At 70.6% G+C, this 225,347-nt stretch carries 205 protein-coding genes, 7 tRNA genes, 2 pseudogenes and 1 riboswitch; of the genes and pseudogenes, 60 read left to right on the forward strand and 154 right to left on the reverse strand.

Annotation, left to right across the window (positions count from 1 at the left end):
• Positions 1-547: 547 nt before the first annotated feature.
• The 4 genes from fxsA to ACIA8E_RS19825 form a co-directional block, all read right to left on the reverse strand.
• Positions 548-1,129 (reverse strand): FxsA family membrane protein, encoded by a 582-nt coding sequence (gene fxsA / locus ACIA8E_RS19810; RefSeq protein WP_399299754.1) that lies wholly within the window; start codon positions 1,127-1,129, stop codon positions 548-550.
• Between the two features lie 56 nt (positions 1,130-1,185).
• On the reverse strand, positions 1,186-1,953 hold the full coding sequence (locus ACIA8E_RS19815; RefSeq protein ID WP_399299757.1) for a polyprenol monophosphomannose synthase: 768 nt from the start codon (positions 1,951-1,953) through the stop codon (positions 1,186-1,188).
• Between the two features lie 540 nt (positions 1,954-2,493).
• A complete protein-coding gene (locus ACIA8E_RS19820) occupies positions 2,494-4,140 on the reverse strand; it encodes an amidohydrolase (protein ID WP_399299760.1) in 1,647 nt (548 codons plus the stop codon).
• 68 nt (positions 4,141-4,208) lie between these two features.
• On the reverse strand, positions 4,209-4,649 hold the full coding sequence (locus ACIA8E_RS19825) for an Lrp/AsnC family transcriptional regulator (RefSeq protein ID WP_024493538.1): 441 nt from the start codon (positions 4,647-4,649) through the stop codon (positions 4,209-4,211).
• 203 nt (positions 4,650-4,852) lie between these two features.
• Between ACIA8E_RS19825 and ACIA8E_RS19830 the strand changes: the two genes are divergently transcribed.
• Positions 4,853-5,251: a hypothetical protein gene (locus tag ACIA8E_RS19830; protein WP_326602467.1), complete on the forward strand. Its 399-nt coding sequence runs from the start codon at positions 4,853-4,855 to the stop codon at positions 5,249-5,251.
• A 478-nt stretch (positions 5,252-5,729) separates the two neighbouring features.
• Here ACIA8E_RS19830 and ACIA8E_RS19835 read toward each other — a convergent pair whose 3' ends face one another.
• On the reverse strand, positions 5,730-6,902 hold the full coding sequence (locus ACIA8E_RS19835; protein WP_399299764.1) for an acyl-CoA dehydrogenase family protein: 1,173 nt from the start codon (positions 6,900-6,902) through the stop codon (positions 5,730-5,732).
• Between the two features lie 385 nt (positions 6,903-7,287).
• Between ACIA8E_RS19835 and ACIA8E_RS19840 the strand changes: the two genes are divergently transcribed.
• Entirely contained in the window at positions 7,288-8,562 is a 1,275-nt protein-coding gene (locus ACIA8E_RS19840; RefSeq protein WP_399299767.1) for a glycoside hydrolase family 18 protein, read from the forward strand.
• Positions 8,563-8,856: 294 nt separating this feature from the next.
• On the opposite strand, the gene ACIA8E_RS19845 is transcribed toward ACIA8E_RS19840, so the two are convergent.
• Positions 8,857-9,006, reverse strand: a complete 150-nt coding sequence (locus ACIA8E_RS19845; RefSeq protein ID WP_107055265.1) for an SCO1431 family membrane protein — start codon at positions 9,004-9,006, stop codon at positions 8,857-8,859.
• A 116-nt stretch (positions 9,007-9,122) separates the two neighbouring features.
• A complete protein-coding gene (locus ACIA8E_RS19850; protein WP_399299770.1) occupies positions 9,123-10,493 on the reverse strand; it encodes a peptidase C39 family protein in 1,371 nt (456 codons plus the stop codon).
• 175 nt (positions 10,494-10,668) lie between these two features.
• On the opposite strand from ACIA8E_RS19850, the gene ACIA8E_RS19855 reads away from it, so the two are divergent.
• Positions 10,669-11,298, forward strand: a complete 630-nt coding sequence (locus ACIA8E_RS19855; protein ID WP_399299772.1) for a uridine kinase — start codon at positions 10,669-10,671, stop codon at positions 11,296-11,298.
• A gap of 359 nt (positions 11,299-11,657) precedes the next feature.
• Positions 11,658-13,577 (forward strand): AAA family ATPase, encoded by a 1,920-nt coding sequence (locus tag ACIA8E_RS19860; RefSeq protein WP_399299775.1) that lies wholly within the window; start codon positions 11,658-11,660, stop codon positions 13,575-13,577.
• Between the two features lie 144 nt (positions 13,578-13,721).
• On the opposite strand, the gene ACIA8E_RS19865 is transcribed toward ACIA8E_RS19860, so the two are convergent.
• The 11 genes from ACIA8E_RS19865 to ACIA8E_RS19915 all read right to left on the reverse strand — a co-directional run bounded on the left by ACIA8E_RS19865 (position 13,722) and on the right by ACIA8E_RS19915 (position 23,930).
• Positions 13,722-14,834, reverse strand: coding sequence for a hemolysin family protein (locus ACIA8E_RS19865; protein ID WP_093775406.1), 1,113 nt, complete (start codon positions 14,832-14,834; stop codon positions 13,722-13,724).
• On the reverse strand, positions 14,831-16,201 hold the full coding sequence (locus ACIA8E_RS19870; RefSeq protein ID WP_399299777.1) for a hemolysin family protein: 1,371 nt from the start codon (positions 16,199-16,201) through the stop codon (positions 14,831-14,833). Before ACIA8E_RS19870 ends, ACIA8E_RS19865 begins: the two co-directional genes overlap by 4 nt.
• 186 nt (positions 16,202-16,387) lie before the next feature.
• Positions 16,388-16,852, reverse strand: coding sequence for a PH domain-containing protein (locus tag ACIA8E_RS19875; RefSeq protein WP_399299780.1), 465 nt, complete (start codon positions 16,850-16,852; stop codon positions 16,388-16,390).
• Positions 16,853-16,910: 58 nt separating this feature from the next.
• Positions 16,911-17,759 carry an ATP phosphoribosyltransferase gene (gene hisG / locus ACIA8E_RS19880; protein WP_030919015.1) on the reverse strand — a complete coding sequence of 283 codons (849 nt, stop codon included), beginning with the start codon at positions 17,757-17,759 and terminating at the stop codon, positions 16,911-16,913.
• A 72-nt stretch (positions 17,760-17,831) separates the two neighbouring features.
• A complete protein-coding gene (locus ACIA8E_RS19885) occupies positions 17,832-18,104 on the reverse strand; it encodes a phosphoribosyl-ATP diphosphatase (RefSeq protein ID WP_018524273.1) in 273 nt (90 codons plus the stop codon).
• Between the two features lie 35 nt (positions 18,105-18,139).
• Positions 18,140-18,625, reverse strand: a complete 486-nt coding sequence (gene ribH, locus ACIA8E_RS19890; protein WP_030919009.1) for a 6,7-dimethyl-8-ribityllumazine synthase — start codon at positions 18,623-18,625, stop codon at positions 18,140-18,142.
• Positions 18,626-18,654: 29 nt separating this feature from the next.
• Positions 18,655-19,953, reverse strand: coding sequence for a bifunctional 3,4-dihydroxy-2-butanone-4-phosphate synthase/GTP cyclohydrolase II (locus ACIA8E_RS19895; protein ID WP_399299786.1), 1,299 nt, complete (start codon positions 19,951-19,953; stop codon positions 18,655-18,657).
• Positions 19,950-20,594: a nicotinamide riboside transporter PnuC gene (locus ACIA8E_RS19900; protein ID WP_399299788.1), complete on the reverse strand. Its 645-nt coding sequence runs from the start codon at positions 20,592-20,594 to the stop codon at positions 19,950-19,952. Before ACIA8E_RS19900 ends, ACIA8E_RS19895 begins: the two co-directional genes overlap by 4 nt.
• Positions 20,591-21,199: a riboflavin synthase gene (locus ACIA8E_RS19905; protein ID WP_267006241.1), complete on the reverse strand. Its 609-nt coding sequence runs from the start codon at positions 21,197-21,199 to the stop codon at positions 20,591-20,593. Before ACIA8E_RS19905 ends, ACIA8E_RS19900 begins: the two co-directional genes overlap by 4 nt.
• Positions 21,200-22,300: a bifunctional diaminohydroxyphosphoribosylaminopyrimidine deaminase/5-amino-6-(5-phosphoribosylamino)uracil reductase RibD gene (gene ribD, locus ACIA8E_RS19910; protein ID WP_399299792.1), complete on the reverse strand. Its 1,101-nt coding sequence runs from the start codon at positions 22,298-22,300 to the stop codon at positions 21,200-21,202. It abuts the gene before it with no gap.
• 158 nt (positions 22,301-22,458) lie between these two features.
• Positions 22,459-22,589, reverse strand: a riboswitch (FMN riboswitch).
• Positions 22,590-22,724: 135 nt separating this feature from the next.
• Positions 22,725-23,930: an ROK family protein gene (locus ACIA8E_RS19915; RefSeq protein WP_399299795.1), complete on the reverse strand. Its 1,206-nt coding sequence runs from the start codon at positions 23,928-23,930 to the stop codon at positions 22,725-22,727.
• A 148-nt stretch (positions 23,931-24,078) separates the two neighbouring features.
• Between ACIA8E_RS19915 and ACIA8E_RS19920 the strand changes: the two genes are divergently transcribed.
• Positions 24,079-25,305, forward strand: a complete 1,227-nt coding sequence (locus tag ACIA8E_RS19920; RefSeq protein ID WP_399299798.1) for an MFS transporter — start codon at positions 24,079-24,081, stop codon at positions 25,303-25,305.
• 50 nt (positions 25,306-25,355) lie between these two features.
• Here the strand turns inward: ACIA8E_RS19920 and ACIA8E_RS19925 are convergent, their stop codons facing one another.
• Positions 25,356-26,651 carry an alginate lyase family protein gene (locus ACIA8E_RS19925; protein WP_399299801.1) on the reverse strand — a complete coding sequence of 432 codons (1,296 nt, stop codon included), beginning with the start codon at positions 26,649-26,651 and terminating at the stop codon, positions 25,356-25,358.
• A 267-nt stretch (positions 26,652-26,918) separates the two neighbouring features.
• On the opposite strand from ACIA8E_RS19925, the gene ACIA8E_RS19930 reads away from it, so the two are divergent.
• The 3 genes from ACIA8E_RS19930 (at position 26,919) to ACIA8E_RS19940 (ending at position 30,096) form a co-directional block, all read left to right on the forward strand.
• On the forward strand, positions 26,919-28,310 hold the full coding sequence (locus ACIA8E_RS19930; protein ID WP_399300359.1) for a uracil-xanthine permease family protein: 1,392 nt from the start codon (positions 26,919-26,921) through the stop codon (positions 28,308-28,310).
• Between the two features lie 19 nt (positions 28,311-28,329).
• Positions 28,330-29,235 carry a UTP--glucose-1-phosphate uridylyltransferase gene (locus tag ACIA8E_RS19935; RefSeq protein ID WP_399299803.1) on the forward strand — a complete coding sequence of 302 codons (906 nt, stop codon included), beginning with the start codon at positions 28,330-28,332 and terminating at the stop codon, positions 29,233-29,235.
• Between the two features lie 159 nt (positions 29,236-29,394).
• Positions 29,395-30,096: a DUF5995 family protein gene (locus tag ACIA8E_RS19940; protein ID WP_399300362.1), complete on the forward strand. Its 702-nt coding sequence runs from the start codon at positions 29,395-29,397 to the stop codon at positions 30,094-30,096.
• 123 nt (positions 30,097-30,219) lie between these two features.
• On the opposite strand, the gene ACIA8E_RS19945 is transcribed toward ACIA8E_RS19940, so the two are convergent.
• The 3 genes from ACIA8E_RS19945 to ACIA8E_RS19955 form a co-directional block, all read right to left on the reverse strand.
• Positions 30,220-31,929 (reverse strand): flavin monoamine oxidase family protein, encoded by a 1,710-nt coding sequence (locus ACIA8E_RS19945; RefSeq protein WP_399299806.1) that lies wholly within the window; start codon positions 31,927-31,929, stop codon positions 30,220-30,222.
• Between the two features lie 48 nt (positions 31,930-31,977).
• Positions 31,978-32,775: a carbon-nitrogen hydrolase family protein gene (locus ACIA8E_RS19950; protein WP_313936309.1), complete on the reverse strand. Its 798-nt coding sequence runs from the start codon at positions 32,773-32,775 to the stop codon at positions 31,978-31,980.
• A gap of 253 nt (positions 32,776-33,028) precedes the next feature.
• Positions 33,029-33,484: an Lrp/AsnC family transcriptional regulator gene (locus ACIA8E_RS19955; RefSeq protein WP_030918969.1), complete on the reverse strand. Its 456-nt coding sequence runs from the start codon at positions 33,482-33,484 to the stop codon at positions 33,029-33,031.
• Positions 33,485-33,643: 159 nt separating this feature from the next.
• Between ACIA8E_RS19955 and ACIA8E_RS19960 the strand changes: the two genes are divergently transcribed.
• Entirely contained in the window at positions 33,644-34,639 is a 996-nt protein-coding gene (locus tag ACIA8E_RS19960) for a GDSL-type esterase/lipase family protein (protein WP_399299810.1), read from the forward strand.
• A 96-nt stretch (positions 34,640-34,735) separates the two neighbouring features.
• Here ACIA8E_RS19960 and ACIA8E_RS19965 read toward each other — a convergent pair whose 3' ends face one another.
• Positions 34,736-36,202 (reverse strand): GuaB1 family IMP dehydrogenase-related protein, encoded by a 1,467-nt coding sequence (locus ACIA8E_RS19965; protein ID WP_399299813.1) that lies wholly within the window; start codon positions 36,200-36,202, stop codon positions 34,736-34,738.
• A gap of 305 nt (positions 36,203-36,507) precedes the next feature.
• Between ACIA8E_RS19965 and ACIA8E_RS19970 the strand changes: the two genes are divergently transcribed.
• On the forward strand, positions 36,508-37,530 hold the full coding sequence (locus tag ACIA8E_RS19970; RefSeq protein ID WP_399299816.1) for a terpene cyclase: 1,023 nt from the start codon (positions 36,508-36,510) through the stop codon (positions 37,528-37,530).
• Between the two features lie 104 nt (positions 37,531-37,634).
• Here ACIA8E_RS19970 and ACIA8E_RS19975 read toward each other — a convergent pair whose 3' ends face one another.
• From ACIA8E_RS19975 to fmt, 4 genes are all read right to left on the reverse strand, one after another.
• Positions 37,635-38,651, reverse strand: a complete 1,017-nt coding sequence (locus ACIA8E_RS19975; RefSeq protein WP_030918957.1) for a sugar-binding transcriptional regulator — start codon at positions 38,649-38,651, stop codon at positions 37,635-37,637.
• Between the two features lie 170 nt (positions 38,652-38,821).
• Complete coding sequence (gene rpe, locus ACIA8E_RS19980; protein ID WP_399299819.1) at positions 38,822-39,505, reverse strand: ribulose-phosphate 3-epimerase; 684 nt, start codon at positions 39,503-39,505, stop codon at positions 38,822-38,824.
• Positions 39,506-39,826: 321 nt separating this feature from the next.
• The gene (locus tag ACIA8E_RS19985; RefSeq protein ID WP_399299821.1) at positions 39,827-41,260 is read right to left on the reverse strand and encodes an RsmB/NOP family class I SAM-dependent RNA methyltransferase; all 1,434 of its coding nucleotides are present in this window, start codon (positions 41,258-41,260) and stop codon (positions 39,827-39,829) included.
• A 124-nt stretch (positions 41,261-41,384) separates the two neighbouring features.
• Positions 41,385-42,317, reverse strand: coding sequence for a methionyl-tRNA formyltransferase (gene fmt, locus ACIA8E_RS19990; RefSeq protein WP_399299822.1), 933 nt, complete (start codon positions 42,315-42,317; stop codon positions 41,385-41,387).
• Positions 42,318-42,710: 393 nt separating this feature from the next.
• Here fmt and ACIA8E_RS19995 point away from each other — a divergent pair, with 393 nt between their 5' ends.
• Positions 42,711-43,259, forward strand: coding sequence for a hypothetical protein (locus ACIA8E_RS19995; protein WP_399299825.1), 549 nt, complete (start codon positions 42,711-42,713; stop codon positions 43,257-43,259).
• A gap of 70 nt (positions 43,260-43,329) precedes the next feature.
• On the opposite strand, the gene ACIA8E_RS20000 is transcribed toward ACIA8E_RS19995, so the two are convergent.
• From ACIA8E_RS20000 to pyrR, 14 genes are all read right to left on the reverse strand, one after another.
• Positions 43,330-45,474, reverse strand: coding sequence for a primosomal protein N' (locus tag ACIA8E_RS20000; RefSeq protein ID WP_399299827.1), 2,145 nt, complete (start codon positions 45,472-45,474; stop codon positions 43,330-43,332).
• 138 nt (positions 45,475-45,612) lie between these two features.
• On the reverse strand, positions 45,613-46,821 hold the full coding sequence (metK, locus tag ACIA8E_RS20005) for a methionine adenosyltransferase (RefSeq protein ID WP_030918939.1): 1,209 nt from the start codon (positions 46,819-46,821) through the stop codon (positions 45,613-45,615).
• A 244-nt stretch (positions 46,822-47,065) separates the two neighbouring features.
• Positions 47,066-48,268, reverse strand: coding sequence for a bifunctional phosphopantothenoylcysteine decarboxylase/phosphopantothenate--cysteine ligase CoaBC (gene coaBC, locus ACIA8E_RS20010; protein ID WP_399299830.1), 1,203 nt, complete (start codon positions 48,266-48,268; stop codon positions 47,066-47,068).
• 142 nt (positions 48,269-48,410) lie between these two features.
• Complete coding sequence (rpoZ, locus tag ACIA8E_RS20015; protein ID WP_003970369.1) at positions 48,411-48,683, reverse strand: DNA-directed RNA polymerase subunit omega; 273 nt, start codon at positions 48,681-48,683, stop codon at positions 48,411-48,413.
• A gap of 83 nt (positions 48,684-48,766) precedes the next feature.
• On the reverse strand, positions 48,767-49,384 hold the full coding sequence (gmk, locus tag ACIA8E_RS20020) for a guanylate kinase (RefSeq protein WP_037851577.1): 618 nt from the start codon (positions 49,382-49,384) through the stop codon (positions 48,767-48,769).
• Positions 49,385-49,422: 38 nt separating this feature from the next.
• Positions 49,423-49,746 carry an integration host factor gene (locus ACIA8E_RS20025; RefSeq protein ID WP_014157387.1) on the reverse strand — a complete coding sequence of 108 codons (324 nt, stop codon included), beginning with the start codon at positions 49,744-49,746 and terminating at the stop codon, positions 49,423-49,425.
• A 244-nt stretch (positions 49,747-49,990) separates the two neighbouring features.
• A complete protein-coding gene (gene pyrF / locus ACIA8E_RS20030) occupies positions 49,991-50,830 on the reverse strand; it encodes an orotidine-5'-phosphate decarboxylase (RefSeq protein WP_330243834.1) in 840 nt (279 codons plus the stop codon).
• Entirely contained in the window at positions 50,827-51,936 is a 1,110-nt protein-coding gene (locus tag ACIA8E_RS20035; RefSeq protein WP_399299837.1) for a quinone-dependent dihydroorotate dehydrogenase, read from the reverse strand. The genes pyrF and ACIA8E_RS20035 overlap by 4 nt, the downstream gene beginning before the upstream one ends.
• Before the next feature lie 65 nt (positions 51,937-52,001).
• A complete protein-coding gene (gene carB, locus ACIA8E_RS20040; RefSeq protein ID WP_399299840.1) occupies positions 52,002-55,310 on the reverse strand; it encodes a carbamoyl-phosphate synthase large subunit in 3,309 nt (1,102 codons plus the stop codon).
• Positions 55,303-56,445, reverse strand: a complete 1,143-nt coding sequence (gene carA / locus ACIA8E_RS20045) for a glutamine-hydrolyzing carbamoyl-phosphate synthase small subunit (protein ID WP_399299843.1) — start codon at positions 56,443-56,445, stop codon at positions 55,303-55,305. Before carA ends, carB begins: the two co-directional genes overlap by 8 nt.
• Positions 56,442-57,023 carry a hypothetical protein gene (locus ACIA8E_RS20050; protein WP_389034663.1) on the reverse strand — a complete coding sequence of 194 codons (582 nt, stop codon included), beginning with the start codon at positions 57,021-57,023 and terminating at the stop codon, positions 56,442-56,444. The genes carA and ACIA8E_RS20050 overlap by 4 nt, the downstream gene beginning before the upstream one ends.
• Positions 57,020-58,306, reverse strand: a complete 1,287-nt coding sequence (locus tag ACIA8E_RS20055; RefSeq protein WP_399299846.1) for a dihydroorotase — start codon at positions 58,304-58,306, stop codon at positions 57,020-57,022. The genes ACIA8E_RS20050 and ACIA8E_RS20055 overlap by 4 nt, the downstream gene beginning before the upstream one ends.
• A gap of 2 nt (positions 58,307-58,308) precedes the next feature.
• Complete coding sequence (locus ACIA8E_RS20060) at positions 58,309-59,334, reverse strand: aspartate carbamoyltransferase catalytic subunit (RefSeq protein WP_313941489.1); 1,026 nt, start codon at positions 59,332-59,334, stop codon at positions 58,309-58,311.
• 91 nt (positions 59,335-59,425) lie between these two features.
• On the reverse strand, positions 59,426-60,010 hold the full coding sequence (gene pyrR, locus ACIA8E_RS20065; RefSeq protein WP_267006215.1) for a bifunctional pyr operon transcriptional regulator/uracil phosphoribosyltransferase PyrR: 585 nt from the start codon (positions 60,008-60,010) through the stop codon (positions 59,426-59,428).
• A gap of 197 nt (positions 60,011-60,207) precedes the next feature.
• Here pyrR and bldD point away from each other — a divergent pair, with 197 nt between their 5' ends.
• Positions 60,208-60,708: a transcriptional regulator BldD gene (gene bldD / locus ACIA8E_RS20070; protein WP_014157378.1), complete on the forward strand. Its 501-nt coding sequence runs from the start codon at positions 60,208-60,210 to the stop codon at positions 60,706-60,708.
• A gap of 665 nt (positions 60,709-61,373) precedes the next feature.
• Here the strand turns inward: bldD and nusB are convergent.
• The 13 genes from nusB to ACIA8E_RS20135 form a co-directional block, all read right to left on the reverse strand.
• Positions 61,374-61,805 carry a transcription antitermination factor NusB gene (nusB, locus tag ACIA8E_RS20075; protein ID WP_267006214.1) on the reverse strand — a complete coding sequence of 144 codons (432 nt, stop codon included), beginning with the start codon at positions 61,803-61,805 and terminating at the stop codon, positions 61,374-61,376.
• Positions 61,806-61,807: 2 nt separating this feature from the next.
• Positions 61,808-62,374, reverse strand: coding sequence for an elongation factor P (efp, locus tag ACIA8E_RS20080; RefSeq protein WP_114243496.1), 567 nt, complete (start codon positions 62,372-62,374; stop codon positions 61,808-61,810).
• A 50-nt stretch (positions 62,375-62,424) separates the two neighbouring features.
• Entirely contained in the window at positions 62,425-63,531 is a 1,107-nt protein-coding gene (locus tag ACIA8E_RS20085) for an aminopeptidase P family protein (RefSeq protein WP_399299852.1), read from the reverse strand.
• 112 nt (positions 63,532-63,643) lie between these two features.
• A complete protein-coding gene (locus tag ACIA8E_RS20090) occupies positions 63,644-64,471 on the reverse strand; it encodes a Pro-rich N-terminal domain-containing protein (protein WP_399299855.1) in 828 nt (275 codons plus the stop codon).
• A 146-nt stretch (positions 64,472-64,617) separates the two neighbouring features.
• A complete protein-coding gene (gene aroQ / locus ACIA8E_RS20095) occupies positions 64,618-65,058 on the reverse strand; it encodes a type II 3-dehydroquinate dehydratase (protein ID WP_313936329.1) in 441 nt (146 codons plus the stop codon).
• A complete protein-coding gene (gene aroB / locus ACIA8E_RS20100; RefSeq protein ID WP_399299859.1) occupies positions 65,055-66,701 on the reverse strand; it encodes a 3-dehydroquinate synthase in 1,647 nt (548 codons plus the stop codon). The genes aroQ and aroB overlap by 4 nt, the downstream gene beginning before the upstream one ends.
• Positions 66,698-67,882, reverse strand: a complete 1,185-nt coding sequence (gene aroC / locus ACIA8E_RS20105; protein ID WP_399299862.1) for a chorismate synthase — start codon at positions 67,880-67,882, stop codon at positions 66,698-66,700. The genes aroB and aroC overlap by 4 nt, the downstream gene beginning before the upstream one ends.
• Positions 67,883-68,030: 148 nt before the next feature.
• The gene (locus tag ACIA8E_RS20110; protein ID WP_399299865.1) at positions 68,031-68,858 is read right to left on the reverse strand and encodes a shikimate dehydrogenase; all 828 of its coding nucleotides are present in this window, start codon (positions 68,856-68,858) and stop codon (positions 68,031-68,033) included.
• On the reverse strand, positions 68,855-70,657 hold the full coding sequence (gene mltG / locus ACIA8E_RS20115) for an endolytic transglycosylase MltG (RefSeq protein ID WP_399299867.1): 1,803 nt from the start codon (positions 70,655-70,657) through the stop codon (positions 68,855-68,857). Before mltG ends, ACIA8E_RS20110 begins: the two co-directional genes overlap by 4 nt.
• 95 nt (positions 70,658-70,752) lie before the next feature.
• The gene (ruvX, locus tag ACIA8E_RS20120; RefSeq protein WP_399299870.1) at positions 70,753-71,238 is read right to left on the reverse strand and encodes a Holliday junction resolvase RuvX; all 486 of its coding nucleotides are present in this window, start codon (positions 71,236-71,238) and stop codon (positions 70,753-70,755) included.
• Positions 71,235-73,904 (reverse strand): alanine--tRNA ligase, encoded by a 2,670-nt coding sequence (alaS, locus tag ACIA8E_RS20125; protein ID WP_399299873.1) that lies wholly within the window; start codon positions 73,902-73,904, stop codon positions 71,235-71,237. The genes ruvX and alaS overlap by 4 nt, the downstream gene beginning before the upstream one ends.
• Positions 73,904-74,272 (reverse strand): DUF6167 family protein, encoded by a 369-nt coding sequence (locus ACIA8E_RS20130; RefSeq protein WP_399299875.1) that lies wholly within the window; start codon positions 74,270-74,272, stop codon positions 73,904-73,906. The genes alaS and ACIA8E_RS20130 overlap by 1 nt, the downstream gene beginning before the upstream one ends.
• 7 nt (positions 74,273-74,279) lie before the next feature.
• Complete coding sequence (locus ACIA8E_RS20135) at positions 74,280-74,729, reverse strand: DUF948 domain-containing protein (RefSeq protein WP_399300367.1); 450 nt, start codon at positions 74,727-74,729, stop codon at positions 74,280-74,282.
• A 163-nt stretch (positions 74,730-74,892) separates the two neighbouring features.
• Here ACIA8E_RS20135 and ACIA8E_RS20140 point away from each other — a divergent pair, with 163 nt between their 5' ends.
• Entirely contained in the window at positions 74,893-77,106 is a 2,214-nt protein-coding gene (locus tag ACIA8E_RS20140) for an ATP-binding protein (RefSeq protein WP_399299878.1), read from the forward strand.
• A 17-nt stretch (positions 77,107-77,123) separates the two neighbouring features.
• Here the strand turns inward: ACIA8E_RS20140 and rpsD are convergent, their stop codons facing one another.
• The gene (gene rpsD / locus ACIA8E_RS20145; RefSeq protein WP_030918857.1) at positions 77,124-77,738 is read right to left on the reverse strand and encodes a 30S ribosomal protein S4; all 615 of its coding nucleotides are present in this window, start codon (positions 77,736-77,738) and stop codon (positions 77,124-77,126) included.
• Positions 77,739-77,926: 188 nt separating this feature from the next.
• Here rpsD and ACIA8E_RS20150 point away from each other — a divergent pair, with 188 nt between their 5' ends.
• Positions 77,927-78,628, forward strand: coding sequence for a DUF2470 domain-containing protein (locus tag ACIA8E_RS20150; protein WP_399299882.1), 702 nt, complete (start codon positions 77,927-77,929; stop codon positions 78,626-78,628).
• A 30-nt stretch (positions 78,629-78,658) separates the two neighbouring features.
• Here ACIA8E_RS20150 and ACIA8E_RS20155 read toward each other — a convergent pair whose 3' ends face one another.
• From ACIA8E_RS20155 to ACIA8E_RS20170, 4 genes are all read right to left on the reverse strand, one after another.
• Positions 78,659-80,032 (reverse strand): replication-associated recombination protein A, encoded by a 1,374-nt coding sequence (locus ACIA8E_RS20155; RefSeq protein WP_399299885.1) that lies wholly within the window; start codon positions 80,030-80,032, stop codon positions 78,659-78,661.
• A 66-nt stretch (positions 80,033-80,098) separates the two neighbouring features.
• Complete coding sequence (locus ACIA8E_RS20160; RefSeq protein ID WP_399299888.1) at positions 80,099-80,734, reverse strand: vitamin K epoxide reductase family protein; 636 nt, start codon at positions 80,732-80,734, stop codon at positions 80,099-80,101.
• Between the two features lie 355 nt (positions 80,735-81,089).
• The gene (gene hisS / locus ACIA8E_RS20165; protein ID WP_399299890.1) at positions 81,090-82,352 is read right to left on the reverse strand and encodes a histidine--tRNA ligase; all 1,263 of its coding nucleotides are present in this window, start codon (positions 82,350-82,352) and stop codon (positions 81,090-81,092) included.
• Between the two features lie 14 nt (positions 82,353-82,366).
• Positions 82,367-83,053: an MBL fold metallo-hydrolase gene (locus ACIA8E_RS20170; protein ID WP_399299892.1), complete on the reverse strand. Its 687-nt coding sequence runs from the start codon at positions 83,051-83,053 to the stop codon at positions 82,367-82,369.
• 159 nt (positions 83,054-83,212) lie between these two features.
• Between ACIA8E_RS20170 and ACIA8E_RS20175 the strand changes: the two genes are divergently transcribed.
• Positions 83,213-84,004, forward strand: a complete 792-nt coding sequence (locus tag ACIA8E_RS20175) for a peptidylprolyl isomerase (protein ID WP_399299895.1) — start codon at positions 83,213-83,215, stop codon at positions 84,002-84,004.
• A 203-nt stretch (positions 84,005-84,207) separates the two neighbouring features.
• On the forward strand, positions 84,208-85,437 hold the full coding sequence (locus ACIA8E_RS20180) for a DUF349 domain-containing protein (protein WP_399299898.1): 1,230 nt from the start codon (positions 84,208-84,210) through the stop codon (positions 85,435-85,437).
• A 75-nt stretch (positions 85,438-85,512) separates the two neighbouring features.
• Here ACIA8E_RS20180 and ACIA8E_RS20185 read toward each other — a convergent pair whose 3' ends face one another.
• The 15 genes from ACIA8E_RS20185 to pgsA form a co-directional block, all read right to left on the reverse strand.
• On the reverse strand, positions 85,513-87,957 hold the full coding sequence (locus ACIA8E_RS20185; RefSeq protein WP_399300370.1) for a RelA/SpoT family protein: 2,445 nt from the start codon (positions 87,955-87,957) through the stop codon (positions 85,513-85,515).
• A gap of 303 nt (positions 87,958-88,260) precedes the next feature.
• On the reverse strand, positions 88,261-88,812 hold the full coding sequence (locus ACIA8E_RS20190; RefSeq protein WP_399299901.1) for an adenine phosphoribosyltransferase: 552 nt from the start codon (positions 88,810-88,812) through the stop codon (positions 88,261-88,263).
• Entirely contained in the window at positions 88,809-89,912 is a 1,104-nt protein-coding gene (secF, locus tag ACIA8E_RS20195) for a protein translocase subunit SecF (RefSeq protein WP_399299904.1), read from the reverse strand. Before secF ends, ACIA8E_RS20190 begins: the two co-directional genes overlap by 4 nt.
• A 1-nt stretch (position 89,913) precedes the next feature.
• Complete coding sequence (gene secD / locus ACIA8E_RS20200; protein WP_399299907.1) at positions 89,914-91,656, reverse strand: protein translocase subunit SecD; 1,743 nt, start codon at positions 91,654-91,656, stop codon at positions 89,914-89,916.
• A 147-nt stretch (positions 91,657-91,803) separates the two neighbouring features.
• Positions 91,804-92,307 (reverse strand): preprotein translocase subunit YajC, encoded by a 504-nt coding sequence (yajC, locus tag ACIA8E_RS20205; protein WP_399299910.1) that lies wholly within the window; start codon positions 92,305-92,307, stop codon positions 91,804-91,806.
• 165 nt (positions 92,308-92,472) lie between these two features.
• A complete protein-coding gene (gene ruvB, locus ACIA8E_RS20210) occupies positions 92,473-93,534 on the reverse strand; it encodes a Holliday junction branch migration DNA helicase RuvB (RefSeq protein WP_399299913.1) in 1,062 nt (353 codons plus the stop codon).
• A gap of 71 nt (positions 93,535-93,605) precedes the next feature.
• The gene (ruvA, locus tag ACIA8E_RS20215) at positions 93,606-94,232 is read right to left on the reverse strand and encodes a Holliday junction branch migration protein RuvA (protein WP_399299916.1); all 627 of its coding nucleotides are present in this window, start codon (positions 94,230-94,232) and stop codon (positions 93,606-93,608) included.
• Entirely contained in the window at positions 94,229-94,801 is a 573-nt protein-coding gene (gene ruvC, locus ACIA8E_RS20220) for a crossover junction endodeoxyribonuclease RuvC (protein WP_399299919.1), read from the reverse strand. The genes ruvA and ruvC overlap by 4 nt, the downstream gene beginning before the upstream one ends.
• A gap of 121 nt (positions 94,802-94,922) precedes the next feature.
• Positions 94,923-95,675 carry a YebC/PmpR family DNA-binding transcriptional regulator gene (locus tag ACIA8E_RS20225; protein WP_030918812.1) on the reverse strand — a complete coding sequence of 251 codons (753 nt, stop codon included), beginning with the start codon at positions 95,673-95,675 and terminating at the stop codon, positions 94,923-94,925.
• 62 nt (positions 95,676-95,737) lie between these two features.
• Positions 95,738-96,331, reverse strand: coding sequence for a pyridoxal 5'-phosphate synthase glutaminase subunit PdxT (gene pdxT, locus ACIA8E_RS20230; protein ID WP_030918809.1), 594 nt, complete (start codon positions 96,329-96,331; stop codon positions 95,738-95,740).
• A 6-nt stretch (positions 96,332-96,337) separates the two neighbouring features.
• On the reverse strand, positions 96,338-97,258 hold the full coding sequence (gene pdxS, locus ACIA8E_RS20235) for a pyridoxal 5'-phosphate synthase lyase subunit PdxS (RefSeq protein WP_030968722.1): 921 nt from the start codon (positions 97,256-97,258) through the stop codon (positions 96,338-96,340).
• Between the two features lie 270 nt (positions 97,259-97,528).
• A complete protein-coding gene (locus tag ACIA8E_RS20240) occupies positions 97,529-98,074 on the reverse strand; it encodes a hypothetical protein (protein ID WP_030968720.1) in 546 nt (181 codons plus the stop codon).
• A 214-nt stretch (positions 98,075-98,288) separates the two neighbouring features.
• Complete coding sequence (locus tag ACIA8E_RS20245; RefSeq protein ID WP_399299924.1) at positions 98,289-99,449, reverse strand: glycosyltransferase family 4 protein; 1,161 nt, start codon at positions 99,447-99,449, stop codon at positions 98,289-98,291.
• The gene (locus tag ACIA8E_RS20250) at positions 99,446-100,381 is read right to left on the reverse strand and encodes a phosphatidylinositol mannoside acyltransferase (RefSeq protein ID WP_399299926.1); all 936 of its coding nucleotides are present in this window, start codon (positions 100,379-100,381) and stop codon (positions 99,446-99,448) included. Before ACIA8E_RS20250 ends, ACIA8E_RS20245 begins: the two co-directional genes overlap by 4 nt.
• Positions 100,378-101,049, reverse strand: coding sequence for a phosphatidylinositol phosphate synthase (gene pgsA / locus ACIA8E_RS20255; RefSeq protein WP_399299929.1), 672 nt, complete (start codon positions 101,047-101,049; stop codon positions 100,378-100,380). The genes ACIA8E_RS20250 and pgsA overlap by 4 nt, the downstream gene beginning before the upstream one ends.
• A gap of 267 nt (positions 101,050-101,316) precedes the next feature.
• Here pgsA and ACIA8E_RS20260 point away from each other — a divergent pair, with 267 nt between their 5' ends.
• Both ACIA8E_RS20260 and ACIA8E_RS20265 read left to right on the forward strand, forming a co-directional pair.
• Positions 101,317-103,542, forward strand: coding sequence for an elongation factor G-like protein EF-G2 (locus ACIA8E_RS20260; RefSeq protein ID WP_399299932.1), 2,226 nt, complete (start codon positions 101,317-101,319; stop codon positions 103,540-103,542).
• Between the two features lie 145 nt (positions 103,543-103,687).
• The gene (locus ACIA8E_RS20265) at positions 103,688-105,358 is read left to right on the forward strand and encodes a hypothetical protein (protein ID WP_399299935.1); all 1,671 of its coding nucleotides are present in this window, start codon (positions 103,688-103,690) and stop codon (positions 105,356-105,358) included.
• Between the two features lie 69 nt (positions 105,359-105,427).
• Here the strand turns inward: ACIA8E_RS20265 and ACIA8E_RS20270 are convergent, their stop codons facing one another.
• Positions 105,428-105,988 carry an HIT family protein gene (locus ACIA8E_RS20270; RefSeq protein ID WP_399299938.1) on the reverse strand — a complete coding sequence of 187 codons (561 nt, stop codon included), beginning with the start codon at positions 105,986-105,988 and terminating at the stop codon, positions 105,428-105,430.
• Positions 105,989-106,054: 66 nt separating this feature from the next.
• Between ACIA8E_RS20270 and ACIA8E_RS20275 the strand changes: the two genes are divergently transcribed.
• Positions 106,055-106,732 (forward strand): potassium channel family protein, encoded by a 678-nt coding sequence (locus ACIA8E_RS20275; protein WP_399299941.1) that lies wholly within the window; start codon positions 106,055-106,057, stop codon positions 106,730-106,732.
• A gap of 30 nt (positions 106,733-106,762) precedes the next feature.
• Here ACIA8E_RS20275 and thrS read toward each other — a convergent pair whose 3' ends face one another.
• The 3 genes from thrS to ACIA8E_RS20290 form a co-directional block, all read right to left on the reverse strand.
• Entirely contained in the window at positions 106,763-108,739 is a 1,977-nt protein-coding gene (thrS, locus tag ACIA8E_RS20280; protein WP_399299943.1) for a threonine--tRNA ligase, read from the reverse strand.
• A gap of 128 nt (positions 108,740-108,867) precedes the next feature.
• Positions 108,868-110,151: a hypothetical protein gene (locus tag ACIA8E_RS20285; RefSeq protein ID WP_399299945.1), complete on the reverse strand. Its 1,284-nt coding sequence runs from the start codon at positions 110,149-110,151 to the stop codon at positions 108,868-108,870.
• The gene (locus tag ACIA8E_RS20290; RefSeq protein ID WP_399299948.1) at positions 110,151-110,747 is read right to left on the reverse strand and encodes a DUF4365 domain-containing protein; all 597 of its coding nucleotides are present in this window, start codon (positions 110,745-110,747) and stop codon (positions 110,151-110,153) included. The genes ACIA8E_RS20285 and ACIA8E_RS20290 overlap by 1 nt, the downstream gene beginning before the upstream one ends.
• A 195-nt stretch (positions 110,748-110,942) precedes the next feature.
• Here ACIA8E_RS20290 and ACIA8E_RS20295 point away from each other — a divergent pair, with 195 nt between their 5' ends.
• Complete coding sequence (locus ACIA8E_RS20295; protein ID WP_399299950.1) at positions 110,943-111,668, forward strand: 3'-5' exonuclease; 726 nt, start codon at positions 110,943-110,945, stop codon at positions 111,666-111,668.
• Between the two features lie 92 nt (positions 111,669-111,760).
• Here ACIA8E_RS20295 and ACIA8E_RS20300 read toward each other — a convergent pair.
• Together ACIA8E_RS20300 and ACIA8E_RS20305 are read right to left on the reverse strand one after the other, a co-directional pair.
• Positions 111,761-111,832 (reverse strand) — tRNA-Val (locus tag ACIA8E_RS20300).
• 39 nt (positions 111,833-111,871) lie between these two features.
• On the reverse strand, positions 111,872-112,318 hold the full coding sequence (locus ACIA8E_RS20305) for an SRPBCC family protein (RefSeq protein WP_399299953.1): 447 nt from the start codon (positions 112,316-112,318) through the stop codon (positions 111,872-111,874).
• A gap of 83 nt (positions 112,319-112,401) precedes the next feature.
• Between ACIA8E_RS20305 and ACIA8E_RS20310 the strand changes: the two genes are divergently transcribed.
• Complete coding sequence (locus ACIA8E_RS20310; protein WP_399299956.1) at positions 112,402-114,885, forward strand: SCO7613 C-terminal domain-containing membrane protein; 2,484 nt, start codon at positions 112,402-112,404, stop codon at positions 114,883-114,885.
• Between the two features lie 46 nt (positions 114,886-114,931).
• Here the strand turns inward: ACIA8E_RS20310 and ACIA8E_RS20315 are convergent, their stop codons facing one another.
• From ACIA8E_RS20315 to ACIA8E_RS20345, 7 genes are all read right to left on the reverse strand, one after another.
• Positions 114,932-117,676 carry a Tat pathway signal sequence domain protein gene (locus ACIA8E_RS20315; RefSeq protein WP_399299959.1) on the reverse strand — a complete coding sequence of 915 codons (2,745 nt, stop codon included), beginning with the start codon at positions 117,674-117,676 and terminating at the stop codon, positions 114,932-114,934.
• 104 nt (positions 117,677-117,780) lie between these two features.
• Positions 117,781-118,389, reverse strand: coding sequence for a hypothetical protein (locus ACIA8E_RS20320; protein WP_399299962.1), 609 nt, complete (start codon positions 118,387-118,389; stop codon positions 117,781-117,783).
• 9 nt (positions 118,390-118,398) lie between these two features.
• Entirely contained in the window at positions 118,399-119,259 is an 861-nt protein-coding gene (locus ACIA8E_RS20325) for a carbohydrate ABC transporter permease (RefSeq protein ID WP_399299965.1), read from the reverse strand.
• Positions 119,256-120,242, reverse strand: a complete 987-nt coding sequence (locus tag ACIA8E_RS20330; protein WP_399299968.1) for a carbohydrate ABC transporter permease — start codon at positions 120,240-120,242, stop codon at positions 119,256-119,258. The genes ACIA8E_RS20325 and ACIA8E_RS20330 overlap by 4 nt, the downstream gene beginning before the upstream one ends.
• A complete protein-coding gene (locus ACIA8E_RS20335; protein ID WP_399299971.1) occupies positions 120,242-121,513 on the reverse strand; it encodes an ABC transporter substrate-binding protein in 1,272 nt (423 codons plus the stop codon). Before ACIA8E_RS20335 ends, ACIA8E_RS20330 begins: the two co-directional genes overlap by 1 nt.
• Positions 121,514-121,743: 230 nt before the next feature.
• Positions 121,744-121,815, reverse strand: a tRNA-Val gene (locus tag ACIA8E_RS20340).
• A gap of 54 nt (positions 121,816-121,869) precedes the next feature.
• A complete protein-coding gene (locus tag ACIA8E_RS20345) occupies positions 121,870-122,361 on the reverse strand; it encodes a TIGR02611 family protein (protein WP_399299974.1) in 492 nt (163 codons plus the stop codon).
• A gap of 190 nt (positions 122,362-122,551) precedes the next feature.
• Here ACIA8E_RS20345 and ACIA8E_RS20350 point away from each other — a divergent pair, with 190 nt between their 5' ends.
• Positions 122,552-122,965, forward strand: coding sequence for an SsgA family sporulation/cell division regulator (locus ACIA8E_RS20350; RefSeq protein ID WP_003959770.1), 414 nt, complete (start codon positions 122,552-122,554; stop codon positions 122,963-122,965).
• 354 nt (positions 122,966-123,319) lie between these two features.
• A complete protein-coding gene (locus tag ACIA8E_RS20355; RefSeq protein WP_399299977.1) occupies positions 123,320-123,892 on the forward strand; it encodes a CGNR zinc finger domain-containing protein in 573 nt (190 codons plus the stop codon).
• Between the two features lie 15 nt (positions 123,893-123,907).
• On the opposite strand, the gene ACIA8E_RS20360 is transcribed toward ACIA8E_RS20355, so the two are convergent.
• The 4 genes from ACIA8E_RS20360 to ACIA8E_RS20375 all read right to left on the reverse strand — a co-directional run bounded on the left by ACIA8E_RS20360 (position 123,908) and on the right by ACIA8E_RS20375 (position 126,933).
• The gene (locus ACIA8E_RS20360; RefSeq protein WP_327123906.1) at positions 123,908-124,063 is read right to left on the reverse strand and encodes a hypothetical protein; all 156 of its coding nucleotides are present in this window, start codon (positions 124,061-124,063) and stop codon (positions 123,908-123,910) included.
• A 166-nt stretch (positions 124,064-124,229) separates the two neighbouring features.
• Positions 124,230-125,201, reverse strand: a complete 972-nt coding sequence (locus ACIA8E_RS20365) for an acetylxylan esterase (protein ID WP_399299980.1) — start codon at positions 125,199-125,201, stop codon at positions 124,230-124,232.
• Between the two features lie 100 nt (positions 125,202-125,301).
• Positions 125,302-126,321: a LacI family DNA-binding transcriptional regulator gene (locus ACIA8E_RS20370; RefSeq protein ID WP_399299983.1), complete on the reverse strand. Its 1,020-nt coding sequence runs from the start codon at positions 126,319-126,321 to the stop codon at positions 125,302-125,304.
• A 156-nt stretch (positions 126,322-126,477) separates the two neighbouring features.
• Positions 126,478-126,933 carry a hypothetical protein gene (locus ACIA8E_RS20375; protein ID WP_399300373.1) on the reverse strand — a complete coding sequence of 152 codons (456 nt, stop codon included), beginning with the start codon at positions 126,931-126,933 and terminating at the stop codon, positions 126,478-126,480.
• Positions 126,934-127,156: 223 nt separating this feature from the next.
• On the opposite strand from ACIA8E_RS20375, the gene ACIA8E_RS20380 reads away from it, so the two are divergent.
• Positions 127,157-127,672 (forward strand): DsbA family protein, encoded by a 516-nt coding sequence (locus ACIA8E_RS20380; protein WP_267006172.1) that lies wholly within the window; start codon positions 127,157-127,159, stop codon positions 127,670-127,672.
• A 37-nt stretch (positions 127,673-127,709) separates the two neighbouring features.
• Here the strand turns inward: ACIA8E_RS20380 and ACIA8E_RS20385 are convergent, their stop codons facing one another.
• From ACIA8E_RS20385 to ACIA8E_RS20395, 3 genes are all read right to left on the reverse strand, one after another.
• Positions 127,710-128,549, reverse strand: coding sequence for a GNAT family N-acetyltransferase (locus tag ACIA8E_RS20385; protein ID WP_399299987.1), 840 nt, complete (start codon positions 128,547-128,549; stop codon positions 127,710-127,712).
• A gap of 72 nt (positions 128,550-128,621) precedes the next feature.
• The gene (locus ACIA8E_RS20390; RefSeq protein ID WP_399299990.1) at positions 128,622-129,443 is read right to left on the reverse strand and encodes an aminotransferase class IV; all 822 of its coding nucleotides are present in this window, start codon (positions 129,441-129,443) and stop codon (positions 128,622-128,624) included.
• Complete coding sequence (locus ACIA8E_RS20395; RefSeq protein ID WP_399300376.1) at positions 129,443-130,477, reverse strand: chorismate-binding protein; 1,035 nt, start codon at positions 130,475-130,477, stop codon at positions 129,443-129,445. Before ACIA8E_RS20395 ends, ACIA8E_RS20390 begins: the two co-directional genes overlap by 1 nt.
• A gap of 163 nt (positions 130,478-130,640) precedes the next feature.
• On the opposite strand from ACIA8E_RS20395, the gene ACIA8E_RS20400 reads away from it, so the two are divergent.
• The 5 genes from ACIA8E_RS20400 (at position 130,641) to ACIA8E_RS20420 (ending at position 131,088) form a co-directional block, all read left to right on the forward strand.
• Positions 130,641-130,713 (forward strand) — tRNA-Gly (locus ACIA8E_RS20400).
• A gap of 37 nt (positions 130,714-130,750) precedes the next feature.
• A tRNA-Cys gene (locus tag ACIA8E_RS20405) sits at positions 130,751-130,824 on the forward strand.
• 1 nt (position 130,825) lies between these two features.
• A tRNA-Val gene (locus ACIA8E_RS20410) sits at positions 130,826-130,897 on the forward strand.
• 21 nt (positions 130,898-130,918) lie between these two features.
• Positions 130,919-130,990: transfer RNA gene (locus ACIA8E_RS20415), tRNA-Val, on the forward strand.
• 23 nt (positions 130,991-131,013) lie between these two features.
• Positions 131,014-131,088, forward strand: a tRNA-Val gene (locus tag ACIA8E_RS20420).
• 163 nt (positions 131,089-131,251) lie between these two features.
• Here ACIA8E_RS20420 and ACIA8E_RS20425 read toward each other — a convergent pair.
• From ACIA8E_RS20425 to ACIA8E_RS20445, 5 genes are all read right to left on the reverse strand, one after another.
• Positions 131,252-132,598 carry an OFA family MFS transporter gene (locus ACIA8E_RS20425; RefSeq protein WP_399299993.1) on the reverse strand — a complete coding sequence of 449 codons (1,347 nt, stop codon included), beginning with the start codon at positions 132,596-132,598 and terminating at the stop codon, positions 131,252-131,254.
• 147 nt (positions 132,599-132,745) lie between these two features.
• Positions 132,746-133,030, reverse strand: a complete 285-nt coding sequence (locus tag ACIA8E_RS20430) for a zf-TFIIB domain-containing protein (RefSeq protein WP_399299996.1) — start codon at positions 133,028-133,030, stop codon at positions 132,746-132,748.
• Between the two features lie 68 nt (positions 133,031-133,098).
• Positions 133,099-134,094 carry a phosphotransferase family protein gene (locus ACIA8E_RS20435; RefSeq protein ID WP_399299998.1) on the reverse strand — a complete coding sequence of 332 codons (996 nt, stop codon included), beginning with the start codon at positions 134,092-134,094 and terminating at the stop codon, positions 133,099-133,101.
• 304 nt (positions 134,095-134,398) lie between these two features.
• Complete coding sequence (locus tag ACIA8E_RS20440) at positions 134,399-134,608, reverse strand: hypothetical protein (RefSeq protein WP_399300001.1); 210 nt, start codon at positions 134,606-134,608, stop codon at positions 134,399-134,401.
• A gap of 189 nt (positions 134,609-134,797) precedes the next feature.
• The gene (locus ACIA8E_RS20445; protein WP_362270343.1) at positions 134,798-135,055 is read right to left on the reverse strand and encodes a hypothetical protein; all 258 of its coding nucleotides are present in this window, start codon (positions 135,053-135,055) and stop codon (positions 134,798-134,800) included.
• 205 nt (positions 135,056-135,260) lie between these two features.
• On the opposite strand from ACIA8E_RS20445, the gene ACIA8E_RS20450 reads away from it, so the two are divergent.
• Positions 135,261-136,589, forward strand: a complete 1,329-nt coding sequence (locus tag ACIA8E_RS20450) for a serine/threonine-protein kinase (protein WP_399300005.1) — start codon at positions 135,261-135,263, stop codon at positions 136,587-136,589.
• Between the two features lie 18 nt (positions 136,590-136,607).
• Here ACIA8E_RS20450 and ACIA8E_RS20455 read toward each other — a convergent pair whose 3' ends face one another.
• The 9 genes from ACIA8E_RS20455 to ACIA8E_RS20495 all read right to left on the reverse strand — a co-directional run bounded on the left by ACIA8E_RS20455 (position 136,608) and on the right by ACIA8E_RS20495 (position 148,458).
• Entirely contained in the window at positions 136,608-137,426 is an 819-nt protein-coding gene (locus tag ACIA8E_RS20455) for a TrmH family RNA methyltransferase (protein WP_399300008.1), read from the reverse strand.
• 64 nt (positions 137,427-137,490) lie between these two features.
• Positions 137,491-138,747: a uroporphyrinogen-III C-methyltransferase gene (cobA, locus tag ACIA8E_RS20460; RefSeq protein WP_399300010.1), complete on the reverse strand. Its 1,257-nt coding sequence runs from the start codon at positions 138,745-138,747 to the stop codon at positions 137,491-137,493.
• 237 nt (positions 138,748-138,984) lie between these two features.
• Positions 138,985-142,266, reverse strand: a complete 3,282-nt coding sequence (cobT, locus tag ACIA8E_RS20465; RefSeq protein ID WP_399300013.1) for a nicotinate-nucleotide--dimethylbenzimidazole phosphoribosyltransferase — start codon at positions 142,264-142,266, stop codon at positions 138,985-138,987.
• Positions 142,267-142,598: 332 nt separating this feature from the next.
• Complete coding sequence (gene cbiE, locus ACIA8E_RS20470; protein WP_399300016.1) at positions 142,599-143,834, reverse strand: precorrin-6y C5,15-methyltransferase (decarboxylating) subunit CbiE; 1,236 nt, start codon at positions 143,832-143,834, stop codon at positions 142,599-142,601.
• A gap of 118 nt (positions 143,835-143,952) precedes the next feature.
• A complete protein-coding gene (locus tag ACIA8E_RS20475; RefSeq protein WP_326602577.1) occupies positions 143,953-144,630 on the reverse strand; it encodes a GNAT family N-acetyltransferase in 678 nt (225 codons plus the stop codon).
• A gap of 102 nt (positions 144,631-144,732) precedes the next feature.
• The gene (locus ACIA8E_RS20480; protein WP_399300019.1) at positions 144,733-145,599 is read right to left on the reverse strand and encodes a MetQ/NlpA family ABC transporter substrate-binding protein; all 867 of its coding nucleotides are present in this window, start codon (positions 145,597-145,599) and stop codon (positions 144,733-144,735) included.
• Between the two features lie 75 nt (positions 145,600-145,674).
• Positions 145,675-146,346, reverse strand: coding sequence for a methionine ABC transporter permease (locus ACIA8E_RS20485; protein WP_399300022.1), 672 nt, complete (start codon positions 146,344-146,346; stop codon positions 145,675-145,677).
• Positions 146,343-147,422: a methionine ABC transporter ATP-binding protein gene (locus tag ACIA8E_RS20490; protein WP_399300025.1), complete on the reverse strand. Its 1,080-nt coding sequence runs from the start codon at positions 147,420-147,422 to the stop codon at positions 146,343-146,345. The genes ACIA8E_RS20485 and ACIA8E_RS20490 overlap by 4 nt, the downstream gene beginning before the upstream one ends.
• A 388-nt stretch (positions 147,423-147,810) precedes the next feature.
• On the reverse strand, positions 147,811-148,458 hold the full coding sequence (locus ACIA8E_RS20495) for an HAD family hydrolase (protein ID WP_399300028.1): 648 nt from the start codon (positions 148,456-148,458) through the stop codon (positions 147,811-147,813).
• A 71-nt stretch (positions 148,459-148,529) separates the two neighbouring features.
• Between ACIA8E_RS20495 and ACIA8E_RS20500 the strand changes: the two genes are divergently transcribed.
• On the forward strand, positions 148,530-148,889 hold the full coding sequence (locus tag ACIA8E_RS20500) for a hypothetical protein (protein ID WP_399300033.1): 360 nt from the start codon (positions 148,530-148,532) through the stop codon (positions 148,887-148,889).
• A 2-nt stretch (positions 148,890-148,891) separates the two neighbouring features.
• A complete protein-coding gene (locus ACIA8E_RS20505) occupies positions 148,892-149,329 on the forward strand; it encodes a hypothetical protein (RefSeq protein ID WP_399300036.1) in 438 nt (145 codons plus the stop codon).
• An 18-nt stretch (positions 149,330-149,347) separates the two neighbouring features.
• Here ACIA8E_RS20505 and ACIA8E_RS20510 read toward each other — a convergent pair whose 3' ends face one another.
• The 3 genes from ACIA8E_RS20510 to ACIA8E_RS20520 all read right to left on the reverse strand — a co-directional run bounded on the left by ACIA8E_RS20510 (position 149,348) and on the right by ACIA8E_RS20520 (position 151,719).
• On the reverse strand, positions 149,348-149,851 hold the full coding sequence (locus tag ACIA8E_RS20510; RefSeq protein ID WP_399300039.1) for a GNAT family N-acetyltransferase: 504 nt from the start codon (positions 149,849-149,851) through the stop codon (positions 149,348-149,350).
• 47 nt (positions 149,852-149,898) lie between these two features.
• On the reverse strand, positions 149,899-150,444 hold the full coding sequence (locus ACIA8E_RS20515) for a sigma-70 family RNA polymerase sigma factor (RefSeq protein ID WP_399300041.1): 546 nt from the start codon (positions 150,442-150,444) through the stop codon (positions 149,899-149,901).
• Between the two features lie 99 nt (positions 150,445-150,543).
• A complete protein-coding gene (locus ACIA8E_RS20520; RefSeq protein WP_399300044.1) occupies positions 150,544-151,719 on the reverse strand; it encodes a glycerophosphodiester phosphodiesterase in 1,176 nt (391 codons plus the stop codon).
• Between the two features lie 235 nt (positions 151,720-151,954).
• Between ACIA8E_RS20520 and ACIA8E_RS20525 the strand changes: the two genes are divergently transcribed.
• Positions 151,955-152,626, forward strand: coding sequence for a lysophospholipid acyltransferase family protein (locus tag ACIA8E_RS20525; protein ID WP_399300047.1), 672 nt, complete (start codon positions 151,955-151,957; stop codon positions 152,624-152,626).
• Between the two features lie 109 nt (positions 152,627-152,735).
• Here ACIA8E_RS20525 and ACIA8E_RS20530 read toward each other — a convergent pair whose 3' ends face one another.
• The 4 genes from ACIA8E_RS20530 to ACIA8E_RS20545 all read right to left on the reverse strand — a co-directional run bounded on the left by ACIA8E_RS20530 (position 152,736) and on the right by ACIA8E_RS20545 (position 155,362).
• The gene (locus ACIA8E_RS20530; protein WP_399300050.1) at positions 152,736-154,280 is read right to left on the reverse strand and encodes an MFS transporter; all 1,545 of its coding nucleotides are present in this window, start codon (positions 154,278-154,280) and stop codon (positions 152,736-152,738) included.
• Positions 154,277-154,828, reverse strand: coding sequence for a TetR/AcrR family transcriptional regulator (locus tag ACIA8E_RS20535; protein ID WP_399300052.1), 552 nt, complete (start codon positions 154,826-154,828; stop codon positions 154,277-154,279). The genes ACIA8E_RS20530 and ACIA8E_RS20535 overlap by 4 nt, the downstream gene beginning before the upstream one ends.
• Before the next feature lie 81 nt (positions 154,829-154,909).
• Positions 154,910-155,035 (reverse strand): hypothetical protein, encoded by a 126-nt coding sequence (locus ACIA8E_RS20540; protein ID WP_399300055.1) that lies wholly within the window; start codon positions 155,033-155,035, stop codon positions 154,910-154,912.
• 105 nt (positions 155,036-155,140) lie between these two features.
• Positions 155,141-155,362 (reverse strand): hypothetical protein, encoded by a 222-nt coding sequence (locus ACIA8E_RS20545; RefSeq protein WP_399300058.1) that lies wholly within the window; start codon positions 155,360-155,362, stop codon positions 155,141-155,143.
• A gap of 110 nt (positions 155,363-155,472) precedes the next feature.
• Here ACIA8E_RS20545 and ACIA8E_RS20550 point away from each other — a divergent pair, with 110 nt between their 5' ends.
• Positions 155,473-156,714, forward strand: coding sequence for a glycosyltransferase (locus ACIA8E_RS20550; protein WP_399300061.1), 1,242 nt, complete (start codon positions 155,473-155,475; stop codon positions 156,712-156,714).
• A 190-nt stretch (positions 156,715-156,904) separates the two neighbouring features.
• Positions 156,905-159,076, forward strand: a complete 2,172-nt coding sequence (gene helR / locus ACIA8E_RS20555) for an RNA polymerase recycling motor ATPase HelR (RefSeq protein WP_399300064.1) — start codon at positions 156,905-156,907, stop codon at positions 159,074-159,076.
• Positions 159,077-159,090: 14 nt separating this feature from the next.
• Here the strand turns inward: helR and ACIA8E_RS20560 are convergent.
• From ACIA8E_RS20560 to ACIA8E_RS20575, 4 genes and pseudogenes are all read right to left on the reverse strand, one after another.
• Positions 159,091-159,418 (reverse strand): annotated as a pseudogene (locus tag ACIA8E_RS20560) (sigma factor); the annotation flags it as partial.
• A 115-nt stretch (positions 159,419-159,533) separates the two neighbouring features.
• Positions 159,534-160,505, reverse strand: coding sequence for an aldo/keto reductase (locus ACIA8E_RS20565; RefSeq protein WP_399300067.1), 972 nt, complete (start codon positions 160,503-160,505; stop codon positions 159,534-159,536).
• Between the two features lie 71 nt (positions 160,506-160,576).
• Positions 160,577-162,010 carry an argininosuccinate lyase gene (argH, locus tag ACIA8E_RS20570; RefSeq protein ID WP_399300070.1) on the reverse strand — a complete coding sequence of 478 codons (1,434 nt, stop codon included), beginning with the start codon at positions 162,008-162,010 and terminating at the stop codon, positions 160,577-160,579.
• A gap of 89 nt (positions 162,011-162,099) precedes the next feature.
• Entirely contained in the window at positions 162,100-163,293 is a 1,194-nt protein-coding gene (locus ACIA8E_RS20575) for an argininosuccinate synthase (protein WP_399300072.1), read from the reverse strand.
• A gap of 469 nt (positions 163,294-163,762) precedes the next feature.
• Between ACIA8E_RS20575 and ACIA8E_RS20580 the strand changes: the two are divergent.
• Both ACIA8E_RS20580 and ACIA8E_RS20585 read left to right on the forward strand, forming a co-directional pair.
• Positions 163,763-164,348: pseudogene (locus tag ACIA8E_RS20580) on the forward strand (pyridoxamine 5'-phosphate oxidase family protein).
• A gap of 64 nt (positions 164,349-164,412) precedes the next feature.
• The gene (locus ACIA8E_RS20585; protein WP_399300075.1) at positions 164,413-165,114 is read left to right on the forward strand and encodes a L,D-transpeptidase; all 702 of its coding nucleotides are present in this window, start codon (positions 164,413-164,415) and stop codon (positions 165,112-165,114) included.
• Positions 165,115-165,132: 18 nt separating this feature from the next.
• Here ACIA8E_RS20585 and ACIA8E_RS20590 read toward each other — a convergent pair whose 3' ends face one another.
• Genes ACIA8E_RS20590 through argC form a run of 5 tightly spaced genes read right to left on the reverse strand, consistent with a single transcriptional unit; the run spans position 165,133 to position 169,975 of the window.
• On the reverse strand, positions 165,133-165,669 hold the full coding sequence (locus ACIA8E_RS20590; RefSeq protein ID WP_030918639.1) for an arginine repressor: 537 nt from the start codon (positions 165,667-165,669) through the stop codon (positions 165,133-165,135).
• A gap of 10 nt (positions 165,670-165,679) precedes the next feature.
• Positions 165,680-166,891, reverse strand: coding sequence for an acetylornithine transaminase (locus ACIA8E_RS20595; protein ID WP_399300078.1), 1,212 nt, complete (start codon positions 166,889-166,891; stop codon positions 165,680-165,682).
• Positions 166,888-167,799 (reverse strand): acetylglutamate kinase, encoded by a 912-nt coding sequence (argB, locus tag ACIA8E_RS20600; protein WP_355760241.1) that lies wholly within the window; start codon positions 167,797-167,799, stop codon positions 166,888-166,890. The genes ACIA8E_RS20595 and argB overlap by 4 nt, the downstream gene beginning before the upstream one ends.
• A complete protein-coding gene (gene argJ / locus ACIA8E_RS20605) occupies positions 167,796-168,950 on the reverse strand; it encodes a bifunctional glutamate N-acetyltransferase/amino-acid acetyltransferase ArgJ (RefSeq protein ID WP_399300083.1) in 1,155 nt (384 codons plus the stop codon). Before argJ ends, argB begins: the two co-directional genes overlap by 4 nt.
• Positions 168,947-169,975 carry an N-acetyl-gamma-glutamyl-phosphate reductase gene (gene argC / locus ACIA8E_RS20610; protein WP_399300086.1) on the reverse strand — a complete coding sequence of 343 codons (1,029 nt, stop codon included), beginning with the start codon at positions 169,973-169,975 and terminating at the stop codon, positions 168,947-168,949. The genes argJ and argC overlap by 4 nt, the downstream gene beginning before the upstream one ends.
• Positions 169,976-170,423: 448 nt before the next feature.
• On the opposite strand from argC, the gene ACIA8E_RS20615 reads away from it, so the two are divergent.
• The 3 genes from ACIA8E_RS20615 to ACIA8E_RS20625 all read left to right on the forward strand — a co-directional run bounded on the left by ACIA8E_RS20615 (position 170,424) and on the right by ACIA8E_RS20625 (position 172,136).
• Positions 170,424-170,921, forward strand: coding sequence for a peptidylprolyl isomerase (locus ACIA8E_RS20615; protein WP_352266105.1), 498 nt, complete (start codon positions 170,424-170,426; stop codon positions 170,919-170,921).
• A 230-nt stretch (positions 170,922-171,151) separates the two neighbouring features.
• Positions 171,152-171,895: a Clp protease N-terminal domain-containing protein gene (locus tag ACIA8E_RS20620; protein ID WP_399300089.1), complete on the forward strand. Its 744-nt coding sequence runs from the start codon at positions 171,152-171,154 to the stop codon at positions 171,893-171,895.
• A 49-nt stretch (positions 171,896-171,944) separates the two neighbouring features.
• Complete coding sequence (locus ACIA8E_RS20625) at positions 171,945-172,136, forward strand: DUF1059 domain-containing protein (protein ID WP_399300092.1); 192 nt, start codon at positions 171,945-171,947, stop codon at positions 172,134-172,136.
• A 137-nt stretch (positions 172,137-172,273) separates the two neighbouring features.
• Here ACIA8E_RS20625 and ACIA8E_RS20630 read toward each other — a convergent pair whose 3' ends face one another.
• The 4 genes from ACIA8E_RS20630 to ACIA8E_RS20645 all read right to left on the reverse strand — a co-directional run bounded on the left by ACIA8E_RS20630 (position 172,274) and on the right by ACIA8E_RS20645 (position 176,083).
• Positions 172,274-173,425, reverse strand: coding sequence for a serine hydrolase domain-containing protein (locus ACIA8E_RS20630; RefSeq protein WP_399300095.1), 1,152 nt, complete (start codon positions 173,423-173,425; stop codon positions 172,274-172,276).
• Between the two features lie 113 nt (positions 173,426-173,538).
• On the reverse strand, positions 173,539-174,114 hold the full coding sequence (locus ACIA8E_RS20635) for a histidine phosphatase family protein (protein ID WP_399300098.1): 576 nt from the start codon (positions 174,112-174,114) through the stop codon (positions 173,539-173,541).
• A 48-nt stretch (positions 174,115-174,162) separates the two neighbouring features.
• Entirely contained in the window at positions 174,163-174,609 is a 447-nt protein-coding gene (locus tag ACIA8E_RS20640; protein ID WP_399300102.1) for a GNAT family N-acetyltransferase, read from the reverse strand.
• Positions 174,602-176,083, reverse strand: coding sequence for a PLP-dependent aminotransferase family protein (locus ACIA8E_RS20645; protein WP_399300105.1), 1,482 nt, complete (start codon positions 176,081-176,083; stop codon positions 174,602-174,604). The genes ACIA8E_RS20640 and ACIA8E_RS20645 overlap by 8 nt, the downstream gene beginning before the upstream one ends.
• Between ACIA8E_RS20645 and ACIA8E_RS20650 the strand changes: the two genes are divergently transcribed.
• Together ACIA8E_RS20650 and ACIA8E_RS20655 are read left to right on the forward strand one after the other, a co-directional pair.
• Positions 176,082-177,059: a DMT family transporter gene (locus ACIA8E_RS20650; RefSeq protein WP_399300108.1), complete on the forward strand. Its 978-nt coding sequence runs from the start codon at positions 176,082-176,084 to the stop codon at positions 177,057-177,059. The genes ACIA8E_RS20645 and ACIA8E_RS20650 overlap by 2 nt on opposite strands.
• Before the next feature lie 14 nt (positions 177,060-177,073).
• On the forward strand, positions 177,074-177,286 hold the full coding sequence (locus tag ACIA8E_RS20655; protein ID WP_399300111.1) for a DUF1918 domain-containing protein: 213 nt from the start codon (positions 177,074-177,076) through the stop codon (positions 177,284-177,286).
• Between the two features lie 69 nt (positions 177,287-177,355).
• Here ACIA8E_RS20655 and ACIA8E_RS20660 read toward each other — a convergent pair whose 3' ends face one another.
• Complete coding sequence (locus ACIA8E_RS20660; RefSeq protein WP_399300378.1) at positions 177,356-178,651, reverse strand: glycoside hydrolase family 10 protein; 1,296 nt, start codon at positions 178,649-178,651, stop codon at positions 177,356-177,358.
• Between the two features lie 189 nt (positions 178,652-178,840).
• On the opposite strand from ACIA8E_RS20660, the gene ACIA8E_RS20665 reads away from it, so the two are divergent.
• Positions 178,841-179,701 (forward strand): 3-hydroxybutyryl-CoA dehydrogenase, encoded by an 861-nt coding sequence (locus tag ACIA8E_RS20665; RefSeq protein WP_030918597.1) that lies wholly within the window; start codon positions 178,841-178,843, stop codon positions 179,699-179,701.
• A 101-nt stretch (positions 179,702-179,802) separates the two neighbouring features.
• Here the strand turns inward: ACIA8E_RS20665 and ACIA8E_RS20670 are convergent, their stop codons facing one another.
• The 9 genes from ACIA8E_RS20670 to infC all read right to left on the reverse strand — a co-directional run bounded on the left by ACIA8E_RS20670 (position 179,803) and on the right by infC (position 189,917).
• On the reverse strand, positions 179,803-180,333 hold the full coding sequence (locus tag ACIA8E_RS20670) for an NUDIX hydrolase (protein WP_399300114.1): 531 nt from the start codon (positions 180,331-180,333) through the stop codon (positions 179,803-179,805).
• Positions 180,334-180,398: 65 nt separating this feature from the next.
• Positions 180,399-181,739, reverse strand: a complete 1,341-nt coding sequence (locus tag ACIA8E_RS20675) for a transcriptional regulator (RefSeq protein WP_399300117.1) — start codon at positions 181,737-181,739, stop codon at positions 180,399-180,401.
• 512 nt (positions 181,740-182,251) lie between these two features.
• On the reverse strand, positions 182,252-184,762 hold the full coding sequence (gene pheT / locus ACIA8E_RS20680; RefSeq protein ID WP_399300120.1) for a phenylalanine--tRNA ligase subunit beta: 2,511 nt from the start codon (positions 184,760-184,762) through the stop codon (positions 182,252-182,254).
• A complete protein-coding gene (gene pheS, locus ACIA8E_RS20685) occupies positions 184,762-185,901 on the reverse strand; it encodes a phenylalanine--tRNA ligase subunit alpha (RefSeq protein ID WP_399300123.1) in 1,140 nt (379 codons plus the stop codon). The genes pheT and pheS overlap by 1 nt, the downstream gene beginning before the upstream one ends.
• A gap of 199 nt (positions 185,902-186,100) precedes the next feature.
• Positions 186,101-187,237 carry an ATP-binding protein gene (locus ACIA8E_RS20690; protein WP_399300126.1) on the reverse strand — a complete coding sequence of 379 codons (1,137 nt, stop codon included), beginning with the start codon at positions 187,235-187,237 and terminating at the stop codon, positions 186,101-186,103.
• A gap of 142 nt (positions 187,238-187,379) precedes the next feature.
• The gene (locus ACIA8E_RS20695) at positions 187,380-188,222 is read right to left on the reverse strand and encodes a TrmH family RNA methyltransferase (protein ID WP_399300129.1); all 843 of its coding nucleotides are present in this window, start codon (positions 188,220-188,222) and stop codon (positions 187,380-187,382) included.
• Between the two features lie 132 nt (positions 188,223-188,354).
• Positions 188,355-188,738 carry a 50S ribosomal protein L20 gene (rplT, locus tag ACIA8E_RS20700; protein WP_003970214.1) on the reverse strand — a complete coding sequence of 128 codons (384 nt, stop codon included), beginning with the start codon at positions 188,736-188,738 and terminating at the stop codon, positions 188,355-188,357.
• Positions 188,739-188,852: 114 nt separating this feature from the next.
• Positions 188,853-189,047, reverse strand: a complete 195-nt coding sequence (rpmI, locus tag ACIA8E_RS20705) for a 50S ribosomal protein L35 (RefSeq protein ID WP_030918579.1) — start codon at positions 189,045-189,047, stop codon at positions 188,853-188,855.
• A 120-nt stretch (positions 189,048-189,167) separates the two neighbouring features.
• A complete protein-coding gene (infC, locus tag ACIA8E_RS20710; protein ID WP_399300134.1) occupies positions 189,168-189,917 on the reverse strand; it encodes a translation initiation factor IF-3 in 750 nt (249 codons plus the stop codon).
• Positions 189,918-190,226: 309 nt separating this feature from the next.
• On the opposite strand from infC, the gene ACIA8E_RS20715 reads away from it, so the two are divergent.
• The gene (locus tag ACIA8E_RS20715; RefSeq protein WP_030968584.1) at positions 190,227-190,589 is read left to right on the forward strand and encodes a DUF1844 domain-containing protein; all 363 of its coding nucleotides are present in this window, start codon (positions 190,227-190,229) and stop codon (positions 190,587-190,589) included.
• 100 nt (positions 190,590-190,689) lie between these two features.
• Here the strand turns inward: ACIA8E_RS20715 and ACIA8E_RS20720 are convergent, their stop codons facing one another.
• On the reverse strand, positions 190,690-191,418 hold the full coding sequence (locus tag ACIA8E_RS20720; RefSeq protein ID WP_399300137.1) for an SseB family protein: 729 nt from the start codon (positions 191,416-191,418) through the stop codon (positions 190,690-190,692).
• A gap of 87 nt (positions 191,419-191,505) precedes the next feature.
• Between ACIA8E_RS20720 and ACIA8E_RS20725 the strand changes: the two genes are divergently transcribed.
• Positions 191,506-192,435, forward strand: coding sequence for a serine hydrolase (locus ACIA8E_RS20725; RefSeq protein WP_399300140.1), 930 nt, complete (start codon positions 191,506-191,508; stop codon positions 192,433-192,435).
• A gap of 51 nt (positions 192,436-192,486) precedes the next feature.
• Here the strand turns inward: ACIA8E_RS20725 and mycP are convergent, their stop codons facing one another.
• Both mycP and ACIA8E_RS20735 read right to left on the reverse strand, forming a co-directional pair.
• Complete coding sequence (gene mycP, locus ACIA8E_RS20730) at positions 192,487-193,695, reverse strand: type VII secretion-associated serine protease mycosin (protein ID WP_399300143.1); 1,209 nt, start codon at positions 193,693-193,695, stop codon at positions 192,487-192,489.
• Positions 193,692-194,591 carry a hypothetical protein gene (locus tag ACIA8E_RS20735; RefSeq protein ID WP_399300380.1) on the reverse strand — a complete coding sequence of 300 codons (900 nt, stop codon included), beginning with the start codon at positions 194,589-194,591 and terminating at the stop codon, positions 193,692-193,694. The genes mycP and ACIA8E_RS20735 overlap by 4 nt, the downstream gene beginning before the upstream one ends.
• A 592-nt stretch (positions 194,592-195,183) precedes the next feature.
• Between ACIA8E_RS20735 and ACIA8E_RS20740 the strand changes: the two genes are divergently transcribed.
• Complete coding sequence (locus ACIA8E_RS20740; RefSeq protein WP_399300146.1) at positions 195,184-196,386, forward strand: amino acid deaminase/aldolase; 1,203 nt, start codon at positions 195,184-195,186, stop codon at positions 196,384-196,386.
• A 31-nt stretch (positions 196,387-196,417) separates the two neighbouring features.
• Here the strand turns inward: ACIA8E_RS20740 and ACIA8E_RS20745 are convergent, their stop codons facing one another.
• From ACIA8E_RS20745 to ACIA8E_RS20760, 4 genes are all read right to left on the reverse strand, one after another.
• Positions 196,418-197,329: a DUF2510 domain-containing protein gene (locus ACIA8E_RS20745; RefSeq protein ID WP_399300149.1), complete on the reverse strand. Its 912-nt coding sequence runs from the start codon at positions 197,327-197,329 to the stop codon at positions 196,418-196,420.
• Positions 197,330-197,425: 96 nt separating this feature from the next.
• On the reverse strand, positions 197,426-198,214 hold the full coding sequence (locus ACIA8E_RS20750; protein ID WP_399300152.1) for a 3-oxoacyl-ACP reductase: 789 nt from the start codon (positions 198,212-198,214) through the stop codon (positions 197,426-197,428).
• Positions 198,215-198,220: 6 nt separating this feature from the next.
• Entirely contained in the window at positions 198,221-199,585 is a 1,365-nt protein-coding gene (locus ACIA8E_RS20755) for an aldehyde dehydrogenase family protein (RefSeq protein ID WP_399300155.1), read from the reverse strand.
• Between the two features lie 8 nt (positions 199,586-199,593).
• The gene (locus ACIA8E_RS20760) at positions 199,594-200,955 is read right to left on the reverse strand and encodes a glutamine synthetase family protein (protein WP_399300158.1); all 1,362 of its coding nucleotides are present in this window, start codon (positions 200,953-200,955) and stop codon (positions 199,594-199,596) included.
• A 75-nt stretch (positions 200,956-201,030) separates the two neighbouring features.
• Here ACIA8E_RS20760 and ACIA8E_RS20765 point away from each other — a divergent pair, with 75 nt between their 5' ends.
• Positions 201,031-201,774 carry a FadR/GntR family transcriptional regulator gene (locus ACIA8E_RS20765; RefSeq protein ID WP_399300161.1) on the forward strand — a complete coding sequence of 248 codons (744 nt, stop codon included), beginning with the start codon at positions 201,031-201,033 and terminating at the stop codon, positions 201,772-201,774.
• Positions 201,775-201,866: 92 nt separating this feature from the next.
• The gene (locus tag ACIA8E_RS20770; RefSeq protein ID WP_399300164.1) at positions 201,867-202,562 is read left to right on the forward strand and encodes a gamma-glutamyl-gamma-aminobutyrate hydrolase family protein; all 696 of its coding nucleotides are present in this window, start codon (positions 201,867-201,869) and stop codon (positions 202,560-202,562) included.
• Positions 202,563-202,580: 18 nt separating this feature from the next.
• On the opposite strand, the gene ACIA8E_RS20775 is transcribed toward ACIA8E_RS20770, so the two are convergent.
• The gene (locus ACIA8E_RS20775) at positions 202,581-202,793 is read right to left on the reverse strand and encodes a hypothetical protein (protein WP_399300167.1); all 213 of its coding nucleotides are present in this window, start codon (positions 202,791-202,793) and stop codon (positions 202,581-202,583) included.
• 74 nt (positions 202,794-202,867) lie between these two features.
• Positions 202,868-203,809 (reverse strand): LysR family transcriptional regulator, encoded by a 942-nt coding sequence (locus ACIA8E_RS20780; RefSeq protein ID WP_399300170.1) that lies wholly within the window; start codon positions 203,807-203,809, stop codon positions 202,868-202,870.
• A 70-nt stretch (positions 203,810-203,879) separates the two neighbouring features.
• On the opposite strand from ACIA8E_RS20780, the gene ACIA8E_RS20785 reads away from it, so the two are divergent.
• Positions 203,880-205,034 carry a TDT family transporter gene (locus tag ACIA8E_RS20785; protein ID WP_399300173.1) on the forward strand — a complete coding sequence of 385 codons (1,155 nt, stop codon included), beginning with the start codon at positions 203,880-203,882 and terminating at the stop codon, positions 205,032-205,034.
• Here the strand turns inward: ACIA8E_RS20785 and ACIA8E_RS20790 are convergent.
• The 4 genes from ACIA8E_RS20790 to ACIA8E_RS20805 form a co-directional block, all read right to left on the reverse strand.
• Positions 204,973-205,701 (reverse strand): helical backbone metal receptor, encoded by a 729-nt coding sequence (locus ACIA8E_RS20790; RefSeq protein WP_399300176.1) that lies wholly within the window; start codon positions 205,699-205,701, stop codon positions 204,973-204,975. The two genes, ACIA8E_RS20785 and ACIA8E_RS20790, sit on opposite strands and share 62 nt — an antisense overlap.
• Before the next feature lie 30 nt (positions 205,702-205,731).
• The gene (locus tag ACIA8E_RS20795; protein WP_399300179.1) at positions 205,732-206,277 is read right to left on the reverse strand and encodes a helix-turn-helix domain-containing protein; all 546 of its coding nucleotides are present in this window, start codon (positions 206,275-206,277) and stop codon (positions 205,732-205,734) included.
• A 151-nt stretch (positions 206,278-206,428) separates the two neighbouring features.
• Positions 206,429-209,056: an ABC transporter permease/substrate binding protein gene (locus tag ACIA8E_RS20800; RefSeq protein WP_399300182.1), complete on the reverse strand. Its 2,628-nt coding sequence runs from the start codon at positions 209,054-209,056 to the stop codon at positions 206,429-206,431.
• Positions 209,049-210,119, reverse strand: a complete 1,071-nt coding sequence (locus ACIA8E_RS20805) for a glycine betaine/L-proline ABC transporter ATP-binding protein (RefSeq protein WP_399300185.1) — start codon at positions 210,117-210,119, stop codon at positions 209,049-209,051. Before ACIA8E_RS20805 ends, ACIA8E_RS20800 begins: the two co-directional genes overlap by 8 nt.
• A gap of 286 nt (positions 210,120-210,405) precedes the next feature.
• Here ACIA8E_RS20805 and ACIA8E_RS20810 point away from each other — a divergent pair, with 286 nt between their 5' ends.
• Both ACIA8E_RS20810 and ACIA8E_RS20815 read left to right on the forward strand, forming a co-directional pair.
• The gene (locus ACIA8E_RS20810) at positions 210,406-211,314 is read left to right on the forward strand and encodes a 5'-3' exonuclease H3TH domain-containing protein (RefSeq protein WP_399300382.1); all 909 of its coding nucleotides are present in this window, start codon (positions 210,406-210,408) and stop codon (positions 211,312-211,314) included.
• Positions 211,315-211,360: 46 nt separating this feature from the next.
• Positions 211,361-212,203 (forward strand): siderophore-interacting protein, encoded by an 843-nt coding sequence (locus ACIA8E_RS20815; protein WP_399300188.1) that lies wholly within the window; start codon positions 211,361-211,363, stop codon positions 212,201-212,203.
• A gap of 244 nt (positions 212,204-212,447) precedes the next feature.
• Here ACIA8E_RS20815 and ACIA8E_RS20820 read toward each other — a convergent pair whose 3' ends face one another.
• The 3 genes from ACIA8E_RS20820 to ACIA8E_RS20830 all read right to left on the reverse strand — a co-directional run bounded on the left by ACIA8E_RS20820 (position 212,448) and on the right by ACIA8E_RS20830 (position 215,138).
• Positions 212,448-213,227: an ABC transporter permease gene (locus tag ACIA8E_RS20820; protein WP_399300190.1), complete on the reverse strand. Its 780-nt coding sequence runs from the start codon at positions 213,225-213,227 to the stop codon at positions 212,448-212,450.
• On the reverse strand, positions 213,224-214,237 hold the full coding sequence (locus ACIA8E_RS20825; RefSeq protein ID WP_399300193.1) for an ATP-binding cassette domain-containing protein: 1,014 nt from the start codon (positions 214,235-214,237) through the stop codon (positions 213,224-213,226). The genes ACIA8E_RS20820 and ACIA8E_RS20825 overlap by 4 nt, the downstream gene beginning before the upstream one ends.
• Positions 214,238-214,475: 238 nt before the next feature.
• The gene (locus tag ACIA8E_RS20830) at positions 214,476-215,138 is read right to left on the reverse strand and encodes a PadR family transcriptional regulator (protein WP_399300196.1); all 663 of its coding nucleotides are present in this window, start codon (positions 215,136-215,138) and stop codon (positions 214,476-214,478) included.
• A 190-nt stretch (positions 215,139-215,328) separates the two neighbouring features.
• On the opposite strand from ACIA8E_RS20830, the gene ACIA8E_RS20835 reads away from it, so the two are divergent.
• The 9 genes from ACIA8E_RS20835 to ACIA8E_RS20875 all read left to right on the forward strand — a co-directional run bounded on the left by ACIA8E_RS20835 (position 215,329) and on the right by ACIA8E_RS20875 (position 225,249).
• Positions 215,329-215,913, forward strand: a complete 585-nt coding sequence (locus ACIA8E_RS20835; protein ID WP_399300199.1) for a sigma-70 family RNA polymerase sigma factor — start codon at positions 215,329-215,331, stop codon at positions 215,911-215,913.
• A 14-nt stretch (positions 215,914-215,927) separates the two neighbouring features.
• Positions 215,928-216,683 (forward strand): anti-sigma factor domain-containing protein, encoded by a 756-nt coding sequence (locus tag ACIA8E_RS20840; RefSeq protein ID WP_399300385.1) that lies wholly within the window; start codon positions 215,928-215,930, stop codon positions 216,681-216,683.
• A gap of 13 nt (positions 216,684-216,696) precedes the next feature.
• Positions 216,697-218,061: a cryptochrome/photolyase family protein gene (locus ACIA8E_RS20845; protein WP_399300202.1), complete on the forward strand. Its 1,365-nt coding sequence runs from the start codon at positions 216,697-216,699 to the stop codon at positions 218,059-218,061.
• 249 nt (positions 218,062-218,310) lie between these two features.
• Positions 218,311-219,918, forward strand: coding sequence for a molybdopterin-dependent oxidoreductase (locus ACIA8E_RS20850; RefSeq protein WP_399300388.1), 1,608 nt, complete (start codon positions 218,311-218,313; stop codon positions 219,916-219,918).
• 87 nt (positions 219,919-220,005) lie between these two features.
• Entirely contained in the window at positions 220,006-220,650 is a 645-nt protein-coding gene (locus tag ACIA8E_RS20855) for a fasciclin domain-containing protein (RefSeq protein WP_399300205.1), read from the forward strand.
• 188 nt (positions 220,651-220,838) lie between these two features.
• The gene (locus tag ACIA8E_RS20860; protein ID WP_399300208.1) at positions 220,839-221,699 is read left to right on the forward strand and encodes a hypothetical protein; all 861 of its coding nucleotides are present in this window, start codon (positions 220,839-220,841) and stop codon (positions 221,697-221,699) included.
• A complete protein-coding gene (locus ACIA8E_RS20865; protein WP_399300211.1) occupies positions 221,699-222,718 on the forward strand; it encodes an isopenicillin N synthase family dioxygenase in 1,020 nt (339 codons plus the stop codon). Before ACIA8E_RS20860 ends, ACIA8E_RS20865 begins: the two co-directional genes overlap by 1 nt.
• A gap of 37 nt (positions 222,719-222,755) precedes the next feature.
• On the forward strand, positions 222,756-224,285 hold the full coding sequence (locus ACIA8E_RS20870) for an amino acid permease (RefSeq protein WP_399300214.1): 1,530 nt from the start codon (positions 222,756-222,758) through the stop codon (positions 224,283-224,285).
• Between the two features lie 4 nt (positions 224,286-224,289).
• Positions 224,290-225,249: an ADP-ribosylglycohydrolase family protein gene (locus tag ACIA8E_RS20875; RefSeq protein WP_399300217.1), complete on the forward strand. Its 960-nt coding sequence runs from the start codon at positions 224,290-224,292 to the stop codon at positions 225,247-225,249.
• Positions 225,250-225,347 lie beyond the last annotated feature (98 nt).

A 225,347-nucleotide genomic window follows, 5' to 3' on the forward strand; every position in this document is an offset into this window, starting at 1 on the left:
CGCTCGGCGCAGGAGCTGGACCGGCCGACCGGCCGGCTCGACGGCCCGTACACCGAACAGCAGACCCGGCGTGCGGCGAGGGGGGCGGGGGCGGCGCGCCCCCGCCCCCCCCCCGCCCCCCCCCCCCCCCCCACCCCCCCCCCCGGGGGGGGCGCGCGCCCCCCCCCCCCCCCCCCCCCCCCCCCCCCCCCCCCCCCCCCCCCCCCCCCGGCCGCCCCCCCCCCCCCCCCCCCCCCCCCCCCCCCCGCGGCTCTGTCTGCCGTGCGGGGCGGGGCCCGCAAGCGCCGACGGCCCGCGGGGCTCCACGGCGCAGGGCGAGGTTCCAGGCACGCCCGGACGTCGAGCGGTCTCGAAAGGTTCGCCGGACATCACGCGGACGTCAAAGATGTCCTCAAGCGCCGGACCGCTTGAATTTCCCGCCCGTCGCCGACTCGAGCACGAACGCCCGACGCGCTTGAATTCTCCGCCCGTGCCGCCGGGCACGGGCGGACAAGCCCGTCCGGGGCTGAGGACAGCGCTTCGGCACAGGCCGTGGGGCGCGGCTCGGTCAGGGGGTCAGCGGCGGGCGGGGGTTCTCGTCCGGCTGGGAGTCGGTGTCGCGGACGACTTCGCCCTGGACGACCTTTCCGTCCGGGCGGTGGATCCGGGCCTGCTGGAACGCGTCGGAGAAGCTCCCCGGTGTCGCGGTGCGCATCCGCCGCTCCAGGGACTTCTCCGCGAGCCTGCCGAGCATCGCCCGCACCGGCGGCACCAGCAGGAGAAGTCCCGCCACGTCCGAGATCAACCCCGGGATCATGATCAGCAGTCCTCCGAGCATCAGGAACCCGTTGCCCTTGCTGCCCGACGGGGCGGCGGCGGGCGACGCGGCGCCGGCCCCCGGCTGCCCCGGCATCCGCTGGAGCGTCTCGGTGAGGTTGCGGAAGGCCCGGCGGCCGGCCGACTTCATCACGACGGCCCCGAGCACCACGCCCCCGATCAGGAGCAGCAGCACGGTGAACCCGCCCGCGACGTCGGCCACCACGGTCAGCAGCCAGATCTCCAGCACCGCCCAGGCGGCGACGGCGAGCGGGATGAAGGTGCGGGCGCGCGAGCGCCGCTGGGCGGTCGGGGGCGGTGTGCCGGTCGTCATGGTCCCCAGTGTGCCTGGACGCACGTCCGAGCGGGATAAGCGGGATGTGAGGGCGATCAGGAGGACTTGCGGCCCAGGACCCGGTTCGCGCGGGCGGTGACGCCCCACGCGGTGACCCGCCACAGCGCCTCGACGAGGATGTCGCGGCTCATCTTGGAGTCGCCGATCTCGCGGTCCACGAAGGTGATCGGGACCTCGACCACGTGGTATCCCGCGTCGACGGCGCGGCGGGCCAGGTCGACCTGGAAGCAGTAACCCTGGGACGCGACCTCGTCGAGGCCGATGCCCTGCAGGGTCTCCGCCCGGAAGGCCCGGTAGCCGCCGGTGACGTCCCGGGTCTGCAGCCCGAGCAGCAGCCGGGAGTACGTGCTGCCGCCCCGGGAGATCATTTCGCGGGACTTGGGCCAGTTGACCACGCGCCCGCCCGGCACCCAGCGGGAGCCGAGCACCAGATCGGCGCCCTTGAGGGCGGTGAGCAGCCGGGGCAGTTCCTCGGGCTGGTGGGAGCCGTCGGCGTCCATCTCGACAAGGACGCCGTAGCCGTGCTCGATGCCCCAGCGGAAGCCCGCCAGGTATGCGGCACCGAGCCCTTCCTTGCCCTGCCGGTGCAGTACCTGGACCTGGCTGTCGGCGGCGGCGAGCTCGTCGGCGATCTTGCCGGTGCCGTCGGGGCTGTTGTCGTCGGCGACCAGAATGTCCGCGTCCGGCGCTGCGGCGCGCACCCGGGTGACGATCGGCTTGATGTTCTCGGCCTCGTTGTAGGTCGGGATGATCACCAACGCTCTGCCGAGCGGGCCGTATCGCCTCTGACCGCCGTCGTTCACTTACTGCCCCTCACGTCCGTACGCAGGTGCACACCATATCGACCGCATCCGGGACCGAGGACAGACGCAGTCGGAAGGTGTCGGGAGCCGGGCCGGACAGAAGGAGGGAAGTACGGACAGAAGCTCGGACAGAACTGCGGATCGGGGCCCGGCGTCCTTCGGGCCGACCTGGGTCCCGCTGGCTGCGGGTCGACCGAAAGCCGTTGTCTACTGAACGTCCGGGCCCCACCCGGGTCGCACCTGCCGTCCGGTTCGAACCTTCCCTCGCCCCCGAGGCGCGGGCGCTGAACCTGGCTGTCAGTGGTGGTGCACCGGTGCGGCACACCACCCCATGACCCAGCGGCGTTCGACGACTGCGTGGAGGTTCAACCGGTCGGACGTCCTGTGGTGGACTCGGCCGAACCTACCGGCCCGTGGGCACATTCTGTCAATACCCGTCTGACCTGCAACGTTTGCCGAAGTCGCCTGGTCAGTACCGGAGATTCCCAGGTCGCGGGGAAGCGATGGCGCCTTCGATCGGCGGTACGAAATGTCCGGACGTCACCCGTTCGGCCTCACGTAGACAGTTTGTCCGAAGATCACGGTACGCAGGCAGACCGGAAGTTCACCACCAGGGGTGAGGTCCGGCAGTCCGGGCGTCCCGGACCGTGGGTCCGTCGACCAGCGGGCGACCCGGTCGTCCGGGGCCTGGACCACGAGCTCCTCGGTGCGCCAGACGGCGTAGTCGGCAGGTGCACCGGGCACCAGCGTGCCCGCGTCGTCGCGGCCGACGGCCCGCCAGCCGCCCCTGGTGTGCGCAGTGAATCCCGCCCGTACCGAGATGCGGTGCTCGGGCGAGCGGTGGAACGCGGCGGCCCGTACGGTCCCCCACGGGTCCAGCGGGGTCACCGGGCTGTCCGAGCCGAAGGCGAGGGGCACACCGGCCCGCAGGAGGCCCGCGTAGGGGTTCAGGGTGCGGGCCCGCTCGGCGCCGAGCCGTTGCGCGTACATGCCGTCCTCGCCACCCCAGGCGGCGTCGAAGGCGGGCTGGACGGAAGCGGTCAGACCCAGCTCCGCGAAGGCGGCGATGGTCTCGGGGGTGAGCATCTCGGCGTGCTCGACGCGGTGCCGGGCGGCCCGGATGCGAGCCAGCCCGAGCGTTTCGGAGGCGGCTCGGACTCCGGCCACGACGGCGGAGACCGCGGCGTCGCCGATGGCGTGGAAGCCGGCCTGCAGACCGGCCTCGGTGCAGGCGGTGACATGGGCGGCGATCTGCGTCGCGTCCAGGTGGGCGGTACCGGTGTGTCCGGCCGGACCGTCGGCGTACGGCTCGTGCAGGCACGCGGTGTGCGAGCCGAGGGAGCCGTCGACGAAGAGATCCCCGGCGGCGCCGATCGCGCCGAGTTCGCGGATCCGGCGGGCATCCTTCTCGTCGCCCACCCGCTCGGCCCAGTAGCCGAAGACCCGCGGGCCCGGCCGCCCGGCGGCGAGCTTCAGCAGCCCGGTGAAATCCTCCTCGTCGGAGATGTCGGGTCCGCCGCACTCATGCACGGTGCCGATGCCGAGCGAGGCGGCGTGGTCCAGGGCGGCGCGCTGGGCGTCGGCGCGCTGCTGCGGCGAGACGGCGTCGTGCGCGGCGGCACGCACCGCGTGGTGGGCGGAGCCGGTGAGCGGGGCGTCGGGGTGGTAGCCGGCCAGCGCGGTGACACCGGGGACCAGATCGAGGAGGGCTGTGGTGACGACCGCGGAGTGCACATCGATCCGGGGCAGATAGACGGGCCGGCCGCCGGCCGCCGCGTCGAGTTCGCCGCGAGACGGGGGCCGCTGCTCCGGCCAGCGCGTGGCGTCCCAGCCGTGGCCGAGGACGACCTGGTCGGCTGGGTGCGCGGCCGTGTGCGTGCGAACGAGATCGAGGGCCTCGGCAAGGGTGCGGGCGCCCGAGAGGTCCAGACCGGTGAGGGCCAGGCCGGTCGATGTGGTGTGGACGTGCGCGTCGGTGAACGCCGGAGTGACCAGCGCCCCTTCGAGGTCGATCACCTCGTCCACGCCGCTCGCGAAGGCGTCGGCGGCCCCTTCGGAGCCCACCCAGGCGACATGGCCGCGTTCGACGACCATGGCGGTGGCGAAGGGGTCGGCGGGGCTGTGGACGTCTCCACCGCGCAGCAGCACGGTGCGGTGTTCGCTCTGGGGGGCGGTGCTCTCGGTCATGACACCAGTCTCGCGCCTGCACGGAGCGGCGCGGTCCGCACCCCCCTCGGGTCCGCGGCGGGCATGTCTCAGATCTGCGGGGGCCGTGCCTCGTACGGCGTGGAGAGAACCACGGTGGTGCGGGTGGAGACTCCGGCGAGCGAGCGGATCCGGGTGAGCAGGTGTTCCAGCTCCAGCGGGGTCGCGACCCGCACCTTGAGGATGTAGTTCTCGTCGCCCGCGACGCTGTGGCACGCCTCCAGTTCGGGCACGCCGGCGAGCCGCTCGGCGATGTCGTCCGGCGCGCTCGGGTCGAAGGGTTTCACCGAGATGAACGCGGTGAGGGGCAGCCCGACGGCCTCGGGGTCGACGACCGCGGCATAGCCCCGGATCACCCCGCGCTGCTCCAGCCTTCGGACACGCTGATGAACGGCCGAGGTGGACAGGCCGGTGGCCTTGCCCAGGTCGGTGTAGCTCATCCGCCCGTCCTTGACGAGCAACTCCACAATCTGACGGTCCAGCTCCTCCATGCGGTCAACCTATGGCCCCGGGTCCCTCCAGGCACAGTCGCAGGGACTCCGAACAGGGCACCTGCACCGGGCATGTGACGAATGCCACAGGTTTACGGGTGGGTAGCCGCCGACCTCGCGGTTACGGCCGATGCGCGACGGGAAGTGCTTGCTGTGGTCGAGGCCGTGGCGCCTTGTCGGCCCACCTGAGGGGGAGATTCTCCATGCAGAGCCTGAAGCTCACCGGACGTACCGAACCGGAGCCTGTTGAACCCGTCGAGGACTCCGCTCCCGACGCGTACGACACTTTTGAGATGTACCGGGTGATCTGCCCGGACTGCGCGCAGCCGATCGCGCTGCTGGCCGACGAGGATGTACTGCCGGAACACGCGCTGTGCCCGACCCCGTGGAACCCGTTCGTGCTCACGGTGTGCGCCGGAACCGGCCGCGGCGTCGCGCAGACGCGTCCCGCCGACGAGTCGCTCGAACTCCACGAGCAGGAGACGGCACTGCTGTTGACGCTCCCTCAGGGTCTCGACTGGCGGATGCAGCCCTTCTCGCACGCCGGTGGTGCCGGTTCGCGCCCGCTGCGGGTCCCGCAGATGCGCCGTAACGCCGCCTGACACGGTCCGACGCCGCCCTACGCGGCCGTCCTTGCTGCCGGAGACCTCCGGCAACACCTGAAGACACCTGCACTGCACCACGACGGCCGGACCGGCGTGGTGCGGGCAGCATCGAGCCACGCCCGCGAGACAGGGGAACCTGGCGAACGGGCGCTCGAATCCACCCGGCAGTGACCCGGCCCCGCCCCACGCCGTTGGCCTGACATGACGCTGCTGCATTCAACGGCCGGCCCCGGTCGCCGCCGTCTCGCCGCTCCGGCCTCCGAAGAATCGGTTCCGCGACCTGGCTCCCAGCCGGCGCCGAAGTCCGCGCCCGCACCTTCTCCGCCGCACCCGGTGCCGCATTCGACCGATCCGCCCATCTACCGGGCCATGCTGAGCCATTGGGAGTCCACGGGGCGGACCCTGCCGGGCCGCCATGACCAGGAGTGGAACCGGATCATGACGACGCCGGTGTGGTCGGACCGGCCGCTGCGGCTCAGCGGGTCTCGGGACCTGCGAGGTGGCGCGCGATGACCATGCGCTGAATCTGGTTGGTGCCCTCGACGATCTGCAGCACCTTCGCCTCGCGCATCAACCGCTCGACGGGGAAGTCGAGGGTGTAGCCGTAGCCGCCGAGGACCTGGACGGCGTCGACGGTGACCCGCATGGCCGCGTCGGTGCAGAACAGCTTGGCCATGGCGGCCTGACGGGAGAACGGCCTGCCGGCGTCACGCAGCCTGGCCGCCTCCAGGTAGAGCGCGCGGCCCGCCTCGATCTGGGTGGCCATGTCGGCGAGCATGAACCGCAGTCCCTGGAAGTCCGCGATGGGACGGCCGAACTGCTGCCGCCCGGTGGCGTATCCGAGGGCCTCGTTCAGGGCCGCCTGCGCGACACCGATGGCACAGGCGGCGATACCGAGACGCCCGGAGTCGAGCGCCGACAGGGCGATGGCGAAGCCCTGCCCCTCCTCACCGATCCGGCGCGCGTCGGACACCCGTACGCCGTCGAAGTGCAGTTGGGCGGTGGGCGAGCCCTTCATACCCATTTTCTTCTCGGGGAGGGCTGCGTTCAGCCCCTCGGCGTCACCGGGGACCAGGAAAGCGGTGATGCCGCGGGCACCCTCGACGCCGCTACGCGCCAGGACCGTGTAGAAGTCGGCGATCCCGCCGTGGGTGATCCACGCCTTGGTGCCGGTGATGACCCAGTCGTCGCCGTCCCGTACGGCTTTCGTACGGAGCGAGGCAGCATCGGAGCCCGAGGCAGGCTCCGAGAGGCAGTAGGCGCCCAGCAGGCCGCCTCCCAGCATTGCCGGCAGATGTTCCGCCTGCTGATCCTTGGTGCCGTATCCGGCGAGGGCGTGGCAGGCGAGCGAGTGGACACTGACGCCGAGACCGACGGTGAGCCGGGCGGCCGCGAGTTCTTCGAGAACCTGGAGGTAGACCTCGTACGGCTGGTCGCCGCCACCGTAGGCGGAGTCGTACGGCAGACCGAGGAGTCCGGACTCGGAGAGCAGGGTGAAGACTTCGCGCGGGAACCGGCCGGCGTCCTCCTCCTCCGCCGCCCGTGGCGCGATCTCCCGCTGGACGATGTCGCGCACCAGCGCGACAAGCTGCCTGGACTCCTCGGTGGGCAGACGACGCTCCACCAACTGCGGGGCACGGTCGGACATGACGGCGCTCTCCTCCCTGTCGGGCGTTGCGGCGGTCGCGCGCGCGGGGTGTGAGCGGCGCCGCCGGGAAATTCCGGGCCGGGGCCCGGACAAGCACTACTGCTCAGCCGATGCTGCCCTCCCGGATTACGAGAGTTGCTGGCCAGCGGCTGTGGCGGGTCGAGTATGCCCGATCGGACGGTATCCGTCACCGGGTGCCGGGGCGGGCGGCCGGGTGGTCCGTGCGGGGCCCGGATCGCCATCGGAATGGTCCGAACCATTGACCAACTGGTCTAGTCCATCTACGGTTCCAACCCAGTCGGCCTTATCGCGTTCATGCCAATTCCGCGCGGGGTCGGCCGTACGTCCCCCCACTCGCAAGCCCCCTCCCCCACGAGGAGCCACGATGATCGGACTTCACCGTCCCCGCGCCCGGTTCCGGGCGCTCGCCGCTGCCGTCTGTACCGCCGCCCTCGGCGCCACCCTCCTCGGCGCCGCAGGCCCGGCATCGGCCGGCGCGGCCACCGCCACCGAGCGCGCCTCGGCCACCGAGGCCGCCGAAGCCACCACCGCGGCGGCCGGCAGCAAGGTGGTCGGATACTTCACCGACTGGGGTGTCTACCAGCGCAATTACCACATCAAGAACATCGAGACCTCGGGCTCGGCCGACAAGCTGACGCACATCAACTACGCCTTCGGCAATGTCACCGGCGGCAAGTGCGCGGTCGGCGACAGCTACGCCGACTACGAGAAGGCGTACACCGCCGACCAGTCGGTCGACGGCGTCGCCGACACCTGGGACCAGCCGCTGAGCGGCAGTTTCAACCAGCTGCGCAAGCTGAAGAAGCTGCACCCGAATCTGAAGGTCATCTGGTCGTTCGGCGGCTGGACCTGGTCCGGCGGCTTCGGTGAGGCGGCGAAGAACCCGGCCGCGTTCGCCCAGTCCTGCTACGACCTGGTGGAGGACCCCCGCTGGGCCGACGTCTTCGACGGCATCGACATCGACTGGGAGTACCCCAACGCCTGTGGTCTGACCTGCGACACCAGCGGCCGTGACGCCTACGGCAACGTGCTGGCGGCGCTGCGCGCCAAGTTCGGCACGGGCAACCTGGTCACCTCGGCCATCACCGCCGACGGCTCGGACGGCGGCAAGCTCGACGCCGTCGACTACGGGGGCGCCGCGCAGTACGTCGACTGGTACAACCCGATGACGTACGACTTCTTCGGCGCCTGGGACGCGCAGGGCCCGACGGCCCCGCACTCCCCGCTGACCTCGTACACCGGTATTCCGAAGGAGGGCTACACCAGCGACGCCGCCGTCACCAAGCTCAAGGCCCTCGGCGTCCCCGCCTCGAAGCTGCTGCTCGGGATCGGCTTCTACGGCCGCGGCTGGACGGGCGTGACGCAGGACGCGCCGGGCGGTACGGCGACCGGCGCGGCCACGGGTACGTACGAGGCGGGCATCGAGGACTACAAGGTCCTCAAGGGCAGCTGCCCCGCGACCGGCACCGTGGCCGGCACGGCGTACGCGCACTGCGGGACCAACTGGTGGAGCTACGACACCCCGGCCACCATCGGCACCAAGATGGACTACAAGAACCAGCAGGGCCTGGGGGGCACGTTCGTCTGGGAGTTGAGCGGTGACACCGCCAACGGCGAGCTGATCAAGGCGATCAACTAGGGTCTTTCGTTTGGATCAGGCTGGATCAGGGAGCGGCCCGCCGCGGAGCGGCTGATGTCACCGTGGTGCGTGCAGCCGCAAGGCGGAGGAACGAGCCCACGCGGAGCGAATGGGGCCTCCCCTGCTCGAGCGAAGCCGAGAGCTCGGGGAAGACCGACGACAACGCCGCAGATGCGCGTGCCGGACCCCGCGAGCCCAGCCTGATCCAAACGAGAGGCCTGGCCGCAACCAAGCGATCCCAAGGGGCGGGGAGCCCGAGAGGCTTCCCGCCCTGTTCCGCCGACGGCCGGCTTCTCACATGAGGCCGGCCTGGGTGACGAACATGGCGACGAGGACGACGAGCGTCCAGCCCAGGACGTTCTCCAGCAGCTTGGACCGGTCCTCGGGACCTCCGGTCCGCGCGCGGCGGCGGGCAGTGACAGTGGTTGCGGTGGTCGCGCTCATGGCATCTCGCTCGGTCGTCCGGCAGTGAAGTCCCCCCGTGACCCGTCCAGAGTGCCAGCCGGTCGGGCCCCCGGGGTAGATGACGTCGGTCACTGCCCCGAGAGCGCCGGACCGCGTCAGCGGATGCCGACGGCCGCCAGAGCCCGCCGCTGGGCGGGCGTCGGGTGCGCCGGGAAGTAGAGGTAGCAGACGCCTCCTGTGCCGGACACCACTTTGCCGCTCGCGTTGTAGCGCTTGGTGCGGAGCCAGATCGTCTCCCACTCGTGCCGCTTGTAGATCCGGCGGACGGCGTCGTCGCTCGGCGAGGCCGGGTCGTTGGCGATCACATCGCCGTCCGCCGTGAACCCGATCACGGTCATGAGATGGCCGGAGGTCCCGTACCCGGCCCCGGTCAGCTCCTCCTTGAGGAAGGACTGTGACGTTATGGCCGGGATACCGGCCCGGATCAGCGTCTCCAGGTCGGTCAGCGAACGCAGCCGCGTGACGACCGCGCTCATGTCGTCGTACGTGGCGGCATAGGCGGCGTTGAACGGCCAGTTGCCGCAGCCCTCGTACTGGTAGTCGTACGTGAAGCGGGCCGCATGGCAGACCTGTGGGTCGGCGAGGCCCGGCTCCACCCAGGCCAGGTCCTCGGCGGTGGGCCTGCGCCCCCAGTACTCGATGATCATCTGCGTGGAGGTGGGGCTGCACCACGCCTCACCGCCGTTGTCGTACTCCGGGTACTGGCCCGCGTGCACGCTCTGCGAGTAGCGCGGCACCGGCAGCTCCCGGGCGAGGCCGGGGGCGCTGGGCTCCACGGTGAAGCGGTCGGGGATGTCCGAGGCCATCGCGCCGAGCCGCCACACGGTCGGGGTGAGGCTGCTGCCCGGGGTGCGGTACAGGGTGAGTCGCAGCTCGTACGAGACCAGCCGCAGCCCGCTCGCCGCGTCGTCCACCGAGAAGGTGTCGGTCCAGATCGAGCTCCTGCCGTCGGTCTGGTCGTCGACGGAGGTACGGCGGATGTCGCCGTCACCCGCCGCCCAGCGGCCCATGACGTACCAGGGGGTGTCGGTGCCGTCCGCGTAGCGGCCGCTCAGCTCGATCTGGATCCAGGTGCCTGCCGGGGTGTCCGCGTTCCAGGACGCGATGACCTCGGTCGCCGGGACCGCGGACCGGTGCCGGGGCGAGGTCCAGGTCGCGTACTCCCAGGTGGCGGTGTTCCCGGTGTGCGGGTCGGTGTAGTCGGTACGTCCCTGGGGGGCGCCGATCACCAGACCGGGCCTGCGTCCCGCGACGGCGCGCGTCCCGGCGCCGCAGCCGCTGCGCCAGTCGGTGTACGTACTCCAGGAATGGTTGTCCACCAGGGAAGCGGCCGCCGCAGCCGCGTCGGGCGGGGCAGCAGCCGGGATCGCGGCGGCTGCGGAGCCGGCGGACGACGCCGTACCGGCGGCGGCCGCCGCCGCGAGCGCGGCGGTCAGCACGGTTCTGCGTGAGGTCGGTCGGTTCATGGGCGAAACCCCCGGTCGTAAGCGGAGTGGGGCTGCGGGTGCACGACAGTGCGCCAACTATTGCGGTTCGCAGCCGGATTGGGCCAGCGAATCGCAGTGTGCCTACGAACCAATATTGGTCTGGTCCACTGGCGTGACCTGCGGTTGCTCCGGCCCCGCTCGTAGGCTGGGCCACATGAACGACCTCTCGCGCCACGCCTCCCGGCTGCGCACCCTGGCGCCGTCCTGCGGGCCGGTCCGGCTGATCGGCGTCGACGGCCATGCCGGATCGGGCAAGAGCACCCTCGCGTCCCGTCTCTCGGGCGCGCTCGGCGAGGCACCCGTCCTGCGGCTGGACGATCTGGCCACGCACGAGGAGCTGTTCGCCTGGGTGGACCGGCTGCGCGACCAGGTGATCGGGCCGCTGTCGCGCGGCGAGAGCGCGCACTACGCCCCGTACGACTGGACCGCTCGGCACTTCGGCCCGCCGCGCGCTCTGGAACCCGCGCCGGTGGTGCTGATCGAGGGGGTGGGGGCGGGTCGCCGTGCGCTGCGCCCGTATCTCGCACAACTGTGGTGGATGGAGCTCGGCCCCGCGGCGTCGTGGGAGCGGGGCCGGCGCCGGGACGGGCCCGCGCTGTCGGCGTTCTGGGACGGATGGACCGCCGCCGAGGAAGAACATTTCGCCGCCGATCCCTCGCGCCCCTACGCGGATGCTCTGGTACGCCAGTTGCCTGTGGGGTACGAGTGGCTGGAGGGACCCCGTGCGACAGCACGAGCGAACCATTCCGTCACCCACCGTAATCCTCCCGCGGCGACGTACTGAGCAGTCGGGAATCGGCCCGGAACTGCCTCAACTGTGCTTGACCCGGGGGCGGTACAGGTCTTACGTTCTCAATGTGCGGCTTTTCGAAGCCCCCACGGACACGAAGCCCCCGGTTGTTCCCCCGTGATCGGGGGCTTCGTTCTGTCCTCGCACCCCTTTTCGCGCTGCTGTGCACAACCTTCCGCTTACCCTCGGTCACGGTCTCCGTTCTGCCTGCGGCGCTCTTAGTCGCGCACTCCCTGCGCAGGTACGATGCCTTTCGGTGCGGTCAATTCCCGTCCGTGGCACAGTGGTTCAGCGCGCCTCGACGGGCGGTCGTGCGGCGGGACATCCTGGGGGCACGGCTTGTGGGGGACCTGATGGACATCGGCACGCAGGGCGCACAGGCCCCGGCCGACCTCGCCTGGCTGCGCGGCGTGGACGCCTACACGATGGGCGCCTACCCGCAGGCCGAGGAGGAGTTCAGAACAGCGGTGCGTCTGGATCCCGGCATGGCGGACGCCTGGCTCGGCCTCCATGCCCTGCGCATCGACACAACGACCGCGCTGCTGCGGATGTACCGGCATCGCGACCGGTTCGGCGAACAGCGCACCCGCCATCGGCGCACGCTCAACTCGTGGTACTGGCTGGGCTGGTGGGTACAACCGGTGCTGGAGAGCCCACGCGACCTGCTGCTCGCGCACGCGTCGCACTGGCTGGACGGGCGTCATGTCGCCGAGCTGGACCGGGCGTTGGCCGGGCTGCCGCCGGTGGACACGGACCCGCAGGTGCGGTTCCTGCACGCCTGCCGGTCCTATCTGGTCAAGGACTGGGAACAGCTCGTACGCAACACCGAGCAGCTGGTCGACGATCCGTTGCTCGGCATCGAGGCAGGGCTCTTCGGCGGGATGGCGCGGGTGCGGCTGGAGATGTACGGGCAGGCCGAGCCACTGCTCGCCACCGCACTGATGCGCTGCCGCAGCGAGCAGCCGCAGCGCAAGGAGCTGCGCTACTGGCTGGCCCGCGCGCACGAGGGCACCGGCCGCAGCGCGGCCGCACTGCCGCTCTACCGGGCGGTGCACCGGATCGACCCGGCGTTCATGGACACCTCGGCGCGGCTCGCCGCCATCGCTGACTACGACGGGCTCGAAGGCACCGACGAGGCATCAGGTCTCGCCTCCGTGTCACTGACCGGGTTCGGCATCGACGGCGCGGTCGCGGAGGCGCAGCAGGACGGTGACTCGCTGCTCGGCACCGATCTGGTGGACGGCCGGGAGCTGCGGCCCGGCGTCGAACCGCAGATGCCGGGCGTCGGCGGGCTGCCTCCCGCCGACGGGGCGGGGGCACGGGAGAAGACGGCGGTGCCCGGTCAGTCGTCGCCGCAGCCGTTCCCGGCGGGGCCCAGCGATCCGGTGCTGCTCGCCGAGGCACTGGCGGAACTGGAGCGGATGGTCGGCCTCGAACCCGTCAAGCGCCAGGTCAAGGCGTTGTCCGCGCAGCTGAACATGGCGCGGCTGCGGGCCGGCGAGGGGCTTCTGGTCCAGCCTCCCAAGCGACACTTCATCTTCTCGGGGCCGTCCGGGACCGGGAAGACCACGGTGGCCCGGATCCTGGGCCGGGTCTTCTACGCACTGGGGCTGCTCGGCGGGGACCACCTCGTCGAGGCCCAGCGTTCCGATCTGGTCGGCGAGTTCCTCGGCCAGACCGCGGTCAAGGCCAACGAGCTGATCGACTCGGCGCTCGGCGGCGTGCTGTTCGTCGACGAGGCGTACAGCCTCTCCAACTCCGGCTACAGCAAGGGCGACGCGTACGGGGACGAGGCTCTGCAGGTGCTTCTCAAGCGGGCCGAGGACAACCGGGACCATCTCGTCGTCATCCTCGCGGGCTACCCCGAGGGCATGGACCGGCTGCTGGCCACCAACCCCGGGCTCTCCTCCCGGTTCACCACCCGGGTGGACTTCCCCAGCTACCGGCCGCTGGAACTCACCTCGATCGGCGAGGTGCTGGCCGCAGACAACGACGACGTGTGGGACGAGGAGTCCCTGGAGGAGTTGCGCTCGATCAGCGGCCATGTCGTCGACCAGGGCTGGATCGACGAGCTGGGCAACGGACGGTTTCTGCGCACGCTGTACGAGAAGAGCTGCGCGTACCGGGATCTGCGGCTGTCCGGATACGCGGCGGTGCCCACGCGCGACGATCTGGCGACACTGCGGCTGCCTGATCTGATGCAGGCGTACGGCGAGGTCCTGTCCGGCCGGGGGCCGGTGGACAGGGGGCCACAGGAGCCTCCGGGGCTGTGACGGTGTGGTGAGGCGGGTGGCAGGCACCGGGCCCGCCCGGCGGCCGGTGTGTCCTCGAACACCGGACGGGCTTGTTTTCGCCGCCTCGAACGCCGGACGGGCTCGGGTGTGGCTCCCGTCCGGCGATGAGACCGGGCCTCGTTGTCAGGTTCGTGCCGCCAGTGGCTGGAGTTCGTCCGCGCCGGGGCCAGCTGGTGCGGCCTCCACCGTCCGGCGGGGTACCGAGACCCGGTGCGCCGGGTCGCGTACCTCGCCCACCAGCATTTCCAGGACGTCCTCCATCGCGACCAGCCCCAGCACCCGGCCCGACGCGTCGGCCACCTGGGCCAGGTGGGTGGCCGCGCGGCGCATCACCGTCAGCGCGTCGTCCAGGGGGAGCTCCGCCCGGAGCGTCGCCATCGGGCGCCAGACGTGTTGCGGAACGGCCCGTTCACCGTCCTCCAGATCGAGGACGTCCTTGACGTGCAGGTAGCCCATGAACGGGCCGCCGCCCTCCGCACAGACCGGGAAGCGCGAGTAGCCGGTCCGTACGGTCAGTTCCTCGATCCGGTGCGGGGTGACCGAGGGGTCCACGGTCACCAGGGAGGCCCGGTCGAGCAGTACATCGGTGACCGGCCTGCTGCCCAGCTCCAACGCGTCCTCCAGCCGCTCCTGCGCCTCCGGTTCGAGCAGTCCGGCCTGTCCGGAGTCCTCGACGAGCCGGTTGAGCTGCTCGCTGGTGAAGACGGCCTCGACCTCGTCCTTGGGTTCGACGCGGAACAGCCGGAGCACCAGCCGGGCGCAGGCGCCCAGTGCCGAGGTGACCGGGCGGCAGAGCCGGGCGAAGCCGACCAGGCCGGGGCTGAGCCACATCGAGGTCTTCTCCGGGGCCGCCATGGCCAGGTTCTTCGGGACCATCTCGCCGATGACGAGGTGCAGGAAGACCACGAAGACGAGCGCCAGGACGTAGCCGAGCGGGTGAACGAGGCCCTCCGGCAGGTGCACCGCGTGGAAGACCGGCTCCAGCAGATGGGCGACGGTCGGTTCGGCGACGGCGCCGAGGGTCAGCGAGCAGACGGTGATGCCGAACTGCGCGGCGGCCATCATCTGCGGCAGGTTCTCCAGACCGTACAGCACCTGACGGGCTCTGCCCGATCCGGCCGCCGCTAGGGGTTCGATCTGGCTGCGGCGTACGGAGACGAGTGCGAACTCGGCACCCACGAAGAAACCGTTCGCCAGCACGAGGAGCCCGGCGAAGAGCAACTGGACGACGCTCATCGTGCGGCCTCCAGGACACCGCGTTCCGCCGACGGCGCGTCGACGGTTTCGGGCACATCGGCGACGCGTACGAAGCGGACCTGCTCGGCGCGGTAGTGACCGACCTGGCGGACCGAGATCCGCCAGCCCGGCAGTTCGGCCCGGTCGCCTGGGGCCGGGATCCGTCCGAGGAGATCGGCGACCAGTCCGGCCACGGTCTCGTACGGTCCTTCCGGCACGTCAAGGCCTATCCGGCGCAGGGTGAGGACCCGGCAGCTGCCTTCGGCGTCCCAGGCGGGGTGGCCGTCCTCCGGGGCGGCCACGGCCAGTTCGGGCCGGTCGGCGCCTTCCGCGTCGTGCTCGTCCCTGACCTCGCCGACCAGTTCCTCGATGATGTCCTCGAGCGTGACGACACCGGCGGTGCCGCCGTACTCGTCGACCACGACGGCGATCGGCTGCTCCTTGCGCAGGCGCTGGAGCAGCTGTTCGACGGGGAGCGTCTCGGGGACGAGGAGGGGCGGTACGGCGATCCGCCCTGCCGGGGTGCGCCGCCGCTCCTGGGCGGGTACGGCGAGCGCGTCCTTGAGGTGGATCATGCCGACGACCTCGTCGATCCGGTCCCGGTAGACCGGGAAGCGGGAGAGGCCGGTGGCGCGGGTGAGGTTGAGGACGTCCGCCGCGGTCGCGGTCGACTGCAGGGCGCTGACCCTCACGCGCGGGGTCATGACGTGCTGTGCGGTGAGTCCGGCGAGCGACAGGGTCCGTACGAAGAGATCCGCGGTGTCCTGTTCGAGGGTGCCGGCCTCGGCGGAGTGCCGGGCCAGGGAGACCAGTTCACCGGGGGTACGGGCGGAGGCCAGCTCGTCGGTGGGTTCGACGCCGAGCAGCCGCACCAGCCGGTTGGCGACGGTGTTCAGCAGGGTGATCACCGGTCGTAGCGCACTGGCGAAGCGGTGCTGGGGGCCGGCGACGAACCGGGCGACCTGGAGCGGTCGCGAGACTGCCCAGTTCTTCGGTACGAGCTCGCCGATCACCATCTGGACGGCGGAGGCGACCAGCATCCCGATCACCACACTGACGCCGGGTACGGCCCCGTCGGGGAGCCCGGTCGCGGTGAGCGGTCCGGCCAGCAGCTGGGCGAGGGCCGGCTCGGCGAGCATGCCGACGACCAGTGAGGTGATGGTGATGCCGAGCTGGGTGCCGGAGAGCTGGAAGGAGAGCTCGCGCAGGGCGTCGACGACGGTACGGGCCCGCCGGTCGCCGGCGGCCGCGGCGCGCTCGGCGTCCGGCCGCTCCACCGTGACGAGCCCGAACTCGGCTGCCACGAAGAATCCATTGGCGAGGATGAGAAGGAATGCCGCACTGAGAAGCAGCAAGGGGGTGGTCATGCCGCCGCCTCCTGGGATGGGGCGGCGCAGGTACTACCGGACGATCCGTCCATTGCTGGAGGGAGTCACTCCTTGGGTCGAAGGAAAGCCCCGCCGGCCTCAGGGGCCCTCTGTACGGGGCGGGGCGCACACAGGGCGCCACCGTCCTCCAGAGTAATCAAGAAGTGGCCGAACGGGGCAGGGGGCTCAGCCGTTGTCCGTACCCGTGCCGTGATTCTCGGCGAGGGCGCGGAGCGTACCGGCGTCGCGAATGGCCTGTTCCTTGGCGATTCCGGGCTGGATGCCGAGGGCGGGCATGCTGGTCCCGTCGCTGAGGTCGAGGAAGACCCATGGGTCGCCGGCGCGCAGGTTGACGCGGACGATCTCCGCCCAGGACAACCGTCGGGTGCGGGTGAGATTGACCACGGTCACCCCGTTGTCGTCGGCGACGACCTTGGGGCGGCTCAGCAGCGCCAGGACGGCGAAGAAGAGCAGCGCGGTGAAGATGAAGCTGACCCGCTCCCCCGGGCTCAGCTGCTCCAGGCTCATCGCGATGACGGTGATGACGACGAACATCGCCGCTCCCACGGTCAGCAGGACCACCCGGGTACGGGTCGGCCGGAAGGTGACCGGGAGAGTGGGGAGTTCGGGCCGGGGCGCGCGGGCGGACATGGTGTTCTTCTGTCTTCCGGTGGGTCTGGCTGCCGGTGGGTCGTTGACAGTCCGGCCGTCAGAGACGGCAGGCGTGGATGGCCGTCGTGAGGATGGCGCGGGCGCCGAGCTCGTACAGGTCGTCCATGATCCGCTGGGCCTCCTTGGCGGCGACCATGGAGCGGACGGCGACCCAGCCCTCGTGGTGCAGCGGGGAGATGGTCGGCGACTCGAGGCCCGGGGTGAGGGCCACCGCGCGCTCCAGGTGCTCGACCCGGCAGTCGTAGTCCATCATCACGTAGCTGCGGGCGACCAGGACGCCCTGCAGGCGGCGGAGGAACTGCTGCACCTTGGGGTCGTCCTGGGGGGCACCCGTACGGCGGATGACGACGGCCTCCGACTTCATGATCGGCTCGCCGATCACTTCGAGGCCGGCGTTGCGCAGGCTGGTGCCGGTCTCCACCACATCGGCGATGACCTGGGCGACCCCGAGCTCGATGGCGGTCTCGACCGCGCCGTCGAGGTGGACGACGGAGGCGGTGACACCCACATCGGCGAGGTGCTTGGCGACGATGCCCTCGTAGGAGGTGGCGATGGTCATGCCGTCGAAGTCCTGCGGGCCGTGGGCCGTGCCGGGCTTGGTGGCGTAACGGAAGGTGGAGCGTGCGAAGCCGAGCTGGAGGATCTCCTCGGCATCCGCCCCGGAGTCCAGCAGCAGGTCGCGGCCCGTGATGCCGATGTCGAGGCGGCCGGAGCTGACGTAGATCGCGATGTCGCGCGGCCGCAGGTAGAAGAACTCGACCTCGTTCTCGGGGTCGACGAGGACGAGTTCCTTCGACTCCTTGCGCTGCTGGTAGCCGGCCTCATGGAGCATCGCCATCGCAGGCCCGGAGAGTGAACCCTTGTTGGGGACGGCGATGCGCAGCATGAGGTCAGGTTTCCTTTGCGAGGAGGGAGTCTTGTGCGGACGTGCGGATGTAAAGGTGTGCGGCGCCCGTGCTCAGAGGTGTGCGTAGACGTCGTCGAGGGAGATCCCGCGGGCGACCATCATCACCTGGACGTGGTACAGCAGCTGCGAGATCTCCTCGGCGGCGGCGTCCTTGCTCTCGTGCTCGGCGGCCATCCAGACTTCGGCGGCCTCCTCGACGACCTTCTTGCCGATGGCATGGACCCCCTTGTCCACCAGCTCGGCGGTGCGGGAGGTGGAGGGGTCGCCGTTGGCGGCCTTGAGCTGCAGCTCCGCGAAGAGCTCTTCGAAGGTTTTGTTCGCCATGATGGTTCTTAGAGTACGGGGTGCCGCCCCCTCGCTCAGCGCCAGGGCTCGCTGACGGTGCGCAGCGTGGCAGCGGTGGCGACGGCCGCGGTGACCGCTTCGTGCCCCTTGTCCTCGTTGGACCCTTCGAGGCCGGCCCGGTCGAGCGCCTGCTCCTCGGTGTCACAGGTCAGTACGCCGAAGCCGACCGGGACCCCGGTGTCGACGGCGACCTGGGTGAGGCCGTTTGTGACGCCGTGGGAAACGTACTCGAAGTGGGGCGTACCGCCGCGGATGATTACACCGAGAGCGACGATCGCGTCGTAGCCGCGGCCGGCCAGCACCTTGGCGACGACCGGGAGCTCGAAACTGCCGGGGACCCGGAGCAGCGTCGGCTCGTCGATGCCGAGGTCGTGCAGGGCACGCAGTGCGCCGTCGACGAGGCCGTCCATGACCTTCTCGTGCCACTGGGCGGCGATCACCGCCACTCGCAGGTCACCGCAGTTGCGTACGGACAGTTCGGGTGCGCCCTTGCCGCTCATGGTTCTCCTACCGCTCGTTTCCGTGGTCGTTACTGGTTGCCGCAGGTCGACGCCGAGGCGGCGTCGAGCCAGGGCAGGTCGTGTCCCATGCGGTCCCGCTTGGTGCGCAGGTACCGCAGGTTGTGCTCGCCGGCCTGGACGGGCATCGGCTCGCGGCCGGTGATCGCCAGGCCGTGCCGCAGGAGCGCGGCGGTCTTGTCGGGGTTGTTGGTCATCAGCCGGACTCCGTGGACGCCGAGGTCCTTGAGGATCTGGGCGCCTGCCCCGTAGTCCCGGGCGTCGGCGGGCAGGCCGAGCTCCAGGTTGGCGTCGAGGGTGTCGACACCGTGCTCCTGGAGTTCGTACGCGCGCAGCTTGGAGAGCAGGCCGATGCCGCGGCCCTCGTGGCCGCGCAGATAGACGACGACGCCGCGGCCCTCGTCGGTGATGCGCGCCATGGCCGCGTGCAGCTGGGGGCCGCAGTCGCAGCGCTGGGACTGGAAGATGTCGCCGGTCAGGCACTCGGAGTGGACCCGGACGAGAATGTCGTCGCCGTCACCGAGGTCGCCGTGGACGAGCGCGACATGCTCGACACCGTCGACCGTGGAACGGTAGCCGTACGCGGTGAACTCGCCGAACGATGTCGGCAGCCGGACCTCCGCCTCGCGTCGGACGGTCGGCTCGGAGGAACGGCGATAGGCGATCAGGTCCTCGATCGAGATGATCGTGAGGCCGTGCTTGCGGGCGAACGGCACCAGCTCGGGCAGACGCAGCATCACCCCGTCCTCGCCGGCGATCTCGACGATCGCACCGGCGGGCCGCAGCCCGGCGAGCCGGGCCAGGTCGACGGCCGCCTCGGTGTGGCCGTTGCGGACGAGTACACCGCCGGACCGGGCGCGGAGCGGGAAGATGTGGCCGGGGCGTACGAAGTCGGCGGGGCCCGCCTGACCGCCCGCCAGCATCCGGAGCGTGGTGGCCCGGTCGGCGGCGGAGATGCCGGTGGTCACGCCGTGCGCCGCGGAGGCGTCGACCGAGACGGTGAACGCCGTGCGCATCGACTCGGTGTTGTGGGTGACCATCTGCGGCAGTTCGAGCCGCTCCAGTTCGTCGTTCTCCATCGGCGCGCAGATCAGGCCGCGGCATTCGCTCATCATGAAGGCGACGATCTCGGGCGTGGCCTTCTCGGCCGCGATGACGAGGTCGCCCTCGTTCTCCCGGTCCTCGTCGTCGACGACGACGACGGGACGTCCGGCCGCGATGTCGCGGATCGCCTGCTCGACGGGGTCGAGGGAGAGGTCCTCGACGACGCTGTCGTGTTCCGGGTGCAACCAGGTGGGCTGGGCAGTCATGCCGTGGCTCCTTCCAGAGCGGGTGTCCGCGTACGCAGCCACCAGTCGCGCATGCCCCACAGGACGAGGGCGCCGTAAATGACGTAGACGAAGCCGGAGAAGGCGAAGCCGTTGGCGAAGTTCAGCGGCACACCGACCAGGTCGACCAGCAGCCAGGCGAACCAGAACTCGACCATGCCGCGCGCCTGGGCGTACATCGCGACGACGGTGCCGACGAAGATGTACGCGTCGGGCCACGGGTCCCACGACAGCGTCGGGAACGCGGTGAACAGCCCGCCGACGGCGAGGGTGCCGAGGGCGGCGCCGCCGACCAGGAAAGCCCGCTCGCGCCAGCTGGCGAACCGTACGGCGATGGAGCCGTCCTGGGCCTGCTGCTTGCCGCGGTTCCACGACCACCAGCCCCACGCGGCCACGACGATCACCACCAGCTGCTTGCCCGCGCTGCCCGAGAGGTGGGCGGAGGCGAAGGCGGCCAGCAGGATCACGCCGGAGACCAGCTGGGTGGGCCAGGTCCATATGGAGCGCCGCCAGCCGAGCGCGAGGGCGGCCAGACCGACCGTGTTGCCGATCATGTCGGCCCACTTGATGTGCTGGCCGAACAGGGCGAAGGCCTCCGAGTTGAGCCAGCCGACGGCGCTCACTTCGTGTCCTCCCGGTCCCGGTCGCCGAGCAGCCGCTCGACGTACTTGGCAATGACGTCCACCTCGAGGTTGACCGGGTCGCCTGGCTCCTTGATGCCGAGCGTGGTCAGGGCGAGGGTGGTGGGGATGAGGCTGATGGTGAAGTAGTCGGGTCCGGCGTCGACGACGGTCAGGCTCACGCCGTCGACGGTGATCGACCCCTTCTCCACCACGTACCGGGTCAGCTCCGCAGGGAGGGAGATCTTCACGATCTCCCAGTTCTCGGAGATCTTGCGCTCGACGATGCGGCCCGTGCCGTCGACATGCCCCTGGACGATGTGGCCGCCGAGCCTGCCGCCGACCGCCATGGGGCGCTCCAGGTTGACCCGGGAGCCGGTCTCCAGTGCGCCGAGACTGGACCGGTTCAGGGTCTCGGCCATCACATCGGCGGTGAACTCGCCGTCGCCGAGGTCGACGACGGTGAGGCAGACGCCGTTGACGGCGATGGAGTCGCCGTGCTTGGCGCCTTCGGTGACTACGGGACCGCGCAGGCGGAATCGGGAGGCGTCGCCGAGCTTCTCGACGGCGGTGACCTCACCCAGTTCTTCGACAATTCCGGTGAACACTCAGTTTCCCTTCCGGGCAGGGCCGGGGACGGCGGTGATGCGCAGATCGGGGCCGATACGTACGGTCTCGGTCACGTCGAGGCGCAACGCCTGGGCGATGGTGGAGATTCCTGCGTCGGCGAGGGCCGCGGGGCCGGCGCCGAGGAGCACGGGGGCGAGATAGCCGACGACCTTGTCGACCGTTCCCGCCGCGACGAAGGCCCCGGCCAGGGTCGGGCCGCCTTCGAGGAGTACGGAGCGGACGCCGCGCGTGTGCAGGGCCGCGAGCAGGGCGTGGACGTCCAGCCCCGGGCCGGTGGCGGCACGCGGCAGCCGCAGGACGGTCCCGTCGGGCAGATGGCCGGTGTCGGCGTCCTCGGCGACCGCGACCAGGGTGGGCGCCGTGTCGTCGAGGACGCGGGCGCCGGGGCGCACCGCCGTGGCGCCGGTGTCGACGACCACCCGCAGCGGCTGTACAACGCCCTCGATGCCTCGCACACCGAGCTGGGGGTCGTCGGTACGGGCGGTGCCCGAGCCGACCACGACGGCGTCGGCCTCGGCGCGCAGCCGGTGAACGTCGGCGCGCGACTCGGGAGAGGTGATCCAGCGGCTGGTGGCGTCGGCGGCGGCGATCCGGCCGTCGAGCGTCGCGGCGTACTTCCACACGACGTACGGACGGCCGAGCCGCGCCGAGGTCAGCCACGCGGCGTTGCCCGCCTCGGCCTCGTCGGCGAGGAGCCCCTGTTCGGCCTTGATCCCGGCTGCACGGAGGGTGTCCGCACCCCCGGTGGCCTGCGGGGTCGGGTCGGCCACCGCGTACACGACACGGCTGACGCCGGCCTCGATCAGCGCCTGGGCGCAGGGGCCGGTGCGACCGGTGTGGTTACAGGGCTCGAGAGTGACGTATGCGGTGCCGCCGCGGGCCTTCTCACCTGCTGCGCGCAGGGCGTGGATCTCGGCGTGCGGCCCTCCGGCGCGCTGGTGGAAGCCTTCACCGGCCGGGCGTCCCTCGGCGTCGAGAATCACGCATCCGACGACCGGGTTGGGGCTGGTGGAGCCGAGTCCGCGGGCGGCGAGCGTGATCGCTCGGCCCATGGCGGTGCTGTCGGCTGCGGTGTCCACCGGGTCCTCCTGCCTCTTCGGGCACGGACTCCGGGGCCTGTCGATGACGACAGATGAAGCGGAACGCAACAGGGAACGCCGAAACCGAAGACACGGACGCGGGTCTTCCGGAACCCGGAAAACGCATCCGCCGACGGCGACGTACCTGTGACGGCCCGCCGCGCACTGCCTCCCATCCGGACTTTAACCGTCGGTCCAGGAATCTCACCTGGTCAACCGGCCGCTGGATGCGGACGGGTCGCGGACTATAACCGCCGGTTCGGAATTGCACCGACCCCGGAGTGCGCTGCTGCTGTTACAGGATCAGTGTGCCACGCCTGCCCATGGGCCATACGGACGAGAGGTGTGGAGTGGCTCACAGCCCCGCCCCGGGCGGGCTGTGAGCCCGCCCGTTCCGTCGGGAAGACCATGTTCGAGGAGTTCCTCACGGAACGCTGCCGGCGCCGCCCGGGGTGAACAGCTCGTCCTGAGCCGCATCGCGGGCGGCGAGCAGCGCGCCACGGAGTACCGCGGAGCCGCCCAGCAGGCCCGCTCTGACCTCCGTCCGCAGCGGGGACATCATGGCCAGCCGCTCCTCGACCCGGGACGCCAGCGCTTCGCCGCCCGCGTGACCGACCTCGCCGGCGAGGACCACGCAGCCGGGGTCGATGACCGAGGCTACGGCGGCGGCGCCCACCGCGAGGCGGTCGGCGAGGGCGGAGAGGAATGCCTCGCTCTCCCCTTCTCCGGCCAGGGCGGCCCGTACGGCGAACGCGGCAGCCGGCTCCTGCTCCCCGGGGCCCATCCGCGTACGCACGTCGATGCCGTGCCCCAGGGCCAGTTCGCACACCGGCGCCGCGCTCACAAGGGAGTGGAACCCGCCGTCGCAGTTGACCGCGGAGGGGATCCCCACCGTGCCCGGCACGGGCAGGAAGCCGATCTCGCCCGCACCGCCGGAGGCTCCGCGGCGCAGCTTGCCGTCCAGCATCACGGCGGCGCCGATGCCGTGGCCGAGCCAGAGCAGGACGAAGGTGTCGCGGTCCTGGGTCGCGCCCAGACGGTGTTCGGCGACGGCGGCCAGGTTGGTCTCGTTCTCGACGAGCACGGTCGCGGGCAGCCGATGCTGGAGCACCCGGACGAGGCGACGGTGCCAGGCGGGCAGGCCGGTGGTGTCGCGGAGCTCCCCGGTGACCGGGTCGATCAGGCCGGGGGCGCCGATGCCGACGCTGTGCAGTGGTACGGCGCCTGCCTCGCGCGCGGTGCCCTCCAGCAGTGCGGCGGCCTGTTCCGCGGCGGTTTCGGTGCCGGTGTCGCTGCCGATCGGCAGGGTGGCCTCGGCGAGCGTGACGCCGAGGAGATCGGCGACGACGACGGCGACGCTGTCGGTGCGCACGTCGAGGGCGGCGAGGTGGGCGCGGTCCGCGACGATCCCGTACAGCCGGGCGTTGGGGCCGCGCCGCTCGGCGCCGCTCTCGCCGACGACCTGTATCAGGCCGGCCCCCTGCAACCGCTCCACCAGGTCGGCGACGGTGGGGCGGGAGAGCCCGGTCAGGATCTTGAGCTGGGTGGCCGTCAGCGGGCCGTCCTCCTGGAGCAGTCGAAGGGCGAGCCGGTCGTTGATGACCCGGGCGGTGCTCGGTGATGCGGGCATGCCGGGATCCTTCCAGATCACTGCCGTACAGGGAGGGGCCATGACGGCCTATTTATCAGGCAGGGTTCCTGATAGTTTACTGCCGCACCGTGACGTCAGGCGCGGGGGTCGACCGCGACAGAGAATTCCCAGGGGAGGGCACGGCGGCATGACGACGGAATCCACAGAGACGGTCTTCGGCACGGAGCAGGTGAGGCGGGCCAGGTTCGCGATCGCCGCGGTCTTCACCGTGCACGGCGCGGTGACCGGCAGCTTCGCCACCCGCGTGCCCTGGATCCAGGACCACGCCGGGGTCAGTGCGGGTCAGTTGGGCATCGCCCTGGCCTTCCCGGCGATCGGCGCCTCGCTCGCCATGCCGCTGGCCGGCGCGATCAGCCATCGCTTCGGCGCCAGAACCGCACTGCGCGGACTGCTGGCGCTGTGGACGCTTGCGCTGACACTGCCCTCACTGGCACCGAACCTGTTGACGCTGTGCGCGGCGCTCCTCGTGTTCGGGGCGTCGGCCGGCATGTCGGACGTGGCCATGAACGCCCTCGGTGTCGAGGTGGAGAACCGTCTCGACAAGTCGATCATGTCCGGGCTGCACGGCATGTGGAGCGTGGGCGCCCTGATCGGTTCCGCGGCGGGCACCGTGGCCGCCCATATCGGCGCTGACGCCCGGCTGCACCATGTCCTCGCCGCTCTCGTGCTCACCGTGCTCGGCCTGGTCGCCTGTCAGGGCGTACTGGATCTGCGCAGCGAGCCGGACGACGAGCCGCCACCGCGGTTCACCCTGCCGCCCAGGTCGGCGCTGATCATCGGCGCGGTGGGTTTCTGCGCGGTGTTCGCCGAGGGAGCCAGCCTGGACTGGTCGGCGGTCTACCTCCGGGACATCATGGACAGCTCCGCCGGGCTCGCGGCCGCGTCGACGACGGCGTTCGCACTGACGATGGCGGTGGCCCGGATCGCCGGGGACAAGGTCGTCGACCGGTTCGGGGCGGTCAGGACCGTGCGGGTGGGCGGAGTGCTGGCAACCGTCGGAGGTGTGCTGGTGGTCGTCGCGCCGGGCGCGGTTCCGGCGATGTGCGGTTTCGGGTTGCTGGGCCTCGGTGTCGCCGTGGTGGTCCCCCTCGCGTTCGCGGCGGCGGGGCGCAGCGGGCCGAACCCGAGCCAGGCGATCGCGGGCGTCGCCACGATCACGTACACCTCGGGGCTGATCGCCCCGTCGGCGATCGGTTCGCTGGCCGAGGCGACCTCGCTGGTCGTGTCGTTCGGCCTGGTGACGGTGTTGGCGTTCGGTCTGGTACTGGGGGCCGGGGTGCTGCGGGCGGGCGACCGCCAAGTCGCGGCGAAGGCGGTCGGCGTACCGGAGGCGGCGGCCGAGCCCCGGGCCTGAAGGGCTCGTCCCACGGGCGGGGCTCCGGGCGGAGCCCCGCCCGCCGACGTTCAGCCGGCGATCGAGTCGAGCTGTTCCGCTGCGGGCCGCAGCGCCCAGAGGTCGCCGCCGGGCGGCGTCTCCAGTTGCGGTACGGCGGCCTGTGCCTGCCGGTCACCGGCGTCGGCGGCAGCGTGCACGATGTCACTGGCCGCGTACCGGTAGAACTCCAGCTCGGGGTACGGCCAGGGGGCCGCCCCGGTCGCGGCGGGCAGCAGATAGTCGACCGCCTTGAACAGGCTCTGCCCCTGCGGTCCTCGGTACGCCCAGAGGTCCACGCCGACCTGCTTGCCGATCGCGGCGAGCCGCGTGTAGGCGACCAGGTCGAAGGTCGAGTAGTGCCAACTGCGGGTGCGTGCCAGCTCCTGCGGCTGGGTGCCGTCGCCGGCGATCTGCGGGTCGATCCGCAGCGCACGCGCGTCAAGGACGACCTTGCGGGCGAGGTCCTTGTCACCGGTGGCGAGGGCGAGTCCGGCGATCTGCATGTCCTGGAAGGTGCCGTGGTTGTTCTGGGCGGCCGATTCCTGCTTGCCGAAGTCCGAGTTGACCAGCCAGTCCAGGAACGAGGTGTTCCAGACCCGCATGCCGGTCCGGTCGTTCTTCGACCAGCCGGGCGCACCGGTGTCGAGGAGGGCGATGGCATCCAGGACCGAGGTGTACTGCTGGGAGAAGTCGATGATGCCGATGGCCCGGCCGTCGTACTTGCAGGGGATGAACTGCCCGTGGTTCAGGTTGGGGTTCATCCGCGTCGCGGGGTCGAGGAACCAGGTGCGCAGGATGTCCGAGGCGTGCTCGGCGTACTGCTTCCGGCCCGTGTAGTACCAGGCGAGGCTGAGCGTGGTGACCGAGTTGAAGACCTTGCCGATGTCGGGGCGGTCGGTGCCAGTGTCGACCTCGGGGTTGCGTTCGCCGTCGCGCTGGACGTACGGACAGCCCCACGGGTTCTCCGCGGTCTTCGGCTGGGAGGGCCACCAGTACGGGGCCTGGCTCAGGTAGTCGTGCGGGTCCCCACTCGGTGCGGGCTTCGGCTTGTCGACGACCGTCCAGGGGCCCTGGTCCAGCCAGCTGTCCGCCTTCACGGTCAGCGCGTCGACGGCCGTGCGCAGAGCCCGGTCGCCGTGGTCGAGCCGTAGCTTCGCCTGCTGAATGCGGTGGCCGTCGATGACCACGGTCCTCGGCATCCGGGGCGGCGGGCGGTGGCCGTGGGCGGTGGCGGCCGCGGAGGAGGCGGCCGGCACCAGGACGGCGGTCAGCGCAACGACGGTGGTGAGCAGGGCTCCGAGACGCCGACGAGGTCTTTCGCTCATCGAGCACTCCCCTCATGAATCAGATATATGAATGATGTTCACGAGCAAGACCGTGTGAGCGTAGAGCCGCCTGTTCGGAGTGACAATGCTTCGCGCACGATTCATGGATGGGACCTTCCGACGAGGCTCGCGCAACGCAACCCGGACAGGGGCCGACGCCGCTCCGGCATTACCATGGCGCTGATCTTCTCCGCGGTGGCGCCGGGCCCGTACGAACACGGCACCGGGCACCGCACGGACCCACACACGGACACACAGGGAGCGACCATGGGCGGCCTCGGCGTGCGCTGGACTTTGCACGGCGACGGAAAGACCCCCGCACCGGGGGCCGTGGTCCGGCCCGATGAGCGGCTCTCCTGGCCCCGTACGTTCGGGCTCGGCGCCCAGCACGTGGTGGCGATGTTCGGCGCCTCGTTCGTCGCCCCGGTGCTCATGGGGCTGAACCCGAACCTCGCGATCATGATGTCCGGTGTCGCGACGGCCATCTTCCTGCTCGCCACGCGCGGCCGGGTGCCCAGCTATCTCGGCTGTTCGCTCTCCTTCGTCGGCGTGGCCGCGACGATCCGGGCCGGTGGCGGGGACAGTGCCGTCGTCACCGGGGCGGTCTTCGTCGTCGGTGTGGCGCTCTTCCTCGCGGGTCTCGCGGTGCAGCGCTTCGGTGCCCGGATCATCCACGCGGCGATGCCGCCCGTGGTCACCGGCGCCGTCGTCATGCTCATCGGCTTCAACCTGGCGCCGGTCACCGCGTCGACGTACTGGCCGCAGGACCAGTGGACCGCGCTGCTGGTCATGCTCTTCACCGGTATGGCCGTGGTGTGCCTGCGCGGATTCTTCTCGCGCATCGCGATCTTCCTCGGTCTGGTCTTCGGCTACGTGCTGTCCTGGGTGCTGGACCAGGTCTTCGGCAAGATCCATTCACCGGCCGGCGGCGCCGAGGCGGTCGACCACTGGCGGCTCGACCTGTCGGGTGTCTCCAAGGCCGACTGGATCGGACTGCCGTCCTTCCACGCCCCGAGCTTCGAATGGTCGGCGATCCTGGTCGCACTGCCGGTGGTGATCGCGCTGATCGCGGAGAACGCGGGGCACGTCAAGGCCGTGGGCGAGATGACCGGTGACTCGCTCGACGACAAGCTCGGCACCGCGATCGCGGCGGACGGCGCAGCCTCCATGCTCTCCACCGCCGTGGGTGGCCCGCCCAACACCACGTACTCCGAGAACATCGGCGTCATGGCCGCGACCCGTGTCTACTCCACCGCCGCATATTGGGCCGCCGCCTGCTTCGCCCTGCTGTTCGGGCTCTGCCCCAAGTTCGGCGCGGTCGTCGCGGCCATCCCGGGCGGGGTCCTCGGCGGCATCACCGTCATCCTGTACGGGATGATCGGCCTGCTGGGCGCCCAGATCTGGATGAGCGGCAACGTCGACCTCCGCAACCCGCTGAACCTGGTGCCGGCCGCCGCGGGCATCATCATCGGTGTCGGCGGGGTCAGCCTGAAGATCACCGACGACTTCGAGCTGAGCGGGATCGCGCTCGGCACCATCGTCGTGATCACCGGCTACCACGTGCTGCGGGCCTTCGCCCCGGCCCATCTGAAGCCGCAGGAGCCGCTGCTGGACGCGGGCACGTCCACGTACGACGACACGAAGCCGCCCACGCAGTAGCCCCTTCCGGGAGGAACTCATGTCCACCACCATCCGCAGGGCAGTCATCCCCGCTGCGGGCCTCGGCTCACGCCTTCTCCCGCTCACGAAGGCGACGCCGAAGGAGATGCTGCCGGTCGGTGACAAGCCGGTGATCGAACACACCGTGCGCGAGCTCGTGGCCTCGGGCATCACGGACATCACCATCGTCGTCTCGGGCGGCAAGGGACTGATCCAGGACCACTTCCGGCCCAACCCCACGCTCGTCGCCCAGCTCCGCGCGGACGGCAGGACCGCCTACGCGGACGCCGTGGAGGAAGTCGGGGACCTGTCCAGGCTCGGGCACATCACCTACCTCGACCAGCACGGCCCGTACGGCAACGGAACCCCCGTCCTCAACGCGGCGCGGAACTTCGGTGACGAGCCGATGCTGGTCCTGTGGCCCGATGACGTCTTCGTCGCCGGGACTCCGCGTGCGCAGCAGCTGATCAGGGCGTACGAGGCGACGAGTTGCCCCGTGCTCGCTCTCATGCCGATGAACCCCGCCGACTCCCACCGCTACGGCGTGCCCGTCGTCAAGGAGGACCTGAACGACGGGCTCCTGCGCATCACCGGCCTCGTCGAGAAGCCGAAGCCGCAGGACGCCCCGTCGGCGTACGCGGCCATCGGTGGCTACGTCGTGACCCCCGGGATCGTCGACGAGCTGCGCCGACAGACGGAACGCTGGTACGAGCACCGCACCGGCGAGGTCTACCTGACCGACGCGATCAACGCCTACGCAGGCAGCCGCGCCGTGTACGGGCAGGTCATCGAGGGCCAGTGGTACGACACCGGCAACCCGCTGGCCTACCTCACCGCCCAGTTCGCCGCCGCGCTCGCCGACCCGGAGTACGGCCCCCATCTGCGCAGGCTCGCGCAGGAAATCGGCGAGACGCCTTCGGCCTGACCGCGCACCGCCGCGCTCCCCCGTCCGAAACGACCCGGGGCGGGCCTCCCGGGCACTGATGGCTCCGCCGTCGTTCCCTCGTTCCGATGAACCCACGGCCCGTCGGCGCCACGGCGGGCCCACGGCTGGGAGGCTGCCCCCATGGCGCAGTTCAAGCAGATGGAACAGTTCGCGGACCGGGCCGGTCCCGTCGCCGCGCCGCCCGCTGTCACGTCGGTGCTCGCGCGGATGCGTGACCTTCAGTCCTCCTGGCCGCCGGTGGACGGGGTGGCGGTCTTCAACCGGGTCTATCTGACAGTCACCGAGAGCATCGACCGGCAGATCACCGAAGGCGCGTTCCCCGACCGGGTGGCCGCGGCCGCCCTGGACGTGAAGTTCGCGGAGCGCTATCTCGCGGCCGTCGATGCAGCGTCGGCGGGGCACCGGCCGCCCGACTCCTGGCGCCCGCTGTTCCAGTACCGGCACCATCCCGGCGTACGACCGCTGCAGTTCGCGATGGCGGGGATCAACGCACACATCGGCCACGATCTGGCGATCGCCGTCGTGGACACCTGCCGCACGCTCCGCTGCGCTCCGCCGGACCTGCAGGAGGAGTTCGACCAGGTGGGCGATCTCCTCGCGACGCTGGAGGAGCAGATCCGGGAGGATCTGATGCCGGGACCCGATCTGCTGGAGATCGCGGATCCGCTGACCCATCTGCTGGGGTCATGGAGTCTGGACCGGGCCCGCGAGGCGGCATGGTCGGCGGCCCGGGTGCTGTGGCGGCTGCGTGATCTCCCGGTGCTCGCCGAGGAGTTCCGGCAGCGGATGGACGCGGGTGCGGGTCTGGTGGGGCGCTGTCTGCTCACTCCGTGCCGCTGACCGCATACTCCCGCGAAGGCGACCGCAGCGCTACGAGGGCCCATCCGGTGCACCATCTGTCGCCCGGTGCCGGAGCCCGGCCGGGGCCGGCGGCGCACCGTCCGCCGGCCCGCGTAACGCCGGTCAGTCCTCCGGGAGTTCGACCGGGGCGATGTCGTCGAAGACGTCACCGGGGCCGGGGTTCGTCGCATCCGTGGCCCCGCCGAACTGGTTCATCACACCCCAGACGGCGTTGAGCGCGGTCTGCACGGCACCCTCGGCCCATCCGGCCGTCCAGGAGATGTCGTCGCCCGCGAGAAAGAGTCCGCGCTTGTCGGCAGGCAGCCGGTCCTGCATGAAGTGGGTGAACAGCCGTCGCTGATAGCGGTAGTGGCCCGGCAGGTTGGCCTTGAACGCGCCCATGAAGTAAGGCTCGTTCTCCCAGGAGACCGTCACCGGGTTGCCGATGATGTGCTTCCTGACGTCGACGTCCGGGTAGATCTCGCCGAGCGACTTCAGCATGACCTCCATGCGCTCGTTCGGGGAGAGCGGCAGCCACTTCAGGCTGTCGTCGCACCAGGTGTACGACAGGCAGATGACGGCCGGCTTGTCGGGACCGTCGTCGAGGAGGTAGGTACCCCGGGTCATCCGGTCGGTGAGCGTCATCGACATGACGTCCCGGCCCGTGGGAACCCCCCTGTCGTCGACGGCCTTGTCCAGCCAGAACGGCCGGTCGACAGGGACGAACAACTTCGACGACTCCATGTAGTGGGTGCGCTCCATCGCCGTCCAGTGATCGATGGGGAACAGCGCGTCGTCACAGTCGATCTTGGAGAGCAGCAGCCAGGACTGGCCGGTGAAGATCGCCGCACGGAACGTGCGGATGTCGCCGGTCGCGTCGGTGACGGTGATCCGGTTCCCGGCGGTGCGGTGCAGCCGGGTCACGGCGGGGCGGGGCTCGCCGTCGTGGAGCGAGGACAGCGACGTGCCGAGCGGCCAGTGCACGATCTTCTGCGGCTCGCGCTCCCAGAGCCGCAGCGGGAGATGCTGGCTGCCGCCGACGATGCCGCGGTGATGATCGTCGGCCTCGGTGTAGACGACCCGCAGGATCTCCAGGATGGAATTGGGGAAGTCGGTGTCCCACCCGCCGGTGCCGAAGCCGACCTGGCCGAAGATCTCGCGGTGCCGGAACGACTTGAAGGCGTCGGAGGCGCAGAGGAAGCCGTAGAAGGTCTGGTTGTCGAGCTTCTCGACGAGCTTCGACCAGATCTCCCGGATGCGCGGGACGTCGCGCTCGCGCATCGCCCGGTTCATGTCGGAGAAGTCGGCGCCCTCCTCCAGACAGGCGTTCCAGGCGTCCATCACATCGCGGTAGACCTGCGGGAGATCGGCGATGGTCTCCGCGTAGTGCGACTCACCCTTGAGGTCGACGACGGTCGACGGGGTGGCGGGGGACAGCGGGTTGGGGAACGGCTCGGTCCGCAGGCCCACCAGGTCGATGTAGTGCTGCAGGGCCGTGGACGACGGCGGGAAGCGCATCGCGCCCATCTCGGCGGTCAGCGAGGGGTCACAGCCGTCGAAACCGACGGTACGCAGCCGCCCGCCGATCTGGTCCGCCTCGTAGACGACGGGCTTGAGGCCCATCTTCATCAGTTCGTACGCGGCCACGATGCCGGAGAGCCCACCACCGATGACGGCGACCTCGGTGCCGTGCTCGGTCGCCGGTATCTGGCCGAGCCCCGCGGGGTGGGCCAGGAAGTCGTCGTACGCGTAGGGGAAGTCCGGCCCGAACATGGTGATCGGCGGCTGCGCGTCGGCGGTGTGCTGGACGGCGTTGGGCACCGTGGACGTCATGGGGTACGGACTCCTTGCACGGGAAAGAGGAAGCGGGAGGGCGCGGGTTCAGACGAGGGAGCCGTACAGACCGGGGCGGCGGTCGTGCAGATACGGGTTGGCGGCGCGGGACGCGCTCAGGAACTCCGGGTCGACGTCGCCGACGACAAGCTCCTCGCCGCGTCCGGCCCGGGTGCGGACGGTGCCGTCGGGACCGGCCAGGCAGCTCAGCCCGACGAACTCGAACTCGCCTTCCGGACCTGTCCTGTTGACGTACGCGACATACATCTGGCTCTCGAAGGCACGGACCGGTACGACGGACTCGGCGACGAACTGGAAGGGGTGCATCTGCGCGGTCGGCACCAGCAGCAGGTCGGTGGCTGCAAGCGCGTGCGCCCGGACGTTCTCCGGGAACTCGACGTCGTAACAGATCATGATCCCGATGCGTACGCCGTCCAGCTCGGCCTGGACGACGGGCTGCTCGCCAGGGGTGAACCACTGCTGCTCGAAGCAGCCGAACAGGTGGGTCTTGCGGTAGTTGGCGAGCCGGGTGCCGTCCGGGCCGATCAGCTGCGCCGCGTTGAAGATCAGCTCGTCCGCGCGCTCCGGGTAGCCGTACAGGACCGCGAGCCCGTGCCGTACGGCGATGTCGGCGACGGTCCGCGCGGAGGCGCCGTCGGCGGGCTCGGCCAGCCGGGGCACGTCGTCGCCGATGGCATATCCGGTGAGGAACAGTTCGGGGCAGACCAGCAGGCGGGCCCCGGCCGCTGCCGCGCGGCCGGCGGCCTCGTCGAGCACCTTGATGTTCTCGGCCACCGAGCCCGGACGTCCGGAGCTCTGGAGCAGGGCGGTGCGCAACGGCGGCATGGCAGACCTCGGGCGGTGCGGACTGAGCGGGGACGATTAGACGGTACGGGCCGGGATTCCGGCCGGACAAGGCGCGAGCGTTGCGCGCCGACCGTCGATCCATTGCGCGATCCACCGGCGCGGCGGTGATTTGTTGCGTGGAGCGTCGTTGCAGGTCAGAGGGGTGATTTCGGTCTCACCGAGGACCACCTGCCCAGGTGCATGTCCGCGGCCCCGACAGGACGTGCCGGAGAGCCGCCGACCGCCTGCGTGATCAGCCCGGAGTCCCCGAGGAGTACCGCCGCAGCAGGGGCGACAACACCAGCACCGACTTGGTGCGCTCCACGTAGGGCTCGCCCGCGATCCGCTCCAGCACCTGCTCGAAGTGGCGCATGTCTGCGGCGAAGACCTGGACGATCGCGTCCGCCTCCCCGGTGACGGTGGAGGCCGACGCGATCTCCGGATAGCGCGCCAGACCGCTCTTGATCGCCTCCGGAGAGGTGTTGCGGCTGCAGTAGATCTCGATGTATCCCTCGGTCTCCCAGCCGAGCGCCGCCGGGTCCACCCGTACGGTGAAGCCGGTGATGGCCCCCTCCGCGCGCAACCGGTCGACGCGGCGCTTCACCGCGGGCGCGGAGAGGCCGATGATCGCGCCGATGTCGGCGTAGGAGCGGCGGGCGTCCTCGGCAAGGGCGTGGACGATGCGTTCGTCGAGATCGTTCAGTCGCACTTCAGGTGGATCACTTCTCTGCGATGGGTGTCCGGGGAGAGTGCGGCACACCGTGCCGCACCCGAAGTAGAACACGCGGTGGAGGACGGGGCCGTACGGACGTCGGGGCGACGCGGCGGGGTAAGGGTGCAGTGCGCACCCCTACCGAACGGAGACCCGATGACCTGGCTCGACCCCGACCCCTTTCTGCGCGGTGTGGCCTGGCGGGACGGTGTGCGTACGGTACGGGCCGACCCGGCCGATCTGGCGCGGCTGCCGTGGGACACCCGGGCGCGGGCGCTGCTGCCCATCGGGGTACGGCTGGAGTTCCTGGCACCGGGCGCGCGTGCGGTGGAGATCCGCTACCGCGCCGCGGTGCCCGACCCGGCGGACGCGCTGCACGACCTCGCTCACGTGTTCGCACTCTGGCGGGGCGACAGGTGCGTCGCGGAGATCTTCGCGGAGCCCGCCGAGGAGGCGGTCGCCGTGCTCGGACTCCCGCCCGGGGAAGGCCCGTTCACCGTTCATCCACCGCAGGGACAGTCCCCCCTGATCCTCGGCGTGCGGGCGGTGGGCGGCACGCTGCTGCCCGCGCCGGCGCAGCCGCGGTGGGTGGTGCACGGCGATTCGATCACCGAGGGCTGGTGGTCCACGCGCCCCGCCCACGCGTGGCCCGCGGTGGCCGGCCGCGCGCTCGGGCTGGACCCGGTCAATCTGGGGTACGCGGGGTCGGCGCGCGGGGAGCTGTGCGTCGCCGAGCAGATCGCGGCCCTCCCGGCCGACGTACTGACGCTGGCATTCGGTACGAACTGCTGGTCAGGAGTGCCGTTCTCGGCACCGCTGCTGTACGAGACGGTGCGCGCGTTCATCACTCTGGTGCGCGCGGGCCACCCGGGGACACCATTGCTGCTCATCTCACCGCTCCTGTGCCCGGACGCCGAGGACACCCCGAATGCCCTCGGAGCCACTCTGCGCGAGCTGCGGACGGCGCTGGAGGAGGCCGGTGCCGACCTCGTCCGCGCGGGCGACTCACGGCTGTCCGTGCTGCCGGGACGCGATGTCCTCGGACCGGAGCATCTGGCGGACGGCCTGCACCCTCACGACACCGGCCACGCCCGTCTGGCGGCGGCCGTCACGGAGGCGCTCGCCCCGTACGTATCCGCGGCGGACTGCTGAGCGGCGTCCCCTCCCCCGCCGACGGACGAAGTCCGGACCGCGTCGGCGGTCCGGACTTCTTCCTCGTTGCCTCCCGGCGCTGCCGGGAACGCGTGACTAGCTCCAGCTGGCGTGCAGCGCCTGGCCCTCGGCGTAACCGGCGGCGCTCTGCACACCGACGACCGCCTTCTCGGCAAACTCCTCCAGGGACGCCGCACCGGCGTACGTGCACGAGGAGCGGACGCCCGCGATGATCGAGTCGATCAGGTCCTCGACGCCGGGGCGGGCCGGGTCCAGGAACATCCGCGAGGTGGAGATGCCCTCCTCGAAGAGCGCCTTGCGGGCCCGGTCGTACGCCGACTCGTCCGACGTGCGGTTCTTCACGGCGCGCGCGGACGCCATGCCGAAGGACTCCTTGTAGTAGCGCCCGTCGGCGGACTGCTGGAGGTCGCCGGGCGACTCGTACGTACCGGCGAACCAGGAGCCGATCATCACGTTGGACGCACCCGCGGCGAGCGCCATGGCGACATCGCGCGGGTGGCGGACGCCGCCGTCCGCCCAGACGTGCTTGCCGTACTTCTTCGCCTCGGCGGCGCACTCCAGCACCGCGGAGAACTGGGGCCGCCCGACCCCGGTCATCATCCGGGTGGTGCACATGGCGCCGGGGCCGACACCGACCTTGATGATGTCCGCGCCGGCCTCGATGAGGTCGCGCACGCCCTCGGCGGCGACGATGTTGCCGGCCACGATCGGCACCTGCGGGTCGATCGCACGGACCGCACGGACCGCGCTGATCATGGACTCCTGGTGGCCGTGCGCCGTGTCCACGACGAGGGTGTCGACGCCCGCGTCGAGCAGCTGTTTGGCCTTGCCCGCGACATCGCCGTTGATCCCGACGGCAGCGGCGATCCGCAGCTTGCCGTCGGCGTCGGTGGCCGGGGTGTAGAGGGTGGCGCGGAGCGCCGCCTTGCGGGTGAGGATGCCGACGAGCCGGCCGTCCGCGTCCACCGCGGGGGCGAGCTTGCGGTGGGCGCCGTCGAGCTTGTTGAACGCGTCGCGCGGATCGATGTCCGCGTCGAGCAGCACCAGGTCCTTGGACATGACCTCGGAGAGCTGGGTGAAGCGGTCGACACCGGTCAGGTCGTGGTCGGTGACGACGCCGACGGGCCGCTGCTCTTCGTCGACGACGACGCCGGCGCCGTGCGCGCGCTTCGGCAGCAGGGACAGGGCGTCGGCGACGGTCTGGCCCGGGGTCAGCATGATCGGCGTGTCGAGTACGAGGTGGCGCGTCTTGACCCAGGAGATGACATCGGTGACGACGTCGATCGGGATGTCCTGGGGGATGACGACCAGCCCGCCGCGGCGGGCGATCGTTTCGGCCATCCGGCGGCCGGCGATCGCCGTCATATTGGCGACGACGAGCGGGATGGTGGTGCCGGTGCCGTCCGGCGAGGAGAGGTCGACCCCCTGGCGGGAACCGACCGCTGAGCGGCCCGGAACCATGAAGACATCGTCGTACGTGAGGTCGTACGGGACCGAGGGGGATTCTGTGTAGCGACCGGTACCGGGCTCAAGAAAACGCATAAGGCTCATTTTTTCATACGAAACCGCGCAGGTCGCTGCCTTGAAGACACAGCAAACGGCTCCCGCATTCGTACGTTCCTACAAGGGCTGCGTGCGGGAGTCCCGGGCAAGTGGAACCTGCCTTACCCACAGACAGTACCCGAACAGCTTTCAACCATTCGCGATCATCTTCCCTGGACCTGGTGACAAGGGGTCAGGTAGCTTCAAACGCGCAGGTCCCGCGGGTCGCAATCAGGTCCCGAGGAACAGGCGGAACGGCCCCGACTTCCGTCACACGTACGACCGGAGAGGATCCAGACCCGCCCGTGGAGAACGAACTGCCGGACATCTACTGCCCGTTCCCCCAGCAGACGAACCCGCACGTCGCGCACACCCGTGCGCACCTCGACAGCTGGACGCGCAACACCGGTCTGGTACACCGGGATTCAGCCAGGGAGCGCTTCGAGCAAGCCGACTTCGGCGCGTTCGTCGGCATGGTGTATCCGACCGCGAACGCCGAGAATCTCGATCTCGTCGCCGACTGGTTCGTGTGGCTGTTTCTCGTCGACGACCAGCTCGACGACGGCCATCTCGGCCGCAGCCCGGAGCGGGTGCGCGACGTGGTGGCGCTGATGCGCGCAGTGGTCCAGGGCACCGGCGCCGGCCCGCTGCCGGACGAGGAGCTCCCGGCCGCGGTGGTCGCCCTGGCCGACCTGTGGGAACGGACGACGCCGAATGCGGCCGCGCACTGGCTGCGACGGTTCGCCTGGCACCTGATCACGTACCTCACCACGGCCACCACCTGGGAGGCGGGGAACCGGGCGAACGGTGTCGTGCCGTCCGAGGAGACGTATATCGCCAAGCGGCGGCACACCGGCGCCATACATGTCTGCATGGACCTGATCGAGATCGTGGCCGGTATCGAGGCACCCGAGTCGATCCACAACGACCCCCGGTTCATCGTCGCGCTCGAAGCCTCGTGCAACGTCGTGTGCTGGGCCAATGACGTGTACTCGTACGAGAAGGAACAGGTCCTCGGCGAGATCCACAACCTCGTCCATCTGGTCCGGCACCACCGCGGATACGGCAAGCAACAGGCGCTCGAGCACGTCTGCGCGGAGATCGCCAGGGAGACGGAGCGCTTCCTGGCTGCCGAGGCCGAGCTGGTGACGGCCTACCCGCTGTTGTCCGGGATGCTCGTCCCGTACCTGAACGGGATGCGCAGCTGGATGCGCGGCAATCTGGACTGGTCACGGCAGACGCCGCGCTACAACCCGGCGGACGTCAGCCAGTACAAGGAGCCGCAGCAGTACCTGGAGCCGACGGTCCTGGGCGTACGGCAGGACTGACCGGGGAGCGCCTCACATCGGCCGCCGGGCGGGGCGCGTGGAGACCGTCCGGCGGCCGGGGCGCAGTGGACGGGCGGCCCGTCCAGGACGCCGCCCGGTCCCGCTCAGTCCCCGTCCGGGTCGGCCCGCTCCAGTGCGGGCCGCCGCGGCGCCGCGGACTCCGTCAGCAGATATTCGGCGGCCGATGTGTCCGTCACCAGGCTGGTGACCAGACCGGACCGCAGGACCGCCCCGATCGCCGCCGCCTTGCGCTGGCCGCCCGCGATCGCCACCACCTCGGGGATCCGACGCAGCCGGTCCGCCTCGACGGTGATGCACCGTTCCCCCAGGTCGCGGCCGACCCGGCGCCCCTCCGTGTCGAAGAGGTGCGCGGACATCTCGGCGGCGACGCCGAGCGACGCGTAGTGTTCCCGCTCCTCGTCGGTCAGCATGTCGTGGACGGTGGAGATACCCGGCTCCCAGGAGCCGATGGAGACCGCGGCGACCGTCACCTTGTCGAAGTACTCGAAGGCGCGCGCGATGCCGGTCTGATGGCGCAGCGCGGCGGCCGTGGCCGGGTCGGGCAGCAGCATCGGCGCATAGATCGGGTGGGCCTCGCCACCGGAGACCTGGGCGGCCCGCCGGACCGCCTCGACCGAACCGCGCTCGGCGGTCCCCGCGTCGTACACCCCGGTGAGCTGCACGACCGTGCACGGCGGCAGCCGGTCGAGGGCCGCCGCCATATGAATGGTGGACCGGCCCCAGGCCAGTCCCAGTACATCGCCTTCGTTCACCAGTTCGCCGAGAAGATCGGCCGCGACCTCGCCCAGGTTCTCCGGGTCCGGAGCGTCGTCCTGCTCCTCCGCGGGAGACTCGACGACGACCGCGTGCCGCAGCCCGTAGCGGGCCCGCAGCGCGTCGGAACGCTCCGCGTCCAGCTCTGCGGGGACCCGGATCTCGATCCGTACGAGGTCACGCTCGAGCGCCGTCTCCAGGACCCGGGCCACCTTGAAGCGGCTGACGCCGAACTCCTCGGCGATCTGGATCTTCGACTTTCCCTCGAGGTAGAAGCGGCGGGCCATGGCCGCCGCCTGCACCAGCTCCGCGGGCCCCATCCGCAGGGCGGACCGTCCCGCCGACATAGCAGACACCGCGATCTCCTCACTGCTGTTCACACGCTCGATACGCCGTTCATCCTGTCAGATCCGGCGATCCTTGATCGGTCCCGTCGGACCGCGTTCATCTGCCCTTGGCCGGGCCGACCGGCAACCGGGGCCCGACCGCGTCGTCACTGCCGACGTCGCCGCCGGCTTCAGTGGTTGCACGCCCAGGCCGCCGTGGCGATCGTCCCGTCCGCCTTGGCACGCAGGGCGCGTACCGCCTCGGCCGGGTCCTGGGCCCCGTACACCGCGGAACCGGCGACGAAAACGTCCGCACCGGCCTCGGCGCACCGCTCGATGGTGGAATCGGAGACCCCGCCGTCGACCTGGAGCCACAGCTCCAGACCGTGCTTGGAGATCAGCTCACGGGTACGGCGGATCTTCGGCAGCATGATGTCCAGGAAGGCCTGGCCGCCGAAGCCCGGCTCCACCGTCATGATCAACAGCATGTCGAGCTCGGGGAGCAGGTCCTCGTACGGCTCGATGGGCGTCGCGGGCTTGAGCGCCATGGAGGCGCGGGCACCCTTGGCCCGGATCTCCCGCGCCAGCCGTACGGGCGCTGCCGCGGCCTCCACGTGGAAGGTGACCGAGCCGGCCCCCGCCTCGACGTACTGCGGTGCCCAGCGGTCCGGGTCGTCGATCATCAGGTGGCAGTCCAGCGGAGTGTCCGTGGCCCGGCTGAGCGATTCCACGATGGGCACGCCGAGGGTCAGGTTGGGCACAAAGTGGTTGTCCATGACATCGACGTGGAGCCAGTCGGCGCCTTCGACGGCCTTCGCCTCCTCGGCGAGGCGAGCGAAGTCGGCGGACAGGATGCTCGGGTTGATCTGGGCCATGTGCCAAGCCTGCCATGTTCCGCGGCACTTCCCCGCCCGGGTGCGGGCCAAAGCCTCACGGGATCATTACAGTTCGCGAAATCCAGGGGTTTCCGCTGCCCGATCCGGGCGATTCGGCCCGCGTCGGGCCGATCGGCCGCGGTCCAGGCCCTGCGGCGGCGGCCTTCTCGTGGCACCGCGCACCGTGGGGGCGAGGGTTTCGTTACGCAATTTCGTTACGCGTGGGTCCGACACCGGCCGCAGGCGCTCAGGATGCACGCTCCGCCACCGGCCGCACACGTCACAGGTCACCGCACCGAGTGAGGCCGGCAGCGCCGGGCCTTACGCGGTACGCCGCAGCAGGGCCAGGTACATCGCGTCCGTACCGTGCAGATGCGGCCACAGCTGGATGTCGGGTCCGTCGCCGAGCGCGGGCACACCGGGCATCAACGGGCGCGCGTCCACCCACTCCGCCTCGACCGGCTGACCGCCGCGCCCCTTCAGCACGTCCTCGACGACCACTCGGGTCTCCGCGAGATGCGGCGAGCAGGTCGCGTAACCGACGATGCCGCCGACCCGCACGGCCTTCAATGCCTCCCGCAGCAGGCCTCGTTGCAGCGGCGCGAAGCTCTCCAGGTCCTCCGCGCGACGGCGCCAGCGGGACTCCGGGCGGCGGCGCAGCGCGCCGAGGCCGGAGCACGGGACGTCCATCAGGACCCGGTCGAAGCTGTCGGGCTGCCACGGCGGGCGGGTGCCGTCGGCGGTGATGACCTGGTACGGGCCGGGGTTGCCGGCCAGCGCGCGCTCGACGAGCCGGGCCCGGTGCGGCTGCTTCTCGGCGGCGAGCAGGGCGGCGCCGCGTTCGGCGGCGAGGGCGGCGAGCAGCGCGGCCTTGCCGCCCGGGCCGGCGCAGCCGTCGAGCCACCGGGTGTCACTGCCGTCCACCGGCGCGTTGGCGAGGGCCGTGGCCACCAGCTGGCTGCCCTCGTCCTGGACCCCGGCACGGCCTTCCTGCACGGCGGCCAGGGCGCCGGGCTCGCCGCCCTCGGCCATCCGTACGGCATAGGGCGACCAGCGGCCGGGCAGCCCGTTCTCGTCGCCGAGGGCCGTGAACAGCTCATCGGTGGTGGAACGGCCCGGGCGGGCGACGAGGGTGACCTCGGGCCGTTCGTTGTCGGCTTCGAGGAGATCCTCGATCCCGGCGCGGCCGCTGCCCAGCGCGTCCCAGAGGGCGGAGACGATCCACCGGGGGTGCGAGTGCACGACGGCGAGGTGGTCCTCGGCGTCCTCGTCGTACGACGGGGCGACACGCGCCACCCAGCCGTCGAGGTCGTCCGCGGAAACCTTCCGCAGCACGGCGTTGACGAACTTCGCCCGTCCCTCGCCGAGCACCACCCGGGCCAGCTCCACACTGGCGGAGACCGCGGCGTGGGTGGGAATACGCGTGCCGAGCAGCTGGTGCACGCCCATGTTCAGCACATCGAGGACCGGCGGGTCGACCTCGCGCAGCGGCCGGTCGATGCAGGACGCGACGATCGCGTCGTACGTGCCCTGGCGTCGCAGCGTCCCGTAGACCAGCTCGGTCGCCAGCGCCGCGTCCCTGGCGTCGAAGTCACCCTTGGCGCGTGCCTTCTTCAGCAGCGGGGGCAGGACGAGGTTGGCGTACGCATCGCGTTCGTCGACAGCCCGGAGCGCCTCGAAGGCGAGGAACCGGACCGGATCCTTCTGGGGCCGGCGATGCGGCTTGGCGGGACGGCGACGCTGCTGGTCGTTCACGTGAAAGGTGCTCCGCTGATGGTGAGGGGGCGAACCCTCCCAGCCTACGTCGCCGTCGGATCGAGGCCGTCCGGCGATCGAGGGCCACCGGACGGTCCCGTCCGGCGTCCCCACCGGACAGGCCTCAGACCCCGATCAGCTCCCCCGGAGCGATCCGCACCCCGCGCGCCCAGTCCGCGGCCCGCATCGGCTTCTTGCCCTGCGGCTGGACCCAGAGCAGCTCGACGGCGTGCGATCCGGTGCCGACGTACACATTGTTCTTGGACGCGGACAGCTCGCCGGGCGCCAGGTCGGCGCGGTCCAGGACGGGCACGGCCTGGATCAGCTTGAGGCGTTCCCCCCGGAAGATCGTCCATGCGCCGGGGGCGGGGGTGCAGCCGCGCACCACCCGGTCGACCCGCAGTGCGGGCGCCGACCACTGCACCTGGGCGTCCTCGACGGTGATCTTCGGTGCGAGGGTGACGCCCTCCTCCGGCTGCGGCACGGCGTGCAGGGTGCCGTCCTCGATGCCGTCCATGGTCGCGGCGAGCAGCCCGGCGCCGGCGAAGGCGAGCCGGGTGAGCAGGTCGCCGCTGGTGTCGGTGGGCCGTACTTCCTCGGTGAGGACGCCGTACACCGGTCCGGAGTCGAGTCCCTCCTCGATCAGGAAGGTCGAGGCACCGGTGACCTCGTCCCCGGCCATCACCGCGTGCTGCACGGGGGCCGCGCCGCGCCAGGCCGGGAGCAGCGAGAAGTGCAGATTGACCCAGCCACGGGCGGGAATGTCGAGCGCGGTCTTGGGCAGCAGCGCCCCGTAGGCGACGACCGGGCAGCAGTCCGGGGCGATCTCCCGCAGCCGCGCGAGGAAGTCCTCGTCGCGCGGTCGGACGGGCTTCAGCACCTCGATCCCGGCTTCCTCGGCGCGCTCCGCGACGGGGCTGGCGACCAGTCGACGGCCGCGTCCGGCCGGAGCGTCGGGGCGGGTGACGACGGCGGCCACTTCGTGCCGGCCGGAGGAGAGCAGGGCGTCCAGGGCGGGTACGGCTACCTCGGGGGTGCCTGCGAAGACGAGCTTCATGGGTGGCTGACTGCCTCTCAGGCCGAAACGTACGGTGACGAGCAACGCACCAGTCTAAGGGCTGTCCCGTAATCCCCGGCGGGCGTGCGACGACAGCCACGGCGCCTCGCCGCGTCGTCGGAACACCCGGCTGCATCCAGTATGCGGACGTCCCTCCGCCTTGCCATGCACCGCATCTGCAGCGCCGCGCGCCGATCCACCAGGGATTACGGGACAGCCCATGGGCTGCAACCGCCCGGGGGCGTACGCACGACCGTGCGCCCCGCGCATATGCGCGTACGCCCCTGAAGCGTGACCACAGCCCCGGGTGACGCGTTGGTCAAGAGAGATTGACCGAAGCGGGCCGCCAGGTGCGGCCCGGCCCCTTTCAACGCCGGTTCGAGAGGCTTCTTCATGGCCGACCACGCAACCCACGACGCCCAAGCGCGGGCCAGCCTGCATCTTTTGGTGCGGGACATCGAGCGGGTCCGGCGGCAGGTGGACGCACTGCGCACGCTCACGGCCCAACTGGGCAACGTCTACCGTCCGCGCCGCTCCGGCCCGTCCACGGGCTTCGTCGTCTACGGCAGGGCCCCGGCCCCCACCGTCAGGCTGGCCCAGGAACTGCGGGACAGCGTCGAGACCCTGGTGACGGCGGCGGTGGACTTCGACCGCTCCCTGGGCTTCTCCTGGGACGCGGTGGGTTCCGCACTCGGGGTCACCAAGCAGGCGGTCCACCGCCGCTACGGCGCCCGCCGGAACACCCCGCAGCCGGGGGCGGCGGAGGTGGCCGCGGAGACCGCGGGGACGCGTCCCCTGCCCGTGACACCCGGTTCCGGCGCGTCGTCGGTACTCCCCGCCGTGCCTGCGGCCCGCTCGATGCCTCCACAGTCCTCGACGGACCGCCCGGCCCTGCGCGAGGATCTGCGCCCCGGCGTCTTCCCCGGCCCGCGCAACGGCTGACCGAACCCCCTCTGCCCCGCCGTGCCCGACGCACGGAGGGGCAGTCGCATGTGGCTCGCCGCACGTCCGGTCAGCCGATGTCCGGGGGATCGATCCTGATCCGTACCGGATCGCCGTTCCCCCGGGCCATCCGCGCCGCCTGCGCCGTCTTCATAGCGGCGGCGAGCGCGGCGCCGCTGCCCGGCGGCACCCGGAGCAGTGCCCGTTCCCAGCTCTCCCCCACCGGCGCCTCCCACGGTCTGCGCGGTCTGCCGGGTTCGGTGCGCGGCGCCGGGACCGGGCCGAGCACCTCCGCCTCCGGCGGCAGTTCCGCGGCGGCGAGGAAGGCGGCGAGAGCCTCCGGCGGGCCGGTCACCGAGGCCATCCGGGACACCGGCGGGAAGCCCAGCTCGGCGCGTTCCGCCAGCTCGCGGCGGGCGTGGCCGACCGGGTCCCAGCGCACCAGCGCCTGGACCGGCCGCAGCGTCGGTTCGGCGACGATCACCACCGTGCCGCCGTCCTGCTGCCCCCGTACCAGTGAGGCCGCGGCGGTCCAGCGGCGCAGCGCCTCTTCGCCGGCCCTCAGGTCGGGGCGGCCGACCATCGCCCAGCCGTCGAGCAGCAGCGCGGCCGCGTAGCCGCCCTCGGCGACCGGCTCGGCGCCCGGGGTGCTGACCACCAGCGCGGGCACATCGGGCACGGAGTCGAGGATGTGGTCGCGCCCGGACGTGCGCACCGGCACGGCGGGGAACGCCCGGCCGAGCTCCTCGGCGGTCCGCCGGGCGCCGACGATCTGGGCCCGCAGCCGGGTGGCGCCGCAGGCGACACAGTGCCAGGCGGCTTCGGCCCGGCCGCACCACGCGCAGTTGAGATCTCGCTGGTCCGGTGCCTCCAGCGGTCCCGCGCAGTGCCGGCACCGGGCGGGCTCGCGGCAGCGCTCGCAGGCCAGCCGGGGCGCGTACCCACGACGCGGCACCTGCACCAGCACCGGTCCGCTGCGCAGCCCGTCCCGCACGGTCTGCCAGGCGAGGCTGGGCAGCCGCGCCGCCCGGGCCGCCCCGTCCCGGGCCAGCTCGCCGTCGCCGACGGTACGGATCAGCGGCGCCGTGATCCGCAGCTGTTCCCGGTCCGCACGCAGCGGCAGCGCCCAGCCGCTCTCCACCAGCTGGGCGGCCTCCACCGTGCAGTTCGTCCCGCCGAGCAGGAACGCGCACCGGCTGTGCGCGGCCCGCAGCTCCAGGACCTCCCGGACGTGCGGGAACGGGGCGTTGTCGTCGCTGTGGCTGGAGTCGCCGTCGTCCCACACGACGACCAGGCCCAGATCCGCGACCGGTGCGAACATGGCGGCCCGCGTCCCGACGACCGCGCGCACGGATCCGCGCCGCACGGCGAGCCACTCCCGGTAGCGCTTCTCGGGCCCGGAGTCTGCGGTCAGCAGCGCATGGCGGCCCGCCCCCAGCACCTCCGAGAGCGCGGCGTCCACCCGCCCGGCACTGCGCCCGTCCGGTACGACGACGAGCGCACCCCGCCCGGAGGCGAGGGTCGCGGCGACCGCCCTGGCGATCTCCTGCGGCCAGTGCGGGCCCGGCAACGCGGTCCATACGGCCCGGGGCGCCCCGCCCTCGGCCAGCGCCCGCAGGAACGCGGGCCCCTGTTCGTACCGCTCCCAGCTCCCGGCCGACGGTGCCGGGGGCGGTGGCAACGGTTCCGGCGACGGCTTGGACTCGGCCCGTCCGTTCCTGGGCGGCACGGCGAGCTGCAGCACATCGGCGAGACTGCCCGCGTACCGGTCGGCCACGGCACGGGACAGGGCGAGGAGCTCGGGTCCCAACACCGGCTCGGGCGATACGACATAGGCGAGCGCGGCGAGCGCCCCCGGGTAGTCCGACTCGGCACGCCGTTCGATGAGGAACCCGTCGATCAGCCCGCCGCCCTCACGGCGCCCGCCGCGGACATTGCGCCCCCCGGCCCCGAACCGCACCCGCACCCGCACACCGGGCTGCGCCTCGGCGTCGAGCTCTTCCGGCACGGCATAGTCGAAGTACTGGTCGAGGTGGAGCACGCCCTTGTTGACCAGCACCCGGGCGACGGGCAGCTCCTTGGCGAGTGCGGCCCCCCGCCAGGTCCGGGGCTTGGCCCGCGGCACGTTCGCCTTCCGTACGGTCTCCCGAATGAGCGCAAGCTGCTCCGGCGCCCCGCCCTCGGGCTCCACCGACTGCTCGTTGTCGCTGCTCACAGCCAAATTCCTACCAGACACCACTGACAGCGGCCCCGGCCCGGGACCGTTCGCCCCGGCCCTCCGGGGCCACACGCGCCGGGGCCCGGACACCGCGTGCGGCGTCCGGGCCCCGGCGTACGGGCGAGAGCGGCAGGCTTACAGCCCGGCCGCCTTGCGCAGTGCTTCCACACGGTCCGTGCGCTCCCAGGTGAAGTCGGGAAGCTCGCGGCCGAAGTGGCCGTACGCCGCGGTCTGGGCGTAGATCGGACGCAGCAGGTCGAGGTCGCGGATGATCGCGGCCGGGCGGAGGTCGAAGACCTCACCGATGGCGTGCTCGATCTTCTCGGTCTCGATGGCGGCGGTGCCGAACGTCTCGACGAACAGGCCGACCGGCTCGGCCTTGCCGATCGCGTACGCCACCTGCACCTCGCAGCGCGCCGCGAGGCCCGCCGCGACGACGTTCTTGGCGACCCAGCGCATCGCGTACGCCGCCGAGCGGTCCACCTTCGACGGGTCCTTGCCCGAGAAGGCGCCGCCGCCGTGGCGGGCCATGCCGCCGTACGTGTCGATGATGATCTTGCGACCGGTCAGACCGGCGTCGCCCATCGGGCCGCCGATCTCGAAGCGGCCGGTCGGGTTCACCAGCAGCCGATAACCGTCGGTGTCCAGCTTGATGCCGTCCTCGATCAGCTGCGCGAGGACGTGCTCGACGACGAATTCGCGGATGTCGGGGGCGAGCAGCGAGTCGAGGTCGATGTCGCTGGCGTGCTGCGAGGAGACGACGACCGTGTCGAGACGGACGGCCTTGTCGCCGTCGTACTCGATGGTGACCTGCGTCTTGCCGTCGGGACGCAGGTAGGGAATGGTCCCGTTCTTGCGGACCTCGGACAGCCGGCGCGAGAGGCGGTGCGCCACGTAGATCGGGAGCGGCATGAGCTCCGGGGTCTCGTCGCAGGCGTAGCCGAACATCAGGCCCTGGTCGCCCGCGCCCTGCTTGTCGAGCTCGTCCTCGTCGCCCTCGACACGCTTCTCGTACGCCGTGTCGACGCCCTGCGCGATGTCCGGGGACTGTGCGCCGATGGACACCGAGACGCCACAGGAGGCGCCGTCGAAGCCCTTCTTGGAGGAGTCGTAACCGATCTCCAGGATCTTGTTGCGCACCAGCGTCGGAATGTCGGCGTAGGCCTTGGTCGTGACCTCACCCGCGACATGCACCAGACCGGTGGTGATCAAGGTCTCGACGGCGACGCGCGAAGTCGGGTCCTCGCGCAGGAGCGCGTCGAGAATGGTGTCGCTGATCTGGTCAGCGATCTTGTCGGGGTGACCCTCGGTGACAGATTCCGAGGTGAAGAGACGGCGGGACACATCGCTCCCTGGGGGTTGCAGCGGCTGCTGGCTGATCATTGGCGGATCGTCCGGGAGCTGCGCCCGGCACGGTCCGCGACCCAGTTTATCGGTCGCTATCGGTTGTCGGACAACGTGTCTCGCCCTTTGGAAGTTCTGTGACATGCGGCACTGCTTGCTGCGGTACGACAATCACGTCCAGAAAAAACCCTGTACGCCCATTTTTAGGGGGTTTTGGTCTCTCGGGAGGGGAGAAACGAGGTATTCACACGAAACGCGCCGACACAAGATCCCAGATCGTGTCGGCGAGCCCTTCCTTGGGACCGTACGGCACGGGGGTCTCACCGCCGTCGGCCGCGAGCACCACCGCTTCGTTCTCCTCGGAGCCGAAGGTCTTGCGCTCCCCCACCTCGTTGACGACCAGGAGATCGCAGCCCTTTCGGCGGAGCTTCTCCCGGCCGTTGGCGAGGACGTCGTCGGTCTCGGCTGCGAAGCCGACGACGATCTGGCCCGGCGTGGCCCGCTCGGCGGCGACCTCGGCGAGGATGTCGGGATTGCGTACGAGCGTGATCGGGGCGGGCTCCTGGCCGTCCTTCTTCTTGATCTTCCCCTGGGCGTACTCGGCCGGGCGGAAGTCGGCGACCGCGGCCGCCATCACCACGACATCGGCGTCGGACGCGGCCTTCAGCACGGCTTCACGCAGCTGCACCGCGGTGCCGACCCGCACGACATCGGCGCCGGACGGATCGGGCATCCCGGTGTTGGCCTCGATGAGGGTGACGCGGGCGCCGCGGGCGACCGCGGTGCGGGCCAGCGCGTACCCCTGCTTGCCGGAGGAACGGTTGCCGAGGTAGCGGACCGGGTCGAGCGGCTCCCGGGTACCGCCCGCGCTGATCACCACGTGGCGGCCCGCCAGATCGGGTTCGACGGGCCCGCGAGCCAGCACCCGGCGGCAGACCTCGAAGATCTCGCCGGGGTCGGGCAGCCGGCCCTTGCCGGTGTCGACGCCGGTGAGCCGGCCGACGGCGGGCTCGATGACGACGGCGCCGCGCCGGCGGAGTGTGGCGACGTTCTCCTGGGTGGCGGGATGCTCCCACATCTCGGTGTGCATGGCGGGCGCGAAAACCACCGGACAGCGGGCGGTGAGCAGCGTGTTGGTGAGGAGGTCGTCGGCGAGGCCGTGGGCGGCCTTGGCCAGCATGTCGGCGGTGGCGGGGGCGACCACGACGAGGTCGGCACCCTGGCCGATGCGCACGTGCGGCACCTCGTGGACGTCGTTCCACACCTCGGTCGACACGGGGTGTCCGGAGAGCGCCGACCATGTCGCGGCGCCCACGAAGTTCAGCGCCGACCCGGTCGGGACGACGCGTACGTCATGACCGGACTCGGTCAGCCGTCGCAGCAGCTCACACGCCTTGTAGGCGGCGATGCCCCCGCTGACCCCCAGAACGACCTTCGGCTTCTCCACTGCGTCTCCCCGCACTCGGGTACGTACTCGGATACGTACACCCCCATGCTGCCTCACGGCGTCCGAGCGGCTCCCACAGCCCCGGACACACCACAGGCCCGACGGATGACCGCCGGGCCTGTGGTGAAGAAGCAATTCCTGCTTACTGCGCGGGGCCCTCGATGGCCTCGGAGGTCAGCAGGCCCGCGTTGATCTCGCGGAGCGCGATCGACAGCGGCTTCTCGTGCACGTGGGTGTCGACGAGCGGACCGACGTACTCGAGGAGGCCCTCGCCGAGCTGCGAGTAGTACGCGTTGATCTGGCGCGCGCGCTTGGCGGCGTAGATCACAAGGCTGTACTTCGAGTCGGTGGCCTCGAGGAGCTCATCAATCGGCGGGTTGATGATGCCCTCGGGCGTGGTGATGGAAGAGGACACTCTCTGCCTTCCGAAGGGGGTAAAAATCAAAGAGATCTTTGACAGTGCTGGTTCCGCCGGGGTGGCGATCCGGGTCGGCTGCGTCAGTCGCTGCTCTCACGGCGGGCGGAAGTCTGCAACATCAAGGCTAGCAGCTCGCGTGCCACGTCCTCGACGGAGGTGTTGACCAGCGTCGTATCGAACTCGGATTCGGCAGCGAGTTCGACCTTCGCGGCGGCGAGTCGTCGCTCGATGACCTCCGGCGCCTCGGTCCCTCGACCGGTGAGCCGGCGCACCAGCTCGTCCCAGCTGGGCGGGGCGAGGAAGACCAGCCGCGCGTCGGACATCGACTGACGGACCAGTCGCGCCCCCTGGAGATCGATCTCCAGGAGGACCGGTTCGCCCGCCTCCAGGCGTTCGAGCACGGCCCGGCGCGGTGTGCCGTAGCGGTTGCCGGCGAACTCGGCCCACTCGAGCAGCTCGCCGTTGGCGATCAGCTTGTCGAACTCGTCGTTGTCCACGAAAAAGTAGTGGACGCCGTTGCGCTCGCCGGGGCGCGGCCTGCGGGTCGTCGCCGACACCGAGAGCCAGACCTCGGGGTGGACCTTGCGCATATGGGCGACGACCGTGCTCTTGCCGACCCCGGAGGGGCCGGAGAGCACGGTCAGCCGCGGACGTACGTCCGGGGGTACGGGGGACGTCCCCCGGGATGTTGCAGCCATGGAGCGATTATCCCCGTTCTCAGGGGTGCCTGAGCACGTCAGGCGGCAGAGCCGCCGAACTCTCGCTCCAGGGAAGCAATCTGGTTGGAGCCGAGACCCCGGACCCGGCGGCTCTCGGAGATGCCGAGCCGCTCCATGATCTGCTTGGCGCGGACCTTGCCCACGCCGGGCAGGGACTCGAGAAGGGCGGAGACCTTCATCTTGCCGATGACGTCGTTCTCCTGGCCCTGCTTGATGACCTCGTGGAGGGAGGCGCCGGAGTGCTTGAGTCGATTCTTGACCTCGGCCCGCTCCCGGCGAGCCGCGGCGGCCTTTTCGAGCGCGGCTGCGCGCTGTTCAGGGGTAAGGGGCGGAAGAGCCACGCCTACGTCACCTCGGATGTCGATCTGTCGGATACGGACCGGTGAGGAACCTAATCGCCCCACACCTGGTGAGCAACGAACAACCTGTGCACGTTGGCTCTCGACGGAGACTAGCGGCCAAGACCGCCCGAGTCAGCGAGAACAGACGAAAAGTCCTGGTCAGCCTTGCCCGACCAGGACATTTCAGTCATAACTACCGAGATTTTTGGTCAGGATTCCGCCAACACGCTGTTACATGGCATCGTCAGCTTGCCGGGACGGCCGCGCGGACCTCGTCCGTGAGCCGATCGGCGGCTTCGCGCAGCCCTGACGCGTCGGGTCCGTGGCGCAGCACGCCCCGGCTCACGCTCGGCAGCACATTCCCCACCGCGGCGCCGAAGACACCCGGCAGATCGGCGGGGGTGGCGCCCTGCGCACCGATGCCGGGGGCCAGCAGCGGTCCGTTGACCGCCAGGTTCACCCCCGCGTCGCCGAGTGTGGCGCCGATCACCGCACCGACCGAGCCGAGCGGCGTGACGCCCTCGTTCTCGGCGGCCACGTGGTCGAGCATCAGCTGGGCCAGCGACCGGCCGTCTGCGGCGGTGGCGCGCTGCACCTCGGCCCCCTCCGGGTTGGAGGTGAGGCCGAGGACGAAGACGCCCGAACCGGAGAGGACGGCCGCGTCGAGCGCCGGTCGCAGCGAACCGAAGCCGAGGTACGGCGAGACGGTGAGCGCGTCGGAGAAGAGCGGCGAGCCCTCGTCCAGGTAGGTCGCCGCGTACGCGCCCATGGTGGAGCCGATGTCGCCGCGCTTGGCGTCCATCAGGACGAGCGCTCCGGCAGCCCGTGACTCTTCGACGGCCTTCTCCAGGACGGCGATGCCGCGCGAGCCGAACCGCTCGAAGAACGCCGACTGCGGCTTGAGGACGGCGACCCGGTCGGCCAGGGCCTCGACGACCGTACGGGTGAACCGCTCCAGGCCCGCGATGTCGTCGTTCAGGCCCCAGGCGGTGAGCAGCGAGGCGTGCGGGTCGATGCCGACGCAGAGCGGCCCGCGGGTGTCCATGGCGCGGCGCAGTCGCGCGCCGAAGGGTTCAGGGGTCACTTCATGACCTTCCGGGTCTCGGCGCCGACGGCCTCGGCGAGGGTGGCGTACGGGGAGGCGGCGAGGCGCGCGGCAAGACCCTTGTGGATCGCGCGGGCGTAGAACGGGCCCTCGTAGATGAAGGCGCTGTAGCCCTGGACGAGGGTGGCGCCGGCGAGGATGCGCTGCCAGGCGTCCTCGGCGGTCTCGATGCCGCCGACACCCACGAGGGTGATCTCGTCGCCGACGCGCGCGTAGAGCCGCTGCAGGACCTCCAGGGAGCGCCCCTTGAGGGGCGCGCCGGAGAGTCCGCCGGTCTCCTTGACCAGCGACGGCGAGGACTTCAGCCCGAGGCCGTCGCGGGCGATGGTGGTGTTGGTGGCGATGATGCCGTCCAGGCCCAGCTCGACCGCGAGGTCGGCGACCGCGTCGACGTCCTCGTCCGCCAGATCAGGGGCGATCTTGACGAGGAGCGGGACCCGGCGTTCGGTGACGGTCCGGTCGGCCGCCTCGCGCACGGCGGTGAGCAGCGGGCGCAGGGCCTCGGTGGCCTGGAGGTTGCGCAGGCCGGGTGTGTTGGGCGAGGAGACGTTGACGACGAGGTAGTCGGCGTGGCGGGCGAGCCGTTCGGTCGACTTCACGTAGTCGCCGACGGCTTCGGTCTCCGGCACGACCTTGGTCTTGCCGATGTTGACGCCGACCGTGGTCCGGAAGACGGGGTTGCGGGTGGCCAGGCGCTCGGCCACGGCCGCGGAGCCCTCGTTGTTGAAGCCCATGCGGTTGATCAGCGCACGGTCCGCCACGAGGCGGAAGAGGCGCTTCTTGGGGTTGCCGGGCTGCGGCTCGCCGGTGACCGTACCGATCTCGATGTGGTCGAAGCCGAGCATCGACATGCCGTCGATCGCGACAGCGTTCTTGTCGAAGCCCGCGGCGAGGCCGAACGGGCCGTGCATGCGCAGGCCGAGGGCCTCGGTGCGCAGCTCCTTGTAGCGGGGGGCGAGCGCCGCTGCGACGAACGTACGCAGCACGGGGATGCGGGCCGCGAGGCGGATCCACCGGAAGGCCAGGTAGTGGGCCTGCTCCGGGTCCATCCGCTTGAAGACCAGCTGGAAGAAGAACTTGTACATCGGGGTGTCCTCGGTGTCCTCACAGAGAGGGGGACACCGTTTCCGGTGTCCCCCTGCTGGGCCTGCTAGTCGCGCGCCGCGGTCAGATGTTCCGCGTGTTCCTGGAGGGAACGTACGCCGACGTCTCCGTGGTTGAGTGCGTCGATGCCCTGGACGGCGGCGGCGAGCGCCTGGACCGTCGTGAGGCACGGCACGGACCGGGCGACGGCCGCGGTACGGATCTCGTAGCCGTCGAGCCGGCCGCCCGTTCCGTACGGCGTGTTGACGATCAGGTCGACCTCGCCGTCGTGGATGAGCTGGACGATGGTCCTCTCGCCCTGCGGTCCGACGCCCTCGGACTGCTTGCGCACGACCGTGGCGTGGATGCCGTTGCGCTTGAGCACCTCGGCGGTACCGGACGTGGCCAGCAGCTCGAAGCCGTGGGCGACCAGCTCGCGCGCCGGGAAGATCATCGAGCGCTTGTCGCGGTTGGCGACGGAGATGAACGCGCGGCCCTTGGTGGGCAGCGGGCCGTACGCGCCGGCCTGCGACTTGGCGTACGCCGTGCCGAAGACCGAGTCGATGCCCATGACCTCACCGGTGGAGCGCATCTCCGGGCCGAGGACGGTGTCGACACCGCGGCCGTGGATGTCGCGGAACCGCGACCAGGGCATGACGGCCTCCTTGACGGAGATCGGCGCGTCGAGCGGCAGGGTGCCGCCGTCGCCGTTCTTCGGCAGCAGACCCTCCTCGCGCAGCTCGGCGACGGTCGCGCCCAGCGAGATGCGGGCGGCGGCCTTGGCGAGCGGAACCGCGGTCGCCTTCGAGGTGAAGGGGACGGTGCGCGAGGCGCGCGGGTTGGCCTCCAGGACGTACAGGATGTCGCCGGAGAGCGCGAACTGGATGTTGATCAGTCCGCGGACGCCGACGCCCTTGGCGATGCCCTCGGTGGAGGCCCGAAGCCGCTTGATGTCGTAGCCGCCGAGGGTGATCGGGGGGAGCGCGCAGGCGGAGTCGCCGGAGTGGATGCCGGCCTCTTCGATGTGCTCCATGACGCCGCCGAGGTAGAGCTCGGTGCCGTCGTAGAGCGCGTCGACGTCGATCTCGATGGCGTCGTCGAGGAAGCGGTCGACCAGGACCGGCCGGGTGGGGCTGATCTCGGTGGACTCGGCGATGTACGAGGACAGCCGTGCCTCGTCGTACACGATCTCCATGCCGCGGCCGCCCAGCACGTACGACGGGCGCACGAGCACGGGGTAGCCGATCTCGTCGGCGATGGCCTTGGCCTCGGCGAAGGTGGTGGCGGTGCCGTGCTTCGGGGCCGGGAGTCCGGCCTCGGCCAGGACGCGGCCGAAGGCGCCGCGGTCCTCGGCTGCGTGGATCGCCTCCGGCGAGGTGCCGACGACCGGCACGCCGTTGTCCTTGAGCGCCTGCGACAGGCCCAGCGGGGTCTGGCCGCCGAGCTGGACGATGACACCGGCGATCGGGCCCGCGAGGGACTCGGCGTGCACGATCTCCAGCACGTCCTCGAGCGTCAGCGGCTCGAAGTACAGGCGGTCGGAGGTGTCGTAGTCGGTGGAGACCGTCTCCGGGTTGCAGTTGACCATCACGGTCTCGTAGCCGGCGTCGCTCAGCGCGAAGGAGGCGTGGACGCAGGAGTAGTCGAACTCGATGCCCTGGCCGATGCGGTTGGGGCCCGAGCCGAGGATGATCACCGCGGGCTTGGTGCGGGTCGCGACCTCGCTCTCCTCGTCGTACGAGGAGTAGAAGTACGGCGTGTTCGCGGCGAACTCGGCGGCGCAGGTGTCGACCGTCTTGTAGACCGGGCGGATGCCGAGCGCGTGCCGCACCTCGCGGACGACGTCCTCGCGCAGGTCGCGGATCTCGGCGATCTGGGCGTCGGAGAAGCCGTGCCGCTTGGCCTCGGCGAGCAGCTCGGGGTCGAGCTTGTCGGCGGCGGCCAGTTCGTCCGCGATCTCCTTGATCAGGAACAGCTGGTCGACGAACCAGGGGTCGATCTTCGTGGCGTCGAAGACCTCCTCCTGGGTGGCGCCGGCCCGGATCGCCTGCATGACGGTGTTGATACGGCCGTCGGTCGGCCGGACCGCCTCGGCGAGCAACTCGGCCTTGTCGCCGGTCTCGCCGATGAAGGTGAACTGCGAGCCCTTCTTCTCCAGGGAGCGCAGCGCCTTCTGCAGTGCCTCGGTGAAGTTGCGGCCGATCGCCATGGCCTCGCCCACCGACTTCATGGTGGTGGTGAGTGTGGAGTCGGCGGACGGGAACTTCTCGAAGGCGAACCGCGGGGCCTTGACCACGACGTAGTCGAGCGTCGGCTCGAAGGAGGCCGGGGTCTTCTCGGTGATGTCGTTGGGGATCTCGTCGAGCGTGTAGCCGACGGCCAGCTTGGCGGCGATCTTGGCGATCGGGAAGCCGGTGGCCTTCGACGCCAGCGCCGAGGAGCGGGAGACGCGTGGGTTCATCTCGATCACGATGACGCGGCCGTCGGCCGGGTCGATGGCGAACTGGATGTTGCAGCCGCCGGTGTCGACGCCGACCTCGCGGATGATCGCGATGCCGATGTCGCGTAGCCGCTGGTACTCGCGGTCGGTGAGCGTCATCGCCGGGGCCACGGTGATCGAGTCACCCGTGTGGACGCCCATCGGGTCGAAGTTCTCGATGGAGCAGACGACCACGACGTTGTCGTTCTTGTCGCGCATCAGCTCCAGCTCGTACTCCTTCCAGCCGAGGATGGACTCCTCCAGGAGCACCTCGGTGGTCGGGGAGAGCGTGAGGCCCTGACCGGCGATCCGGCGCAGCTCCTCCTCGTCGTGCGCGAAGCCGGAGCCGGCGCCGCCCATGGTGAAGGAGGGGCGGACGACGACGGGGTAGCCGCCGAGCGTCTCGACGCCCCCCAGGACGTCGTCCATCGAGTGGCAGATGACGGAGCGGGCGGACTCGCCGTGGCCGATCTTGGATTTGACGGCTTCGACGACGCCCTTGAAGAGCTCGCGGTCCTCGCCCTTGTTGATGGCCTCGACATTGGCGCCGATGAGCTCGACGCCGTACTTCTCCAGGACACCGTTCTCGTGCATGGAGATCGCGGTGTTCAGCGCGGTCTGGCCGCCCAGCGTCGGGAGCAGCGCGTCGGGGCGCTCCTTGGCGATGATCTTCTCGACGAACTCGGGGGTGATCGGCTCGACGTACGTGGCGTCGGCGATCTCCGGGTCGGTCATGATCGTCGCCGGGTTGGAGTTCACCAGGATGACGCGCAGGCCCTCGGCCTTGAGGACGCGGCAGGCCTGGGTGCCGGAGTAGTCGAACTCGGCGGCCTGCCCGATGACGATCGGGCCGGAGCCGATGACCAGGACGGACTGGATATCGGAGCGCTTAGGCACGCTGGCCCTCCATCAGGGATACGAAACGGTCGAAGAGGTACGCGGCGTCGTGCGGGCCGGCAGCTGCCTCGGGGTGGTACTGGACGCTGAAGGCCGGCTGGTCGAGGAGCTGCAGTCCCTCGACGACCTGGTCGTTCAGACAGACGTGGGAGACCTCGGCGCGGCCGAACTTCGTGTCGGACACCTTGTCCAGCGGAGCGTCGACGGCGAAGCCGTGGTTGTGCGCGGTGACCTCGACCTTGCCGGTCGTCCGGTCCTGCACCGGCTGGTTGATGCCGCGGTGGCCGTACTTCAGCTTGTAGGTGCCGAAGCCGAGGGCACGGCCCAGGATCTGGTTGCCGAAGCAGATACCGAAGAGCGGCGTCCTCCGCTCCAGGACGCCCTGCATGACGGAGACCGGGTGGTCGGCGGTGGCCGGGTCACCGGGGCCGTTGGAGAAGAAGACTCCGTCGGGCTCGACCGCGTACACCTCGTCGAGGGTGGCGGTGGCGGGCAGGACGTGCACCTCGATGCCGCGCTCGGCCATCCGGTGCGGGGTCATGCCCTTGATGCCGAGGTCGATCGCGGCAACGGTGAACTTCTTCGTGCCGATCGCGGGGACGACGTATGTCTCCTTGGTCGCGACCTCGGCGGAGAGGTCGGCGCCCACCATCTCGGGGGCTTCCTTGACGCGGGCCAGCAGGGTGGCCTCGTCGGCGACGGCGTCACCGGAGAAGATGCCGACGCGCATGGCGCCGCGCTCGCGCAGGTGGCGGGTGAGGGCGCGGGTGTCGATGCCGCTGATGCCGACGACGCCCTGGCGCTCCAGCTCCTCGTCGAGCGATCGCTGCGAGCGCCAGTTGGAGGGCAGCCGCGCGGGGTCGCGCACCACGTATCCGGCGACCCAGATCCGCTGCGACTCGGGGTCCTCGTCGTTCACACCGGTGTTGCCGACGTGCGGGGCGGTCATCACGACGACCTGGCGGTGGTACGACGGGTCGGTCAGCGTCTCCTGGTAGCCCGTCATGCCGGTGGAGAACACCGCCTCGCCGAAGGTCTCCCCCACGGCCCCGTAGGCGCGGCCGCGGAAGGCGCGGCCGTCCTCCAGGACGAGTACGGCGGGAACCCTGGAGGCTCCCCGGGTGGAGGTCGTCATCGCGCGATGCCTTCCGTAGTGCTGTCGGTGAGGTGGTGGATGGCGTCGACCCAGGCCGGGTGCTCGGCCGAGTGGTCGGAGCGGAAGCCGGAGTCGATCAGCTTGTCGCCGAGCGCCCAGGTGATGATCAGCAGGCCGCCCTCGGGGAGGACCTTGCCCGCGATGCCCTTGTCGAGCCGGGCGTCACGCAGCTGCGCGGCCGGGACGAAGAAGTCGGCCGCCCCGGGGCGTACGACGTCGAGACCCTGTTCGGTCAGGGTGAGTTCGACGCGGCTGCGGGTGCCGAGGCCATGGGCGACGATCCGGTCGAGCCACTGCCCGGCGGTCGTCGAGGCGTGGTAGCGGCCGGTCATCGTCAGCAGGGGTGGCTGTGCCGCGTATCCGTCCGGCGTGGCGGGCAGATCCGGCAGGTCGGACTGCAGGCTTCCCCGCCACTTCCATCCCTGGCGCATCAGCCAGTAGACGAAGGCGATGAAGACGATGAGTCCGATCACCCAGCTGATGCGGGCGGAGAGGTCGGTCACGTCCGCCGACTTCTGCTCGGCGGCCAGCTGGTACAGGGGGGTGAGTGATGTCACGCGAGCTTCCCGTCGACGACCGTGGCACGGCCCCGCAGGAACGTGTGGGTGACGCGACCCGGCAGCTCGCGCCCCTCGTACGGGGTGTTGCGGCTGCGGGAGGCGAAGCCCGCGGGGTCCACGACTCCACGGTATGCCGGATCGACCAGCGTGAGGTTGGCAGGCTCACCGGCCGAGACGGGACGGCCGTGTCCTTCCAGCCGGCCGATGGCCGCGGGGCGGACGGACATCCGGTCCGCGACACCCGTCCAGTCGAGCAGACCGGTCTCGACCATCGTCTGCTGGACGACCGAGAGCGCGGTCTCCAGGCCCACCATGCCCATGGCGGCCGCGGCCCACTCGCAGTCCTTGTCCTCGTGCGGGTGCGGGGCGTGGTCGGTGGCGACGCAGTCGATCGTGCCGTCGGCGAGCGCCTCGCGCAGGGCCATCACATCGGCCTCGGTACGCAGCGGCGGGTTCACCTTGTAGACGGGGTCGTACGACCGTACGAGCTCGTCGGTGAGGAGCAGGTGGTGCGGGGTGACCTCGGCGGTGACGTTCCAGCCCTTGGACTTGGCCCAGCGGACGATCTCGACGGAGCCGGCGGTCGACAGGTGGCAGATGTGCACCCGGGAGTCGACGTGGGCGGCGAGGAGGACATCGCGGGCGATGATCGACTCCTCGGCGACGGCGGGCCAGCCACCGAGGCCGAGCTCGGCCGAGACGATGCCCTCGTTCATCTGGGCGCCCTCGGTGAGGCGGGGCTCCTGGGCGTGCTGGGCGACGACACCGTCGAACGCCTTCACGTACTCCAGCGCGCGCCGCATGATCACGGCGTCGTCGACGCACTTGCCGTCGTCGGAGAAGACTTTCACTCCGGCGGCCGAATCGTGCATGGCGCCGAGTTCTGCGAGGTGCTTGCCCTCCAGGCCGACGGTGACGGCGCCGATCGGCTGCACGTCGCAGTAGCCGGATTCCTTGCCGAGCCGCCAGACCTGCTCGACGACGCCGGCGGTGTCGGCGACCGGGAAGGTGTTGGCCATGGCGTGCACAGCGGTGAAGCCGCCGACCGCCGCGGCCTTGGTGCCGGTGAGGACGGTCTCGGAGTCCTCGCGGCCGGGCTCGCGCAGGTGGGTGTGGAGATCGACCAGACCGGGGAGCAGAATCTGCCCCTCGGCCTCGACCACCACGGCGTCTCCGGCGTCGATACCGGTACCGACCTGCGCGATGGTCTCGCCCTCGATCAGGACGTCCTGCGGCTCGCCGCCGAGGATCTTCGCGCCGCGAATAAGGATCTTGCTCATGGTTACTTGTTCTCCTCGGAGTCGGCGGGGCGCGCAGCGCTTCGATCAAGGGTGGCGGCGGGCGACGGGTGGGAGGGTGCGGCGGGCTCGGAGCCGCCCAGCAGCAGGTACAGGACCGCCATGCGGATCGAGACGCCGTTGGCGACCTGCTCGACGACCGTGCACCGGTCGGAGTCGGCGACCTCGGCGGTGATCTCCATGCCGCGGACCATCGGGCCGGGGTGCATGACGATGGCGTGCCCGGGCATCTTCGCCATGCGTTCACCGTCCAGGCCGTAGCGGCGGGAGTACTCGCGCTCGGTCGGGAAGTACGCGGCGTTCATCCGTTCACGCTGCACACGCAGCATCATCACCGCGTCGGACTTCGGCAGCACCTCGTCGAGGCTGTAGCTGACGTCGCACGGCCACTGCTCGACACCGACCGGGACGAGGGTCGGCGGAGCCACCAGCGTGACGTGGGCACCGAGGGTGTGCAGCAGGTGCACGTTGGAGCGGGCGACCCGGCTGTGCAGGATGTCGCCGACGATCGTGATCCGTCGCCCTTCCAGGTCCCGGCCGAGCCCGGCATCGGCCCCGACCAGCCTGCGGCGCATGGTGAAGGCGTCCAGGAGCGCCTGGGTGGGGTGCTCGTGCGTGCCATCACCGGCGTTGACGACGGCGCCGTCGATCCAGCCGGAGGTGGCGAGGCGGTACGGGGCGCCGGAGGCGCCGTGCCGGATGACGACGGCGTCCGCGCCCATCGCCTCCAGGGTCAGCGCGGTGTCCTTGAGCGACTCGCCCTTGGAGACGGACGAGCCCTTCGCGGAGAAGTTGATGACATCGGCGGAGAGGCGCTTGGCGGCGGCCTCGAAGGAGATGCGGGTACGCGTCGAGTCCTCGAAGAAGAGGTTGACGACGGTGCGGCCGCGCAGGGTCGGGAGCTTCTTGATCGGCCGGTCGGCGACGCGGGCCATCTCCTCGGCGGTGTCGAGGATCAGCACGGCATCGTCGCGGGTGAGGTCGGCGGCCGAGATGAGGTGACGCTTCATCTGGGTGTTCTCCGGGTGGCTGGAGGGTTCAGGCATGCGGGCGTGCGGAAGCTGTCGTACGACCGGATGTCGGCCGTACGGGTGAGTGCAGCTACTGCGCGCCCGCCGGGGCGGTCTGCTGGACACCGAGCAGCACGGCGTCGCGGCCGTCCTCCTCGGCCAGCTGGACCTTGACCGTCTCCCGCAGCGACGTGGGGAGGTTCTTGCCGACGTAATCGGCGCGGATCGGGAGTTCGCGGTGGCCGCGGTCGACAAGGACCGCGAGTTGCACCGCGCGGGGGCGGCCGATGTCGCCCAGCGCGTCGAGTGCGGCGCGGATCGTACGGCCGGAAAAGAGCACGTCGTCGACCAGGACGACCAGTCGGCCCTCGATACCCTCGCCGGGGATCTCGGTGCGGGCCAGGGCGCGTGCCGGGCGCAGCCGCAGGTCGTCGCGGTACATGGTGATGTCGAGGGAGCCGACCGGCACCTTGCGGCCGGTGATCTCTTCGAGCTTGTCGGCCAGCCGACGGGCGAGGAAGACGCCTCGTGTCGGGATGCCGAGGAGCACCACATCGTCGGCGCCCTTGGCGCGTTCGACGATTTCGTGGGCGATTCGGGTCAGTACTCGGGCGATGTCGGGAGCCTCGAGAACGGGGCGTGCCGCATTGCCGGTGGCTTCGTGCTGTGCGTCCATAAGAAACGGACCTCCTTCTCCGCCTCACTGGACGGACCTTAAAGGACGTCGAAATTTGCTTCATCAACGTTACCAGGCCTTGCACGGAGCCTTGGTCACAATCCCGGGAGGTGCCGGTGCGGACCATTCGGCTTGACGCATCCAAGTAACGCTGCGTAACCTCACAGTGAGTTACCAGACTTCGTCCGGGGAGCCTTATGTCCAGCGAATACGCAAAACAGCTCGGGGCCAAGCTCCGTGCCATCCGCACCCAGCAGGGCCTCTCCCTCCACGGTGTGGAGGAGAAGTCCCAGGGCCGCTGGAAGGCCGTCGTGGTCGGTTCGTACGAGCGCGGCGACCGTGCCGTGACCGTACAGCGTCTCGCCGAGCTGGCGGACTTCTACGGTGTCCCGGTGCAGGAGCTTCTGCCCGGTACGACGCCCGGCGGGGCCGCCGAGCCGCCGCCCAAGCTTGTCCTGGACCTGGAGCGCCTCGCCCACGTCCCGCCGGAGAAGGCCGGACCGCTGCAGCGCTACGCGGCGACGATCCAGAGCCAGCGCGGTGACTACAACGGCAAGGTGCTCTCGATCCGCCAGGACGACCTGCGCACGCTGGCCGTGATCTACGACCAGTCGCCGTCCGTGCTCACGGAGCAGCTGATCAGCTGGGGCGTCCTGGATGCGGACGCGCGCCGCGCGGTCGCCCACGACGAGGGCTGACGTGCTGGCCTGAAGCCCCGAAGAAACGTAACGCCGGGTTGCCCGGGTCCCCCATTCGGGCCCCGGCATCCCGGCGTTTTTTGCTGCCCGGGACCGGGGCGAGGGTTCCGTCCTCCGACGCGGACGGACTTGCTCATGGGCACCGTGTCCCCGGACCGTCGCCTCTGCCCGGTGGTGGGGTGGGCCGTGCCCCTCCGGGGCGTCTGCCCGCAACTGGCGCGGAAACCGACTGCACGACCGAACCCGGCACGTGCGCCAGCCCCTGCGGGGACTCCCCTGCACGGCTCCACCCATGTATCACTCGCGCCCCGGTGGTCGTGGCACGGAGGCACACCGGCCGCTGACGCGCACCGGCCGGTCCGGGGCCGTGCAGCGGGTCCCCGCAGGACGACGAGCGGATACCCGGGCTCCCCCGACGACGAGCCCGAACGTTCGTCGTTCGAGGAAACACCCCGGAGGGGCCCCGGGCCACCACCCACCGGCAGGGGCCGCGGTACCACCCGTTGCCGGGCAACACTTTCAAGCCCGTCCGGCGATCGACGACGGAACCCTCCGCCCTGGACCGGGGCACCGCACCGAACTCCTGCCCGGCCAAGGGCCCCGTACGCCGAAGGGCCCACGGTCATGCGACCGTGGGCCCTTCGTGGGCTGAACGCCGCCAGAAGCTACGACTCCCGGCGAAGGTTCGGCTTGAGGTCCTTGAAGCGGGCCAGCAGCCCGTTCACGAAGGACGGGGAGTCATCGGTGGAGAACTCCTTGGCGAGCTGGACCGCCTCATCGATCACCACCGCGTCCGGCGTCCCGTCCACCCAGATCAGCTCGTACGCACCGAGCCGCAGGATGTTCCGGTCGACGACCGGCATGCGGTCGATCTCCCAGTCCACGGCGTAGGTGATGATGAGGTCGTCGATCCGGTCGGCGTACTGCGCGTACCCCTCGACGAGCTCCATCGTGTACTCGGTGACCGGGGGCTGACGGGTGTCGGACCGCGAGTGCCGCACCCAGTCCGCGAGAACCGTCTGCACGGACTCACCGCGCTGGTCGGCCTCGAAGAGGATCTGGAAGGCTCGCTTGCGGGCCGTGTTCCGAGCAGCCACGGTTAGCTGTTCACCCGGCCGAGGTAGTCGCCCGTGCGGGTGTCGACCTTGATCTTCTCACCCGTGGTGATGAAGAGCGGGACGCCGATCTCGTAACCGGTCTCCAGCGTGGCGGGCTTGGTGCCGCCGGTGGAGCGGTCGCCCTGGACGCCCGGGTCGGTGTGCTGGATGGTCAGCTCGACGGCGGCCGGCAGCTCGACGTAGAGCACCTCGCCCTCGTGCTGGGCGACGGAGGCCGTGAAGCCCTCGATCAGGAAGTTGGCGGCGTTGCCGACAGCCTTGCGGTCGACCATGAGCTGGTCGTACGTGTCCATGTCCATGAAGACGAAGTACTCGCCGTCCATGTACGAGAACTGCATGTCGCGGCGGTCAATGGTGGCCGTCTCGACCTTCACGCCGGCGTTGAACGTCTTGTCGACGACCTTGCCGGACAGCACGTTCTTGAGCTTGGTGCGCACGAAAGCCGGGCCCTTGCCGGGCTTGACGTGCTGGAACTCGACGACGGACCAGAGCTGGCCTCCGTCGAGCTTGAGCACCAGGCCGTTCTTGAGGTCGTTCGTGGAAGCCACGGTTGCGGAATCTCCTGGACTGAAAGCTGGTGGACAACCAAGGATGCGCGCTAGAGCGCGAGCAGCTCCTTGGTCGTAATGGTGAGTAGCTCGGGTCCGCCGTCCGCCTCGGGGCGCACGACGAGCGTGTCATCGATCCGGACCCCGCCCCGGCCCGGGAGGTGAACCCCCGGTTCGACGGTGACCGGCACACAAGCGTCCAGTTTACCCATGGCTGCCGGTGCCAGCTGCGGGTCCTCGTCGATTTCGAGCCCCACTCCGTGCCCGGTCCAAGGTGCGAGACCGTCACCGTGGCCCGCGGAGTCCAGGAGATGGCGGGCCGCGCGGTCCACATCGCGGTACGCGGCGCCGGGTACCAGGGCCTCGCGTCCGGCCCGCTGAGCGGCGAAAACCAGGTCGTAGAGGTCGATCTGCCAGGAGGCCGGCGCGGTCCCGATGACAAATGTACGACCGATCTCGCACCGGTAGCCACGATAGTTCGCGCCGAGGCAGACGGAGAGGAAATCTCCCTCCTCGACCCGCCGGTCGGAGGGCCGGTGACGGCCCTGGCCCGAATTGGGCCCGGTGGCGACGGATGTGGAGAAGGCGGGTCCGTCGGCGCCGTGGTCCACCAGTCGCCGTTCCAGTTCCAGTGCGAGATGCCGTTCGGTGCGCCCGACGAGGATCGATTCGAGGAGTTCGCCGAGCGCCTGGTCGGTGATCTCGGCGGCGATCCGCAGGCAGGCGATCTCCTCCTCGTCCTTGACGATGCGCAGCTGCTCCACCGTGGCGCCGAGGTCGGCCAGCCGGAGCCGCGGGGCGACCGCGTGCATGGCCCGGTGGCGGGCGACCGTCAGATCGTGTTCCTCCACGGCGAGCGATTCCGCGCCGGAGGAGGTGGCCAGGTCGGCGGCTGCGACCACCGGATCGCCGTCGGTGGCGGGCAGCAGGGCCAGCCGCAGCTCGTCGTCGGTGCGCCCCTGGACGGGATCGCCGGTCGGCGCCCGGGGGCAGACCAGGACGTCCTCGTCGGGACCGAGCAGCAGCACGGCACCTGGGGGCGCCCCGCCCGCGAGGTAGCGGACGTTGGCGGGGCGGGAGACGAGAGCGGCCGCGGATCCGACGGCGGCGCACCGGTCCCGCAGCAGCGCGCGGCGGACGGTGTACACCTCTGACATGCCACGAGCCTACGAGCGGGAGCGCCGGGCTGCCCGGTCAGCGCATCCGACCGGGGGCCGCAGCAGGCCGGGGCCCGCGCTCAGGTGTGCGGATCCGGGACCCGCCGGGCCGTCACCATGCGGGCGGGCTGGCTATGGAGCGGGCGAGTATGTCGTCGAGGACGCGGGCCGTGGTCTCCACGTCGTAGGTCGAGTTGTCGATGATCGGCAGCCCCGAGCCGTACCAGCCCGCCATCCTGCCGTGGATCCGGGCGACCTCCTCGTCCGACAGCCGGCGGTTGCCGCTGCGGGCGGCGTTGCGCTCCAGCACGATCTCCAGGCCGGGGAGGAGCACCACGGGCAGCAGCCCCGGGCCCACATGGCGCTTCCAGCCGCCGAGGCCCACGACCGGGCGGTCGGGGAACACCGCGTCGTCGAGGATGCAGGAGATGCCGTTGGCCAGGAAATTGCGGGCGGCGAAACCGCAGGTGCGGCGGGCCAGCCGGTACTGGGCCTCCGAGTGGTCGTTCCACCCGGCCTGCGGGTCGGCGAAGCCGGAGCAGACCCATTCGCGGACGTCGTCGAGGCTGACGTGCGCCGTGGGGACCCGGCGGCGGCTGGCCCACAGCTTCGCCACGGTGGTCTTGCCCGCGCCCGCCGGACCGATCAGGAGGACGGCGAGCGTCGCCGTGCCCGTGCCGGGCTCGGCGGGTGGTGCGGGCAGCGGGACGGGCCCGCCGGGCGGCAGCTGGATGTGCCCGGTGGTCTCCCGGGAGACAGGCGCGGGCGCGTGGTGCGGGGCGGGCCCGGTCCAGCCCTGGCCCTGGGATGCCGGCGGGGGCGGGGGCGGCGGCCCCGCTGGACCGGGGGGGCCGGGGTGCTGGGCCTGATGCGTCCAGCCGACAGGTCCGTTTCCGGGTCCTGGGGGCGGCGGCAGCGGGGCCCCCACTGCGTGCTGCATCCGGTGCCACTCCGTCTCGTACAGGCAACTGGCGCTGGTGGAACGGCAACCGTACCGTCCCCGGCCGCCACAGAGGCAACGGTCGGGGACGGTTCGGAGTGCCCGTCGGCCGGGTCCGGCCGTCCGGCACGCGGCCTGCCGGTACGTCAGTCCGTCAGTTCGTCCGCGAGGGCGCGGAGCGCGAGCCGGTAGGAGCCGATACCGAATCCGGCCACGGTCCCTGTGGCAACCGGTGCGACCACGGAGGTGTGGCGGAATTCCTCCCGGGCGTACGGGTTCGAGATGTGCACCTCGATCAACGGGGCGGTTCGCTGCGCGGCCGCGTCCCGCATTCCGTACGAGTAGTGGGTGAACGCTCCCGGGTTGAGAACGACCGGAATCGAACCGTCCGCTGCCTCGTGCAGCCAGCGGATCAGCTCGCCCTCGTCGTTGGTCTCCCGGACGTCGACGTCGAAGCCGAGCTCCTTGCCGAGCGCACGGCAGGTCTCGACGAGTCCGGCGTACGAGGTCGCTCCGTACACATCGGGCTCGCGGGATCCGAGCCGGCCGAGATTCGGCCCGTTGAGCACGAAGACCCTGCGGGTCACGCCGATACCTCCCCGTACGCGGCGAGCAGCACCGCCGGGTCGGGGCCCTCCAGGACGGTGGGCTTGCCCAGACCGTCGAGGACGATGAAGCGGAGCAGGTCGCCGCGGGACTTCTTGTCGACCTTCATGTTCTCCAGCAGCTTGGGCCACTGGTCACCGCGGTAGGTGAGCGGCAGTCCGACCGACTCCAGGATCGCCCGGTGCCGGTCGGCGGTGGCGTCGTCGAGGCGGCCGGCCAGCCGGCCGAGCTCGGCGGCGAAGACCATCCCGATGGAGACGGCCGCGCCGTGGCGCCACTTGTAGCGCTCGTTCTTCTCGATGGCGTGACCGAGGGTGTGACCGTAGTTGAGGATCTCACGCAGACCGGACTCCTTGAGGTCGCTGGAGACGACCTCGGCCTTGACCCGGATGGAGCGCTCGATGAGCTCGGCGGTGTGTGGTCCGGCGGGCGTACGGGCACCTTCCGGGTCCGACTCGATCAGGTCGAGGATCGCGGGGTCGGCGATGAAACCGGCCTTGATGATCTCGGCCATGCCGCTGACGTAGTCGTGCACGGGCAGCGAGTCGAGGGAGGCGAGGTCGCAGAGCACCCCGGCCGGCGGGTGGAAGGCGCCGACGAGGTTCTTGCCCTCGGCGGTGTTGATGCCCGTCTTGCCGCCGACGGCCGCGTCGACCATGGCGAGCACCGTCGTCGGTACGGCGATCCAGCGCACCCCGCGCAGCCAGGTCGCCGCGACGAACCCGGCCACATCCGTGGTGGCGCCGCCGCCGACGCCGACGATCACATCGGTACGGGTGAAGCCGGTCTGGCCGAGCGCCTTCCAGCAGTACGCCGCGACCTCGACGGTCTTGGCCTCCTCGGCGTTCGGCAGCTGGATCGCGATGGCCTCGTACCCCTGGTCGGCGAGGTCCTGACGGACCGCCTCGCCGGTCTCGGCGAGCGCCTCGGGGTGCAGGACCGCGACCCGCTGGGCTCGGTCTCCGATGAGCGACGGCAGCTCGCCGAGCAGCTGCCGGCCGATCAGCACCTCGTACGGGTCGGTGCCCGCACTGCCGGCGATCTGGATGCGCGTGGGTCCCTGGTCCGTCATGTGTGTGTTCTCCCGGCCGGGCGCTGCGGGGTCGCCCGCGCGCTCCGGCAGTTCCAGTGCGTCGAGGACCGCTTGGGCGACCTCTTCGGGGGTGCGCCCGTCGGTGGCGACGGTCGCCCTGGCCACCTCGGTGTAGAGGTGGCGGCGGGCGTCCATCAGCTCGCGCCACTGCCGGCGCGGGTTGACGGCGAGCAGCGGGCGCGCGGTGTTCAGCCCGACCCGCTTGACGGCCTCCTCGACGTCCATCGAGAGGTAGGCGACCGCGTGGTCGGCGAGCAGGGTGCGGGTCGTCTCGTCGAGTACGGCTCCACCGCCGAGCGAGAGGACGCCCGTGTGCTCGGCGACCGCAGCGCGTACCGCCTCTCGCTCGAGCTCGCGGAAGTGTTCCTCGCCCTCGTCGTAGAAGATCTCGGAGATCGGCTTGCCCGCCGTGGCCACGACGTCCGCGTCGGTGTCCCGGTAGGTGGTGCCGAGCCGGTCGGCGAGGAGCTCACCGACCGTGGACTTGCCGACGCCCATCGGGCCGACGAGGACGATCAGCGGGCCGCTCATCGGATCTGGAGGTGGTCGAGGTACGACTGGACGTTGCGGTGGGTCTCGGGGACGCTGTCGCCGCCGAACTTCTCCGCAACGGCGTCGGCCAGGACCAGCGCGACCATCGCCTCGGCAACGATCCCGGCGGCCGGCACGGCGCAGACATCGGAGCGCTGGTGGTGCGCCTTGGCGGGCTCCCCGGTGACGACGTCGACGGTGGCCAGCGCGCGGGGCACGGTCGCGATGGGCTTCATCGCGGCGCGGACCCGCAGCAGCTCTCCGGTGGTCAGGCCGCCCTCGGTGCCGCCGGAACGGCCGGAGGAGCGCTTGATGCCGTCCTCGGTGACCAGGATCTCGTCGTGCGCCTTCGAGCCGGGGACCCGGGCCAGGTCGAAGCCGTCCCCGACCTCGACACCCTTGATGGCCTGAATGCCCATGAGGGCGGCGGCGAGGCGGGCGTCGAGACGCCGGTCCCAGTGCACGTGCGAGCCGAGGCCGACCGGCACGCCGTACGCGAGCACCTCGACCACACCGCCGAGGGTGTCGCCGTCCTTGTGGGCCTGGTCGATCTCGGCGACCATTTCCTTGCTCGCGGCGGCGTCGAGGCAGCGCACCGGGTCGGCGTCGAGCTTCTCGACGTCGGCAGGCGTGGGGTAGACGCCGTAGGGCGCCTTGGCCGCGGCCAGTTCGACGACGTGGCTGACGATCTCGATGCCCGCCGTCTCCTTGAGGTACGACCGCGCGACGGCTCCGAGCGCCACCCGGGCCGCGGTCTCCCGGGCGCTGGCGCGCTCCAGGATCGGCCGGGCCTCGTCGAAGCCGTACTTCTGCATGCCCGCGAGGTCGGCGTGGCCGGGGCGGGGGCGGGTCAGCGGGGCGTTGCGGGCCAGCTTGGCCAGCTCGTCGGGGTCGACCGGGTCGGCCGACATGACCTGCTCCCACTTGGGCCATTCGGTGTTGCCCACCATCACGGCGACCGGGGAGCCCATGGTGAGCCCGTGGCGCACCCCGCCGAGGAAGGTGACCTCGTCCTTCTCGAACTTCATGCGAGCGCCGCGGCCATAGCCGAGCCGCCGCCGGGCGAGTGCGTCCGCCACCATCTCCGTGGTGATCGGGACACCGGCGGGAAGACCTTCCAGCGTCGCCACCAGTGCGGGGCCGTGCGACTCCCCTGCGGTCAGCCAGCGCAACCTGCTCAACGGTGCTCCTCATGCTCGCGCCTGAAACTGCAACGGCGCGACCGGGTGCGCGGCCCTGGCCCGCCGCCTTTGATCCTCCCACGCCCTGGCCCCCCATCCGGCCGCCGGTCCAGCAGACGGACGGATCCGGCCCCTGGAGCACGCGTGGTCAGCGGGCGGCGAGCGCCTCTTCGCCGGCCCGCCGCATGGCCGCGAGGGGAGCGGGCGCGTGGCCCGTCATCTGCTCGACCTGGAGGACGGCCTGGTGCACCAGAAGGTCGAGACCTCCGACGACTGCGCCACTCCGGGCCGACCAGGCGGCGGCGAGTCCGGTCGGCCAGGGCTCGTACAGCACATCGAAGAGCGTACCGGGAGCACCCGGCACCGCGTCGGCAAGCGTGTCCGTGGCGCCGGCGGGCGTGGTCGCGATCACCAGGGGTGCCCGCAGCGCCTGCTCCGCGTCCGCCCAGTCGGCGATCCGGACGTCGACGCCGAGCCGTTCGCCCCAGCCACGCATTTCGTCGCCGCGCTCCCGGCTTCGTACGTAGGCGGTGACCGGTCCGGTACAGATCTCCGACAGTGCGGCGAGTGCGGAGGACGCGGTGGCCCCGGCGCCGAGTACCGCGGCGGAATCCGTCTTCTCGACGCCACGCTCGCGCAGCGCGGCGATCATGCCGGGGATGTCGGTGTTGTCTCCGACGCGACGGCCGTCCTGGGTGAGGACCACAGTGTTGACGGCCTCGACCGAGGACGCGGTCCCGCTGATGGAGTCCAGCAGCGGGATGACCGCGCGCTTGAGCGGCATGGTCAGTGAAAGACCGACCCACGTGGAGTCGAGTCCCTGGACGAACCCGGGGAGCGCGGCCTCGTCGATCTCGAAGCGGTCGTACAACCATCCGGTGAGGCCGAGTTCGGCGTATGCCGCCCGGTGCAGGACCGGGGAGAGCGAGTGGGCGATGGGCGAGCCGAGGACGGCCGCCCGTCGGATGGTGCTCACTGACCCGACTTCTCCTGTTCGTACTTCTTGCGATTGCGTTCGTGCTCTTCGTTGGTGACCGCGAACACGGTCTTGTCCGCGGTCACGGACACGAAGTAGTACCAAGGCCCGGGAGTGGGCTTGATCGCCGAGTGAAGCGCCGCTTCGCCGGGGTTGTTGATGGGACCCGGCGGCAGACCGTGGACGTAGTACGTGTTGTACGGGTCCTTGAACTTCCGCAGGTCCGCCACCGGGCCCGTGTCCAGGGTGCTCTGGGCCTTGGCGTAGTTCACGGTGGAGTCGAAGTCGAGCAGTCCGTAGGTCTCGGTGTTGTTGGGCTTGAGCCGGTTGTAGACGACCCGGGCGACCTTGTCGAAGTCGTGCTTGTACTTGCCCTCGGCCTGAACAAGGCTGGCGACCGTGATCAGCTGCCAGGGGCTCTTGAGACCCAGCTTCTTGGCGTTCGACTCCAGGTCGACCTTGCCGTACTCCTCCTTGGCCCGGGAGACCATCTTCTTGAGGACGGCCTCGGGCTTCATCTCCTTGGTGACCGGGTAGGCCGCGGGATAGAGGAAGCCCTCCAGCCGGTCGTCGACGGCCGGGTCGTCGTCGGCCCAGTCCGGCAGCCCGAGACCGCCGACGTTCTTCTTGGCGACGTCTTTGGTGGTACCGGCCTTGAGGCCGAGCTTCGTGTCGACCATCTTGTAGACATTCCTGTTGGTCGTGCCCTCAGGAATGATCAGCAGATTCTGGCTCTTCGGGTCGAGCATCATCTTCACGGCCTCGGCCGCGGACATGTGCTCGTTGAGGACATAGACGCCCGCCTGGATCGATTTCCCCTTGGGGTTCTCGGTCTGCGCCGCGACGAAGGCGTCGACGCTCTTGACGACGCCCTTCTCCTTCAGGATGTTGCCGATCTCGTTGCCGAGGGCGAGCTTCGGGATCTCCACCTCGACGCTGCCGGAGCCCTGGCCCGAGTAGTCGGGTGCGGGGCCGAATTGTTTCTGCCAGTACGTGTAGCCGAAGTAGGCCGCGCCGCCGAGACCGCCGGCGAGGACCAGGGAGACGACGAGGCACGCGCAGCCGTTGCGGCTCTTCTTCTTGCCCTTGCCGCGGCGTTCGCTGCCGCCGCCCTTGCGCGACTCACGCGGGTCGTCGTCGTACTCGTCATCGTCGTCACGGGGGCGCCGGACATCGCGGTCGTCGTCGACGCCCGTGAAGAAGGGGTGTGTCTCCTCCTCGGGCTCGTCCGGGTCCCAGTCGGGGTTACGTGGTGAGGCCTGTTCGGGCGCGGCCTCACGCCGGCCCGGGGGCTGCGGCGGCGGGTACGCCTCGGGAGTGCCGTAGGGGTCGTGCGATGCGCTGTAACCACCCTGCCGGTTCCCGTACGCGTCCTGCGCCTGACCGTCGTACTGCGGCATCGCTGCGGGCTGCTGACCGGTGTCCCAGCCGCCGTTGTACTGCTGGTGCTGCGGAGCCTGCTGAGCGTACGGGTCGTGCTGCTGCTGCGGCTGCTGCGCATACGGGTCCTGGGCGTACGGGTCGTGCTGCTGCGGCTGCCGCTGCTGCGCATACGGGTCCTGCGCGTACGGGTCCTGCGGCGAGCCGTACTGCTGGTGCTGCTGATGCTGCGGGTACATCTGCTGCGGCTGCTGCTGCTGCTGCTGCTGAGCGTAGGGGTCCTGCGGATAGGACTGCTGCGGGCCGCCGTACTGACTCTGGCCGTGGGCAGCCTGCTGGCCGTCCCATCCCTGGTCCCCATAGAGGGGATCCTCGGGATGCCACGGTTCGGAGCCGGGGCCCCGGCCATACTCAGTCATCGATCCCCTAGAGCCGCGAGACGCACTTCCGCCTCTTTGCTGTGCGGTGTTTGTTCGAACACCGCCGCATCGCGCGGAACGTTACCGTATCGCGATCAGACAACCACTTCGACGCCTTCGCCCGGAGCTTTACCTGACGCCCGCTCCGACTCCAGAGCGTTCTGGAGGATCACCACAGCGGCAGCCTGGTCGATGACAGACCGGCCCTTCTTGGACTTCACACCCGAGGCGCGCAGTCCCTGACTCGCCGTCACTGTGGTCATCCTCTCGTCCACCAATCGCACCGGAATGGGTGCGGCCGAGCGGGCGACCTCCTGGGCGAACACCCGGACCTTGGCCGCGGCGGGCCCTTCACCGCCGCCCAGGGATCTGGGCAGCCCGATGATGATCTCGATGGGCTCGTACTCCTCGACGATCTGCCCCAGCCGCCGGTGGGCGGCCGGGACGTCGCGTCCCGGCACGGTTTCCACCGGCGTGGCGAGGATCCCGTCGGGGTCGCACGAGGCGACCCCGATCCGGGCGTCCCCGACGTCGATCGCGAGGCGACGTCCGCGGCGCATCTGCGTCACTCCCGCCGTCACGCCGTCTCGGTGACGAGGCGTTCGACAGCGGCGATGGCCTCGCCGATGGCGGCGGGGTTCTGGCCGCCGCCCTGGGCCACGTCCGGCTTGCCGCCGCCACCGCCGCCGAGGGTCTTGGCAGCCGTACGGACCAGGTCACCGGCCTTGAGGCCGCGCTCGCGGGCCGCCTCGTTGGTGGCGATGACGGTCAGCGGGCGGCCGTTGGCCGTGGTGAACAGGGCCACGACGGCCGGGCGGCCGCCCTGGATGCGGCCCCGGACGTCGAGGACCAGCCTGCGCAGGTCGTCGGCGGACGTCCCGTCCGGCACCTGTCCGGTGACCAGGGCGGTACCGCGTACGTCCTTGGCGGAGTCGGCGAGTCCGCCGGCGGCCTGGAGGACCTTCTCCGCGCGGAACTTCTCGATCTCCTTCTCGGCGTCCTTCAGCTTGCCGAGCATGGCGGAGACCTTCTCCGGGAGCTCCTCGGGGCGGCCCTTGACCAGCTCCTGGAGCTGGGCGACGACCGTGTGCTCCTTGGCCAGGAAGTTGTACGCGTCGACGCCGACGAGGGCCTCGATACGGCGCACGCCGGAGCCGATGGACGACTCGCCGAGCAGCTTCACCAGACCCAGCTGGGCGGTGTTGTGGACGTGCGTACCGCCGCACAGCTCCTTGGAGAAGTCGCCGATGGTGACGACCCGGACCCGCTCGCCGTACTTCTCGCCGAACTCCGCGATGGCGCCCTGCTTCTTCGCCTCGTCGATCGACATGACCTCGGCCTGGACGTCGAGCTCCCGGGTGAGGACCTCGTTGATCTTCTGCTCCACGTCGGTCAGGACCGTGCCGGGGACGGCGGCGGGCGAACCGAAGTCGAAGCGGAAGCGGCCCGGCGAGTTCTCCGAACCCGCCTGGGCAGCCGTAGGGCCGAGAGCGTCACGCAGCGCCTGGTGCGTGAGGTGGGTGGCGCTGTGGGCGCGGGCGATGGCGCGGCGGCGGGTGGTGTCGATGGCGGCGTAGGCGGTGGCGCCGACCGTCACCTCGCCGACCTGGACCGTGCCCTTGTGTACGGAGACGCCCGGGACCGGCTGCTGGACGTCGCGCACCTGGATGACGGCGCCGGTGTCGAGCCGGATCCGGCCCTGGTCGGCGAGCTGGCCGCCGCCCTCGGCGTAGAACGGCGTGCGGTCGAGGACGACCTCGACCTCGTCGCCCTCGGTGGCGGCGGGCGAGGAGATCCCGTCGACGAGGAGGCCGACGATCGTCGACTCGCCCTCGGTGGAGGTGTAGCCGGTGAACTCGGTGGAGCCCGACTTGTCGGCCACCTCGCGGTAGGCGGACAGGTCGGCATGGCCGGTCTTCTTGGCCTTGGCGTCGGCCTTGGCGCGGTCCCGCTGCTCCTTCATCAGGCGGCGGAAGCCGTCCTCGTCCACGGCGAGGCCCTGTTCGGCGGCCATCTCCAGGGTGAGGTCGATCGGGAAGCCCCAGGTGTCGTGGAGCAGGAACGCCTTGTCGCCGGCGAGGACCTTGCCGCCGGCTGCCTTGGTCTCGGTGACGGCGGTGTCGAGGATGTTGGTGCCGCCCTTGAGAGCCTTCAGGAAGGCGGCCTCTTCGGCGAGCGCGACGGTCTCGATGCGCTTGCGGTCGGTGATCAGCTCCGGGTACTGCTGGCCCATCGACTGGATGACCGTGTCGACGAGCTCGGCGACGACCGGGCCGGTGGCGCCGAGGAGGCGCATGTTGCGGACGGCGCGGCGCATGATGCGGCGCAGGACGTAGCCGCGGCCCTCGTTGCCGGGGGAGACACCGTCGCCGATGAGCATGACGGACGTACGCATGTGGTCGGTGACGACCCGGAGCGAGACGTCGGAAGTGTGGTTCTCGCCGTAGCGCACCCCGGTCAGCTCGGTGGCCTTCTCGATGACGGCCATCGAGGTGTCGATCTCGTACAGGTTCTGCACGTCCTGCAGGATCATCGCGAGGCGCTCGAGGCCGAGGCCGGTGTCGATGTTCTTGGACGGCAGGTCACCGAGGATCGGGAAGTCCTCCTTGCCGTCGCCGGCGCCCCGCTCGTACTGCATGAAGACCAGGTTCCAGATCTCCACGTACCGCTCGTCGTTGACGGCCGGGCCGCCCTCGACACCGAACTCGGGGCCACGGTCGTAGTTGATCTCGGAGCAGGGGCCGCACGGGCCGGGGACGCCCATGGACCAGAAGTTGTCCTTCTTGCCCAGACGCTGGATGCGTTCGGCCGGGACGCCGATCTTGTCGCGCCAGATCTGCTCGGCCTCGTCGTCGTCGAGGTAGACCGTGATCCACAGTCGATCGGGGTCGAGGCCGAAGCCGCCGTCCGCCACGGAGGTGGTGAGAGCCTCCCAGGCGTAGCTGATGGCGCCTTCCTTGAAGTAGTCGCCGAACGAGAAGTTCCCGCACATCTGGAAGAAGGTGCCGTGCCGGGTGGTCTTGCCGACCTCTTCGATGTCGGGCGTACGCACACACTTCTGCACGCTGGTGACGCGCGGGGCGGGCGGCTTGACCTCGCCGAGGAAGTACGGCTTGAAGGGGACCATGCCCGCGGGGACCAGCAGCAGAGTCGGGTCGTCCGCGATGAGCGACGCCGAAGGCACGACGGTGTGCCCGCGCTCCTCGAAGAAGCTCAGCCAGCGGCGACGAATTTCAGCCGACTCCATCAGTGGTCCTCATTCCGGTTGTACGAGTTGTCGTTGTACGAGTGGTAGGGGAGCTTGCGGTGGGCGGTGGCGTCTGCGGCCGGGGCGGACTCGGCCGCTTCGACCGCGAAACGACGCTGTACCGGGAGCTCGGGATCGACCGGTGCCTGCAGGCCCAGCGCCTCCCCCAGCTCGGCCTCGCGCCGGACCATGCCGTCGCGGACGTCGAGAGCGAAGTCCTTGAGCTTGTGACCTCCCTCGATCGCCTTGTCGGCGGCACGCGCCGCGAGGCTCTCGGGGGTCAGCTGCTTGAGCTTCCGGTTGACCTTGGTGGTGGCCCAGACACCGGCGGCTGCGCCGGCGGTGAACCAGAACGTACGGCGGAACATCGCTGCGTCAGTCCTTCGATCCGCGGGAGCTTCTGCCGCCGCGCTTCTTGGCCCTCGCGGACGGCACCGTACGGCCGACGACCACCGTGCGACGCGGCGCCCGGCGGGCCGGCTCGGCTTCCGGGGAGGTCCGGCGGCCGATGGCCTGCCGCACTCCGTAACCGAACGCGGCCACCTTGACCAGTGGTCCGCCGAAGGTGGATGCGACGGTGGTGGAGAGCGCCGAGGCGTTGGAGGTGACCTCCTGGACGTCCGTCGCGATCGCGTCGACCTTGTCGAGCTGGGTCTGCGCGGAGCGCACCGTCGCGGAGGCGTCGGCGAGCAGCGGAACGGCCTGTTCGGTCACTTCCGCCACGAGCTTGGTGGTTGCCTTGAGCGTCTGGGCCAGCCTCACCAGGACGACGGCGAGGAACGAGACCAGGATCGCCCAGAAGACGGCCACCAGGATCCCGGCCACCTCTCCACCGGACACGTTGCACCGCTCTCTGGCTTGTCGAATCGTCGTCTCCCGACCCTATCGCGCCGGGGGGCGCGCCCCCTACCGCATCAGGGATGGGGGGAGCGGGAGTTGCACAAAGGAGATTGTACGGAGAGCTGCCAGGCCAGTACTCTGCGTGTTCATGCGACGCTCCCAGCGCCCCTCCCCCGACGATTCCCCCGACGCTCCGAGCCCCACCAGCACGGCCCGTGGCAATCTCCCGGCGGAACTGAACCGATTCGTGGGACGTGCCGAGGAGCTGGCCGACCTGGGCCGTCTGCTGACGGAATCGAGACTGGTCACCGTGGTCGGGGTGGGTGGCGTGGGGAAGACCCGGAGTGCCATCCGGGCTGCGGCTCTCCTGGAGAAACGGTACTGCGACGGGGTCTGGCTGGTGGAGCTGTCCGCCGTCCACGACCCCGGACTGCTGGAACATGCCGTGATCGATGCGCTGGGACTCACAGATCACACCAGCCGCCCGCCTCGCACGACACTCCTCGAACATCTCACCGGACGCCGGCTCCTGCTGGTGATCGACGGCTTCGAGCATCTTGTCGACGCCTGCGCCGAGTTGGTGTGCGCGCTGCTGCGCAGGTGCCCGCAGGTGCGGGTGCTGGCCGCCGGACGGCAGCCCCTGGAACTGGACGGCGAGGTCACCTATCCGCTCGCGCCGATGGCTGACGAGGACGCGATGACACTGTTCGCGGAACGGGCCGCGGCGGTGCGCCCGGAGTTCCGGCTGACGGACGACAACCGCGGATCGGCGCGGGAGCTGTGCCGTCGGCTGGACGGGATCCCGCTCGCGCTGGAACTGGCCGCCGGACGGCTTCGCGCCCTGTCCACGGAACAGGTGCTGCAACGTCTGGACGACCGCTTCCGGCTGCTGACCGGCGCCAGCCGCAGCGCGCAGGCGCGCCACCAGACGCTCCGTACGGCCATCGGCTGGAGCCACGAGCTGTGCGCTCCGGAGCAGCGGCTGCTGTGGGCGCGGCTGTCGGTCTTCGCCGGGCAGTTCGATCTGGAGGCCGTCGAGTACATCTGCAGCAGCCCCGAACTGCCGGCCGAGTCGGTGCTCGATGTACTGACGGGGCTGCTGGCGCAGTCCGTGGTGCTGCGCGAGGACTCGGCGGTGGGCACCCGCTACCGGATGCTGGACACGGTGCGCGAGTACGGCGCCGAGTGGCTGGCCGCCACCGGCGACACGGACCGGTTACGACGGCGCCACCGGGACTGGTTCCTGGGGCTCGCCACCTGGTGCGAGCTCGACTGGTTCAGCCCGCGGCAGGGCGAGGTCGCGGCCCGGGCCGAGAGCGAACTGCCCAATCTGCGCCGGGCGATGGAGTGTTCGCTGGAGTCCCCGGACGAGGCCCATCTCGCGCAGTACCTGGCGGCCACGCTCTGGTTCCTCTGGGTCGGCTGCGGGCGCCTCTCGGAGGGGCGGCACTGGCTGAACCATGTACTGGAGGAGGAGACGCCGTACGAACCGTCCCGGCTCAAGGCGCTGTGGGTGCTCGGGTATGTGGCCGTGCTGCAGGGGGACGCGATCGGTGCGATCTCCGCGTTGCACGAGTGCCGGGAGGAGGCGGAGCGGACCGGTGACGCGGCGGCCCAGGCCTACGCGGTGCACCGCACGGGATGTCTGGCCCTCGTCACGGACGACATGGTCCGCGCGGAGGAGCTGTTGCAGGACGCCCTGGGGCGCTACCGGGACCTCGGCGAGCTGAACAGCAATGTGCTGATGGCCCAGATCGAACTGGCGATGGCGGTCGGGTTCCGCGGGGACCTGCAGGGCGCGGTGGAGATCTGCCAGGAGGTCAGGGAGGTCTGCGAGGACCGCGGGGAGCGGTGGGCACTCTCGTACGCGCTCTTCGTGCTGGCCTACGCGCAGCTGCAGCAGGGACGGCCGGAGTGCGCCCGGGAGCTGCTCCAGGAGTCCCTGGCCATCGGCCACGCCTTCCATGACCTGCTCGGGTCCGTCCTCGCCATGGAGCTGCTGGCACTGGTCACGGCGGTCGAGGGGGATGCGGCGGAGGCGGCGGTGCTGCAGGGGGCCGCCGAACGGATCTGGCCGTCGGTGGGGCTGCCGCTGTTCGGTTCGGCGTACTACGGAAGGCCGCGGGCGGAGTGCGAGCGGCTGGCGCGGCAGAAGCTGGGCGACGCACGGTACGAATCGGGTCGGCGGGCGGGTGCGCAGCTGGATCCGGACGCGGCGGTGGCACGGGCGCTGGCGTGCCGGACCGTGGACCGTCCGGGCGTGAAGGCACAGCGGCGTGGTCCCGTACCGGCCCCGGACGGCAGAACGCGGAAGCCCGCCGCCTCCCCGACTTCGGGGAGGGGCGGGCCCGATCGCTGGTGAGAGCGGCTACGCCTGGATCAGCGGGCGTAGTACTCGACGACGAGCTGCTCGTCGCAGATCACCGGGATCTCCTTGCGGTTCGGGTCCCGGTCCAGGCGGAAGGCCAGGGCCTTCAGGTTCACCTGCAGGTAGCGCGGGGTCTCGCCGTCGGGGGCGTAACCACCCTCGCGGGCCACCTGGAAGGGGTGCTTGTCGCGGCTGCGCTCGCGGACCATCACGATGTTGTCGGGACGGACGCGGAAGGACGGCTTGTCGACCTTGCGGCCGTCGACCTCGATGTGGCCGTGGACGACCATCTGGCGGGCCTGGTAGATCGTGCGGGCGATGCCCGAACGCAGGACCAGCGCGTCGAGACGGCGCTCGAGCTCGACGACGAGCGCCTCGCCCGTCTTGCCTTCGGCCTTCTTGGCGCGGTCGTAGGCGCGCGCCATCTGGCGCTCGCTGATGTCGTACTGGGCGCGCAGACGCTGCTTCTCGAGCAGACGGACCTTGTAGTCCGAGTTCTGCTTGCGGCCACGGCCGTGCTCGCCCGGCGGGTAGGGGCGGGCCTCGAAGTACTTGACGGCCTTCGGCGTCAGGGCGATGCCGAGCGCACGAGACTTCTTGACCTTGGGACGCGACTGATTAGGCACGTTCTCCAGACCTCCGTTGTGGGTTAGGTTAGGCTCACCTTACTCAAGGAGATCGCATGTCTCGCCCTGGGAACACCACACACGTCACGGACAGCACTGACAGCGTCGACGCCATCGAGGACGTCGATACGACGGAGGACCGATCAGATCGTGGTCAGCCGCGTCCCAGCGGGCTTGAAAACACACGGATGCCGTCAGCAGCCGAGCGCACACGAACTCTCGTACAGAGTACCTGTTCGGCGGTACTGCTCATCCCCGGGCTGACCACAGCCGGTTTCGACCAGCTGGTGCCGCTGGACCGCAGCGTGGGCCCCGAGGGCGATCTGTTCCTCGAGTTTCCCGCCGATTCCCCGGCCGTACGGGCCGCCACGCGCGCCCAGGACGACGAGCTGACCGCCGTGTTGGAGATCACGGACGTCGCACCGGTCTCCGTACCGCACCGCATCCGTGGCCGCGGTTGGATCTCCGGATGGCTCACCTCCGTACCGGGAATGGCCGGTCCCGGACGGATGATGCTGCGGCTGGAGACCGGTGAGGCGTACGTCGACGATCTGTGGGGCGCCCAGGACGTCGAGCCGGAGGAATTCCGGGACGCCGCCGCCGACCCGCTCGTCGCCCACGAGGCGGAGCTGCTGCAGCATCTGCACGCGGCGCACGGCGAACAGGTGGCGCTGCTGTGCGGGCTGCTGGGAGAGCGGGTGGACGGCAGCTGCGCGGCCCACCGGCCCTCGGTCGTGCCGGTCGCGCTCGACCGGCACGGGCTGCGGGTGCGCTTCTGCGAGGCCGACGGGCGGTGCTTCGACGCACGCTTCGAGTTCCCCGAGCCGGTGCGCGACGTCACCGAGCTGCGCCACGCGATGCACACACTGTTCGAAGCGGCCGCACGCTGAACGGGTGCCCCACCGTCCGGAGGAGGAGCGTCACGCGTCCGTCGCGTCGTCGGAACCACCGCGGCCCAACCGGTCGCGGACCCGGTCCACCACATCGGCATAGCGCGCCTCGGCGCCGTACCGGGTGGGCCGGTAGTAGCGCTTGTCGGCGACCGCGTCCGGGGCGTACTGCTGGGCTGCGATCCCGCCGGGGACATCGTGCGGATAGATGTAGCCCTGCGCATGGCCCAGCTTGGCGGCCCCCTTGTAGTGGCCGTCGCGGAGATGGGCCGGGACCGGGCCCGCCAGGCCGTTGCGCACATCCTCCTGGGCGGCGGAGATCGCCAGCGTCGCCGCATTCGACTTGGGGGCGAGCGCCAGCGCGATCGTGGCATGGCTGAGGGTGAGCGCCGCCTCCGGGAAGCCGATCATGGCGACGGCCTGGGCGGCGGCGACCGCTGTGGGCAGCGCCGTCGGGTCGGCGAGGCCGATGTCCTCGCTGGCGGAGATCATCAGCCGCCGGGCGATGAACCGCGGGTCCTCCCCCGCCTCGATCATCCGGGCCAGATAGTGCAGCGCCGCGTCCACGTCGGAGCCGCGGATCGACTTGATCAGCGCGCTCGCCACGTCGTAGTGCTGGTCACCGTCCCGGTCGTACTTCACGGCCGCCCGGTCGACGGTCGCCTCGACCGTCTGGAGGGTGACCTCCTTCTCCTGCATGGCGAGGGCCGCGCCGGCCGCGGCCTCCAGCGCTGTCAGCGCGCGGCGCGCGTCGCCGCCCGCGATGCGCAGCAGATGCGCCTCGGCGTCCTCGGGCAGGGTGACCGCGCCGCCGAGGCCGTGCTCGGCGGTCAGGGCGCGGCGCATCAGGGCGCGCAGATCGTCGTCGGTGAGCGATTCGAGGGTCAGGAGCAGCGAGCGCGACAGGAGCGGCGAGATGATCGAGAAGTACGGGTTCTCGGTCGTCGCGGCGATGAGCGTCACCCAGCGGTTCTCCACGGCCGGCAGCAGCGAGTCCTGCTGGGCCTTGGAGAAGCGGTGGATCTCGTCGAGGAAGAGGACGGTCTCCTTGCCGTAGCCACCGGTGGCGCGGCGGGCGCTCTCGATGACGGCCCGTACTTCCTTGACCCCCGCGGTGATCGCGGAGAGCTCGACGAAGCGCTTGTTGGTGGCCTTGCTGACCACGTACGCCAGAGTCGTCTTGCCGATGCCGGGCGGGCCCCAGAGGATCACCGACGACGGGCCGGCAGGCCCGCCGCCCCCTTCGCCGACGAGGCGGCGCAGCGGCGAGCCCGGTTTCAGCAGATGCTGCTGGCCGACGACCTCGTCGAGGATACGAGGGCGCATCCGGACAGCGAGGGGGCTGCTGGACGGGTCCTTCTCCTGGCGGTCTTCGGCGGCTGCGGTAAAGAGGTCGGGCTCCACGTTTTGAAGCCTATGTCACGGCACTGACAGCCCGGCCGGGCCGGTGCCCGCTCCCGGCGCGGACGGTCAGCTGGTCCAGAAGTCCCACCAGCGGGTCAGGATCAGCATGCCGATGATGCCCACCCAGAGGACCGGCGGCACCCAGTGGAACTCCGTCAGTCCGTTGCGCAGCCAGTTCGGCGCGGGCAGGATCCGGTGCTTGATGTTGTGCGTGGTGACGTAGCAGAACATGAAGATCGTCGCGACCCAGGCCAGGCAGCACCACAGGCAGAGCGAGTTGATGTTGTACAGCGACTGGTACTGCAGCCAGGTGCAGAAGCCGACGCCGAACAGTGTGCCTGCGTTGAGCCCGAGCCAGTACCAGCTGCGGAAACGGGCGCCGGCGAGCAGGGCCAGGCCGATCCCGATGACGACGGAGTAGGTGACGAGTCCCAGCATCGGGTTCGGGAACCCGAAGACGGACGCCTGCTCGCTCTTCATGATGTTGCCGCACGAGACCACAGGGTTGAGGCTGCAGCCCGGGGTGAAGCTGGGGTCCTCGAGCAGCTTGAACTTGTCGATCGTGATCACCCAGGCGGCGAGGAGACCCGCGGCACCGGTGATCACCAGCAGCAGTGCGAACGCGCGACTGCCGCCGATGGTCCTCTTCCGGCCGTCCTCGTCCTGGTCCGAGGAGGGATGGTCAACCGCTGCAGTCGTCATATCGCCGTTCCATCAGTGAGTGGCCTGCTGGGCATGTCATTGTGCCGCACCACCTCATCTGCCATCCGTTCGATGGGCATAAAGGTGTACGGAGAGACGCACGCACGGGTGACAGGGAACGCGTGGCGCTCGCGAGCCACTCCTCGCCATGACCGAACCGGCGGCGGCCGTCGGGGGGCTGCCCAGGCATTACGGACGGCGGGCAGCCACGACGGGGCGCCGCCCCGGCTTCCACCGCGGACCGCCGTCTTTCTCGTCGGCCAGGATGAACCGGCTCCTGCGGAGTTGACGGCACGGGTCTGTAACGCACGGTGCCCGCCCGGCGGACCGGGCGGGCACAGTCGGAGACGGTGGATCAGGCCAGCTTCTGCTGGATCTCGGCGACCAGCGCGTCGAGCGCGACCGCCTGCTGCTCGCCCGACTCCATGTCCTTCAACTGGACCACGCCCTCGGCGAGATCACGTTCGCCCGCGACGACGGTGAAGCGGGCGCCGGACCGGTTGGCGCTCTTCATCGCGCCCTTGAGACCGCGGCCGCCGAACGCGAAGTCGGCGGCGACGCCCACTCGGCGCAACTCCGTCACCTTGGCGAACAGCATCCGGCGGGCCTCCTCGCCGAGCGGCACCGCGAAGACGCTGGTGGACGAGGGCAGTTCGAGCTCGATGCCCTCGGCCTCCAGCGCGAGCACCGTACGGTCCACGCCGAGCGCCCAGCCGACCGACGGGAGCGCCGGGCCTCCGATCATCTCGGACAGACCGTCGTAGCGGCCGCCGCCGCCGACCGCGGACTGCGAGCCGAGTCCGTCGTGGACGAACTCGAAGGTGGTGCGGGTGTAGTAGTCGAGGCCGCGGACGAGCTTCTCGTCGTCCTCGTACACCACACCCGCCGCGGTCAGCAGATCGCGGACCTCCTCGTGGTACGCCTTGCACGCGTCGCACAGGTAGTCGCGCAGGACCGGTGCGCCGACAAGCTGCTTCTGCACCTCGGGGCGCTTGTCGTCGAGGACCCGCAGCGGGTTGAGGTCGATGCGGCGGCGGGTGTCCTCGTCCAGGTCGAGCTCGCGCAGGAACTCCTGGAGCGCGTCCCGGTAGACGGGACGGCACTCCTTGTCGCCCAGCGAGTTCAGCAGGATCCGGAAATTCTGCAGGCCCAGCGTGCGGTACGCCTGGTCGGCCAGGATGATCAGCTCGGCGTCCAGGGCCGGGTCCTCGGCACCGATCGCCTCGGCACCGACCTGCGAGAAGTGCCGGTAGCGGCCCTTCTGCGGGCGCTCGTAGCGGTAGTACGAGCCGGAGTACCAGAGCTTGACCGGCAGGTTGCCGAGCTTGTGGAGGTTGGCCTCCAGTGCGGCACGCAGCACGGACGCGGTGCCCTCGGGGCGCAGCGCCAGCTCGGAGCCGCCCTTGGTGGTGAGCGTGTACATCTCCTTGCTCACGATGTCGGTGGACTCACCGACTCCGCGAGAGAAGAGCGCGACGTCCTCGAAGCCGGGCGTCTCGATGTATCCGTAGCCGGAGTTCTTCAGCGGTGCGGAGAGCGCCTCGCGCACGGCGAGGTACTTCGCGGAGTCGGGCGGGGTCAGGTCGTACGTGCCCTTGGGGGCCTTGAAGGTGCTCACGGTTCTAACTCTCGTCACATTCCTCGTCGGGGCGCGGCCAGCCCGTGCAGATACGGGTTCGAGGCGCGCTCGCGGCCGATGGTCGTCTGGGGGCCGTGGCCGGACAGCACCACGGTCGAGTCTTCGAGCGGCAGGCACACACGGGCCAGCGACTCGAGCATCTCGGCGTGGTCGCCGCCGGGCAGGTCGGTGCGTCCGACGGAGCCGGCGAAGAGCAGGTCGCCCGAGAAGAGGACCTGCGGAACATCCGCGGCCTCGGGCATCCTGAACGTCACCGACCCCCTGGTATGGCCAGGCGCATGCGCGACACCGAACTCCAGACCGGCCAGCAACAGCTGGGCACCGTCGCTCAGCTCCTTGACGTCGTCCGGCTCCCCCACCGTCAGCTCGCCCATGAGCGGCATCCCGATGGAGCGGCCGAGGGCCTTCTCCGGGTCGCTCATCATGTACCGGTCCTCGGGGTGGATCCAGGCGGGGACATCGTGCGCGCCGCACACCGGGACGACCGAGGCGACATGGTCGATGTGCCCGTGGGTGAGCACTACGGCGACCGGCTTCAGCCGATGCTTCTTCAGCGCGTCCTCGACTCCCTGGGTGGCCTGGTGGCCCGGGTCGATGATCACGCACTCCTCACCGGCGGCGGGGGCGACCACATAGCAATTGGTCCCCCAGGCCCCGGCGGGGAACCCGGCAATGAGCACGATCGTCCTTAAAGGTCGTCCGACGGAGGGGTGCGGCCGACTGCGGCTGAGAAGGTCGCGGCAGTTCAGAGCCTACCGGCGCTCCTCATTCCACAGCTAACCCATATACGGTACGGGGCAACCCAGGCCCGATCACACGACGTACAAGGAGATCACCCGGTGGTCAGCAGCGATCAGCGGCGGCGGCAGCTCGCCAGGGAGAAGTTCGAGCGGCAGCAGCAGCGCCGGGAGGAGGCCCGCCGCAGGACCAGGCAACTCACCGTCGTCATCGCGTCCGCGCTGGCCGTGGTGGCGGTCGTCGGAGTCACCGCGTTCGTCTCCCTCGGCGGCGACGACAAGGACAAGAACGACGCGGCGTCGAGCACCAGCCCCTCGCCCTCGCCCTCGCCCTCCGCGAGCGCGAGCAGTGCGCCCGAGCCCGCGATGAAGATCGACAAAAAGTCGAAGTACACGATGTCGCTCAAGACGAGCCAGGGCGACATCGCGTTCACGATGGACGCGGCGAAGACCCCGCACACGACGAACTCGTTCAAGTCGCTCGCGGACAAGGGCTTCTTCGACGGCACGAAGTGTCACCGGCTCACCACGCAGGGAATCTTCGTCCTGCAGTGCGGTGACCCCAAGGGCGACGGCACGGGCGGCCCGGGCTACACGATCCCGGACGAGAACCTGACCGCGCTGGGCAAGGCGGGCAAGGACGGCACGGTGACGTACCCGGCGGGCACGGTGGCGATGGCCAACACCGGTCAGGCGCACACCGGCGGCAGCCAGTTCTTCCTGGTGTACAAGGACAGCAAACTGCCGCCGACGTACACGCCGTTCGGCACGATGGACGCCGCCTCGCTCAAGGCCGTGAAGGCGGTCGGGACCGCCGGTGTCACCGGTGGCGCGGCGGATGGTGCCCCGAAGAAGGCCGTCACCATCTCGAAGGCGGCAGTCGACAAGGCCTGAACCGACCGGGGCGGCCGGCCCGGCGAGCCCGGTCCGGCCGTCGTGGTGCGAGCCGAAGAATTCGGCCGCGCTGAGTGCGGACAGCCGGGCGGCCGGTCGCCTAGATTGGCGTTGTGCAGGGCGGGCGCGCAGCCCGCCCCAGGAAACTGTGGACGATGCCAGGGGGGCGAACCCTCTCACAGGCATCAGGTGGAGGAGGCGCTGTGAGCAGCGACCCGTGGGGCCGCGTCGACGAGACGGGCACCGTGTACGTGCGTACAGCCGACGGCGAGCAGGTGGTCGGATCGTGGCAGGCCGGCTCACCCGAGGAGGCTCTGGCCTACTTCGAGCGCAAGTACGAGGGCATCGTGGTCGAGATCGGCCTCCTCGAACGGCGGGTGAAGACGACCGACCTGTCGGCGAAGGACGCAACGACCGCCATCGAGCATCTGCGTCAGCAGGTCGACGAGCATCACGCGGTCGGTGACCTCGACGCGTTGCGCAAGCGCCTGGACGCGCTGGTCTCGACGGTCGAGTCCCGCCGCGAGGAGCGCAAGGTCCAGAAGGCGAAGCAGACCGACGAGGCGAAGCACGCCAAGGAGGCGCTGGTCGTCGAGGCCGAGGAGCTGGCGCAGAGCGAGCAGTGGCGCTCCGCGGGCGAGCGGCTGCGGGCGCTCGTCGACACGTGGAAGGGCCTGCCGCGGCTCGACCGCAAGTCGGACGACGAGCTGTGGCACCGCTTCTCGCACGCGCGCTCGGCGTTCTCCAAGCGCCGCAAGGCGCACTTCGCCTCGCTGGACGCCCAGCGCGAGGAGGCCCGTAAGGCCAAGGAGAAGCTGGTCGTCGAGGCCGAGGCGCTGTCCGGTTCCACCGACTGGGGGACAACGGCCGCGCGCTACCGCGATCTGATGACGGAGTGGAAGGCGGCGGGCCGCGCCCAGCGCGAGGCGGAGGACGATCTGTGGAACCGCTTCCGCGGTGCGCAGGACGTCTTCTTCGCCGCCCGCGGCGAGGTCTTCGCCGAGCGGGACGCCGAGCAGGGCGAGAACCTCAAGCTGAAGGAGGAGCTCGCGGTCGAGGCCGATAAGCTGGTGCCGGTGAAGGACCTGAAGGCGGCCAGGGCCGCGTTCCGTGCCATCAACGAGCGCTGGGAGGCCATCGGCCATGTGCCGCGTGACGCCCGCCCGAAGATCGAGGGGCGGATGCAGGCGGTGGAGCGGGCGCTCCAGGAGGCCGAGGAGTCCGAGTGGCGCCGGACGAACCCGGAGGCGCGTGCGCGCGCCGAGGGTCTGACCGGTCAGCTGCAGGCTGCCGTGGACAAGCTGCGTACGCAGATCGACACGGCGCGCGCCGCGGGCAACAACGCCCGGGCCGACAAGCTGGCCCGTGAGCTGGAGGGCCGCCAGGCACTGCTGGACCAGGCGCTGAAGGGCCTGGAGGAGTTCGGCGGCTGAAACACCGCGCAGAAGGAAGGGGGCTCCCGTACGTGAGGTACGGGAGCCCCTTCCTTGCGTGCGTGTGGGGTCCGCTTACGGCCGGCGGGCCGAAGTCACGCGATAGACGTCGTAGACGCCCTCCACGCCCCGTACGGCCTTCAGGACGTGTCCGAGGTGCTTCGGGTCGCCCATCTCGAAGGTGAAGCGCGAGGTGGCCACCCGGTCCCGCGAGGTCTGCACGGCCGCGGACAGGATGTTGACGTGCTGGTCGGACAGGACGCGTGTGACGTCCGAGAGCAGCCGGGACCGGTCCAGCGCCTCGACCTGGATGGCGACCAGGAAGACCGAGGACTGGGTGGGTGCCCATTCGACCTCGAGGATCCGCTCCGGCTGCTGCGACAGCGAGTCGACGTTGACGCAGTCGGCGCGGTGCACGGAGACGCCGCTGCCGCGGGTGACGAAGCCGATGATCGGGTCGCCGGGTACGGGTGTACAGCAGCGGGCCAGTTTGACCCAGACGTCCTCGACGCCCTTGACGACCACACCGGGATCGGCGTTGGAGCGGCGCTTGTGGCGGCTGCGGGACGGCGGTGAGCTCTCCGCGAGATCCTCGTTGGCGGCGTCCTCCCCGCCGAGCGCCTGCACCAGCTTCTGCACGACGCCCGCGGCTGCGACATGGCCCTCGCCGATCGCCGCGTAGAGCGACGAGATGTCGGGGTAGCGCATCTCGTGAGCGAGCGTGACCAGCGAGTCGCCGGTCAGGATCCGCTGGATCGGCAGGTTCTGCTTGCGCATGGCGCGCGCGATGGAGTCCTTGCCCTGCTCGATCGCCTCGTCGCGGCGCTCCTTGGAGAACCAGGCGCGGATCTTGTTCCGGGCGCGCGGCGACTTGACGAAGCCGAGCCAGTCCCGGGACGGTCCCGCGCCGGCCGCCTTGGAGGTGAAGACCTCCACCAGGTCGCCGTTGTCGAGGGTCGACTCGAGTGGCACGAGCCGCCCGTTGACCCGTGCTCCTATGGTCCGGTGGCCGACCTCCGTGTGCACGGCGTACGCGAAGTCGACCGGTGTCGCGCCCGCGGGGAGCGCTATGACGTCGCCCTTGGGCGTGAAGACGAAGACCTCGTTGCGGGAGAGGTCGAAGCGCAGCGAGTCCAGGAACTCGCTGGGGTCCTCGGTCTCCTTCTGCCAGTCCAGGAGCTGGCGCAGCCACGCCATGTCGTTGACGGTGTCCTGGCCGCGGCCGGTGTTCTTCGGTACGTCGGTACGGACCTTGGAGGCGCCCGCGACGGCCTCCTGCTTGTACTTCCAGTGCGCGGCGATGCCGTACTCGGCGCGACGGTGCATGTCGAACGTGCGGATCTGCAGCTCGACGGGCTTGCCGCTGGGACCGATCACCGTGGTGTGCAGCGACTGGTACATGTTGAACTTGGGCATCGCGATGTAGTCCTTGAACCGGCCGGGGACCGGATTCCATCGCGCGTGCACGGTGCCGAGTGCCGCATAACAGTCACGAACGGTGTCGACGAGGACGCGGATGCCCACCAGGTCGTAGATCTCGGCGAAGTCCCGGCCCCGCACGATCATCTTCTGGTAGACGCTGTAGTAGTGCTTCGGGCGTCCGGTGACGGTGGCCTTGATCCGGGCGGCGCGCAGGTCGGCCTGGACCTCGTCGGTCACTATGGCGAGGTACTCGTCACGCTTGGGCGCCCGCTCGGCGACGAGACGGACGATCTCGTCGTACATCTTGGGGTAGAGGATCGCGAAGGCGAGGTCCTCCAGTTCCCACTTGATGGTGTTCATGCCCAGGCGGTGTGCCAGGGGCGCGTAGATCTCCAGCGTCTCGCGGGCCTTCTTCTCCTGCTTCTCCCGCTTGAGATAGCGCATGGTGCGCATGTTGTGCAGCCGGTCGGCGAGCTTGATGACGAGGACCCGGGGGTCCTTGGCCATGGCGACGACCATCTTGCGTACGGTCTCGGCCTGTGCGGCCTCGCCGAACTTGACCTTGTCGAGCTTGGTCACGCCGTCGACGAGCAGTGCGACCTGGTCGCCGAAGTCGCGGCGCAGCGTGTCGAGGCCGTACTCGGTGTCCTCGACCGTGTCGTGCAGCAGGCCCGCCATCAGCGTCGCCGGGTCCATGCCGAGTTCGGCGAGGATCGTCGTGACGGCGAGCGGGTGCGTGATGTACGGGTCGCCGCTCTTGCGCTTCTGGCCGCGGTGCCAGCGTTCGGCGACCTGGTAGGCGCGCTCGATCTGACGCAGCGTGGACGTCTCGATCTTGGGGTCGTTGCTGCGGACGGCACGCAGCAGCGGTTCGAGGACCGGGTTGTACGGGCTGGAGCGCTGCACCCCGAGCCGGGCGAGCCTGGCCCGTACCCGGTTGGAGGAGCCGCCGGAACGAGCCACGGCGCCGGCCGGTGCCACAGGCTTTGCGGCGGGCTTGGCCGGGGGCTTCGGGGCTGTCGGCGCCGGCGAGGCCGGGGCCGGCCGGTCGGCGGCGGACCCGTTCGCCTTGATGGGCGCCTGCGCGGGGCTGCGCACGGGTTCGGGGGCCGGGGGCTTCGGCTTCTCCTTCGCCGCGGGCTGCTTCTTCTCGGGCGTGGCTGGGACCGCCGCGGGCTTGTCGGGCTGCGGGGCGGCGACTGGCTGGGCCTCGTCTGGCAAGAGCGCTCCTCGTGCGGATCCGGACACCCGGAAAGGCCATCGTATCGACCCTGCGGCCGGAGCTCCCCCGGGGACGGTGAGACCTTTCACAACGCAGGACGGGCACCCGCATGTTCCCGGGTGCCCGTCCTGTATGTGCGGGTGTGCCGTCCGCGTACGTTCCGCTACCGCGGGCGACGCTCAGATCGTGATCAGAGCCTCCAGCGGGGCACCTTCGAGCCCCTGCTCCAGCCGGGCCCGGCCCGCGAGGAAGCCGAGCTCCATGAGGACCGCGACGCCCGCGACCTGGGCACCGGCCCGCCGGATCAGCTCCAGCGAGGCCTCGGCGGTGCCGCCGGTGGCGAGGACGTCGTCGATGACCATGATCCGGTCGTCGGGGGCGAGATCCTCGGCGTGGATCTCGATCTCCGCGGTGCCGTACTCCAGCTCGTACGCCTGGCTGAGCGTGGCTCCGGGCAGCTTCCCGGCCTTGCGGACGGGTACGAAACCGAGCCCGGCCCGGACCGCGACCGGCGCGGCCAGGATGAAGCCGCGCGCCTCGAGACCGACGATCTTGGTGGCGCCGTGCCGGATGCACAGCTCCGCGAGGGAGTCGGTGAGAGCCGTGAACGCCACCGGGTCCGCGAGCAGCGGGGTGATGTCCTTGAACATCACGCCCGGCTTCGGGTAGTCCGCCACATCACGGATCCGGCTGAGCAGCAGTTCCCTGACGCTCTCGGTGGTGCTGGTCATCGGCGCTTCCCCGGGGTCCGGCCGTGACCCCTGGGCTGCTGGCGCTGGCCGACCACCGCAGCGGTGGGTGCGGCGTCCACGGGGACGTCGTCGTCGTGCGGCTGCTCGTCCTCGGCCGACTCGCCCTTGGCGGCCGCTGCCGCGCGCTTGGCGAGAATCCGCTTCTTCAGGGCCTTCATCTGCGGCTCGCGTTCCTTGAGGTCGGCGACCAGCGGGGTGGCGATGAAGATCGAGGAGTACGCACCGGCGGCGAGGCCGACGAAGAGCGACAGCGAGATGTCGTTCAACATGCCGGCGCCGAGGACACCGCCACCGATGAACAGCAGACCGGCGACCGGCAGCAGCGCCACGACGGTGGTGTTGATGGAACGGACCAGCGTGCCGTTGATCGAGCGGTTGGCGATCTCGCTGTACGTCCAGCGGGTCTGCTTGGTGATCCCCTTCGTGCCCTCCTTGAGGCTGTCGAAGACGACGACCGTGTCGTACAAGGAGTAACCGAGGATGGTCAGCAGACCGATCACGGTGCCCGGCGTGACCTCGAAGCCGACCAGGGCGTAGATACCCACCGTGATCGTGATGTCGTGGATCAGCGCGACCAGGGCCGCGATCGCCATCCGCCACTCGAACGCGATGGCCAGGTAGATCACCACAAGGATCATGAAGATGCCGAGGCCGGTCCAGGCCTTGTTGGCGATCTGTTCACCCCAGCTGGGGCCGACCAGGTCGGCATTGATCTTCTCCTCGGGGACCTTGAGGTCCTTGGAGAGATCCGCCTTGATCGCGTCGGCCTTCGCCAGGTCGACTTCGGTGATCTGAATGCGCAGACCGCCGTTGCCGAGCTTCTGGACGATCGCCTGGTGGCCGGAGGCGGAGACCGCGGATTCCTCAGCCTGGGCGACCGAGGCGCTGGTCGACGGAGTGGTGAAGACCGCGCCGCCCTTGAACTCGATCCCCATGTTGAGGCCGCTGACCGCCAGGGCGACGACAGCCGTGATGGTGATCAGGATCGAGATGCCGTACCAGATCTTGCGCTTACCGATGAAGTCGTAACCGACCTCGCCGCGGTAGAGCCGGGAGCCGAGACTGCCGAGTCGCGACATCTCACGCCTCCTTCGGGTCGGTGGGGGCGTTTACACGACGCGTGCGGCGCAGCGGCGGCTTGGCGCCGAGCCGCTTCGGGTCCAGGCCGGACCACGGGTGACCGCCGGAGAAGAACTTCGTACGGGCCATCAGCGTCATGACGGGCTTGGTGAAGAGGAACACCACGACCACGTCGAGCAGGGTGGTGAGACCCAGCGTGAAGGCGAAGCCCTGGACCTTGCCGACGGTGACGATGAAGAGCACCGCGGCGGCGAGGAACGACACGAAGTCGGAGACCAGGATGGTGCGCCGGGCGCGCGGCCAGGCGCGCTCGACGGCCGGACGCAGCGTGCGGCCGTCGCGGATCTCGTCCCGGATGCGTTCGAAGTACACGATGAACGAGTCCGCGGTGATACCGATCGCCACGATGGCACCACAGACCGCGGGGAGGTTCAGCGCGAAGCCGATGGCCGGGCCGAGCAGCGACATGAGCGTGTAGGTCAGGATGCCGGAGACCAGGAGGCTCAGGAGCGCGATGAGCGCAAGGCCGCGGTAGTAGGCCACCAGGTAGATGACGACCAGGGCCAGACCGATCGCACCGGCGATCAGGCCCGCCTGGAGCTGCTCACCGCCGAGCGCGGCGGTGACGGTGGTGACCGTGTCCTCGTCGAAGGACAGCGGGAGCGCACCGTACGACAGCACGTTCGCCAGATCCTGGGCGGACTGCTGGGTGAAGCTGCCGGAGATCTCGGCGCTACCGCTGAGCGTCTCGTTCACCTGGGGTGCGGAAACCACCTCGCCGTCGAGCGCGATGGCGAACTGGTTCATCGGTGACTGCTGCTGCGACAGCTTGGAGGTGATCTGCTGGAACTTCTTCGAGCCCTTGTCGGTGAAGTCCATCTGCACGATCCACATGCCGCGCTGCTGGTCGATCGTGGCCTTGGCGCTGTCCACGTCCGTACCGGAGACCTCGGCCGGGCCGAGGACGTACTTGGCGTCACCCTCGGAGCTGCACGCGATCGTGGTGTCGGTGGGCTTCGCGTTGGCACCGGCCTTCGCACGGCCGGCCTTGGTGGAGCAGTCGAGCGCGGCGAACCGCTTCTGGAGCTCGGCGGTGGCCGGGTCGACCGAGGCCGAAGGGCTCACGGACGCCTTCGGCGTCCCGGAGGCGCTGGCGCTGGGGCTGGGCGACGTGTCCTTCGTCAGGGCGCCGGTGACCGCGCGCCCCTGGGTGGTGGCGCCGGCCGAGGGGGTGGCCTTCGAACCGGAGGCCGTCTCCTTGTCGCTGGGCGAGGCGCTCGGCTTGGCCGAACCGGATGCCGAGGGGCTGGCGGTGTCGGTGGGCGTGGCCTGGCCTGCGGTTACGGTGAGCACGGGCCGGAAGTAGAGCTGGGCGGTCGTGCCGACCTGTTCCCGGGCCTGCTTCGAGTTCGTCCCCTTGGGGATGTTGACGATGATGTTGTCCCGGCCCTGGGTCTGGACCTCGGCCTCCGAGACACCCAGACCATTGACACGGCGTTCGATGATGCTGACCGCGGTGTCCATGTTGGTCTGGTTGATCGCGTCGGGCTTGCCGGGCTGGCTCTTCGCCTTGAGCGTGATCGACGTGCCGCCCGCCAGGTCGATACCCAGCCGAGGCGTGGTGTGACCGGACAAGAACATCCCGCCGGTGAGCGCGACCATGGCGATCAGGATCAGAGCCAGGGCACGCCCCGGCCTGCCCTGGCCGCCGGACGACCCTCGGCCCTTCTTCGGTGCTGCCACCTTCTCGTTTCTCCCTGTCCAACCGCCCCGCGCCGGGTACGCGCCCGAGCGGCCACGAAGTGTTGTGGGGACCTGCCCCCGCAGAAGACCGCACGTTCCGGGGGATGCCGGACGCCGGTAGGCTCACAGCATCCCCCGGGTCATGCCCTACTTCGCGTCGGCCTCGCCGTCGGCCTTCTCATCGGCCTTGGCGTCCTTCGGCTCGGCCTTCGGCTCGACGTCGTCGGCCCCGGCCTTCTTGCCCAGGTCGATCTTGGCCTCGTCCGAGGAGTCGTCGTCCGCGTCGGCCTCGACGGGCTCGTCGGCGCCGGCCGCCTCGGTCAGCGAGGAGGCGTCGTCCGGCACGATCGCGCCGTCGATGTCATCGCCGTCACCGTGGACGATCCGGTTGTACTCCGCGTCGTCGAGGACGGCGCCGATGGAGTTCTTGGCGTAGATGGCGTGGACGCCGGGTGCGACCTCAAGGACAACCGTGTCGTCGTGCAGCTCCTTGACGGTGGCGTACATGCCCCCGATCGTCCGGACGCCGGTGCCGGGCTGCATTTCGTTGCGCATCGACGCGGCGGCGGCCTGCTTCTTCTTGGCGGACCGGGTCATCAGGAACATGGCCCCGATGAGCACGATGAAGGGGAGGAGAGTCACGGGATTCACGGGACGAGTTTCCTTCGCACGACCGCGCTGAAATGCGGCCTGATCTACGGGGGTGGGTACGCCGCCCTGTGCGGGCGGCATCGGCGGAGTCTAAGCGAGTCCGCATCGATGGAACAACGCCCAGCATGGCACCGTGGTTCCTGATCTGGGGCAACCTGTGACGCATCACGCCCCAAAAAGACCCTGTTGTCCTTTTCCACCATGGGGCGGGGGGACGAGACCCAGATGGGTCCAGGCCGCCGGGGTGGCGACCCGGCCCCTCGGCGTCCTGGCCAGCAGACCTTCCCGTACCAGGAAGGGCTCCGCGACCTCCTCGACAGTCTCGCGCTCCTCCCCCACGGCCACGGCGAGGGTGGACAGGCCGACCGGGCCGCCGCCGAAGAGCTTCAGCAGTGCGCCGAGCACCGCCCGGTCCAGCCGGTCCAGGCCCCTGGCGTCGACCTCGTACACCCTGAGGGCCGCGGCGGCGACGGTGCGGTCGATCCGGCCGTCCCCTTTGACCTGGGCGTAGTCACGGACGCGGCGCAGCAGGCGGTTCGCGATACGGGGCGTGCCGCGGGAACGGCCGGCGATCTCGGCAGCGCCGTCGGCGTCTATCGCGACATCGAGGAGGCGGGCCGAGCGGTGGATGACGCGTTCCAGTTCGGCGGGGGCGTAGAACTCCATGTGGCCGGTGAAGCCGAAGCGGTCGCGCAGCGGGGGCGGCAGGAGTCCGGCCCGGGTGGTGGCACCGACCAGGGTGAAGGGCGGCAGCTCCAGCGGGATGGCGGTGGCGCCGGGGCCCTTGCCGACGATGACGTCGACCCGGAAGTCCTCCATCGCCATGTAGAGCATCTCTTCAGCGGGCCGTGACATGCGGTGGATCTCGTCGAGGAAGAGGACCTCGCCCTCCTGGAGGGAGGAGAGGATCGCGGCGAGGTCGCCCGCGTGCTGGATGGCGGGACCGGAGGTGATCCGGATCGGGGCGCCCATCTCGGCGGCAATGATCATGGAGAGGGTGGTCTTGCCGAGGCCGGGGGCACCGGAGAGCAGGACGTGGTCGGCGGTGGCGCCACGGGCGAGGGCCGCCTTCAGGACCAGGTCGAGCTGTTCGCGCACCTTCTCCTGGCCGACGAACTCGTCGAGGTCCTTCGGCCGCAGGGCGGCTTCGACCGCGGTGTCCTCGCCGTCCGCGCCTGCGTCGACGAGCCGCTCGTCGGTGTCGGGTCCGGTGTCGTCCCAGTTCATTCGGTCAGTCCCGCCTAGGGTGTTTCGGTGCCGGGCCGTGCGATGCCCGTGCGTCGGGGTGTCGCGTCCGGTCAGCGTGCGCGGTTGAGGGTCTGCAGTGCGGCACGCAGCAGCTGCGGTACGGGCGGCTGGGCGCCCTCGGCGAGGGCGGCCTCGGCCTGCGGGGCAACGGCGGAGACCGCTTCGTCGGCCTCACGGCTCGCGTAGCCGAGGCCGATCAGGGCGGCATGCAGCTGGTCGCGCCAGGAGGAGGAGACGGCGGTGCCGATCCCCTGCCGGCCGATGTGGGCGCCGACGGGCTCGCCGAGCCTGTCCCTCAGCTCGAGAAGGAGTTTCTGCGCACCCTTCTTGCCGATGCCGGGGACAGCGGTGAGCGCCTTCTCGTCGCCGGAGGAAACGGCGAGGCGCAGGGCGTCCGGGCTGTGCACGGCCAGCATCGCCTGGGCGAGCCTCGGGCCGACGCCGCTGGCGGTCTGCAGGAGCTCGAAGACCTGCCGCTGGTCGTCGTCGGCGAAGCCGTAGAGCGTCAGTGAGTCCTCCCGCACGACGAGCGAGGTGGCCAGCCTGGCCTCCTGGCCGATCCGCAGGTCGGCGAGGGTGTGGGGGCTGCACTGGACGGCCATGCCGATGCCACCGACCTCGATCACGGCCGTGGTCGGGGCGAGTGCGGCGACGGGGCCGCTGACGAAGGCGATCATCGGGGGACCTTCCGGACGGGAACTGCGGGGGTACGGGGAACGCGCGGGGTGCGGGCCGCCGCGGCGGCCGCATGCGCCTGCTGGAGGCGGTTGACGGCCGGGGCTCGCCATATGTGGCAGATGGCGAGGGCCAGCGCGTCGGCGGCGTCGGCCGGTTTCGGCGGGGCGTCGAGCCTCAGCAGCCGGGTGACCATCGCGCCGACCTGCGCCTTGTCGGCGCGGCCGCTGCCGGTGACGGCGGCCTTGACCTCACTGGGGGTGTGCAGGGCGACGGGGATGCCGCGGCGGGAGGCGCAGAGCATGGCGACCGCACTGGCCTGCGCGGTGCCCATCACCGTACGGACGTTGTGCTGGCTGAACACCCGCTCGACGGCGACGACTTCGGGACGGTGCTCGTCGAGCCACTCCTCGATGCCTCGCTCGATGGCGACCAGCCGGTGGCCGAGCTCCGCATCGGCCGGGGTGCGCACGACGCCGACCCCGAGCATCGTCAGCGGGCGGCCCGCGACGCCTTCGACGACGCCGACGCCGCATCGGGTCAGCCCCGGGTCCACGCCCAGTACCCGCATGAAGCGCCCCCTCTGCCGATCGGTCAACTGTTCCCGCAGGCTATCGGCTCGCACTGACAATGCGACGGGCCGACGGGGTGTGTCCCCGCCGGCCCGTGCTGAAGGCTGTGCTGAGTGCGCCTCAGGCGTCGACCTTCTCCATGACCTCGTCCGAGACGTCGAAGTTGGCGAAGACGTTCTGCACGTCGTCGCTGTCCTCCAGCGCGTCGATCAGCTTGAAGATCTTGCGAGCGCCTTCCTCGTCCAGCTCGACCTGCATGGTGGGCAGGAAGTTGGCCTCGGCGGAGTCGTAGTCGATGCCGGCCTGCTGGAGCGCGGTACGGACCGCGACCATGTCGGTGGCCTCGCTGACGACCTCGTAGGACTCACCGAGGTCGTTGACCTCCTCGGCGCCTGCGTCGAGCACCGCACCGAGAACGTCGTCCTCGGTCAGCTCCCCCTTGGGGACGATGACGACGCCCTTGCGGTTGAAGAGGTACGAGACCGAACCCGGGTCGGCCATCGAACCGCCGTTGCGCGTCATGGCGACCCGTACGTCGGAGGCGGCACGGTTGCGGTTGTCGGTGAGGCACTCGATGAGCACCGCGACACCGTTCGGGCCGTAGCCCTCGTACATGATCGTCTGGTAGTCGACGCCGCCCGCTTCGAGACCGCCACCGCGCTTGACCGCGGAGTCGATGTTCTTGTTCGGGACGGAGCTCTTCTTGGCCTTCTGGATCGCATCGACGAGGGTCGGGTTGCCCTCGGGGTCCACACCGCCGGTGCGGGCCGCGACCTCGATGTTCTTGATCAGCTTCGCGAAGAGCTTGCCGCGCTTGGCGTCAATCACGGCCTTCTTGTGCTTCGTCGTAGCCCATTTAGAGTGGCCGGACATCTGCCTGTCTCCTTCGCGTCACCAATTTCTTAACGAACCCGAGAGATCCTACCGGGATCGAGTCAGCGGACTGCGCGCACCATGTCGACGAAGAGTGCGTGAACTCGGTGGTCCCCGGTCAGTTCCGGGTGAAATGACGTCGCCAGGGCGTTTCCCTGCCGTACGGCGACGATGTGACCACCGTGCTCGGCCACGACCTGGGCCTGCGCGCCGACCGACTCCACCCAGGGGGCCCGGATGAAGACGCCCTCGACCGGACCGCCGTCGATTCCGGTGACCTCGACGGCCGCCTCGAAGGACTCGTTCTGCCGCCCGAAAGCGTTACGGCGCACGATCATGTCGATGCCGCCGACGGTCTCCTGGCCCGAGCGCGGGTCGAGGATCTTGTCGGCCAGCAGGATCATTCCCGCGCAGGTGCCGTAGACCGGCATTCCGGCGCGTACCCGCTCGCGCAGCGGTTCCAGCATGCCGAACAGGACGGCCAGCTTGGACATGGTGGTGGACTCACCGCCGGGTATGACGAGACCGTCGACCTCGGCGAGCTCCTCGGGGCGCCGGATCGGCCTGGCCAGGGCATCCGCCGAGGCCAGGGCGATCAGGTGCTCCCGTACGTCGCCCTGAAGAGCCAGGACTCCGATCACAGGGGTGTCGCTCATCAGTGACTACCAGCCGCGGTTGGCGTAGCGCTCGGTCTCGGGCAGCGTGTCGCAGTTGATGCCGACCATGGCCTCGCCCAGATTGCGGGAGGCATCCGCGATGATCTTCGGGTCGTCGTAGAAGGTGGTGGCCTTCACGATGGCGGCGGCGCGCTTGGCCGGATCGCCGGACTTGAAGATGCCGGAACCGACGAAAACGCCCTCCGCGCCGAGCTGGCGCATCAGCGCAGCGTCGGCCGGGGTCGCGACGCCACCCGCGGAGAACAGGACGACGGGCAGCTTGCCGAGCTCGGCGACCTCCTTGACCAGCTCGTACGGGGCGCGGAGCTCCTTGGCTGCGGCGTACAGCTCGTTGTTGTCGTAGCCGCGCAGCCGGGCGATCTCGTTCTTGATCTGGCGCAGGTGGCGGACCGCCTCGACGACGTTGCCGGTACCGGCCTCGCCCTTCGAGCGGATCATGGCCGCACCCTCGGCGATGCGGCGCAGCGCCTCGCCCAGGTTGGTGGCGCCGCAGACGAACGGCGTGGTGAAAGCGAACTTGTCGCTGTGGTTGACCTCGTCGGCGGGGGTGAGGACCTCGGACTCGTCGATGTAGTCGACACCGAGGGACTGCAGGACCTGGGCCTCGACGAAGTGGCCGATGCGGGACTTCGCCATCACCGGGATGGAGACGGCCTCGATGATCTCTTCGATCATGTTCGGGTCGGACATCCGGGCCACGCCGCCGTCCTTGCGGATGTCGGCGGGCACACGCTCGAGCGCCATGACGGCCACGGCGCCCGCGTCCTCGGCGATCTTCGCCTGCTCGGCGTTGACGACGTCCATGATCACGCCGCCCTTGAGCTGCTCGGCCATGCCGCGCTTGACGCGCGCGGTGCCGGTCGCCGGGGAGTCGGTGGACTGCGGGGTGGTGGGAAGCGTGGACACGGATCGACCTCACTCGGAGAAAAAGATGCTGATGGTGCTCATTAGTGCTCTGCCCAGCAAACTCCTCGGAACCAGTCCACAGCAAGGGCCAATGGCAGGCCGGTGGATCGTTCTGGCGGCGCACGGCCGCGTACGGATGAACGGCGCGCCTTGCCCCGAAGAGAAGCGTGGGGCCCCGCGCAGCACGAGTGGCGGTCCTGTGCGGGACGTACAGCCCCCGTACGGAGGCGAGGCGGCCGCGTAAGGGGCCCGGTGGCGGCCGTTCGCCTCTCAGCTGACCGGGCGGTCCGCCAGCGCGACCGGCGGCTCGTCGTCCATCTCGAAGGCCAAGGGGAACGGCGCGTGTCCGGCCAGCCGGAACCAGCGCACCGTGCGGTGCCTGCGCAGCGCACGCGCCGCGCGCACCGCGTCGTTGTGGAACCGCCGCGCCATCGGGACCCGTCGCACCGCCGCGGCCAGCTCGGACGCGGCCTCCTCGCCGCCGGGGATCTCCTTCACGGCCTCCACCTGGGCCGGCTCGCCGAACACCGCCCGCAGCGCGGTGCTGAGCTCGCTCTCCGCGACCTCGCGGTGCTCCTCCTCCGACTGCCGGGCCGCGTGCGCGGCCTCGTACAGCACGATGGACGCGGCCGGGTCGAGGACACCGGACGTGGCCAGTTCCTGGGTGACCGAGGCACGGCGCAGCAGTTGTGCGTCGAGGGCGGCGCGGGCGGCGTCGATCCGCGTGTGCAGCCGGTCCAGCCGTCCGGCGGTCCAGCTGAGGTACAGGCCGATCGCGACGATCGCGACAGCGATCCAGATGAGGGTTTCGGTCACGGGCCGCAAGGCTACCGTCGGGCGCGCGTGCCCCGGCCCTCCGGCCCGCGCCCCTGCCCGGCAAGCAGCCCCGGACCCTGGTCCTCGATCGCGCCGGTCGGGCCCGGGACGGACGGCCCCGAGATGCCCGGGCGTGCGGTCCACCGCCCCGAGCCGGACCGCACGATGCCCGGTCCGTCCTGGGCCGGCCGGCCCGAAACAGGAGCGTCCGGCCTCAGGGGCGGGCCAGCCCGAACCGGGCCCGCAGGCCCGTGCGTTCGTCCGTCGCCACCGATGCGGCCCCGTCCGTCACCGTCTCGTACACCGCGAGAATGTCCGCCGCCACCGTCGACCAGTCGAACCGTCGCACATGCGCGCTGCCGCGTTCGCTCAGCTCCGCGCGCCGTGCAGGATCGCCGAGCAGCCGGATCGCCGCCCCCGCCAGCGCGTCCGCATCCTCGTTGGCGAACAGCTCGCCCGCCGCGCCCAGGTCCAGCACCTGGGCGAAGGCGTCCAGATCGCTGGCGAGGACCGGTGCGCCCGCCGACATCGCCTCGACCAGAATGATCCCGAAGCTCTCGCCGCCCGTGTTGGGGGCCACGTACACGTCGACACTGCGCAGCAGCCGTGCCTTGTCCTCGTCGCTCACCATGCCGAGGAATTCGACGCGCTCGCGCATCTCCTCGGGCAGCGAGGCGACGGCCTCCTCCTCGTCACCCCGGCCCGCCACCAGCAGCCTGGTGTCCGGGCGGGCGGCGAGGATCGCGGGCAGTGCCCTCATCAGGACGGGCAGGCCTTTGCGCGGCTCGTCGATGCGCCCGATGAACCCGATCGTCCCGCCCTGCCATTCGGGCTTGGGCTCGGCCTTGTCGAAGAAGCCGACGTCGACCCCGTTCGGAATGACCACCGCGTCACCGCCGAGGTGCTCGACCAGGGTCCGGCGTGCGTACTCGCTCACCGCGATGCGCGCACTGATCTTCTCCAGCGCGGGCTGCAGGATCGGGTACGCGGCGATCATCGCCCGGGAGCGCGGGTTGGAGGTGTGGAACGTGGCGACGATCGGCCCCTGCGCGGCCCAGCAGGTGAGCAGCCCCAGCGACGGCGAGGTCGGCTCATGGATGTGGATCACGTCGAAGGTGCCGTCGTGCAGCCAGCGGCGCACCCGCGCAGCGGAGAGGAATCCGAAGTTCAGCCGGGCGACGGAGCCGTTGTACGGGACGGGCACGGCCCGGCCCGCGGACACCACGTACGGCGGCAGTGGCGTCTCGTCGTCGGCGGGGGCCAGCACCGACACCTGGTGACCGAGGCGGATCAGGTGCTCGGCCAGGTCGCGGATATGGAACTGCACACCGCCCGGTACGTCCCAGGAGTACGGGCAGACGATGCCGATCTTCATGACTGCTCCTCCCTGGGTTCGAGGTCGGCGAGCCAGAGCCGCTGCAGCATGTGCCAGTCCTCCGGGTGCTCCGCGATTCCGGTGGCGAAGGCATCGGCCAGCGCCTGTGTCATCACAGACGTCTTCTCGGTACGCGTACCTGACTCGGGCACCTCGACGGCCGGGTGGATCCGCGCCTTCATCACCGGGGTCCCGTCGTACCGGAGGGTCACGGGCAGCAGCAGCGCACCGGTCTGCTGGGCCAGCAGCGCGGGACCGGCAGGCATCCGTGCCGTGTCGCCGAAGAACGTCACCTCGACACCGGATGCGGACAGATCGCGGTCGGAGACCAGACAGACCAGGCCGCCGTCGCGCAGTCGCCGTGCCAGGGTGCCGAAGGCGGACCCGCCGGTGTGCGGCAGGACCTCCATGCCGAGCCCCTCGCGGTAGGCGACGAACCGGTCGTACAGCGACTCGGGCTTCAGCCGCTCGGCGACCGTGGTGAACGGCACCTTCATATCGGTGGTGACCCAGGCCCCGGCCAGGTCCCAGTTGGCCAGGTGGGGCAGGGCGAGGATCACACCGCGTCCGGCGTCGAGACCGTCGGTCAGCCGGTGGGTGTCCGACACGTCTATGCCGGCCTTGATCCGCTCCGGACTCCACGTCGGCAGGCGGAACGACTCCATCCAGTAGCGCATGTACGAGCGCATCCCGGCCCTGGAGAGCTCGGCCAGGCGGGCCGGGCTCGCGTCCGGCACCACCCTCGCCAGGTTCGACTCCAGCCGCAGCACACTCTTGCCGCGCCGCTTCCACACCTGGTCGGCGAGGGTACGGAAGAGGGCCTGCGCGACCGGTTCGGGGAGCTTCTTCACCGCGCTCCAGCCGAACCCGTACAGACCGTCGGTCAGCCGTTCCTTCAGCCCTGGCTTCGACTCCCCCTGGGTGCCGCTCACTGGGCGGCCTCGCTCCCCCGGTCCGCCGCCGCGGCGGCGGCGTCGGCCTCCGCGGACTCGCGGCGCACGGTCACTACCCGCTGCACGAGCGTCACCAGACTGCCGACGGCGACGATCCACAGCGCGATCGGCAGCAGGATGTCGATCCCCGGCACACCGAACTTGTGGAGCCCGGCCAGCCCGGCCGCCACCAACGAGATCACCAGCCGCTCGGCACGCTCGACCAGACCGTTGACCGCGACCGGCAGGCCGATCGACTCCCCGCGGGCCTTCGTGTACGAGACCACCTGGCCGCTCGCCAGGCAGAAGATCGCCACGGCGCACAGCACGTTGTCGTCGCCGTTGCCCGCGTACCAGAGCGCGAACCCGCCGAAGATCGCCCCGTCGGCGACCCGGTCCAGCGTCGAGTCCAGGAACGCGCCCCAGCGGCTGGAGATACCGGCCTGCCTGGCCATGTTCCCGTCGACGAGGTCGGAGAAGACGAAGACCGTGATGACGATCGTGCCCCAGAAGAACTCACCCATGGGGAAGAAGACCAGCGCACCTGCCATCACTCCGGCCGTACCGATGAGCGTGACCGCGTCAGGGCTCACGCCGAGACGGAGCAGCAGTGCGGCGAACGGTGTGAGGACACGCGTAAAAAATGCACGCGCGTACTTGTTCAGCATGGCCTTCCCGAGGGGTCGGTGGGCCGTGCGGCCCCTTCGGCCACCGGCTGGCCCATCGTAGTCACCCGTGCAGGGGTCCAACCTCCGGGCACCCGTCCAGGTGCGTCGGCGTACGACGTATGGACGCAAGCCGACCTGAGTGGAAAGCTCGAATTACCGCGGGCGTCGCCGAAGCCGCCGCGGCGGCTCCCCGTGCTCGCGCCCCTCATCTCCCCCCAACGCGCCAGGCAAGCTCCCCGCACAGCGCACTCCACCGGGAGGCACATCATGGGCGACAAGGCACACGCACACACCGGGGCCGCCGGCAGAGCAGCAACGGCCGACCGGCCCTCCTCCATACGGAATGTGGTGCTGGTCGGCCACAGCGGTTCAGGCAAGACCACCCTCGTCGAAGCCCTCGCACAGACCGCCGGAGCGGTCAACCGGGCCGGCCGGGTCGAAGACGGCGGGACGATCTCCGACTACGACGAGATCGAACACCGTCAGCAACGCTCCGTACAGCTTTCCCTGGTCCCCGTCGAATGGGGCGGGTACAAGATCAATCTGTTGGACACCCCTGGATACGCCGACTTCGTCGGGGAACTCAGGGCCGGTCTGCGGGCAGCGGACGCGGCCCTCTTCGTTGTCTCGGCGGCCCAGGAGGCCGACGCCGTGGTGGGCACCACCCGCGCCGTGTGGGAGGAGTGCGCCGCCGTCGGCATGCCGCGCGCGATCGTCGTCACCCACCTCGACACCGCGCGCACCTCCTTCGACGGGATGACCCGGGTCTGCGGAGAGATCTTCGGCGGCGACGACCCCGACGCCGTACTGCCGCTCTATCTCCCGGTGCTCGGCGCCGAGGGCCCGGACGGGCACGCCCCGCTGACCGGACTCACCGGACTCCTCTCGCAGCGGATCTTCGACTACTCCAGCGGCGAGCGGAAGGCGACCCCGCCCGCCGACGACCAGCAGACACCGCTCCAGGACGCCCGCAGCCGGCTGATCGAAGGGATCATCGCCGAGAGCGAGGACGAGACCCTGATGGACCGCTACCTCGGCGGCGAGGACATCGACATCAAGACCCTCATCGACGACCTGGAGCGCGCCGTCGCCCGCGGCACCTTCCACCCCGTCCTCACCGCGGCACCGGCCACCGACGGCGCACGCCAGGGCATCGGCACCGTCGAACTTCTCGACCTGATCACGGGCGGCTTCCCGACCCCGCTGGAGCGCCCGCTGCCCGCCGTCACCACCCCGCAGGGCGCCCTGCGCCCCGCCCCGGCCTGCGACCCGCGAGGACCGCTGGTCGCCGAGGTGGTGAAGACGGCCTCCGACCCGTATGTCGGACGCGTCTCGCTCGTCCGCGTCTTCTCCGGCACCCTGCGCCCCGACGAAACCGTCCATGTCCTCGGCCACGGCCTCACCGACCCCGGCCACGAACCCCGTCCCTTCCATGACGCGGAGGTCCGGGTCGGCGCGCTCTCCGCCCCGTTCGGCAAGCAGCAGCGCGCCCTGACCAGCTGCATCGCCGGAGATCTGGCCTGCGTCGCCAAACTGGGCAGCGCCGAGACCGGGGACACCCTCTCGGCCCCGGAGGATCCGCTGCTGATGGAGCCCTGGACCATGCCCGATCCGCTGCTGCCGCTCGCCATCGAGGCACACAGCAAGGCGGACGACGACAAGCTCTCCCAGGGGCTCGCACGGCTCGTCGCCGAAGACCCGACCATGCGCCTCGAACAGAACCAGGACACGCATCAGGTGGTCCTGTGGTGCCTCGGCGAAGCCCATCAGGACGTGGCTCTGGACCGGCTGCGCACCCGGTACGGGGTCCAGGTCGACGCCGTACCGCACCGGGTGCCCCTGCGCGAGACGTTCGCCGGCCCGTCGACCGGCCGCGGCCGGCACGTCAAGCAGTCCGGCGGCCACGGACAGTACGCCATCTGCGAGATCGACGTGGAGCCGCTGCCCCCCGGTTCGGGCATCGAATTCGTCGACAAGGTGGTCGGCGGCGCGGTACCGCGCCAGTTCATCCCGTCCGTGGAGAAAGGGGTACGCGCCCAGGCAGCCCGTGGAGTGGCGGCCGGCCATCCCCTGGTCGACGTCCGGATCACCCTGCGGGACGGGAAGGCGCACTCCGTGGACTCGTCCGACGCCGCGTTCCAGGCGGCAGGCGCACTGGCGCTGCGGGAGGCGGCCGCGGACACCCGTATCCAGCTCCTCGAACCCGTCTCCGAGGTCCAGGTCCTGATCCCCGACGACTACGTGGGGCCGGTGATGAGCGATCTGTCGGGGCGGCGCGGGCGGGTGGTCGGCACCGAGCAGTCGGGGCCGGGACGCACCCTCGTACGGGCCGAAGTGCCGGAGCTGGAGATCGGCCGGTACGCGGTCGACCTGCGCTCGCTGTCACACGGCACCGGCCGCTTCGACCGGTCGTACGCCCGGCACCAAGCGATGCCCGCACAGCTCGCGGACCGCGTCCGCGAAGAGCAGGAAAACGCCTCAAATGGCACATAGTTGACAGTGCTGCCCGTCCTTGTCCACAAGGGCGGGCAGCGCGTTGATCCGGACGATACGCTGTGATCCCAGCTCAGAAGGTGTGCCGGGCGCGGCAGTTGGGAAGGCCGCAGGAGCAGATCCTTGGTGGCAAGTGGGGGCGACAGTGGCCAACGACGGATTCGATTTCTCTCCCGGAGCGCAGGTCCCGCTCCAGGGTGCGGCCGGACAGGCGGTGGCGACGAACGCCCTGGCCTCCGCCGCGTACCGCGACAGCCCGGTGGAAGACATCCTCAAGGCCGACAGCGAGTGGCACAAGTCCAAGATCGACGAGGGTCGCTCCAAGCTCTTCAAGAGCAAATACTTCGCCCCCAGCCTCGGCGAGGCCTTCTCCCGCGCCGTGCAGGAACGCATGCTGGGCGGCGCCCGCAAGGCCCTCATCCAGTCTTTCGGCACCGACCCGCAGACCGTCGTCGAGCACTGCCTGTCCGCGACCCGGCTCCGCAAGGCCCGGGACACCAAACTGACCCTGGTCACCGTGGTGTTCGGCTTCCTCTTCCTGCCCGGACTGCTCCTGTGGGTGCTTGCGTTCCGCCTCCGCGACGGCCTGGGCGCCACCAAGGACAAGGCGCTCAGCGCCCTCGGCATCGCCCTGCTCCCCCTGATCGGCATCGCGGCCCTGTTCTTCCTGATCAAACTGCCGGTCACCGGACTCCTCGCGCTGTACCTGCGCGCGATGATCGTCGCCCCCGTCATCGGCTGGCTGATCGCCAAACGGATCGCCGAGACGTCGGCCAAGGACATGCGCGCCCGCTGGGAAGGGCTGCTCTCCGGCGGCGGTGTCATCGCCAAGATCCCCGAGGCCGTACCGAAGAATCCGAACGAGACCTCCCGCGAGGCGCTCCGCCAGGGCCTGGAGAAGCTGGCGGCCGAGCAACAGTCCAACTCCGTCTTCTACGCCGGCCCCAAGGGCATCCTCGGCATGGGAACCCGCTGGGGCAGCTGGCAGCTCGCCGAGGAGCTCGTCGCCAAGGATCCCGGCAAGGAATTCCACCAGTTCCGCAGCTGGGACCTCATTCGTGTCATCCACGACCAGCTCAAGATGCTGGAACGCGGTCCGCTGCACACCGGCGGCTTCCCCAAGCCGTCGGTCACGCACTGGATCGTCTCGCCCGTCGGCGAGAACGCCGACGAGGTCACCCGCCCGGCCGGCGAGGATGTCGCCACCTTCCAGATCAAGCCGCACGAGATACAGCGGATCTGCAACCACCAGCAGTTCGGCAGCGGCGACCGGCACTACCTGGGCGTCCAGTTCACCCTCTGGGACGGCCAGCTGGTGATCACCATGATGATCACTGTCACGGTGCTCCACGAAACGCTGCGGATCGAGGTCACCGGGCACGCCCTGGGCCCCGTCCACTCGCTCTTCACGAGCAAGCCGAAAGCCAAGGAGAAGACGGTCAACAAGACGGTCAGGTTCTGGGAGACCCGCAAGGTGATGCTCCCGCTGGTGGAGCCCAAGGAGGTCGTCCGCCTGGCCCTGCGTGCCCCCTTCACCTGGTACCCGCCGATGCTCGACCACCTGGGCGGCAAGATCACCCTCCCGGAGCCGTTCGGCCTGCGGCACGCCTGGGCCGAGAAGCCGTGGCGCCACCGCTTCATGGCGGACGACGCGATCCGCGCCGCCACCCCCGTCCTTCGGGCCGTGCACAGCGCGGCGCTCCGCGTCCTCGACGAGAACGGCGTCGACACGGAGCGCTTCGACAACCGCTCCATGATTCTCAGCGGATTCGTGCAGGATCCGACGCCGAAGAAGGCCGACATGTACGACGCATAGAGACGCGGTGGATATGCGTGTGGGGCGCCCCGGATCACTCCGGGGCGCCCCACACGCGCACCGCTCGGCTCAGGCGGCCGGCCAGGCCTCGGCCAGCATCTTCCGGGTGTCGGCCAGCAGCTGCGGCAGCACCTTCGTATGACCCACCACCGGCATGAAGTTCGTGTCGCCACCCCAGCGGGGCACCAGGTGCTGATGCAGATGGGCGGCGATACCCGCGCCCGCCACCGCTCCCTGATTCATCCCGATGTTGAAGCCGTGCGCCCCCGAAGCCGCCCGCAGTGCCGACATCGCGCGCTTGGTGAAGTCGGCCAGCTCAAGCGTCTCCGGACCGTCCAGCTCCGTGTAGTCGGCGACGTGCCGGTACGGCACCACCATCAGGTGGCCGCCGTTGTACGGATACAGGTTGAGCACGGCATAGACCTTCTCGCCGCGCGCCACGACGAGTCCGTCCTCGTCCGACTTCGCCGGGATCGCACAGAACGGACAGCCGTCGCCGGCCTCCGGGCCGGTCGGCTTGTTCTCACCCTGGATGTACGCCATCCGGTGAGGCGTCCACAGGCGCTGGAACGCGTCGGGCGTTCCCACTCCGATCTGCTGCTCCGGCTCAGTCGTCATGCAGATCAGCATATTGCTTCACCCCCGCTGAGCGTGTCGCCGGGGCTGCACCGGTCGGCGGACGGCGATGCTGAGGCGATGAGCGACCAGCCCACGGACTCCACCCCTCTGCGGTTCAGTCGCTGGGAGCAGCGCACGGAAGTACCGCTCTTCATCGCGTCCCTGGTCTTCCTCATCGGATACGCGGGCCGGGTCCTCGCCCCGCACGACGCCGAGCCCTGCCGCGCCCTCGCCCTGATCCTGGTCTGCTTCACCTGGCTGCTCTTCGCGGTGGACTACGTCGTACGGATCCGGCTCAGCGGCCAGGGCCTGCGGTTCCTGCGCACCCACTGGCTGGACACGGTGGTGCTGGTGCTTCCGCTGCTGCGGCCGTTGCGTGTGATCCGGCTCTACACGGCGGTCCAGCGGCGCAGGGAGCAGGCACGGCTGAGTCTGTATGCGCGGGTGATCACCTACGCCGGGCTCACCGCACTGCTGCTCGGCTTCTCGGCCGCGCTGGCCGTGTACCACCAGGAGCACAATGCCCCGGGCGCCACGATCCGCACGTTCGGCGACGCGGTGTGGTGGGCGTGCGCGACGCTGACCACGGTCGGGTACGGGGATGTGACACCGGTCACGCCGGGCGGCAGGACCGTCGCCGCGGGGCTGATGGTCTGTGGTCTGGCGCTGCTGGGGGCGGTGACGGGTTCGTTCTCGTCGTGGCTGGTGCAGGTGTTCACGCGGGAGGACGAGCAGGGGCCCACGCAGAGCGGCTAGCGCTGCGTGGGCCCCTGGAGTCTCCGGCGGTCAGACCTGGACGCGGTCCTCGACGGCCTTCTGGATCTTGGCGATGGCCTCGTCGACCGGGATGCCGTTCTCCTGCGATCCGTCGCGGTAGCGGAAGGAGACGGCGCCGTTGGCCATGTCCTCGTCACCCGCGATGATCATGAAGGGCACCTTGGCCTTCTGCTGGTTGCGGATCTTCTTCTGCATGCGGTCGGACGAGGCGTCCACCTCGACCCGCAGCCCCTTCTTCCTGGCCGCCGCCGCGAACTCCTGGAGGTACGGGATGTGCGCGTCGCCGATCGGGATGCCGACCGCCTGGACCGGGGCCAGCCACACCGGGAACGCACCCGCGTAGTGCTCCAGCAGCACGGCGAAGAACCGCTCGATGGAGCCGAACAGGGCGCGGTGGATCATGACCGGGCGCTGCTTGGTCCCGTCGGGGCCGGTGTACTCCAGGTCGAAGCGCTCCGGCAGGTTGAAGTCGAGCTGCACGGTCGACATCTGCCAGGTGCGGCCGATGGCGTCCTTGCACTGGACCGAGATCTTGGGGCCGTAGAACGCGGCGCCGCCCGGGTCTGGGACCAGGGGAAGTCCCTGCTTCTCGGCCACCTGGCGCAGCGTCTCGGTGGCCTCTTCCCAGATCTCGTCCGAGCCGACGAACTTCTCCGGGTCCTTGGTGGAGAGCTCCAGGTAGAAGTCGGTCAGACCGTAGTCGCGCAGCAGGTTGAGAACGAAGGTGAGCGTCTTGTCGAGCTCCTCCGCCATCTGCTCCTTGGTGCAGTAGATGTGCGCGTCGTCCTGCGTGAAGCCGCGCGAACGGGTCAGGCCGTGCACCACACCCGACTTCTCGTAGCGGTACACCGTGCCGAACTCGAAGAGACGCAGCGGCAGTTCACGGTAGGAGCGGCCGCGCGCGTCGAAGATCAGGTTGTGCATGGGGCAGTTCATCGGCTTGAGGTAGTAGTCCACCCCGTCGTCGAGCTGCATGGGCGGGTACATGCCTTCGGCGTACCAGTCCAGGTGGCCGGACTTCTCGAACAGCTTGCCCTTGGTGGCGTGCGGCGAGTAGACGAACTCGTAGCCCTCCTCCTCGTGCCGCTTGCGCGAGTAGTCCTCCATGGTCCGGCGGACGATGCCGCCCTTGGGGTGGAAGACGGCGAGGCCGGGGCCGATCTCGTCGGGGAAGGAGAACAGGTCCAGCTCGTTGCCGAGCTTGCGGTGGTCGCGCTTGGCGGCCTCCTCCAGGAACTCCAGGTGCGCCTTGAGCTCGTCCTTGGAGGGCCAGGCGGTGCCGTAGATGCGCTGGAGCATCGGGTTCTTCTCGCTGCCCCGCCAGTACGCCGCGGCGTTCCGCATCAGCTTGAACGCCGGGATGTTCCGGGTGGTCGGCAGGTGCGGACCACGGCAGAGGTCCTTCCAGCACAGGTCACCGGTCTTGGCGTCCAGGTTGTCGTAGATGGTCAGCTCGCCGCCGCCCACCTCGACATCCGCGCCGTCGTCCGTGGAGGCAGCACCCTTGATGCCGATGAGCTCCAGCTTGTACGGCTCGTCGGCCAGCTCCTCGCGGGCGGCCTCGTCGGTGACGACCCGGCGGGAGAACCGCTGTCCCCGCTTCTGGATCTCCTGCATCTTCTTCTCGACGGCCTTGAGGTCCTCGGGCGTGAACGGCTTCTCGACGTCGAAGTCGTAGTAGAAGCCGTCCTTGACCGGCGGGCCGATGCCGAGCTTCGCCTCGGGGAAGAGCTCCTGCACGGCCTGCGCCATGACGTGCGCGGTGGAGTGCCGGAGGATGTTCAGGCCGTCCTCGGAGGAGATCTCGACGGGCTCGACGACCTCGCCGTCGGCGACGACGTACGCGAGGTCCTTCAGCTCACCGGCGACCCGGGCGGCAACAACGGTGCGCTCGCCGGGGAAGAGCTCGGCAGCCGTAGTGCCCGTCGTCACCACGCGCTCTTCCCGCTCGGAATCGCGTTGGATGATCACACGGACGTCTGACACCGGTCTCTCCTGACTGAAGGGGGGTGCGCGCCCTGTTCCACTGCGCACGCAAGACGAATCGTACCGAGCCGACGGCCCCCTTAGCGAAAGGGTTCGCTCCGGCCGCCCGCCTGCCCGGCACGGTGCGCCTATTCACCCGTGCAGGCCTCCTCGAAGAAGTCGAGGTTCTCCTGGAGCGATTTCATCAGCCTGTCCCGTTCCGCCTCGTCGACCTGTACCGGTACCACCTGCGAGGCCCGGGTCAGCCGCCGGAAGCCGTCCCGGCTCTCCAGCCGCCCCTCCACCCGGATCGGCAGCCCGACGAGATGGGCGTGACCGGCGATCCGGTACGCCTCCTCGTCGAGCTCCAGCCGTACGTGCGGGACCTCGGCGCCCGCCAGGACCCGCAGCCGTACGATTCCGGCGCCGCGCGGTCCCGAGCGGCGCATCCGGACGACGGCCCCGGTGATCCGTACGTTGACGGCGGGTTCGTCCTCGATGTAGCGGGCGCCGGCCAGCCGCAGGGCGGGCAGGTCGCCGGGTGAGAACTCGACCGGTTCGGGGCGGGCCGGGCAGCCGTCGGGGGTTCCCGCGGCGGGCGCCCAGGCCAGGGAGATCCTCGTCCCTTCGGAGCCGCGGACCAGGGCGATGACGGCCTGGGTCAGCTCCCGGCTGACACCGGCCTCCACAGCGCCGTCGAAGGCTCCCATACCCCCGGTGGCGCGCTGGAAGTCGATCGCCTCGCGGGTGGCGTGCAGGGCGTGGTAGAGCCGTACGGAGACGGCGCGGCCCGGTTCGACGGGGAGATACGCGGTGAGGTCGCGGCCACCCGGCGCAGGTCCGACGAGGATGCCTTCGAGCGAGGCGACAGCCCTGCGACGGTGGCGTGCGCCGTGGAAGCCGGTGCACCCCCGCACGGCGAGCGCCCCGGCGAGAAGGATCTGCCGGGCCGCGGCGCGCAACTGTTCGGCGCCGCTCCAGCTGGCCGCTCCGGCGGCGCCCGCTGCGCCGAGCGCACCGTCGGGGACATCGCGCCACCAGCGGATCTCGTCGCTGGGCACGGCGAGGGAGACCAGGACGTCACGGGCCGAGGGTGCGGCGCTTCGGGCGAGCGCGGTGAGTGCCTCGGCGAGGAGATCCTCGCTGTCGGGGAAGGCCGTGGTGTCGGGTACGAGCAGGCTCGTACCGCCGCCGGAGGGTGCCACGGTTCCCGGCGGGGTCCATCGGCTGTACCGTCCGGCCGAGCCGCCGCGGCGACGCCAGCCGTGCCGGTCCAACAGGGCACCGAGGACCGCGGGGTCGACGCGGGCGGGATCGGGGATGTCCCCGACGGGCGGCAGCGCGGTGGGCCAGTGGCTCACCGTCTCGCTTGGGTGTGGTCGCGTGCCCGACGGCATCGCTGCGTCGACGGGCTCGTCCATCGGCCGGTGCATCAGGGTCTCCCTCCCGCCCCGACCCGCGTCATGATCTCGCAGAGCGCGCGGTCGTCGAATATGCGCGTGGTCGGGATCCGCACAGTGGTCCTGTGCCGGCCTGTCACCGCGTGGCCGGCCAGGTTGATCCAGTAGCAGCAGTGCCGCAGGTCGAGCCGGTCGTGTCCGGCCCGCAGCCAGTCGTCCTGGCTGCGAGGCACAACCATCACGACCAGGATCTTGTGCACCGACACGGGCGTCCGGGCGAGCTTCACGAGGTGGGCGTTGTCCAGCGTGAAGGCGAACGTCGGTCCGGATGGGTGCGGTGGTATCTGATAGGTGCATTTCAGCTGCACCTTTATGGTCACCTCGTCGTCGACGAGGTGACCGGGGGCGCCGTGGCTGACATGCCAGTCGATTCCGTTGTCGGGGAAGGGCTGCGACAGGGAGCACCCCGCCGCGGCCGCGACCGCGTGCAAGTAGCCCACCTGAAGGGTCTCCATGCAGGCGGTGGTGGCGAGTGTGCCGCGCAGCGGAGCGATCTGCTGGGGCAACAGCCCTCCCCCGTAGCCTTCGGCACGGGAGGGGCCCCCTGATTCGGGCTGCGCGAGCGCCATGGCTCCGTATGCCTTCCGGGCTGTGCCGTTCGGTTCGTTCGGTCGGCGAGTCCTCGGGGCAACTTTCGCGCCCGTCAACTGTGTTGTCACCGCACGGAGCGGTCCGCAAACGGCGTATCAGGCAAAGGGCCCGGGTATCACCGAATCGGGCAGGGGAATCACGCCATCTGCCGGTCGGGCACGAGGAGTTCGGGGATGACTCACTGGTATGAGGGGCCACTGGCCGCTTTTGACACCGAGACAACAGGAGTGGACGTCGAGGAGGACCGCATCGTTTCGGCGGCCCTGGTCGTCCAGGACACGGCGGGCGGGCGCATGCGCGTGACCCGCTGGCTGGTGAATCCGGGGGTGCCGGTGCCCGTGGGGGCCACCGAGATCCACGGTCTGACCGACGATCACCTTCAGCGCAACGGCCGGTGGCCGGCGCCGGTGGTGGAGGAGATAGCCCGGGCGCTCGCCGAGCAGTGCACGGCCGGGCGGCCTCTCGTCGTGATGAACGCACCGTTCGATCTGACGCTGCTGGACCGGGAGCTGAAGCGGCACCGGGCGTCGTCACTGGCCGGGTACCTGGAGAACACGCCGCTGTGCGTGCTGGATCCGCGGGTCCTCGACAAGCATCTGGACCGCTACCGCAAGGGCCGGCGCACGCTCACCGACCTCTGTGCGCAGTACGAGGTGGTGCTGGACGGCGCCCATGACGCGGCGGCCGATGCGGCGGCGTCGCTGGAGCTGGTGCGGGCGGTGGGGCGGCGCTTCTCGTCGCGCCTGGAGCGGTTGTCCCCGTCGGAGCTGCATGCGTTGCAGGCGATGTGGCATGCGGCGCAGGCGCGCGGGCTGCAGGCGTGGTTCGCGAAGAGCGGTACGCCGGAGGCGGTGGACCCGGCCTGGCCACTGCGTCCGGAACTGCCGGCGGCGGCATGATCGCGGGCCTGCGGAAGCCGGTCCCATGATCGTGATCCGGAAATGAAGAGGCCGGTCCGTCGATGACGTCGACGGACCGGCCTCTCCCGGGGTGGGCGATACTGGTTTCGAACCAGTGACCTCTTCGGTGTGAACGAAGCGCTCTCCCACTGAGCTAATCGCCCGGGAACGCACTGAACCTTACAGGGCCCGGCGGGTGTGGTTCAAACTCCTTCAAGACGGGCCACCAGTCCTCGGCGTCCGGCCCGCATCATCAGCGCGTGGTTCGCCCGGAACACCGCACGCCCCGGCACCGCGAGCAGCCGCATCATCGTCCGGCGCACCTCGACCTCCTGCTCGTACGTGGCGCGGGTGCCGGTGCCGTGTGCGGTGACGGTCCAGCGGGCCCAGCCGTCGAGGTCACCGTCGAGGGCCACTTCGAGCACTCCGGCCGCCGGGTCGCGGCGGCTCTCGCGCACGGTCATGACGAGGTCGTACGGGAGGAAGGAGCGGATCCGCATGGTTCCGCTGGTGTCGTCGAGCGTGGCGACCTCGCGGATCTGCGGCCACCATCGCGGGTACTCCTCGGCGCGTTCGAGGACTCCGTACACGACAGCAGGTGGGGCGGATACGTCCCAGATACTCACAAAACGGTAGTGACTCCAGTCCATGGGTCCCAGTCTGCGCGTACTCAGTCCCCCACCTGAGTATCCGAGCGCATGTCCGAACCTGTGGGCCGCGCCACACTCCGCTCATGGACCATGTGCCGCCGCCCGCCGAGGAATTGGCGCTCCTCGACCGTGAACTGGCCCGGCTGGACGCCCGCCGGATGCAACTGCTGACCCGTCGTGCCTGGCTGCTGAGTGTTCTGCAGCCGCCGGCCACGCCTCCCGCAGCACCGCCCGGACGACCGGCCACGGCCCCGTTCACGCCCTCGTCCCCCTCGGCGGCCCCCGTGTCGCCGCGCAGTGCACAGAATGTGCTGCTGACCCTGGGCGGTCTGCTGCTGACGATCGCGGCGACCGCGTTCACCCTGGTCAGCTGGGGTCAGATGGGGATCGGCGGCCGCTCGGCGGTGCTCGCTCTGGTGACGGTCGCCGCGCTGGCCGCGCCCGCCGTGCTGCTACGCCGTGGGCTGCCGTCGACAGCCGAGTCGCTGGGCGCGCTCGCGCTGGTGCTCATGGTGCTGGATGCCTATGCGCTGCACCGGGTGGCGGCGCCGGACACCGGCAGTCTCGGGTTCGCCTCAGCCGCTTCGGCGGTGCTGGCCGCTCTGTGGGCGGCCTACGGTCTGGCGCTCGGCAAGCTGCGTCTGCCGCTGCCGATAGCCGTGGTGAGCGTGCAGTTCACGCTGGTGCTGTGGACCTGGGCGGTGGGTGCGCAGGCGTCGGTCTTCGCCGGGGCGCTGCTGCTCACGGCGGCGCTGGACTGTGCGATCGCCCTGCGGGGCAAGGGTGTTGCGGTGCGGGCGACCGCGGTCGTCGGTGGCTGTCTTTCAGGGTCGGCCGGACTGCTGCTCGCTCTGGCGCTGTCCGTGACAGCCGGTACGCCGGCGGCGGCGGTGGTGCCCGGGGCGCTGCTGCTGACGGGGGCGGCGGTGGCGCTGTTCGGGGTGTGGCGGGCGCCCAAGGAGTTCGCGGTGGCCGGTGGGCTGCTGGCCGGGCTCGCCGTGGTGGCCGGGGTGGGCGGTGTTCTGCGTGCGGGGGCGGCCGAGGACTGGTCGGTTCCGGTGTATCTGCTGTGCGGTCCGGTGCTGCTGACGGCGGTACGGGCTCCGCTGCCGCGACCGGCAGGGCAGGGCGTGCTGTGGGCGTCGGGCGTGGTGGCCGCCGGGTCGGTGCTGTCCGCGGCGCCCGCGGTCGGGATGACGCTGGTGGGTCCGGTGTCGCGGTTGACGGCGGTGTGGTCGGGTGTGCCGGACGGCCGTGCCCGCGGTGCACTGGGGCTGGAGGGGATGGAGTGGTCGCAGCTCTCCACGGCTCCGGTGATGCTGTTGGCGGTGGCCGGTCTGACGGGGGCGGCGTACCGCTGGTGGACGTGGTGTGTGCGGATGGCCGGAGCGGTGGTCTCCCCCGGTGCGGCATGGCGTGGTGCGGCGGGTGCGAGTGCGCTGGTGCTCGGCTGGGCGGGGCTGCTGGTGCTGCCCGTTGCCCTGGACGCTCCGTACACGGTGACGGTGGCGGTGCAGTCGGTGCTGGTCGCGGCGCTCCTTGCCGTGACGGTACGGGCGGTGCGCCGCGGCGCGGACCCTGTGGCGTCGGCCGCGCTGGTGTGCGCCGTGGTCGGGGCCGTGAGTGCGGGGGCGCTGTCGCTGGCCGTGGAGCCCGCCACCTATGGGGTGTTCGGCGCGCTGCTGGTGCTGTTCGGGGCGGCGGCGGTGGGGACGCGTGCCGATGCGGCGCCGGCGGCGCGGGTGGCCCGGCTGATGCAGGCGGTGCCGGCGTGTGCGGCCGTGGTGTGCGCGATGGTGCTTGCCGGTGCGCTGGGGGCCTCGCTGGAACTGGCGACGTACCGGGCCGCGCCGCTCATGCTGGCCGTCCCCACGGTGACGGTCCTGCTCGGGGCGCGGCTGCGGGGCGGGCCGTCGGCGTTGCCGGTCGAGCTGACCGGCGCCGTCGCCGGTGCGGTGGCGGTCGCGATGGCCGTACCGGATGCGCCGTTCCTGGCTCTGGTCCTCGCGCTGTGCGGGGTGCTGGCGGCGGGCACGGCCGTGCGTGGGGAGCGGCGGCCGGCGGCCGGGTATCTGGCGGTGGTCCTGTTCGTCCTGGCGACCTGGGTGCGGCTGTCGGCTTCGGATGTGTCGGCCCCGGAGGCGTACACCCTTCCGGTGACGGTGCCCGCGCTGGTGGTCGGTGTGCTGCGGCGGCGCCGTGATCCGGCGGCGTCCTCGTGGACCGCGTACGGGGCGGGCCTGGCGGCGACGCTGGTGCCGAGTCTCTTCGCGGCCTGGGCCGACCCGTCATGGGTGCGGCCGCTGCTGCTCGGCGTGGTGGCGTTGGTGATCACGCTGGCCGGGGCGCGGCTGCGGCTGCAGGCGCTGCTGCTGCTCGGTGGTGCGGTGCTGGCCATGGACGCCCTGCACGAACTGGCACCGTATGTGATCCAGGTCGTGGGTGCTCTGCCGCGCTGGCTGCCGCCCGCGCTGGCCGGTCTGCTGCTGCTGATGGTCGGGGCGACGTACGAGCAGCGGCTGCGCGATGCGCGGCGGCTGAAGGACGCCCTGGGCCGGATGCGCTGACGAAGGTCGTGGTCGGCGGCCCGGCCCGGGGCGTGCTTCGGCTGCCTCAGGCCGGCATCCGGTCACCGAGGAGCGCGAGGTTCTCGATGGCGGCGAGTCCGTACAGCGCGGTGTCGTTGGTGTAGACCCAGTTGGCCTCGCTGCCGGCGACAGTGGTGAGGGGTCCGCTCACCTTCTCCGTCTTCCAGGGAGCTGATTCCTGGTAGCCGTCGCTCCTGTAGAACTTCTCCCAGGCGCGGGCCGCGAGCTTCGCGTCGCCGGTCTGGACAGCGGCGTACGCGTCGAGCCGCGAGTGGCCCTGGAACAGCAGCAGGCTGCCGAAGTCCGTTCCGTAACGCGCGGTCTGCTCCGCCTTCGTGGCGTTGAAGTACCGGCAGTAGTCCAGATATGCGTCCTTGAACGCGGGCATGTCGACGAGGCCGATGAGCTCGGCGCACAGTTCGTTCAGTCCGAAGACCGCGGACAGGTGGGAGACACTGACGACGGGTTCGGTGGCGACGGCGAACTTCCCGGTGTCCAGGTCGTACAGGCCGCTGCCCTGGACGAAGCCGTTGGGCTGAGCGGCGATCGTCTCCATGGTGCCGAGGACACGGGCCTTCGCCTTGTCCGCCTCGGGTCCGCCGCGTTCCCATTCGGTGAGCCAGGCGGAGACAAGGCCGCTCCAGTCGGTGCCGAAGCCGATGGAGAGGGCGTGTCGGTCGGGCGTGTAGGGCTCGGTACGGATCTTGCGGAGCGGGTCGAGGCCGAGGAACGTCTCGTCGGAGTCGACGTTGGCGCGCATCAGGTCGCCGACGCGCTCGTCCGCGGTGAGGAAGTAGTAGAAGCGCCGGTACGTGGTGTTGGCTATGCGCTGCTGTTTGGCGCTGTCGGCGTAGTGCTGGACGCCGTGGCGGGTACCGAGTCCGGCCCAGTCGCCGAGGTGGTAGACGTCGACCTCGCCGGTGTGGCGGGTCATGGCCTCGGCGAAGCGGAAGATGTCCGCGCGGCCGGAGCGCAGATAGGCGTACCAGAGCCAGAGGTCGGGCGAGAGCTCGGAGTTGTCCCAGGCGTAGCCGCCGATGTCGTAGCGCCACTGATGGCGGGCGGGGTCGTACGAGTGCATGATGTCGCCGTAGTCCCAGAAGCCGTACCAACGGCGCATCTCGACCTGGTCCTTGTAGTACGTGAAGAGGAAGTCCAGGTGGTCCTCGATCTTCGCCTTCGCGGGGGTCGAGCGGTCGACCGGGGAGAACAGTCCGCCGAAGACCTTGGCGCCGATCAGCTGGGACGTCGGGGCGACGAGCTGCGGCAGGGTACGGACGGTACGTGACTGCTGGGCGAGCGCTTCGGCACCGGGGGTGGAGTCGTTGGCCCAGAAGACGAGCTCGCTGGTGCGGGCGATGCCGTACGGGGTGCCGAAGCCGGGCTCGTAGTCCTCGTAGGTGATGTTGAGGCCTTCGAGCTGTTCGGGATAGGTGTCCTGGCCCAGGCCGTCGTGGTAGAAGCGCAGGTCCATCGGTTCGGCCTCGGGCGACCACAGCCAGAGTGTGACCTCGGCTGCCTGGGTGTCGGCGCCCCGGATATCGAGCTGGGCGGGGAACTTCTCCCAGAAGTCGCGCAGCCCGAAGGAGAGTCCGCCGCTCGCCCCGCCGACGTAACCGAAGCCGGAGGCCCGCCGGCCGCCGCCCGCGGCGATCCAGCCGTGGCCCTTCCTGGTGCGCTTGCGCAGCGTGAAGCCGTCGGCGGACAGCTGGCTGAGGGTGTAGTCGCCCCAGGTCGGAATGAGCGGGAGACGGGTGGTGACGCGCTGGTCCCAGGTGGCGGGGTCGGGCAGCTTCGTGCCTTCGAACTGGGCGGCCTGGACGGCGGCGCCGGGGTCGCGGCGCAGCCCGGTGATGCCCTTGACGGCTTCGCGGAGCATGCCGGTGTCGTCGCCGCCGATGCGGATGTGCCGGTCGTACGTTTCGTCGCGCATCGGGACGGTGAAGCGGACACCGAGGCCGCGGATGAAGTCGCCGCTTGCCCTTCCGGGTTCCTGCGTGCCGTCGAAGGTGATGGTGTGCATCATGCGGAACGATTCGGCGCCCGCGTAGAAGTAGAGCCGCACGGAGAACGGCAGCCAGGAGCGGCTGCCGCGGCGGTGTTTGCCGTCGATGCGGACGACGGCGCGGACCGGGCCGCTCTGTTCGACCTCGGTCCTGCTGATGGTGCTCTCGAAGCGTTCGTACTTCTCCTGCCCCTGGTCGCCGTCCTCGATCTCGCCCTGCCGGATCAGGACGAGTCGGCCGTCCTTGGCGATCTCGGTGGAGCCGCGGGTGAGGGAGGTGATCAGGGAGGAGCCGGTCTTCCCGATCGTCGCGGTGATGACCCCCGTGGAGACGGTGATCGCGCCGCCGGTGGACCTGACGTCGACCTTGGCCGCGGGCGCGGCGGGTGAACCGGCGGTGAGGACGAACTTCTTGGCGCCTGCCGCCTCGGGTCCGACCGCGTGCGCGGTCCACTTCAGGGAGCCGTCAGGCCATGTGGCGGTGGCCCAGGTCTGTACGGCGACGTCCTTGCCGTCGACGGTGGCGAGGGCGAATTTCTGATCGGCGGGGTAGCGCCCCTGCGCCCATGGCACGCCGAACGTGGAGCCGGGGGCGGCGCCCAGCCCGGTCTCCTCCAGCCAGCCGATCTCGACGGGGCCTTCATCGGTCTTCGCGGAGGCCGCAGCCGCCTGCCAGGTGGTGTCGCTCAGTACCCAGGAGAAGGGGGTGGCCACGCCGGTGACGGCGGCGGCCTTGAGGACGGTACGGCGAGGGATCGGGGACATCACGACTCCAATTCGTTGCGTGAACAGGCATGAATGGGCATGAATGGGCATGACGGATCGCACGCGGGTGCGTGGTGTGCAGGAGGTGCGGTACGAGGGGTGGGTCAGCGGCGGTCGGCCGCGACGGCTGCCGCGGCGAGACATCCGAAGGCAGGCGCGGCCAGTGGCGGCACCTGCCAGGCGGTGAGCGCGAGGGCCACGAACCCGCCGACGAGCAGCAGGGATCCGGCCGGATCGGTCACGCTCCGGCGGCCCGCGGCCCGGACGGCCGACGCCCAGCCGGCGCCGGGCCGCCAGGCGGCAGCCGTACGCAGTCCCCAGACGGCCAGGGCAGTCACCCCCAGCACGCTGACGGCGGCAAGCAGCCGGCCGCCGGGCAGCAGTCCCGACCGTGCGACCTGCCAGTCGAAGGCGAGAAGTGCGAGCGCCGCCCACCACAGCAGTGACACCCGCCATCCGGTCCGTGCCGCCTCCCGTAGATCGGCGGCGAACTCCCGCAGCCCGCCCCGCTCACCGGCCGGCTGCCGGCGCAGATGCGCGCAGCCCGCGGCGAACGCGGGCAGCAGGGTGATCAGCGGCAGGGCCGCCACGGTGATCCACACCCCGGTGAGCAGGGACTCGGCGAAGAGTGCGAACCGGACGAACTTCTCGGGCCGCTGCGGACGGCCGGCGGCACGGGAAGCCCGCCCGGCGCGAGCGGTACGTACGGTCATGGTGTCGACTCAGCCCTTCAGCCCGGAGGTGGCCGCGCCTTCGACGAGATACCGCTGAAAGGCGAGGAAGAAGACCAGTACGGGCAGCAGCGCGAGCAGGGACATGGCGATCATGCCGCCGTAGTCGGCCGCGCTGTCCTGGTCGATGAACATCTTCAGCCCCATGGACACGGGGTACTTGTCGGGTTCGTTGAGATAGAGAAGTGGTCCGAGGAAGTCGTTCCACGACCAGATGAAGGTGAAGATGGCGCTGGTGATCAGGGCGGGCCGGCAGAGCGGCAGCATGATGTGCCAGTAGATCCGCGGGTGACCGCAGCCGTCGAGCCGGGCCGCCTCGTCGAGCTCCCTGGGCAGGTTCCGCATGAACTGCATCATCAGGAAGACGAAGAAGGCGTCCGTCGCCAGGTACTTGCCGAGCAGCAACGGCACATACGTATTGATCAGTTCCATCTTCTGGAACAGCACGTACTGCGGAATGATCAGTACGTGGTACGGCAGCAGCAGGGTGCCGATCATCAGGGAGAACAGCACATTGCGGCCGCGGAACCTGATGCGGGCGAAGGCGTAGGCGGCCAGCGAGCAGGACAGCAGTACGCCGACGACGGAACCCACCGCCAGCACGATCGAGTTGACGAAGAACGTCGAGACCGGGATGTCCGCGATGCCCTCGGTGAGCCGCCGGTAGTGGTCCAACACCGGTTGCGAGGGAAAGAGTTCGAGCCCGCCGACGATGTCCTCGTTGGGCTTCAGCGATCCGCCGATCACCCAGAACAAGGGGTAGAGGACGACCGCGAGCACGGCCAGCGCCCCGATGTGCCAGAGGGCCGAGCGCAGGGTGCGCCGCTGCCCGGGGTGGGTGAGCGTACTCATCGGGCGTCCTCCTCGTAGTGCACCCAGCGCCGCTGGGACCAGAACAGCACGGCCGTGACCAGGCCGACGGCGAGCAGCAGCATCCAGGCCATGGCGGAGGCGTAGCCCATGCGAAGGTTCGTCCAGCCCTGCTCGTACAGGTAGCAGGTGTAGACGAGCCCCGCGTCGGCCGGACCGCACTTGCTGTTGGTCACGACATAGGCGGAGGCGAAGATCTGGAACGCGTGGATGGTCTCCAGGAGCAGGTTGAAGAACAGCACCGGGGAGATCATCGGCAGCGTGATGGAGCGAAAGCGCCGCCACGCCCCGGCTCCGTCCACCTGCGCCGCCTCGTACAGCTCGCGCGGTACCTGCTTCAGCCCGGCCAGGAAGATCACCATCGGGGCGCCGAACTGCCAGACGGTGAGCGCCACCAGGGCGTAGATCACCAGATCGGGGTCACCGATCCAGCCACCGACGTCGATGCCGAAGATCTGCTGCGTGCGGTCGACGACCGCACCGTCGGAGAACAGCGCCCGCCAGACGATGGCGATGGAGACGCTCGCGCCGACCAGCGAGGGGGCATAGAAGGCGGCCCGGTAGAAGCCCTGGCCGCGCCGGGGCTTGTTGAGCAGCAGGGCGACCGCGAGAGCGGCCGCGAGCTTGAGCGGGGTCCCGACGAGTACGTACGACGTGGTGACCTCGACGGACTTCTGCCAGCGGGCGTCCCCGAACATCTCGGTGAAGTTCTTGAACCCGATCCAGTTGGGGGTGTCGAAGAGGTTGTAGTCGGTGAACGCCAGATACAGCGAGGCGAGCATGGGGCCCGCGGTCAGCAGCAGGAAGCCTGCGATCCACGGGGACATGAAGAGATAGCCGGCCAGAGTCTCCCCGCGGGCCCGCCGCTTCGCGGCGGCGGGCCTTCCCGGTGCTTTGCCGGTGGCGGGGCGGTCCGTGCGGACGGCGGACGCGGGTGCCCGAAGGTCTGTCACTGCCGATCCCATCAGGAGGCGAGGGCCGTCTTCGCCTCGGCGAAGAACTGCTTCGCGCCGTCCTCCGGAGAGGTCTTGCCCATGACGACATCGGTGCCGATGCGCAGGAAGGCGGCCTCACAGATGTCGGCGCCCGCGGGGTGCGGGGTGATCGGCTCGACGTTGTCGGCGACCTTCTTCTCGTACTCGGCGATCTGGGCGGAGACTCCGGTCGGCTTGTACGCCTCGAACTGCTCCGTGGTCGAGAGGACTCCGCGGTCGTAGCCCATGATCGTGCCGACTTCGGGGTCGTGGACCATGAAGTCGATGAACTCGGCGACTTCCTTCGGGTGCTTGGTGCGGGCGGAGCCGCTGAGCATCAGTGACGAAATGTACTGCCCGGTCCGCTTGCCGTCCGTCGTCGGAACGGGCGCCAGGGCCAACGGGGTCTTCGTCTCGGAGGTGTAGCGGACGAGGAAGTTGTCCCAGGTGAACTCACCCGCGGAGAGGTCCTTGGAGAGTGCGGAGGTCGGCTTGACCTGTTCGGCCTTCTTGGGGTCGGTGAGGACCCCGGACCTGGTCCTGTCGTAGTTGTCGGTCCACCACTGCCTCAGGTCCGCCTCGGTGAAGCCGAGCCCGTCCTCGGTGAAGAACGCCTTGTCATGCTGGCGCAGCACCAGGTCGTAGAGGTACATGATGCCGCCGGGGCCGCTGTCACCGGCCAGCTTGCCGTTCTTGCTGATCTTCTCGGTGGCCTCGTCGTACTGCTTCCAGGTCCAGCCCTCCTCGGGCGTGACGCCCACCTTCTTGTACTCGGCCGGGTTGTAGACGAGGGCGAAGGTGTTGCCTCCGACCGGCACGCCGAGCAGCTTCCCGTCGACGTCCCCGGCCTTCTCCAGTCCGGCGCGGAAGTTCTCCATGCTGAGATTTCCGGCCTTGACCTGGGAATTGAGGTCGAGCAGCACACGCTTGTCGTCGTACTTGCGCAGGAATGCGACGGAGTTCTGGAAGACATCGGGGGCATTGCCGGCAGAGGCCTGGGTGTTGAACTTCTTCCAGAAATTCTCGTAGTCCTGGAAGTCCGTCTTGACCTTGATGTTCGGGTGCTTCTTCTCGAACAACGCGATCGTCTTGTTGATCAGCGTGGCCCGCTCCTGGCCGCCCCACCAGGAGTAGCGGATCTCGACCTTCCCGTCGGCCCCCGCTCCCCCGCCGTCACCGCCGCAGCCGGAGGCCATCAGCCCCAACACCGCCATACCGATGCCGGCCGCACGCAGCCCCTGGGCACTCCACCAAGACCTCATGACACACCCCTCCCGGGCAGCCAGCCCCGCCACCACAGTCGATTGAATCGTTTTAGAAAGCGCTTGCTGGGACAAGCTAGAGATCCGAGGGGGCAACGTCAACGGTTGAGACGAAATCGATCGAAGCGCTTCGACCCGCACGCGGCGACATGGGCCGGCGGCACCGGATCAGGCGCGGGAAACGCAGAGGGCCCGTGAGACTCTGCAGTCTCACGGGCCCTCTGTCCGGGTGGGCGATACTGGTTTCGAACCAGTGACCTCTTCGGTGTGAACGAAGCGCTCTCCCACTGAGCTAATCGCCCGGGCGCACCGCAAACATTACCCCATGTCAGCGGTGCCATCCGACCACCGTAGGGTCACTCGTGGATCTTCCACGGCATCGTGATCCCGAACTTCCAGACATAGATCCCGACCAGCACGGCGACGATCACCAGCCCGACCGCGGTGAGGATGATGTTCCGTCGCCGGACCTTGGGATCGAGTGCCTTCTGCGCCGCCTCGGTGACCTTGCGACGGGTCCAGCGCAGCACCAGCTGGGCCCAGACGAACTCGGTCGCCCAGATCGCCATGCCACCGAAAATCACCAGCCAGCCGGGCCCCGGCAGCGGCAGCATGATGACGCCCGCCACGACCACGGCGAGGCCGATCACGAAGACGCCGACCTGCCAGCTCACATGGAGCGCCCTGGATGCCTTGATGAAGCCGGGCGCCCGCGATCCGAGCTCTCGTTCCTCCTTCGTCACACCCTCCGTGACGTCTGGCGTCACGTCCTCCGTCACGTCCCCCGTAGCGGGCGCCGGGGCCGCCGGGGTGGCTGCCTCGTCCCGCGCGTCACTCTCCGCATTCATGGTCCCCAACCTACCGGAACGGTCTTTGTCACCGGAATGGCCGGATAACCCAAAGTTACACACCGCTGCACGAGCTACCTGAAGGGCCACAAAAAGGTCAGAGGGGTTTACAACGCCACCGTAGGTGGCATGTCGATTTCGCCGACGTGCGAATCCCCGAGCGCACACTGAGCGAAAGGCCCTGGCGCTTATGAACACCACGGTCAGCTGCGAGCTGCACCTGCGCCTCGTTGTGTCGAGCGAGTCCTCACTGCCTGTACCCGCGGGCCTGCGGTATGACACGGCCGATCCGTATGCCGTGCACGCCACCTTCCACACCGGAGCGGAGGAGACGGTCGAATGGGTATTCGCCCGCGACCTCCTTGCCGAGGGGCTGCACAGGCCCACCGGCACCGGAGACGTTCGCGTCTGGCCATCCCGAAGTCACGGCCAGGGCGTCGTCTGCATCGCGCTGAGCTCCCCAGAGGGCGAAGCCCTGCTCGAGGCCCCGGCGAGGGCCCTGGAGTCGTTCCTGAAGAGGACCGACGCCGCGGTGCCGCCCGGCACCGAGCATCGTCACTTCGACCTCGATACGGAGCTCTCACACATCCTGGCCGAGAGCTGAGCCAGATCGAGAGCTGCACGGCGCCGTCCGACTCGGGGCGACGGTACCGCGCAGACAACCACATAGGGCAGACACCGGCGCCGTGACCACGGAAACCACCGTGGTGACGGCGTCGGTGCGATGTGCGCCGGTGCGCACCGGCGCACCTCCGGCCCACTGATCCGCGCCTGACATGCCCAGCGCGCCCCCAGTGCCCCCGTACGCCTGCCCCAGCCCCCTGGCGCCCGGCCCGGGCCGGTAGGCGCTCCTCGCCGGCTCCACGGGCCCTCTCGAGCCCCTGTGCGTCTTCGCCGAGCCAGTAGAGTCAGCCGGCATCGGCGGGCGCCCGCTCGCCGGAGGCCAGGGAGCGAAAGCGTGCTGATCCCCCACGACACCCGGATCGCCCTCGACACGGTGGTCGATCTGGTGAACACCGCACCGGAGACCGACCGGCCCGAGGACGAGCGGAACGACGGCCTCGCCGGCGTCGAAGCGCTTTACGAATTCGCCCGGCGCCACCGCATCAGCGGCGTGGGCGACCTCGGCGAGAAGGACCTGCGGGCCGTACAGGACGTACGGACCCGGTTCGCGGAGATCTTCGCGGCGCAGGACACCCGGACCGCCGCCGGTCTCGTCAACAGCCTCGTGGCCGCCGCGGGCACCACGCCGCAGCTCAGCAACCACGACGACTACGACTGGCATGTGCACTACTTCGCACCGGACGCATCGATCGCCGACCATCTCGCAGCCGACTGCGGCATGGCGCTGGCCTTCATCGTCGTGGCGGGCGAGCTGGAGCGGCTGCGGCGCTGCGAGGCACCGGACTGCCGGGACGCGTTCGTGGATCTGTCCCGCAACCGCTCCCGCCGGTACTGCTCCAGCCGCACCTGCGGTAATCGGCTGCATGTCGCCGCGTACCGGGCGCGCCGCAGGGAAGCGGCCGGCTGACCGCTCACCGCGCGCTCACAGCAGGAAGAGATCGTGCAACGCGGCCATCAGCAGCAGGCCGCCGACCACCGCGAGGAAGATCATCAGAGGGGGCTGGGACAGCGCGAAGAGGCAGCCACGCGGCTCTTCGTCGGGGGGTGCGGGGGCATCGCCCCGGGAGGTGTCCACCATCTCGGGACGATCATGACGCAGGACGGACCCCGTTGGCGATCAACACGCCTTTTTGTGACGGGAGTTCACTCTGGTCATGACCGAGAGGATTCGCTCCGGCGTCCGATTCACCGTCACATATTCGGGACCGCGGCCGGCTTCCCGCGCACTCCCCGCCCCGTACCGCTCAGCCGAGATCGCGCAACATGCGCAGTTGGACGGCCCGGTGGGCCGATGAGCCGCCCTCGTGGTTGTTCCAGGGGTAGACCTCGATCTCCTTCGGGCCCGCCCAGTGGTTGTAGGCGGCGAAGACCGTCGACGGCGGGCAGATGGTGTCCATCAGCGCCACCGAGTAGAGCGCCGGGGCGGTGGCCCGGGCGGCGAAGCTGATGCCGTCGAAGTAGGAGAGCGTACGGAACACCTGCTCGGCGAGGCCGTGTTGGGTGGCGAGGAAGCGCACGATCTCCTGGTACGGGTCCTTGTCGGTGATCTCGACGGCCCGCCGGAAGTGGGACAGGAACGGTACGTCGATCAGCGCGGCCTTCACATGCGGGCTGAGCCCGGCCACCGCCTGGGCGATGCCGCCGCCCTGGCTGCCGCCGTGCACGACGATCCGGTCCGGGTCGACGGACGGATGGGTGCGGGCCACCTCGACGGCGCGTACCGCGTCGGTGAACACGCGCCGGTAGTAGTACGCGTCGGGGTCGAGGATGCCGCGGGTCATGAAGCCGGGCGACTGCGGGTTGGCGCCGCCGTGCGGGTCGGGCGTGGAGCCCGCCGAGTGGCTGTTGACGGCGCCCTGGCCGCGGGTGTCGACGAGCAGGGTGGCCCAGCCGGCCGCGGGCCAGACCAGGTGGTCGTGCGGCAGTCCGCGACCGCCGCCGTAGCCGAGGTAGTGGACGACGCACGGGAGAGGACCCTCGGCGCCCGCGGGAACGTTCAGCCAGGCACGTATGCGGTGACCGCCCCAGCCGGAGAAGGTCACGTCGTGTACGTCGACCGTGCTCAACGCCCCGTCGTACGACTCGAATTCGGGGTCGAGCGGGAACGCCGACGACTCGTCGAGGGTGCGCTTCCAGAAGGCGTCGAAATCAGCGGGTTCACCGGACTCCGGGCGGTAGTCGCGGAGTTGCTCCAGAGGAAGGTCGAACAGGGGCACGGCGTCTCCGTTTCGGACAGGTGGCAGGAAAGGACGGACGGAAGGAACACGGAAGGAAGCGAGTCCCGGCCGCGGACCGGGGAACCGGGCGCCGGCCCGGTCAGTGCGCCGCCGCGCTGGAGGCGCGCACGACCAGCTCCGGCTGGAGCACCACGCTGCGGTGCTCGTGCGTGCCGTCCTCCTCGTCCGCCTCCTCCAGCAGGAGCTCCGCGGCCAGCCGGCCCATCATGACGGCGGGCTGGCGGACCGAGGTGAGCGGTACGGCAGCGGCTGCGGCGAATTCGATGTCGTCGTAGCCGACGATGGCGATGTCCTGCGGCACCCGCACGCCGGCCGCGTACAGCGACTGCAGTACGCCGAGAGCCAGCAGGTCGTTCGCGCAGAACACGGCGGTCGGCCGGGGTACGAGCCCGAGCAGCCGGGCCCCGGCGTCGCGGCCCGCCGCCACGTCCAGGCGCTCGGAGGGGATCTCGACGAGCGCCTCAGGCCCCAGCCCCGCCCCGGCGAGGGCCGACAGGGCACCCTCGCGGCGGTCCCTGATCTGGTGAAGGTCGCCGGGGCCGCTGACGTACGCGACCGCGCGGTGCCCGGCCGAGACGAGGTGACCGACGGCAAGGGCGCCGCCCCGCACGTCGTCGACGGAGACCGCGCAGGTCCCGGTGGAGGACGCGACCCGGTCCACCAGCACGAAGGGGATGCGGTGGCGCCTGAACGCCTCCAGATTGCGGCCGGTCGCATCGGCCGGTGTGACCAGCACACCGCACACCCGCTGCTCGGCGAAGAGCCCCAGGTACTCGGCCTCCTCCGCCGGGCTCTGGCCGCTGTTGCAGACCATCACCCCGAGGCCGGACTGCCGCGCGGCGCGCTCGGCACCCCGGGCCACGTCGACGAAGAACGGGTTGCCCATGTCGAGGACCAGCAGCGCCATGATCCGGCTGCGGCCGGCCCTGAGCTGGCGCGCGGACTCGCTGCGTACGTACCCGAGGTCCTCGATCGCGGCCAGGACCCTGGCCCGGGTCTCCGGCAGCACTGCTTCGGGCCGATTGATCACATTGGACACGGTGCCCACGGAGACTCCGGCCTGCCGGGCCACATCCTTGATCCCTGCCACACGCGCCACTTGCCCTGCCCTACCTGAATTGTTTCAATCCGACCGGGACGCTAGCCCCATCCCCGTAGAGCGTCAAGGATCAGGGGAAGGCTCCAAGGATCATATATGAATCGATTCACCATCGATGCGTCGCTGCCCCGCCGCCGATGACCTGTCTGCGGGAGCTCAGATGCCGTGCTTCTTCAGGATGGCCTCGATGTCGCTGAAGTCCTCGCCCGCGGCGGTGGCCTGCTGCTTCGGCTCCGACTTCGCCTGCGGCTGGACCGCCGGTACGCCGCCCCCGAGGGAGGGCGCCGACGCGGCGGGCGCGACGGCGTCACGCCGCGCCGCCTGTGCGGCGGCCTTGCGTTCCTTGCGGGTGCCGACACCGCGACGTTCGATCGCGCGCGTGGTCATGAAGAGCAGCCAGGCCAGCCCGAGCAGTCCGAAGCCGAGCCAGACGCTGGGTTTGAAGGCGATGTCGGAGACCCACTGGACGACGCCGGTCAGCACCAGACCGATGGGGACCAGGGAGTAGGCGGCGATCCGGGTCGCGGCCAGGAAGCGCTTCCGGTACGCGGTCACGGCGGCGATGCCCAAGCCCGCCGCGGACACCGCGGAGCAAATGGTCTCGGCAAGCATCGGGGCCTCCAGGCGCGCGGGGAAACGTCCCTTCCATCCTGCACCGCCCACCCGGCGGGTGGCCATGATCCAGGACCACATCAGGGACATTTCAGGGCCGGGATCCTCCCCAGGTGCCGACCGGAGTCCGGTCGGCACACCGAACGGGCCGGGGCGGATGTCCACCGGGGCCGGGGCCGGATGCCGATTGGGATGCGCACGCGGGCCCTGGGAGACTGGCTCCATGAGCGATTCCACCCCCGCAGCCCCGGTCGTCCTCGATGTCTGGTGCGAGCTCCAGTGCCCCGACTGCCACCGCGCCCTCACCGATGTGCACGCCCTTCGCGCCCGGTACGGGGACCGGCTCGACGTGCGCCTGCGGCACTTCCCGCTGGAGAAGCACAAGCACGCCTACGCCGCGGCGCAGGCCGCCGAGGAGGCCGCGGAGCAGGGCAAGGACTGGCCGTACATCGAGGCCGTGCTCGCCAGGACCGACGAGCTCGGCCGCACGGGCGAGCCGCTGCTGATCGAGGTGGCGCGTGAACTCGGTCTGGACGCCGAGGAGTTCGACACCGCCCTGATCGACGGCCGGCACATGCTGATGGTCGACGCCGACCAGGCCGAGGGCAAGGCCATCGGCGTGACCGGCACCCCCACGTATGTGATCGGCGGCGAGACGCTGGACGGCAGCAGGAATCAGGACGGGCTGCGCGAGCGGATCGAGGAGATCGCCGACCGGCTGCTCGCCGAGCAGGCCTGACGGCACCCTCTCCGCAGCGGGCCGGACCTGCCGACGGCTACAGGGCCTTGACGAGGTTGTACCGGGTCGCTTCGTAACCGAGCGACTCGTACAGCCGGACCGCCGGCGTGTTGGACGACAGGACGTGCAGACCGATCCGCTCGTGCCCGGCGTCCAGCGCGATGCGCTCCGCCTCGAACATCAGCGCCCGGCCGAACCCCCGGCCGCGGAAATCCTCCCGCACCTCGACGTCGAAGACGTACCCGACGACCGTCCCCGGGTGCATCTCGAACCGCGCCACCCAGACATGTCCCACGGTCCCGTCGTTCTCATGGACCAGGGTGTGCAGGTGCGCGCCCTCCGTGGCGAGTCCGTGCGGCAGATACGTCCGGTGGGAGATCTCGGCCTTCCGCATCGCCTCGGCCTCCGGGACGCCGCGGGCGATCCAGGTCTCCGCGTAACCGGTGATGGCGGTGCTCTCCCACCGCCCGAACTCCTCCGGCGTCATCGGTCGCCCGGTGACGCCGTCCGGCAGGACGGGAGGGGTCTGCGGCAGATCCTTGATCATGTTCTTGCTGCGCTCGGTGTAGCCGAGCGCGGCGGCGAGCCGCCGTCCGGCCGTGTTGTCCGGCTCCACCGAGAGCGCCAGCCGGGCGCACCCCCAGCCCCGCAGCACTTCCTCGGCGGCGAGTGCGGCGATGGTGCCGCGGCCGCGCCTGCGGTTCGGTTCGTCGATCCGCAGGGAGCGGAGCACCCCCGCCGTCGCTCCGAAGCCCGGGTCGGTGCCGATCTCGACGACCCCGACCGGCCGTCCGTTGTCGCACACGTCGTACACGCGGGTCCTCGCGCCGTCGGCGCCTTGCTGGATCGGCCCGGTCGGCCGGAGGGTCGTGGTCATCACCGGTGTTCTATCCGCTGGGCCGCGGCCCGTCACCCGATTTTGCGGATCCGGCCGCGGGACGGATCGGGCTCACGGATCGAGGTCGTTACCGGCACGCTCGTCGAAGACTCGCATGGCCTTCGCCGTCACGGGTCCTGGCGTGCCGGGCAGCTCGCGGCCGTCGATCCGGTGGACGGCCTGGACGTCCCGCAGACTCGAGGTCACGAACACCTCCTCGGCGTGCTCCAGCACATCCATGGACAGTTCGGTCTCGTGCGCGCCTGCCCACTCGACGACCAGTGCCCGGGTGATCCCGGCGAGGCAGCCGGAGGCGAGCGGCGGGGTGTGCAGGCGTCCGTCGAGGACGACGAAGACGTTGGTTCCGGTGCCTTCGCAGAGCTGCCCGACGGTGTTGGCGAAGAGCGCCTCCGAGGCGCCCTGTTCGTGGGCGCGGGCGAGGGCGACGACATTCTCCGCGTACGAGGTGGTCTTGAGACCGGCGAGCGCGCCGCGCTCGTTGCGCGTCCAGGGGACGGTGATCACGGCGGTGGTGTCGTGGCGTCGGGTGGATTTCCCGAGGGCGACGACCAGGCCCGCCCCGTCGTCGCCACGGTCGGAGCCGAGCGGGGAGATTCCGCCGGTGTACGTGATGCGCAGCCGTCCGAGCTCCATGGGGTTGGCGTCGATGACCGCGGCGCAGGCCCGGCGTACTTCGTCGAGGTCGGGGTCCGGCAGGCCGAGACCGCGGGCCGAGCGGGCCAGCCGGTCGAGGTGCCGGGTGAGGGCGAAGGGCCGGCCGGCGGTGGTCTTGACGGTCTCGAAGATGCCGTCGCCCACGGTCAGTCCGTGGTCGAACACGGACACCCTGGCGTCGGCCTCGTCGCGCAGTGTGCCGTTGACCCAGATCCTCATCACGCGGTCCTTCCAGTCGCTTGGTGAGCGCCCGACGCTACAGCGAGCAGCCGGGCCGCCTTCAGCTCGGTCTCGTCCCATTCACGCTCCGGGTCGGAGCCCCAGGTGATGCCGGCGCCGGTGCCGAACCGGAGGACCGGGGTGGCTTCGGTGCGGTCGACCCAGAAGGTCCGGATACCGACGGCGAGGCCGGCGGTGGCGCGGTCGGCGTCGACCCAGCCGATGCCACCGCAGTAGGGACCGCGGGGCGCGGTCTCCAGTGAGTCGATGATTCGGAGGGCGCTGGACTTGGGTGCCCCGGTGACGGAGCCGGGCGGGAACGCGGCGGCGAGCAGCTCGGGCCAGCCGACGCCGTCGGCGAGGCGGCCGCGCACCGTGGAGACGAGATGGACGAGCCCCGGGTGCTTCTCCACCACGCAGAGGTCGGGGACGGTGACCGATCCGGTGGCGCAGACGCGGCCCAGGTCGTTGCGGACCAGGTCGACGATCATCACGTTCTCGGCGTGGTCCTTCTCGAGCAGATCGGCCTCGGTGCGGCCGGTGCCCTTGATCGGTCCGGACTCGACTGTCCGGCCGTCCCGCTTCAGGAAGAGTTCGGGGGACGCGGTGGCGACCTCCACGCCGTGCGCGGGCAGCCGGATCGTTCCTGCATAGGGGGCGGGGTTGCCGAGTGCCAGCAGCGCGGTGAGGGCGTCGACGTCCGCGGCAGCCGGGTCCGGCAACACCGCGGTCATCACCCGGCAGAGGTTTGCCTGGTACACCTCGCCCGCCGCTATGTACTCGCGGATGCGACGTACTCCGGCGGTGTAGGCGGCCCGGTCCAGGGACGAGATCCAGTCGCCGGCTCCGGGCCCGCGCCAGGCGCCGGGCACGGGCGCGGGCACCGGCGCGGTCCGTACGGTGCCGAAGCGGGCGCAGACGAGACCGCCCTCGAAATCGGCACATACGGCCCAGAAGCCGGACGAGTCGAGGGCGGCGGGATCACTGGTCACGTCCTGCAGATCGGACGCGATGAGGCCGTCGAAGCGGGCCATTGGGGCGAGGTCGTGCACGTTGCTGAGTCTAGGACGGCCCGCGGTGACCTGCGCCGGGGCGAACGCACCGCAGCACGCTGCACAAACGCGTTTTTGTACTGGCCCGGGAATCCGCTAGAGTTCAACACGTCGCCGGGACACGCAAGTGAACCGGAAACGACAAGCGGACGTGGCTCAGTTGGTAGAGCATCACCTTGCCAAGGTGAGGGTCGCGAGTTCGAATCTCGTCGTCCGCTCGAAGTGGGGGATCTTTTCCCGAACCCCTGCACTCCTGGTGGAGTGGCCGAGAGGCGAGGCAACGGCCTGCAAAGCCGTCTACACGGGTTCAAATCCCGTCTCCACCTCCAAGGACGATTAGCTCAGCGGGAGAGCGCTTCCCTGACACGGAAGAGGTCACTGGTTCAATCCCAGTATCGTCCACTGGTCCGCAAGGATCCCCCCGCGCGATTAGCTCAGCGGGAGAGCGCTTCCCTGACACGGAAGAGGTCACTGGTTCAATCCCAGTATCGCGCACGCAGTACACGCAGGTTCACCCTGCGCGATTAGCTCAGCGGGAGAGCGCTTCCCTGACACGGAAGAGGTCACTGGTTCAATCCCAGTATCGCGCACCAGCCGAAGCCCCGGTCGTCTCGACGACCGGGGCTTCGTCGTTTCCGCGGTGGGCCCGACCGACCGGTTCAGCCGGTGAAGAGTTGGGTGGCCTTACGGACCAGTTCGTACAGCCCGTAGGCGAACGGCAGGGCGACCCAGAGCCAGACCACGGCAGTGAGTGTTCTACGACTGCTGGTGTGCACGGGTCTTCCTCTCCGCTGCCTCGTGGAAGCGTGGATGGACGGGACGTACGAGCTCATTGGCGGCGAAGCCGACGATCAGCAGTCCGATCATGATGGTCAGCGATGTCGTGTACAGGTCGGACCCGCTGCGGCCCGCCCGCTCGCCCGCGTCCGCCACCCAGTTGACGATCAGCGGGCCGAGGACGCCGGCGGTGGACCAGGCAGTCAGCAGCCGGCCGTGGATGGCGCCGACCTGATACGTACCGAAGAGGTCCTGCAGATAGGCGGGGATCGTGGCGAACCCGCCGCCGTAGAACGAGAGAATCACCAGCGCGCAGCAGATGAAGAGCGGCTTGGAGCTGCCGAACTCGACGATCGTGAGGTACATCAGGGCGCCGACGCCCAGGTAGATGCGGTACATGTTCTTGCGGCCGATGAGGTCCGAGGTCGAGGACCACAGGAGCCGGCCGGTCATGTTGGCCAGGGAGAGCAGGGCGACGAAGCCTGCCGCGGCGGAGACCGTGACCGGGGCCGAGGTGCCCGTGAAGAAGTCCGAGATCATGGGAGCGGCCTTCTCCAGAATGCCGATGCCCGCGGTGACGTTCATGCAGAGCACCACCCACAGACACCAGAACTGCGGAGTCCGCAGCGCGTTGCGGGCGGACACCTGGGCCGTGGTGACGAGGCGGCGGGGCGCCGCCTCCGGCCGGTGGCCGTCCGGGAGCCAGCCGTCCGGCGGCACCCGGACGAGGAGGACGCCGGGCGCCATGAAACCGGCGTAGGCGAGACCGTGGACCAGGAAGGCAGTGGCGATTCCCGCGCTGTCGGAGCCGAAGGCTTCGAGCATCCCGGTCGACCAGGGCGAGGCGATCAGCGCTCCGCCGCCGAAGCCCATGATGGCGATGCCGGTGGCCATGCCGGGGCGATCGGGGAACCACTTGATGAGTGTGGAGACCGGCGAGATGTAGCCGATGCCGAGTCCGATACCTCCGATGAAGCCGTAGCCGAGGACGACCAGCCAGAACTGACCGGTGGCCACGCCGAGAGCGGCGACGAGGAAACCCGAGGAGAAGCAGACGAGGGAGACGAACATCGCCCAGCGCGGTCCGTTGCGTTCGACGAGGGTGCCGCCGAAGGCCGCGGAGAGGCCGAGCATGACGATGGCGAGTTGGAAGGGAAGGGCGCTGGCGGTACCGGAAAGGCCGAGAGCCGACTCGAGCGGGGGCTTGAACACGCTCCAGGCATACGCCTGCCCGATCGAGAGATGCACCGCGAGGGCGGCGGGCGGGACTAGCCAGCGGCTCCAGCCGGCTGGCGCGACGGTCCGGGACCTGTCGAGGAAGGTCATGGGCCGGAACTTTAAGGATCAACCATGTCGGTGCCTAGATGTCCGACAAGACTTTGTCGACGGTATGCACGGCGGCCGGGCCGTGCGCAGTGGGCGCTGCGCGCCCGGACACCGTGCGTCCGGGCCCGCAGCATGGCGTCGGCCCGATCAGGACGAGAAGAGCATGTGACCGAAACTCTTGTGCCGGTGGTGACCGCCGTAGTGGCCACCACCGTGGTGCTGCGGAGCGCCCCAGGCGGGGGCGGGTGCGGCCGGGTAGGCCTGAGGGGCCGGCGGCGCGGGCGGCTGCTGCGTCCACTGCGCCTCGATGCGGGTCAGGGACTCCAGCTCGCCGTAGTCGAGAAATATCCCCCGGCAGCCGCTGCACTGCTCGATCTGGATGCCATTGCGGTTGTATGTCTGCATCTGTGCGTGGCACTTGGGACACTGCATGGTCGGCTCAGCTCCTCGCCGTCGGTTCGCCGTCCCCGGAATTCATGCCCGGAGACGATCGGTTCACCCTACGACGAGTGTTCGGCGGCCAACTCGTGCGGGAGGGACGCAATTCGGGCACAGGCGTCGATCAACATCTGTTCCACTTCATCCGGAGTTCTCCCCTCCGCGGCAGACTTGGCGAACGCCAGCGCGGCGGTCTGCACCGTCAGGGCGCGGGCCGGGACGTCCAGGTCGGGCCAGGGGTCGCCATCGGCGCGTACGGCCGGCCCGCCTGCTGCCCGGTAGGCGTCCAGGAAGCGCAGCCAGACGTCGGGAGGCAGCAGCCCGGCCGCGTACCAGGCCGCGGGGCGCGCGAGGTCCCAGGCGGGGTCGCCGAGGCCCAGGTCGTCGACGTCGATCAACAGCCAGGGGCCGTGCGGCGCGGGGTGGCGGACGAGCTGGCCGAGATGCAGATCGCCATGGCAGAGGAACCGCGAGCGGTGCGGGGGCGCGACGTCCTCGTCGCGGGCCCAGGCGGGCAGCCGCCGCCATGCTTCGCGTACGGGGACGGTGGCCGGGTCGCCGGGCCGGGCCCGGCACATCCGGGCCACGGCGAGTGCGGCCTTCGCGGGGCCGCGCATCGCGGGCAGCGCCCGCATGGCCCGGGGTGGGGTCGGTGGTGCGGTGCGGTGGAGCCGGGCCAGGAGGACGGCTGCCTCTTCCCAGGGGGCGGCGTCGGGGTCTGCGGGGTCGACGGGTTCGCCGTGGGGCCACAGGGTCACGGAGCGGCCGTGCACCGTGGAGTCGGGGGCGGAGGGCCCGGCGGGCCGGGGTACAGGTGGCAGGAGGATACCGGTCATGGCCGGGGACGCGGCCAGGGCGAGACGGGCGGCCAGGGCCGTGGTGTCGGTGTCCGGGGCGTGGGCCTTCGCGACCACCAGGCCGCTGCGGACGACTGTGCCGTCGGCGCGGTCCGCGAGCACCGCCGGGGCCGGGCAGGTGCACGGAGCCTCGGCGCCGGTGGGCGGGTGGGCCGCGTCATGAGCGAGGGCGCCCAGCGCGCGGACGACTGCGGTGGTCACGGTCTCCCCCGGTGGCAGCAGGTACGGCCCGGTTCCCCCCGGGCCCGCCGAAGAGCGTACGCGCCGCCGCGCACGCCGCGGTCCGGTGCCGAGATCCGACGCGGAACCCTCCGGACGGTGCGGCGGCCGGGCTCGAGGGAATGACGGGCGCGGCGGCCGTTGCGCGAGGGACTCCGGAAAGCGCGATGTCCGGTCAGCTCCCCAGCTGACCGGACAAACGCTGCCGTCCGCCGCACCCCCGTCCCCACGGGGCTGTTGGCCCGATGTCCCGGTCCGGACCGCTCTTCCGGACCCGGGGCGCCGCTCAGCGCCCCAGCATCACACCCACGGACGACGCCTGTGTGACCACTGCGTCCCAGCCGCCGAAGACGACTACGAGCAGGGCCGCCAGAGGAAGAACCATGGCGGTCGCCACCAGCGGGTGGCGCGTACCGGCCGACGGGCGGCTGCCGAACGCGGCATGTGCCCTGCGCCCCTGCGTACGGATCATCGTCCGCGCTGCCGTGTCCGCCATGGTTCCTCTCCTGACCTGTTGTGGGAGCGGCGGGCATCTGACCTCGGGGGACGAGTGCAACGCCCGCCGCTCGACTTCAACATTAGGGACGCCCGGGGCGCGGGTCGTCATGCCCGCGTATCGAATGCCGGGCCTCCCGGAGGATGAGCCGTCGGTGCTCGGCGTACTCCTCTGGGTGGAGATCGGGCACTAGGCCTTGGGGTCTTCCCGGAGGGGGCGCTCGGACGCGTCCTCCCGGGGGACCGGCTGTTCGACCAGGGCGAGCACCCTGGCCGCCATGAAGCGGGCGGTGCGCACCACGGAGCCGTTGCGAGTGACTTCACTCACTTCGACCACCCCTCGGCGGACGGCCGTCTCCACCCGGCGACCCGCTCGGCCGGCCACCACTTCGTAGGTACGCGTCGTGTCCCCGGCGTCCACGACTATTTCGACTCGATCGCCCTTCACTGATCCAATCCCCCTTCTGCGACGGACCTTTGAGATCTCGCACGGGCCGGGGAGCCTGGATCCGCGGCTCCCTGACCACCCTTCAAGTTTCCCACCCGGCACTGACAATCGATGGGCGGACGAGGGCGCGGCCTCTGAGCGCGCCGGGCCACGGGTACGTAAGCTGTGCCACGTCAGGCGGACCAGGCAGCGGGGATGGGCAGACATGGCGATGATGCGGCTCCGGCGCGAGGACCCGCGTGTCGTCGGCTCGTTCAGGCTGCACAGACGGCTCGGAGCGGGCGGCATGGGTGTCGTCTACCTGGGTTCGGACCGGCGCGGCCAGCGGGTGGCGCTCAAGGTGATCCGCCCGGATCTCGCCGAGGACCAGGAGTTCCGTTCGCGTTTCGCGCGCGAGGTGTCGGCGGCGCGGCGGATCCGCGGCGGCTGTACGGCACGTCTGGTGGCGGCCGATCTGGAGGCCGACCGCCCGTGGTTCGCCACGCAGTACGTCCCCGGCCCCTCACTGCACGACAAGGTGGCCGAGGAAGGTCCGCTGTCGGCGGCCGAGGTGGCGTCGATCGGGGCGGCGCTCTCCGAAGGGCTGGTGGCGGTGCACGAGGCAGGTGTCGTCCACCGTGATCTGAAGCCGTCGAACATCCTTCTCTCCCCCAAGGGCCCCCGGATCATCGACTTCGGGATCGCCTGGGCGACCGGGGCGAGCACACTCACGCATGTCGGTACGGCCGTGGGCTCGCCCGGCTTCCTGGCGCCCGAGCAGGTGCGGGGCGCGGCGGTCACCCCCGCGACGGACGTGTTCTCGCTCGGGGCCACGCTGGCGTACGCGGCAACGGCCGACTCGCCTTTCGGGCACGGCAGTTCCGAGGTGATGCTGTACCGCGTGGTGCACGAGGAACCGCAGTTGTACGACGTGCACGACGCGCTGGCGCCGCTGGTGAGCGCCTGTCTGGCCAAGGATCCGGAGGAGCGGCCGAGCACGCTTCAACTCTCCATGCGGCTCAAGGAGATCGCGGCCCGCGAGGCGCAGGGGCTGCACGAGAGCCGGCCGCCCGTGCAGCGCTCGGCGCAGGAGCTGGACCGGCCGACCGGCCGGCTCGACGGCCCGTACACCGAACAGCAGACCCGGCGTGCGGCGAGCGCTCCGGCGCCGCGTCCGCAGAGCCGGCAGACGGCGCCCTCGCGCACGACGTCGCCCCGTACGGGTGGCTCGCGGCCGCAGCCGCCGCGCAACACCACGCGCCCCGGCAAGCGCCCCCAGGCCACCAACGGGACGAACGGCACGAAGGGGCGTCCGGGGACCCGGCCCGGGACCCGTACGACATCGACGGGCCGGCGTCCGGCCAACCCGCGGCTGCTGCGGCAGCGTCTGGTCGTCTTCGTCGTGGTGACGCTGCTGGTGGCGCTGGGGATCGCGGCGGCGCAGGGTTGTCAGGGGCCGGCCCGTGGGCTGGGCGCCACACAGGCCCCGGGACAGCAGGAACAGCACGAAGTGCAGGAACAGCATCAGGGACAGCACCTGCTGCCCCGGCAGTAGACGCCGGCAAGCAGCCGGTCAGTGCTGCGGGCGGCCCGTCGCGACGGCGTAGAACGCGACTGCGGCGGCCGCGCCCACGTTCAGCGAGTCGACGCCGTGCGCCATCGGGATGCGTACCCATTCGTCGGCAGCGACCAGGGCCTGCGTGGACAGCCCGTCACCCTCGGCGCCGAGCATCAGCGCCACCTTCTCCATCCGGTGCGGCGCTGCCTCGTCGATACTGCTGGCCTTGTCGTCGGGGGTGAGTGCCAGGAGCTTGAAGCCCGCCTCCCGTACGGTCTCCAGGGCCTTGGGCCAGCTGTCGAGACGCGCGTACGGGACGGAGAAGACCGCGCCCATGGAGACCTTGACGGAGCGCCGGTAGAGCGGGTCCGCGCAGTCCGGGGAGAGCAGCACCGCGTCCATGCCGAGGGCGGCGGCGCTGCGGAAGATGGCGCCGATGTTGGTGTGGTCGTTGACCGACTCCATGACGACGACCCGGCGGGTCTTCGTCAGCAGCTCGTCGGCCGTCGGCAGTGGTTTGCGCTGCATGGAGGCGAGCGCGCCGCGGTGCACGTGGTAGCCGGTGACGCGCTCGGCGAGCTCCGGGCTGACCGCGTAGACCGGGGCCGGGACCTCGTCGATGACGTCGCGCATCAGGTCGACCCACTTCGCCGAGAGCAGCATGGACCGCATCTCGTACCCGGCGTGCCTGGCGCGTCTGATCACCTTCTCGCCCTCGGCGATGAAGAGGCCCTCGGCGGGCTCTCGCCTGCGCCGGAGTTCGACGTCGGTCAGGCCCGTGTAGTCGCGCAGGCGCGGGTCGTCGGGATCGTCGACGGTGATGAGATCTGCCACAGGTTGATACTGCCTTGTCCGGTGTGTGGTGCCAACGGCTTGGAAGAAGATCCGTTACCGCTGGTTACTCGGCATGGTTCGGGAGGGTGGCCGTACCGACCGCGACGACGTCACCGATGACGATCACAGCCGGGGGGCGTACCTCTTCGGCGGCGGCGCGTTCGCCGACGGTCGCGAGGGTCGCGTCGACCCTGCGCTGTGCCGCCGTGGTGCCCTCCTGGATCAGGGCGACCGGTGTCCCGGGCGACTTGCCGTGGGCGATGAGGGCCTTGGCGATGGCGCCGATCTTGTCCACGGCCATCAGCAGCACGAGGGTGCCGCGCAGCTGTGCGAGGGCCGCCCAGTCGACCAGCGAACGCTCGTCGTCGGGGGCGACATGACCGCTCACGACGGTGAACTCGTGGGCGACCCCGCGGTGGGTGACGGGGATGCCGGCCGCGCCGGGTACGGAGATCGAGCTGGAGATGCCGGGCACGACGGTGCACGGGATGCCCTCGGCGGCGAGCGCCTGTGCCTCCTCCATCCCCCGGCCGAAGACGAACGGGTCGCCGCCCTTGAGCCGGACGACGGCCTTGCCGGCCTTGGCGTGCTCGATGAGCGCCTGGTTGATCGCCTCCTGCGCCATGAAGCGGCCGTACGGGATCTTCGCGGCGTCGATCACCTCGACGTGCGGCGGCAGTTCGTCGAGCAGGTCGCGCGGGCCGAGCCGGTCGGCGATGACGACATCGGCCTCGGCGAGGAGGCGCCGCCCGCGCACGGTGATCAGGTCGGGGTCGCCGGGGCCGCCGCCGACCAGGGAGACGCCAGGGGTGGGCCGGGTGCGGTGGTGCGGGGCGGCGAGCGTGCCGTCGCGCAGCCCCTCGACGATGGCGTCGCGGACGGCGGCGGAGTGGCGCGGGTCGCGGCCCTGCGCGTCGGTGGAGAGGACGGCGACGGTCACGCCCTCGCTGCGGCCGGTGGCCGGGGTCCAGGCGGTGGCGACGTCGGCGTTGTCGCTGCGCACGCACCAGGTGCGAGTGCGCTCGGCCTCGGCGGACGCGGCCTCGTTCGCGGCGGCGTCGTCGGAGGCGATGAGCGCGTACCAGGTGTCGGTGAGGTCCCCGTCCTCGTACCGGCGGCGCTCCCAGTGGATCTCACCGGCGTCGGCCATCGCCTCGACGGACGGCGTCGCGGACGGCGATACGAGGGTGATGTCGGCGCCCGCCGCGATGAGTGCGGGGAGGCGGCGCTGCGCGACCTGACCGCCGCCGACAACGACGACGCGGCGCCCGCTCAGGCGCAGTCCGACGGGGTACGCGGGGTGATCGGCGTGCTCGGCCATGGCGGTGCGGGCTCCTCGGGCGATACGGGGTGCGTGCGGGCCGCTACGGCGGTGGAGCGGCTGTGACGTGCGGTTTTGTGAGGTGTGGGTCCACGATACGGGGTGCGGCGGGGCGGGCCCGTGGGGTGGGTGGGGGGCCGCTGCGCGGAGCTCTCCCCCATCCACCCCTTCCGGGAACCCGGGCTCCGCCCCGGCCCCCACGCCTCGAGCGCCGACGGGGCCGACCACGCCCGGGCGCTACTTCTCGGTGACGCCCGCCGAGTCGAACGTCGCCACCTCGTGCATCGCCCGCGCCGCACTCTGCACGATCGGCAGCGCCAGCAGCGCACCCGTGCCCTCGCCGAGACGGAGGTCGAGGTCGACCAGCGGGCGCAGACCCAGCTTGTTGAGCGCGGCGACATGGCCGGGCTCCGCGCTGCGGTGACCGGCGATGCATGCGGCGAGGGCCTCGGGGGCGATCGCCCGGGCGACCAGGGCCGCGGCGCCCGCACTCACCCCGTCCAGGACGACGGGCGTACGCAGCGACGCACCGCCCAGCAGGAATCCCGCCATCGCGGCGTGCTCCAGGCCGCCGACCGCGGCAAGTACGCCGATCGGGTCGGACGGGTCGGGCTGGTGCAGTTCGAGGCCACGGCGGACCACGTCGACCTTGCGGGCGTGCATCTCGTCGTTGATCCCGGTGCCACGACCGGTCACCTCGGACGGGTCCATGCCCGTGTACACGCAGATCAGCGCGGCGGACGCGGTGGTGTTGGCGATGCCCATCTCCCCGGTGAGCAGGCCCTTGTTGCCCGCTGCCACCAGATCACGGGCGGTCTCGATGCCGACCTCGATGGCCGCGAGGACCTCTTCACGGGTGAGGGCCGGCCCGGTCGTGAAGTCGGCCGTTCCCGCACGCACCTTGCGCGGCAGCAGGCCGGGGGTCGCGGGCAGCTCCGTGGCGACGCCGACGTCGACGACGCACACCTCGGCGCCGACCTGGGCCGCGAATGCGTTGCAGACCGCGCCGCCGCCTAGGAAGTTGGCGACCATCTGGCCGGTGACCTCCTGCGGCCACGCGGTGACGCCCTGGGCGTGCACCCCGTGGTCCCCGGCGAAGATCGCGACAGCCGCGGGCTCCGGGATCGGCGGCGGGCACATCCGGGAGAGACCCGACAACTGCGCGGAGATGATCTCCAGCATGCCGAGCGCACCCGCCGGCTTGGTCATCCGCTTCTGGCGTTCCCAGGCCTCACCGAGCGCCTTCGCGTCCAGCGGACGGATGTTGGAGATGGTCTCCTGCAGCAGGTCGTGCGGCTCCTCGCCGGGCAGCGCGCGGCGACCGTACGTCTCCTCGTGGACGACCCAGGACAGCGGGCGCCGCTTGGACCAGCCCGCCTGCATCAGCTCGGGTTCCTCGGGGAACTCGTCGACATAACCGACACAGAGGTACGCGACGACTTCGAGGTGCTCGGGCAGGCCGAGGGCGCGGACCATCTCGCGCTCGTCGAAGAAGCTGACCCAGCCGACGCCGAGGCCCTCGGCGCGGGCGGCGAGCCACAGGTTCTCGACGGCGAGCGCCGAGGAGTACGGGGCCATCTGCGGCTGGGTGTGCCGGCCGAGGGTGTGGCGGCCGCCGCGGGTGGGGTCGGCGGTGACGACGATGTTCACCGGGGTGTCGAGGATGGCCTCGATCTTCAGTTCCTTGAACTGCTTGGCCCGGCCCTTGGGTAGCGATTTGGCGTACGCGTCGCGTTGACGCTGCGCCAGTTCGTGCATGGAGCGGCGGGTCTCCGCGGAGCGGATGACGACGAAGTCCCAGGGCTGCGAGTGGCCGACACTGGGCGCCGTGTGCGCGGCCTCGAGGACGCGGAGCAGGACCTCGTGCGGGATGGGGTCACTACGGAAGCCGTTGCGGATGTCGCGACGTTCGCGCATGACCCGGAGCACGGCTTCGCGCTCGGCGTCGTCGTACCCGGAGGCGGCGGCTCGGTCGGGAGTCCCGGCGGCGGGCTGCGGCGCCTCGTCGACCGTCACCTCGGCCGCCGGAGCCTCCTCGGCAGGGATCCGGACCGGCTCCGTGGGCTCCTCGTCCGGCGCGGGGGCCTCGACGTCCGGGCCGGCGTCGGTGGGCGTGAGGTCCGGGGTCTCGATGACCTCGGGGCCGGTCTCGGGCTCGGGCACGAGGACCGGTTCGGGGGCGGTCCCCGCGGCGGGCGCGAGGACGGGTTCCTCCGCAGCGGCGACGGGCTCAGGCGCGGCTACGAGTACGGCGTCGGGCTCGGCCACGACGACGGGCTCGGGGACGACCACCGGCTCCGGCGCGGGCACCGGTTCGGGCGCGGGCACTTCGGCCACAGCAGGCGCGGCTGCGACGGGCTCGGGGGTCTCGGGCGTCTCGACAACCGGGGCCGGTACCGGCTCGATGACGATCGCTACCTGCTCGGGCTGGGCCTGGGGCTCCGGAACGGATACGGGTTCGGGCGCGGGCGCCGGCTCGACGACGGCTTCCGGCTGCGCGACCTGCTCCACGACGGCGTGTTCCACGACGACCTGCTCCACGACCGGCGTCGGGGCCAGGTGCGGAGTCGTCGGCACGGATCCCTCCACGGGCACGAACCGGCCCATGGATGCGCCGTCCACAAAAGCCTCGGCAGCCGCGGGTACGGCCCCCGGGGCGGCCTCGACCGGCTGTGCGACCGGCACCGGCTCGGCAACCGGCTCCGGGACGACCGTTTCTGCGGCCGCTCCCGCGGTCACGGCTTCCGTTTCCACTGCCACGGACGCCGCGACCTGTTCCGGTGCGTGTGCCGCCCACGGGCTGCCGGCCTGCGGCGGGATCTCGCCGAGCTGCGGGCCCGGCAGGTCGAGGTACTCGGGACCGGTGGTGGGCGGTCCCGCGTGCCGTGCGGGCATGGGGGTCTGCGGCGCCTCGGCGGGCCCGCGGTCGGCGAGCGAACGGACCACACCGCCGGTCGGCGTCCCGCCGTACGACGGGGTCGCCTCGCCAGAGGCCGGGCCGCGGTGCAGCGGCCGGCGCACGGGGGCGGCCGCGACCGGTGCGGCAACCGAGGCCGGTGCCGGCATGCGTACGCCATGGAGATCGACGGCACCCGAGTCACGGCCGCCCGACTCGTGCGTGCCCTGCCCGGTCTCGGTCATCGCTCCGGCCACGGCCTGCTGCACGGCGTACACCGCCGGGTCCGGTGCCTCCTGGACCTGCACGGGCCCCTGGGCCGCCTGCACGGCCTGCACACCACCGACGTAGCCCTGCGGCTGCGCCTGGTACGCGGTCTGCCCCTCCAGCGGCGCCGGTGCCTGTACGGCGCCGCCGCCCACCGGCTGACCGGGGACAGGTGCGACCTGCGGTTCGCTCCAGGCACCCTGCGGGCTCGGCATCAGCAGAAGATCGTCGTCCTCGGACGCATGCTCGGAGGGAGCGAGGAAGGTGTACGCACCCGGGGCGGGGTTGCCCGGCTGCTCCACCATGCCTGCGTTCTCCGGCAGTCCCTCGCCCGGGATCTGGCCGGTGTCACTCATGCGTACCCCTCGCCCATCGTCAGTGCTCCTTCGGCCCTTCGCCCGGGACGCCCGAACACGGCACGCCGGCGCTCGTCATGAAGAACGAGCGGGCTCGCCGCGCGGCACGAATCGGTCGCGGACACACATCATTCTCGCGGCCGTTCGCCGCCGCGGCAGGTAGTTCCGCCACGGCTCGTTGTGGACTGCGCCACGTTGCGCATCCCCGGGTCCGCCGTACCACAACGGGGTCCAAAACGGTCCCCTTTTCCGGACATTGACGAACGAAGCGACGAACGGCCGGGTGCGGTACAACGATCGGCCAGCCTACCCCGCGCCGTACACCGACCGGGTCAGGGGGCGAGGTCCGACCGCAGCGCTGAGAGCAGAAACACGACCGAGCGTTCGCGCTCCGACCATGCGGCCGTGTCGAGTTCGACGGACTGGAGGAGGGCGCACTCGACGGTGTAGCCGTTCTCAGCGAGTGCCGCACCGAGCGCTTCGGCCTCGTCCCGGGTCGACGCATGGGTGACGATCCGCTCCGGCCTGCGGTCGGCGACAGCGGTGACGACGGGGACCCCGCCGCCACCGATCCGTACGACATCGGGCTCCGGCAGCCGCTCCAGCACGTGCGGGGCGCGGCCCTGGACGACCTGGAGCTGTACGCCGAAGGTCCGGGCCGCGGCCGCCGTCCGGGCGCAGGCGTCCGGGTCGCTGTCGACGGCCAGCACCGCCGCACCGAACCCTGCGGCCTCCACGGCAAGAGCTCCGCTGCCGGAGCCGATGTCCCAGACGAGGTCGCCGGTACGCGGGCCGAGGCGGGCGAGTTGGGCCGCCCGCAGCCCCGGGGACTCACCCTCGCCCGACTCCCCTTCCGGGTCCGCCGCGCTGCCGGGGTAGGCGCCCGAGGGCAGTGCCCAGCCGCGTACGCCCTGGGGGTGGCGGCCGGCGATCCAGGAGCCGGTGCCGGTGGACTGCTGCTCGGGGCCGCCACCGATGACGATCACGACGTTCGGGTCGCGCCAGACGTGGTCGGCGGCCTTGTCGGAGGTGACGACGGTGACCTGTTCGCGTGCGGTGCCGAGTTCCTCGCAGATGACGAAGGTGCGGTGCACGCCTTCGAGGAGCAGGGCGAGTTCGGCCGGGCCCGCGCCCGGCGAGGTGAGGACGGCGACCTTGTGGTGGGCCCGGCAGACGTTGACGGCGCGGCGCAGGGTGCGGGGGTGGGCGACGACGATCTGGGCGTCCTCCCAGGGCATTCCGGCGCGGGCGAACGCGGTGGCGACGGCGGACACGGCGGGCACGACTTCGACTTCCAGGCCGTGTTCGGGTGCGCGGAGATTGCGTACGACTCCGAAGAAGCCGGGGTCGCCGTCGGCGAGGACCACAGCGCTGCCGCGGTGGCCGGCGATCCTGCGGGCGGCGAGGTCGATGGAGCCGAGGCGGATCCGTTCGGCGGTCGCCGGGACTTCGGGGAGTGCGAGGTGGTGGGCGGCGCCCGCGACGAGGGTGGCGGCCGAGAGCGCGGCCCTGGCCGCAGCGGTCAGTGGCGAGCCGTCCCAGCCGATCACCGTGACCCGGTCGGCCATCTTTCGTCAGTCTCCTGGAGTTGTCGCAGGTGGGGCTGCCCACGAGCGGCGGGCAGGGTGAGAGTACCTGGTCCCCGGCAGGTCCGGACCGGTGCGGTCCCCGACGTCGGTTCCGGCGTCAGTTCCAGTCGCTGTAGGTGCCGTAGCCGCCTGCGTCGGCCAGCTGCTCGGCGACGCCTTCGAGGTCCTCGGGAAGCAGCCCCCAGACGATCAGATCGGTCCTGATGTCGGTCCAGCCGCCGTCCTCGGTCTGGGTCCTGGCTATCCGGGCGTTGCGCAGGACCCCCTCGCTGATGCAGCCGAGCTTCTGGGCGACCTGCTGAGAGGCGGTGTTGTCGGCGGCGGTGCGAAGTTCGATGCGTTCGAAGCCCTGGTCGCGGAAGAGCCACTGGGCGACGGCGAGCAGGGACTCGGTGGCGTAACCCTCACCGCGGGCCCAGGGGGCGGTGATGTACGCGGCTTCGGTGGCGAGGGTGCGCCAGTCGGTGTTCCGGAGCCGCACCGAGCCGACGAGGCGCTGGGTGAGGAACTCGGTGACGGCGAAGACGATTCCGTCACCGCCGGTGCGCTGCGCGGGGGCGATCCGGCGGACCCAGCGTTCCGCGTCGACCTGGGTGTAGGGGTGGGGCGCCTCCGTCCAGGCGGTGACGAGTTCGTCGTTCATCATCTCGATGTACGCGGGGACGTCCGTCATGTCGAACGGGCGCAGCACCAACCGATCCGTGCTGATGGAGATGGACGGAAAGGTGGAAGTCATGCGCAGCTCCATGCCGAAGACCGTGTAAAGGCACAGCATGCAGCATCGGGCGGACGTTGTGCATGGCCGGGTACGCACGGCGGAGCCCCGCACACCCCGGTGGGGTGCGCGGGGCTCGGCCACGCGGATGCGGTACGGGTGTCAGGACTTGGCGACGGGGCCGAAGGCCGGGACGACGGAACCCTGGTAGGTGTCCTCGATGAACTTCTTGACCTCGTCGGAGTGGAGCAGCTTGACGAGCTTCTGGACGCGGGCGTCCTTCTCGTTGCCCGCCTTCACGGCGAGGATGTTGGCGTACGGGTTGTCCTCCGACTTCTCCAGCACGAGGGCGTCCTTGGCCGGCTGGAGCTTGGCCTCGATGGCGTAGTTGCCGTTGATGACGGCAGCGTCGACATCGTTCAGGGCGCGGGGCACGGTTGCGGCCTCCAGCTCCTTGAACTCCAGCCCCTTCTTGTCCGTGATGTCGCTGAGCTTGGCGTTGGTGCCTACGCCGTCCTTGACGGTGATCAGGCCGTTCGCGGCGAGGAGCTGGAGCGCACGGCCCTCGTTGGTGGTGTCGTTCGGTACGGCGATGGTCTGGCCGGCCTTGATGTCCTTCAGGTCCTTGACCTTCTTGGAGTAGAGGCCGAGCGGCTCCAGGTGCACGTTGGCAACCGCGACGATGTGGGTGTTGTTCTTCTTGTTGAAGTCGTCGAGGTACGGCACGTGCTGGAAGAAATTGGCGTCGACCTGGCCGTTCTCGGTGGCGGTGTTCGGCAGGACGTAGTCCGTGAACTCCTTGACCTCCAGCTTGAGGCCCGCCTTGGCCGCCAGGTTCTTCTTGACGAAGTTCAGGATGTCGGCGTGCGGCGTCGGGGACGCGGCGACGACGAGCGCCTTGGAGGTGTCGGCCTTGGCGCCGGTCTCGCTCTTGGAGGCCGGGTCGGACGACGTGCCGCAGGCGGTGAGACCGAAGGCCAGGGCGGCGGTGGCGGCGGCAACCGCGGTGATCTTGATGTTCTTACGCACGAAAAGTGCCTCTTTCTGATGGTGAGGGTGGTGCGCCCGGACAAGGAGTTCGGGCCTGTGAGCGGAGAGAAAGTCTCAGGAGGCGGTGCGGCCCCGCCGGGCCAGCAGGCGTACGGCCACGTCGCCGATCAGCTGGACCACGGTCACGATGACGATCAGCAGCGCGACGGTGATGAGCATGAACTGGTTGTCGAAGCGCTGGAATCCGTACGTGACGGCCTTGGAGCCGAGTCCTTCGCCGCCGACCGCGCCGGCCATCGCGGAGTACCCGATGAGCACGATGACGGTGGTGGTGACCGCGGAGACGAGCGACGGCAGGGCCTGCGGCAGCAGGACCTTGCGCACGATCGTCGGGATGGATCCGCCCATCGACTGGACGGCTTCGACGAGCCCGTGGTCGACCTCGCGGACGGCCGTCTCGACGAGCCGGGCGAAGAACGGGACGGCACCGACGGCGAGCGGCACGATCATCGCGGTCGGGCCGATGAAGGTGCCGACGACCCAGGTGGTGAAGGGGATCAGGGCGATCAGCAGGATGATGAACGGCAGCGAGCGGCCGATGTTCACGATCACGCCGACGACCTTGTTCACCACGGTGTTCTGGAGCAGTCCACCCTTGTCGGTGAGGACCAGCAGTACGCCGAGCGGCAGTCCGACCAGGACGGTGACGACCGCCGACCACAGCACCATGTAGAGGGTGTCGATGGTTCCCTGGGACAGCAGCGGCTGCATTTCGGACCAGGTCACTTGGCCACCTCCTTGGTGAGCGGGGTCCGGGTGAGTGCGGCGGGGGTCTGTGCGGGGATGCCGTCGGCGGCTGCCGTGTCCACGACCTCGGCCTGCAGGCCCTGCTCGCGCAGGAAGCCGATCGGGACGACGTTCTCCTCGAAGCGGCCGGGCAGCTCGATGCGCATCCGGCCGACCTGGTTGCCGCCGACGGTGTCCATCGCGGCACCCAGGATCGAGATGTCGATGTTGTACGTACGCGAGAGCTGGGAGATCACCGGCTGGGTCGCGGCCTCGCCGTGGAAGGTGACGTCGACGACCGTGCGGTCGGGACCGGAGGCCGTACCGCCGACCGGGAACAGCTCGTGGGCCAGTTCGGAACCGGGGGTGGCGAGCAGTTCGCCGACGGTGCCGGACTCGACGATGCGGCCCTTCTGCATGAGGGCGGCCGAGTCGCAGATCGTCTTGACGACGTCCATCTCGTGCGTGATGAGCAGGACGGTCAGACCGAGCTGCCGGTTGAGGTCGCGCAGCAGTTGGAGGATGGAGCGGGTGGTCTCCGGGTCGAGGGCGGACGTCGCCTCGTCGGAGAGCAGCACCTTGGGGTCTCCGGCCAGCGCCCGGGCGATGCCGACGCGCTGCTTCTGGCCGCCGGAGAGCTGGCCGGGGTAGGCCTTCGCCTTGTCGGCCAGGCCGACCAGGTCGAGAAGTCCGAGGGCCTTGCGGGTGCGGTCGCGACCTGAGACGCCGAGGATCTCCAGCGGGAGCTCGATGTTGTCCTGGACGTTGCGCGAGGCCAGCAGGTTGAAGTGCTGGAAGACCATGCCGATACGGCTGCGCGCCTCGCGGAGCTCCTTGCCGGCCCGGCGGCCCCGGCCCGCGAGGGCGGTGAGGTCCTGGCCGGCCACGGTCACGGTGCCCGAGGTGGGGCGTTCCAGCAGGTTGATGCAGCGGATCAGGGAGGACTTGCCGGCGCCGCTCTGTCCGATGACGCCGTACACCTCGCCCTCGCGGACATGCAGGTCGACGCCGTCCAGGGCGGTGACCTCGCGGCCGCGCGACTGATAGACCTTCGTGAGGCCCGTAGTGGTGATCACAGGGGTTTCCGTCACTGTCGAGTGCACGGCGCGCTGTCCGCCGGGCACGGGGCATTCGTCTGAAGAGACTGTTCGGACTCGGGTGTTCGGCCGGTGGGTCTCGGCACGGCTGCGGCGGCGGTCGGCCGGGGCAGGGACGTGCTGGAGCGGCTCGTTCCGCTGGGTGCGGACGGCGTGGGCTCGGTCTCGCTTCGGGGCGCGAGGCTCAGGCGGGGGCCCTCAGAAGGCGCGCATTCGACACATACAACGAGCACCGGGCGTCGTGATCGCCTCGGTCGCAAGGGTGCGGCTGCTCGTCGTGGTCATGCGCCAAGTAAAACAGACGTAATGTTCCGGCCTGCCCGCCTGTCCGTATAGCGGACAGCCATGGACTGTCGTGCCGCCCGGTTCAGTCCGCGGTGGAGATTTCCACTCCCGCGGCTGTGACCTGCACCGATATGGCGGAGAGATCAGTGACGACCGCGTCGGCGACCAGCTCCGCGCGTTCGTGCGTTGTGGCCAAGGCCACGGTCGTCATCCCGGCCGCCCGTCCGGCCCGCAGCCCGGCGGGTGCGTCCTCGAAGACCACGCAGCGGGCCGGGTCGACGCCGAGGCGACGGGCCGCGAGGAGGTACGGCTCGGGGTCCGGCTTGCCACGGGTGATGTCCTCGGCGGCGATCATCACCGGGAAGTCGATGCCTGCCTCACGCAGCCGCGCCTCGCCCAGCGGGCGGGTGGCGGAGGTGACGACGGCCCAGCGGTGCGCGGGCAGCGAACCGAGCAGCTCCTTGGTGCCGGGAAGCACCACGACGCCGCCGGGGACGTCCTCGACCTCCAGCTGTTCGATACGGGCCAGGGCCCCGTCGACCCGGTCCGGGGGCAGCAGCTGGGCGATGATCTCGACGGCCGTACGGCCGTGCAGTTCGATGCCGGAGAAGTCCTCCGCCGTGACGCCGTGCTCCTGAGCCCACCTGGTCCAGCAGCGGTGGACGGACTCGATGGAGGAGAGCAGCGTTCCGTCGTTGTCGAACAGCAGGGCCTCGGCGTGGATCTTCATGTTCGCCGACCCTAGCGCCCGGGTACGGGGGCGCACGCAGGGGGCCGTTCGGTCCGTAATACCCTCGGCTCATGCTTGACGTCCTGACGGTCGCGGTCTCCGTGACCGCGCTCGCCCTCGCCGCCTGGTGCGGTTTCGCCGCCTACCGGGACCAGCCGACCAAGGACTGGCACTTCATCGGAATGGCCGTGGTGTCGCTGCTGGCGCTGGCCCAGCTGGTGGTGGGGATCGTGCAGCTCGCCCGGGGGGAGCGGCCGGACAAGGGCATGACGATCTTCATCTGCTATCTGATCGGGGCGTTCGCCGCCGTGCCCGCGGCAGGTTTCCTGTCGCTGACCGAGCGGACCCGATGGGGTTCGGTGACGGTGGCGGCGGGCGCGGTCGTGCTGGCCGTTCTGCAAGTACGGCTCTACGACATCTGGGGAAGCTGACCGTGACCGAGACCGACACCACACCCGGTTCCGCATCCGGGCAGAAGGCCCGGTTCGAGCTGGGGACCGGCCCTGGCCGCGTACTCGTCTGGTTCTACGGGGTGTTCACCGTCGCCGCCGCCTCCCGCTCGATCGTCCAGATGATCCTGGACTTCGGCAGGGCGCCGCTCGCCTACGTGCTGTCGGCCGTCGCCGCCCTGGTGTACGGCTTCATCACGTACTCACTGGTCCGCGGGGGCGAGAAGGCGCGCAGGACGGCGCTGGTGTGCTGCGCCGCCGAGCTCGCGGGCGTCCTTCTCGTCGGTACGTGGACCCTGGTCGAGCCGTCGGCCTTCGCGGACGCCACCGTCTGGTCGTATCTGGGCCGGGACTACCTGTTCATCCCGGTGATCCTGCCGGTCACCGGGATGATCTGGCTGCGTCGCGCCAAGAACGCGTGACGTCCGCTTCGTTGCCGCTCAGGCGCTGGCGACGTAGGCCCGCGCGGCGGCGTCCTTCTCCAGCAGGATGAGCCGGATACCGTCCTGACCGGTGGTGTTGCCCACGGGTGCGTAACCCGCCCGCCGGTAGAGCCGCAGATTGGTCTCGCTGCGGTGCCCGGTCTGCAGCCGGAAGCGGGTGGCCGACTGCTCGTCCGCGAGCGCGGACTCGGCGGCCCGCAGCAGCCGGGCGCCGAGCCCGTGCCCCTGGAGCCGGGGGTGGACGCAGAGCTTGGCTATCTGCCCGATGCCGTCCGGATCGATGGATCCGCGTACCGCGCCGACGACTTCGTCCCCGAGTCGCGCCACGAACACCAGGTTCGCAGCCAGTTCGTCACGGACCGATTCGAGGGTCTGCACAAGCGGGTCGATCCGGTAGTTCCCGTACAGCTCCGCCTCGCTCTGAAAGCAGAGGTACTGGAGCTTCAAGATCTGTTCGGCGTCCTCTGTCGTCGCCGCCGAGATGATCACACTCATGCCCATGTGTGCATGCCTCCCGCTCACCTGATCCGCCGGTTGCCTAACAGCTCCTATCCCCGCAGTTCAGGGACGACAACCTCCACCGCGAGCATTCTGCGCAGACATCCAAGGCATCGGGAACGGATCGGACCCAAACTGCCTTGTGACATACCCAACTTCCCTGCGATCTCCCGGTATGTGGGGTCGCCCGGGGCGAGCATCGCGGCGAGCAGCCCGGCGCACCGCCCGGGGAGCCGGCCCACCGCGGCGTGCAGCGCCCTGCGTTCGTCGGCGCCGACCGCCAACCGCTCGGGGCAGCGGGCAGGGTCCGCGGTGGTCTCGTCGGCGTACGGACGTTCGCGCCGGGCGGTACGGCGGGCGCGGCGCACCTCCGCCCGTACGGTGGCGCGGACCCAGCGCGCCGGGTCCGTCGGCGGACACTGATCCGCGAGCAGCTCCAGCAGCCGCAGCCAGACAGCCTGTTCGAGATCGGCGGGTTCGACGGCCGCGCCCGCCGCCGCATCGCTCGCCTCGGCCGTCGCCTCGGCGCTGACGAGGGGGTACAGGGCGTGGACCACGGCCGCGGGAGCCTGGGCGGCGTCTGCGAGAAGCGTCATACCCCACCCGACGTGGACCGGCGGACGGCCGGTTGCCGTCCGCGGGACGCATCACCCGACCGGGGCATACCCGGCCGGGTGCTGACGTGGGCGGCGGTGTCAGTTCCCGGTGAAGTCGGCCGCGGCGAGCAGAGCCGTGTCCGGGTTGTCAGAGAAGATGCCGTCAATACCTGTCGCGAAGTACGTCTGGAACGCGCCGAATGCGTCGCCGTACGCGTTGGGGTCCGTACCGCGCCGGAAGTCGGCGGGCAGGAAGGTGTTCTCGTTGCGCATGGTGTACGGGTGCAGGATCAGGCCCTGCGCGTGCGCGTCCTTCACCAGGGTGGTCGGCGTGGCGAGCCGGCCCGACGCGTCCTTGGGGATGATCAGGTCCAGGGTGGGGCCGATGCCCTGCGCGAAGGACGCCAGCCACGTCAGCCCCGAGGGCTTCACGAGATCGTCGACGGTGCGCGGGTCACCGGTCGCCACGAAGTCCCAGGGCTTCGATCCCGCGCCGGTGAGCAGGACGACACGCGGGGTCGCGACGAGCTTCGACAGCCGCTGGATGCTGGTGGGCTCGAAGGACTGGAGGATGAGCGGCGACTGCTTGCGGTGGCGGTCGTAGCGGCGCAGCAGCTTGGCAAGCGGCTCCTCCAGGCCCAGGCCGAGGCCGCGGAAGTAGGTGGGGTGCTTCGTCTCGACGTACAGCCAGACCTGCTTCCCGCGCCTGCGGCCCTCACGGTCGGCCCACTGGAGCACCTCTTCGAAGGTGGGGACCTCCCAGCGGCCGTCGTAGAGCGTGTTCTTCTGACGGTTGCCGGGGATGCGCTCCTTGGCGCGGAGCGTCTTGAGCTCGGCGAGGGTGAAGTCCTCGGTGAACCAGCCGGTGAGCGGGACGCCGTCGACGGTCTTCGTCGTCCTGCGGCTCGCGAACTCGGGGTGGGCGGAGACATCGGTGGTGGCGGTTATGTCGTTCTCGTGACGGCAGACAAGGTGGCCGTCCTTGGTGGGCACCAGGTCCTGCTCGATGATGTGCGCACCCATGTCGAGTGCCAGCTGGTACGAGCCGAGGGTGTGCTCGGGGCGGTAGCCGCTGGTGCCGCGGTGCCCGATGACGGTCGGCACCGGCAGGTCCAGCCGGTGGCCGTGGCCGCCGGACCGTCCGTCGACGGACCCGGCCGTGTTCTCGGCGGCGTTCGCCGTGCCCGGCAGTCCGAGGGCGGCCGCGCCCAGGACGGCCGCTCCCGCTCCCAGGACGGTCCGCCGACCGGGGTTCGCCTGCGCACGCTCTGTCATGAGTACTCCCTCGCATGTGATGTGTGGCACCGTCGAGCGAGGCCCGATCGTAGGGAACTGCGCCATCCGTGCGGCAGCCCGTGGACGAACATGGCGGAAACACAGGTCAACACTGCGTATCCACTCGATGAACCCGATGTGCGATCAGCGAGTACCCGCGAGTATCGTCCTCACCTGCATATACCGTCACGATCCCGCGCCTCGGCCGGCCCTGGCCACTACACCGGAGGAACCGTTGTCCCGACACGCACTCATCAAGGCAGTGCTCGGACCGCTCTTGCGCCTGATGTTCCGCCCCCAGGTGGAAGGCGTGGCGAACATCCCCGGAGACGGTCCGGTGATCCTCGCGGGCAACCATCTGACGTTCATCGACTCGATGATCATGCCGATCTGCTGCGACCGGCCGGTGTTCTACATCGGCAAGGACGAGTACGTGACGGGCAAGGGGCTCAAGGGCCGCATGATGGCCTGGTTCTTCACCGGCTGCGGCATGATCCCGGTGGACCGGGACGGCGGACGTGGCGGTGTCGCGGCGCTGATGACGGGCCGTCGGGTGCTGGAGCAGGGCAAGGCGTTCGCCATCTACCCGGAGGGCACCCGCTCCCCCGACGGGCGGCTCTACCGGGGCCGTACGGGCATCGCACGGCTGACGCTGATGACGGGCGCGCCGGTGGTGCCGTTCGCGATGATCGGCACGGACAAGCTGCAGCCAGGTGGTGCGGGACTCCCCAGGCCCGGCAAGGTGACGGTCCGGTTCGGTGAGCCGATGGAGTTCTCCCGCTACGAGGGCATGGACCGCGACCGCTACGTGCTGCGGGCGGTGACGGACTCCGTGATGGCCGAGGTGATGCGGCTCTCCGGCCAGGAGTACGTGGACATGTATGCGACGAAGGCCAAGGCCGCCTGATCGGGCGGATCCGCAGAAAGTCCGAAAGGGCCCGTACCCCGCTTGGCGGTACGGGCCCTTTCGTATCTCACAACCACTCGTACGGCCGAAGGAGCGACAGCTCGCGGCTCTACGGATGCTCGATCTCCGCCTCCAGCGCCTGGCCGCGCAGCAGGAACCAGGCGGCGGCCGCCGTCGCGATCAGGACCACCGCGCCGATGCCCGCGGCGATGTGCAACCCGTCGACGAACGAGTCCTGTGCCGCCGAGACCAGTGCGTGCGCCTGCTCCGCCGGGAGGCCGTGGGCCATTTCGACGGCGCCGCCCAGGGATTCGTGGGCCGCCGCTGCGGCATCGGCCGGGACGCCGTGCGGGGTGACGAAGTCCTGGTAGACGCCGGTGACGATGGAGCCGAGCAGGGCGATGCCGAGGGCGGCGCCGAGTTCGTACGCCGTCTCGGAGACCGCGGACGCGGAGCCCGCGTGCTCCTTCGGGACACTGGAGAGGATCACGTCGGAGGTCACGGTGAAGGCGAAGCCCGCGCCGATGCCGACGACCAGCAGCAGAAGGCCGATCAGTGGATAGCCGGTCTCCTTGTGGACGAAGGTGACGGCGGCGAGCGCGACGCCGACTGCCGCGAGTCCGGCGGACACCACGAACCGGACCGTGAACCGGCGGGCGGTCCGACCGGCGATCAGACCGCAGGTCACCGCGCCGACGGCGGCCGGCAACTCGGCGAGTCCGGCCTCCAGCGGGCCGCGCCCCTGGACCAGTTGCAGGAACTGGGAGAGGAAGAAGACCAGCCCGGACAGGCCGAGGATGGTCAGCAGATCGGCGAGGACCGCGCCCGAGAAACCCCGGTGGTGGAACAGCCGCATGTCCAGCAGCGGATCCGGCAGCTTGAGCTGCCTGCGTACGAACCACCAGAGCGCGGCCGCACCGCCGATGCCGGCGACGGCGACCTCCCAGCTCGCCCCGTGCGCGGCCATCTCCTTGATGGCGTACACGACACCGATCATGCCGACCAGGGAGAGCGCGACACTCATCAGGTCCCAGGGGCCCGGCGCCGGGTTCTTCGACTCGGGGATCATCCGGACGCCGACGACCACGAGAACGGCCATGACCGGCAGGTTGATCAGGAAGACGGACCCCCACCAGAAGTGCTCCAGCAGGAACCCGCCGACGACCGGGCCGACGGCCGCGCCCGCGGAGGCCATGGCACCCCAGATGCCGATGGCCAGTGAGCGCTCGCGCGGGTCGTTGAAGAGATTGCGGATCAGGGCGAGGGTGGACGGCATCAAGGTGGCGCCCGCGACGCCGAGCAGCGCCCGCGCAAGGATCATCATCTCGGGGCTGTTCGCGTACGCGTTGAGCACGGAGACCGCGCCGAACGCGGTGGCGCCGGTCAGCAGCAGCTTCTTGCGGCCGATGCGGTCACCGAGGCTGCCCATGGAGACCAGGAGCCCGGCGATGACGAACGAATAGACGTCGCCGATCCAGAGCAGCTGGGTGCCGGTCGGCTCGAGGTCCTCGGTGAGGAACGGCGTCGCAAGGCCCAGGACCGTGGCGTCGATGGCCACCAGCAGCACCGCGAGGACGAGCACGGCCAGCGCGATCCACCGTCCGGGGCGGCGCAGCTCGTCCGAGGACTCCGCGTGCTGTTCGATGCTGGTCATTGCTCCACGCTCCGGCGTGCTCCGCCGAGCAACAACTCGACGATCATGTACTGGAAGTCCTGTCCGGCGACCCGGCCTGCCTGGACGGCCCAGGCGCCGGTGGAGACGAGCCCGTACAGGGCCTCGGTCAGCCAGGCGGGGGTCAGGTCGATCCGGAACTCACCGCGCTCCTGGCCGCGCCGGAAGAAGGCGGAGACCCGCGCGTCCAGCCGGTTCCAGCCCTCATTCACCTCGTCGCCCTCGAAGAGCTGGTTCTCGGTGACGAGGAAGGACAGCAGTCCGGCGCTCGGTTCGACAGCCGCGATCAGCCGGCGCAGCGCCTGCTCCGCGGGTCCTTCGTCGAGCGCGGCGGCGTCGAGGGCCGCTTCGAACTCCTGGATCCCCAGGTTCTCCAACGCTCTGACCAAGGCGTCCCGTCCGGCGAAGTGCCGGTGCAGGGTGGCGCGTCCGATACCCGCAGCCTTGGCGACCTCATCCATGGTGGCGGTCGATTTACGGGTCAGCAGAGCGGCGGCGCTGCGCAGCACCTGCTCACGGTCGACAGTCATGAGACAACTATAAACCAAATGAGACATCATCGTCTCATTCCTGGTCCGGGTTCTCCGGTGTGAAGCGCTGGTTGCCAGCACCTATCGGGCGCCGGGGCGGCTTCCCGTCACCGGAAAGGGCGAGATGCGGGTCAGCCGAGGCATCACGGTCGCGGCGGGCCTCAGCTCGATGCGTCGGCCGAGGTGTGCCAGGTCGATGGTCGTCATGCGAGCGACCCTAGGCTCCCGCAGGACCGACTCCGGCACGTCGTGACCGGGCGGGTCCGCGATTCACCGGTTCGCGCACCGTCGCGCGTCCGCGCGCCGACTGCTTCACGGCCCGGGCCGCAGGCATCCACCGGACGGGTGGGCGGACTCGGGCTGATCGTCGGCCGGCAGTGGCTCGAAGAAGGTGAAGAACTTCTCGTTCCGCGGCTGCATCCGTCGGCCCAGCAGAGATCCTCCTGGGCCGACGGTGCCGTACAAGGCGCGGCGCTTCTCGAGGAGGTCGTCCGTCCACAGCGGACGAGGAAGGGGGGAAAGGGGAGTACCCACTCCTTTCCACTCTCAACGTATAGCGCATGGGGGGCCTTGCGGCAAGACCCGGGTCATGCCGCAGAATCGGCGGCCGAAGCCAGAACCGACGGAATCGGGAGAGTCACGAAGTGCGTGTGTTGTTGTCTACGTATGGGTCGCGCGGGGACGTCGAACCACTGGTGGGACTCGCGGTGCAGTTGCGGGCACTCGGCGCGGAGGTGCGGGTGTGCGCGCCGCCGGACGAGGACTTCGCGCAGCGGCTGGCCGAAGTCGGCGTGCCGATGGTGCCCGTCGGCCAGTCGGCGCGCGCGCTGACGACTGCGTCGCCGCCGCCGTCGTCGGCGAATCTGCCCCGGCGCGCCGCCGAGTTGATCGCCAGTCAGTTCGCCGCGGTCACCGCGGCGGCCGAGGGATGTGATGTGCTGGTGGCGACCGGCGCGATGCCGGCCGCGGCCGGCGCGCGGTCGGTGGCCGAGAAACTGGGCATCCGATCCGTGCCCGTGACCTTCCAGCAGCTCACCCTGCCGTCGCCGCACCACCCGCCGCTGGCCTATCCGGGCCGGCCGTTCCCGCCGGACGTGACCGACAACCGGGTGCTGTGGGACCTGGACGTCCAGAACATCAATGCGCTGTTCGGTGAGGCGCTCAACGTCAACCGGGCGTCGATCGGCCTGCCCCCGGTGGGCAACGTCCGCGACTACGTCATCGGCGACCAGCCGTGGCTGGCGACGGACCCGGCCCTGGACCCGTGGCAGGAGACGCCGGACCTCGACGTGGTGCAGACCGGCGCGTGGATCCTGCCGGACGAACGCCCTCTCCCGGACGACCTGGAAGCGTTCCTGGAGGCCGGCGAACCACCGGTGTACGTGGGCTTCGGCAGCATGCCCATGCGCGCCTCGAAGGACATCGCGCAGGTTGCCGTCGAGGCCGTCCGGGCGCAGGGCCGTCGCGTACTCGCCTCCCGCGGCTGGGCCGACCTGGGCCTGATCGACGACCAGGACGACTGCTTCGTCGTCGGCGAGGTCAACCATCAGGCACTGTTCGGCCGGGTGGCCGCCGTCGTGCACCACGGCGGCGCGGGCACGACGACGACGGCCGCCCGGGCCGGCGCGCCTCAGGTGGTGGTACCCCAGCTGGCGGACCAGCCGTACTGGGCCCGCCGGGTGGCCGACCTGGGCATCGGCGCGGCACACGACGGTCCTGCCCCGACCACCGAGTCCCTGTCCGCCGCGCTCAGGACGGCCCTGACACCTGAGACCCACGCCCGAGCGAGGGCCGTGGCCGGCGCGATCCGCACCGACGGGGCGACGGTGGCCGCGAAGCTGCTGCTCGACGCGATCAGCCGAGAGAGGCCGCCGATGCCCGCGTGAACCACGCGGGATCACCGGGCCAGGACCCGGAACACAAGAACCTGCAGACCCTGACGCCCTCGACCGACAACGGCCACGGGGCCACGCCGGGCGGAGCGTTGCTCGTCATGTCCACCGGATTCGTCAGGCCGGTCCAGACGCCTTGCCGTACGCACATGGTCGCGAGCGACCTCAGATCGGAGCCGATTACGTGAACCCGCTGACCACCAGCGTGTTTGACCTTCCCGACCACCTTTCCCCCAAGGCCGACCCGACGCTGATCGCCGGTGACGAGCAGCACTTCGCGGCCCTCGCGGAGAGCCTTGAGCAGGCGATCACCGAACTGTCCGATCGCCTCGCCGCCGAGCGCAGGGCGCCCGGCGGCGTGGGCCGGCAGGCGATGGACCGGGACGCGGAGATCCACCGGCTGACCACTCGCCTGCGCGCACTGCGTCGCTTCGGCCTGGACCTGTGTCTCGGACACATGGTCGGCGCGGACAACCCCGAGCCGGTGTACGTCGGACGGCTCGGCCTTACGGACAGCGCGGGCCGCCGGCTGCTGCTCGACTGGCGCTCCCCCGCGGCCGAGCCGTTCTTCGGAGCCACCCACGCCAACCCGATGGGTCTGGCAAGCCGCCGCAGGTATCGCTGGACCCGCGGCCGGATCAGCGACTACTGGGACGAGGTCTTCACCTCGGACGGGTTCGCCGGGCACGCCGCGCTCGACGACCAGTCCGCCTTCATCGCGAGCCTGGGCAGCAACAGGTCGGCACGGATGCGAGACGTGCTCGGCACCATCCAGGCCGACCAGGACGCCATCATCCGTGCGGGATCCCGCGGCGCTCTCGTCGTCGACGGCGGCCCGGGTACGGGGAAGACCGTCGTCGCTCTGCACCGCTCCGCCTACCTCCTCTACTCCGACCCTCGCCTCGGTCACCGTCGGGGCGGTGTGCTGTTCGTCGGTCCGCACCGCCCCTATCTGGCCTACGTCTCCGACGTCCTCCCCAGCCTCGGCGAGGAGGGCGTGCAGACCTGCACCCTGCGGGACCTCGTCGCCGAGGGAGCCGCAGCAGCGGTCGAGGCAGACCCGGACGTGGCCACCCTGAAGTCGTCCGCGAACCTGGTGAAGGCGATCGAGACGACCGTCAGGTTCTACGAGGAGCCGCCCACCAAGGGGATGACGGTCACGACCCACTGGTCCGACATCTGGCTGAGCGCCGACGACTGGGCCGTGGCGTTCGAAGCGGCAGAACCCGGTACTCCGCACAACGAGGCGCGCGACCAGGTCTGGGAGGAGCTGCTCACGATCCTGGTGGACAAGCACGACGGCGACGTCTCGGCCGACCTGCTCCGCAAGTCGCTGCGGCAGAACAGGGAACTGCTCACGACCTTCGACCGCGCGTGGCCGCTGCTCGAAGCGGCTGACCTCGTCGGAGACCTGTGGTCGGTACCCGCCTATCTGCGGATGTGCGCCCCCTGGCTCAGCACCGATGACGTTCAGAAGCTGCAGCGCGGGGACGCCCAGGCCTGGACGGTGTCCGACCTGCCGCTCCTGGACGCGGCACGGCAGCGGCTCGGCGACCCGGAGGCGGCGCGGCGCGAGCGTCGGCACAAGGCCATCCTCACCGCCCAGCGCGAGCGCATGACCCAGGTCGTCGACAGCCTGATCGAGGCCGTGTCCAACTCCGGCGCCGACGGTGACGAGGGCGAAGGCCTGGTGACGATGCTGCGCGGCGAAGACGCCCAGGTCAGCCTGGTCGACGAGTCCGAACTGACCACCGTCGAACCGGACCTGCTCGCCGGCCCGTTCGCGCACATCGTGGTGGACGAGGCTCAGGAACTGACCGACGCGGAGTGGCAGATGCTGCTGGTCCGGTGCCCGTCCCGGAGCTTCACCATCGTCGGGGACCGTGCCCAGGCCAGGCACGGGTTCACGGAGTCGTGGCAGGAACGGCTCGAGCGGATCGGGCTCGACCGGATCAACCTGGCCTCCCTGAACATCAACTACCGGACGCCGGAAGAAGTCATGGCGGAAGCCGAGCCGGTCATCCGGGCCGTGCTCCCGGACGCCAACGTGCCGGCCTCCATCCGCAGCAGCGGCGTCCCCGTCGTACACGGATCCGTTTCGGATCTGAGCTCGAGCCTCGAGACCTGGATCGCCTCACATGCCGACGGGATCGCGTGCGTCATCGGCGATCCCGCGTTCCGGACGACATCATCCCGTGTCCGGTCGCTGACTCCGGAGCTGTCGAAGGGGCTCGAGTTCGATCTGGTCGTCCTCATCGACCCGGAGAGGTTCGGCAAGGGCATCGAAGGAGCGGTCGACCGCTATGTCGCGATGACTCGGGCGACCCAGCAACTCGTCATCCTCACGAGCTCCTGACGTCGGCCGGGCGGGGCGACCAGCGCCTGAAGTTCGGGGTCGCTTCCGGACTGCGGGCCGAGGACCGGCTCGGGGGCGTCGGCACTCGCCGGCTGCGTCTCCAGGGGTTCCTCGCACCGGGACCGGCGCGAGCGCAGTATGTCCAGGCAGACCCGGCCGACGACCGTGGTCAGCCGGCCGCTCAGGTTCTCGATCTGCCGGTCGTCGGAGCGGCTGAGCCGGATCCAGGCTTTGGACGGCGTCGTCCGCCTCGGTCTGCGAGCCGAGCATCCGGTAGGCCACGGCCTTCAGACGGGTCCGGTTCTCCTCGAAACGTTCCGCCAGAAACTCGTTCTCGTCCACACGCCCATTCCTCCGTCGTGTTCCGTCACTGCACTGACGGAGCGAACGAGAACGATGTGACACGCCGATGTCACACGGAATCCGGTGGTCAACGAACCGGGGCGCGCTTCGCCGGTCAGCTCCAGGGCAGCCCGGCGCGGTGGCGCCAGTACGCCTCGGGCTCCTCCACCAGCGCGTCCAGCCGGTCCCGCCGCTGCTCGTCGAGGTCGAGGACGGGGGCGTGGAGATTGCTGACGAGCTGGGTGACTGTCGCCGCGCCGGAGAGGACGACGCCGGCCCACGGCTGGTGCAGGATCAGCGCGAGCGCGACCGCGTCGCTGCCGAGGCCCGCCTCGGCAGCGATCTCCCGGACGACGGCCGGAGCGTCCGTTCCGGCGAGCCGGCCGTTGGCCATCGCTTCCTTGACGATCACGGTCAGCCCGGCGTCGTGCGCCTCGGCGAGCGCATGTCCGGCCGACGTCTCCAGGGCGTTGTAGGTGGCCTGGACCGTACGGAAGAGGGGCTCGCCGTCGACCGTGACGGCGAGGGCGGCGCGGATGGCGTCCGCCTGGCCGGGGCCGCTGGTGGACAGGCCGACTGTGACCCCGTCGGCGGCGAGGGCGGCGAGCCGCTCGTGCAGTTCCTTGTCGGTGAGGGCCGGACTGTCGGCTGTCACGGAGTGGATCTGGTAGAGGTCGAGCCGGTCGCCCAACAGCGCCGCGGTCTCGGCACGCTGGCGTTCGAAGGTGGCGAGGCTGTGGTCCTTGACCTCGTTCGCCTCGGCATCGACGCTCCAGTCGGCGGTGTAGGTGTAGCCCCATTTGCTGCCGATGACGACGTCGCGCACATCCGGGCGGGTGGTCAGCCAGTCGCCGAGGAACTCCTCGGCGCGGCCGTAGGAGCGGGCGACGTCGAAGTAGCGGACCCCCTGCGCATAGGCGGCGTCGAGAAGCTCATGGGTGTGCTCGCGCAGCGCCTCGACGCTGCGGGTCCCGGGAAGGTCCCGGTCGCGGTGGAGATTGATGTAGGCGGGCCTGCCGACCGCGGCCAGGCCGAGCCCGATATGGGCGGTCGGGGTCGTCGCTGAGGCCAGGCGGGCGAAGGGCATCGCGGGCTCCTCGTGGGTCGGGTCCGTAACTCCGTCCCGACCAACGTAGCCCGCGATGCCGTTCCCGTGACCTACTGACGGGCGGTGGCCCACGCGTGCTGTGCCGCCAGGTCGTTCTTGACCTCGGCGAGCTGTACGGCGACGGCCGACGGGGCCGTACCGCCGCGTCCGTCACGGGCGGCGAGCGCCCCCGTCACATTGAGGACCGTGCGGACCTCGGGGGTGAGGTGCTCGGAGATCTTCGCGAACTGCTCGTCGGTGAGCTCGTCGAGCTCGATGCCGTGCTGCTCGCACTCCTTGACGCACTCGCCCGCGACCTCGTGCGCTACGCGGAACGGGACGCCCTGCTTGACCAGCCACTCGGCGATGTCGGTGGCGAGCGAGAAGCCGGCCGGGGCGAGCTCCTCCATCCGCTCGCGGTTGACGGTGAGCGTGGCCATCATGCCGGTGAAGGCGGGCAGCAGGACCTCGAGCTGGTCGCAGGAGTCGAAGACCGGCTCCTTGTCCTCCTGGAGGTCGCGGTTGTACGCGAGCGGGAGGGCCTTCAGCGTGGCCATCAGGCCCGTCAGATTGCCGATCAGGCGCCCGGACTTGCCACGGGCCAGCTCGGCGATGTCCGGGTTCTTCTTCTGCGGCATGATCGAGGAGCCGGTGGAGAAGGCGTCGTGCAGGGTGACGAAGGAGAACTCCTTCGTGTTCCAGATGATGACCTCCTCCGCGATCCGGGAGAGGTTGACGCCGATCATCGCGGTGATGAACACGAACTCGGCGACGAAGTCGCGGGAGGCCGTGCCGTCGATGGAGTTGGCGACGGAACCCCCCTCGAAGCCGAGATCCGCGGCGACCGCCTCCGGGTCGAGGCCGAGCGAGGAGCCGGCCAGCGCGCCGGAGCCGTACGGGGACACGGCCGTCCGCTCGTCCCACTGCCGCAGCCGCTCGGCGTCCCGGGACAGGGACTGCACGTGGGCCAGGACATGGTGGGCGAAGAGGACGGGCTGGGCGTGCTGGAGGTGCGTACGGCCCGGCATGGCAACGTCCGGGTGGGCCTCGGCGAGGCCGACCAGCGCGTCCTGGAGCTCGGCGATCAGACCGCCGATGACCCGGGCGTGGTCACGCAGGTACATCCTGAAGAGCGTGGCGACCTGGTCGTTGCGGGACCGGCCGGCGCGCAGCTTGCCGCCGAGGTCCGGGCCGAGACGCTCCAGCAGTCCACGCTCCAGCGCGGTGTGGACGTCCTCGTCGGCGATGGTGCCGGTGAACGACCCGTCGGCGACATCGGCTTCGAGCTGGTCGAGACCGGCGATCATTCGGGTCAGCTCGTCCTCGGTGAGCAGGCCCGCCTTGCTGAGGACGCGAGCGTGGGCGCGGGAGCCGGCGATGTCGTACGGCGCGAGCCGCCAGTCGAAGTGGACGGAGGCGGACAGCTTCGCCAGCGCCTCGGCCGGGCCGTCGGCGAAGCGGGCGCCCCAGAGGCGTACGTCGCTGTTGCCGTTGCCATTGCTCACTGCGTGCTCCTCAAGAGACAAGAGGGTGGATGTGCGACCGCCTCCCCGCCGCGGAGGAACGGGGAGGCGGTGACGTAAACGGGGTGGCGTCAGGCCAGGTCACGCTTGGCGGCGATCTTCGACGAAAGGCCGAAGATCTCGATGAAACCCTGCGCCTTGGACTGGTCGAACGTGTCGCCCGAGTCGTAGGTGGCGAGGTTGAAGTCGTACAGCGACTCGCTGGACTTCCGGCCGGTGACGACGGCGCGGCCGGCCTGCAGCGTCATCCGGATGTCACCGGTGACGTGCTGGTTGGCCTCGTTGATGAAGCCGTCCAGGGCGCGCTTGAGCGGGGAGAACCACAGGCCGTCGTAGACCATCTCGCCCCAGCGCTGCTCGACCTGCCGCTTGTAGCGGGCCAGCTCGCGCTCGACGGTGACGTTCTCCAGCTCCTGGTGGGCGGTGATCAGTGCGATCGCGCCGGGGGCCTCGTACACCTCGCGGGACTTGATGCCGACGAGCCGGTCCTCGACCATGTCGATCCGGCCGATGCCCTGGGCGCCGGCCCGCTCGTTGAGCTGCTGGATCGCCTGGAGGACAGAGACGGGCTTGCCGTCGATGGCGACCGGGACGCCCTCCTTGAAGGAGATGACGACCTCGTCGGCCTCGCGCGGGGTGGCCGGGTTCTCGGTGTACTCGTAGATGTCCTCGATCGGGGCGTTCCAGATGTCCTCCAGGAAGCCCGTCTCGACGGCCCGCCCGAAGACGTTCTGGTCGATCGAGTACGGGGACTTCTTGGTGGTCGCGATCGGGAGGTTCTTCTCCTCGCAGAAGGCGATCGCCTTGTCCCGGGTCATCGCGTAGTCACGGACCGGGGCGATGCACTTCAGGTCGGGGCCGAGCGCGGAGATGCCGGCCTCGAAGCGGACCTGGTCGTTGCCCTTGCCGGTGCAGCCGTGGGCGACGATGCCTGCGTTGTGCTTGTTGGCGGCGGCGACGAGGTGCTTGACGATGGTCGGCCGGGAGAGGGCCGACACCAGCGGGTAGCGGTCCATGTAGAGGGCGTTGGCCTTGATCGCCGGGAGACAGTACTCCTCGGCGAACTCGTCCTTGGCGTCCGCGACCTCGGCCTCGACGGCACCACAGGCGAGCGCGCGCTTGCGAATGACGTCCAGGTCCTCGCCGCCCTGGCCGACATCCACGGCAACGGCGATGACCTCGGCGCCCGTCTCCTCGGCGATCCAGCCGATGGCGACGGAGGTGTCCAGGCCGCCCGAGTAGGCGAGTACGACGCGCTCGGTCACGGGTTTCTCCTTACGGTGCAATCACTGTTGGGTATAACTATGCAGTCCTCCGTATGTTTTGTCAAAGCTACTGATGAACGGCTCACCCGAACGTTCGAACCCGGACCGTAAATGCCGGGCCCGGACACCGTGCGGCCCTCCACGATCGACCTCCGCATACCTGGTGGGGGCACGTGATGAGCAGCGACTACGAGGCCGCTGAACGGCTGACCCGGGGCATACCGCTCCGGCAGGCACTGGACACCTCGTCGGCAGAGGCCTGGACGGCCCTCGATCTCGGGGTACGGATCCTGACATACGAGGCGCCTGGTCTGCTCCCGTCGTGCGACTGGGCCGACCGTCGGAGACTGCGCTGGAACTGGGACGCCCCACCGACCTCGGTGAATTGGTCCAGGACACCTCCGGACGAGCCGTCACTCGCCGTCGCGCTGTGCCATCCGGACGGCCGGATCCGGGAGGCGGCACTCGAGTGGGGCGCCCGGTCGCCGGCTCTGCGTCCGCTCGGCTCAGGACCTTCATCGAAGAGCAGCACATCTTCTTCACCGCGACCGCCCCACTGGGCGGTGACGGCACGGTCAACCTCTCCCCCAAGGGTGTCGGCGGCTCCTTCGCGGTCCTCGACGAGCGGACCGTGGCCTATCTGGACTTCGCCGGGAGGAATGCGGAGACCGTGGCCCATCTCCGGGAGAACGGTCGCATCACTCTGATGTGGTGTGCCTTCCAGGGTCCGCCGAACATCGTGCGGGTGCACGGCCGCGGTGAGCCGGTCTTCCGTGACGATCCGCGGTTCCCGGGGCTGCTCGGCCGTTTTCCCGTCGACCCCGCCCCGCACGGGCTGCGCGCGATCATCGTGGTGACGGCCGAGCTGATCCGGGACACCTGCGGGTTCGCGGTGCCGGACATGTCCTACGAGGAGGACCGGCCGCTGCACGCGCAGCGCTTCGCGCGACACCTCGCTCAGCGAGTACTTCGGCAAGAAGGATCACATCGCGACGAGCATCGACGGGCTGCCGGGACTGCCGCTCCCGCTGCCCGTGATGCCCACCGCGAACTGAGCCGCTGGGCCGTACGGAGTACGTTCGGCGGTGGGCCGTCGCCGTCGGGTCTACCGTCCGGTCCATGCGCACATCTCTGGTGACCGGGTCGGTTCTGCTCGCCCTTGTGGGTTCGTCGGCGGCCCGCCCCGCCGAGACACCCCCGCTACCGGAGCAGTTGGCCGACACGGGCGGCGGCTCGCAGCTGATCACGGCCGAGGCACCCGGCACGGGATCCACCACAGGCACCGTCAGCTGGTGGAACCTGCAATCGGGGAAGTGGGTACGGGCCGGGTCCGCGCCGGCCCGGTTCGGGGCGAAGGGGCTGACCGAGGGGGACGAGCGGGTCCAGGGCACGAACACCACCCCCACCGGTCTGTACGACCTGCCGTACGCCTTCGGCGTCGAAGCGGTCCCGGCCGGGACCCGCTATCCGTACCGCAGGGCCGGCGACCGGTCGTGGTGGTGCCAGGACAACGCGGCGCGTGCCTACAACCGCTGGGTGGAGCCGCTGCCCGCGGACTGCGGGGCAGGCGAGTCCGAGCATCTGGTCGCGTACCCGAAGCAGTACGCCCGTGCACTGGTCATCGGGTTCAACTACGACCGGCCGGTGCGCGGGCGGGGTGCGGGGATTTTCCTGCACGTGAACGGGAGCGGTGCGACCGCCGGCTGTGTCTCGGTACCGGCGCCCGCGATGGACCGGATCCTGGCCTGGGCGGACCCGGCCCGTCGCCCGCACATCGCGATCGGGACCCACTCGGGCACGACCGCGATCATCCGCTACTGATCCGTCTCTCCGGGCCGCTCAGCGACCGTTCTGCGCCAGCCGCAGCAGGTGGTCGGCGAGCCCCTGACCGCCCGCCGGGTCTCGGCTGATCAGCATCAGCGTGTCGTCGCCCGCGATGGTGCCGAGGACGTCGTGCAGCTCCGCCTGGTCGATGGCCGAGGCCAGGAACTGGGCCGCGCCCGGGGGCGTGCGCAGCACAACGAGGTTGGCCGAGGCCTCCGCCGAAATGAGCAGTTCGGAGGAGAGGCGCCGCATCCGCTCCTCCTTGGCGGACTCGCCGAGCGGTGCCTGCGGAGTGCGGAAACCGCCCTCGCTCGGCACGGCGTAGATCAGCTCGCCGCCGGTGTTGCGGATCTTCACCGCGCCCAGTTCATCCAGATCGCGGGAGAGCGTCGCCTGGGTGACGCTCAGTCCGTCGTCGGCCAGGAGCTTCGCCAGCTGGCTCTGCGAACGCACCGGCAGCCGGTTCAGGATGTCCACGATCCGGCGGTGGCGTGCCGTGCGGGTCTGCGGTACGGACGGCCCGCCGAACTCGGATTCCTGCGCCTCGGTCATCGTCGTCGCCTCATTCTCCGGAGCGCTTCTCTCCGGATCGTCCGTCCCCGTGTGCCGCGTCGAGAGCGCCGGACAGTGCCGCCAGGAACGCATCCACCTCTGCGTCACCGATGATCAGCGGCGGCATGAGCCGTACGACATCGGGGGCGGGCACGTTCACCAGGAGTCCGGCTCCCTGAGCCGCCTGTTGCACCTGCGGCGCAAGGGGCTCGGTGAGCACGATACCCAGCAACAGACCGGAGCCACGGACGTGGGAGACCAATGGATGCCCCAGGGCTTCGACACCGTCCCGGATCCTCTCGCCGAGCCGCTTCACCCGGTCCAGGGCGCCGTCGGCGGCGAGCGTGTCCAGAACCGCGAGACCGGCGGCGCAGGCGATCGGGTTGCCGCCGAACGTCGTGCCGTGCTGGCCGGGCTTCAGCAGGTCGGCCGTCGCGCCGAAGGCGACGGTGGCGCCGATCGGCAGCCCGCCGCCGAGCCCCTTGGCGAGGGTGACGATGTCGGGCTCGACGCCCTGGTGGGCCTGGTACTCGAACCACTGGCCGCACCGGCCGACACCGGTCTGCACCTCGTCGAGGACGAGCAGGGTGCCGGTGGCCCGGGTGATCTCCCGGGCGGCCTCCAGATAGCCCTTGGGCGGGACGACCACACCGTTCTCACCCTGGATGGGCTCGATGATCACCAGCGCGGTGTCGGTGGTCACCGCAGCCCGGAGAGCGTCGGCGTCGCCGTACGGCACATGTGTGACGTCACCGGGCAGCGGAAGGAAGGGCTCCCGCTTCTTCGGCTGGCCGGTGAGGGCGAGCGCGCCCATGGTCCGGCCGTGGAAGCCGCCGTCGGTGGCGACCATATGGGTCCGCCCGGTGAGCCGGCCGATCTTGAAGGCGGCCTCGTTGGCCTCGGCGCCCGAGTTGGAGAAGCAGACGCGGCCGGTCCGGCCGAAGAGCTGGAGGAGCCGTTCGGCGAGCGCGACGGGCGGTTCGGCGATGAAAAGGTTGGAGACATGGCCCAGAGAGGCGATCTGGGTCGAGACGGCCTCGACGACGGCGGGGTGGGCGTGGCCCAGCGCGTTCACCGCGATGCCGCCGACGAAGTCGAGGTACTCGGTGCCGTCGGCGTCCCACACACGGGCGCCTTCGCCGCGGACCAGGGAGAGCTGCGGGGTGCCGTAGTTGTCCATGAGCGAGCCCTGCCAGCGCTGCGAAAGCTCGGCATTGGTCATGCTTCCCCCTGTGCGTCGGCTGCGTCGGGCACGACCATCGTGCCGATGCCTTCGTCGGTGAAGATTTCCAGCAGGATCGAGTGCTGGACCCGGCCGTCGATGACACGGGCGGTCTCGACGCCGTTGCGTACGGCGTGCAGGCAGCCCTGCATCTTCGGGACCATGCCGCTGGACAGCTCCGGGAGCAGCTTCTCCAGCTCGGTCGCGGTGAGCCTGCTGATCACGTCGTCGCTGTTGGGCCAGTCCTCGTAGAGGCCCTCGACGTCGGTGAGGACCATCAGCGTCTCGGCGTTGAGCGCGGCCGCGAGTGCGGCGGCCGCGGTGTCGGCGTTGACGTTGTAGACGTGGTTGTCGTCGGCGGAGCGCGCGATCGAGGAGACGACCGGGATCCGGCCGTCGTCGAGCAGCGCCTGGATGGCCCCGGTGTCGATCGCGGTGATCTCCCCGACCCGGCCGATGTCGACGAGTTCACCGTCGATGGTGGGGCGGTGCCGGGTGGCGGTGATGGTGTGGGCGTCCTCGCCGGTCATGCCGACGGCGAGCGGGCCGTGCTGGTTGAGCAGGCCGACGAGCTCGCGCTGGACCTGTCCGGCCAGCACCATCCGTACGACGTCCATCGCCTCGGGCGTGGTGACGCGCAGCCCGGCCTTGAACTCGCTGACCAGGCCCTGCTTGTCGAGCTGGGCACTGATCTGCGGGCCACCGCCGTGCACGACAACGGGCTTGAGGCCGGCCTGCCGCAGGAAGACGACGTCCTGGGCGAAGGCCGCCTTCAGCTCCTCGTCGATCATGGCGTTGCCGCCGAACTTGATGACGACGGTCTTGCCGTTGTGCCTGGTCAGCCAGGGCAGCGCCTCGATGAGGATCTCCGCCTTCGGGAGTGCGGTGTGTTTCCGCGCCGCACTCATGAGCTGTACGCGCTGTTCTCGTGGACGTAGTCCGCGGTGAGGTCGTTGGCCCAGATGACTGCGGACTCGGTTCCGGTGGCCAGGTCGGCGGTGATCTCGACCTCCCGGTAGCGCATGTCGACGAGGTCGCGGTCCTCGCCGACGCCGCCGTTCTTGCAGACCCAGACGCCGTTGATGGCGACATTCAGCTGGTCGGGCTCGAAGGCCGCCTTCGTCGTGCCGATCGCGGAGAGGACCCGGCCCCAGTTGGGGTCCTCGCCGTGGATGGCGCACTTGAGGAGGTTGTTACGCGCGATGGAGCGGCCCACCTCGACGGCGTCGTCCTCGGTCGCGGCGTTGATGACCTCGATGCGGATGTCCTTCGAGGCACCTTCGGCGTCACCGATCAGCTGCCGGGCCAGGTCGGCGCAGACGGTCCGTACGGCCTCAGCGAACTCGCCCTGCTCCGGTGTGATGCCGCTCGCACCGGAGGCCAGCAGCAGCACGGTGTCGTTGGTCGACATGCAGCCGTCGGAGTCGACCCGGTCGAAGGTGGTGCGGGTGGCGGCGCGCAGCGCGGTGTCGAGTCCGCCCGCGTCCACATCGGCGTCGGTGGTCAGGACGACCAGCATGGTGGCAAGTCCCGGCGCGAGCATGCCCGCGCCCTTGGCCATCCCGCCGACGGTCCAGCCCTTGCCGCCCGCGACGGCGGTCTTGTGGACGGTGTCCGTGGTCTTGATCGCGATGGCGGCCTTCTCGCCGCCGTGCTCGCTCAGCGCCGCGGCGGCGGTCCCGATGCCGGGCAGCAGCTTGTCCATCGGGAGCAGCGTGCCGATCAGCCCGGTCGAGGCGACGGCGATCTCACCGGCGCTGTGGCCGACGAGGACCTCGGCGGCCTTCTCGGCGGTGGCGTGGGTGTCCTGGAAGCCCTGCGGGCCGGTACAGGCGTTGGCGCCACCGGAGTTGAGAACGACGGCGGTGACTTCGCCGCCCTTGAGGACCTGCTCCGACCAGAGGACGGGGGCGGCCTTCACTCGGTTGGAGGTGAAGACTCCCGCGGCGGCGCGGCGCGGCCCGTTGTTGACCACGAGGGCCAGATCCGGGTTGCCGCTCTCCTTGATCCCCGCGGCGATACCCGCCGCCGAGAACCCCTGTGCTGCCGTGACGCTCACGGTGCCACTCCGATCGTGGAAAGACCAGTGTCCTCGGGAAGTCCGAGGGCGATGTTCATGCTCTGCAGGGCGCCGCCGGCGGTGCCCTTGGCAAGGTTGTCGATGGCGCTGATGACGATGATCCGGCCTGCCGCCTCGTCGTAGGCGACCTGAATCTGTACGGCGTTGGAACCGTAGACGGACGCTGTGGCGGGCCACTCCCCTTCGGGGAGCAGGTCGACGAACGGTTCCTCGGCGAACGCCTTCTCGTACGCGGTACGAACCGACTCGGCACTCACACCCGGCTTCGCCTTTGCGCTGCACGTGGCGAGGATGCCGCGGGGCATCGGCGCCAGCGTCGGCGTGAAGGAGACCGTCACCGGCTCGCCGGCCGCGGCGCTGAGGTTCTGGATCATTTCCGGGGTGTGCCGGTGGACACCGCCGACGCCGTACGGGGACATGTTGCCCATCACCTCGGAACCGAGCAGATGCGGCTTGGCCGCCTTGCCCGCCCCGGAGGTACCGGACGCGGCGACGATCACCGCCTCGGGCTCGGCGAGCTGGGACGCGTACGCCGGGAAGAGCGCGAGGGAGACGGCCGTCGGGTAGCAGCCGGGCACCGCGATCCGCTTGGACCCCGCCAGCGCGGCTCGGGCACCGGGCAGTTCGGGCAGACCGTAGGGCCAGGTCCCGGCGTGCGGCGACCCGTAGAACTTCTCCCAGTCGGCGGCGTCCGTCAGCCGGAAGTCGGCGCCCATGTCGACGACGAGCACCTCGTCACCGAGCTGCTGCGCGACGGCGGCGGACTGCCCGTGCGGCAGGGCGAGAAAGACGACGTCGTGCCCGGCGAGGACCTCGGCGGTGGTCGGCTGCAGCACCCGGTTGGCGAGCGGCCGCAGATGGGGCTGCAGGGCGCCGAGCTTCTGTCCCGCGTTGGTGTTGCCGGTGAGGGCACCGATTTCGACCTCGGGATGAACCAGCAGCAGACGGAGCAGCTCCCCGCCGGCGTATCCGCTCGCTCCTGCTACCGCTGCACGTACCGGCATCGAAATCCTCCTCGTCGATGGCATGACTATACGCATCGCTGCAGTTTTATGCAAAGGTCACAACGAGCCAATGGGCCGCGTCGCCGAGTCCGAGCGTGCCAGTCGGCCCTTTGGCCGCGGACGGCACACCCCCTGCAGTTCCGCCGGGTCGTGCCCGATGACGAGCACCGTCCGCGTACGACCCGAAGAGCTACCCGCAGGGGCACGGTGCGTCCGCGGTGGAACGCGGGAGGGGGAGCGGTGGCCGTGCGCGACACATCAGCCTGGACTGCGATGCGGAGCGCGGGCAAAGGGCTCCGCGCAAACTTTTCTGATGCAGCGTCATCTCGATCTGCGCCCGCGCCCGCAGGGGGTCCCACCCCCGGTCCACCTGGCCGTCCCCGGGCGATCGGGCCCTCGGGCCACCCCTTGCGGCGGTGACCGACAGCCCGGATGTCAGGATGGAACCATGACGACCAAGGTTTTTTTCGACATCACCATCAATGACGAGCCCGCCGGGCGGATCACGTTCAACCTGTTCGACGACGTGGTCCCGAAGACCGCGGAGAACTTCCGCGCGCTGGCGACCGGCGAGAAGGGCTTCGGCTACAAGGGCTCTTCCTTCCACCGGGTCATCCCCGACTTCATGCTTCAGGGTGGCGACTTCACCAGCGGCGACGGCCGCGGCGGCAAGAGCATCTACGGCGAGAAGTTCGCCGACGAGAACTTCAAGCTCACGCACACCAAGCCCGGTCTGCTCTCGATGGCGAACGCGGGCCCGAACAGCAACGGCTCGCAGTTCTTCATCACCACGATCGTGACGTCGTGGCTGGACGGCAAGCACGTCGTGTTCGGCGAGGTCGACGGCCAGGAGAGCATGGACCTGGTCAAGAAGATCGAGAGCTACGGCTCGCAGAGCGGCAAGACACGGGCGAAGGTCACCATCGCCGACTGCGGCGTCCTCTGACCGCACGAGGGACTCGCGGGCGCACCTGAGGTGCCTGGCCGGGATGGATCACGCCTCCCGGCCCCCTCCGGACGCGACACCGCCCCTCCTCTCGCGAACCGCACCCGAGCGCGTCGGGCCGGCCACCTGCCGGTCCGGCGCGCTCGGGTGCGTCTGCGCACAGACCTCACCCAGTCATGCAGTGTCAACCGATGGTTGACACTGCATGACTGTCAACTTACAGTTGACACATGACGAATCCCGTACGCATGACGAACCCGGTCCGGCTCGACGAGCTGATCGAGGCCATCAAGAATGTCCACTCCGACGCTCTCGAGCAGCTCTCGGACGCGGTCATCGCCGCGGACCACCTCGGTGACGTGGCCGACCATCTGATCGGCCACTTCGTCGACCAGGCCCGGCGCTCCGGAGCCTCCTGGACGGAGATCGGCAAGAGCATGGGGGTCACCCGGCAGGCGGCCCAGAAGCGCTTCGTCGCCAAGGCTCCCGGCGAACCGTCGGACCTCGACCCCGGTGAGGGGTTCGGCCGGTTCACCCCGCGGGCGCGGAACGTCGTGATGGCCGCACAGAACGAGGCCCGCGCCGCAGGCAACGACGAGATCCTGCCCGAGCATCTGGCACTCGGGCTGCTCAGCGAGCCGGACGGGCTCGCCGCGGCATTCATCAAGGCGCAGGGCATCGCGCCGGACTCCGTCCGCGAGGCCGCGACCGAGGCGCTGCCGCCCGCGGCCGACGAGCTCCCGGAGCTCATCCCGTACGACGCCGGGGCCCGCAAGGTGCTCGAGCTGACGTTCCGGGAGGCCCTGCGGATGGGCCACAACTACGTGGGCACGGAGCACATCCTGCTCGCCCTGCTGGAGCACGAGGACGGCTCGGGCGTGCTGAGCGGGCTGGGCATCGACAAGGCGACCGCGGAGACCGGCATCGCCGAGGCCGTCACGCTCGCCGTCGCCCGCGCACGCCAGGAGGACTGACCCGGCGCGAACGGCCGCAATAGAGTGGAAGGGAGCAAGGAGGTGCCTCATGCGGAAGGTCACCGACTGCCGGGAGTACCCCAGCGAGACGAAATGCGCCCTTGCCCTCTCCGGTGAGCCGGAGGAAGTGGTCCGCGCCACCAGTGATCTGGCCGTGTCGGTGCACGGCCACGCGGACGACCGGGAAATCCGGGAGCAGACCGGGGCCGGCCTGCGGGACGAGCCCACCCGGCTCGCCTGAACCGCACCCCGCACACATACAGACACACGCACGGGCCCGCCGCCCACGTCCTCCTCGTGGCCGACGCCGCGGGCCGAGTGCCCGACACCTGTGAAGGGACCTCGCGGCCGGGCCGGGGAACCGGCCCGGCCGACACGTCAGAGCGCCTCGTACACCGCCTCGATCAGCGCCATCTTGCGCGGGTCGTCGGCGATGCGCGGGCCCATCCGGTTCATGACGTACCCCAGGGCGACGCCCGCCTCCGGGTCGGCGAGGCCGCAGGATCCGCCCGCACCGTCGTGACCGAAAGCGCGCGGGTTGGGGCCGTACGAACCCTGTGGGCCGCTCAGCCACAGGCCGAGGGCGATCTCCGTGTCGTGGTCGAAGCCGATGCCGAGCACCAGGTCCCGGCAGCTGCCCTGACCCTCGCGGGCTCGCTCGGCGGCCTCCTCGGAGAGGATCCGCCGGTCACCGAGCTGGCCCCGGCCGGCGAAGATCCCGTACAGCGCGGCGACGGCGCGGGCGGTGCCGTGGCCGTTGGCCGCGGGGATCTCCGCGGCACGCCACTCGGGCGTATTGGCTGCGGGCGCGCCGGTGGGCGGGTTGAGCAGCGAAGCGACGGCCACCAGCGCCATCCGGGCAAACAGTGCCGCCTGCTCGCCCGCGGCGGACCTCGACACGACGAGCTCCGCGACGCGGTCCGCCTCCTTCTCGGGAAGGCCGATGGTGAAGTCGATACCGAGCGGTCCGGTGACCTCCTGCCGGAGGAACTCGCCCGGCAGCAGTCCGGTGATCCGGCGGATGACCTCACCGACCAGGAAGCCGTACGAGAGCGCGTGGTATCCCGATCGGGTTCCGGGCTCCCACCAGGGCTCGGTCGCCGCCAGCCGGGTGGTGGTCACCTCCCAGTCGTACAGATCGGCCAAGCTGTGCGGCTCGCGCAGTCCGGCCACGCCCGAGCGGTGCGAGAGCAGATGGCGCACGAGAACGGCTTCCTTGCCGGCCGCGGCGAACTCCGGCCAGTACGTGGCCACGGGGGCGTCGAAGTCGAGCAGCCCCCGGTCGGCGAGGATGTGAGCACAGAGCGCGGTCGGGCCCTTGCTGGTGGACCAGACGTTGACCAGGGTCTCCCGTTCCCAGGGGCGGGTACGGGCCTCGTCGGCCCAGCCGCCCCAGAGGTCGGCCACGGGTTGCCCGCCGACCAGGACGGTGACGGCCGCGCCGAGTTCGTCGCGCTCCCGGAAATTCGCTTCGAATGCGGCGCGCACACCTGAGAATCGGTCGTCGCAGTGGCCGTGGATCTGCGGCACGGTGGCCTCCCTCGCCTGGGCATGCCTGGTGGTCAGGGTCGATGGGCAACATACCGACTGGTCGGACCGCCGGGAAGATGTCGGACACTCTCACGGCGGGACGGTTCACCGGATCAGCGGGATCCCGCTTCGAGGCGCAGGCTCCAGCGCCCCGGCAGGCCGGTGAGCGTGATGGTGGAGAGCGGGCGGACGTCGACGTTCCAGTACGTCGAGGGCGGCGCCCCCAGTGCATAGACGAGGGCGGCCCGGACGACGGCGGGCTCCGCGACTGCGACGATCGAACCCTCGCAGGCGGGGCGGGTGTCCAGCCAGCCCCCTATCCGCGTGATGAACGCGAGCAGGGGTTCGCCACCGTGCGGCGCCGAGCGCGGGTCGGCGAGCCAGGCGTCCACCGCGCCCGGTTCGCGGGCCGCCACATCGGAGAGGGTCAAGCCGCGCCAGCGGCCCATGTCGCAGTCACGCAGAGCCGGTTGGGCCATCGGGGCGTAGCCGAGCGCCTCCCCGGTGGCGCGGCTGCGTGCCGTCGGCGAGCAGTAGCGCAGTTCGGCGGCACCCAGGGGCACCAGGGCCTGCGCGGCGAGCTGCACCTCGTGCCAGCCGGCCTGGTCGAGCGGCCGGTCGTCGTCGAAGCGCTCGGCGAGCCGTGAGGAGCTGCGCGCCGCGGCGACGAGCGAGACTCGAACACTCATGGCGGAGATCGTGGAGCGGAACGCCGCCCAGGTCAAGGGGGCGCCTTGTCAGACGGATCCGACGGCGTCGAGCCGGAGGTACATCCACTTCTCGGGGTTCCCCAGCGGCTTGAAGCCGACCTTCTCGTAGACCCCGTGGGCGTCGTCGGTGGCGAGCGTGAGCCTGCGGATGCCGGCCGGGGCGAGGTGGTCGCGCACGGCGGCGGCGAGCCGGGTGCCGAGACCGTGACCGCGGGCCGACCGCTCGACGTACACGTCGCAGAGCCAGGCGAAGGTGGCATGGTCCGTCACCACCCGGGCGTAGCCGACCTGTTCCCCCGAAGTGGTGTCGTACGCACCGAAGTTGAGCGATCCAGCGATGGCCAGGTCCTGCTTCTCGCGGGTACGGCCGAGGGCCCAGTAGGCGTCCGTGGAGAGCCAGTGGTGGATCCGGGCGGGGTCAAGCCGGGCCGAATCGGACGAGATCTCGTAACGCTGCTGGGGGCTGTCAGTCATGTCCGGAGGATAGGTGGTGCGGGCCGGGGGCGGCGAAGAGTTTGTCGCAGGCGACGCGCAGCCGCCGCACGCCCTCGGTGATCTCGCTCGCTCCGGCGACCGCGGCGAAGCTCAACCGCACCTGGGCGGACGGAGGTTCGGCGCAGTAGTAGGGGCGACCCGGCGCAATCGCGACGCCCGCGCGCAGTGCGGCCGAGACGAGCGCCGCTTCGTCCGCGCTCGTTGCGGCGTCCGGCAGCCGCAGCCAGAGGCTGCCGCCGCCCGCGGGGATGTACGGGAGCGAGAAGTCGGGCAGTTCCATCCTCAGCGCGGCCGTCATGGCGGTCCGCCGGTTCTTCAGCTCCGTCGATACGGACCGCAGATGGTGGCCCCAGGCCGGGGAGCCGACCAGTTCCAGGGTGGCTTCCTGGAGCGGGCGGGGGACGAAGAAGTTGTCGACGACCTGGAGGGCACGCAGCCGTTCCCGTACCGGTCCGCGGGCGGCCAGCGCACCCACCCGCAGGCTGGGTGCGGTGACCTTGGTGAGGGAGCAGACGTACACGACGACGCCGTCGGGGTCGTCGGCGGCCAGCGGCGCCGGCAACGGGCCCGCGTCGTCGTGGACGAGCTGGCGGGCGAAGTCGTCCTCGACGACGAAGGCCCCCGCCTCGCGGGCGATCCGGACGACTTCGCCGCCCCGGTCCGGGGCGAGGACCGCACCGGTCGGGTTCTGGAAGAGCGGCTGGCATACGAAGACGCGCGCGCCGGTGGCCCGGAAGGCTGCGGCGAGCAGTTCGGGTCGCACCCCGTCGGCGTCGACCGGCACCGGGACCGGCCGCAGTCCGGTGGCGCGGGCGGCCGCCAGCATGCCCGGGTAGGTGGGCGATTCGACGAGGACGGGGGCGCCGGGCGGGGCGAGGGCGCGCAGGGCGGTGGCCAGGGCGCTCTGGCCGCCCGCGGTGATCAGCACGTCGGCGGCGGTGAGCGAGGGACCGATCTCGCGGGCGAACCAGGCGCGCAGTTCGGTGAGGCCGTCGGTGGGCGGGCGGCCCCAGGCTCCGGGGCGGCGGCCGGCCCGGGCGAGGGCGGCGGCGAGTGCCCGTTCGGGCTGGAGCGAGGGGTGGAGGTAGCCGCCGTTCAGTTCGATGACGCCGGGCGGCGGTGCGACGAGTGTGATCAGGACACCGGACGCGTCGACGGTTCGCGGCACGACCTCGGGGCCGCCGTCGCCACTGAGGGAGATCTCCTGCCAGGAGGTGTCGCCGGGCGTGGACGCGTCGGTACGGGGCTGCGCCCGGAAGGCGCCGGAGCCGGGGCGGGTGACGACGAGCCCCTCGGCGGCGAGCTGCGCGATGGCCCGGGAGACGGTCACGGGGCTGACCCGGAAGCGCTCCACGAGGGCCCGACTCGACGGCAGCTTCCCACCTGGTGAGTAGCGGTTCAGTTCAGCCCGGAGGGAACTGGCCAATTCGGCGACACTGCTACGCTCTTGCATGACAGCAAAGGATAGCGCTACCCGATCCATATCGATAGCGGTTGCGCCGCCGGCGGGCAGGAGCGGCACTCTTCTCGCCGGACTCGGCGTGGTCGCCTTCTCGCTGACGTTTCCGTCCACCGTCTGGGGGCTGGAGAGCTTCGGCCCCTGGTCGCTGGTGATCCTGCGCAGCCTGCTCGCTGCGCTGATCGCGGGCGGGATGCTGGTCGCAGGACGGGTCCCGGTACCGGACCGCAGCCACTGGGGCGGGCTCGCGGTCGTCGCGGGCGGTGTGGTGATCGGCTTCCCGCTGCTGACGACGCTGGCCCTGCAGACCTCCACGTCGTCGCACGCGGCGGTCGTGGTGGGGCTGCTGCCGCTGACCACGGCGGTGCTCTCGTCGCTGCGGACCGGGACGCGCCCGCCACGTACGTTCTGGATCGCGGCGCTGGCCGGGGCGGCCGTGGTCATTGCCTTCACCGTGCAGCAGAGCGGCGGCGCGCTGTCCGCGGGCGATCTGTATCTGTTCGGCGCGCTGCTGGTGTGCGCGGCGGGGTACGCGGAGGGCGGCAGGCTGGCGGGGGTCATGCCTGGGTGGCAGGTGATCGGCTGGGCGCTGGTCCTCGCGACGCCGCTGATGGTGGCGGGCGCGGCGGTCGCGCTCCCCTTCGAGCCGGTGCGGCTGACCGCGCACGGGATCATCGGCCTGGTGTGGGTCGCGGTGGGTTCGACCTTCGTCGGCCTGTACGTCTGGTACCGCGGCATGGCGGAGATCGGTGTTCCGCGGGCCAGTCAGCTTCAGCTCGCGCAGCCGCTGCTCACCCTTGGGTGGTCGTTCCTGCTGCTCGGCGAGGAGGTCTCGTCGGCCGCGCCGGTGGCGGCGGTGGCCGTGCTCGTCTGCATCGCGGCCACCCAGCGGTCGGGGGCCAGGCGGTGGTCCGTCCGGTGGGCAAGGGCGTCCGGCCATAGACTTGTCGACAAGGAACGCCACCCGTGAGGAGGTCACTCCCGATGGAGGCACACCCGGGCGACCGGCTGCTGACGCACGGCAGGACCGTGGGCCAGCCCGACAAGGTCGCAGAGATCGTCGAAGTGCTCGGTGCCGGGGGCGCTCCCCCGTACCGCGTCCGCGCCGACGACGGACACGAACACCTGGTTTCGCCAGGTCCTGACACCGTCGTCCAGCACACCGTGGTCCGGCGCCGGGGCCCGGAGACCCTCTAGGGGCCCCCGGGCGGACCATCCCCGACCGCACCACCACAGCCGGGTGCGCTCCCCTCCGGCCCCCTCGGGTCAGCGAGGAGGGCGCACCCTGTGTCGGTAGTGGTCGGCGACCACTTGCGCCATCGTGCCGATCCGGTCGGTAACGACGTCCTTCCCCGAGAAGTAGACATGGCCGCGTACCTGGTCGTAGGCGGCGGCGAAGTCCAGGTGGCGGGAGAGTTCGGCCGGGTCCTGCCAGGCGGCCGGCTGGGCCGGGTCGCCGGCCTTGTAGAGCGCCTCGCCGACGAAGAGATCGACGCCCGTCCCCCGTACGACCTCGTCCCACCAGGGCAGCAGCTTGGCGTAGTCGGCGGCGGCGAAGCCGATGTTCCAGTAGATCTGCGGGCAGATGTAGTCGATCCAGCCCTTCTTGACCCAGCCGCGGGTGTCCGCGTGCAGATCGTCGTAGGTCTGCACACCTGCCTTGGTGTCCGAGCCGAGCGGGTCGGTCGCGGCGTTGCGCCAGACTCCGAAGGGGCTGATCCCGAACTGGACGTTCTTCTTGATCTTCTTGATCCGCTCGGCGGTCTCACGCACCAGCTTGTCGGTGTTGTCGCGGCGCCAGGCGGCCTTGTCCGGGAAGTCCGCGCCGTACTTCGCGTACGTGGCGTCGTCGTCGAAGACCTGTCCGGCGACCGGGTACGGGTAGAAGTAGTCGTCCCAGTGGACGGCGTCGATGTCGTAGCGGCGGACCGCGTCGAGCATGGCGTCCTGGACGAAACGGCGGACCTCGGGCAGTCCGGGGTTGTAGTAGAGCTTCCCACCGTAGGGCAGGACCCAGTCGGGGTGCAGCCGTGCGGGATGGGTGGGGATCAGCCTGGACGGGTCGGTGTGGTTGGCCACCCGGTACGGGTTGAACCAGGCGTGCAGTTCGAGGCCGCGCCGGTGCGCCTCGCGGACGGCCGTGCCCAGCGGGTCCCAGCCGGGGTCCTGGCCCTGGACCCCGGTGAGGTACTGGGCCCACGGCTCGTAGGGCGACGGCCAGAACGCGTCGGCGGTCGGGCGGACCTGGAGGATCACGGCGTTCAGCCGCCGGTCGACCGCCTCGTCGAGGTAGGCGATCAGCTCGGCCTGCTGCTCCGCCGCCGTCAGTCCGGGCGCGGACGGCCAGTCGATGTTGGCGACGGTGGCGACCCACATGCCGCGCAGCTCACGCCGGGCGACGGAGTGGGAGCGGGCCTGCTGCTCGGACGACGCACCTGTCCGGGCCTTCGGAACGGTCTGCGGTACGGCGACGGCCTCACCCGCCCCCGCGGTTCCTGCAACTACCCCCGCGACCACTCCGGCCGCACCCGCCACAAAGCCCCTTCGGGCGATTTGCCGCATTCCGTTGCCACCTGCCGTCTCTGTGTCCTCATCCATCGCCCTGGTGTCGGGCGTAACGCTGAGCATGCCCGCCCCGGCCCGTCATGGTCCATAGGCCGCGGAGTAACGTCTGGGGGTCGAGGCAGGGCCCGGAATCAGACGGGTGTCCGCCGAACGGAGATCAGCGAAAGGCACGAGGTGACGGACTCTATGGCCGACATTGCACGCGTCGGAGTGGTGGGCTGTGGCCAGATGGGCGCAGGCATCGCGGAGGTGTGCGCCCGCAGCGGCCTCGAGGTCAAGGTGGCCGAGACCACCGGCGAGGCGCTGGAGATCGGTCGCACCCGGCTCCACAACTCCCTCTCCAAGGCCGCCGAACGCGGCAAGATCACGGAGGCGGAACGCGACGAGACACTCGGTCGCCTCAGCTTCACCACCGACCTCGGCGAGTTCGCGGACCGCGATCTCGTCATCGAGGCCGTCGTGGAGAACGAGCAGGTCAAGACCGAGATCTTCCAGGTGCTCGACCAGGTGGTGACCCGTCGGGACGCGATCTTGGCTTCCAACACCTCGTCCATCCCGCTGGTGAAGCTGGCCGTCGCCACCTCCCGCCCGGACCAGGTCATCGGCATCCACTTCTTCAACCCGGCCCCGGTGCAGAAGCTCGTCGAGCTGATCCCCGCGCTGACCACGTCCGACGAGACGGTCACGCGCGCCGAGGCCCTGGTGCAGGACGTGCTCGACAAGCACCCGATCCGCGCCCAGGACCGCTCCGGCTTCGTCGTCAACGCGCTGCTGATCCCGTATCTGCTCTCCGCGATCCGGATGTTCGAGTCGGGGATCGCCAGTCGCGAGGACATCGACAACGGCATGGAGCTCGGCTGCGCCCACCCGATGGGCCCGCTGAAGCTCTCCGACCTGATCGGTCTGGACACCGTGGCCTCGGTCGCCGACTCGATGTACGCCGAGTTCAAGGAGCCGCTGTACGCCGCTCCCCCGCTGCTCCAGCGGATGGTGGACGCGGGCCGGCTCGGCCGCAAGACGGGCTCGGGCTTCTACCCGTACTCCTGACCGCTGATCGGAGCCGCACGGGGCCGGCCGGGGATGCCCCGGCCGGCCCCGCGTGCCTGACTGTCACGGAGCCCGGGTCCCGTCCGGGCGGCGGCCCGGGCTCACCCCAGCCGTAAGTGATGGAGCATCATCAGCCCGGCCACCATGTTGGCGGCCGGGACCTCGCCCCGGGCGATCATGTCGGGCACCAGCTTGAGCGGAATCCACTCGCGCCGCGACGACTCGAAGTCGTCCTGCGGAGGCCCGGTCCAGCTGGCCTCCTGGGCCCAGTAGAGGTGGTGTCGGGCGTCGGTGAGGCCGTTCGACGGCTCCACGGTCAGCAGCGGCCGCAGCGGGCCGGGGCGCCAGCCGGTCTCCTCCTCCATCTCCCGGGCGGCCGCGGCGGCGATGTCCTCGCCGTCCTCGACGACGCCCGCGGCCAGTTCCCACCCCCAGCTGTCGGTGATGAACCGGTGCCGCCACAGCAGGAGTACCTCGTTGGCCTCGTTGACGACGGTTGCCGCGGCGACCGGACGCAGCCGCACGAGGTAGTGGTCGAGATGTCGGCCGTCGGGGAGTGCGACGTCCGCCAGATTGACCCGGAACCAGCGGTTTTCATACACGGTTTGCTCGTTCAGATTCGTCCACTGCACAGTTCTGCCACCTTCCGACATGTTGGTGGCAACATCGCAGCAGGAGCAGCGCCGGAGGGGAATGTTCAGAGCGGTACGCGCAGCGCTCCTTCGATGAGTTCGGCGGCCCGCTCCGCGTCGGCGCAGCCGCTCGCGATCAGATCGTCGCGCACCGCCCGCAGCCGGTCCCGCAACCGCTGCGACTCCATCCCTCGGACCCGTTCCGCCATTTCGGCCGCCGTGCCGGCCGCTCGGTCCGCCTCCCCCTGCCGTAGCTCGATATGCGTCAGTATGGCCAGCCGGTGCACGCGGCCCCGGTCGTGGGCCGGCGTCCGTACCGCCGCGCCGGCGTGCTCCCGCGCCCCCCGCAGATCGCCGAGGCGGAGCAGCGCCTCGGCCACCTGCACATTGACCAGGCCTGGCTCGACGTACCCCGTCTCGTCGGGCTCATGCCCGGGACGGATCCGTCCGGCCTCCGACTCGGCGCGCCGGATGCACTCCAGGGCACCGTGGCCGTCGCCGAGATGGGCGTACGCCTTGGCCTGCATCGCGTACAGATCAGCGGCGAGCGCGGGTGTGATGTCCCGGCCCGCGGCCCGCAGCGCCGCCTCCGCGAACGCGACGGACTGCCGGTACTCCGCCAGGAACAGCGACTGGTTGACGAGCAGGGCGATCACATACCCGCCGAGCCCCCGGTCTCCGCTCGCCTTGGCCAGCCGCAGCGCCTGGTGGAAGTAGCGCTGGGCAAGACCGTGCGCGTCGGAGTCGTAGGCGCAGATGCCCGCGACGGCCACCAGCCCGCCGGTCGCCCGGTGCAACTGGCGGCCCAGCGCATCGCTGTAGCCGCCGCGCAGCAGCGGGGCGGTCTCGGCGTTGAGGAAACCGACGATGCGGGAACGGGTCGCGATGCCGCCTGCCCTGCGGTACATCAGTTCGTAGTGGGTCCGGGCCGCACGCAGCGTCGCTATGTCGGCCGGGGAGACACGGGTCGTACCGGCACGGGAGACATCGGCGTCCTCCGGCGGGTTCTCCCACTCCCAGACCGGCATCACCGCCGTCGTACCGGTGACGGCCGCCGAGGCGAGGACGTGCGGGCGCTGCTGTTCGTCGGAGCGCCACAGCGCGGTGGCCCGCTCGACGAACCCCGTGAGCGTGGAGGCCGGCACGGGTGCACCGCCGCCGGGGCATGCCATGCCGATGTCGTCGAGCGAAACCGGCCGGTGGAGCCGGTCGCCGAGCACCTCACAGATCAGGTCGGGCACCTGACCGCGCGGGCGCTGGCCCTTCAACCAGCGTGCCACGGCGGTGTGTTCGTACCGCAGGGACAGCCCTCGGGCACGCCCGGCCCGATTGACGTGCGCGGCGAGGCCCGCCCGGGAGACGCCCGCCTCGTCGATCAGGGCCTCGAGCAGAATGTTGGGCTCCATTGCCCCTCCTCCGCCGGACACGCCTTGAGGCGTGTCGCCCCAGTGGAGCACGTTTCACACGGGGTGTGAACGGAATGCCCGAACCGTCCCGCTGCGCACTCTGTTGCGCCTGGGCGCCGATCGGTTGAATCAGTCGCCTCGCAAGAGGCGGCCGGGTCGTCTGCTCCCCCTCGTACAGTCGACGACCCGCACCCGCGCCGTTCGCCCTGCCGACCTGCCCGACACTCCGTGGCAGCGCGGGCGGCGCTGGATCGCACGACCCACTGCCCACTGATCGGAGGGTGGCTGCGGGGCCGTACCGGAACCGGGTTCCCCCGGGCCGGGACGGAGCCCGCGTGCGGTCCCCCGCCGTTCGGCGAGCACAGGAGGAGGGGGCGTATCCGTCCACCGGATACGCCCCCTCCTCACCTCTTGCCTTCGAGCCCGTCGAGGATCCCTCCCATGCCGTCAAGGCCACGGGGAGATCGCGCCCGGAGGGCACGCGCACCCGCCGGACGGTCGCCGTGGGCCCACTACGCTCCGCGCAGCACCGCACCGGTCCGCTCGGCAGCCAGGCCGACCGCCGCGTCGCGGGCAGCCGTGGCCTCGTCGACGGTCAGCGTGCGGTCCGGGGCCCGGAACCGCAGCGCGTACGCCAGCGACTTCTTGCCCTCGCCGATCTGCTCGCCGGTGAAGACGTCGAACAGCCGCAGCGATTCGAGGAGTTGACCGGCGCCGTCACGCAGCGCCTCCTCCACCGTGGTGGCGGGCACGTCCTGCGCGACGATCAGCGCGACGTCCTGGGTCGCCACCGGGAAGGTGGAGATCCGCGGCGCCTGGAGCGCACCGTCGACGGCCTGCTCCAGGAGGTCGAGCTCGATCTCCATGGCGCAGGTCCGCTCCGGCAGGTGGAGCTCCTTGATGACACGCGGGTGCAGCTCACCGGCGTGTCCGACGAGGGTCTCCTCGGCGCCCACCGTCACGAACAGCGCGGCGCAGCGGCCGGGGTGCCACGGCGCGTGCTGGTCGCTGCGGACGGTCAGCTCGACGCCCGCCTCACGGGCGATCGTGCGGGCGGCCTCGATGGAGTCCGCCCAGTCGGCAGGGCGGCCCTTGCCCCACCAGCCGGCCTGCTCGCGGGCGCCCGCGAGGACGACCGCGGCGCGGCGCGGCTGACGCGGCAGTGCGGCATTCAGGCCGGCGATCTCGTCGTCGGTGGGACGGCGGTCGACGGTCAGCCGTTCGGTCTGCGTCTCGTCGCCGGTCGGCCTGAAGACCAGACCGGTCTCGAAGAGCGCGAGGTCGTGGCTGCCGCGGCCGTCGTTGCGCCGCAGTGCGCCGAGCAGGCCCGGCAGCAGCGTGGTGCGCAGCGCCGGCTCCTCGTCGGAGAGCGGGTTGACGAGCTTGACCGTACGACGGCGGGCGTCGTCGGCGTCGAGTCCGAGCTGGTCGAGCACGGCGTCGCCGATGAACGGGTAGTTCAGCGCCTCGACATAACCGGCTCCGGCCAGCGCCCGGCCGAACCTGCGGTGCAGCCGCTGGCGGTCGGTGAGCCCGCGGCCGGACGGCGGCGTCGGCAGGGTGGACGGAAGGTTCTCGTAGCCCTCGAGCCGGATGACCTCTTCGGCGAGGTCGTTCGGCTCGCCCAGGTCGGGCCGCCAGGACGGCACGGTGACGAGGAGCTCGTCCTGCCCGTAGACGTCGCAGCCGACCTGCTGGAGGCGGCGTACGACGGTCTCACGGCCGTACGCGACGCCGGCCACCCGGTCGGGGTGGTCCGCGGGCATCGCGATGGTGCGGGGCGCGGACGGGGCGGTGACCTCGGTGACACCGGCCTCGGCGGTGCCGCCGGCGAGCAGCACCAGCAGGTCGACGGTGCGCTGCGCGGCAGCGGCCGCGGCCTGCGGGTCGACGCCGCGCTCGAAGCGCTTGGACGCCTCGGAGGACAGCTTGTGGCGGCGCGCGGTCCGGGCGATCGAGATCGCGTCGAAGTGCGCGGCCTCGATGACGACCTCGGTGGTGTTCTCACCGTTCTTGACGTCGGCGATCTCCGTGTTGGCGCCGCCCATGACACCCGCGAGGCCGATCGGGCCGCGGTCGTCGGTGATGACCAGGTCCTCGGCGTCGAGAACGCGGACCGTCCCGTCGAGCGTGGTGAGCTTCTCGCCCTGCTGGGCGCGGCGCACCCCGATCGGCCCGTCGACGCGGGTGCGGTCGTAGGCGTGCAGCGGCTGGCCGAGCTCCAGCATCACGTAGTTGGTGATGTCGACGGCGAGCGAGATCGGGCGCATCCCGGCCTTCTGCAGCCTGCGCTGCAGCCAGATCGGGGAACGCGCCTCGGGCTCCAGGCCGACGACGGTACGCGCGGTGAACCTGTCGCAGCCGATCGGGTCGGCGATCTTCACCGGGTACCCGAACGCGTTCGGCGCGGGAACGTCGAGGAGCGCCGGGTCGCGCAGCGGCAGCCCGTACGCGATGGCGGTCTCGCGGGCCACGCCACGCATGGAGAGGCAGTAGCCGCGGTCGGGCGTGACGGCGATGTCGAGAACCTCGTCGACGAGTTCGAGCAGCTCGATCGCGTCGGTGCCGACCTCGTGCTCCGGCGGCAGCACGATGATGCCGTGCGTACCGTCGTCGCCCATGCCGAGCTCGTCGGTGGAACAGATCATGCCGTGCGAGGTCCTGCCGTACGTCTTGCGTGCGGCGATCGCGAAGTCGCCGGGCAGCACGGCGCCCGGGAGGACCACGACGACCTTGTCGCCGACAGCGAAGTTACGGGCTCCGCAGACGATCTCCTGCGGCTCACCGGTGCCGTTGGCGGAGCCGACGTCGACGGTGCAGAAGCGGATGGGCTTCTTGAAGCCCTCCAGCTCCTCGATGGTCAGTACCTGTCCGACGACCAGGGGGCCCTTGAGGCCGGCGCCGATCTGCTCGACGGTCTCGACCTCGAGACCGACGGCGACGAGCTTGGCCTGTACGTCACGGCCGGTCTCCGTCGCCGGCAGGTCGACGTACTCCCGCAGCCAGGAAAGCGGGACGCGCATCAGATCTCCATCCCGAACGGCCGGGTGAACCGGACGTCACCCTCGACCATGTCTCGCATGTCTTCGACGTTGTGGCGGAACATCAGCATCCGCTCGATGCCGAACCCGAAGGCGAATCCGCTGTACTTCTGGGGGTCGACACCGCAGGCGATGAGCACCTTGGGGTTGACCATGCCGCAGCCGCCGAGCTCGATCCAGCCCTCGCTGCCGCAGGTGCGGCAGGGGCGGTCCGGGTTGCCGACGGACTCGCCGCGGCAGACGTAGCAGACCATGTCCATCTCGGCGGACGGCTCGGTGAACGGGAAGAAGTTCGGCCGCAGCCGGGTCTTCATGTCCGGGCCGAAGAGCGCCTGGACCATGTGGTCGAGGGTGCCCTTGAGGTCGGCCATGGTGAGGCCCTCGTCGACGGCGAGCAGCTCGATCTGGTGGAAGACCGGGGTGTGTGTCGCGTCGAGCTCGTCGGTCCGGTAGACCCGGCCCGGGCAGACGACGTAGACGGGCGGCTCGCGGTCGAGCAGGGTGCGGGCCTGGACCGGCGAGGTGTGCGTGCGCAGCACGACGCCGGACTCGTCGCCCGTGGTCGGCTTCCCGTCGGGCGTGGTGCCCTGGACGAAGAAGGTGTCCTGCATCTGCCGGGCCGGGTGGTCGGGCACGAAGTTCAGGGCGTCGAAGTTGAACCACTCCGCCTCGGCCTCGGGGCCCTCGGCGACCTCGTAGCCCATGGCCACGAAGACGTCGGCGACGCGCTCCATGATGGTCGTCAGCGGGTGGCGGGCGCCGGCCGGAGTTCGGTCGTACGGCAGCGTGACGTCCACCGCCTCCTCGACCAGCACACGGGCGTCCCGCTCGGCCTCCAGCTCCGCCTGACGGGCGGCGAGGGCCTTGCTCACGGCGCCGCGGGCCTGGCCCACGCGCTTACCCGCCTCGGCCTTGGCCTGCGGCGGCAGGGCGCCGATCTCCCGGTTGGCGAGCGACAGGGGCGAGGTACCGCCGGTGTGCGCGGTCTTCGCCTGGGCGAGCGCGTCGAGGTCGCCCGCGGCGGCGAAGGCGGCGAACGCCTCGTCCCGCATGCGCTCGATCGCTTCCGGTTTCAGTGCCTCGACCTCGACTGGGTCGTACGACTTGTTCGGTGCCGACATCTCTTCCCGTGCTTCCGATTGGCTGATACTGCTCTTACCGGGGGATACCCCCGGACCCCCGTGGCCCCGCTCGACAACTGGAGGACACAAAGGTGCCAATGGTCGAGTCTAAAGGCCGCGAGGGGTCGAGGAAGCCCGCGGGCTGCTCAGGCCCTCCCGTCGCCCACCGCCACCCTGCCTGATTGCTGCGCGAGCTCGTCTATTTCAGGTAGGCCGGCGCCCCCACGGGCAGAATAAATCGGAACTCGGCGCCGCCGCCGGGCCCTCGGCCGACCGTGATCGTGCCGCCGTGCGCCTCCACGATGCCCTTGACGATGTAGAGGCCCAGGCCCGTCCCGCCACGCTTGCTCCCGCGCCAGAAGCGGGTGAAGACACGGCCCATCGACTCCTCGGGGATACCGGGGCCTTCGTCGCTCACGGTGACGGCCGTTCCCTTCTCGTCTCTGGTCGCGGGTGCGGGTGCGACCTCGATGGTGACGGTTCCCTCGCCGTGGCGCACCGCGTTTTCCAGCAGGTTCCCCAGTACCTGGTCGACCTTGTCCGGGTCGGCCCAGACGGCGGGCAGCGGCTGCCGGGTGCGGACGAGGAACCGGTCAGGGGCCAGACCGGTCGCGGTGAGGGCCTGGATGTGTCGTTCGACGGCGGCGGAGAGGTCGACCGGCTGGCGGCGTAGCTCCAGGCGCCCCGAGTCGATCCGGGAGATGTCGAGCAGTTCGGCGATGAGCCGGGTGACGCGGTTGGCATCGGCGTCGACGGTCTCCAGCATCAGCCGCTTCTGGTCGTCGGTGAACCGCTCCCATTTGGCGAGCAGGGTCGCCGTGAAGCCCTTGACCGAGGTCAGCGGGGAGCGCAGCTCATGGGCGACGGTCGCGATCAGTTCGGCGTGGCTGCGCTCGGTGCGGCGGCGAGCCTCGGTGCCGCGCAGGCTGATCACCAGCCGGCGTACGGGCCCGGTGGGGCGCTCACGTACGTACCGCGCGGAGACCAGCACCTCACGGCCGCCGGGAAGCAGCAGATTCCGCTCGGGCTGTCCGACCCGGGTGGCGAGGCCGCCGTACGGGTCGGTCAGCGCCCACCAGCGGCGGCCCTTCAGGTCCTCCAGCGGCAGTGCGTGTTCCAGCGGACGGCCGAGAGCGGCGGCCCGGGGGACGGCGGTGATCCGGGCGGCGGCGGAGTTGAAGCAGATGACCCGGCCCGTCTCGTCGGCGATGACGAGACCGTCGGGGAGGTCGTCGGGGTCGATGGCTCCGTCCGCGTCCGCGACCCTGGTGACGGTCGCGATGCTGTCCGCGCGGTCGATGTGCGACTCGCGCGGCCTGCTCATGCCGACTGCCATATTCCCGTACCCCACCTCTCGAACCGGTGCAGTGGGCCCCGAGTCCGTCACCCTACTAGTCGTCGGTGACGGAGCGACACCCTGTGGCAGCGCACCGCTGCGATGCGCCGGGCGGCCGGGTACGGGCCGGGGCGCGGAACGGTCAGCCGGTGGTGCGGCGGGGGCGCTGGGCGCGCGCCGAGGCGTACAGACAGACGGCCGCGGCGGTGGCGAGGTTGAGGCTCTCCGCCTTGCCGTGGATCGGCACCCGTACGACTGCGTCGGCGAGCGCCCGGGTCTCCTCCGGCAGGCCCCAGGCCTCGTTGCCGAAGACCCAGGCGGTCGGCCCGCCCATGGTGCCCGCGTCGAGCTCGTCGTCGAGGTCGTCGTCGCCCGCGCCGTCGGCGGCGAGGATCCGTACGCCCGCGCCCCGCAGCCCCTGCACCGCCTGCTCGACCGGTACACCGACGGCGACCGGCAGATGGAAAAGCGAACCGACGGACGCACGCACGGACTTGGGGTTGTACAGGTCCACGGATGCGTCCGTGAGCACGACGGCGTCGGCGCCCGCGGCGTCGGCACAGCGCAGCACCGTGCCGGCGTTCCCGGGGTCGCGCACATGGGCGAGGACGGCGACCAGGGTGGGCTTCGCGGCGAGGATGGACTCGAACGGCGAGTCGAGGAAGCGGCAGACACCGATCAGTCCCTGCGGCGTGACGGTCTGCGACATCTCGGCGAGCGTGTCGCCGTCGGCGAGGTGCACCCGGGCGCCGGCCGCGTGGGCGGCGTCGACGATGTCGGCGTACCGCTCGGCCGCCTCGACGGTGGCGAAGAGCTCCAGCAGCGTCGGCTCACCGTCGCTGCCGCGGTGCTCGGCGGCCTCGCGCACGGCCTGCGGCCCCTCGGCGATGAACCGTCGCTCCTTGCCGCGGAAGTTGCGCCGGGCAAGGCGCCGGGCGGCGGCGACACGCGGCGATCGCGGGGAGATCAGTTCGGGGGTGCCCATGGTCGGCGGCGGGCCTCTCTACGTGCGGAGGTACGGATCGGGCGGAGGTACGGAACACGTCGTGCAACGCACCGGACCCGCAGACGACGAGCGCCTGCGGGTCCGGCTCAAAGCCAAGAAGTGTGCCCTGGATCAGGCGGCCTTCGGGGCGTTGACATCGCTCGGGAGGGCCTTCTGGGCAACCTCGACGAGGGCGGCGAACGCGTTGGCGTCGTTGACCGCGAGCTCGGCCAGGATCTTGCGGTCCACCTCGATGTTGGCGGCCTTCAGACCCTGGATGAGGCGGTTGTACGTCATGCCGTTCTGGCGGGCAGCGGCGTTGATGCGCTGGATCCACAGCTGACGGAAGTCGCCCTTGCGCTTCTTGCGGTCGTTGTAGTTGTAGACCAGGGAGTGGGTGACCTGCTCCTTGGCCTTGCGGTACAGGCGCGAGCGCTGACCGCGGTAACCGCTGGCGGCCTCGAGGATTGCCCGGCGCTTCTTGTGGGCGTTGACTGCCCGCTTGACGCGTGCCACTTGTTAACTCCTTGTAGCGGGGCTGGTGTTCACGGTATCGACTCACCCAGCCCGGAAACGAATTGGTCCCGGTGTGACAGAGGTCGCGCCCCCGGACTCACCGGGGGCCTGGCCTCACTTGCCGAGAAGCTTCTTGATCTTCTTGGCGTCGGCCGGAGCCACGACGACCGTGCCGGTCAGCGAGCGGGTCTTCTTGGACGACTTGTGCTCGAGCAGGTGGCGCTTGCCGGCCTTCTCGCGGAGCACCTTGCCGGAGCCGGTGATCTTGAAGCGCTTGCTGGCACCGCTGTGCGTCTTGTTCTTCGGCATCGCGCCGTTCTCTCCTCGTCAGTGGCGCCCCTCGCGGTGCGGGCACCGGACAGCAGGGGCGTCAGATCTTGGTGGGAATTCCGGGGGGACCCGGGGCCGCCTGGATGGCGCCCCCTGAGGTCACGCCTCGGAAGGTGTATCGGTCGAAGCCTCGGGCTGCGCCTCGGCCGGAGCCTCGGCAGCCTCTTCCGCAGCCTCGGCGTCGGGGGCGTAGCCCTGACGCTCCGCCTTGCGGGCGGCCTGGGCCTCACGGGCCTCGGCCATGGCTTCGGTCTTCTTCTTGTGCGGGCCCAGAACCATGATCATGTTCCGGCCGTCCTGCTTCGGGTTCGACTCGATGAAGCCGAGTTCCTCGACGTCCGAAGCGAGACGCTGAAGCAGTCGGAAGCCGAGCTCAGGGCGGGACTGCTCACGACCACGGAACATGATCGTGATCTTGACCTTGTCGCCCTGCTTGAGGAACCGAACGACGTGACCCTTCTTGGTGTCATAGTCGTGCGGGTCGATCTTCGGCCGGAGCTTCATCTCCTTGATGACCGTGTGCGCCTGGTTCTTCCGCGCCTCACGGGCCTTCATGGCCGACTCGTACTTGAACTTCCCGTAGTCCATGAGCTTGCACACGGGCGGACGGGCGGTCGCCGCCACCTCGACCAGGTCGAGGTCGTACTCCTGTGCGAGTTCCAGGGCCTTGGCAAGCGGAACAATCCCGACCTGCTCGCCGCTGGGACCGACAAGTCGCACCTCGGGAACGCGAATCCGGTCGTTGATGCGGGGCTCGGCGCTGATGGATCCTCCTCGGTAGCACCACGCGGCCGCCTGGCGGACAGCCACGTAACGTCTGTTTTCCTGAGACCAACCGCACCAGCACATCAAAAATGCCCCGGACGGGACACAGGCGGGGCTCCTGGAAAACCGGAACACCGCCGCGGTCAACCGCGGGGCGCATCATCGGGCGGCTCCATCGTCCGTACGGAACGATGGTCGCCACCTGACCGGTGACCTGCCGTCCCGGAGGATGGTCAGGTGGGAGATCGGAGCCTCCACTTGTGGGCCGGACACATAGATGTCCAGCCGGTCGTTACACAAGGTTAGCAGCTCCCCGGGGGTGGTGCGACCCGTGCACCGCTCGCGCAGCTCCCGCGGACGGGGGCCTGCAGGCGTGGGCCTATCGTATGGCTCATGAGTGACGCGACCCCCAGCAGTGAAACCCCCGGCTTCGACGACATGGCCCGCGACATCGCGGAGGTCCCCGCGGTCGAGGTGATCGTGACGGTCGCCGTCAATCTGATGAGCGCCGCCGCCGTGAAGCTCGGCCTGACCGAGGACGGCGACAAGCACAAGGACCTCGACGAGGCCCGCAAGCTGGTCCACGCGCTGGCCGGCCTGCTGGACGCGAGCACCACCGAGATCAGCTCGTTCCACGCGGCGCCGCTGCGGGACGGCCTGAAGTCGCTGCAGCTGGCGTTCCGCGAGGCGTCGCTCGTCCCGGACGAGCCGGGCCAGGGCCCCGGCGAGAAGTACACCGGCCCCGTCTTCGGCTGAGCCCGCCCCGCCCCTTTCTTTCCTTCCTTCCTTCGACGACCGTGAGCCCCCAGCCCGTCCGGGCAGGGGGCTCACGGTCGTTCGCGGGCCGGTCGGTCGATCAGCGTGCGAAGAGAGGCTCACCGGGAGTGATCGCGTCGGCCGGAAGCAGCGCCAGGTCCAGGCCCCGCACCAGCCGGGCGCGCAGCACCGCGTCGGCGGCCAGGGACTCCGCAACCCGGCGGGCCGCGTCGGCGGGGGCCGCGTCAGGCACCAGGACCAGGGCGAGGGTGCCGCCGGCCCGGCCCGGGACGAGGTGGGCGCGGATCACCGCGGGCTCGGCGGCGACCGCCTCGCGTACCGCGGAGGTGACCGCCGGGTCGTCCAGCGGGTCGGCGCTGGTACGGCCCTCGGCGAGCGCGAGCAGCGCGGAGCCGGTCAGCTCGAACGCGACGGGACCTGCGAGATCGAGCACCACCGTGTCCGCCTTCTCGTGCGCGGCGGCCTGCAGCGCCTGGTGCAGGGGTACGGCGACGGGGCGGGCCTGCGGGTCCCAGAGCGCCAGTGAGGCGGTCGAGGTGAAGGCGGGCAGGGCGCGACGGTCCCCGGCCTGGAGCGTCGGCACGGCCATGTCGCTGGTCTTCTCCCGACGCAGCCCGGTTTCGTCCTCCTCCACTTCCCCGAGGACGGCGACGACGGGGACCAGGAGGCGGGCGCCCTTGAGCGCTTCGAGGACTGGGCCGATGGCCGTACGGTCCTCGACCCAGGCGGCGAGTGCCGCGGTCAGTGCGGGGTCGGCCGTGCCATCGTCGTCGGAGTAACCGGAGTCCGGAATGTTCTTCTGCGCCACAGGGTGAGCGTAGTCGGTGCGGTTTCTCACGAAGCCCTCAGGTGGACCACAGCCCGTTGCCAGGTGCCCTTCCTAGCGTCCGGTTCCATGACCCTGCCGATACCGAAGACAAGTACGAAGATGCGTACGTCCGTGCTGTCCGCGTCCGTGACCACCGTGTTCCTGCTGGCCGGTTCTGTTGCGGGCGGCATGTATCTGGCGGGCCGGTGGTCGGCTCCGGGCCCCGGCCCGGTCGCCTCCGTGTCGTCGGCCGCGGACTCACCGGCTCCGGGCCCGCCGGCTCCGGTGGTGACGAGCGAGGAGCCCGAGGTGGATCTGGACGCGGAGCTGGCCGCGGCGGTGGCGCCGCTGGCCGACGACTCCAGCGTGTCGGTCGCGGTGCTGGACGCCGCGGTCGGGGCCGGTGCGGTGTACGGGAAGGGGACGTACGCCACCGCGAGCATCGTCAAGGTCGGCATCCTCGCGGCGCTGCTGCTCCGGGCCCAGGACCAGGGGCGGGAGCTCACCGAGTTCGAACGCAGCCGTTCCGTCACCATGATCGAGAACAGCGACAACGCCGCCGCGACCGCGCTGCTGCGGACGATCGGCGGGGCGGCCGGGCTCGACGCGGCCAACACCCGGTTCGGCCTGGTCAGCACGACCGCCGCGGCTGCGTGGGGGCTGACCCGGACCACGGCGGCGGATCAGCTGGTGCTGCTGAAGACGGTGTTCGGTACGCACTCGAAGCTGACCGAGGACTCCCGTGCCTATCTGCAGCGGCTGATGCGGAACGTGGCGGCCGATCAGCATTGGGGGGTGTCCGCGGCGGGCAGCGACTGGGCGCTGAAGAACGGGTGGATGCCGCGGAGCGCCACCGGCCTCTGGGACATCAACAGCATCGGACAGGTGAAGAGCGACGGGCACACGTACCTGGTGGCGGTGCTCTCCGCCGGGCAGCAGACGATGGCGACGGGGATCGAGCAGGTGGAGTCGGTCGCGAAGGCCGCGGTCGAGGTGCTCGACGCGGCGCGCCGATGACGCACGGGCCTCGCGGCCGGACGATCGGATCGCGGGGTGGCCGCCACGGCTTCAGCGGCGTGCGAAGGTTCTCCTGTCGCGCCACAGCAGCACGGCCAGCGCCAGCAGTACGGCTCCCAGGCCGCCCGCGGCCGGGGCGAGCCAGCCTGCGGGGCCGCCGTCACGGTGCTGCGCGGTGGGACCGGGGCCGAAGTACCGCTTGCGGTAGCCGGCCTTCGAGGAGTCGGCGGAGCCGGCCGGCTCCGCCTCTGCCCGCAGACCGGCCTTGCGGAGCTTGCCGCCCGCCTTGATCGCGGCGGCCGGGTCGACGATGCCGTAGCCCCGGGAGTCGTCGCGGCCGCCCGCCGGGGAGCTGCGGGCGGTGTCCGTCAGGAGCGCCTTCACCTGGGCGGGCGTGAGTCCCGGATGGGCGGCCCGTACCAGCGCGACCGCGCCGGAGACGAACGCGGAGGCCGCCGATGTGCCCCACTCGATGTAGTAGTGACGGTCGGGGGCCGGGACCACTATGTCGACGCCGGGAGCGCTGACGGTGGCGTACCAGTGGCGGGTGGAGAAGGCCGCGTGGGTGCCGTAGCGGTCGACGGCGGCGACCGCGATCACGCCGGGGTAGGCGGCGGGGTACGAGATGTGGTCACCCTTCTCGCCCCCGTTGCCCGCCGACGCGACGACGACGGCGCCCTTCTTCAGCGCGTACTGGATGGCGGCGTCCTCGCCGCCCTCGGGGTGTGCGGACGCGCTGTCGTCGCCCAGGGAGAGGTTGATGACGTCGGCGCCGTGGTCGGCGGCCCAGCGGATGCCGTCGGCCAGGGCCGTACCGCGGGACTCGCGGGCCTTGTCGCGGGACGGGTCGGAGGCTTCGAGGATCACCCGGACCGGGAGGATCTTCGCCTCGGGGGCGATGCCGAGCACTCCGTCGGCGCGGCCGACGCCGTGGCCGCGGCCCGCGATGATTCCGGCCATCGCGGTGCCGTGCCGGGCCCAGGAACGGTCGCCGCGCCCGGCGCCGAAGCCGATCAGGTCCTTGCCGGGCAGTACCTGGCCCGCCAGGTCGGGGAGGCTGTCATCGACCCCGGTGTCGACGACGGCGACGGTGATGCCCTTGCCCTTGGTGGTCTGCCACGCCCGGTCGGTGTGGAGCGCCTGCAGCCCCCACTGCTGCGGCCGGATGGTGTCCGCGCGGGCGGGGACGGCCGGGAGCAGCGTGAACGCGGTGGCGGCGCAGAGCGCGCCGAGGGCGCGGCGGTGGCGGCGGCTGTTCATCGCGGCTGCTCCGAGAGGTCGGTGACGGTCCGGCGCAGCCCGCGCTCGATCCGGTCGGCGATGCCCTTGGCCTCATGGCCGAGGCCGGCCTGCGCGGCGGCCGTGGTCGCGTCCGCGGCGATCGCCTTCGCGACCGGCTGCGGATCGCTGACCGTACGTCCGTCCGCGAACCCGGAGACGGCGAACACGACGACCGGCACCTCGGTCAGCACATGGACGGTCCAGCTGCCGCGCTGCCGGTCGCCGAAGCCGGCGGCGACCGTGCCCTTGACCGCGTACGTACGGGGCATCAGGTCGGTGCGCGCGTCGAGGTGCTGATCGGAGAATCTGGTGCTCAGCGCTCTCATGGCGTCGGTGGAGCCCTCGGTGAAGATCATGCCGACCGTGGTGACGCTGCTGGAGGTGGCGTCCACGTAGGTGGCGCGCAGCAGCCGCTCGCAGCCGACCGGGCGGATCGTCTTGAGCAGCAGCGGGTCCAGGGCGGTCGTGCAGCCGCTGTCCGGGGCGACGGCGACCCGGGTCCAGACCCGGTCCGCACCGCCGGGCCCCGCGCCGTCCCCTTCGAGGGTGCGGGGGAACAGGGTGTCCACGGGGACGTTGTGCCAGACGGTGCGCCCGGTGGCGTAGGGATTGCGCGTACCGGCGTCGGCCGAGGAGTCACTGATGAGCCAGCTGCCGGTGACCGCTCCGCCGATCAGTCCGAGCCCGAGCACGACACAGGCCGCCGCGGCGGCGGTCCGTGCGGGGCGGCGGGTACGGACGGGACGCAGCCGGGTGGTGGTCTCGGCGGGCGTCTCCGGCCTGGGGTACGGCAGGGCGTGGAAGTGCGTCTGCGCGGGCGGGAAGTAGCCGCCGGGATGCGGCGGGGCCGCACCGGGACGCGGGGTGAGATCCACGGCCCCCACGGGCCTCCGCCGGGTCGGCGGGGGCGACGTCGTTCCGGGGCGGGGCGCAGCGGTGGGGGCCGGGACGGCCGCGGGCACGACGCGGAGCCGAGTGGTCGTCTCCATCGGCGTCGGCTCCGGTTCCGGCGGGTGCGGGGAAGTCGGGGCTGCGGCAGGGGCATACGGTCCGCGCGTCGGCGCGTCCTGAGCGGGAACGGCGGGTGCGGTGCGCTCGGGCGCGGACGTGGGCGAGCCGAACGCCGGCACATCCGGAGCCGTCGGCTGCGGGTCCTGGGTCGGGGGCGGGGGCGTCGCCCCGGTCGTACGCACCGGTTTCCCGTGGGTGTCCGGTGGCGCGGCCGGGCGTGGTGGCGCCGTCGGTCGGGGCGGCACGGGAGCGCGCTGCGCCTCGGTACTCATCCGCCCCCCTGGTCCACGTTCCGTACCGCTCGCGGATCACCTTCACAGGCAGGCCTGTTGGTCACCGCGTCCCGTTACTCTACGGGCTGTGAGAGGCCCGGCGGGAGTCGGGCGTCGCGCCCCTGGGAGATCTGCCCCGATCGTCCCCCTACCCAGTGGTAAAGGTGTCTGGCAAGCTGCGGCCATGACTGCGCGTGCCGCTGACCGGACCCGTTACGAGCGGGCCACCGCACATCTCGACGCCCCGATCGCCGTGGTCGATCTGGATGCCTTCGATGCCAACGCCGACGACCTGGTCCGCCGGGCGGCGGGGAAGCCGATCCGGGTCGCGAGCAAGTCGGTGCGCTGCCGGACGCTGCTGGAGCGGGTGCTCGCACGGCCGGGGTTCGCCGGGGTGATGTCGTTCACGCTCGCCGAGTCGCTCTGGCTGGCCCGGGCCGGTTTCGACGACGTACTGCTGGCCTATCCGTCGGCCGACCGGTCCGCCTTCGCCGAGCTGGCCGGGGACCCGAAGCTGGCCGCCGCGGTCACGGTGATGGTGGACGACCATGCGCAGCTGGAGCTGATCGACGCGGCGCGGGCCGGTGGCCAGGAGGAGATCCGGGTCTGTCTGGAACTGGACACGTCGCTGCGGCTGCTCGGCGGCCGGGTCAGGATCGGGGCGCTGCGTTCGCCGCTGCGCTCCCCCGCCCAGCTCGCGGAGCTCGCCCGCTCGGTGGCGCGCAGGCCCGGTTTCCGGCTGGTCGGCCTGATGGCGTACGAGGGGCATATCGCCGGCGTCGGGGACTCGGTCGCGGGCCGGCCGCTGCGTTCCCGGGCGATCCGGCTGATGCAGGCGACGGCCCGCAGGGAGCTGGCGGCCCGGCGGGCTGAGGTGGTCCGGGCCGTGCGGGCGGTGGCGCCGGATCTGGAGTTCGTGAACGGCGGCGGCACCGGCAGTGTGCAGCACACGGCGGCGGAGCCGGCGGTGACCGAGATCGCGGCCGGGTCGGGGCTCTACGCGCCCCGGCTGTTCGACAACTACACGTCGTTCGTGGCACGCCCGGCGGCGCTGTTCGCGCAGCCCGTGGTGCGGCGGCCCGGCGTGGGGGTGGTGACGGTGCTCGGCGGCGGCTACCCGGCGTCGGGGGCCGCGGGGGCGGACCGGCTGCCCGTTCCGTATCTGCCGGAAGGGCTGCGCTACGACCCGCAGGAGGGGCCCGGCGAGGTGCAGACACCGCTGCTCGGCGCCCCGGCCGACGATCTGCTGATCGGTGACAAGGTGTGGTTCCGGCACGCGAAGGCCGGTGAGCTGTGCGAGCGCTTCGACGAGCTGCAGCTGATCGAGGGCGACCGGGTGACGGCGACCGTGCCGACGTACCGCGGCGAGGGGCAGACGTTCCTCTGACCTCCTGGCTCCCTGTCCCCCTGACGTGATGTCAGGGAGCCACGGAGCTGCCGACGCCGCCGCTGGTCTCGCTGTCGTCGATCGGCCGGATGGCCCGGGTGAGGGTGTCCATGAGGGAGAGCGGCGGTCCGTCGGGACCCGCGTCGAAGGCGTAGCGCACGATGACCGGCGATTCGCTGCCGACCGTCGACGGGAAGACGAGCGACTGCACATAGCCGCCGGGTCCCTTGGCGGTGTGGACCCGCCAGCGCACCTCGTAGCCCGTGCGGCCCGCCACGCTGACCGATGCGGATCTCAGCTGCTCATGGGAGGTGATGCCTCCGTGGATCCGGTCGCCGACGATGTTCTCCTCGTACGCCTTGTCGGCCGCGGTGCTGATGTCCTGCTTGGCCAGGGCCTCGGCGGAAGTGAGGTCCGTCTCGCTCGCCGTACGGGTGGTCACCGTGCCGTGGTAGCAGAAGGCGGAGGAGTCGCCGGGGCAGGCGTAGGAGTCGGCAGTGCGCATGGTGAGCGCCTTCTCGACGGTGCTCTCCGGCCTCTCCCAGCCGTCGGGGATCGGCAGGGTGATGCCGTTGAGCTGGTCGACGAGCAGCGTCGGGTCCGTCGCCGGACCGTCCCCACCGGCCGTGGTGGTGGCGGTGGGGAGCGGGGCGGAGCGGGTCGGCCCGGACGACTTGGATGCCGCTCCGCCGTCCTCCCTGCCCAGCTGGACGGCCCCGGTGACGGCCGCACCGACGACGACCAGGGCCGCCGTCGTGATCGCCGCGATCCGGATGCCGCCCCCGCCTCCGCTGCCTCCGCCCGCGTACGGGGGTGGGACCGGCTGCTGCGGTGCGGGCGTGTTCGGCCGGGTGTGAGCGGTCCATGCCGCGCCGTCCCACCACCGGTCGGTGCCCGGGGCCGCGGAGTCCGGGTACCAGCCGGGCGGTGTCGCGTTGCTCATGCCTCCACTCTAGGGTTCCGCCGTCGACGGGAGTCCGGGGCGGGCGGTTCGACGTGGGGTCGTGGAGCCATGAGCACGCGCGTATCGAGGGGCCCGTCAGACGGGCGTGACGTACGCGCCGGAGATTCCACCGTCGACAAGGAAGTCCGTGGCGTTCACGAACGAGGAGTCGTCGCTCGCGAGGAACGCGACCGCCGCCGCGATCTCGGTGGCCTCCGCGAACCGGCCGACCGGGATGTGCACCAGCCGGCGGGCCGCGCGCTCCGGGTCCTTGGCGAACAGCTCCTGGAGCAGTGGGGTGTTGACCGGCCCGGGGCAGAGCGCGTTGACCCGGATGCCTTCACGCGCGAACTGGACACCGAGTTCGCGGGACATGGCGAGCACGCCGCCCTTGGACGCGGTGTACGAGATCTGGCTGGTGGCCGCGCCCATGATGGCCACGAACGACGCGGTGTTGATGATCGAGCCGCGGCCCTGGCGCCGCATGTAAGGGAGGGCGGCCTTGCAACAGAGGTAGACGGAGGTGAGGTTGACGTCCTGGACGCGCTTCCAGGCCTCCAGTCCGGTGGTGAGGATGGAGTCGTCGTCGGGCGGCGAGATGCCCGCGTTGTTGAAGGCGATGTCGACGGAGCCGTAGGTGTCGTATGCCGCCTTGAAGAGCGCCTCGACCTGTTCGGGGTCGGTGACATCGGTGCGTACGAAGATGCCGCCGGCCTCGTCGGCCGCGGCCTTGCCCGCGGTCTCGTCGATGTCCGCGCAGACGATGTGGGCGCCCTCGGATGCCAGGCGGCGGGCGGTGGCGAGGCCGATGCCGCTGCCGGCGCCGGTGATGACGGCGGTGCGGCCGACCAGGCGGCGGCAGATGTTCTCGGTGTCGGTGGTCATGCTGGTTCAGGCCTCCGTACTGATGAAGACGTTCTTGGTTTCGGTGAAGGCGGTGAGGGCGTCGGGGCCCAGTTCCCGGCCGAGACCGGACTGCTTGTAGCCGCCGAACGGGGTCCAGTAGCGGACGCTGGAGTGCGAGTTGACGGACAGGTTCCCGGCCTGGACCGCCTGGGAGACGCGCAGCGCGCGGCCGACGTCTCGGGTCCAGATGGAGCCGGCGAGGCCGTACTCGGTCGCGTTCGCGAGCCGGACGGCGTCGGCTTCGTCCTCGAAGGGCAGGACGACGGCGACCGGTCCGAAGACCTCTTCGGTGGCCACGGGCGAGTCGGGGCGGGCGTCGGTCAGCACGGTCGGCGGGAACCAGAACCCTGGGCCCTCGGGTGCGCCGCCCCGGATCGCGGTCGCGCCCTCGGGGACGTACGACCGTACGCGTTCCAGCTGGGCCCGGGAGATCAGAGGCCCCATCCGGGTCTTCTCGTCGGAGGGGTCGCCGACGACGACCGAGGCGACGGCCGGGGCGAGGAGTTCGAGGAAACGGTCGTAGGCGGAGCGCTGGACGAGAATGCGGGTGCGGGCGCAGCAGTCCTGGCCCGCGTTGTCGAGGAACGCCATGGGTGCGGCGACCGCGGCGGCCTCGATGTCGGCGTCGGCGAAGACGATGTTTGGGCTCTTGCCGCCGAGTTCGAGGGTCAGCCGCTTCACACGCTCGGCGCACCTGGCCATGATCTGCTTGCCGACCCGGGTGGAGCCGGTGAAGACGATCTTGGCCACGCCGGGGTGCTCGACGAGGGCGTTACCCGTCTCGGCACCCGCTCCGGGCAGCACCTGGAAGAGATGCTCGGGAAGGCCCTCGTCCAGGGCGAGCCGGGCGAGCCGCAGGGCGGTGAGCGGGGTGGTCTCGGCGGGTTTGAGGAGGACGGCGTTGCCTGCGGCGAGGGCGGGGGCGACGCCCCAGGCGGCGATCGGCATGGGGAAGTTCCACGGCGCGATCACGCCGACGACGCCGAGGGGTTCGAGCAGGGTGAGGTCGATGCCGCCGGGGACCGGGATCTGCCGCCCGTTGAGCCGCTCGACTCCCCCGGCGGCGAATTCGAGCAGATCGCGGACGTTGCCCGCTTCCCACCGGGCGTTGGCGAGGGTGTGGCCGGCCTCACGGACCTCCAGCCGGGCCAGCTCCTCGCGGTGTCCGTCGACGGCCGCGGCGAAGCGGCGCAGCAGGCGCGCGCGGTCCGCGGGGGCCATCGCCGCCCAGATCCGCTGGGCGGCCGCTGCTCGGCGCACGGCGGTGTCGACCTCGGCCGCGGTGGTGGCCGGGACGATCGCGACGACTTCCTCGGTCGCCGGGTTGAGTACCTGGTGCTCGGTGGTCACGGAGTGCCTCACAGACGTTCGAAGGAGCGGCGGAGCTCCCAGTCGGTCACCGCTGCGTCGAACGCCTCGAGTTCGACGCGCGCCATGTTGCGGTAGTGCGCGACGACGTCGTCGCCGAAGGCCGCCTTCGCCAGGTCGCTCTTCTCCCAGAGGCCGGCCGCTTCGCGCAGTGTGGTGGGGACGTGGTCGTACGCGGCGGTGTAGGCGTTGCCCTCGCAGGGTTCGGGGAGTTCGAGCTTCTGCTCGATGCCGTGGAGGCCGGCGGCGATCAGACCGGCGACGGCGAGGTGCGGGTTGACGTCACCGCCGGGCAGCCGGTTCTCGAACCGGGTCGAGCGGCCGTGGCCGACGACGCGGAGCGAACAGGTGCGGTTGTCGTGGCCCCAGGCGACCGCGGTCGGGGCGAACGAGCCGGGCTGGAAGCGTTTGTACGAGTTGATGTTCGGCGCGTAGAGCAGGGAGAAATCGCGCAGTGCGGCGAGCTGTCCGGCGAGGAAGTGGCGCATCACCGGGGACATGCCACCCGCTTCGCCCGCCATGACGTTGCGCCCGTCCGCATCTTGGAGGGAGAGGTGGATGTGGCAGGAGTTGCCCTCGCGCTCGTTGAACTTGGCCATGAAGGTGAGCGCGACGCCCTCCTGGGCGGCGATCTCCTTGGCGCCGGTCTTGTAGACGGCGTGCTGGTCGCAGGTGACCAGGGCCTCGTCGTAGCGGAAGACGATCTCGTGCTGTCCGGGGTTGCACTCGCCCTTCGCGGACTCGACGGTCAGGCCCGCGGCCGCCATCTCGTTACGGATGCGACGGAGCAAGGGTTCGATGCGGCCGGTGCCGAGGACCGAGTAGTCGATGTTGTACTGGTTGGCCGGGGTCAGATCGCGGTAGTTGCGGTCCCACGCCTGTTCGTAGGTGTCCTTGAAGACGATGAATTCGAGCTCGGTGCCGACATGCGCGGTGAAACCGTGCTCGGCGAGACGCTCCAGCTGGCGGCGGAGGATCTGGCGGGGCGCGGCGACGACGGGTGAGCCGTTCTCCCAGGCGAGGTCGGCGATGACCATGGCCGTGCCGTCGTTCCATGGGACGCGCCGCAGGGTGGTGAGGTCGGGGTGCATGGCGAAGTCGCCGTACCCGCGCTCCCAGGAGGACATGGCATAGCCGTCGACGGTGTTCATGTCGGTGTCGACGGCGAGCAGATAGTTGCAGCCCTCCGTGCCGTGTTCCAGGACCTCGTCGAGGAAGAAGCGGGCGGCGAACCGCTTGCCCTGCAACCGTCCCTGCATGTCGGGGAAGGCCAGGACGACGGTGTCGATCTCACCGCTCTCGACGAGGATCCGTAGTTCCTCGACCTCCAGCGGGGGTGTGCGGTCTGCCACGGGAAGATCCTCCTTCGGTCAGCCGGAAGTCATAAGGTATGGGCAAGAACCATTGTTGGGAAGAGAGGTCGGGACGTGGCGCAGGAAAGCGAGTCCGGCCGGCACGGGTCCGCGCGGCAACTGCGACCCGTGCTGCGACCCGTGCGCGCGGGCAACGGCTTCGAGGAGGCGCTCGAACAGATCCTCCAGGTGGTGAGGCTCGGGCTGGTGCCCGGCGGCGAGCGGCTGCCCGCCGAGCGCGACCTGGCCGAGCTGCTCGGGATCAGCCGGGTCACGCTGCGCGAGGTGCTGAAGGTGCTGCAGGACCAGCGGCTGGTGGAGAGCAGACGAGGGAGGTACGGCGGTACCTTCGTGCTCCCCCGCACCGACAGCCCCGGCGAGGACGAGCTGCGCCGCCGGGTGGCGGCCGTCGACGTCGAGGACGTCCTGCGCTTCCGTGAGGTGCTGGAGACCGGCGCGGCCGAACTGTGCGCCGCGCACGGGCTGACGGACGAGGGCGCGGAACGGCTGCGTACGGCTCTGGCGGCGACACACGATGCACCTCTGCCCGACTACCGCAGGCGCGACACCCTTCTGCATCTGACACTGGCCGAGCTGTCCGGCTCCGCTTCCCTGACCGCGCAGTACGCGGCCGTCCGGGCCACCGTGAACGACCTGCTGGACTGCATACCGCTGCTCGTGCGGAACCTGGAGCACTCGCAGCATCAGCACACCGCGCTCGTCGAGGCGGTGCTCGACGGGGACGCGGAGGCGGCGCGCGCCGTGATGCGCGAACACTGCGCGGGCACGGCGGCGCTGCTGCGCGGATTCCTGGCCTGACCGCTTGCGCGGCGACCCACCGAAACGCAAAGGTATTCCTCAGCACCATTGAATCGGGTCCGCCCGCAGGCGGCCGACCGGAGGGTCCCGCCATGTCCGTACCGCTCATCGGCGTCACCACCTATCTGGAGCCCGTCGCCCGCTGGGGTGTCTGGGAACTGCCCGCCGCCCTGCTCCCGTCCGCCTACCCGCGGCTGGTCCAGCGCTCCGGGGGCCTCGCCGCTCTCCTGTCGCCGGACGCCCCGGCCCGGGCGGCGGCCGCCGTGGCCCGGCTGGACGGTCTCGTCATCGCGGGCGGCGCCGATGTCGAGCCCGCGCGGTACGGGGCGGAGCCCGGACCGAGGACCGGACCGCCGAACCGGGAGCGCGATGCCTGGGAGCTGGCCCTGCTCGATGCCGCTCTGGGGTCCGGCACACCGGTGCTCGGCATCTGCCGTGGTATGCAGCTCATGAATGTGGCGTTCGGCGGCACCCTCATCCAGCACCTGGACGGGCATGCCGGCCCGCACGGGAAGGCCGGGGTCCTCGGCGAGCACCCGGTGACACCGGTACCGGGGACGCGCTACGCATCGATCGTGCCCGAGGAGTCCGCCGTACCGACCTACCACCACCAGGCCGTGGACCGCCTCGCACCGGACCTGGTGGCGTCCGCCCACGCGGCGGACGGCACGGTGGAGGCGGTCGAACTGCCGGGGGCGCGGTGGGCGCTCGGGGTGCAGTGGCATCCGGAGATGGGTGACGACCTGCGGGTCATGCAGGCGCTGGTGACGGAGGCGTCACGCGGCTGATCGTTCGACGGCCGGCAGCTACCGCGTGCGCCGTCCGAGCCTGCCGCGCAGCCATTCCAGCGCCGCCGCCGCCTGCGCACCCTGGAACGCCCGTACGGTCGGCAGTCCCGGCGGGTCCGGCATCAGCGAGTGCGCGAGGAAATAGCCGGCGAGCGCGGCGCTGCGCACGGAGTCCGGGAGGTCGGCCCAGTGGTGACGGACGCCGGCGGCCGGCGGGGCGGTCACTTTCATCTGTGCATCCTTGGCCCCCGGGCGCAGGCCGGCCAACCGATTTCCGCGGGGTGAAGGCGTCCCTCCGCCTCTGCTCAATGGCCGGACGGGCTCGATCGGCCCGTCAGCGACAGCAGGTCGCGGGCCGGGCCCGCCGGCCGGTGTCCCGAGGGCCAGACCGCCCGCAGCTGTCGCCTCAGCCGCACCCCCGCCACCGGAATCTTTACCAGCCGCCGCGAGGACAGTTCCTCCCCCAGCGCCAGTTCGCTCAGCACGCACGGCCCCGCGCCGCTCTCCGCCGCCCCCTTGACCGCCGTCGTGGACGACAGTTCGAGCAGTGGCTGCGCAAGACCGCCGTGCACGGCGAGTGCCGCGTCCAGGACCTGCCGGGTGCCGGAACCGCGCTCGCGCAGGATCAACGGGGTCGCAGCCAGTTCCTGTGGGGTCAGCGGGGTGCGGCGGCCGGCCCACGCATGGGACGGGGCGACCACGACGACGAGACGGTCGTGTGCGATCACCGTGCCGTCGAGGCCCTCCGGTATGAACAGTCCCTCCACGAATCCGAGGTCGGCCTCCCCTGCGAGCAGGCGCCCCGCGACCGCCGCCGAGTTACCCGCGAGCAGGGAGACCGCGGTGTCCGGCCGTGCGGCGCGCAGCGCGATCAGCCAGCCGGGCAGCAGATATTCGGCGATGGTCATGGAGGCGGCGACCCGCAGCCGGGAGTCGCGCCGGTCGCGCAGCGCCTGCGCGCCCACATCGAATACCTCGGCGGCCTCGACGATTCGGCGCGCCCAGTCGGTGACGAGCGCGCCCGCGTCGGTGAGCCTGGAGCCGCGCGGCGAGCGGTCGAGGAGGGCCACGCCGAGCTGCCGCTCCATCGACCGGATGCGGCTGCTGGCGGCGGGCTGGGTGATGCCGACGTCCCGTGCCGCCCGTCCCAGGCTGCCGTGCCGGGCGACGGCCAGCAGCAGCTCCAGCGCTCCGAGGTCGGGGACCCGGTGGGACAGAAGGACGGGTGCGGGTGCGTCGCTGGGCATAAAGCCAGCTTATGACCTCATAGAGACAAGCTCCCTGGTGGGGGACGGCCCCCGGAACGAAGATCGTGGCATGGCCACCTTTCTGCAGACCCGCGCCCGGACGGGCGCCCCGCACTCCGCCGCTGTGCGACTTCCTCGTCTGCGGTACTTCGGCCCCAACTGGTACGCGACGGTCATGGGCACCGCCATCGTGGCCGCCGCGGGCGCGGCGCTTCCCGTGCACGTGCCCGGGCTGCGCGCTGCCTGCACGGTGGTGTGGGCACTCGCGGCGCTGCTTCTCGCCGCGGTTCTCGCCGCCCGCGCCGGGCACTGGTGCGCCCACCGCGACCAGGCCCGCGCCCATCTCCTCGACCCGGCCGTAGCCCCGTTCTACGGCTGCCTCTCGATGGCGCTGCTGGCCGTCGGCGGCTCCACGATGGTGGTCGGCCGGGATGTCGTCGGGCATCGGGCGGCCCTCGCCGTGGACGTGGTGCTCTACAGTGCGGGCACGGCGATCGGCCTGGCCGTCGCGGTCGCCATTCCGTATCTGATGGTCGTACGCCACCGTCCGGCGCCCGGGACGGCGTCGCCGGTCTGGCTGCTGCCGGTGGTGGCTCCGATGGTCTCCGCGGCACTCGGCCCGCTGCTGGTACCGGAGCTGCCCGCCGGTCAGTGGCAGGAGGCGATGCTGCTCGCCTGCTACGCGATGTTCGGGCTGAGCCTGCTGGCGACGCTGACGATGCTGCCGCTGATCTTCGCGCGGCTGGTCCACCAGGGTCCGCTGCCGCTCGCCCTGACCCCCACGTTGTTCCTGGTCCTCGGCCCGCTGGGCCAGTCGACGACCGCGGTCGGTCAGCTCGCCGATGTGGCGCCGGGTGCGATCGGGGCACCGTACGCCTCCGCGCTCGGGGCGTTCGCCGTGCTGTACGGGGTACCCGTGATGGGGTTCGCGCTGCTGTGGCTGGCGCTGGCCGTGTCGATGGTGGTGCGGGCGGTACGGGGCGGCATGACGTTCAGCATGACCTGGTGGGGTTTCACCTTCCCGGTCGGCACGTGTGTCACCGGCGCCGCGGGGCTGGCCCGGCACACCGGGCTGACGGCGTTCACCTGGCTGGCCGTCGCGCTGTACGTGCTGCTGGTGTCGGCGTGGGCGGTGGCCGGGCTGCGGACGCTGCGCGGGCTGTTCAGCGGAGCGCTGCTCGCAGCGCCGCAGGCGCCCCGGCCAGTGACGGCCCGTACCACGTGAGATACCGCCCGTCGACGAGTGCGGCGGGCAGTACGGGGAAGGCCTCGGGTCCATCGCCTACGGCGAAGCGGTACGGCTCGTCGGGCAGGACGACCAGGTCGGCGCCCGCCGCGTTCAGTTCGTCGAGCGGGATGCGGGGATAGCGCTCGGGGTGATCGGCGTACACGTTCCGCACTCCGAGCCGGGCCAGCAGATCGCCCGCGAACGTGTCGCGGCCGAGCACCATCCAGGGCCTGCGCCAGATCGGCACGATCGCACGGCGCGGCTCGTCCGGCGGCGGGAGCGCCGCCCAGGCGGCCTCGGCCTCGTCGAGCCAGCGTGGTCTGGCCAGCCCGCATCCGGTCACCAGGACGCGGTGCAGTTCGGCGAAGGCCTGGTCGAGGCTGCGGATCTCCGTGGTGAGGACCTCGACGCCCGCGGCACGGAGCGCGGCAAGGTCGGGTGCGCGGTTCTCCTCCTCGTTGGCGACGACGAGATCGGGGCGGAGCGCGACGACCGCGGCCACATCGGGGTTCTTGGTTCCGCCGATGCGTGCGGCGGTCAGACCGGCCGGATGGGTGCACCAGTCGGTGACGCCGACGAGGAGGCCGGGGGCGGTGGCGGCGACGGCTTCGGTGAGCGAGGGGACGAGCGAGACGACGCGGAGCGCCGGGGCCGGGCCAGGCACCGGGACAGACACCGATTCGGACACCGGGTCTCAGCGCCTCGGGTCGTTCGTGGCGTCGACATGTTCCGCGACCGCGACGACCAGCAGCCGGGTCTCCGGCATCGTGGCCCGCCAGCGGTGCCGTACCCCGCCCGACAGGAACAGCGTGTCGCCGCGCTCCAGCCGGTACGCCTGCCCCTCCGCCTCCACCTCGGCGGCGCCTTCCACGACGTACATCACCTCGTCGTTGCGGTGCTGGAACTCCCGCCCGAGATCCATTTCGCCGGTGAACTCCAGCGCGCTGAGCTGATGGCGCCCACGCACCACTCTGCGTGCCCCGTCGCCCTCGGCCGCCCGGACCACCTCGACGGCGCGCGCCGAGTCGGCGGCGGCGCGCAGCCGTGCCGTGGTGGTCTCCAGGGCGTCGGCCACCCGGTCCAGCGACCGGGCGCTGGGCCTGGCCCGCTCGTTCTCGATCTGACTGAGGAACGGCACGGACAGGCCGCTGCGAGTGGCGACCGCGGCCAGTGTGAGCCCCAGGGATCTGCGCCGTCGGCGGACCGCGGCGCCCACGCGGAGTGCTTCCTTGTCGTCCATGTCCGGCTCCCTCCCGACTCGTCATCCTTCCGGCTGCCAGCACCTTACGCACACGGTTACGCAAGGACGGCCGGTAAAGGAACGTCACACAGCCGGAAGGGGTGGGTCCCGCCCATCGGCGGGACCCACCCCTTCCGGCTGTGTCAGCCCCCTACTGGGGAGCCATCTTGTCCGCGATGCCCGGATTCTTGTCCATCCAGGCCTTCACGGCTTCTTCTTCATGCCCCGTCCCGCGCTTCTGGATCTCGTTCTCCAGGCCGGCCAGCTGCTGCTCGCTGAGCTTGAAGTCCTTGAACCACTTGGTGAGCTGCGGGTAGTTCTTCGGGAAGTCCTTGCTCGCGATCGTACGGATGGTGTCGCCGTTGCCGAAGGCCTTCTTGGGGTCCTTCAGCTTGGTGAGGTCGTACTGGTTGTACGCCCAGTGCGGCGTCCAGAGCAGAACCGCGATCGGCTCCTTCTTGGCGTACGCGCGCTTCAGCTCGGCGAGCATCGAGGGCGTCGAGCTGTCGACGACCTTGTACTCCTTGTCCAGGCCGTAGGCGGGCAGCACGTTGTTCTTCAGATTGGCCATGGTGGCGGTGCCGGGCTCGATGCCGATGATGCGGTTCTTGAACTCGTCACCGCGGCCCTTGAGGTCCTTGTACGACTCGATGCCCTTGACGTACGAGGGGACGGCGATCTCCAGCGAGGTCGGCCCGTACCACGATCCGAGGTCGGTGAGCCGGGAGCCGTACTTGTTCCAGTAGTTCTTCTGGGTGTACGGCAGCCAGCCGTCGAACTGCACGTCGAGCTGGCCGCGGGACATCGCGGCATACATCGGACCGACCTCGAACTGCTTCAGGTTGATCTTGTAGCCACGGTCCTCCAGGACGGCCTTCCACAGATACGTGGCGGCGATGTCCTCCTCCCAGGGGAACCAGGCCATCTCGACGGTACGGTCGCGCTCATCCTTGCCGCCCGCGCCCTTCGCCGCCCCGGCCACGGGCGTCCACTTGTCGGCGACGTCCGGGTTGTCCTTCAGCCAGGCGCGGACGGCGTCCTGTTCCTTGCCCTTGCCGGTCGTCTGGATCTTCGCCTCAAGACTCGTGAGCTGGTCCTCGCTCATCTTGAAGTTCTTGAGCCACTTGCCGACTTCGGGGTTGTCGTCGGCGAAGCCCTTGCGGGTCAGGGTGTGGATGCCGTCGCCCTTGCCCCAGAGGTTCTTGGGGTCCTTGAGCTTGGTGAGGTCGTACTGGTTGTAGGCCCAGTGCGGCGACCACAGCGGGACGACGATCGGTTCCTTCTTGGCGTACGCGCGCTTCAGCTCGGCGAGCATCGACGGCGTCGAGCCGTCGACGACCTTGTACTCCTTGTCGAGGCCGTAGCCCGGCAGGATCTTGTCCTTGAGCAGGCCCGTCTCACCGGCGCTCGGCTCGATGCCGACGACCCGTCCCTTGAAGTCGGACGCCTTGCCCTTGAGGTCGTCGAGCGAGTCGACGCCCTTCACGTACGAGGGGACGGCCAGCTCCAAGGAGGTGGGGCCGTACCAGGAGCCCATGTCCTCCAGGCGGTCCTGGTACTTCTTCCAGTACGTGGCATGGGTGACCGGGAGCCAGGAGTCGGTCTCGAAGTCGATCTGACCGCCTGCCATACCGGTGTAGAGCGCGCCGGCCTCGTACTGCTTGACGTCGACCTCGAAGCCGCGCTGCTCCAGCAGCTCCTTCCACAGGAAGGTGGAGGCGATGCCCTCGTCCCACGGGATGTATCCCATGCTGATCTTCTTGCCCTTGCCGATGTTCGCGGCGTCGGTGACGGAACCGGTCTCCGACTTCGACGTACCGAACATGCCCATGCCGCCTGCGACGAGGGCCAGGACGACGACGCCGACGACCGCGACGGCGGGCTGCGGCCGGTGGTTCCAGATCTTCAGTCCGCCGGCCACCGACTGGGCCCTGGCGAGCGCGCGACGGGCCAGCGGGGAGACCTCGCGGCCGAGCGCGCCGGTCATCCGGTCCAGGTACATCGCCAGGATGACGATGGAGACGCCCGCCTCGAAGCCGAGGCCGACGTCGACGTTGCCGATGGCGCGGTAGACGGAACCGCCGAGGCCGCCGCCGCCGACCATGCCGGCGATGACCACCATGGAGAGGCCCAGCATGATGACCTGGTTGATGCCCGCCATGATCGTGGGCAGGGCGAGCGGCAGCTGGACCCGCAGCAGGGTGTTGCGCGAGGTGGTGCCGAAGGCCTCGGCCGCCTCCACGAGTTCGCCGTCGACCTGACGGATGCCGAGCTCGGTCATCCGGACGCCCGGGGGCAGCGCGAAGATGATCGTGGCGATGATCCCGGGCACCACGCCGACGCCGAAGAAGATGACGCCGGGGATCAGATAGACCATGGCGGGCATGGTCTGCATGAAGTCGAGGACCGGCCGGGTCACCGCGGACACGGCCTTCGAGCGGGCCGCCCAGATACCGAGCGGCACGGCCAGCAGCAGCGTGACGATGGTGGCGACGAGCACCAGGGTGAGGGTGTCCATCGCTTCGTCCCACAGCTCGACCGAGTCGATGAGCGCGAAGCCCACGAAGGCGAGCACACCCGGGAGCAGACCGCGCAGCCACCAGGCGATGACGGCGAGGATGCCCGCGAAGAGCAGCGGGGCGGGGGCGGAGAGTACGGCGGCTATGCCGTCGAACATGCCGCTGACGATCGAGCTGATCGCGTCGAACAGCCAGGCCAGGTGGGTCTGCAGCCAGTCGACCGCAGTGTCCACCCATTCACCGAGCGGGATCCTAAACATCGGCGGCCACCTTCTTCGCAGTGGTGGTGGCGGTGTCCTGCGGGACCTCGGTGGGGCTCATCGGCTCGCCGAGGACGGCGAGCAGCCGGGACCGGGGCACGACCCCCACGAGCCGGCCGTCGGCGTCGGTCACGGCAACCGCGACTCCGCTGCGCGAGCAGGGCGTGAACAGCTCGATGATCGGTGTGGACTCGGAGACCGTGGCCGGCGCCGACCGGAGGATGTCGGCGGGCGTACGGAGCTCCGTGCCGTCGTCCGCCTCGGTGCCCAGGACGGTGTGCGGTTCGGCCATGATGGCGCCCGCGGTCAGCACCCGGGAGCGGTCGACGTCCTGGGTGAAGGAGGCGACGTAGTCGTTGGCCGGGGTGACGAGGATGTCCTCGGCCGTCCCGAGCTGGACGATCTTTCCGTCGCGCATCACAGCGATCCGGTCACCGAGGCGCATGGCCTCGTTGAGGTCGTGGGTGATGAAGACGATGGTCTTCTTCAGCCTCTTCTGGAGTTCGAGCAGCTGGTCCTGCATGTCGCGGCGGATCAGCGGGTCGAGCGCGCTGAAGGACTCGTCCATCAGCAGCAGATCGGCGTCGGTGGCGAGGGCACGGGCCAGGCCGACGCGCTGCTGCATGCCGCCGGACAACTCGTCGGGCCAGGACTTCTCCCAGCCGGCGAGTCCGGTCAGCTCCAGCGCCTCGGCAGCGCGTTTCTCACGCTCGGCGCGCGGCACACCCTGCACCTCGAGACCGTACCCGGCGTTCTCCAGGACGCTCCGGTGCGGGAACAGAGCGAAGTGCTGGAAGACCATGCTGATCTTGGAGGAGCGGACGGTGCGCAGTTCGCGCGGGCTCAGGGCGGTCAGGTCCTGGCCGTCGAACAGCACGCGTCCGGCTGTGGGATCCAGCAGCCCGTTGAGCATCCGCAACAACGTGGACTTTCCGGATCCGGACAGACCCATCACGACGAAGATCTGTCCCGGTTCGACGGTGAACGAGGCGTCGATCACCGCTGCGGTCGTTCCGTCGGCGCGCAGCTCGTCGCGGTCCGTGCCGCTCTCGAGCTTCTGCACGGCTTGATCGGGTCGTCTGCCGAACACCTTGTACAAGTGTTCGGCTTGCAGCCTTGACACATACACCTCACGCGTTGAACCGAAACGATCTGCCACCCCCTCCGGCAGACCGTGGAGCGGCGCGGATTCTGCCCGCTTGGCACGCGCTGACGTTGCAATTGCGACGTGGTCCGCTCCGGTGGCGCGCCTGCCCACGCTTATCCGGGCCAAACAAGAAGGTGATCCAGTTCACTTCCGGGCCGGTGTCAGTGGGGTGCGGCATGATCGGGGTGTGACGCGACGCCTGATGCTCCTCGACACCGCTTCCCTCTACTACCGCGCCTACTTCGGGGTCCCCGATTCGGTGCGCGCGCCGGACGGCACGCCGGTCAACGCCGTGCGCGGACTGCTCGACTTCATCGGGCGGCTCGTCCAGGACCACCGGCCGGACGAACTGGTGGCCTGCATGGACGCGGACTGGCGGCCGCACTGGCGGGTGGAGCTGATCCCGTCGTACAAGGCACACCGCGTCGCCGTGGAGACCGCCGAGGGACTCCCCGACGAGGAGGAGACCCCCGACACGCTGGCCCCGCAGGTCCCGATCATCGAGGACGTGCTCGACGCGCTCGGCATCGCCCGGGTCGGTGTCGCGGGGTACGAGGCGGACGACGTGATCGGTACGCTCACCGGCCTCGCCACGGGCCCGGTGGACATCGTCACCGGCGACCGGGACCTCTACCAGCTCGTCGATGACGCCCGCGGGGTGCGGGTGCTCTACCCGCTGAAGGGTGTCGGGTCGCTCCAGCTCACGGACGAGGCGTGGCTGCGCGAGAAGTACGGGGTGGACGGCTCCGGCTATGTCGATCTGGCGCTGCTGCGCGGCGACCCGAGCGACGGGCTGCCGGGGGTCCCCGGCATCGGCGAGAAGACGGCGGCGAAACTGCTGGAAACCTTCGGTGACCTGGCCGGGATCATGGCCGCGGTGGACGATCCGGCGTCCAGGCTGACACCTTCGCAGCGCAAGCGGCTCGACGAGGCGCGGGACTACGTGGCCGTCGCGCCGACGGTGGTCCGGGTCGCCGGTGACGTACCGCTGCCCGAGTTCGATCCCGCGCTGCCCTCCGAGCCGCGCGACCCCGCCGCCCTAGAGGCATTGGCCGCCCAGTGGGGCCTGGGCGGCGCCCTGCAGCGCCTGCTCTCCACCCTTCGGGCATGAGGTGCTAACTTAGGCAAGCCTAAGTATTCGGAGCAGGGAGAACCTCGTGGCAGAACGACCGGCGCGGCAGGCACCCACGGCGCAGGGGGCCCAGGTCCTGCGCACCGAGCGGATCACCCCGCACATGGTGCGCGTGGTACTCGGTGGTGACGGCCTGGCCGGTTTCGCGCTGTCCGGGTTCACCGACCACTACGTCAAGCTGTGCTTCGCACCCGAGGGCGCGGACTATGCGCATCCGTTCGACATGGCCCGCATCCGCGAGGAGTACCCGCGCGAGCTGTGGCCCACCACCCGCACCTACACGGTCCGCTCCTGGGACCCGGTCACCCGGGAGCTGGCGATCGACTTCGTGGTGCACGGCGACGAGGGCCTGGCCGGCCCGTGGGCGCTGCGGACGGCTCCGGGCGATCAGGTGACATTCCTGGGCCCCGGCGGCGGGTACGGGCCGGACGCGTCTGCGGACTGGCACCTCCTGGCCGGTGACGAGAGCGCTCTGCCGGCGATCGCTGCGGCGCTGGAGCAGATGCCCACGGGCGCGGTGGCGCACGCGTACATCGAGGTGGCGGACGCCTCCGAGGAGCAGAAGATCGAGACGGCCGACGGGGTGGAGCTCACCTGGCTGCACCGCGGCGGGCGCCCGGTCGGCGAGGCCGTGACCGCCGCGGTGAAGTCGCTGGACTTCCCCGCGGGCGAGGTCCAGGCGTTCGTGCACGGCGAGGCGGGGTTCGTGAAGGAGATCCGTCGGTACCTGCGTCTCGACCGGAAGATCCCGCTGTCGCAGCTGTCGATCTCCGGCTACTGGCGCCTCGGCCAGAACGACGACGCCTGGCGCTCGGTGAAGCGGGAGTGGAACGAGCAGGTGGAGCGCGAGCAGGAGAACGCGGCGTAGGTCACCGCACCCGGGCGCCCCTTGTGGGTACGTACGCCCCGGTCACCGTCCAGGACGGACGGCGACCGGGGCGTATGCGCGTCACGGGCTCCCGGACGGTGCTGACGATTCTGCCGTCGCCGTTCGGCCTGCTCGTCCTCCTGGTTGTGCGCGCGGTCCGCAGGCCGCGGAGCCGGCCCGGGCAGACGCACCCGGACCGGCTCCCTGACACGGCGCTGTCGTGAGCCCCGCCGCACCCTGACCGTCAGACGGACTTCTGGTACGAGCGGAAGGTGCGGGTCGACAGCCAGACCGCCGCCACCGCGAGGACCAGCAGCGCTCCCCCGCGGCTGAGCACCAGACCCCAGTCGGGCTCGGCGGTCAGCGCCGAACGGCCCGCCACCATCGCCCAGTTGACCGGGTTGAAGTCCGCGATCTGTCGCATCCAGGACGGCATCTGACTCGGCGCCATGAACGAGGACGAGAGGAAGGTCAGCGGCAGCAGCAGAAACGTGTTGATGCCGATGATCGACTCACGCTGGCGGACCAGCATCCCCAAGGCGTTGGAGAGCGCGCCGAAGACCGTACCGAGCAGGATCGACGCGACGAGGAGGATCAGCAGTCCGCCCGCCCCGCCCGGGTAGGTGGCACCGGCGGCCCAGCCGAGCAGCACGATGATCACCGACTGGACGGCGGTGCTGATGCCGTTCTGCACGACGTTGGCGTTCATCAGCGCGTTCCGGCTGACCGGGGTGGTCAGGAAACGGTTCAGCGTGCCCCGCTCGATCTCCTCCAGGGTTCCCATCCCGGCCCACATGCTCGATCCGAGGGCACTCATCACCACGATGCCCGGGATCAGGTAGTCCAGATAGGACGTGGTCCCGAAGCCGCCGAGCTCGACGACCTTCTTGAAGAGGTTGCCGAACAGGAACAGCCAGATCACCGGCTGGATCAAGGAGATCGCCAGGAAGACCGGCTGCCTGATGATCGCCATCAGCTGCCGCTGGGTCATGTACCAGGTCTGGGCGAGGGTCTGGCTGCTCATCGGGGGCCTCCTGCGGCGATGGGAGCGGGGGCCTGCCCGTCATCTGCGGCCTCGGCCTCGGAGAAGCGGCGTCCGGCGTAGCGCAGATAGACGTCGTCGAGCGAGGGGCGGGCGACGGTGGCGGCGGCGACCGACGCACCGGCCTGGTCCAGGGCGGTGAGCAGTACGGGGACGGCGGCGGCGCCGTCCTCGACGCGGACGCTCACCCGGCGCCCGTCGGCCTGCACCTCGTACACCCCGGGTACTCCGGTGAGGGCGGCGGTGATCGCCGTGCGGTCGCCGTCGGCGCGCAGCTCCATGTGGACGGCGTCGCCCCGGAGTTCACCCTTGAGCTCGTCCGGGGTGCCCTCGACGACGATCCGGCCGCGGTCGACGATCGCGATGCGTTCGGCGAGCCGGTCGGCCTCCTCCAGGTAGTGCGTGGTGAGCACGATCGTGAGGCCCTCGTCGCCGGCCAGCCGGGAGATCTCGTCCCACATGGCGGTCCGGGCCTCGGGGTCGAGTCCGGTGGTGGGCTCGTCGAGGAAGAGCACCTCGGGTCGGTGGACCAGACCGAGCGCCACGTCGAGGCGACGCTGCATGCCGCCGGAGTACCCCTTGACCTGGCGCTTGGCGGCGTCGGCGAGATCGAAGCGGTCCAGGAGTTCATCGGCACGGCGCTGGATCGCGGCGCCCCGCATCCCGTAGAGCCTGCCCTGCAGCACCAGGTTCTCCCGGCCGGTGGCGACGGGGTCGGCGCCGGACTTCTGAGCGACGACGCCTATCGCGCGGCGGACCCGGTCGGGGTGGCGCAGGACGTCGTGTCCGGCGACCGTCGCGGCTCCGGAGTCCGGGCGGGCGAGGGTGGTGAGGATCTTCACGGTGGTGGACTTTCCGGCGCCGTTGGGGCCGAGGAGTCCGAAGACCGTGCCGGCGCCGACGGTGAGATCCATGCCGTTCAGAGCGGTGACATCGCCGGGATAGGTCTTGATCAGTTGTCGCGCCTCTACTGCGGGCGCCCGGGTGCTCATGACAGAGCTCTCCTGTGGTCAGCGGGGTGTTCGGGCATGCCGAGCCGATCCGCGTGAAAGGAGCCGGGCTATCCTGGGTGTGCCGCACCTCGATCGCCTGGCTCGCCCTCACGGCGTGGCCGGTCCGGGGTTCGAGACCCTGGCGGGTGCTGCTCCAACAGCCCCCTGCCAGGGTCTTTCTTCGTCTCCGGTACTTCTTCTCCGGTAGTACTCCTGTGCTTCCGCGGCCCTCGTCGCGCTACGTCTTCCGCTCCGGGTCGAGGACGATCTCCTGTTCGTCCAGGTCCTGCCAGTCCTGCGGCACTTCACCGGTCTCGTGGAAAGACTTCCACTCCTCGATACCGCTGATCGTGGCGTCGGCGAGCTCCGTGCGGAATTTCTTGATCCACTCCAGCTGTGCGTCGATCATGTGGAGCTGGTACTCGGTCTCCACGACGAACACCCGGGGCAGCTTCCCCGTCAGCTGGCCGAGGACGCCCCGGAGCGCCGCGGACTGGAGTTCCAGTGCCGCCTCCCGGGTCTCCAGCAGCTCCGCCACGTCTTCCGGCGGCAGCACCGGCAGCAGCGAGAGCGCGGTCTCGAAGACCGGGTACTCGGCGGCCGGCGCGGCCAGCAGATCGGACAGCCAGTCGACCATTTCGATGCGCCCCGCCTCGGTGAGGCCGTAGAGCGTGCGCTCGGGGCGGTTGCCCTGGCGCTGCACACCCGCCACCTCGACGTAACCGTGCTTCTCCAGGTTCTGGACGACGGTGTACAGCGAGCCGAAATTGATCTTGACGCTGTGTTCCTTGCCGCGTCGGCGAAGCGTCTGGGCGATCTCGTACGGATGCATGGACCGCTCCGCGAGCACCACCATCACCGTCAGCGCCAGTGGATTCGTGAGCTTGCGCCGTTTGGCCACTGCCTCCACCGCCCTTCACGCCGCCATCGAATACTCGTGGACGAACATATCGCGAGTGCCCCGACACGTCAACCACGATGTATCGCGAATTCGGGGCGGCGTGGAAAGATTTCGCGTACTGACCAATCCGCGCTGCCCTCGGCTCCGGATCACCTCACGGAACCGATGCGCATCCTGGGAGGAAGCCCGCGTGAAAGTAGCCGTGCACATCAGCGGAGCACCATCGGCGGGGCCCGATCTCCAGGAGCTCCTGGAGCTGGTGGCCCGGGGCGACCAGGATGCGTTCGCCAGGGTGTACGACACGGTCTGCGGCCCGGTCCTCGGTCTCGTACGGAGTGTGCTGCGCGACCCTGCACAGTCGGAGGAGGTGGCGCAGGAGGTGCTGGTCGAGGTGTGGCGGACCGCCCCGCGCTTCCAGGCTTCCCGCGGCAGCGCCATGAACTGGGTGCTGACCCTCGCCCATCACCGGGCGGTGGACCGGGTGCGCTCCGTCGAGGCGACGACGGCCCGGGAGCACCGGGCGGCACTGCTGGACCGTACGCCGGAGTTCGACGAGGTCACCGAGCAGGTCGAGAGCCGGCTGGAGCGGGAGCAGGTACACCGCTGCCTGCGGACCCTGACCGAGCTGCAACGGCAGTCCGTCAACCTGGCCTACTACCGCGGTCTGACCTACCGCGAAGTGGCGGAACTCCTCTCCGTACCGCTCGGGACGATCAAGACACGGCTGCGCGACGGGCTGATCCGGCTGCGCGACTGCCTCGGGGTGAGCGCATGAGCAAGGTGGATCGCATGAGCGGGGCCGAACTGCACACGCTGACCGGGGCGTACGCCCTGCACGCGCTGCCGGACGCGGAGCGCGGGGAGTTCGAACGCCATCTCGGCGACTGCGAAGCCTGCACCGTGGAGGTGCGGGAGCTGTCCGAGACCGCCACCCGGCTCGGGCTCGCGGTGTCCACGGCCCCTCCGCGCGAGCTGCGCGACCGGGTGCTGCGGGAGATCACGACCGTGCGGCAGGAATCCCCGTCCCACGGCCGGCGCTCCCGCCCGGCTTCCTCCGCCCAACGGGCCGGCCGCTGGCCTAAGTTCGCACTCGCCGCGGCGCTGGCCGCCGCTGCCGGGTTCGGCGGGATCGCGGTGTGGCAGAACCAGGTCGCCCGGAACGCACAGCAGGAGACGCAGCGGGCGCAGCAGCAGAGTGCGCAGGTGGCGCAGGTCCTCGCGGCGCCGGACGCGAAGACGGGATCCGGCGTACTGAAGGGCGGGGCGAAGGGGACGGTCGTGGTCTCGCAGAGCGAGAACCGGGCCGTGTTCGTGGCCTCGGGGATGGCGCCGCCTCCCAGCGGCAAGGTGTACCAGTTGTGGTTCGACGACAGCGGGACCATGCGGTCCGCGGGGCTGATGAACCGGGCGGCGACCAGCAACACCGTGCTGCTGGACGGTCCGGTCGACGGGGCGTCGGGCATAGGGATCACCGTCGAGCCGGCCGGCGGCTCCACGCAGCCGACGTCCGAGCCGCTGGCGCTGCTGACCTTCCCGACCGCATGAGGGACTCCCTGCCATGACCGTCACGGTGGCGCTGTTCACCTCCGACCTGCGGCTGCACGACAACCCCGTCCTGTCCGCGGCGGTGCGCGGGACGGATGCCGTCGTCCCCCTCTTCGTCGAGGACGACGGCATCCGCCGGGCCGGTTTCGACGCGCCGAACCGGCGGGCGTTCCTCGCCGACTGCCTCGTCGGTCTCGACGCGGAGCTGCGCCGCCGCGGCGGCCGGCTCGTCGTCCGCCGCGGCGACGTCGTCCCCGCGGTATGCGCCGTGGTCGCGGAGACGGGTGCCCGGAGTGTGCACATCGCGGCCGGGGTGAGCGGGTACGCGCGTGAGCGCGAGGACCGTCTGCGTACGGCTCTCGGGGCTGCCGGCAGCACCCTGCACGTCCATGACGCAGTGGTCACCGCGCTCCCCCCGGGACGGGTCGTCCCGGCGGGGCGCGACCATTTCGCGGTGTTCACCCCGTACTTCCGCCGCTGGGAGGCGGCCGGGGTACGGGGCACACTGACCGGTCCCCGGACGGTACGGGTCCCGGACACCGTGACCTCCGCACCGCTGCCGACGCGAGCGGATGTCACGGGCGTCTCACCGGGTCTCGCCGTGGGCGGCGAGACGGCAGGGCGCAGGCTGCTGGTCTCCTGGCTGCACGGCCCGATGGCCGACTACGGGACCGGCCACGACGACCTCGGCGGGGACGCGACGTCCCGGCTGTCGCCGTATCTGCACTTCGGCTGCCTCTCCGCGGCAGAACTGGTGAACCGGGCACGGGAGAAGGGCGGACCGGGCGCCGACGCGTTCGTACGGCAGCTGGCCTGGCGGGACTTCCACCACCAGGTCCTCGCCGCCCGGCCGGACGCGGCATGGGCCGACTACCGTCCGCGGGGCGACAGGTGGCGGTCCGATCCCGACGAGATCGAGGCGTGGCGTGCCGGCCTCACCGGCTATCCGCTGGTCGACGCGGCGATGCGACAGCTGGCGCACGAGGGCTGGATGCACAATCGGGGCCGCATGCTGGTCGCGAGCTTTCTCACGAAGACGCTGTACGTGGACTGGCGCGTCGGCGCCCGTCACTTCCTGGATCTCCTCGTCGACGGGGATCTGGCGAACAATCAGCTCAACTGGCAGTGGGTGGCGGGCACCGGTACGGACACCCGCCCCAACCGGGTGCTCAATCCGGTGGTCCAGGGCAAGCGGTTCGATCCGCGGGGCACGTACGTACGGCGCTGGGTGCCGGAGCTGGCAGGCCTGGAGGACGCTGCGGTCCACGAGCCGTGGAAGCTCACCGGACCGGACCGGGCGCGGCTCGGCTACCCGGATCCGGTGGTGGACCTGGCCGAGGCCCGCGCCCGGTTCGAACGGGCGCGCGGCCTCGGCTGACGGCCGACTGCTCGGCGCTTCCACGGCGGCCGGGGCAGTAGCCGCCGATCCGGGTCCTTCGGGTGCCGACCCGTGCCGGACGGAGCCCGGTGTGCGCCGAACGGGCCCTCTCGCAGGGCCCGTCGGGAGTGATACGTAGCCGACGCCCTGAGGGATTGGCCGATGACCGCTTCTCATCCGATCGGGTGACGGAGCAATCCGCAGGCCGTCCGGTGACGAACCTCAGATGTGAGCGAAGAACAGAACGATGTGCAGGAGCACGGGGCCGCCGGGTCCCGGCGGTCCCGCTGGACACGCGCCGGTTTCGCGGGGCTCAGCGGTCTGATCGCCGGGTTCTGCGCCCTGGCCGTGGCCGAACTGGCCTCGGCTGTCGTACGTCCGGAGGCGGGTCCGGTCGCGGCGGTGGGCGGGGCGGTCATCGACCGCACTCCCCCGGCCGTGAAGGACTTCGCCGTACGGCACTTCGGCACCGCCGACAAACTGGTGCTCCAACTGGGCATCCTGGCGCTGCTGGCGGTATTCGCCGTGGCGGTCGGGATCCTGGCATCGCGGCACCGGCGGCTCGGCTCGGCGGCCGTTCTGGTCTTCGGCGTGGTCGGGGCGGTGGCGGCGGTGGGACGGCCGGAAGGCAGCCCCGCCGATGCCCTGCCCTCGGTGGTGGGTGCCGTGGTGGCCGCAGGAGTGCTGTATCTCCTGGTCGGACGGCTCGGCCCGGTGCTCCGTCCCTCTCCCGCGGCTGGAGTGACGGACGGGCAGCGGGACGGCGCCTTCGACCGGCGCGGTTTCGTGATCGCCGCGACCGCTGCGGCGGCTGCCTCGGCCGGTGCGGGGTTCCTGGGACGGCGGCTGACGTCCTCCGTCCAGGCCGGTGCCGCCGCCTCACGGCGTGATCTGGTCCTCCCGGTACCCGAGTCGCCGGCGCCCGCCGTGCCGCCCGGGGCGGATCTGCGGATTCGCGGGCTGAGCTCGTTCATCACCCCGAACAAGAGCTTCTACCGGGTGGACACCGCCCTGGTCGTGCCGCGCATCGACGCCGATTCGTGGCGGCTGCGGATCCATGGCAAAGGAGTCGCCCGCCCGCTCACGGTCAGTTTCCAGGACCTGCTGGGGCGGGAGATCATCGAGCGCGACATCACCCTGGCCTGCGTCTCCAACGAGGTCGGCGGCCCGTACGTGGGCAATGCCCGGTGGATCGGCGTGCGGCTGGCCGATCTGCTGCGTGAGGCCGGGGTGAGACCGCCTTCGCGGGGCGGTCCCGCCGACCAGATCGTGGCGCGTTCCGTCGACGGCATGACGATCGGCACGCCGGTCGAGACAGTCATGGACGGGCGCGACGCCATCCTCGCCCTCGGCATGAACGGCGAACCACTGCCGTTCGCGCACGGCTTCCCGGTCCGCATGGTGGTGCCGGGACTGTACGGGTACGTCTCGGCCTGCAAGTGGATCAAGGACATCGAGCTGACGGCATTCGCCTCGTACGACGCCTACTGGGTCAGGCGCAGCTGGTCCCGGCAGGCGCCGGTCAAGACGGAGTCCCGGATCGACACACCGCGTCCGTTCGCCTCGCCGAAGCCCGGCGTCGTGCCCGTCGCCGGGGTGGCCTGGGCCCAGCACCGGGGGATCTCCCGGGTGGAGGTACGGGTCGACGACGGCGCGTGGCATCCGGCCCGGCTCGCGGCACAGGACAACCGGGACACCTGGCGCCAGTGGGTGTGGGAGTGGCCGGCCACCTCCGGCCGTCACACGCTGGAGGTCCGTGCGACCGACGGCACCGGGGCCACCCAGACCGGCGAACGCGTCGGCACCGTCCCGGACGGTGCGACCGGCCGGCACTCGGTGGTGGTCGACGTGTCCTGACCCGAACACCCCCCACACGCAGCCGCATTCACTTCTTCGTTCCCACCCGTCTCGCGCGCCTCGCGCATCTCTCTCCAGGAGAATCACATGCCCCCTCTGCACCTTCGCCGTGCCGCCGTTGCCGTCTCCGCCGCCGCGCTTCTGCCGCTGGCCCTGACAGCCTGCTCGAGCGACTCCAAGGACTCCTCGTCCGGCTCCACCGCAAGCGCGGCCAAGACATCGCCGTCGGCCGCGGCGAGCGAGTCGATGAATATGAACGAGCCGTTCGGACCGGCCTGTTCCTCCGTGCCGAAGGACGGTGCGGGCAGCTTCGCGGGTATGGCGAAGGACCCGGTCGCCACGGCAGCCTCGCACAACCCGGCGCTCTCCACCCTGGTCACCGCGGTGAAGAAAGCCGGTCTGGTCGACACCCTGAACAACGCGCAGAACATCACCGTGTTCGCCCCGACCGATGACGCGTTCGCCAAGATCCCGCAGGCCGACCTGGACAAGCTGCTGGCGGACAAGGAGCAGCTCACCAAGGTCCTGACGTATCACGTGGTGGGGCGGAAGCTGGCGCCGCAGCAGTTGGCCAAGGGCTCCTTCGCCACGCTGGCCAAGAGCGAGCTGACGACCTCCGGCTCGGACCTGGCGTACACGGTGAACGACACCTCGAAGGTCGTCTGCGGCAATGTCCCGACCGCCAACGCCACGGTGTACATCGTCGACACTGTGCTGATGCCCCCGCAGTAGCGCCACAGGGTCGCCACCGACCGGCCGGGGCTGCGTCACCGCCCCGGCCGGTCTCTGCCGTGCGCGAGCGCAGTGAGCACTTCGGCGCCGCATGGACACGGCCGTGTCATTCAGCGGAAACAGGCTCTCCCTAATTTCTGTCATCCGACAGGAATGCGGCTCCGGCCGCTGCGCCGCAAGGGGCCGCCATGTCCGCGAAGCCGCACGCCCTCCCGCCCTCCGTCCCCGAACTGACCGGTGTCTGGCACCGTTCGCTGCTCGTCGACGCGGACGGGCGCCGGGACACCACCACTGCCGTGACCTGGGTACAGGGCCCTGCCCGGTACGCGGATCTGCGGCAGCCCGCGAACCACCCCCGCCACCCCGGCGTCACCTCCCTGTCCGGCCTCCGCTTCGAGGAGCTTCTCGCACTCACCCGCCAGGAGGCCTTCGCGGGGCGGTTGCGGCAGCGCTCCGACGTGTTCCACTGGGCCCGCACCCTCGACTTCGGGCCTGTCGGACTCCCCGACGCCGGGCGACTGCGCCGCGAGGGCGCCGTGCTCGTCGAGACGGGCGTGCACGTCGCGTACCTCGAACACTGGCGCCCGGTGCGCAGCGCCGGACCGTCCGCCGCCGTCGAGCTGTTCGATCCGGAGACCGGCTGCACCGGGCTGCTGGTCCGGGCCGGCGACCGGTTCGCCCAGGTGCGCGACCGCGCCGAACCGCTGCCTGCCGACGCCTCGCCGGCCGAACTGGTACGCGGCGCCGCCGACATCGGCCGGGCCCGTGCCCTCCTCGACTTCGAGCTCTCCCTCGGGCGGATCGACCACGGCCGGTGGACCATCGAGCGCTCGACGCTGCCCCACCGGGTGGGCGCCGTACCGGCCCCGGCGCTCGACGGCTGCGCGGGACTCGCGGTGAACGACGCGCGGCCCGACGGCACCCCGTACACCCGGGTCTTCGAGATCACCGCCGCCGAGGGACTCCTCGCCGCGCTCCACTCCACCGGAACCACTGCCCTCGCCGCATCCGTGACCGCATCCGCGCCCGCACCGGAAGGCATCCGCTGATGGCCCCGACCTCCTTCACCGAGCTCCCGGTCGTGGACATCACGGCCCTGCGGACCGGCCGCCCCGAAGAACGTGCCTACGCCGTGGCCGAATTGGGACGCGCCGCCCGCGAGACCGGCTTTCTCTACCTCTCGGGTCACGGAATCGACCCCGCGCTCTTCGACCGGCTGCTCGATGCCGCGAAGACGTTCTTCGCCCAGCCCGTCGAGGAGAAGATGGCCTGCTGGATCGGGAAGTCGTCCAACCATCGCGGTTACGTCCCCGAGGGCGAGGAAGTCTTCGCCGGCGCCACCGCCGACCGTAAGGAGGCCTTCGACCTCTCCCTCGAACTCCCCGACGCCACCGGCCCGCTGCTCGGCCCCAACCAGTGGCCGGCACTGCCTGGGTTCCGTGAGCCGGTCACCGCCTGGTACGACGCCGTCCTCGCCCTGGGCCACACCCTGTTCGGCGGTTTCGCCGAGGCACTCGGTCTGCCCCGGAACGCCTTCGCCCCGTATCTCACCCGGCCCACCAGCCAGCTCCGGCTCATCCACTACCCGTACGACCCGACGGCGGAGGACCACCCCGGCATCGGCGCCCACACCGACTACGAATGCTTCACCCTGCTGCGCCCCACCGCCCCCGGCCTGGAGGTGATGAACGGCGCCGGCGAGTGGATCGACGCACCGCCGCTCGACGACTGCTTCGTCGTCAACACCGGTGATCTGCTGGAGCTCTGGACCAACGGCGAGTTCGCCGCCACCTCCCACCGGGTCCGCAAGGTCACCGAGGAGCGCTACTCCTTTCCGCTGTTCTGCACAGTCGACTACGACACCACCGTCGCCCCGCTGCCCGCCTTCACCGGTCCCGGCAGGCCCGCGCGCCCCGGTGTCGTCGCCGGCGAACACCTCTACGCCCAGACCGTCCAGACCTTCGGCTACCTCGGGCGGCGGCTGGCCGACGGCGAGACAACCCTGCCCGCGGGCGCCCTGCCGCTCTCCTCGTTCGGCCAGGAAGCACGCCACGCCCCTCGTTCCTGAACTCCCTCACTTCCCCTCCCCGAGAGCAGGTGCTGCCATGTCCGTCACCGCCCCCACCGACGTACTCCCCGATCCACCCGTCCCCGCCGAATCCGGCTCTTCCCTGCAGGAGTTCGGCTACCGCCAGGAGCTCCACCGCAGCCTCGGCCGCTACGCCTCGTTCGCCGCGGGCTTCTCGTTCATCTCGGTGCTGACGACGGTCTTCCAGTTCTTCGCCGTCGGCTACTCCTTCGGCGGCCCGGTCTTCTTCTGGGCGTGGCCCGCGGTGCTGATCGGCCAGCTGCTGGTCGCCGCCTGCTTCGCCGAACTCGCCGCCCGCTACCCGATATCCGGCGCGATCTATCAGTGGTCGTCGCGGCTGTCCAACCTGACCTTCGGCTGGTTCGCGGGCTGGATCATGGTCATCGGCCAGATCGTGGTGGTCGCCGCGGCCGCGCTGGCTTTGCAGATGGTGATGCCGCCCATCTGGTCGGGGTTCCAGCTGATCGGCGGCGACCCCGCGCCGCTGTCCCCGACAGGTGCCACGAACGCGGCGCTGCTCGGCACCATCCTGCTGGTCCTCACCACGCTGGTGAACATCGTCGACAACCGCGTGATGTCGGTCATCAACCGGGTCGGTGTCACCGCCGAGATCATCGGCGCCGCGCTGATCGTGGTGCTGCTCCTCACCCACTCGGAACGCACCCCGTCCGTCACCTTCCACACCGGTGGCGCCGGGACGGGGGTGTTCGGCGCGCTGCTGGTGGGTTCGTTCACGGCCGCGTACGTCATGATCGGCTTCGACAGTGCGGGCGAGATGAGCGAGGAGACCCGCGACCCGCGCCGTACCGCACCGCGCACCATCCTTTCCGCCCTGGGCGTGGCCGGTCTGCTCGGCGGACTGCTGGTGCTGGGCGGGCTTCTGGCGGCGCCCAGCCTGACCGACGGTCATCTCGCGGTCGACGGCATGAGTTACGTGCTGACCAGCAGTCTCGGCGACGGAGTCGGCCGGGTGCTCCTGGTCGACGTGGTGATCGCCATCGCGGTGGCGACCCTCGCGGTGCAGACGGCGGCCTGCCGGATGCTGTTCTCGATGGCCCGCGACGGCCAGCTGCCGTGCTCCGCCCTGCTGTCGAAGGTCAACACGCGTACCGGTATGCCGACCGCCCCGGCCGTCGTCGTGGGCGTGCTCTCGGCCGCCCTTCTGCTGCTCAACTTCGCGTCACCCGACGCGTTCCTGGCGATCGGCACCACCTGCATAGTGATGTTGTACCTCGCGTACTCGATGGTGACGGGTCCGCTGCTGGTCCGCCGGCTGCGCGGTACGTTCGCCGCGCGGACGGACGCCGTGGACGAGACGGGCCGACCGCTGTTCTCGCTGGGCCGCTGGGGCCTCGCCGTCAACGCGCTCGCGCTGCTGTACGGGCTGGTGATGACCGTCAATCTGGCCTGGCCGCGGGCCGCGGTGTACGACCCGGCGGGCGGGCACTGGTACTTCCAGTGGTTCACGGTCCTGTTCCTTGCCGCGACGGTCCTGCTGGGCGCGGCATATCGGGTGTACCGGAGCAGGTCGGTCTCCCTGGGCTGACTCCATGGACCAGGGGAGCAGGCAGGACCGGGTGGTGGGCGCCGTCGTCGGATCGGCGGTCGGGGACGCGCTCGGGGCGCCGTTCGAGTTCGGTCCTGCGGGTGTGTACACGACCCGGTTCCCCCAGGGCGGCGGAGCGATGTGCGGGGGCGGCGGCTGGGATCCGGGCGAGGCGACGGACGACACCCAGATGGCAGTCCTGGTCGGTGAGTCCCTGCTGGAGCGGGGCGGGCTCGACCTCGCCGACATGTTCGGCAGGTTCCGGCGGTGGGCGGCGGGCGAGCCGAAGGACATCGGTCTGCAGACCGAGTACGTCCTGACGAGCGGCGATCCGTGGGACGTGGCCGCCGCACTCCACTTCCAGGTCGAGGGGCGTGCGGCGGGCAACGGTTCGCTGATGCGGGCGGCGACCTCCGCCGTGTACTTCGCGCGGGCCGACGGCCCGGAACCGGCGGCGCGGACGGCGACGATGGACGCCGCCCGCCGGATCGCGGCCCTGACGCACGGCGACCGGGCCGCCTGGGAGGGCACCGCCGTCCTCCATGACCTGATCCGGGTGGCGCTGAACGGCGACGACCCGCTCACCGCCGTCCCCGGCGCCCTGGCCGCCGTCCATGACGACCAGCGCGAACGCTGGGCGACGGTCCTCGCCCCCGACTGGCACCCCGCCCTGGCGACGGAGTTCAACGGCGCGGTGTGGCCGTGCCTGGGCACCGCGGTCTGGGCGCTGCGCACGACACGTACCTTCGAGGCCGCACTGGTGGCCGCCATCGACGTGGGCGGGGACACCGACACGGTCGCGGCCGTCACCGGCGGCCTGGCCGGGGCGGTGCACGGGAGGGGGGCGATCCCGTCGCGCTGGACGGAGCCGCTGCATGTCCCGCTGCCGGGGTTCGGGGGCCGGGTCCTGCGAACGGAACACCTGACGTCGCTGGCCCACCGCCTGGATTCGCACAGTTCCTAGGGGACGAAACGTGCATATAAGGCTCAGATAAGCGCAGAATGGTGTAAGGAGGCGCCTACCGCACTTCACCCTCACCCTCCGCGGTCGGGCCTGCAGGA

The organism is Streptomyces sp. NPDC051664 (assembly GCF_044453545.1).
Lineage (GTDB): Bacteria > Actinomycetota > Actinomycetes > Streptomycetales > Streptomycetaceae > Streptomyces.

What these genes read in the sequence shown, in the direction of transcription:
- fxsA (WP_399299754.1), bottom strand. Translation starts at nt 1,129, where the DNA reads ATGACGACCGGCACACCGCCCCCGACCGCCCAGCGGCGCTCGCGCGCC.
- ACIA8E_RS19820 (WP_399299760.1), bottom strand. Translation starts at nt 4,140, where the DNA reads ATGACCGAGAGCACCGCCCCCCAGAGCGAACACCGCACCGTGCTGCTG.
- ACIA8E_RS19825 (WP_024493538.1), bottom strand. Translation starts at nt 4,649, where the DNA reads ATGGAGGAGCTGGACCGTCAGATTGTGGAGTTGCTCGTCAAGGACGGG.
- ACIA8E_RS19830 (WP_326602467.1), top strand. Translation starts at nt 4,853, where the DNA reads ATGCAGAGCCTGAAGCTCACCGGACGTACCGAACCGGAGCCTGTTGAA.
- ACIA8E_RS19835 (WP_399299764.1), bottom strand. Translation starts at nt 6,902, where the DNA reads ATGTCCGACCGTGCCCCGCAGTTGGTGGAGCGTCGTCTGCCCACCGAG.
- ACIA8E_RS19840 (WP_399299767.1), top strand. Translation starts at nt 7,288, where the DNA reads ATGATCGGACTTCACCGTCCCCGCGCCCGGTTCCGGGCGCTCGCCGCT.
- ACIA8E_RS19845 (WP_107055265.1), bottom strand. Translation starts at nt 9,006, where the DNA reads ATGAGCGCGACCACCGCAACCACTGTCACTGCCCGCCGCCGCGCGCGG.
- ACIA8E_RS19850 (WP_399299770.1), bottom strand. Translation starts at nt 10,493, where the DNA reads ATGAACCGACCGACCTCACGCAGAACCGTGCTGACCGCCGCGCTCGCG.
- ACIA8E_RS19855 (WP_399299772.1), top strand. Translation starts at nt 10,669, where the DNA reads ATGAACGACCTCTCGCGCCACGCCTCCCGGCTGCGCACCCTGGCGCCG.
- ACIA8E_RS19860 (WP_399299775.1), top strand. Translation starts at nt 11,658, where the DNA reads ATGGACATCGGCACGCAGGGCGCACAGGCCCCGGCCGACCTCGCCTGG.
- ACIA8E_RS19865 (WP_093775406.1), bottom strand. Translation starts at nt 14,834, where the DNA reads ATGAGCGTCGTCCAGTTGCTCTTCGCCGGGCTCCTCGTGCTGGCGAAC.
- ACIA8E_RS19870 (WP_399299777.1), bottom strand. Translation starts at nt 16,201, where the DNA reads ATGACCACCCCCTTGCTGCTTCTCAGTGCGGCATTCCTTCTCATCCTC.
- ACIA8E_RS19875 (WP_399299780.1), bottom strand. Translation starts at nt 16,852, where the DNA reads ATGTCCGCCCGCGCGCCCCGGCCCGAACTCCCCACTCTCCCGGTCACC.
- hisG (WP_030919015.1), bottom strand. Translation starts at nt 17,759, where the DNA reads ATGCTGCGCATCGCCGTCCCCAACAAGGGTTCACTCTCCGGGCCTGCG.
- ACIA8E_RS19885 (WP_018524273.1), bottom strand. Translation starts at nt 18,104, where the DNA reads ATGGCGAACAAAACCTTCGAAGAGCTCTTCGCGGAGCTGCAGCTCAAG.
- ribH (WP_030919009.1), bottom strand. Translation starts at nt 18,625, where the DNA reads ATGAGCGGCAAGGGCGCACCCGAACTGTCCGTACGCAACTGCGGTGAC.
- ACIA8E_RS19895 (WP_399299786.1), bottom strand. Translation starts at nt 19,953, where the DNA reads ATGACTGCCCAGCCCACCTGGTTGCACCCGGAACACGACAGCGTCGTC.
- ACIA8E_RS19915 (WP_399299795.1), bottom strand. Translation starts at nt 23,930, where the DNA reads ATGCCCGCATCACCGAGCACCGCCCGGGTCATCAACGACCGGCTCGCC.
- ACIA8E_RS19920 (WP_399299798.1), top strand. Translation starts at nt 24,079, where the DNA reads ATGACGACGGAATCCACAGAGACGGTCTTCGGCACGGAGCAGGTGAGG.
- ACIA8E_RS19925 (WP_399299801.1), bottom strand. Translation starts at nt 26,651, where the DNA reads ATGAGCGAAAGACCTCGTCGGCGTCTCGGAGCCCTGCTCACCACCGTC.
- ACIA8E_RS19930 (WP_399300359.1), top strand. Translation starts at nt 26,919, where the DNA reads ATGGGCGGCCTCGGCGTGCGCTGGACTTTGCACGGCGACGGAAAGACC.
- ACIA8E_RS19935 (WP_399299803.1), top strand. Translation starts at nt 28,330, where the DNA reads ATGTCCACCACCATCCGCAGGGCAGTCATCCCCGCTGCGGGCCTCGGC.
- ACIA8E_RS19940 (WP_399300362.1), top strand. Translation starts at nt 29,395, where the DNA reads ATGGAACAGTTCGCGGACCGGGCCGGTCCCGTCGCCGCGCCGCCCGCT.
- ACIA8E_RS19945 (WP_399299806.1), bottom strand. Translation starts at nt 31,929, where the DNA reads ATGACGTCCACGGTGCCCAACGCCGTCCAGCACACCGCCGACGCGCAG.
- ACIA8E_RS19950 (WP_313936309.1), bottom strand. Translation starts at nt 32,775, where the DNA reads ATGCCGCCGTTGCGCACCGCCCTGCTCCAGAGCTCCGGACGTCCGGGC.
- ACIA8E_RS19960 (WP_399299810.1), top strand. Translation starts at nt 33,644, where the DNA reads ATGACCTGGCTCGACCCCGACCCCTTTCTGCGCGGTGTGGCCTGGCGG.
- ACIA8E_RS19965 (WP_399299813.1), bottom strand. Translation starts at nt 36,202, where the DNA reads ATGCGTTTTCTTGAGCCCGGTACCGGTCGCTACACAGAATCCCCCTCG.
- ACIA8E_RS19975 (WP_030918957.1), bottom strand. Translation starts at nt 38,651, where the DNA reads ATGTCGGCGGGACGGTCCGCCCTGCGGATGGGGCCCGCGGAGCTGGTG.
- rpe (WP_399299819.1), bottom strand. Translation starts at nt 39,505, where the DNA reads ATGGCCCAGATCAACCCGAGCATCCTGTCCGCCGACTTCGCTCGCCTC.
- fmt (WP_399299822.1), bottom strand. Translation starts at nt 42,317, where the DNA reads ATGAAGCTCGTCTTCGCAGGCACCCCCGAGGTAGCCGTACCCGCCCTG.
- ACIA8E_RS19995 (WP_399299825.1), top strand. Translation starts at nt 42,711, where the DNA reads ATGGCCGACCACGCAACCCACGACGCCCAAGCGCGGGCCAGCCTGCAT.
- gmk (WP_037851577.1), bottom strand. Translation starts at nt 49,384, where the DNA reads ATGGCTGCAACATCCCGGGGGACGTCCCCCGTACCCCCGGACGTACGT.
- ACIA8E_RS20035 (WP_399299837.1), bottom strand. Translation starts at nt 51,936, where the DNA reads ATGTACAAGTTCTTCTTCCAGCTGGTCTTCAAGCGGATGGACCCGGAG.
- carA (WP_399299843.1), bottom strand. Translation starts at nt 56,445, where the DNA reads ATGACGACCTCCACCCGGGGAGCCTCCAGGGTTCCCGCCGTACTCGTC.
- ACIA8E_RS20055 (WP_399299846.1), bottom strand. Translation starts at nt 58,306, where the DNA reads ATGAGCAAGATCCTTATTCGCGGCGCGAAGATCCTCGGCGGCGAGCCG.
- ACIA8E_RS20060 (WP_313941489.1), bottom strand. Translation starts at nt 59,334, where the DNA reads ATGAAGCGTCACCTCATCTCGGCCGCCGACCTCACCCGCGACGATGCC.
- pyrR (WP_267006215.1), bottom strand. Translation starts at nt 60,010, where the DNA reads ATGGACGCACAGCACGAAGCCACCGGCAATGCGGCACGCCCCGTTCTC.
- bldD (WP_014157378.1), top strand. Translation starts at nt 60,208, where the DNA reads ATGTCCAGCGAATACGCAAAACAGCTCGGGGCCAAGCTCCGTGCCATC.
- ACIA8E_RS20085 (WP_399299852.1), bottom strand. Translation starts at nt 63,531, where the DNA reads ATGTCAGAGGTGTACACCGTCCGCCGCGCGCTGCTGCGGGACCGGTGC.
- ACIA8E_RS20090 (WP_399299855.1), bottom strand. Translation starts at nt 64,471, where the DNA reads ATGCAGCACGCAGTGGGGGCCCCGCTGCCGCCGCCCCCAGGACCCGGA.
- aroB (WP_399299859.1), bottom strand. Translation starts at nt 66,701, where the DNA reads ATGAGCGGCCCGCTGATCGTCCTCGTCGGCCCGATGGGCGTCGGCAAG.
- mltG (WP_399299867.1), bottom strand. Translation starts at nt 70,657, where the DNA reads ATGACTGAGTATGGCCGGGGCCCCGGCTCCGAACCGTGGCATCCCGAG.
- alaS (WP_399299873.1), bottom strand. Translation starts at nt 73,904, where the DNA reads ATGGAGTCGGCTGAAATTCGTCGCCGCTGGCTGAGCTTCTTCGAGGAG.
- ACIA8E_RS20130 (WP_399299875.1), bottom strand. Translation starts at nt 74,272, where the DNA reads ATGTTCCGCCGTACGTTCTGGTTCACCGCCGGCGCAGCCGCCGGTGTC.
- ACIA8E_RS20140 (WP_399299878.1), top strand. Translation starts at nt 74,893, where the DNA reads ATGCGACGCTCCCAGCGCCCCTCCCCCGACGATTCCCCCGACGCTCCG.
- ACIA8E_RS20150 (WP_399299882.1), top strand. Translation starts at nt 77,927, where the DNA reads ATGCCGTCAGCAGCCGAGCGCACACGAACTCTCGTACAGAGTACCTGT.
- ACIA8E_RS20160 (WP_399299888.1), bottom strand. Translation starts at nt 80,734, where the DNA reads ATGACGACTGCAGCGGTTGACCATCCCTCCTCGGACCAGGACGAGGAC.
- ACIA8E_RS20190 (WP_399299901.1), bottom strand. Translation starts at nt 88,812, where the DNA reads ATGACCAGCACCACCGAGAGCGTCAGGGAACTGCTGCTCAGCCGGATC.
- secF (WP_399299904.1), bottom strand. Translation starts at nt 89,912, where the DNA reads ATGTCGCGACTCGGCAGTCTCGGCTCCCGGCTCTACCGCGGCGAGGTC.
- ruvB (WP_399299913.1), bottom strand. Translation starts at nt 93,534, where the DNA reads ATGAACTGGGACGACACCGGACCCGACACCGACGAGCGGCTCGTCGAC.
- ruvA (WP_399299916.1), bottom strand. Translation starts at nt 94,232, where the DNA reads ATGATCGCCTTCGTCAGCGGCCCCGTCGCCGCACTCGCCCCGACCACG.
- ruvC (WP_399299919.1), bottom strand. Translation starts at nt 94,801, where the DNA reads ATGCGGGTACTGGGCGTGGACCCGGGGCTGACCCGATGCGGCGTCGGC.
- ACIA8E_RS20225 (WP_030918812.1), bottom strand. Translation starts at nt 95,675, where the DNA reads ATGTCCGGCCACTCTAAATGGGCTACGACGAAGCACAAGAAGGCCGTG.
- pdxT (WP_030918809.1), bottom strand. Translation starts at nt 96,331, where the DNA reads ATGAGCGACACCCCTGTGATCGGAGTCCTGGCTCTTCAGGGCGACGTA.
- ACIA8E_RS20245 (WP_399299924.1), bottom strand. Translation starts at nt 99,449, where the DNA reads ATGAAGATCGGCATCGTCTGCCCGTACTCCTGGGACGTACCGGGCGGT.
- pgsA (WP_399299929.1), bottom strand. Translation starts at nt 101,049, where the DNA reads ATGCTGAACAAGTACGCGCGTGCATTTTTTACGCGTGTCCTCACACCG.
- ACIA8E_RS20260 (WP_399299932.1), top strand. Translation starts at nt 101,317, where the DNA reads ATGGGCGACAAGGCACACGCACACACCGGGGCCGCCGGCAGAGCAGCA.
- ACIA8E_RS20270 (WP_399299938.1), bottom strand. Translation starts at nt 105,988, where the DNA reads ATGCTGATCTGCATGACGACTGAGCCGGAGCAGCAGATCGGAGTGGGA.
- ACIA8E_RS20275 (WP_399299941.1), top strand. Translation starts at nt 106,055, where the DNA reads ATGAGCGACCAGCCCACGGACTCCACCCCTCTGCGGTTCAGTCGCTGG.
- ACIA8E_RS20285 (WP_399299945.1), bottom strand. Translation starts at nt 110,151, where the DNA reads ATGCACCGGCCGATGGACGAGCCCGTCGACGCAGCGATGCCGTCGGGC.
- ACIA8E_RS20290 (WP_399299948.1), bottom strand. Translation starts at nt 110,747, where the DNA reads ATGGCGCTCGCGCAGCCCGAATCAGGGGGCCCCTCCCGTGCCGAAGGC.
- ACIA8E_RS20295 (WP_399299950.1), top strand. Translation starts at nt 110,943, where the DNA reads ATGACTCACTGGTATGAGGGGCCACTGGCCGCTTTTGACACCGAGACA.
- ACIA8E_RS20305 (WP_399299953.1), bottom strand. Translation starts at nt 112,318, where the DNA reads ATGGACTGGAGTCACTACCGTTTTGTGAGTATCTGGGACGTATCCGCC.
- ACIA8E_RS20310 (WP_399299956.1), top strand. Translation starts at nt 112,402, where the DNA reads ATGGACCATGTGCCGCCGCCCGCCGAGGAATTGGCGCTCCTCGACCGT.
- ACIA8E_RS20315 (WP_399299959.1), bottom strand. Translation starts at nt 117,676, where the DNA reads ATGTCCCCGATCCCTCGCCGTACCGTCCTCAAGGCCGCCGCCGTCACC.
- ACIA8E_RS20320 (WP_399299962.1), bottom strand. Translation starts at nt 118,389, where the DNA reads ATGACCGTACGTACCGCTCGCGCCGGGCGGGCTTCCCGTGCCGCCGGC.
- ACIA8E_RS20325 (WP_399299965.1), bottom strand. Translation starts at nt 119,259, where the DNA reads ATGAGTACGCTCACCCACCCCGGGCAGCGGCGCACCCTGCGCTCGGCC.
- ACIA8E_RS20330 (WP_399299968.1), bottom strand. Translation starts at nt 120,242, where the DNA reads ATGGGATCGGCAGTGACAGACCTTCGGGCACCCGCGTCCGCCGTCCGC.
- ACIA8E_RS20335 (WP_399299971.1), bottom strand. Translation starts at nt 121,513, where the DNA reads ATGAGGTCTTGGTGGAGTGCCCAGGGGCTGCGTGCGGCCGGCATCGGT.
- ACIA8E_RS20345 (WP_399299974.1), bottom strand. Translation starts at nt 122,361, where the DNA reads ATGAATGCGGAGAGTGACGCGCGGGACGAGGCAGCCACCCCGGCGGCC.
- ACIA8E_RS20350 (WP_003959770.1), top strand. Translation starts at nt 122,552, where the DNA reads ATGAACACCACGGTCAGCTGCGAGCTGCACCTGCGCCTCGTTGTGTCG.
- ACIA8E_RS20360 (WP_327123906.1), bottom strand. Translation starts at nt 124,063, where the DNA reads ATGGTGGACACCTCCCGGGGCGATGCCCCCGCACCCCCCGACGAAGAG.
- ACIA8E_RS20375 (WP_399300373.1), bottom strand. Translation starts at nt 126,933, where the DNA reads ATGCTTGCCGAGACCATTTGCTCCGCGGTGTCCGCGGCGGGCTTGGGC.
- ACIA8E_RS20380 (WP_267006172.1), top strand. Translation starts at nt 127,157, where the DNA reads ATGAGCGATTCCACCCCCGCAGCCCCGGTCGTCCTCGATGTCTGGTGC.
- ACIA8E_RS20385 (WP_399299987.1), bottom strand. Translation starts at nt 128,549, where the DNA reads ATGACCACGACCCTCCGGCCGACCGGGCCGATCCAGCAAGGCGCCGAC.
- ACIA8E_RS20390 (WP_399299990.1), bottom strand. Translation starts at nt 129,443, where the DNA reads ATGAGGATCTGGGTCAACGGCACACTGCGCGACGAGGCCGACGCCAGG.
- ACIA8E_RS20395 (WP_399300376.1), bottom strand. Translation starts at nt 130,477, where the DNA reads ATGGCCCGCTTCGACGGCCTCATCGCGTCCGATCTGCAGGACGTGACC.
- ACIA8E_RS20425 (WP_399299993.1), bottom strand. Translation starts at nt 132,598, where the DNA reads ATGACCTTCCTCGACAGGTCCCGGACCGTCGCGCCAGCCGGCTGGAGC.
- ACIA8E_RS20430 (WP_399299996.1), bottom strand. Translation starts at nt 133,030, where the DNA reads ATGCAGTGTCCCAAGTGCCACGCACAGATGCAGACATACAACCGCAAT.
- ACIA8E_RS20440 (WP_399300001.1), bottom strand. Translation starts at nt 134,608, where the DNA reads ATGGCGGACACGGCAGCGCGGACGATGATCCGTACGCAGGGGCGCAGG.
- ACIA8E_RS20450 (WP_399300005.1), top strand. Translation starts at nt 135,261, where the DNA reads ATGGCGATGATGCGGCTCCGGCGCGAGGACCCGCGTGTCGTCGGCTCG.
- cobA (WP_399300010.1), bottom strand. Translation starts at nt 138,747, where the DNA reads ATGGCCGAGCACGCCGATCACCCCGCGTACCCCGTCGGACTGCGCCTG.
- cobT (WP_399300013.1), bottom strand. Translation starts at nt 142,266, where the DNA reads ATGAGTGACACCGGCCAGATCCCGGGCGAGGGACTGCCGGAGAACGCA.
- cbiE (WP_399300016.1), bottom strand. Translation starts at nt 143,834, where the DNA reads ATGGCCGACCGGGTCACGGTGATCGGCTGGGACGGCTCGCCACTGACC.
- ACIA8E_RS20475 (WP_326602577.1), bottom strand. Translation starts at nt 144,630, where the DNA reads ATGCTGTGCCTTTACACGGTCTTCGGCATGGAGCTGCGCATGACTTCC.
- ACIA8E_RS20495 (WP_399300028.1), bottom strand. Translation starts at nt 148,458, where the DNA reads ATGAAGATCCACGCCGAGGCCCTGCTGTTCGACAACGACGGAACGCTG.
- ACIA8E_RS20500 (WP_399300033.1), top strand. Translation starts at nt 148,530, where the DNA reads ATGCTTGACGTCCTGACGGTCGCGGTCTCCGTGACCGCGCTCGCCCTC.
- ACIA8E_RS20510 (WP_399300039.1), bottom strand. Translation starts at nt 149,851, where the DNA reads ATGGGCATGAGTGTGATCATCTCGGCGGCGACGACAGAGGACGCCGAA.
- ACIA8E_RS20515 (WP_399300041.1), bottom strand. Translation starts at nt 150,444, where the DNA reads ATGACGCTTCTCGCAGACGCCGCCCAGGCTCCCGCGGCCGTGGTCCAC.
- ACIA8E_RS20520 (WP_399300044.1), bottom strand. Translation starts at nt 151,719, where the DNA reads ATGACAGAGCGTGCGCAGGCGAACCCCGGTCGGCGGACCGTCCTGGGA.
- ACIA8E_RS20530 (WP_399300050.1), bottom strand. Translation starts at nt 154,280, where the DNA reads ATGACCAGCATCGAACAGCACGCGGAGTCCTCGGACGAGCTGCGCCGC.
- ACIA8E_RS20535 (WP_399300052.1), bottom strand. Translation starts at nt 154,828, where the DNA reads ATGACTGTCGACCGTGAGCAGGTGCTGCGCAGCGCCGCCGCTCTGCTG.
- ACIA8E_RS20540 (WP_399300055.1), bottom strand. Translation starts at nt 155,035, where the DNA reads ATGACGACCATCGACCTGGCACACCTCGGCCGACGCATCGAGCTGAGG.
- ACIA8E_RS20565 (WP_399300067.1), bottom strand. Translation starts at nt 160,505, where the DNA reads ATGCCCTTCGCCCGCCTGGCCTCAGCGACGACCCCGACCGCCCATATC.
- ACIA8E_RS20585 (WP_399300075.1), top strand. Translation starts at nt 164,413, where the DNA reads ATGCGCACATCTCTGGTGACCGGGTCGGTTCTGCTCGCCCTTGTGGGT.
- ACIA8E_RS20590 (WP_030918639.1), bottom strand. Translation starts at nt 165,669, where the DNA reads ATGACCGAGGCGCAGGAATCCGAGTTCGGCGGGCCGTCCGTACCGCAG.
- ACIA8E_RS20595 (WP_399300078.1), bottom strand. Translation starts at nt 166,891, where the DNA reads ATGACCAATGCCGAGCTTTCGCAGCGCTGGCAGGGCTCGCTCATGGAC.
- argB (WP_355760241.1), bottom strand. Translation starts at nt 167,799, where the DNA reads ATGAGTGCGGCGCGGAAACACACCGCACTCCCGAAGGCGGAGATCCTC.
- argC (WP_399300086.1), bottom strand. Translation starts at nt 169,975, where the DNA reads ATGCCGGTACGTGCAGCGGTAGCAGGAGCGAGCGGATACGCCGGCGGG.
- ACIA8E_RS20615 (WP_352266105.1), top strand. Translation starts at nt 170,424, where the DNA reads ATGACGACCAAGGTTTTTTTCGACATCACCATCAATGACGAGCCCGCC.
- ACIA8E_RS20620 (WP_399300089.1), top strand. Translation starts at nt 171,152, where the DNA reads ATGACGAATCCCGTACGCATGACGAACCCGGTCCGGCTCGACGAGCTG.
- ACIA8E_RS20625 (WP_399300092.1), top strand. Translation starts at nt 171,945, where the DNA reads ATGCGGAAGGTCACCGACTGCCGGGAGTACCCCAGCGAGACGAAATGC.
- ACIA8E_RS20635 (WP_399300098.1), bottom strand. Translation starts at nt 174,114, where the DNA reads ATGAGTGTTCGAGTCTCGCTCGTCGCCGCGGCGCGCAGCTCCTCACGG.
- ACIA8E_RS20640 (WP_399300102.1), bottom strand. Translation starts at nt 174,609, where the DNA reads ATGACTGACAGCCCCCAGCAGCGTTACGAGATCTCGTCCGATTCGGCC.
- ACIA8E_RS20650 (WP_399300108.1), top strand. Translation starts at nt 176,082, where the DNA reads ATGACAGCAAAGGATAGCGCTACCCGATCCATATCGATAGCGGTTGCG.
- ACIA8E_RS20645 (WP_399300105.1), bottom strand. Translation starts at nt 176,083, where the DNA reads ATGCAAGAGCGTAGCAGTGTCGCCGAATTGGCCAGTTCCCTCCGGGCT.
- ACIA8E_RS20655 (WP_399300111.1), top strand. Translation starts at nt 177,074, where the DNA reads ATGGAGGCACACCCGGGCGACCGGCTGCTGACGCACGGCAGGACCGTG.
- ACIA8E_RS20660 (WP_399300378.1), bottom strand. Translation starts at nt 178,651, where the DNA reads ATGCGGCAAATCGCCCGAAGGGGCTTTGTGGCGGGTGCGGCCGGAGTG.
- ACIA8E_RS20665 (WP_030918597.1), top strand. Translation starts at nt 178,841, where the DNA reads ATGGCCGACATTGCACGCGTCGGAGTGGTGGGCTGTGGCCAGATGGGC.
- ACIA8E_RS20675 (WP_399300117.1), bottom strand. Translation starts at nt 181,739, where the DNA reads ATGGAGCCCAACATTCTGCTCGAGGCCCTGATCGACGAGGCGGGCGTC.
- pheT (WP_399300120.1), bottom strand. Translation starts at nt 184,762, where the DNA reads ATGCGCGTCCCGCTTTCCTGGCTGCGGGAGTACGTCGACCTGCCGGCG.
- pheS (WP_399300123.1), bottom strand. Translation starts at nt 185,901, where the DNA reads ATGTCGGCACCGAACAAGTCGTACGACCCAGTCGAGGTCGAGGCACTG.
- ACIA8E_RS20690 (WP_399300126.1), bottom strand. Translation starts at nt 187,237, where the DNA reads ATGGCAGTCGGCATGAGCAGGCCGCGCGAGTCGCACATCGACCGCGCG.
- ACIA8E_RS20695 (WP_399300129.1), bottom strand. Translation starts at nt 188,222, where the DNA reads ATGGGCACCCCCGAACTGATCTCCCCGCGATCGCCGCGTGTCGCCGCC.
- rpmI (WP_030918579.1), bottom strand. Translation starts at nt 189,047, where the DNA reads ATGCCGAAGAACAAGACGCACAGCGGTGCCAGCAAGCGCTTCAAGATC.
- infC (WP_399300134.1), bottom strand. Translation starts at nt 189,917, where the DNA reads ATGTGCTGGTGCGGTTGGTCTCAGGAAAACAGACGTTACGTGGCTGTC.
- ACIA8E_RS20715 (WP_030968584.1), top strand. Translation starts at nt 190,227, where the DNA reads ATGAGTGACGCGACCCCCAGCAGTGAAACCCCCGGCTTCGACGACATG.
- ACIA8E_RS20725 (WP_399300140.1), top strand. Translation starts at nt 191,506, where the DNA reads ATGACCCTGCCGATACCGAAGACAAGTACGAAGATGCGTACGTCCGTG.
- mycP (WP_399300143.1), bottom strand. Translation starts at nt 193,695, where the DNA reads ATGAACAGCCGCCGCCACCGCCGCGCCCTCGGCGCGCTCTGCGCCGCC.
- ACIA8E_RS20740 (WP_399300146.1), top strand. Translation starts at nt 195,184, where the DNA reads ATGACTGCGCGTGCCGCTGACCGGACCCGTTACGAGCGGGCCACCGCA.
- ACIA8E_RS20745 (WP_399300149.1), bottom strand. Translation starts at nt 197,329, where the DNA reads ATGAGCAACGCGACACCGCCCGGCTGGTACCCGGACTCCGCGGCCCCG.
- ACIA8E_RS20750 (WP_399300152.1), bottom strand. Translation starts at nt 198,214, where the DNA reads ATGACCACCGACACCGAGAACATCTGCCGCCGCCTGGTCGGCCGCACC.
- ACIA8E_RS20770 (WP_399300164.1), top strand. Translation starts at nt 201,867, where the DNA reads ATGTCCGTACCGCTCATCGGCGTCACCACCTATCTGGAGCCCGTCGCC.
- ACIA8E_RS20775 (WP_399300167.1), bottom strand. Translation starts at nt 202,793, where the DNA reads ATGAAAGTGACCGCCCCGCCGGCCGCCGGCGTCCGTCACCACTGGGCC.
- ACIA8E_RS20780 (WP_399300170.1), bottom strand. Translation starts at nt 203,809, where the DNA reads ATGCCCAGCGACGCACCCGCACCCGTCCTTCTGTCCCACCGGGTCCCC.
- ACIA8E_RS20785 (WP_399300173.1), top strand. Translation starts at nt 203,880, where the DNA reads ATGGCCACCTTTCTGCAGACCCGCGCCCGGACGGGCGCCCCGCACTCC.
- ACIA8E_RS20795 (WP_399300179.1), bottom strand. Translation starts at nt 206,277, where the DNA reads ATGGACGACAAGGAAGCACTCCGCGTGGGCGCCGCGGTCCGCCGACGG.
- ACIA8E_RS20800 (WP_399300182.1), bottom strand. Translation starts at nt 209,056, where the DNA reads ATGTTTAGGATCCCGCTCGGTGAATGGGTGGACACTGCGGTCGACTGG.
- ACIA8E_RS20810 (WP_399300382.1), top strand. Translation starts at nt 210,406, where the DNA reads ATGCTCCTCGACACCGCTTCCCTCTACTACCGCGCCTACTTCGGGGTC.
- ACIA8E_RS20820 (WP_399300190.1), bottom strand. Translation starts at nt 213,227, where the DNA reads ATGAGCAGCCAGACCCTCGCCCAGACCTGGTACATGACCCAGCGGCAG.
- ACIA8E_RS20825 (WP_399300193.1), bottom strand. Translation starts at nt 214,237, where the DNA reads ATGAGCACCCGGGCGCCCGCAGTAGAGGCGCGACAACTGATCAAGACC.
- ACIA8E_RS20840 (WP_399300385.1), top strand. Translation starts at nt 215,928, where the DNA reads ATGAGCGGGGCCGAACTGCACACGCTGACCGGGGCGTACGCCCTGCAC.
- ACIA8E_RS20845 (WP_399300202.1), top strand. Translation starts at nt 216,697, where the DNA reads ATGACCGTCACGGTGGCGCTGTTCACCTCCGACCTGCGGCTGCACGAC.
- ACIA8E_RS20855 (WP_399300205.1), top strand. Translation starts at nt 220,006, where the DNA reads ATGCCCCCTCTGCACCTTCGCCGTGCCGCCGTTGCCGTCTCCGCCGCC.
- ACIA8E_RS20860 (WP_399300208.1), top strand. Translation starts at nt 220,839, where the DNA reads ATGTCCGCGAAGCCGCACGCCCTCCCGCCCTCCGTCCCCGAACTGACC.
- ACIA8E_RS20865 (WP_399300211.1), top strand. Translation starts at nt 221,699, where the DNA reads ATGGCCCCGACCTCCTTCACCGAGCTCCCGGTCGTGGACATCACGGCC.
- ACIA8E_RS20870 (WP_399300214.1), top strand. Translation starts at nt 222,756, where the DNA reads ATGTCCGTCACCGCCCCCACCGACGTACTCCCCGATCCACCCGTCCCC.
- ACIA8E_RS20875 (WP_399300217.1), top strand. Translation starts at nt 224,290, where the DNA reads ATGGACCAGGGGAGCAGGCAGGACCGGGTGGTGGGCGCCGTCGTCGGA.